The sequence below is a fragment of the Latilactobacillus parafuchuensis genome (assembly GCF_055271665.1).
In genome coordinates this window covers 1,153,431-1,384,116 of the sequence record NZ_CM143875.1, presented here as the reverse complement: position 1 = coordinate 1,384,116, position 230,686 = coordinate 1,153,431, and the positions used below count along the sequence as shown (strand labels likewise).

General features: G+C 42.1%; 200 protein-coding genes, 7 tRNA genes, 6 rRNA genes, 1 pseudogene and 1 riboswitch (2 of these 215 only partly in view). Of the genes and pseudogenes, 43 read left to right on the top strand and 171 right to left on the bottom strand.

Annotated elements, in window-relative coordinates:
- Nucleotides 1–485, bottom strand: partial view of an N-acetylglucosamine-6-phosphate deacetylase gene (gene nagA, locus ACVPPQ_RS06815; RefSeq protein ID WP_463493526.1) — the 5' end (the start) only. Its footprint begins 655 nt before the window's first position; the window shows 485 of its 1,140 coding nt (coding positions 1–485); it begins with the start codon at nucleotides 483–485; its stop codon lies beyond the left edge, outside the window.
- 142 nt (nucleotides 486–627) lie between these two features.
- Here nagA and ACVPPQ_RS06810 point away from each other — a divergent pair, with 142 nt between their 5' ends.
- Both ACVPPQ_RS06810 and ACVPPQ_RS06805 read left to right on the top strand, forming a co-directional pair.
- Nucleotides 628–1,548 carry a Gfo/Idh/MocA family protein gene (locus ACVPPQ_RS06810; protein WP_463493524.1) on the top strand — a complete coding sequence of 307 codons (921 nt, stop codon included), beginning with the start codon at nucleotides 628–630 and terminating at the stop codon, nucleotides 1,546–1,548.
- A 128-nt stretch (nucleotides 1,549–1,676) separates the two neighbouring features.
- Entirely contained in the window at nucleotides 1,677–2,420 is a 744-nt protein-coding gene (locus ACVPPQ_RS06805) for a bacteriochlorophyll 4-vinyl reductase (RefSeq protein ID WP_463493522.1), read from the top strand.
- 142 nt (nucleotides 2,421–2,562) lie between these two features.
- Here the strand turns inward: ACVPPQ_RS06805 and proC are convergent, their stop codons facing one another.
- From proC to ACVPPQ_RS06770, 7 genes are all read right to left on the bottom strand, one after another.
- Nucleotides 2,563–3,375 carry a pyrroline-5-carboxylate reductase gene (gene proC, locus ACVPPQ_RS06800; RefSeq protein WP_463493520.1) on the bottom strand — a complete coding sequence of 271 codons (813 nt, stop codon included), beginning with the start codon at nucleotides 3,373–3,375 and terminating at the stop codon, nucleotides 2,563–2,565.
- Nucleotides 3,376–3,515: 140 nt separating this feature from the next.
- Nucleotides 3,516–4,403, bottom strand: coding sequence for a PfkB family carbohydrate kinase (locus ACVPPQ_RS06795; protein ID WP_463493519.1), 888 nt, complete (start codon nucleotides 4,401–4,403; stop codon nucleotides 3,516–3,518).
- On the bottom strand, nucleotides 4,396–5,757 hold the full coding sequence (locus ACVPPQ_RS06790) for a purine-cytosine permease family protein (protein WP_463493517.1): 1,362 nt from the start codon (nucleotides 5,755–5,757) through the stop codon (nucleotides 4,396–4,398). The genes ACVPPQ_RS06795 and ACVPPQ_RS06790 overlap by 8 nt, the downstream gene beginning before the upstream one ends.
- A 20-nt stretch (nucleotides 5,758–5,777) precedes the next feature.
- Nucleotides 5,778–6,779, bottom strand: a complete 1,002-nt coding sequence (locus ACVPPQ_RS06785) for an ADP-ribosylglycohydrolase family protein (protein WP_463493515.1) — start codon at nucleotides 6,777–6,779, stop codon at nucleotides 5,778–5,780.
- Between the two features lie 152 nt (nucleotides 6,780–6,931).
- Nucleotides 6,932–7,003, bottom strand: a tRNA-Gln gene (locus tag ACVPPQ_RS06780).
- 9 nt (nucleotides 7,004–7,012) lie between these two features.
- Nucleotides 7,013–7,093 (bottom strand) — tRNA-Tyr (locus ACVPPQ_RS06775).
- Nucleotides 7,094–7,217: 124 nt separating this feature from the next.
- Complete coding sequence (locus ACVPPQ_RS06770; RefSeq protein WP_463493513.1) at nucleotides 7,218–8,678, bottom strand: peptide MFS transporter; 1,461 nt, start codon at nucleotides 8,676–8,678, stop codon at nucleotides 7,218–7,220.
- 341 nt (nucleotides 8,679–9,019) lie between these two features.
- Between ACVPPQ_RS06770 and ACVPPQ_RS06765 the strand changes: the two genes are divergently transcribed.
- Nucleotides 9,020–9,610 carry an NUDIX hydrolase gene (locus ACVPPQ_RS06765; RefSeq protein ID WP_463493511.1) on the top strand — a complete coding sequence of 197 codons (591 nt, stop codon included), beginning with the start codon at nucleotides 9,020–9,022 and terminating at the stop codon, nucleotides 9,608–9,610.
- 60 nt (nucleotides 9,611–9,670) lie between these two features.
- Here the strand turns inward: ACVPPQ_RS06765 and ACVPPQ_RS06760 are convergent, their stop codons facing one another.
- Nucleotides 9,671–10,876: an MFS transporter gene (locus ACVPPQ_RS06760; protein ID WP_463493509.1), complete on the bottom strand. Its 1,206-nt coding sequence runs from the start codon at nucleotides 10,874–10,876 to the stop codon at nucleotides 9,671–9,673.
- 138 nt (nucleotides 10,877–11,014) lie between these two features.
- Here ACVPPQ_RS06760 and ACVPPQ_RS06755 point away from each other — a divergent pair, with 138 nt between their 5' ends.
- Nucleotides 11,015–11,548, top strand: a complete 534-nt coding sequence (locus ACVPPQ_RS06755; protein ID WP_106483453.1) for a PadR family transcriptional regulator — start codon at nucleotides 11,015–11,017, stop codon at nucleotides 11,546–11,548.
- A gap of 236 nt (nucleotides 11,549–11,784) precedes the next feature.
- On the opposite strand, the gene ACVPPQ_RS06750 is transcribed toward ACVPPQ_RS06755, so the two are convergent.
- The 19 genes from ACVPPQ_RS06750 to pth all read right to left on the bottom strand — a co-directional run bounded on the left by ACVPPQ_RS06750 (nucleotide 11,785) and on the right by pth (nucleotide 34,787).
- Nucleotides 11,785–13,458 carry an LTA synthase family protein gene (locus ACVPPQ_RS06750; protein WP_463493507.1) on the bottom strand — a complete coding sequence of 558 codons (1,674 nt, stop codon included), beginning with the start codon at nucleotides 13,456–13,458 and terminating at the stop codon, nucleotides 11,785–11,787.
- 263 nt (nucleotides 13,459–13,721) lie between these two features.
- A tRNA-Thr gene (locus ACVPPQ_RS06745) sits at nucleotides 13,722–13,794 on the bottom strand.
- A gap of 8 nt (nucleotides 13,795–13,802) precedes the next feature.
- Nucleotides 13,803–13,874 (bottom strand) — tRNA-Glu (locus ACVPPQ_RS06740).
- A 39-nt stretch (nucleotides 13,875–13,913) separates the two neighbouring features.
- A tRNA-Asn gene (locus ACVPPQ_RS06735) sits at nucleotides 13,914–13,986 on the bottom strand.
- A gap of 6 nt (nucleotides 13,987–13,992) precedes the next feature.
- Nucleotides 13,993–14,109: ribosomal RNA gene (gene rrf, locus ACVPPQ_RS06730) — 5S ribosomal RNA — on the bottom strand.
- A 90-nt stretch (nucleotides 14,110–14,199) separates the two neighbouring features.
- A 23S ribosomal RNA gene (locus ACVPPQ_RS06725) occupies nucleotides 14,200–17,118 on the bottom strand.
- Nucleotides 17,119–17,340: 222 nt separating this feature from the next.
- Nucleotides 17,341–18,912: ribosomal RNA gene (locus ACVPPQ_RS06720) — 16S ribosomal RNA — on the bottom strand.
- Together the 16S, 23S and 5S rRNA genes with 3 tRNA genes alongside form the textbook arrangement of a ribosomal RNA operon.
- 470 nt (nucleotides 18,913–19,382) lie before the next feature.
- The gene (lysS, locus tag ACVPPQ_RS06715) at nucleotides 19,383–20,873 is read right to left on the bottom strand and encodes a lysine--tRNA ligase (protein WP_463496348.1); all 1,491 of its coding nucleotides are present in this window, start codon (nucleotides 20,871–20,873) and stop codon (nucleotides 19,383–19,385) included.
- A 98-nt stretch (nucleotides 20,874–20,971) separates the two neighbouring features.
- On the bottom strand, nucleotides 20,972–21,961 hold the full coding sequence (dusB, locus tag ACVPPQ_RS06710) for a tRNA dihydrouridine synthase DusB (protein WP_025083887.1): 990 nt from the start codon (nucleotides 21,959–21,961) through the stop codon (nucleotides 20,972–20,974).
- 78 nt (nucleotides 21,962–22,039) lie between these two features.
- Nucleotides 22,040–22,927, bottom strand: a complete 888-nt coding sequence (hslO, locus tag ACVPPQ_RS06705; RefSeq protein WP_463493505.1) for an Hsp33 family molecular chaperone HslO — start codon at nucleotides 22,925–22,927, stop codon at nucleotides 22,040–22,042.
- Nucleotides 22,928–23,018: 91 nt separating this feature from the next.
- A complete protein-coding gene (gene ftsH, locus ACVPPQ_RS06700) occupies nucleotides 23,019–25,133 on the bottom strand; it encodes an ATP-dependent zinc metalloprotease FtsH (protein WP_463493503.1) in 2,115 nt (704 codons plus the stop codon).
- Between the two features lie 88 nt (nucleotides 25,134–25,221).
- A complete protein-coding gene (gene hpt / locus ACVPPQ_RS06695; RefSeq protein ID WP_463493501.1) occupies nucleotides 25,222–25,767 on the bottom strand; it encodes a hypoxanthine phosphoribosyltransferase in 546 nt (181 codons plus the stop codon).
- A 45-nt stretch (nucleotides 25,768–25,812) separates the two neighbouring features.
- Nucleotides 25,813–27,183, bottom strand: a complete 1,371-nt coding sequence (tilS, locus tag ACVPPQ_RS06690; RefSeq protein WP_463493499.1) for a tRNA lysidine(34) synthetase TilS — start codon at nucleotides 27,181–27,183, stop codon at nucleotides 25,813–25,815.
- A 92-nt stretch (nucleotides 27,184–27,275) separates the two neighbouring features.
- Nucleotides 27,276–27,722: a S1 domain-containing RNA-binding protein gene (locus ACVPPQ_RS06685; RefSeq protein WP_025083882.1), complete on the bottom strand. Its 447-nt coding sequence runs from the start codon at nucleotides 27,720–27,722 to the stop codon at nucleotides 27,276–27,278.
- Between the two features lie 120 nt (nucleotides 27,723–27,842).
- Nucleotides 27,843–28,241 carry an FtsB family cell division protein gene (locus tag ACVPPQ_RS06680; protein WP_106483585.1) on the bottom strand — a complete coding sequence of 133 codons (399 nt, stop codon included), beginning with the start codon at nucleotides 28,239–28,241 and terminating at the stop codon, nucleotides 27,843–27,845.
- 452 nt (nucleotides 28,242–28,693) lie between these two features.
- Nucleotides 28,694–28,960 carry an RNA-binding S4 domain-containing protein gene (locus ACVPPQ_RS06675; RefSeq protein ID WP_463493496.1) on the bottom strand — a complete coding sequence of 89 codons (267 nt, stop codon included), beginning with the start codon at nucleotides 28,958–28,960 and terminating at the stop codon, nucleotides 28,694–28,696.
- A gap of 9 nt (nucleotides 28,961–28,969) precedes the next feature.
- On the bottom strand, nucleotides 28,970–30,553 hold the full coding sequence (locus tag ACVPPQ_RS06670) for a putative polysaccharide biosynthesis protein (protein ID WP_463493494.1): 1,584 nt from the start codon (nucleotides 30,551–30,553) through the stop codon (nucleotides 28,970–28,972).
- Nucleotides 30,554–30,568: 15 nt separating this feature from the next.
- On the bottom strand, nucleotides 30,569–34,087 hold the full coding sequence (gene mfd, locus ACVPPQ_RS06665; protein ID WP_463493492.1) for a transcription-repair coupling factor: 3,519 nt from the start codon (nucleotides 34,085–34,087) through the stop codon (nucleotides 30,569–30,571).
- 142 nt (nucleotides 34,088–34,229) lie between these two features.
- The gene (gene pth, locus ACVPPQ_RS06660; protein WP_463493490.1) at nucleotides 34,230–34,787 is read right to left on the bottom strand and encodes an aminoacyl-tRNA hydrolase; all 558 of its coding nucleotides are present in this window, start codon (nucleotides 34,785–34,787) and stop codon (nucleotides 34,230–34,232) included.
- Nucleotides 34,788–35,026: 239 nt separating this feature from the next.
- Here pth and ACVPPQ_RS06655 point away from each other — a divergent pair, with 239 nt between their 5' ends.
- A complete protein-coding gene (locus ACVPPQ_RS06655; protein ID WP_463493488.1) occupies nucleotides 35,027–36,004 on the top strand; it encodes an L-lactate dehydrogenase in 978 nt (325 codons plus the stop codon).
- A gap of 96 nt (nucleotides 36,005–36,100) precedes the next feature.
- Here ACVPPQ_RS06655 and ACVPPQ_RS06650 read toward each other — a convergent pair whose 3' ends face one another.
- On the bottom strand, nucleotides 36,101–36,547 hold the full coding sequence (locus ACVPPQ_RS06650; protein WP_463493486.1) for a transcriptional regulator, SarA/Rot family: 447 nt from the start codon (nucleotides 36,545–36,547) through the stop codon (nucleotides 36,101–36,103).
- A 706-nt stretch (nucleotides 36,548–37,253) separates the two neighbouring features.
- Here ACVPPQ_RS06650 and ACVPPQ_RS06645 point away from each other — a divergent pair.
- Nucleotides 37,254–38,630 carry a L,D-transpeptidase family protein gene (locus ACVPPQ_RS06645; RefSeq protein ID WP_463493484.1) on the top strand — a complete coding sequence of 459 codons (1,377 nt, stop codon included), beginning with the start codon at nucleotides 37,254–37,256 and terminating at the stop codon, nucleotides 38,628–38,630.
- Between the two features lie 442 nt (nucleotides 38,631–39,072).
- Here the strand turns inward: ACVPPQ_RS06645 and ACVPPQ_RS06640 are convergent, their stop codons facing one another.
- Nucleotides 39,073–39,741, bottom strand: coding sequence for an O-methyltransferase (locus ACVPPQ_RS06640; RefSeq protein ID WP_463493482.1), 669 nt, complete (start codon nucleotides 39,739–39,741; stop codon nucleotides 39,073–39,075).
- 131 nt (nucleotides 39,742–39,872) lie between these two features.
- Here ACVPPQ_RS06640 and cbpA point away from each other — a divergent pair, with 131 nt between their 5' ends.
- Nucleotides 39,873–40,553: a cyclic di-AMP binding protein CbpA gene (gene cbpA / locus ACVPPQ_RS06635; protein ID WP_463493481.1), complete on the top strand. Its 681-nt coding sequence runs from the start codon at nucleotides 39,873–39,875 to the stop codon at nucleotides 40,551–40,553.
- Between the two features lie 314 nt (nucleotides 40,554–40,867).
- Here cbpA and ACVPPQ_RS06630 read toward each other — a convergent pair whose 3' ends face one another.
- From ACVPPQ_RS06630 to ACVPPQ_RS06585, 10 genes are all read right to left on the bottom strand, one after another.
- The gene (locus ACVPPQ_RS06630) at nucleotides 40,868–41,392 is read right to left on the bottom strand and encodes a QueT transporter family protein (RefSeq protein WP_463493479.1); all 525 of its coding nucleotides are present in this window, start codon (nucleotides 41,390–41,392) and stop codon (nucleotides 40,868–40,870) included.
- Nucleotides 41,393–41,397: 5 nt separating this feature from the next.
- Nucleotides 41,398–41,442: riboswitch (PreQ1 riboswitch) on the bottom strand.
- Between the two features lie 85 nt (nucleotides 41,443–41,527).
- Nucleotides 41,528–41,893, bottom strand: a complete 366-nt coding sequence (locus ACVPPQ_RS06625; protein WP_025083898.1) for a type II toxin-antitoxin system PemK/MazF family toxin — start codon at nucleotides 41,891–41,893, stop codon at nucleotides 41,528–41,530.
- Nucleotides 41,894–41,906: 13 nt separating this feature from the next.
- On the bottom strand, nucleotides 41,907–42,176 hold the full coding sequence (locus tag ACVPPQ_RS06620) for a hypothetical protein (protein ID WP_235715885.1): 270 nt from the start codon (nucleotides 42,174–42,176) through the stop codon (nucleotides 41,907–41,909).
- Between the two features lie 62 nt (nucleotides 42,177–42,238).
- Nucleotides 42,239–43,390, bottom strand: a complete 1,152-nt coding sequence (gene alr / locus ACVPPQ_RS06615) for an alanine racemase (RefSeq protein ID WP_463493477.1) — start codon at nucleotides 43,388–43,390, stop codon at nucleotides 42,239–42,241.
- Nucleotides 43,391–43,395: 5 nt separating this feature from the next.
- Nucleotides 43,396–43,749 (bottom strand): holo-ACP synthase, encoded by a 354-nt coding sequence (acpS, locus tag ACVPPQ_RS06610; RefSeq protein WP_463493475.1) that lies wholly within the window; start codon nucleotides 43,747–43,749, stop codon nucleotides 43,396–43,398.
- Between the two features lie 278 nt (nucleotides 43,750–44,027).
- A complete protein-coding gene (locus tag ACVPPQ_RS06605) occupies nucleotides 44,028–45,644 on the bottom strand; it encodes a DEAD/DEAH box helicase (protein WP_025083894.1) in 1,617 nt (538 codons plus the stop codon).
- 262 nt (nucleotides 45,645–45,906) lie between these two features.
- The gene (locus tag ACVPPQ_RS06600) at nucleotides 45,907–47,274 is read right to left on the bottom strand and encodes a UDP-N-acetylmuramoyl-tripeptide--D-alanyl-D-alanine ligase (protein WP_463493474.1); all 1,368 of its coding nucleotides are present in this window, start codon (nucleotides 47,272–47,274) and stop codon (nucleotides 45,907–45,909) included.
- A gap of 129 nt (nucleotides 47,275–47,403) precedes the next feature.
- Nucleotides 47,404–48,633, bottom strand: a complete 1,230-nt coding sequence (locus ACVPPQ_RS06595) for a DUF3114 domain-containing protein (protein WP_463493472.1) — start codon at nucleotides 48,631–48,633, stop codon at nucleotides 47,404–47,406.
- A 141-nt stretch (nucleotides 48,634–48,774) separates the two neighbouring features.
- Nucleotides 48,775–49,668 (bottom strand): zinc metalloprotease HtpX, encoded by an 894-nt coding sequence (gene htpX / locus ACVPPQ_RS06590; RefSeq protein ID WP_463493470.1) that lies wholly within the window; start codon nucleotides 49,666–49,668, stop codon nucleotides 48,775–48,777.
- Nucleotides 49,669–49,681: 13 nt separating this feature from the next.
- Nucleotides 49,682–50,245, bottom strand: a complete 564-nt coding sequence (locus ACVPPQ_RS06585; RefSeq protein WP_025083891.1) for a LemA family protein — start codon at nucleotides 50,243–50,245, stop codon at nucleotides 49,682–49,684.
- A gap of 151 nt (nucleotides 50,246–50,396) precedes the next feature.
- Between ACVPPQ_RS06585 and ACVPPQ_RS06580 the strand changes: the two genes are divergently transcribed.
- Nucleotides 50,397–51,140 carry an SMI1/KNR4 family protein gene (locus tag ACVPPQ_RS06580; RefSeq protein ID WP_463493468.1) on the top strand — a complete coding sequence of 248 codons (744 nt, stop codon included), beginning with the start codon at nucleotides 50,397–50,399 and terminating at the stop codon, nucleotides 51,138–51,140.
- Between the two features lie 23 nt (nucleotides 51,141–51,163).
- Nucleotides 51,164–52,405 (top strand): multidrug efflux MFS transporter, encoded by a 1,242-nt coding sequence (locus ACVPPQ_RS06575; RefSeq protein ID WP_463493466.1) that lies wholly within the window; start codon nucleotides 51,164–51,166, stop codon nucleotides 52,403–52,405.
- 72 nt (nucleotides 52,406–52,477) lie between these two features.
- Here the strand turns inward: ACVPPQ_RS06575 and ACVPPQ_RS06570 are convergent, their stop codons facing one another.
- The 9 genes from ACVPPQ_RS06570 to ACVPPQ_RS06530 form a co-directional block, all read right to left on the bottom strand.
- On the bottom strand, nucleotides 52,478–53,155 hold the full coding sequence (locus ACVPPQ_RS06570; RefSeq protein WP_463493464.1) for a hypothetical protein: 678 nt from the start codon (nucleotides 53,153–53,155) through the stop codon (nucleotides 52,478–52,480).
- Between the two features lie 6 nt (nucleotides 53,156–53,161).
- Nucleotides 53,162–53,797: a TMEM175 family protein gene (locus tag ACVPPQ_RS06565; protein ID WP_463493462.1), complete on the bottom strand. Its 636-nt coding sequence runs from the start codon at nucleotides 53,795–53,797 to the stop codon at nucleotides 53,162–53,164.
- A 63-nt stretch (nucleotides 53,798–53,860) separates the two neighbouring features.
- Nucleotides 53,861–54,124 (bottom strand): type B 50S ribosomal protein L31, encoded by a 264-nt coding sequence (locus ACVPPQ_RS06560; protein ID WP_025083858.1) that lies wholly within the window; start codon nucleotides 54,122–54,124, stop codon nucleotides 53,861–53,863.
- A gap of 150 nt (nucleotides 54,125–54,274) precedes the next feature.
- The gene (locus tag ACVPPQ_RS06555) at nucleotides 54,275–55,534 is read right to left on the bottom strand and encodes a UDP-N-acetylglucosamine 1-carboxyvinyltransferase (protein ID WP_025083857.1); all 1,260 of its coding nucleotides are present in this window, start codon (nucleotides 55,532–55,534) and stop codon (nucleotides 54,275–54,277) included.
- A gap of 480 nt (nucleotides 55,535–56,014) precedes the next feature.
- Nucleotides 56,015–57,607 (bottom strand): CTP synthase, encoded by a 1,593-nt coding sequence (locus ACVPPQ_RS06550; protein ID WP_463493459.1) that lies wholly within the window; start codon nucleotides 57,605–57,607, stop codon nucleotides 56,015–56,017.
- 201 nt (nucleotides 57,608–57,808) lie between these two features.
- Entirely contained in the window at nucleotides 57,809–58,417 is a 609-nt protein-coding gene (gene rpoE, locus ACVPPQ_RS06545) for a DNA-directed RNA polymerase subunit delta (RefSeq protein ID WP_463493457.1), read from the bottom strand.
- Nucleotides 58,418–58,460: 43 nt separating this feature from the next.
- Nucleotides 58,461–58,901, bottom strand: coding sequence for a YwiB family protein (locus ACVPPQ_RS06540; protein WP_463493455.1), 441 nt, complete (start codon nucleotides 58,899–58,901; stop codon nucleotides 58,461–58,463).
- A gap of 153 nt (nucleotides 58,902–59,054) precedes the next feature.
- A complete protein-coding gene (locus ACVPPQ_RS06535) occupies nucleotides 59,055–65,507 on the bottom strand; it encodes an isopeptide-forming domain-containing fimbrial protein (RefSeq protein ID WP_463493453.1) in 6,453 nt (2,150 codons plus the stop codon).
- An 18-nt stretch (nucleotides 65,508–65,525) separates the two neighbouring features.
- Entirely contained in the window at nucleotides 65,526–65,714 is a 189-nt protein-coding gene (locus tag ACVPPQ_RS06530; RefSeq protein ID WP_025083848.1) for a hypothetical protein, read from the bottom strand.
- A 276-nt stretch (nucleotides 65,715–65,990) separates the two neighbouring features.
- Between ACVPPQ_RS06530 and ACVPPQ_RS06525 the strand changes: the two genes are divergently transcribed.
- The 4 genes from ACVPPQ_RS06525 to ACVPPQ_RS06510 are packed head-to-tail and all read left to right on the top strand — an operon-like array spanning nucleotide 65,991 to nucleotide 70,101.
- Complete coding sequence (locus ACVPPQ_RS06525; RefSeq protein WP_463493451.1) at nucleotides 65,991–66,815, top strand: lipoyl protein ligase domain-containing protein; 825 nt, start codon at nucleotides 65,991–65,993, stop codon at nucleotides 66,813–66,815.
- Nucleotides 66,812–68,185: an HD domain-containing protein gene (locus ACVPPQ_RS06520; RefSeq protein ID WP_463493449.1), complete on the top strand. Its 1,374-nt coding sequence runs from the start codon at nucleotides 66,812–66,814 to the stop codon at nucleotides 68,183–68,185. The genes ACVPPQ_RS06525 and ACVPPQ_RS06520 overlap by 4 nt, the downstream gene beginning before the upstream one ends.
- Nucleotides 68,186–68,200: 15 nt before the next feature.
- Nucleotides 68,201–69,025 (top strand): sugar-phosphatase, encoded by an 825-nt coding sequence (gene yidA / locus ACVPPQ_RS06515; protein ID WP_463493447.1) that lies wholly within the window; start codon nucleotides 68,201–68,203, stop codon nucleotides 69,023–69,025.
- A 20-nt stretch (nucleotides 69,026–69,045) separates the two neighbouring features.
- Nucleotides 69,046–70,101, top strand: a complete 1,056-nt coding sequence (locus tag ACVPPQ_RS06510; RefSeq protein WP_463493445.1) for a YdcF family protein — start codon at nucleotides 69,046–69,048, stop codon at nucleotides 70,099–70,101.
- A 57-nt stretch (nucleotides 70,102–70,158) separates the two neighbouring features.
- Here the strand turns inward: ACVPPQ_RS06510 and ACVPPQ_RS06505 are convergent, their stop codons facing one another.
- Nucleotides 70,159–70,896, bottom strand: coding sequence for a TerC family protein (locus tag ACVPPQ_RS06505; protein ID WP_463493443.1), 738 nt, complete (start codon nucleotides 70,894–70,896; stop codon nucleotides 70,159–70,161).
- A 182-nt stretch (nucleotides 70,897–71,078) separates the two neighbouring features.
- Between ACVPPQ_RS06505 and mscL the strand changes: the two genes are divergently transcribed.
- Nucleotides 71,079–71,471 (top strand): large conductance mechanosensitive channel protein MscL, encoded by a 393-nt coding sequence (mscL, locus tag ACVPPQ_RS06500; protein WP_463493441.1) that lies wholly within the window; start codon nucleotides 71,079–71,081, stop codon nucleotides 71,469–71,471.
- Between the two features lie 46 nt (nucleotides 71,472–71,517).
- Here the strand turns inward: mscL and ACVPPQ_RS06495 are convergent, their stop codons facing one another.
- Nucleotides 71,518–72,489: a ribose-phosphate diphosphokinase gene (locus ACVPPQ_RS06495; protein ID WP_463493439.1), complete on the bottom strand. Its 972-nt coding sequence runs from the start codon at nucleotides 72,487–72,489 to the stop codon at nucleotides 71,518–71,520.
- Nucleotides 72,490–72,711: 222 nt separating this feature from the next.
- Complete coding sequence (gene glmU, locus ACVPPQ_RS06490; protein ID WP_463493437.1) at nucleotides 72,712–74,100, bottom strand: bifunctional UDP-N-acetylglucosamine diphosphorylase/glucosamine-1-phosphate N-acetyltransferase GlmU; 1,389 nt, start codon at nucleotides 74,098–74,100, stop codon at nucleotides 72,712–72,714.
- Nucleotides 74,101–74,233: 133 nt separating this feature from the next.
- On the opposite strand from glmU, the gene ACVPPQ_RS06485 reads away from it, so the two are divergent.
- Together ACVPPQ_RS06485 and dhaS are read left to right on the top strand one after the other, a co-directional pair.
- Nucleotides 74,234–74,869, top strand: a complete 636-nt coding sequence (locus tag ACVPPQ_RS06485; protein WP_463493435.1) for a L,D-transpeptidase — start codon at nucleotides 74,234–74,236, stop codon at nucleotides 74,867–74,869.
- 285 nt (nucleotides 74,870–75,154) lie between these two features.
- Entirely contained in the window at nucleotides 75,155–75,721 is a 567-nt protein-coding gene (dhaS, locus tag ACVPPQ_RS06480) for a dihydroxyacetone kinase transcriptional activator DhaS (RefSeq protein WP_463493433.1), read from the top strand.
- A gap of 1 nt (nucleotide 75,722) precedes the next feature.
- Here dhaS and ACVPPQ_RS06475 read toward each other — a convergent pair whose 3' ends face one another.
- From ACVPPQ_RS06475 to ACVPPQ_RS06390, 18 genes are all read right to left on the bottom strand, one after another.
- Nucleotides 75,723–76,706 (bottom strand): dihydroxyacetone kinase subunit DhaK, encoded by a 984-nt coding sequence (locus ACVPPQ_RS06475; protein WP_463493431.1) that lies wholly within the window; start codon nucleotides 76,704–76,706, stop codon nucleotides 75,723–75,725.
- Nucleotides 76,707–76,769: 63 nt separating this feature from the next.
- Nucleotides 76,770–77,147 carry a dihydroxyacetone kinase phosphoryl donor subunit DhaM gene (gene dhaM, locus ACVPPQ_RS06470; protein WP_463493429.1) on the bottom strand — a complete coding sequence of 126 codons (378 nt, stop codon included), beginning with the start codon at nucleotides 77,145–77,147 and terminating at the stop codon, nucleotides 76,770–76,772.
- On the bottom strand, nucleotides 77,140–77,727 hold the full coding sequence (dhaL, locus tag ACVPPQ_RS06465) for a dihydroxyacetone kinase subunit DhaL (RefSeq protein ID WP_463496347.1): 588 nt from the start codon (nucleotides 77,725–77,727) through the stop codon (nucleotides 77,140–77,142). Before dhaL ends, dhaM begins: the two co-directional genes overlap by 8 nt.
- Nucleotides 77,728–77,740: 13 nt before the next feature.
- Nucleotides 77,741–78,736 (bottom strand): dihydroxyacetone kinase subunit DhaK, encoded by a 996-nt coding sequence (gene dhaK, locus ACVPPQ_RS06460; RefSeq protein ID WP_463493427.1) that lies wholly within the window; start codon nucleotides 78,734–78,736, stop codon nucleotides 77,741–77,743.
- Between the two features lie 130 nt (nucleotides 78,737–78,866).
- Nucleotides 78,867–79,703, bottom strand: coding sequence for a pur operon repressor (gene purR / locus ACVPPQ_RS06455; protein WP_463493425.1), 837 nt, complete (start codon nucleotides 79,701–79,703; stop codon nucleotides 78,867–78,869).
- Nucleotides 79,704–79,995: 292 nt separating this feature from the next.
- Complete coding sequence (gene ispE, locus ACVPPQ_RS06450; protein WP_463493423.1) at nucleotides 79,996–80,850, bottom strand: 4-(cytidine 5'-diphospho)-2-C-methyl-D-erythritol kinase; 855 nt, start codon at nucleotides 80,848–80,850, stop codon at nucleotides 79,996–79,998.
- Nucleotides 80,851–80,992: 142 nt separating this feature from the next.
- Entirely contained in the window at nucleotides 80,993–81,469 is a 477-nt protein-coding gene (locus ACVPPQ_RS06445; RefSeq protein WP_081779526.1) for a MarR family winged helix-turn-helix transcriptional regulator, read from the bottom strand.
- 28 nt (nucleotides 81,470–81,497) lie between these two features.
- On the bottom strand, nucleotides 81,498–84,428 hold the full coding sequence (locus tag ACVPPQ_RS06440; RefSeq protein ID WP_463493421.1) for a YhgE/Pip family protein: 2,931 nt from the start codon (nucleotides 84,426–84,428) through the stop codon (nucleotides 81,498–81,500).
- Between the two features lie 168 nt (nucleotides 84,429–84,596).
- Nucleotides 84,597–84,848: a Veg family protein gene (locus tag ACVPPQ_RS06435; RefSeq protein WP_025082956.1), complete on the bottom strand. Its 252-nt coding sequence runs from the start codon at nucleotides 84,846–84,848 to the stop codon at nucleotides 84,597–84,599.
- Nucleotides 84,849–84,936: 88 nt separating this feature from the next.
- Complete coding sequence (gene rsmA / locus ACVPPQ_RS06430; protein WP_025082955.1) at nucleotides 84,937–85,824, bottom strand: 16S rRNA (adenine(1518)-N(6)/adenine(1519)-N(6))-dimethyltransferase RsmA; 888 nt, start codon at nucleotides 85,822–85,824, stop codon at nucleotides 84,937–84,939.
- Between the two features lies 1 nt (nucleotide 85,825).
- Nucleotides 85,826–86,395 (bottom strand): ribonuclease M5, encoded by a 570-nt coding sequence (rnmV, locus tag ACVPPQ_RS06425; RefSeq protein ID WP_463493419.1) that lies wholly within the window; start codon nucleotides 86,393–86,395, stop codon nucleotides 85,826–85,828.
- Nucleotides 86,392–87,168 (bottom strand): TatD family hydrolase, encoded by a 777-nt coding sequence (locus ACVPPQ_RS06420; protein ID WP_463493417.1) that lies wholly within the window; start codon nucleotides 87,166–87,168, stop codon nucleotides 86,392–86,394. Before ACVPPQ_RS06420 ends, rnmV begins: the two co-directional genes overlap by 4 nt.
- Nucleotides 87,169–87,289: 121 nt before the next feature.
- The gene (metG, locus tag ACVPPQ_RS06415; RefSeq protein ID WP_463493415.1) at nucleotides 87,290–89,335 is read right to left on the bottom strand and encodes a methionine--tRNA ligase; all 2,046 of its coding nucleotides are present in this window, start codon (nucleotides 89,333–89,335) and stop codon (nucleotides 87,290–87,292) included.
- A gap of 217 nt (nucleotides 89,336–89,552) precedes the next feature.
- Nucleotides 89,553–90,398 carry a DUF72 domain-containing protein gene (locus ACVPPQ_RS06410; protein WP_463493413.1) on the bottom strand — a complete coding sequence of 282 codons (846 nt, stop codon included), beginning with the start codon at nucleotides 90,396–90,398 and terminating at the stop codon, nucleotides 89,553–89,555.
- Between the two features lie 9 nt (nucleotides 90,399–90,407).
- Nucleotides 90,408–90,731, bottom strand: coding sequence for a hypothetical protein (locus ACVPPQ_RS06405; RefSeq protein ID WP_025082951.1), 324 nt, complete (start codon nucleotides 90,729–90,731; stop codon nucleotides 90,408–90,410).
- Between the two features lie 19 nt (nucleotides 90,732–90,750).
- Nucleotides 90,751–91,254, bottom strand: a complete 504-nt coding sequence (locus ACVPPQ_RS06400; protein WP_463493411.1) for an NUDIX domain-containing protein — start codon at nucleotides 91,252–91,254, stop codon at nucleotides 90,751–90,753.
- 149 nt (nucleotides 91,255–91,403) lie between these two features.
- Entirely contained in the window at nucleotides 91,404–91,691 is a 288-nt protein-coding gene (locus tag ACVPPQ_RS06395; RefSeq protein ID WP_463493409.1) for a chorismate mutase, read from the bottom strand.
- Nucleotides 91,692–91,709: 18 nt separating this feature from the next.
- Nucleotides 91,710–92,672: a hypothetical protein gene (locus ACVPPQ_RS06390; RefSeq protein ID WP_463493408.1), complete on the bottom strand. Its 963-nt coding sequence runs from the start codon at nucleotides 92,670–92,672 to the stop codon at nucleotides 91,710–91,712.
- 142 nt (nucleotides 92,673–92,814) lie between these two features.
- On the opposite strand from ACVPPQ_RS06390, the gene ACVPPQ_RS06385 reads away from it, so the two are divergent.
- The gene (locus ACVPPQ_RS06385; protein ID WP_463493406.1) at nucleotides 92,815–93,354 is read left to right on the top strand and encodes a dihydrofolate reductase family protein; all 540 of its coding nucleotides are present in this window, start codon (nucleotides 92,815–92,817) and stop codon (nucleotides 93,352–93,354) included.
- Between the two features lie 47 nt (nucleotides 93,355–93,401).
- On the opposite strand, the gene ACVPPQ_RS06380 is transcribed toward ACVPPQ_RS06385, so the two are convergent.
- On the bottom strand, nucleotides 93,402–94,037 hold the full coding sequence (locus ACVPPQ_RS06380; protein ID WP_025082946.1) for a pentapeptide repeat-containing protein: 636 nt from the start codon (nucleotides 94,035–94,037) through the stop codon (nucleotides 93,402–93,404).
- 144 nt (nucleotides 94,038–94,181) lie between these two features.
- Here ACVPPQ_RS06380 and ACVPPQ_RS06375 point away from each other — a divergent pair, with 144 nt between their 5' ends.
- Entirely contained in the window at nucleotides 94,182–95,099 is a 918-nt protein-coding gene (locus ACVPPQ_RS06375; protein WP_463493404.1) for an aldo/keto reductase, read from the top strand.
- Between the two features lie 622 nt (nucleotides 95,100–95,721).
- Here the strand turns inward: ACVPPQ_RS06375 and ACVPPQ_RS06370 are convergent.
- On the bottom strand, nucleotides 95,722–96,519 hold the full coding sequence (locus tag ACVPPQ_RS06370; RefSeq protein WP_463493402.1) for a DNA/RNA non-specific endonuclease: 798 nt from the start codon (nucleotides 96,517–96,519) through the stop codon (nucleotides 95,722–95,724).
- A gap of 3 nt (nucleotides 96,520–96,522) precedes the next feature.
- Nucleotides 96,523–97,890, bottom strand: coding sequence for an MATE family efflux transporter (locus ACVPPQ_RS06365; RefSeq protein WP_025082942.1), 1,368 nt, complete (start codon nucleotides 97,888–97,890; stop codon nucleotides 96,523–96,525).
- A 170-nt stretch (nucleotides 97,891–98,060) separates the two neighbouring features.
- Here ACVPPQ_RS06365 and ACVPPQ_RS06360 point away from each other — a divergent pair, with 170 nt between their 5' ends.
- Nucleotides 98,061–98,387, top strand: a complete 327-nt coding sequence (locus ACVPPQ_RS06360; protein ID WP_463493400.1) for a type II toxin-antitoxin system antitoxin — start codon at nucleotides 98,061–98,063, stop codon at nucleotides 98,385–98,387.
- Between the two features lie 27 nt (nucleotides 98,388–98,414).
- Nucleotides 98,415–99,239 (top strand): SPFH domain-containing protein, encoded by an 825-nt coding sequence (locus ACVPPQ_RS06355; RefSeq protein ID WP_463493398.1) that lies wholly within the window; start codon nucleotides 98,415–98,417, stop codon nucleotides 99,237–99,239.
- A 445-nt stretch (nucleotides 99,240–99,684) separates the two neighbouring features.
- Here the strand turns inward: ACVPPQ_RS06355 and trpS are convergent, their stop codons facing one another.
- The gene (trpS, locus tag ACVPPQ_RS06350; protein WP_463493396.1) at nucleotides 99,685–100,701 is read right to left on the bottom strand and encodes a tryptophan--tRNA ligase; all 1,017 of its coding nucleotides are present in this window, start codon (nucleotides 100,699–100,701) and stop codon (nucleotides 99,685–99,687) included.
- Nucleotides 100,702–101,063: 362 nt separating this feature from the next.
- On the opposite strand from trpS, the gene helD reads away from it, so the two are divergent.
- Nucleotides 101,064–103,352 carry an RNA polymerase recycling motor HelD gene (helD, locus tag ACVPPQ_RS06345; protein ID WP_463496346.1) on the top strand — a complete coding sequence of 763 codons (2,289 nt, stop codon included), beginning with the start codon at nucleotides 101,064–101,066 and terminating at the stop codon, nucleotides 103,350–103,352.
- 183 nt (nucleotides 103,353–103,535) lie between these two features.
- On the opposite strand, the gene ACVPPQ_RS06340 is transcribed toward helD, so the two are convergent.
- The 3 genes from ACVPPQ_RS06340 to ACVPPQ_RS06330 all read right to left on the bottom strand — a co-directional run bounded on the left by ACVPPQ_RS06340 (nucleotide 103,536) and on the right by ACVPPQ_RS06330 (nucleotide 105,118).
- Nucleotides 103,536–104,063: a dihydrofolate reductase family protein gene (locus ACVPPQ_RS06340; RefSeq protein ID WP_463493394.1), complete on the bottom strand. Its 528-nt coding sequence runs from the start codon at nucleotides 104,061–104,063 to the stop codon at nucleotides 103,536–103,538.
- Nucleotides 104,064–104,139: 76 nt separating this feature from the next.
- Nucleotides 104,140–104,212, bottom strand: a tRNA-Thr gene (locus ACVPPQ_RS06335).
- Between the two features lie 63 nt (nucleotides 104,213–104,275).
- Nucleotides 104,276–105,118 (bottom strand): HAD family hydrolase, encoded by an 843-nt coding sequence (locus tag ACVPPQ_RS06330; RefSeq protein ID WP_463493392.1) that lies wholly within the window; start codon nucleotides 105,116–105,118, stop codon nucleotides 104,276–104,278.
- Between the two features lie 207 nt (nucleotides 105,119–105,325).
- Between ACVPPQ_RS06330 and ACVPPQ_RS06325 the strand changes: the two genes are divergently transcribed.
- Entirely contained in the window at nucleotides 105,326–105,535 is a 210-nt protein-coding gene (locus ACVPPQ_RS06325; RefSeq protein ID WP_056950332.1) for a DUF2187 family protein, read from the top strand.
- A 52-nt stretch (nucleotides 105,536–105,587) separates the two neighbouring features.
- Here ACVPPQ_RS06325 and ACVPPQ_RS06320 read toward each other — a convergent pair whose 3' ends face one another.
- Nucleotides 105,588–106,157 carry a TetR/AcrR family transcriptional regulator gene (locus ACVPPQ_RS06320; RefSeq protein ID WP_463493391.1) on the bottom strand — a complete coding sequence of 190 codons (570 nt, stop codon included), beginning with the start codon at nucleotides 106,155–106,157 and terminating at the stop codon, nucleotides 105,588–105,590.
- Nucleotides 106,158–106,288: 131 nt separating this feature from the next.
- Between ACVPPQ_RS06320 and ACVPPQ_RS06315 the strand changes: the two genes are divergently transcribed.
- Both ACVPPQ_RS06315 and ACVPPQ_RS06310 read left to right on the top strand, forming a co-directional pair.
- Entirely contained in the window at nucleotides 106,289–107,353 is a 1,065-nt protein-coding gene (locus tag ACVPPQ_RS06315; protein ID WP_463493389.1) for an ABC transporter permease, read from the top strand.
- A complete protein-coding gene (locus ACVPPQ_RS06310; RefSeq protein WP_463493387.1) occupies nucleotides 107,353–108,027 on the top strand; it encodes an ABC transporter ATP-binding protein in 675 nt (224 codons plus the stop codon). The genes ACVPPQ_RS06315 and ACVPPQ_RS06310 overlap by 1 nt, the downstream gene beginning before the upstream one ends.
- Nucleotides 108,028–108,087: 60 nt before the next feature.
- On the opposite strand, the gene ACVPPQ_RS06305 is transcribed toward ACVPPQ_RS06310, so the two are convergent.
- The 6 genes from ACVPPQ_RS06305 to sdaAB form a co-directional block, all read right to left on the bottom strand.
- Nucleotides 108,088–108,939: a YitT family protein gene (locus ACVPPQ_RS06305; protein ID WP_463493385.1), complete on the bottom strand. Its 852-nt coding sequence runs from the start codon at nucleotides 108,937–108,939 to the stop codon at nucleotides 108,088–108,090.
- Nucleotides 108,940–109,017: 78 nt separating this feature from the next.
- Nucleotides 109,018–110,439 carry a C69 family dipeptidase gene (locus tag ACVPPQ_RS06300; protein WP_463493383.1) on the bottom strand — a complete coding sequence of 474 codons (1,422 nt, stop codon included), beginning with the start codon at nucleotides 110,437–110,439 and terminating at the stop codon, nucleotides 109,018–109,020.
- Nucleotides 110,440–110,490: 51 nt separating this feature from the next.
- Nucleotides 110,491–110,859: a PqqD family protein gene (locus ACVPPQ_RS06295; protein WP_463493381.1), complete on the bottom strand. Its 369-nt coding sequence runs from the start codon at nucleotides 110,857–110,859 to the stop codon at nucleotides 110,491–110,493.
- On the bottom strand, nucleotides 110,834–112,771 hold the full coding sequence (locus tag ACVPPQ_RS06290; protein WP_463493379.1) for an OPT/YSL family transporter: 1,938 nt from the start codon (nucleotides 112,769–112,771) through the stop codon (nucleotides 110,834–110,836). Before ACVPPQ_RS06290 ends, ACVPPQ_RS06295 begins: the two co-directional genes overlap by 26 nt.
- Before the next feature lie 30 nt (nucleotides 112,772–112,801).
- Entirely contained in the window at nucleotides 112,802–113,695 is an 894-nt protein-coding gene (gene sdaAA, locus ACVPPQ_RS06285) for an L-serine ammonia-lyase, iron-sulfur-dependent, subunit alpha (protein WP_463493377.1), read from the bottom strand.
- 15 nt (nucleotides 113,696–113,710) lie between these two features.
- Complete coding sequence (sdaAB, locus tag ACVPPQ_RS06280) at nucleotides 113,711–114,361, bottom strand: L-serine ammonia-lyase, iron-sulfur-dependent subunit beta (protein WP_463493375.1); 651 nt, start codon at nucleotides 114,359–114,361, stop codon at nucleotides 113,711–113,713.
- 348 nt (nucleotides 114,362–114,709) lie between these two features.
- Here sdaAB and ACVPPQ_RS06275 point away from each other — a divergent pair, with 348 nt between their 5' ends.
- Complete coding sequence (locus tag ACVPPQ_RS06275; protein WP_463493373.1) at nucleotides 114,710–115,351, top strand: SDR family oxidoreductase; 642 nt, start codon at nucleotides 114,710–114,712, stop codon at nucleotides 115,349–115,351.
- A gap of 1 nt (nucleotide 115,352) precedes the next feature.
- Here ACVPPQ_RS06275 and ACVPPQ_RS06270 read toward each other — a convergent pair whose 3' ends face one another.
- From ACVPPQ_RS06270 to ACVPPQ_RS06230, 9 genes are all read right to left on the bottom strand, one after another.
- Nucleotides 115,353–116,024 carry a hypothetical protein gene (locus ACVPPQ_RS06270; RefSeq protein ID WP_463493371.1) on the bottom strand — a complete coding sequence of 224 codons (672 nt, stop codon included), beginning with the start codon at nucleotides 116,022–116,024 and terminating at the stop codon, nucleotides 115,353–115,355.
- A gap of 106 nt (nucleotides 116,025–116,130) precedes the next feature.
- On the bottom strand, nucleotides 116,131–117,474 hold the full coding sequence (locus ACVPPQ_RS06265) for a C40 family peptidase (RefSeq protein ID WP_463493369.1): 1,344 nt from the start codon (nucleotides 117,472–117,474) through the stop codon (nucleotides 116,131–116,133).
- Nucleotides 117,475–117,744: 270 nt separating this feature from the next.
- Nucleotides 117,745–119,079 (bottom strand): CoA-disulfide reductase, encoded by a 1,335-nt coding sequence (locus tag ACVPPQ_RS06260; RefSeq protein ID WP_463493367.1) that lies wholly within the window; start codon nucleotides 119,077–119,079, stop codon nucleotides 117,745–117,747.
- A 24-nt stretch (nucleotides 119,080–119,103) separates the two neighbouring features.
- Nucleotides 119,104–120,501, bottom strand: coding sequence for an L-cystine transporter (locus ACVPPQ_RS06255; RefSeq protein ID WP_106482963.1), 1,398 nt, complete (start codon nucleotides 120,499–120,501; stop codon nucleotides 119,104–119,106).
- A gap of 349 nt (nucleotides 120,502–120,850) precedes the next feature.
- Nucleotides 120,851–122,284, bottom strand: a complete 1,434-nt coding sequence (locus ACVPPQ_RS06250) for a 6-phospho-beta-glucosidase (protein ID WP_463493365.1) — start codon at nucleotides 122,282–122,284, stop codon at nucleotides 120,851–120,853.
- A gap of 31 nt (nucleotides 122,285–122,315) precedes the next feature.
- A complete protein-coding gene (locus tag ACVPPQ_RS06245) occupies nucleotides 122,316–123,638 on the bottom strand; it encodes a PTS sugar transporter subunit IIC (RefSeq protein ID WP_463493363.1) in 1,323 nt (440 codons plus the stop codon).
- Nucleotides 123,639–123,807: 169 nt separating this feature from the next.
- Nucleotides 123,808–124,563 carry a MurR/RpiR family transcriptional regulator gene (locus ACVPPQ_RS06240; RefSeq protein ID WP_463493361.1) on the bottom strand — a complete coding sequence of 252 codons (756 nt, stop codon included), beginning with the start codon at nucleotides 124,561–124,563 and terminating at the stop codon, nucleotides 123,808–123,810.
- A gap of 290 nt (nucleotides 124,564–124,853) precedes the next feature.
- Nucleotides 124,854–125,321 (bottom strand): threonine/serine exporter family protein, encoded by a 468-nt coding sequence (locus tag ACVPPQ_RS06235; protein WP_463493359.1) that lies wholly within the window; start codon nucleotides 125,319–125,321, stop codon nucleotides 124,854–124,856.
- Between the two features lie 18 nt (nucleotides 125,322–125,339).
- Entirely contained in the window at nucleotides 125,340–126,098 is a 759-nt protein-coding gene (locus tag ACVPPQ_RS06230; RefSeq protein ID WP_463493357.1) for a threonine/serine exporter family protein, read from the bottom strand.
- Nucleotides 126,099–126,331: 233 nt separating this feature from the next.
- Between ACVPPQ_RS06230 and ACVPPQ_RS06225 the strand changes: the two genes are divergently transcribed.
- Nucleotides 126,332–127,519, top strand: a complete 1,188-nt coding sequence (locus tag ACVPPQ_RS06225) for a multidrug effflux MFS transporter (protein ID WP_463493355.1) — start codon at nucleotides 126,332–126,334, stop codon at nucleotides 127,517–127,519.
- A gap of 20 nt (nucleotides 127,520–127,539) precedes the next feature.
- Here ACVPPQ_RS06225 and trxA read toward each other — a convergent pair whose 3' ends face one another.
- The 7 genes from trxA to ACVPPQ_RS06190 all read right to left on the bottom strand — a co-directional run bounded on the left by trxA (nucleotide 127,540) and on the right by ACVPPQ_RS06190 (nucleotide 137,165).
- Nucleotides 127,540–127,866, bottom strand: coding sequence for a thioredoxin (gene trxA, locus ACVPPQ_RS06220; protein WP_463493353.1), 327 nt, complete (start codon nucleotides 127,864–127,866; stop codon nucleotides 127,540–127,542).
- Between the two features lie 89 nt (nucleotides 127,867–127,955).
- Nucleotides 127,956–128,072 (bottom strand): 5S ribosomal RNA (rrf, locus tag ACVPPQ_RS06215).
- A gap of 92 nt (nucleotides 128,073–128,164) precedes the next feature.
- Nucleotides 128,165–131,083: ribosomal RNA gene (locus tag ACVPPQ_RS06210) — 23S ribosomal RNA — on the bottom strand.
- Between the two features lie 222 nt (nucleotides 131,084–131,305).
- Nucleotides 131,306–132,877, bottom strand: a 16S ribosomal RNA gene (locus tag ACVPPQ_RS06205).
- 469 nt (nucleotides 132,878–133,346) lie between these two features.
- The gene (locus tag ACVPPQ_RS06200; RefSeq protein WP_463493351.1) at nucleotides 133,347–134,951 is read right to left on the bottom strand and encodes a bifunctional aspartate transaminase/aspartate 4-decarboxylase; all 1,605 of its coding nucleotides are present in this window, start codon (nucleotides 134,949–134,951) and stop codon (nucleotides 133,347–133,349) included.
- A 79-nt stretch (nucleotides 134,952–135,030) separates the two neighbouring features.
- A complete protein-coding gene (locus tag ACVPPQ_RS06195) occupies nucleotides 135,031–136,575 on the bottom strand; it encodes an ABC-F family ATP-binding cassette domain-containing protein (RefSeq protein WP_463493349.1) in 1,545 nt (514 codons plus the stop codon).
- Nucleotides 136,576–136,883: 308 nt separating this feature from the next.
- The gene (locus ACVPPQ_RS06190) at nucleotides 136,884–137,165 is read right to left on the bottom strand and encodes a hypothetical protein (protein WP_463493348.1); all 282 of its coding nucleotides are present in this window, start codon (nucleotides 137,163–137,165) and stop codon (nucleotides 136,884–136,886) included.
- Between the two features lie 340 nt (nucleotides 137,166–137,505).
- Here ACVPPQ_RS06190 and ACVPPQ_RS06185 point away from each other — a divergent pair, with 340 nt between their 5' ends.
- Together ACVPPQ_RS06185 and ACVPPQ_RS06180 are read left to right on the top strand one after the other, a co-directional pair.
- A complete protein-coding gene (locus ACVPPQ_RS06185; protein ID WP_463493346.1) occupies nucleotides 137,506–138,615 on the top strand; it encodes an SLC13 family permease in 1,110 nt (369 codons plus the stop codon).
- Nucleotides 138,616–139,201: 586 nt separating this feature from the next.
- Nucleotides 139,202–139,486: pseudogene (locus ACVPPQ_RS06180) on the top strand (hydrolase); the annotation flags it as partial.
- A 194-nt stretch (nucleotides 139,487–139,680) separates the two neighbouring features.
- Here ACVPPQ_RS06180 and ACVPPQ_RS06175 read toward each other — a convergent pair.
- From ACVPPQ_RS06175 to ACVPPQ_RS06150, 6 genes are all read right to left on the bottom strand, one after another.
- Nucleotides 139,681–140,859: a GNAT family N-acetyltransferase gene (locus ACVPPQ_RS06175; protein ID WP_463493344.1), complete on the bottom strand. Its 1,179-nt coding sequence runs from the start codon at nucleotides 140,857–140,859 to the stop codon at nucleotides 139,681–139,683.
- 676 nt (nucleotides 140,860–141,535) lie between these two features.
- Nucleotides 141,536–142,540, bottom strand: a complete 1,005-nt coding sequence (locus ACVPPQ_RS06170; protein ID WP_463493342.1) for a nucleoid-associated protein — start codon at nucleotides 142,538–142,540, stop codon at nucleotides 141,536–141,538.
- A 149-nt stretch (nucleotides 142,541–142,689) separates the two neighbouring features.
- Entirely contained in the window at nucleotides 142,690–143,607 is a 918-nt protein-coding gene (locus ACVPPQ_RS06165) for a class A sortase (RefSeq protein WP_463493340.1), read from the bottom strand.
- Between the two features lie 146 nt (nucleotides 143,608–143,753).
- Entirely contained in the window at nucleotides 143,754–147,113 is a 3,360-nt protein-coding gene (locus tag ACVPPQ_RS06160; RefSeq protein WP_463493338.1) for a VaFE repeat-containing surface-anchored protein, read from the bottom strand.
- Nucleotides 147,114–147,341: 228 nt separating this feature from the next.
- Nucleotides 147,342–149,006 (bottom strand): DUF6792 domain-containing protein, encoded by a 1,665-nt coding sequence (locus ACVPPQ_RS06155; RefSeq protein WP_463493336.1) that lies wholly within the window; start codon nucleotides 149,004–149,006, stop codon nucleotides 147,342–147,344.
- Between the two features lie 75 nt (nucleotides 149,007–149,081).
- Nucleotides 149,082–149,912, bottom strand: coding sequence for an AraC family transcriptional regulator (locus ACVPPQ_RS06150; RefSeq protein WP_025082656.1), 831 nt, complete (start codon nucleotides 149,910–149,912; stop codon nucleotides 149,082–149,084).
- 142 nt (nucleotides 149,913–150,054) lie between these two features.
- Here ACVPPQ_RS06150 and ACVPPQ_RS06145 point away from each other — a divergent pair, with 142 nt between their 5' ends.
- The 7 genes from ACVPPQ_RS06145 to ACVPPQ_RS06115 all read left to right on the top strand — a co-directional run bounded on the left by ACVPPQ_RS06145 (nucleotide 150,055) and on the right by ACVPPQ_RS06115 (nucleotide 158,410).
- Entirely contained in the window at nucleotides 150,055–151,521 is a 1,467-nt protein-coding gene (locus ACVPPQ_RS06145) for an amino acid permease (RefSeq protein WP_035438844.1), read from the top strand.
- 2 nt (nucleotides 151,522–151,523) lie between these two features.
- On the top strand, nucleotides 151,524–154,595 hold the full coding sequence (ebgA, locus tag ACVPPQ_RS06140) for a beta-galactosidase subunit alpha (protein ID WP_463493334.1): 3,072 nt from the start codon (nucleotides 151,524–151,526) through the stop codon (nucleotides 154,593–154,595).
- 195 nt (nucleotides 154,596–154,790) lie between these two features.
- The gene (locus tag ACVPPQ_RS06135; protein WP_233210613.1) at nucleotides 154,791–156,134 is read left to right on the top strand and encodes an MFS transporter; all 1,344 of its coding nucleotides are present in this window, start codon (nucleotides 154,791–154,793) and stop codon (nucleotides 156,132–156,134) included.
- Between the two features lie 9 nt (nucleotides 156,135–156,143).
- On the top strand, nucleotides 156,144–156,578 hold the full coding sequence (locus ACVPPQ_RS06130) for a MarR family winged helix-turn-helix transcriptional regulator (protein ID WP_463493332.1): 435 nt from the start codon (nucleotides 156,144–156,146) through the stop codon (nucleotides 156,576–156,578).
- 408 nt (nucleotides 156,579–156,986) lie between these two features.
- A complete protein-coding gene (locus tag ACVPPQ_RS06125) occupies nucleotides 156,987–157,742 on the top strand; it encodes a class I SAM-dependent methyltransferase (RefSeq protein ID WP_463493330.1) in 756 nt (251 codons plus the stop codon).
- A gap of 18 nt (nucleotides 157,743–157,760) precedes the next feature.
- A complete protein-coding gene (locus ACVPPQ_RS06120) occupies nucleotides 157,761–158,105 on the top strand; it encodes a cupin domain-containing protein (protein ID WP_463493329.1) in 345 nt (114 codons plus the stop codon).
- Nucleotides 158,105–158,410 carry a cupin domain-containing protein gene (locus ACVPPQ_RS06115; RefSeq protein WP_463493327.1) on the top strand — a complete coding sequence of 102 codons (306 nt, stop codon included), beginning with the start codon at nucleotides 158,105–158,107 and terminating at the stop codon, nucleotides 158,408–158,410. The genes ACVPPQ_RS06120 and ACVPPQ_RS06115 overlap by 1 nt, the downstream gene beginning before the upstream one ends.
- A gap of 104 nt (nucleotides 158,411–158,514) precedes the next feature.
- On the opposite strand, the gene ACVPPQ_RS06110 is transcribed toward ACVPPQ_RS06115, so the two are convergent.
- The 8 genes from ACVPPQ_RS06110 to ACVPPQ_RS06075 all read right to left on the bottom strand — a co-directional run bounded on the left by ACVPPQ_RS06110 (nucleotide 158,515) and on the right by ACVPPQ_RS06075 (nucleotide 164,919).
- Nucleotides 158,515–159,324: a nucleotidyltransferase domain-containing protein gene (locus ACVPPQ_RS06110; RefSeq protein WP_463493325.1), complete on the bottom strand. Its 810-nt coding sequence runs from the start codon at nucleotides 159,322–159,324 to the stop codon at nucleotides 158,515–158,517.
- Nucleotides 159,325–159,357: 33 nt separating this feature from the next.
- Nucleotides 159,358–160,077, bottom strand: a complete 720-nt coding sequence (locus ACVPPQ_RS06105; protein ID WP_463493323.1) for a MerR family transcriptional regulator — start codon at nucleotides 160,075–160,077, stop codon at nucleotides 159,358–159,360.
- Nucleotides 160,078–160,160: 83 nt separating this feature from the next.
- Entirely contained in the window at nucleotides 160,161–160,415 is a 255-nt protein-coding gene (locus ACVPPQ_RS06100) for a hypothetical protein (protein ID WP_463493321.1), read from the bottom strand.
- A complete protein-coding gene (locus ACVPPQ_RS06095) occupies nucleotides 160,412–161,161 on the bottom strand; it encodes a DUF6933 domain-containing protein (protein WP_463493319.1) in 750 nt (249 codons plus the stop codon). Before ACVPPQ_RS06095 ends, ACVPPQ_RS06100 begins: the two co-directional genes overlap by 4 nt.
- 109 nt (nucleotides 161,162–161,270) lie before the next feature.
- Entirely contained in the window at nucleotides 161,271–161,918 is a 648-nt protein-coding gene (locus tag ACVPPQ_RS06090) for a Fic family protein (protein ID WP_463496345.1), read from the bottom strand.
- A 58-nt stretch (nucleotides 161,919–161,976) separates the two neighbouring features.
- Nucleotides 161,977–162,105 carry a hypothetical protein gene (locus ACVPPQ_RS06085; RefSeq protein ID WP_035438842.1) on the bottom strand — a complete coding sequence of 43 codons (129 nt, stop codon included), beginning with the start codon at nucleotides 162,103–162,105 and terminating at the stop codon, nucleotides 161,977–161,979.
- Between the two features lie 163 nt (nucleotides 162,106–162,268).
- On the bottom strand, nucleotides 162,269–163,558 hold the full coding sequence (locus ACVPPQ_RS06080; RefSeq protein WP_463493317.1) for an L-cysteine desulfidase family protein: 1,290 nt from the start codon (nucleotides 163,556–163,558) through the stop codon (nucleotides 162,269–162,271).
- A 20-nt stretch (nucleotides 163,559–163,578) separates the two neighbouring features.
- The gene (locus tag ACVPPQ_RS06075) at nucleotides 163,579–164,919 is read right to left on the bottom strand and encodes an SLC5/6 family protein (protein ID WP_463493315.1); all 1,341 of its coding nucleotides are present in this window, start codon (nucleotides 164,917–164,919) and stop codon (nucleotides 163,579–163,581) included.
- A 238-nt stretch (nucleotides 164,920–165,157) separates the two neighbouring features.
- On the opposite strand from ACVPPQ_RS06075, the gene ACVPPQ_RS06070 reads away from it, so the two are divergent.
- A complete protein-coding gene (locus tag ACVPPQ_RS06070; RefSeq protein WP_463493313.1) occupies nucleotides 165,158–165,808 on the top strand; it encodes a helix-turn-helix transcriptional regulator in 651 nt (216 codons plus the stop codon).
- Between the two features lie 577 nt (nucleotides 165,809–166,385).
- Here the strand turns inward: ACVPPQ_RS06070 and rpsI are convergent.
- From rpsI to truA, 3 genes are all read right to left on the bottom strand, one after another.
- A complete protein-coding gene (gene rpsI / locus ACVPPQ_RS06065; protein ID WP_025082670.1) occupies nucleotides 166,386–166,778 on the bottom strand; it encodes a 30S ribosomal protein S9 in 393 nt (130 codons plus the stop codon).
- A gap of 13 nt (nucleotides 166,779–166,791) precedes the next feature.
- The gene (rplM, locus tag ACVPPQ_RS06060) at nucleotides 166,792–167,235 is read right to left on the bottom strand and encodes a 50S ribosomal protein L13 (RefSeq protein WP_025082669.1); all 444 of its coding nucleotides are present in this window, start codon (nucleotides 167,233–167,235) and stop codon (nucleotides 166,792–166,794) included.
- Nucleotides 167,236–167,353: 118 nt separating this feature from the next.
- Nucleotides 167,354–168,118, bottom strand: coding sequence for a tRNA pseudouridine(38-40) synthase TruA (truA, locus tag ACVPPQ_RS06055; protein ID WP_463493311.1), 765 nt, complete (start codon nucleotides 168,116–168,118; stop codon nucleotides 167,354–167,356).
- A gap of 142 nt (nucleotides 168,119–168,260) precedes the next feature.
- On the opposite strand from truA, the gene ACVPPQ_RS06050 reads away from it, so the two are divergent.
- Nucleotides 168,261–168,821 carry a recombinase family protein gene (locus ACVPPQ_RS06050; protein ID WP_463493309.1) on the top strand — a complete coding sequence of 187 codons (561 nt, stop codon included), beginning with the start codon at nucleotides 168,261–168,263 and terminating at the stop codon, nucleotides 168,819–168,821.
- A 146-nt stretch (nucleotides 168,822–168,967) separates the two neighbouring features.
- Here ACVPPQ_RS06050 and ACVPPQ_RS06045 read toward each other — a convergent pair whose 3' ends face one another.
- From ACVPPQ_RS06045 to rpsJ, 40 genes are all read right to left on the bottom strand, one after another.
- On the bottom strand, nucleotides 168,968–172,783 hold the full coding sequence (locus ACVPPQ_RS06045) for a MucBP domain-containing protein (RefSeq protein ID WP_463493307.1): 3,816 nt from the start codon (nucleotides 172,781–172,783) through the stop codon (nucleotides 168,968–168,970).
- 253 nt (nucleotides 172,784–173,036) lie between these two features.
- Nucleotides 173,037–176,729, bottom strand: coding sequence for a MucBP domain-containing protein (locus tag ACVPPQ_RS06040; protein ID WP_463493306.1), 3,693 nt, complete (start codon nucleotides 176,727–176,729; stop codon nucleotides 173,037–173,039).
- Between the two features lie 179 nt (nucleotides 176,730–176,908).
- Nucleotides 176,909–177,361 (bottom strand): transcriptional regulator, SarA/Rot family, encoded by a 453-nt coding sequence (locus ACVPPQ_RS06035; RefSeq protein ID WP_463493304.1) that lies wholly within the window; start codon nucleotides 177,359–177,361, stop codon nucleotides 176,909–176,911.
- A gap of 358 nt (nucleotides 177,362–177,719) precedes the next feature.
- Entirely contained in the window at nucleotides 177,720–178,631 is a 912-nt protein-coding gene (locus ACVPPQ_RS06030) for a WxL domain-containing protein (RefSeq protein WP_463493302.1), read from the bottom strand.
- 110 nt (nucleotides 178,632–178,741) lie between these two features.
- A complete protein-coding gene (locus tag ACVPPQ_RS06025) occupies nucleotides 178,742–178,894 on the bottom strand; it encodes a hypothetical protein (RefSeq protein WP_155833374.1) in 153 nt (50 codons plus the stop codon).
- Complete coding sequence (locus tag ACVPPQ_RS06020; protein ID WP_463493300.1) at nucleotides 178,888–179,910, bottom strand: WxL protein host-binding domain-containing protein; 1,023 nt, start codon at nucleotides 179,908–179,910, stop codon at nucleotides 178,888–178,890. The genes ACVPPQ_RS06025 and ACVPPQ_RS06020 overlap by 7 nt, the downstream gene beginning before the upstream one ends.
- The gene (locus tag ACVPPQ_RS06015; protein WP_463493299.1) at nucleotides 179,907–180,935 is read right to left on the bottom strand and encodes a DUF916 and DUF3324 domain-containing protein; all 1,029 of its coding nucleotides are present in this window, start codon (nucleotides 180,933–180,935) and stop codon (nucleotides 179,907–179,909) included. Before ACVPPQ_RS06015 ends, ACVPPQ_RS06020 begins: the two co-directional genes overlap by 4 nt.
- Before the next feature lie 12 nt (nucleotides 180,936–180,947).
- The gene (locus ACVPPQ_RS06010) at nucleotides 180,948–184,178 is read right to left on the bottom strand and encodes a WxL domain-containing protein (protein WP_463493297.1); all 3,231 of its coding nucleotides are present in this window, start codon (nucleotides 184,176–184,178) and stop codon (nucleotides 180,948–180,950) included.
- Nucleotides 184,179–184,546: 368 nt separating this feature from the next.
- Nucleotides 184,547–185,311 (bottom strand): energy-coupling factor transporter transmembrane component T family protein, encoded by a 765-nt coding sequence (locus tag ACVPPQ_RS06005; RefSeq protein WP_035439074.1) that lies wholly within the window; start codon nucleotides 185,309–185,311, stop codon nucleotides 184,547–184,549.
- Nucleotides 185,312–185,330: 19 nt separating this feature from the next.
- Entirely contained in the window at nucleotides 185,331–186,206 is an 876-nt protein-coding gene (locus ACVPPQ_RS06000) for an energy-coupling factor ABC transporter ATP-binding protein (RefSeq protein WP_463493296.1), read from the bottom strand.
- A complete protein-coding gene (locus tag ACVPPQ_RS05995) occupies nucleotides 186,182–187,027 on the bottom strand; it encodes an energy-coupling factor ABC transporter ATP-binding protein (protein WP_463493294.1) in 846 nt (281 codons plus the stop codon). Before ACVPPQ_RS05995 ends, ACVPPQ_RS06000 begins: the two co-directional genes overlap by 25 nt.
- A gap of 436 nt (nucleotides 187,028–187,463) precedes the next feature.
- Nucleotides 187,464–187,844: a 50S ribosomal protein L17 gene (gene rplQ / locus ACVPPQ_RS05990; RefSeq protein ID WP_025083343.1), complete on the bottom strand. Its 381-nt coding sequence runs from the start codon at nucleotides 187,842–187,844 to the stop codon at nucleotides 187,464–187,466.
- 26 nt (nucleotides 187,845–187,870) lie between these two features.
- A complete protein-coding gene (locus ACVPPQ_RS05985; protein ID WP_025083342.1) occupies nucleotides 187,871–188,809 on the bottom strand; it encodes a DNA-directed RNA polymerase subunit alpha in 939 nt (312 codons plus the stop codon).
- Between the two features lie 83 nt (nucleotides 188,810–188,892).
- Nucleotides 188,893–189,285, bottom strand: coding sequence for a 30S ribosomal protein S11 (gene rpsK, locus ACVPPQ_RS05980; protein WP_025083341.1), 393 nt, complete (start codon nucleotides 189,283–189,285; stop codon nucleotides 188,893–188,895).
- Nucleotides 189,286–189,308: 23 nt separating this feature from the next.
- Nucleotides 189,309–189,674: a 30S ribosomal protein S13 gene (rpsM, locus tag ACVPPQ_RS05975; RefSeq protein ID WP_025083340.1), complete on the bottom strand. Its 366-nt coding sequence runs from the start codon at nucleotides 189,672–189,674 to the stop codon at nucleotides 189,309–189,311.
- 29 nt (nucleotides 189,675–189,703) lie between these two features.
- Complete coding sequence (gene rpmJ / locus ACVPPQ_RS05970; protein ID WP_025083339.1) at nucleotides 189,704–189,820, bottom strand: 50S ribosomal protein L36; 117 nt, start codon at nucleotides 189,818–189,820, stop codon at nucleotides 189,704–189,706.
- Nucleotides 189,821–189,855: 35 nt separating this feature from the next.
- Nucleotides 189,856–190,074 (bottom strand): translation initiation factor IF-1, encoded by a 219-nt coding sequence (gene infA / locus ACVPPQ_RS05965; RefSeq protein ID WP_025083338.1) that lies wholly within the window; start codon nucleotides 190,072–190,074, stop codon nucleotides 189,856–189,858.
- Nucleotides 190,075–190,262: 188 nt separating this feature from the next.
- Complete coding sequence (locus tag ACVPPQ_RS05960; RefSeq protein WP_025083337.1) at nucleotides 190,263–190,919, bottom strand: adenylate kinase; 657 nt, start codon at nucleotides 190,917–190,919, stop codon at nucleotides 190,263–190,265.
- A gap of 54 nt (nucleotides 190,920–190,973) precedes the next feature.
- Nucleotides 190,974–192,269: a preprotein translocase subunit SecY gene (gene secY / locus ACVPPQ_RS05955; protein WP_025083336.1), complete on the bottom strand. Its 1,296-nt coding sequence runs from the start codon at nucleotides 192,267–192,269 to the stop codon at nucleotides 190,974–190,976.
- Complete coding sequence (rplO, locus tag ACVPPQ_RS05950) at nucleotides 192,270–192,704, bottom strand: 50S ribosomal protein L15 (RefSeq protein WP_025083335.1); 435 nt, start codon at nucleotides 192,702–192,704, stop codon at nucleotides 192,270–192,272.
- 32 nt (nucleotides 192,705–192,736) lie between these two features.
- The gene (rpmD, locus tag ACVPPQ_RS05945; RefSeq protein ID WP_106483488.1) at nucleotides 192,737–192,922 is read right to left on the bottom strand and encodes a 50S ribosomal protein L30; all 186 of its coding nucleotides are present in this window, start codon (nucleotides 192,920–192,922) and stop codon (nucleotides 192,737–192,739) included.
- A 13-nt stretch (nucleotides 192,923–192,935) separates the two neighbouring features.
- Nucleotides 192,936–193,436 (bottom strand): 30S ribosomal protein S5, encoded by a 501-nt coding sequence (gene rpsE, locus ACVPPQ_RS05940; RefSeq protein WP_025083333.1) that lies wholly within the window; start codon nucleotides 193,434–193,436, stop codon nucleotides 192,936–192,938.
- A gap of 18 nt (nucleotides 193,437–193,454) precedes the next feature.
- Complete coding sequence (gene rplR, locus ACVPPQ_RS05935) at nucleotides 193,455–193,823, bottom strand: 50S ribosomal protein L18 (RefSeq protein ID WP_035439070.1); 369 nt, start codon at nucleotides 193,821–193,823, stop codon at nucleotides 193,455–193,457.
- 31 nt (nucleotides 193,824–193,854) lie between these two features.
- Nucleotides 193,855–194,388, bottom strand: coding sequence for a 50S ribosomal protein L6 (gene rplF / locus ACVPPQ_RS05930; protein WP_025083331.1), 534 nt, complete (start codon nucleotides 194,386–194,388; stop codon nucleotides 193,855–193,857).
- Between the two features lie 30 nt (nucleotides 194,389–194,418).
- Nucleotides 194,419–194,817, bottom strand: coding sequence for a 30S ribosomal protein S8 (gene rpsH / locus ACVPPQ_RS05925; RefSeq protein WP_056950653.1), 399 nt, complete (start codon nucleotides 194,815–194,817; stop codon nucleotides 194,419–194,421).
- Between the two features lie 33 nt (nucleotides 194,818–194,850).
- Nucleotides 194,851–195,036, bottom strand: coding sequence for a type Z 30S ribosomal protein S14 (locus tag ACVPPQ_RS05920; protein WP_081779537.1), 186 nt, complete (start codon nucleotides 195,034–195,036; stop codon nucleotides 194,851–194,853).
- 17 nt (nucleotides 195,037–195,053) lie between these two features.
- Entirely contained in the window at nucleotides 195,054–195,596 is a 543-nt protein-coding gene (rplE, locus tag ACVPPQ_RS05915) for a 50S ribosomal protein L5 (protein WP_025083329.1), read from the bottom strand.
- Nucleotides 195,597–195,624: 28 nt separating this feature from the next.
- Nucleotides 195,625–195,936 (bottom strand): 50S ribosomal protein L24, encoded by a 312-nt coding sequence (rplX, locus tag ACVPPQ_RS05910; protein WP_025083328.1) that lies wholly within the window; start codon nucleotides 195,934–195,936, stop codon nucleotides 195,625–195,627.
- Nucleotides 195,937–195,965: 29 nt separating this feature from the next.
- A complete protein-coding gene (gene rplN, locus ACVPPQ_RS05905) occupies nucleotides 195,966–196,334 on the bottom strand; it encodes a 50S ribosomal protein L14 (protein WP_025083327.1) in 369 nt (122 codons plus the stop codon).
- Between the two features lie 38 nt (nucleotides 196,335–196,372).
- Nucleotides 196,373–196,639 carry a 30S ribosomal protein S17 gene (gene rpsQ / locus ACVPPQ_RS05900; protein ID WP_025083326.1) on the bottom strand — a complete coding sequence of 89 codons (267 nt, stop codon included), beginning with the start codon at nucleotides 196,637–196,639 and terminating at the stop codon, nucleotides 196,373–196,375.
- 23 nt (nucleotides 196,640–196,662) lie between these two features.
- Complete coding sequence (gene rpmC, locus ACVPPQ_RS05895; RefSeq protein WP_025083325.1) at nucleotides 196,663–196,857, bottom strand: 50S ribosomal protein L29; 195 nt, start codon at nucleotides 196,855–196,857, stop codon at nucleotides 196,663–196,665.
- Complete coding sequence (gene rplP, locus ACVPPQ_RS05890; RefSeq protein ID WP_025083324.1) at nucleotides 196,847–197,281, bottom strand: 50S ribosomal protein L16; 435 nt, start codon at nucleotides 197,279–197,281, stop codon at nucleotides 196,847–196,849. The genes rpmC and rplP overlap by 11 nt, the downstream gene beginning before the upstream one ends.
- Before the next feature lie 2 nt (nucleotides 197,282–197,283).
- Nucleotides 197,284–197,943, bottom strand: coding sequence for a 30S ribosomal protein S3 (gene rpsC / locus ACVPPQ_RS05885; protein ID WP_025083323.1), 660 nt, complete (start codon nucleotides 197,941–197,943; stop codon nucleotides 197,284–197,286).
- Between the two features lie 13 nt (nucleotides 197,944–197,956).
- A complete protein-coding gene (rplV, locus tag ACVPPQ_RS05880; protein WP_025083322.1) occupies nucleotides 197,957–198,310 on the bottom strand; it encodes a 50S ribosomal protein L22 in 354 nt (117 codons plus the stop codon).
- A gap of 17 nt (nucleotides 198,311–198,327) precedes the next feature.
- Nucleotides 198,328–198,609 (bottom strand): 30S ribosomal protein S19, encoded by a 282-nt coding sequence (gene rpsS, locus ACVPPQ_RS05875; protein WP_025083321.1) that lies wholly within the window; start codon nucleotides 198,607–198,609, stop codon nucleotides 198,328–198,330.
- Between the two features lie 84 nt (nucleotides 198,610–198,693).
- Nucleotides 198,694–199,527 (bottom strand): 50S ribosomal protein L2, encoded by an 834-nt coding sequence (gene rplB, locus ACVPPQ_RS05870; protein ID WP_463493284.1) that lies wholly within the window; start codon nucleotides 199,525–199,527, stop codon nucleotides 198,694–198,696.
- 41 nt (nucleotides 199,528–199,568) lie between these two features.
- Nucleotides 199,569–199,853, bottom strand: a complete 285-nt coding sequence (gene rplW, locus ACVPPQ_RS05865) for a 50S ribosomal protein L23 (protein WP_025083319.1) — start codon at nucleotides 199,851–199,853, stop codon at nucleotides 199,569–199,571.
- Nucleotides 199,853–200,476, bottom strand: coding sequence for a 50S ribosomal protein L4 (gene rplD / locus ACVPPQ_RS05860; RefSeq protein ID WP_025083318.1), 624 nt, complete (start codon nucleotides 200,474–200,476; stop codon nucleotides 199,853–199,855). Before rplD ends, rplW begins: the two co-directional genes overlap by 1 nt.
- A gap of 23 nt (nucleotides 200,477–200,499) precedes the next feature.
- A complete protein-coding gene (gene rplC, locus ACVPPQ_RS05855; RefSeq protein ID WP_025083317.1) occupies nucleotides 200,500–201,132 on the bottom strand; it encodes a 50S ribosomal protein L3 in 633 nt (210 codons plus the stop codon).
- Between the two features lie 37 nt (nucleotides 201,133–201,169).
- The gene (gene rpsJ / locus ACVPPQ_RS05850; RefSeq protein ID WP_011375450.1) at nucleotides 201,170–201,478 is read right to left on the bottom strand and encodes a 30S ribosomal protein S10; all 309 of its coding nucleotides are present in this window, start codon (nucleotides 201,476–201,478) and stop codon (nucleotides 201,170–201,172) included.
- A gap of 331 nt (nucleotides 201,479–201,809) precedes the next feature.
- Here rpsJ and ACVPPQ_RS05845 point away from each other — a divergent pair, with 331 nt between their 5' ends.
- Nucleotides 201,810–202,367, top strand: a complete 558-nt coding sequence (locus ACVPPQ_RS05845; protein ID WP_463493280.1) for a cysteine hydrolase family protein — start codon at nucleotides 201,810–201,812, stop codon at nucleotides 202,365–202,367.
- Nucleotides 202,368–202,525: 158 nt separating this feature from the next.
- Here the strand turns inward: ACVPPQ_RS05845 and ACVPPQ_RS05840 are convergent.
- The 4 genes from ACVPPQ_RS05840 to rpsL all read right to left on the bottom strand — a co-directional run bounded on the left by ACVPPQ_RS05840 (nucleotide 202,526) and on the right by rpsL (nucleotide 206,060).
- Nucleotides 202,526–202,623: transfer RNA gene (locus ACVPPQ_RS05840), tRNA-OTHER, on the bottom strand.
- Nucleotides 202,624–202,892: 269 nt separating this feature from the next.
- Complete coding sequence (gene fusA, locus ACVPPQ_RS05835; RefSeq protein WP_463493278.1) at nucleotides 202,893–204,983, bottom strand: elongation factor G; 2,091 nt, start codon at nucleotides 204,981–204,983, stop codon at nucleotides 202,893–202,895.
- 103 nt (nucleotides 204,984–205,086) lie between these two features.
- Nucleotides 205,087–205,557: a 30S ribosomal protein S7 gene (gene rpsG / locus ACVPPQ_RS05830; protein WP_025083314.1), complete on the bottom strand. Its 471-nt coding sequence runs from the start codon at nucleotides 205,555–205,557 to the stop codon at nucleotides 205,087–205,089.
- An 89-nt stretch (nucleotides 205,558–205,646) separates the two neighbouring features.
- On the bottom strand, nucleotides 205,647–206,060 hold the full coding sequence (gene rpsL / locus ACVPPQ_RS05825; protein ID WP_025083313.1) for a 30S ribosomal protein S12: 414 nt from the start codon (nucleotides 206,058–206,060) through the stop codon (nucleotides 205,647–205,649).
- 278 nt (nucleotides 206,061–206,338) lie between these two features.
- Here rpsL and ACVPPQ_RS05820 point away from each other — a divergent pair, with 278 nt between their 5' ends.
- Nucleotides 206,339–207,022: a prepilin peptidase gene (locus ACVPPQ_RS05820; protein ID WP_463493275.1), complete on the top strand. Its 684-nt coding sequence runs from the start codon at nucleotides 206,339–206,341 to the stop codon at nucleotides 207,020–207,022.
- Nucleotides 207,023–207,265: 243 nt separating this feature from the next.
- Here ACVPPQ_RS05820 and rpoC read toward each other — a convergent pair whose 3' ends face one another.
- The 3 genes from rpoC to ACVPPQ_RS05805 all read right to left on the bottom strand — a co-directional run bounded on the left by rpoC (nucleotide 207,266) and on the right by ACVPPQ_RS05805 (nucleotide 216,669).
- Nucleotides 207,266–210,910, bottom strand: coding sequence for a DNA-directed RNA polymerase subunit beta' (gene rpoC / locus ACVPPQ_RS05815; protein WP_463493273.1), 3,645 nt, complete (start codon nucleotides 210,908–210,910; stop codon nucleotides 207,266–207,268).
- 75 nt (nucleotides 210,911–210,985) lie between these two features.
- Nucleotides 210,986–214,597, bottom strand: a complete 3,612-nt coding sequence (rpoB, locus tag ACVPPQ_RS05810; protein ID WP_463493271.1) for a DNA-directed RNA polymerase subunit beta — start codon at nucleotides 214,595–214,597, stop codon at nucleotides 210,986–210,988.
- 257 nt (nucleotides 214,598–214,854) lie between these two features.
- Nucleotides 214,855–216,669, bottom strand: a complete 1,815-nt coding sequence (locus tag ACVPPQ_RS05805; protein ID WP_463493269.1) for an LTA synthase family protein — start codon at nucleotides 216,667–216,669, stop codon at nucleotides 214,855–214,857.
- Nucleotides 216,670–216,908: 239 nt separating this feature from the next.
- On the opposite strand from ACVPPQ_RS05805, the gene ACVPPQ_RS05800 reads away from it, so the two are divergent.
- Complete coding sequence (locus ACVPPQ_RS05800) at nucleotides 216,909–217,790, top strand: phosphate ABC transporter substrate-binding protein PstS family protein (RefSeq protein WP_463493267.1); 882 nt, start codon at nucleotides 216,909–216,911, stop codon at nucleotides 217,788–217,790.
- Between the two features lie 662 nt (nucleotides 217,791–218,452).
- Here the strand turns inward: ACVPPQ_RS05800 and ACVPPQ_RS05795 are convergent.
- The 3 genes from ACVPPQ_RS05795 to ACVPPQ_RS05785 form a co-directional block, all read right to left on the bottom strand.
- Nucleotides 218,453–219,211, bottom strand: coding sequence for a LytR/AlgR family response regulator transcription factor (locus ACVPPQ_RS05795; protein ID WP_463493265.1), 759 nt, complete (start codon nucleotides 219,209–219,211; stop codon nucleotides 218,453–218,455).
- Between the two features lies 1 nt (nucleotide 219,212).
- A complete protein-coding gene (locus ACVPPQ_RS05790; RefSeq protein ID WP_463493263.1) occupies nucleotides 219,213–220,523 on the bottom strand; it encodes a sensor histidine kinase in 1,311 nt (436 codons plus the stop codon).
- A 321-nt stretch (nucleotides 220,524–220,844) separates the two neighbouring features.
- Nucleotides 220,845–221,081: a cysteine peptidase family C39 domain-containing protein gene (locus ACVPPQ_RS05785; RefSeq protein WP_463493261.1), complete on the bottom strand. Its 237-nt coding sequence runs from the start codon at nucleotides 221,079–221,081 to the stop codon at nucleotides 220,845–220,847.
- Nucleotides 221,082–221,465: 384 nt separating this feature from the next.
- Here ACVPPQ_RS05785 and ACVPPQ_RS05780 point away from each other — a divergent pair, with 384 nt between their 5' ends.
- Nucleotides 221,466–221,804 carry a hypothetical protein gene (locus ACVPPQ_RS05780; protein ID WP_106483493.1) on the top strand — a complete coding sequence of 113 codons (339 nt, stop codon included), beginning with the start codon at nucleotides 221,466–221,468 and terminating at the stop codon, nucleotides 221,802–221,804.
- Nucleotides 221,805–222,548: 744 nt separating this feature from the next.
- Here ACVPPQ_RS05780 and ACVPPQ_RS05775 read toward each other — a convergent pair.
- Together ACVPPQ_RS05775 and ACVPPQ_RS05770 are read right to left on the bottom strand one after the other, a co-directional pair.
- On the bottom strand, nucleotides 222,549–224,342 hold the full coding sequence (locus ACVPPQ_RS05775) for an ABC transporter ATP-binding protein (protein ID WP_463493259.1): 1,794 nt from the start codon (nucleotides 224,340–224,342) through the stop codon (nucleotides 222,549–222,551).
- A 3-nt stretch (nucleotides 224,343–224,345) separates the two neighbouring features.
- On the bottom strand, nucleotides 224,346–226,058 hold the full coding sequence (locus ACVPPQ_RS05770) for an ABC transporter ATP-binding protein (protein ID WP_463493257.1): 1,713 nt from the start codon (nucleotides 226,056–226,058) through the stop codon (nucleotides 224,346–224,348).
- A 142-nt stretch (nucleotides 226,059–226,200) separates the two neighbouring features.
- Between ACVPPQ_RS05770 and ACVPPQ_RS05765 the strand changes: the two genes are divergently transcribed.
- On the top strand, nucleotides 226,201–226,872 hold the full coding sequence (locus tag ACVPPQ_RS05765; protein WP_463493255.1) for a TetR/AcrR family transcriptional regulator C-terminal domain-containing protein: 672 nt from the start codon (nucleotides 226,201–226,203) through the stop codon (nucleotides 226,870–226,872).
- A 177-nt stretch (nucleotides 226,873–227,049) separates the two neighbouring features.
- Here the strand turns inward: ACVPPQ_RS05765 and ACVPPQ_RS05760 are convergent, their stop codons facing one another.
- Both ACVPPQ_RS05760 and rpsN read right to left on the bottom strand, forming a co-directional pair.
- Entirely contained in the window at nucleotides 227,050–228,225 is a 1,176-nt protein-coding gene (locus tag ACVPPQ_RS05760; protein ID WP_463493253.1) for a multidrug effflux MFS transporter, read from the bottom strand.
- 573 nt (nucleotides 228,226–228,798) lie between these two features.
- Nucleotides 228,799–229,068 carry a 30S ribosomal protein S14 gene (gene rpsN, locus ACVPPQ_RS05755; protein WP_254680661.1) on the bottom strand — a complete coding sequence of 90 codons (270 nt, stop codon included), beginning with the start codon at nucleotides 229,066–229,068 and terminating at the stop codon, nucleotides 228,799–228,801.
- 921 nt (nucleotides 229,069–229,989) lie between these two features.
- Between rpsN and ACVPPQ_RS05750 the strand changes: the two genes are divergently transcribed.
- A protein-coding gene (locus ACVPPQ_RS05750) for a BCCT family transporter (RefSeq protein ID WP_254680674.1) crosses the window boundary here: on the top strand, nucleotides 229,990–230,686 show its 5' end (the start). Its footprint extends 773 nt past the window's final position; only the first 697 of its 1,470 coding nucleotides appear in the window; it begins with the start codon at nucleotides 229,990–229,992; its stop codon lies off the right edge, out of view.

Genomic DNA, 230,686 nt, shown 5'->3' with positions numbered 1-230,686 from the left:
GATAATTGATTCCATTGATCCAACAAATCAACGTCTGGATCTTTAATGTATTTTTCAGGTTGGGCCCCTTTAAAACTTGGTGAAATAAAAGGCCCTTCCAAATGAACACCCTTGATTAATGGGTTCTTTTCAGCCGCTTCTTTAACCCCGCGCATGGCGTTGGCAATGTTATCGTTTGATTGCGTCATAGTTGTTGCAAATAAGGTTGTGACCCCTTCATGTTGCATCATCTTAGTGGCCATTTCGTCGATTTGTTGTGCATCACCGTCCATGGCGTCAAAACCATAACCGCCGTGACAATGGACATCGATAAAACCAGGGACAAGCGTTTGGCCTTTCATATCTTGGATTGTTTCGCCAGCTTGTGCTTTATAATCAAACATTGGTCCAACAGCTAAAATTTTGTCATCAAAACGGATGTAACCATCTTCAATCACTTCATCACCCGTATAGATTACCGCATGTTTTAGAACTTTTACTGTCATTTTTCATCCACCTTTATCTAATTGATAATTCCAGTATAACTGGTATAGACCAAAAAATCAAGGGCTGCTATTGGAATATTTAAACCGTTTTCTTTAAAATTTGTTACACTTAGGCTATCAACAATTAATGGAGGACTATTCAATGTTAAAGATTGGTGTGCTTGGTTTAGGCAACATCGCGCAAAAAGCGTATTTGCCGGTAATGGCTCAAATGCAAGACCGGGTTGACTGGTATTTATGTACGCGTCAACCGGCTAAATTAGCCCAATTACAAGCCCAATATCATTTTTCCCACGCGACCGATTCAATCGATGACCTACTAACAAGTCATTTAGACGCACTCTTTATCCACACCCCGACACCCACTCATTACGCGCTCGTGCGCCAGGCGTTGGAAAACGGCTTACACGTTTTTATCGACAAACCGTTGAGCGAAAAACCATTTGAAGTCGCCGCTTTATACCAACTTGCTAAGCAACAAAACCGGTTATTAATGGTTGGTTTTAATCGACGTTTTGCCCCCATGATCCAACAATTAGCGGCACTGCCTGCTAAGCATTTAATCGAGGTCACTAAAACCCGCGTTGATACGTTACAAGCTACACCATTTGCGATTTATGATCTAATGATTCATCCCCTAGACACCGCACTCTATCTGGCTGGCGATATCGGGCTCGATTATCAAGTCCATACCTATTGTCAACAGACCGATCATCACGAACTACTTTTAGCGCGCATCCAACTTGAAACGCCGCATCAATTGATCACCGTGACGTTGGATATGCAAAGTGGCACCAATCAAGAAATCGCGACCGTCCACACGCCAACCGGTCGTCACACGGTCAACAATTTAACCGAGCTGGTTCACCAACAAGTAACTGGTCAACAGCTTGAAACTGTCGCCGATTGGATACCGACGCTGACCAATCGTGGTTTTGCGCCCATGATTGACGCGTTTATTAGTGCGATTGAAAATGACCAACCCTCACCGGTCTCGACGGCCAGCAGTCGATTAAGCCATGAATTATGTCAACAGATTATAGCAGATATCCCGACATTATAATATTGGAACCACCAATTGAGCTAAATTCAGTATTTAATATCTATATAAAAAATAAATATTAAATAACACTAGTACTAAGCTATACTTAAGTCATCTTAAAATTTCGAGTAGAAAGGATATTCTCTACTATGTCAGAATCAACAGCTCTAAGTCTCACCAAACTGATAGAAAATCCTATAGTACATGTCAACCGAACTGATTTCTTAGCTAAATTATATGACGTTAGTGAGACTGATATTCGACTAAATCACTATTCAATTGATTTCACAGAACGTAAACGTTTGGCTAAAAAAAGGATTAATTGGAATGTTAATCAAAGTGCAATGGCTTCAACACTTACTGGTATTCCAGGTGGAATTACTCTTGCTGCAACCATTCCTGCTGATATTCTTCAAAATATGATGTTTTCGTTAAGACTCGTTCAAGAACTAGCCTATATCTATGACTACGACGATGTTATTAACAAAGATGGCATGCTTGATATCGATGGCGTTATTGTTTTTTTAGGTATCATGGTAAGCGCTCAGGGTGCTGGATCATTGCTACGGGTAATCAGCTCTAATGGGGCTAAGTATACTGTAAAAAAAATTGGTCAAACTGCCTTGACCAAAACGATGTGGTACCCGTTACTTAAAAAGATATATCCATTCGTAACCGGTAGAATGCTGACAAAAGCTGGTCTCGCTAAAGGTGCTACAAAAGTAATCCCTATTCTTGGAGGTGTTGCTTCTGGTGGAATTACGTATATCACAATGACTAAATCAGCTACTCGCTTGAACACTGAACTGCTCAAGGGGTATGGGAACCAATACTCCAAAAAAGACTTTGACCAGGATATCAAGATTATTAATGCCCAATTTGAAGAACTTTGATTGGCTAAATATTTTCACTATCCGATTAATTTCCAATGCTACTTAATAATAAAAACACCTGGACGGTTGATAATTAACCGTCCAGGTGTTTTTGTCGTACCCTTAAAATAGTCAAACTAACACGATTCCGAAACTAAACAGCTCAGTCGCGCTCTTGATTTTCTAAGTCCTTTGCGATTGTTGCGTCGATGCCTTTGACGACGGCGGTCATTAGGCCGGCTTCTTCCATTGCTAATAGACCGGCGACGGTTGTGCCACCTGGTGATGAGACTTGGTCGACTAAATCCCATGGTGAATCATCACTCATCAAGACGTTTTGGGCACTGCCTAAGACGGCTTGGGCCGCAATTTCAGTGGCAGCATCCTTTTTCAAACCATGTTTAACACCGGCACGCGCCATCGCGTCGATAAATAAATAAACAAAAGCGGGTGAACTCCCAGCTAAGGCGCTGAACGTTGTGAAATCTTTTTCCCCGATTTCAACGACACCCCCTAATTGGGCTAGAATCACTTTAACGTCTGCTAATTGATCAGTCGTCACTTGCGTATTGCCAACCACCGCTGTGATGCCAGCTTGATTCGCCACGTTGACGTTCGGCATAATTCTGAGGATTGGTAAATCTGATTGACCGACTTGTTCGGCTAATTTGGCTAATGATAATCCTGCAGCGACCGAGACCATCACTGTTTTGTGCGCTTTGAAGGCCGCAGCCGTTTCTTCGAGGACTTGAGGGACAATGTACGGTTTAACCGCTAGAAAAACAATATCGGCTTCCGCCACCAAAGTCGCATTGTCCGCAACCGGTGTTAATTGATATTCTTTTGCGACAGCTTCATAAGTCGTGGCGTGTGCACTATGGACCAAAATATCAGTTGATGTTATTTTTTGAGCCTTAATCAACCCTTTAATCATCGCTTGTGCCATATTGCCGACACCAATAAACCCAATTTTCATAAGTGCACCTCTTCCTTTATTTCTTTCAAAGGATAACGAACTAGCCTTATAAAGTCAACTATTTAACCACCCATACCAGTTTTTTCAGATTCTAAACGACACAAAAATATAAAATCATGACTCACAATCCAACTCAGTTATTAATTCAACAACAGATTACCGCTTTCTTGTGCAACCACAATTGCTGCGAGATGATTAGCGTATTCAATTGCCAACCTGAGGCTCGCGCCGTTACAAAGTGCATGTAGCATCCCACCACAGTGTGTATCTCCTGCACCAATCGTATTAAGTACTTCGACTTCCTCAGCTGGTATAATACCAGAATCATTTTTAGTTATAAAATACGTCCCCTGGCTCCCCAACGTCACGATGATTGGACTTTGAGTGCTATTAAAAAGAGCAGTTGCCATTTCCTGAATAGTCCCCTTAAAACCCGCTAGAAATTCGATTTCATCTTGATTGCAATGAATCAACAGATTAGCCGTATTCAATACTAAATTAAGTGTGGCTTTCTTTAAATACTTAATTCTCGGCGAAGCATCAAAAATAATCCATGAATTGGTTCGTCTCTTCTCCAATTCATTCAAAATTAAGGTAGCATTCGATTCAGATTCAACCTGATAACCACTCAAATAAAAATACTGATAATCCGCCAAATTAATTTTTGTAAACCACTCTTTTTGAACTTGACTATCTATTCCCGAAATTGTCAAAAAACTACGTTCCCCATTGGGTTCTACTAAACAAATATCCCAACCATTATCATCACCGTTAATCAGTAACGGGCTTGTGATATTGAGCCGTTTAAACTCGTTTTGAATAATATCGGCATAAGTCCCTTCGCCTACTGGTACAAACAAATCGGCTGCTCCTTGCGCATACTGGATTGCCCCAAAAGTATTAAAGGCCGAACCGCCAATATTAGTTGCTTGAAGATCCCCAAGAACATCCCCACCAGAATCGGGTAATTGTGGCACATTAATGATTACATCTACGAATACTTCACCCATGATTAATGCTTTATCCATAATTTTTCTCCTTTTTAGGGCGTAGCACGTTAACAATCATCATACAAATAATTGCTGCTATCGCGGAAACAAATACGCCTAAACTATTATCTTTAAAAATACCATGGGCGAACGGGCCCGTCCAAATTGCATTATTTGTAAAAAGAAATCCTGTAATTGTGGCAATAATCCAAGCAACAATCCCACCAATATTATACTTAACGGGCGAAGTCATTATGATTAAAGACTCAGCATAACCCTCCTTTCTAAACATCTGACTATCACACAGAAAAATTGCTACCCAGCTTGCTAAACAAATCCCCAAGAAATTTAAGTACAATTCAAAATTACTTAAAAAATCTCCTGAAATAAACAAGACATATATTGGAATGACAATGACGATAGTCCCATGTAACCCAAGAGATGCTTTTTGAGAAATATTGATTCCGATTGTTGCCAAGTTTATTTTTGCAGATCTTAAAGATACGATACATTGTGGAATAAGTCCCCCAGCCGCAACCAAGAAATACATCGGTCCAATCCAACTTGGTAAAGCCGAATACATCACATCAAATGGATTACTTGCTGAAGAGAGCCCCGGTTCAATCGTACTAAGCAAAATACCACCAACCATCAGAACAAACAGTGGTAGTGCGCCTCCCATAGCTGTATTCCAAAAAGTAGCGCTTGGTTTAGTCTTGGGCTTTACGTAGGCCCCCCAATCTGCAGCCGCCATCGACCACGAAATACCAGAACCGGCTGCAACAATGCTAACGGCTGGCAGAAACCCCTTAAACCAACTACCTGAAGGTGAATTAATCGCCTGGTGCCAATCAGCCTGAACTAAGAAAATAAGTAGAATAACGGCCGTCAACAAACCAAAAACCCAGCTTAACCAAGTTTGTATTTTAGCTAACGTTTTTTCATTCAACAGACCTGATAACACCACAACGCCACCGAAAATTAAAATGGCTATCGCTGTATTCATACCATTTTTTCTAAGATTAAATATTCTAAACAAAGACAATAACAATAAGGTCCCGGTAATAATGTTAACCGCTAACCAACCGACCATGTTGATCCAAGCAATCAAATTTGGAATTTTATTACCATATATCCCATAAGCTGCTCGACTCAACTTAAACGTGGTTACTCCCTCTTTTTGACCAATCATTGCGACCCATCCAGGAATTAAGAATGATAGCGACCCAATGAAGGCCGCTAAAATTGCTTGTACAAACGATAATTGATAACTAACAATGATTGCCCCATAGACAAATCCCATGATTCCAACATTAGCTGCAAACCAATTATAAAATAATTTACCAGGTGTTAATGTTTTATCGCGCTCTGGTACTCTGATTTCTTCATCCATTCATAATCATCCTTTTTACATTATTTTTTTATAAAGGCACTCATTTTTTCAGCATAGTTATAAAAGTGATGTTCTGGATTTTTCCGATCTATAATGTCAATCCATTCTTGATCAATCGTATGATACCCCTGTTTAGCACCGCAAATAGCAGTTGCCATGGCGCCGATAGTATCCGTATCACCACCTAAGTTTGCCGAAAGAAGTGCACATTTTTTGACATCTTTTGCATAGTAGGCCATTGCAACCGCTGTAGGAATACTCTCAGAAATCATCGTTCCAGTACCAATCAAATTATAGATAGCGGTACAAAAGGCCGTATCATTATTACTAAATTTATGAGCAAGCTCGATTCCAAGAATAACTCGATCGTGATTTTTCGCAGCCCAAGTCGGAGTGCCCATCTTCAATCCCCTGTCGTTCGCGTCTAAAGCATGCTTGATTATCCCATCCCAGGAGAAATCAGCAATTGCGCCGCTAACGGCCCCTGCAATCATTGATGCCCCGCTAATCGCAACGTCGCTAGAATGCGTTATCTTAGTCACTTCGTAGACCATCTGCACTAGCGCATCAAGTTCTTCAGGTCGATATAAAACCCCAATTGGCGCAATTCTCATCCCTGCCCCATTCGTTAAAGCTTTATCCGTAATATTGCTAGGATTATCACCATTTTTAATTGCCATTAATGCAGCCTTACTACTGGGACCTAGAATATTATGATTCCATGCACCGACTTCGTTCGCCCATTTCATAATATGCGCCACCAAATTATGGCTATCGGGTTGCCAATCAGTTTCAATCAAAGAATCCAATATTGCTAATGCTTGATTTGTATCATCTGTATACTGACCATATGTAAAATTAACAGCAACATCATTATTGGCCGGACCATCCAAAAATTGAGTTATCTTACCCTTAAATTGTTTTTTTATTTGTTCGACTGGCCATAGTTCCGATGGCATCCCCATCGCATCACCAATCGCTTGCCCATATAAAGTCCCGAGTATCCTGTCTACCGTATCCATTATCAGTTTCCCCCACGTCTAAATATTTTTTATCAGTGAACGTTCAATCTCGATCACCCAATCAAGTTAACCGCTTTCATTATATTTCAAATAAATAAAAAGCTTGTTCTATCAACATTTTACTGTCTCAAAACAAGCTTCTTATACATTGATTGGGCTAGCTGGATTCGAACCAACGCATGACAGGATCAAAACCTGTTGCCTTACCGCTTGGCCATAGCCCAATAAAAAAATGGAGGAGAGTGGATTCGAACCACCGAACCCGAAGGAGCGGATTTACAGTCCGCCGCGTTTAGCCTCTTCGCTACTCCTCCATAAGTTGTATCTCATCGATTCAACTATATTATCTTACAAAATTCTGGGCCTAATTGCAACCCTAAAATGCAAAAAAAATCTTGATTATGTATAAATAATCAAGATTTTTTAATATTAATCGACTTAGTCGACACCTTCCATTAACTTGTGAATTGGTTTCACGAAGAAAATGAGAATGATCCCGAAGATTGCACTAACAATCCCGATGCCTAAGAAGTATTTAATTTCAGTTTGTGGTGAATATAAACGAACGAGTTGTGCATTAATCGCTTGGCCCGCAGCATCCGCTAAGAACCACATACTCATCATTTGAGACTTGAATGCTTTTGGTGCTAATTTAGTGGTAATCGAAAGGCCAATCGGTGAAATTAACATTTCAGCGATTTCAACGATGAACCATGATCCGATTAACCAGAAAGGACTAACTCGACCAGCGGTTCCGTGTAATAAACCAGGTAAAGACATAACCATGTATGACACACCGGCAAAGATTAAACCAACCGCGAATTTACCAGGCGCAGAAGGTTGTTTCTTCCAAGTACTCCACAACCAAACGAAGAATGGTGTTAATAACATGATGAAGAATGGATTTAAGGATTGGAAAGTTGCGGCAGCTAAATGCCAGCTTCCAATGTGTAGGACAGTTCGATCTTCAGCAAACAAGGCTAAAACGACTGAACCAGATTCTTCAATTCCCCAGAAAATAGCAGCGGCGATGAAGAGTGGAATATACGCCATAACACGTGAACGTTCTTTTTTAGTGACTTTTTGACTTGATAACATTCGTGAGAAATAGATAACGGGTAACGCAATGGCTACAATTGAGATGGCCAACACGATATTATCAATATTTAAATGACCAGTGAATTGTAACGCAAGCACCGCAATGATAATCACAATGACACCAATCACGATTTTACGAATAACGCTCTTCAATTCAGCACTCGCAATGGGATCATTTGCTTTTGAGTTTTCTTTACTAAATTGAGTCCGACCACGCCAATATTGAATTAAACCAAAGAACATCCCAACGGCGGCTAATGAGAACCCAAGATGGAAGTTCATTGACATCCCAACGGCCCCAACTAAGATTGGTGCTATAAATGACCCTAAGTTAATCCCGAAGACGAACATACTGAACCCAGCATCCCGACGACGATCAGTTTCACTATAGAGACTGCCGACCATTTCAGAAACATTTGGTTTTAATAACCCAGTCCCCGCCACAATCAAAGCAATTGAGATAAACAAAGCAGTTGCGCCCATCGGAATCGATAGGACAATGTGGCCCAACATGATGAGGACCCCACCAATGAAGACCGTTTTAAAACTGCCCCAGACACGATCACTCAACCAACCACCAACAACACTGGCTAAGTAAACCAGTGAACCGTAAATGGCCATGACTGACATTGCCGTCGTCTTATCAAAACCAAGACCACCTTTATCTAACGCAAAATACATATAGAATAGTAAAATCGCACGCATCCCGTAATAACTGAATCGTTCCCACATTTCTGTGAAGAATAACGTCGATAGGCCATGCGGTTGACCAAAGAATGTTTTTTCGTGTTTCTTTTCCATTATAAATACCCCACCTAATACTTTGTTATTTTTGGAAACTAAGAATCTGATAGCGACTGTAAAAATAGCCTATTCTAACCACTAGAATTTCGCTATCCAAGAACTTTCTTATCATTTGCTTAGAATCTATAAATGCCATTATAATCTTATTTTAATCTTAAATCAATTATTTTTTCAATAAAATGCTTGATTCTATTATCATTTACATTATTTTTTTCAAAATTACTTCATATTAATCCAATTAACTAACTAAACTAACTGATAATTAAGTTAGTATTCCCATCTATTTTTAATTAACGGTTTTCAGTGTACAATATGTGATAGAAAGTAGGTAAAAATGAATGACCCCTTTTAAATTACTCACCCTTGAAAACCAATTAACCGATCGCTGGCTCAACTATTACGAAGCCACGTATCAAAATCTTGATCAACAACTCATTCGTTACCATTTTGTCAGTCGCCAAGCTGACCTGACCGTCAACACTTTAAAACAACCTTTAAAAGCGGCGGCGGTCGGCATCTTTTGTTTGAACCAAGATGCCAGTCAAGTTCTCCTCGTCAAACAGTTCCGTTTACCACTCAACGACTACATCTATGGTAGTCCAGCTGGTTTAATTGATCCCGGCGAAACCGTTGCGCAAACGATTCAGCGTGAAATTCAAGAAGAAACCGGTTATCAACACGTTATGGTTCAACAAATCTTTAAACCCAGTTATTCGACGCCCGGGATTACCGATGGTGCCATCACTCAGGCTATTTGTGTGATTACCGATGCAACTCCCGGAAAAGCTCATTTAGAAGCCGCAGAAGCCCTTGATGCCGTTTGGGTCGATCGTCAAACCGCCCAATCTATTTTGGACCATGAAAAAGTTTCTGGTCGAACTCAATTGCTCCTTTGGCAATGGGTTAATCACGGCCTAATGCTGCATTAACCATTAAAACGCGTCACGAATCAATTAGCTGATTCGTGACGCGTTTTTAATTAAACATGATTAACGGACCATCTTTTTATTAGCCGTCGTCAATTCTTTATCCACTTCTTCAAGCGTTTCAAAATACCGTCGATTCTTAATCACAAAAATAAAACAGATTAGAATCATTAACGCCGCAAAATAAAAAGTCCAATGCGCGCTCCAATGCTCAGCAATTTTCCCCGCAACAAACGGTGCAATTGCCCCACCGGTAAACCGGATAAAACTATAAGCTGATGAAGCCACGCTACGTTCAATGGCATCATTTTCCATCGCAACGGTTGTCAATAAAGTGTTAACTAAACCTTGGAAGAAACCGGCCACAATCACGCCAGCTGCTACTAAAACTGGTTGGTCGGCATTAATCCCAATGACGATCAGACAAATCAGAAAAAGCCCTAATCCGACTAACAACGCGACCAATGTATTGGTCATCCGTTCGAGGAAGGGTGCCACAAAGACGGATGCCATGGCCAATAGCGCGCCCCAACCAAAGAAGACGAGCCCGACTTGCATCGCCGTTAAACCGACTAATAAAAATGGCGCGTACGCAAGAATTGTAAAAAAGCCAAAGTTATATAATAATGCAATGATCCCAACTGACCGTAATTTATGATTTTTTAACGCCCGCGCACCGTCAAAAAAGCGCGCTTTTTTCTTTGCTTTAGCGATTGGTTCCAACATCACCGTAATCGCAATCGCGGCAATCGTCATTAAAATTGCCACGCCATAAAACGGAAAACGCCAAGATAAACTGCCCAACACACCACCGACTAACGGTCCAATCGCCATCCCAACGCCCATCGAAGCTTCATACAAAATGATTGCTTTTTCGGACTCATCTGACATGACTGCGATAATTGCGGATAACGCCGTCGATAAGAATAACGCATTACCTAATCCCCAACCAGCTCGCAAAGCGATCAGCTGGGTAATCGTTTGTGAACGTCCCGCTAACGCTGAGAATATCACGATAATGATTAAACCAACACTGATCGTTTTTTTAGCCCCGATTCGAGTCGCAATGAACCCTGTAAATAACATGATGATTCCGGTCACTAGCATGTAACTCGTGAATAATAATGTGGTTTGCGCGGGTGTCGCATTTAATTTAACCGCAATCGTCTTTAGAATTGGATCCACCAATCCAATGCCCATGAAGGCGACCATACACGTGAACGCAACTGCATAAGCCGATTTTAACCCCTTATTTTTGTGTGCTGCCATTAATTCATCACTCACTCTCTTTTTGCCTAATTTACACCATTTTACATAACCTGTCAATAATGACACTAAATAATGACATGATTTAGCAAAATAAACATGGTATACTGATAATAATCAATCGATTAGAGGACGAATTTCATGAATACACTTAGTTACATTTTACTATGCATGTTAGTCCGTAAACCCTGTAGTGGTTACGAATTAAAACAATATTTAACCCTTTTTTGGGAATCTCATCATAGCCAAATTTATACCGCACTCGGGAAACTCCACGAACAAGGCTACGTCACTGTGGAAAATGATGCCACTCACAAACAGAAAAAGATTTATCATCTAACTGAAACTGGAAAAGCAATCGTTGCCGAATGGTTAGTCGAAGAAAACAAGGCCCCATCACAACGCGATGAATTCTTAGCCAAAGTATACGTGATTGCCTTAATGGATCATCAACAGGCCACCGAATTACTACAAGATCGGTTACAACACTATCGGAAAATGGTAAAAAAGTACGAACAAAAAACCGAAGAATACGACGCTATTACGGATACAATTGAAAAAGAACGCAACTTAGGCCGCTACCTAATCTTAGAGCGACGGCTCATCATGTGCACCGCAGAAGTCGAGTGGTGTGTCTGGGCCCAATCAACCATCGACCAGCTAAATACCAACTAAAAAAGATACGGTTCGCGTCAACTGGTGTTTGGCTTGAAAATAGCCATTAATAAAAGCACCCAATAATCCAAATAAAAAGCGTTATTATATTTTAGAATTCTCCACTCTGATTTTACTTAACCAAAATTATTGTTACTAAAAAAACCATAATCATGATATATCAATGATTATGGTTTTTTGAATTGTCGATAAACCTAATTATACCGGCTACAAAGTTAGAATTACGATTATCCTTTTTATTCGCCTTCAACATTGGTCATGTTCAAAGAGATTGAATCGTATTTAAGAATTTCACTTTTAATCGATTTTTTACTTGCCGGTAATGCCTTTAAAACACCAGTCGTATCATAGAATTCGGAACCAATTTCTGTCGTATATTCATATTTAGTCGCATCATTGGTAAACAACGAAGTTCCCATGAAATAATTCTTTTCATCTTCAATATTTAACATATCTAAAATTGTCGGTGTCAGTAGAAGCGAATTGCGCCCTTTGACATCAATCTCTTGATGTTTGCTATTCGGATATTTAATCATCAACGGCACCGTTGATGCAAAAGCAGTCCGTTTATCGTCGAAAGTCGATGCATACTCTGGTGAGGCATAACTAGCGTGATCAGTCGTTAAAATTAAAATCGTGTTATCTTTAAGATCACTATTTTCAAATTTTTTATAGAATGCACTAAATGCTTCGTCAAAATTATGGAATTTATTGAGGACTGCATTTTTACCATCGCCATATTGACTGTCCGTATCCCAACCATTATGTGTTTGTAACGTATAAGTCGATAACATGAACTTCTTATCCTTTTGATTTAAGGAATTAGCTTGGTTAAACAATAAATTAAGATTGTCTTTGTCTGATAGAAAAGTACCTGAGCCACTACCTTCCCACTGACTTGAATCACCAGAGATAACTTTATTAAAGCCTAAATTATTAAGATAGGGTGTAAACTGTTTATGCTTTGGTTCTGGATTAATCATTTCAGTTGTATAACCATTTTTATTCAGAATTTCTGGCAACCCAATCAGTTTCGTATTGAGCCGTTGCTTCATCTGTTTCGCTGTCGTTGCACCTTCATAGCCTTCATTAAATTGATAGCTAGAATATAATTGACCACGAATGCCACGATAGGTTGGCGCCGTGTGGTTATAATAATTACGAACATCAATCGACTCACTCGCAAATTGATTGATTGCTGGCATTAAATCTGGATACTTATCGTCTTCCAAAACTTTCCTAGAAGTTCCCTCGGCAAATATGACGATAACATTCATATTATCAAGATTCTTTTTATTGATACCACTTTTAATATTTTTATTCTCAAAAGCCTTCAATATTTTTGTGTGATTTTCAGATTTCATCGCATGTTCAATTGCATAGTCCTTTTGATAATCCTGCATCAAAGCATAACTGGCTTTAATGGCCGTATTGGGCTTAAACATAACGATGGCAGTCAATGCTAACAATACACCGACAATTGAACCTGCTGTAAACAATCTATGATGTTTTAACAAACCAAAACGCATTGGTAAAAAAGTAAGCACAATTGCAACAACCGTTAAAACAACATATTTCGGTAAGCTAGGCCCTAACGCATGAATATTATTAATATTTTCAAACATGGTTTTAGTGGTGAATGTTCCTGAGAATAATCGAACCCACTCTTGCGCAACGATGATTAAAAAGAGTAATGAACTTAAAAGATAGGCCGGATATTTAAAAAATTTAATTGGCAACTGAGTAATCAAGATAATAATAGCAAATTCAACGAGCTCCGCTGCTAAATGTGAATAGGTATGGTTTAATATATTGGGAATAACAACTAATAGACTGATCAACAGGACCTTTATAGTCGTTAATAAACTTAAACTCTTTGGGTTCTTAACTAATTGATTAATTTTTGACATCTAAATAAACTCGATTCCATATAATATTGATAATTTTTTTGAACAATGTCTAAAAAAACGAGACTTGCAATATGCTAGTTAACTCATTTCTTTCAATTATAATTCTACGAATACCTACGATTATAGCACATAATAATCAATGCCACTTAACACAACTTGATGAAAAGTATTAACTTTCCTTAAGATTTCGTAGCATCATCTTCCCCCCATAAACAACAAAAAAAGTCCTAAATTAATTAGGACTTTAAAACGAGAATCTATAATGCCGGCTGCAGGAGTCGAACCTGTGACCCTCGGTTTACGATACCGATGCTCTACCAACTGAGCTAAGCCGGCAAAAATGATGACCCGTACGGGATTTGAACCCATGATACCGCCGTGAAAGGGCGGTGTCTTAACCACTTGACCAACGGGCCGAAATAAAAAACGATTGATTTATATCAACCGTTACCTGACTCCGGTTGTCAGGCTCGAACTGACGACATCATGATTAACAGTCATGCGCTCTACCAACTGAGCTAAACCGGAATAACAGCGTGGCAACGTCCTATCCTCGCAGGTAGTTTCCCACCAACTACTATCGGCGCTAAGAAGCTTAACTTCTGTGTTCGACATGGGAACAGGTGTATCCTTCTTGCTATCGCCACCACACTATTTGTGCTATTCGCACTGAGAAGAACTTCGTTCTCTCAAAACTGCATAATAAGTAATATCATCTCAAAAGCCCAAAACATTGCACCTTTGGTTAAGTCCTCGACCGATTAGTACTAGTCCGCTCCATACATCGCTGTACTTCCACTCCTAGCCTATCTACCTGATCATCTTTCAGGGGTCTTACTTCCATAAAGGAATGGGAAATCTCATCTCGAGGGGGGCTTCACACTTAGATGCTTTCAGCGTTTATCCCTTCCATACATAGCTACCCAGCGATGCTCCTGGCGGAACAACTGGTACACCAGAGGTATGTCCATCCCGGTCCTCTCGTACTAAGGACAGCTCCTCTCAAATTTCCTGCGCCCGCGACGGATAGGGACCGAACTGTCTCACGACGTTCTGAACCCAGCTCGCGTACCGCTTTAATGGGCGAACAGCCCAACCCTTGGGACCGACTACAGCCCCAGGATGCGATGAGCCGACATCGAGGTGCCAAACCTCCCCGTCGATGTGGACTCTTGGGGGAGATAAGCCTGTTATCCCCAGGGTAGCTTTTATCCGTTGAGCGATGGCCCTTCCATACGGAACCACCGGATCACTAAGTCCGACTTTCGTCCCTGCTCGATTTGTCAATCTCACAGTCAAGCTCTCTTATACCTTTACACTCTACGAATGATTTCCAACCATTCTGAGAGAACCTTTGAGCGCCTCCGTTACACTTTAGGAGGCGACCGCCCCAGTCAAACTGCCCACCTGACACTGTCTCCCGTCACGCTAAGTGACGCGGGTTAGAGTGGTCATACAGTTGGGGTAGTATCCCACCAACGCCTCCATCGAAACTAGCGTTCCGATCTCTACGGCTCCTACCTATCCTGTACAAACTATACAAACACTCAATATCAAGCTACAGTAAAGCTCCATGGGGTCTTTCCGTCCTGTCGCGGGTAACCCGCATCTTCACGGGTATTATAATTTCACCGAGTCTCTCGTTGAGACAGTGCCCAAATCATTACGCCTTTCGTGCGGGTCGGAACTTACCCGACAAGGAATTTCGCTACCTTAGGACCGTTATAGTTACGGCCGCCGTTTACTGGGGCTTCAATTCTGGGCTTCGCTTGCGCTAACTCATCCTCTTAACCTTCCAGCACCGGGCAGGCGTCAGCCCCTATACGTCATCTTACGATTTTGCAGAGACCTGTGTTTTTGATAAACAGTTGTTTGGGCCTATTCACTGCGGCTGACCTGACGGTCAGCACCCCTTCTCCCGAAGTTACGGGGTCATTTTGCCGAGTTCCTTAACGAGAGTTCACTCGCTCACCTTAGGATATTCTCCTCGACCACCTGTGTCGGTTTACGGTACGGGTAGTTTATTTCTCACTAGAAGCTTTTCTCGGCAGTGTAACATCAGGAACTTCGCTACTTAATTTCGCTCCCCATCACAACTTGTCCTTATAGAATCAAGCATTTCACTCAACTCAAGACTCGTTGCTTGGACACACATTTCCAGTCGTGTGCTTTCCTTAGCTTCCTGCGTCCCTCCATCGTTCAAACAAAATAAACTAGTACAGGAATATCAACCTGTTGGCCATCGACTACGCCTCTCGGCCTCGCCTTAGGTCCCGACTAACCCTGGGAGGACGAGCCTTCCCCAGGAAACCTTAGTCATACGGTGGATCAGATTCTCACTGATCTTTCGCTACTCATGCCGGCATTCTCACTTCTAAGCGCTCCACTAGTCCTTACGATCTAGCTTCATTGCCCTTAGAACGCTCTCCTACCGCGGACACTTACGTGTCCACCCACAGTTTCGGTATTATGTTTAGCCCCGGTACATTTTCGGCGCAGCGGCACTCGACTAGTGAGCTATTACGCACTCTTTAAATGGTGGCTGCTTCTGAGCCAACATCCTAGTTGTCTGTGCACCGCCACATCCTTTTCCACTTAACATAAATTTTGGGACCTTAACTGGTGATCTGGGCTGTTTCCCTTTCGACTACGGATCTTATCACTCGCAGTCTGACTCCCGGAACTAAATCAATGGTATTCGGAGTTTATCTGAATTCAGTAACCCAAGACGGGCCCCTAGTCCAAACAGTGCTCTACCTCCATGATCCAATATTCCGAGGCTAGCCCTAAAGCTATTTCGGAGAGAACCAGCTATCTCCAAGTTCGTTTGGAATTTCACCGCTACCCACACCTCATCCCCGCCATTTTCAACTGACGTGGGTTCGGTCCTCCAGTGTGTTTTACCACACCTTCAACCTGGACATGGGTAGGTCACTTGGTTTCGGGTCTACATCTATATACTCACTCGCCCATTTCAGACTCGCTTTCGCTACGGCTCCAGCTTTTCACTTTAACCTCGCATATAAACGTAACTCGCCGGTTCATTCTACAAAAGGCACGCCATCACTCATTAACGAGCTTTGACTAATTGTAGGCACACGGTTTCAGGATCTATTTCACTCCCCTTCCGGGGTGCTTTTCACCTTTCCCTCACGGTACTTGTTCACTATCGGTCACTAGGGAGTATTTAGCCTTGGGAGATGGTCCTCCCGGATTCCGACGGAATTTCACGTGTTCCGCCGTACTCAGGATCCAGAACGGAGGTTAAGTTGTTTAATCTACGTGGTTATCACACTCTTTGACTCAGCTTCCCAGCTGATTCGATTACAACTTAACTTGGTAACTCCAATGTTCTGTCCTACAACCCCAAGAAGCAAGCTTCTTGGTTTGGGCTTTTCCCCGTTCGCTCGCCGCTACTTAGGGAATCGATTTTTCTTTCTCTTCCTGCAGGTACTTAGATGTTTCAGTTCCCCGCGTCTACCTTCATTAAGCTATGTATTCACTTAATGATAATACCCGACTAAAGGTATTGGGTTCCCCCATTCGGAAATCTCCGGATCAAAGCTTACTTACAGCTCCCCGAAGCATATCGGTGTTAGTACCGTCCTTCATCGGCTCCTAGTGCCAAGGCATCCACCGTGCGCCCTTTATAACTTAACCTATCTTTACCTACGGTAAAGGGTTATTATTTGAGTTTAGCGATATGAACTAATTCATACTTCTATTAAAAAACTCTTTAAAACGCAATGTTTTTCTCGGCTTTTAAATCTAATATTACTTATTATCCAGTTTTCAAAGAACAAAGTTTGAGAGTAGACCTCTCAAAACTAAACAAAGTTTCGACGCTAACAAATGTACAAGGTTTTCCGTATTATTCCTTAGAAAGGAGGTGATCCAGCCGCAGGTTCTCCTACGGCTACCTTGTTACGACTTCACCCTAATCATCTGTCCCACCTTAGACGGCTGGCTCCCGAAGGTTACCTCACCGGCTTTGGGTGTTACAAACTCTCATGGTGTGACGGGCGGTGTGTACAAGGCCCGGGAACGTATTCACCGCGGCATGCTGATCCGCGATTACTAGCGATTCCGGCTTCATGTAGGCGAGTTGCAGCCTACAATCCGAACTGAGAATGGTTTTAAGAGATTAGCTTAACCTCGCGGTTTTGCGACTCGTTGTACCATCCATTGTAGCACGTGTGTAGCCCAGGTCATAAGGGGCATGATGATTTGACGTCGTCCCCACCTTCCTCCGGTTTGTCACCGGCAGTCTCACTAGAGTGCCCAACTAAATGCTGGCAACTAGTAATAAGGGTTGCGCTCGTTGCGGGACTTAACCCAACATCTCACGACACGAGCTGACGACAACCATGCACCACCTGTCATTCTGTCCCCGAAGGGAACGTCTTATCTCTAAGATTTTCAGAAGATGTCAAGACCTGGTAAGGTTCTTCGCGTTGCTTCGAATTAAACCACATGCTCCACCGCTTGTGCGGGCCCCCGTCAATTCCTTTGAGTTTCAATCTTGCGATCGTACTCCCCAGGCGGAGTGCTTAATGCGTTAGCTGCGGCACTGAAGGGCGGAAACCCTCCAACACCTAGCACTCATCGTTTACGGCATGGACTACCAGGGTATCTAATCCTGTTTGCTACCCATGCTTTCGAGCCTCAGCGTCAGTTACAGACCAGACAGCCGCCTTCGCCACTGGTGTTCTTCCATATATCTACGCATTTCACCGCTACACATGGAGTTCCACTGTCCTCTTCTGCACTCAAGTTTCCCAGTTTCCGATGCACTTCTTCGGTTGAGCCGAAGGCTTTCACATCAGACTTAAAAAACCGCCTGCGCTCGCTTTACGCCCAATAAATCCGGACAACGCTTGCCACCTACGTATTACCGCGGCTGCTGGCACGTAGTTAGCCGTGGCTTTCTGGTTGGATACCGTCACTACCTGATCAGTTACTATCAGATACATTCTTCTCCAACAACAGAGTTTTACGATCCGAAAACCTTCTTCACTCACGCGGCGTTGCTCCATCAGACTTTCGTCCATTGTGGAAGATTCCCTACTGCTGCCTCCCGTAGGAGTCTGGGCCGTGTCTCAGTCCCAGTGTGGCCGATTACCCTCTCAGGTCGGCTATGCATCACAGTCTTGGTGGGCCTTTACCTCACCAACTAACTAATGCACCGCGGGTCCATCCTAAAGTGATAGCCGAAACCATCTTTCAACCTTGCACCATGCGGTGCTAGGTTTTATGCGGTATTAGCATCTGTTTCCAAATGTTATCCCCCACTTTAGGGCAGGTTACCCACGTGTTACTCACCCGTCCGCCACTCACTCAAATGAGCTTCAATCAGAAGCAAGCTTCTTCAATCAGTTCCAGAGTGCGTTCGACTTGCATGTATTAGGCACGCCGCCAGCGTTCGTCCTGAGCCAGGATCAAACTCTCAATTAAAAGTTTGTAGCTCTTGTTTTTGTTACTTAATTTATTTGCTAGCGAATTGACTTCGCAAATATGTTGTGCCCCGAAGGGCGACCCTACACATTTGATTTGTCGAAACTTTGTTCAGTTTTCAAAGATCTACGTTGGTTGTCGAAACAACTTAATTAGTATATCATGCGATGTTATTAAATGTCAAACATTTTTTGAATATTTCTTGTATAAATATTCAATTTAGTTCTCTTACAACACCATCTGCTTGAATAACTTGTGTCTCACTGACAACATAGACTACTATAACAGCTATCAAACTGTTCGTCAAACTTTTTTTAATCGGGTTAATTCAGAACTTTCACCCGCAAAACTATCATTAGTATCCGTTATTTATCGTTAAAAATACAATTCATTATTATAGATATGCATATATAACGAACGATACCGAAAATTGCACAAAAAAAACGCCTTAAAAGACGTTTTAAAAAATATTATTTTTCTTCAGTTGATTGGTTTTCAGGACGCATTGTTGGGAACAGTAAGACATCGCGAATTGAAGCAGCATCAGTTAACAACATTGCTAACCGATCAATCCCAATTCCAAGCCCCCCCGTTGGTGGCATCCCGTATTCTAATGCTTCAATATAATCTTCATCGATACCTTCGGCTTCATCGTTCCCATTTTCACGTTCTTGTGCTTGGGCTTCAAAACGGGCGCGTTGGTCGATTGGATCGTTTAATTCAGTAAACGCATTGGCGTATTCATTCCCATGCATGAACAATTCCCAACGATCAGTAAAGCGATCATCTTCAGTATTCTTCTTTGCTAATGGTGAAATTTCAACTGGATGACCATAAATAAAGGTGGGTTGTACTAACGTATCTTCAACGAATTCTTCAAAGAAAGCGTTAATGATATGGCCGACTTGCCAATATTCTTCATACTTCACATGATGTTCATCCGCTAATTGACGCGCAGTTTCGATAGTCATTGTTTGCCAGAAATCGACACCGGTTTGCGCTTTGATCGCATCAACCATGTGAATTCGTGCAAAATCACCATCGAGATCAATGTCTTGACCTTGATAATTAATCTGACCCGTTCCTAAAACTTTATGGGCCGCAAAGCGAATAATACCTTCAGTTTCATCCATTACGTCTTTGTAATCAAAATAAGCAGCGTATGTTTCTAACATTGTAAATTCAGGATTATGTTTCGTATCAATCCCTTCATTCCGGAAGACCCGGCCAATTTCATAGACCCGTTCCATCCCACCAACGATTAAGCGTTTCAGATGTAATTCAAGCGCAATCCGTAGGTAAAGGTTGATGTCTAGTGCGTTATGATGTGTAATGAATGGCCGTGCAGAAGCGCCACCGGCTTGACCATGCAAGACCGGCGTTTCAACTTCGGTAAAACCATGCGTATCTAAATATTCACGAACGGCTGAAATAATTTTGCTCCGTTTCGTAAAACGTGTCATACTTTCTTCATTCGCAATCAAGTCTAAGTATCGTTGACGATAAATTTGTTCAACATTCGTTAAACCGTGATATTTATCGGGTAATGGGCGTAATGCTTTCGCTAAGAAAGTCACGTGAGTTGCTTTAACTGTCAATTCGCCCATATCTGTTTTCATAATTTGACCGGTGATGCCTAAATGATCGCCTAAATCAGATTTTTTGAAGATTTGATAGTTTTCTTCGCCAACGGTATCTTTACGAACATAAATTTGAATCTTGCCTGAACGGTCGCGAATATCGGCAAAACCTACTTTGCCTTTGCCCCGCTTAGACATCATTCGACCTGCAATCGTCACTTCTTGATTCTTAAGATCTAAGTCGTCTTTTTCGATTGCTTCAAATTCACTGTGTAAATCTGCTGCTAAATGTGTCCGGTCAAAACGATGACCGAATGGATCGATGCCTTCATCTTTAAGTAGTTGCATCTTATCCCGACGGACCTTAAGTTGGTCATTCATTTCTTTTTGATTATCTTTTTGTGCCAACTGACAATTCCTCCATTACTTTCAATTATCTACTGTGTTGATTTTAACACGAAAATAGCCCCCTGCGGAAGCTATTCTGCGATTCTTGCTTCAGTTTCTTCAACAAAACGGTCTAAAATGTCGCCGACTGCTTGTTCAGTTTCAACTTCATTGACTTTCGCCTTGGTTTTAGCGGCGCGGGGAATCCCCTTCAAATAATAAGCCGCTTGTTGTCTGAACTCGCGACAAGCCACATTTTCGCCCTTGAGTTCAACTAAGCGGTGCAATTGTAATTTAGCCGTTGCAATTTTTTCACGCGGGGTTGGTTCGGCAATTAATTCGCCCGTTCGCAAGTAAGTTTCCACTTGGCGTAAAATCCACGGGTTGCCCAAAGCTGCGCGACCAATCATGACTGCATCCGCGCCAACTTCGTCCAACATGCGTTTGGCATCTTGGGGCGTCCGGACATCACCGTTACCCATAAACGGAATCGTTAATGCTTGTTTAACCTGTTTTAAAACGTCCCAATCAGCGTGGCCCGTATACATCTGTTTCCGAGTCCGACCGTGCATCGCTAAGGCTGAAGCCCCTGCACGTTCGGCAGCTAACGCATTTTCAACGGCGAAAACGTGATCTTCGTCCCAACCCGTTCGCATTTTAATCGTAACCGGTTTCTTAACCGCGTCAGTGACGTATGACACCATTTCGTAAACTTTATTTGGATCTAATAACCAGCGCGCACCGGCATCAGTCTTAACGACTTTATTGACCGGACAACCCATATTAATATCGATAATATCGGCTTCCGTATGTTGATCAACAAACTTAGCGGCTTCAACTAAGGTATCTTTCGAACCGCCAAAAATTTGAATACTAATAGGATGTTCCGTTGGATCAACAAACATCATCTCTAATGTTTTTTTATTATTATACATGATGCCACGATCACTAATCATTTCACAGACGACTAAACCCGCGCCGAATTCCTTAGCAGTCACTCGAAATGCTGCATTGGTAATCCCGGCCATCGGTGCGACGACGACTTGATTTGGAATTGTGATATCCCCTATTTGCCATGTCATTGTGCCAAACCATTCCCTTCGTGTCTTTCGACAATATCTCAGTAATCATAGCAAAAAAAGAATCAACTAGCAAAAATTTTAATTGGTTGCTTGTTCCGCTAAAATTTGTTGTAATTCGGCTTCACTAAATTGATAGCGTTCACCACAAAAACGGCAAACGGCTTCGGCACCATGGTCTTCACTAATCAATTGTTCTAAATCAGCGGGTTTAATTGAACTCAACGCTTTGGCAAAACGGTCTTTTGAACAATCACAACGGTATTTGACTGGCATTTGTTCTAACGTCTTCATTGGCAGTTCGCCAACGATTTCGGCAATAATCGCTTCAGGCGTTAACCCCTGTTGCAATAATTCAGAAACGAGTGGCATTTCTTGTAACCGCGCTTCAAGCACATCAATTAAGCGGTCATCGGCACCGGGCAACATTTGAATCATGAACCCCCCAGCGACTTCAACAGTATTATCATCTTTAACAAAAACTGATAATCCAACAGCTGAAGGGGTTTGTTCTGATTTTGCAAGATAGTACGTAAAATCTTCACCTAGTTCGCCTGATACTAATGGGACTTGACCGGTAAACGGTTCTTTTAAACCTAAATCTTTTGTCACTGATAAGCTCCCAGTCGTACCAACGCCACCTTTGACGTCAATTTTTTGACGGTCATTCAATGGTAGATTGACGTGGGGATTTTGAACGTAACCTTTAACCGTGCCTTGTGCGTCACCATCAACCACAATTTTGCCGACGGGGCCATCACCTTCGACGCGCACGGTCATTTTCGTATCACCTTTTAAACCGGCCGCACTCAATAGTAGTGTCCCGACAATGGTCCGACCAAAAGCAGCCGAAGACGTCGACCAAGTATCTTGTTTCTGTTGCGCTTCAGCTACTAACTGCGTCGCATTAACGGCATATGCTCGTAATTGACCGTCTTCAGAAATCTGTTTCACTAAATAATCTTGCATCTTAAATACCCTCTTTTACGATTAATTGATGGTTGAGACAAAAGAAGCTGTGACAAAACGATTTGTTTTGTCACAGCTTCTTTCAATATCTTTAAACTTGATCGTTGGAATCATCTGAATCGTCTGCTTTTTTTGGTGCTTCTGGTTCTGATGTTGGGGCATCATCTGCCACTTCATCCGTTTTAGATTCATCAGTTGTTTCAGGTTCAGCCTCTTTCTTTTTAGAATCTTTAGCTTCTAACGCTTTTTTAGATTCTTCAAAAGTGGCTGCTTTTTCACTTGGAAATTCATCATTATCACTTTCAGGCATCTTACCATCATTGAATAAACTCAAAATTTCTTTTTCGTTTAATGTTTCGTACTTCAACAACATTTCGGCAATTAACTTATGTTGTGCCCGATGACTTTGGATAATTTCATAAGCTTGTTTGTGGGCTTCGTCAATTAAACGACGAATTTCACTGTCAATCGTTGCAGCAGTTGCTTCAGAAAAGGCAGGTGCTTGACCATAAGAAGCCCCAACGAATGGTTGGCCTTCTTTTTCAAGTGCAACCGTGCCTAAAGCTTTGGTCATCCCGTATTGCGTAACCATGCTTCGCGCGATATCAGTTGCTTGTTCAAAATCATTTGAGGCCCCGGTTGATTCAGCGTTGAAGATAATTTCTTCAGCCGTCCGACCACCAAGTAACCCTGCCATCTGTTCAGTCAATTCTTTCTTGGTCATCAAGAACTGATCAGTCTTAGGTAACATAATTGCGTAACCGCCAGCGCGACCACGTGGGACAATTGTGACCTTACGAACGACTCGTGAATCGCTCAACACTAACCCAATAATCGCATGTCCAGCTTCATGGTACGCCACTGAATTACGTTCCTTCGGATTAATGACCCGATCCCGTTTAGCGGGTCCGGCAATCACACGATCTTCAGCTTCATCAACATCAGAAGCATCAATCTTTTGTTTACTACGACGAGCAGCGACTAAGGCCGCTTCGTTTAAGACGTTTTCAAGATCGGCACCAACGAACCCTGGGGTTTGTTGGGCAATCACTTTAAGATCAACATCGTCTGCTAATGGTTTGTTCTTAGCATGAACTTTCAAGATGGCTTCACGGCCCTTAACGTCAGGACGACCGACTAGAATCTTCCGATCAAAACGACCTGGACGTAACAAGGCTGGATCTAAGACATCTGAACGGTTGGTAGCGGCGATGACAATCACGCCTTCGTTACCAGAGAACCCATCCATTTCAACCAACATTTGGTTTAATGTTTGTTCCCGTTCATCATGACCGCCACCCATGCCGGCGCCACGTTGACGACCGACTGCATCAATTTCATCAATGAAAATGATTGATGGCGCTGCTTTTTTAGCTTGTTCAAACAAGTCACGAACCCGACTTGCCCCAACCCCGACAAACATTTCAACGAAATCTGAACCGGAAATTGAGAAGAACGGTACACCCGCTTCACCAGCGACTGCTTTCGCTAATAATGTTTTACCAGTACCTGGGGGTCCTTCCAAAAGGACACCAGCTGGGATTCTTGCTCCCAGTGCGGCAAACTTACGGGGATCTTTCAAGAATTCGACCACTTCGACCAATTCTTGTTTTTCTTCTTCAGCACCAGCGACATCAGAGAAGCGAACCTTATTGGCTTTCTTATCTGCTTTTTGTGCTTTTGATTTGCCGAAGCTCATCATCTTGCCGCCTTGCCCGCCACCTTGACCCGCTTGGCTCATCATCATGTAGAATAAACCGACCATGATAATAATTGGTAAGAAGACACTGATAATACTTACCCACCAACCAGATTGAGGTTCTTGGACTGTTTCAACCTTCGTTTTACTTTGACTCGCTAATTTCGTCATTTGACTAACTTGTGAATCGCTTTGTAAAAGCGTGGTTGTAAAATGCGTTACTTTTTTATTATTGGTTTTTTGACCAAAAAATGTTGCTTTAGGCTGTTTTACAGTTTGTGCTTTACGATATTCTCCTGAAATTTTATAAATACCATTTGTTGGTTGAATTGAAAGTGTCTTAACTTTATCAGACTTCAATTCACTCAAAAATGTACTTGATTGAACTTCTGTAGACTCTGAACCGGAGTTGCCATTCAAAAAGAATGAAAATACACCGACTAAAGCCACTAGGATAATAATGTAAAACAGACTATTACTAAACAGTCCGTTCTTCTTGTTCTTCATGCGTGACCTCCTGAAGCTTCTCATCATTTATGACACAGTGTCTCTTTGATACTGTTAAACTATAACATATCTGACTTTCATTGACCATTTATTTACCTGAATAAATTTCCGGTTTTAAAACGCCAATTGTCCCCATATTTCGGTAACGTTCGGCATAATCTAATCCGTATCCCACGACGAATTCATTTGGGACTTCCATCCCCACATAATCCGAATGAACTGGCACGATGCGCCGGCTTGGTTTGTCCATTAAGGTACAAACTTTAATTGAATTCGCTTGCCGCGTTTTAAAAATCGCCATTAAATAGTTCAATGTCCGACCCGTATCCACGATATCTTCAACGATAATGATGTCGCGCCCTTGAACGCTCGTATCTAAATCCTTAATAATCTTAACTTCACCGGAAGACATCGTCCCATCACCGTAACTGGAAACGTCCATAAAATCAATTTCGACGTGCAAATCAATTTCCCGAATCAAATCAGTCATGAACACAATCGCGCCCTTTAGAATTCCAATCATCAACGGGTTCTTGCCTTGATAATCAGCTGTAATCTGCTTGCCCAAACGTTCATTAACCTGTTGAATATCTGCTCTGGTATACAAAATACGTTCAATATCTTTTTCTAACATCGTTGAGCTAGCCTCCGTTTCAGTAAAACCTGAATATTTTGGTGTTTAATCGCAACATAGTACGTACCGTATTTTACCAGTTTGTGGTTGATTAAACAATGCTGAAACCCGTAATTGCGGAAGACCAATTAATTGGTCATGACTCCAGACACCCCAGCTATTTTGTCGTTGCCTTTGTGACCATTTTAAATCGATAAAAAGCCGTTTAATTGACTTTGTGTGTTCGTGACCGATTGCCAAACGTTCCGACCCGGTTAATTGTTGCACCGTCAATGGCCAGTCTGTTGATGTTAACCAAATGACTTGTTGACTGGTCACTTTTTGCGGGAGATGCTCTAAATCAAAAACACCAATTCGTTCGGCATTCGGTAGCAGACACCATTGATTGACCGTCAATTTTGCTGACCAAGTCGTTCCCACTGACTCCTGCGGTTGCCCTGGCCGGATGATAAATTGATTGTAAACCTTCATTAAAACGTAATCGTGTCCCAAATCAATTTGGCCTTGTGGCTTAGCTTGTTGATTGGTGAACTGGATCAATTCGGTTAACTGGTTGTTTTTTAAAGCGGGCAATCCAGGATATTCAGTCCGCCATAATTGTTGCCAGATTAATCGCTGTTGAACCGGCGTGAATTGTTGGATAATCGTTAAATTACCCACCAATTCAGTTTGCGCTTTATGCCTCATCATTAACTTGAGCACCGTCATGGCCCAATCATTTTGACTAGTTAATAAGGCCGATAGACTCGTGCTAAAGCGGTTCGCATTTTGAATCATTTGCGGATTTTCTTGTTTCAATTGGGGCACGATTTGATGTCGGACGCGGTTGCGCAATACATCTAAATTTTGATTGGTTCCATCTTCGAAGTATTGAATGCCTTGTTGATTCGCGAATTGGCGTAATATTGCTTTGTCAAATGTTAATAACGGCCGAATCAATTGGCCGGTTCCAAATGGCCGGCTAACCTGAATGCCTCGCATTTCATGCAACTCACCACTGCGAATTAATTTCATCACAAGCGTTTCTAGTTGATCATCACCGTGGTGCGCCGTCAACAAAACTTTCGCACCGGTCGATTCCATCACTGATTCAAAAAACTGATAACGAAATTGGCGGGCAGCTGCTTCGATGCCAGTGGTCGGATGCGCGTTAGCTGGCCAATGCGCCACTTTTAAGGTTAATTGTTGTTGTTCACAATATTGTCGGAGATACGTTTCTTCGGTGGTACTTTCCGCACGTAATTCATGATTGACGTGGGCGACGATGATGGTTGGTTTTAATCCCATTGGTAATTGCGTTAATAATTGTAAAAGCACCATCGAATCAACCCCGGTCGAGGTCGCAACCACCACTTTTTCAGCCGGTTGCCAAAATTGCTGTTCTTTAATTAAATTTTGAAACGCTTGTGTCACCATGCTACCCCTCCCGTCTAATCAATAAAGGCCAGATCAAAAGTTTACGAAACAACCTTCAATCTGACCTTTAAGATGATACTACTTTATTAATATTAACTACGACGACCGCCACGGCCACCGCGTTTACCTTCTGTATTACGTTTAATTGTCGACAAACGATCTTCACTATCTTTCAAGAAGCCTGACAATAAATCATCAAAATCTTCCTTCTGAGGTGCGCTTGCATGTTCCGGCTTGCGATAACCACCACGATTAGTGCTCGGACGACTACTATGTTGTGGTCGAGCGTGTTCTTGTTCTTTCGGTTGATCAACTGCTTTTCTAATCGAGAGGCCAACTTTACCATTTTGATCAGACATCACCTTAACGGTAACCTCATCCCCAACGCTTAATACGTCATGAATATCTTTAATATAACTATCAGAGACTTCACTAATATGTACTAATCCGGTTTTGCCTTCTCCCAAATCGACAAAAGCGCCAAAATTCGTGATACCTGTTACTTTACCAGCAACTTTCGAACCAACTTCAACTGCCATATAAAACTACGTCCTCCTAAAATGGTCGTTTGAACTTATCAAACATTTAGTCACATAATCGTGATCTTTAATAAAATAAGTATAGCACGCTTTGGCCTTGAAACAAGCGTGTTGGCTGAATTATTTTTGTTGTTGTGTTAAATTGGGCGCCTTATCTTGTGGCAAACTATAAATCGTTTCCCCATCTTTAGAATAGTAATATTTATATCGAATGTATTTTGCTAAATAATCATCATCATGCAATTGCTTAACTTCGATTTTTAAATCGGACTCTTGCGCTTTAGCTTGTTTCAATTGCTTTTTTTTGACCGTTTGTTTCTGTTCAACATTCGCCAACGTTTGGTGCGTTCTAAAAATCTGAACACCGCAAACTAGAACTAAACAAACGGCTAAAATACTAAGTCCAATTAGCCGGCGCCGATGAACTTGGTGTACGTGTGCTTTTTGCTGTTTCGACCGATTTTGGGCGGCCTGTTGTTGGGTATAATCATTTTCAATTTTTGTTATTTTCTGGCTCACCACAAAACACCTCCGAATTCCAATTGTATCCATTATAACAAGTTAGCGAAAACAACGTCAATATTGTTTGCCGATTATTAATGACTTTTATTAACAGGCTGAATGATATTGGTGCTGATTGCCCATTCTAACGCTAAAAACCACCAATCAATCCCTGATTTGGATTGGCTGATGGTTTTTGTTTTAAGCGCTACTCAAAAGCTAACTGCAACTCACAGCACTCTTTTGCTTAAACGCGCTTCTAAGTTGCAACAACTTCCGCTTAACCTAAAATCGCCAATTATCTTAAGTTCAAGATAACTGGCGATTTTTGTTAATGCTCAGTTGCTAACCGCAACTCACAGCACTCTTTACTTAAACGCGCTTCTAAGCCAATTTCTTCCGTTTAACTACAAAATACCAATCATGGTTAAGCCCACCATAATTGGTATTTTTAGGTTAATCCTCAAAGCCTACTCGTTCGAGTCAGCGCTCTTACTTTCTATAATTTCATACATTTCTGCTGCATCGCTCTTTTTCGTTGTTTCGATAATTTGAGTGATTTTGACGATTAGGGTCTTGTTGCCAAAACCAATTTCAAGCTTGTCACCGACCACCACGTTGCTCGAAGATTTAGCGGGACGGTCATTAATTAAAATTCGGCCTTTATCCGCGATTTCTTTGGCGACGGTCCGCCGTTTAATGATTCGTGATACTTTTAAAAATTTGTCTAAGCGCATCTGATTGCCCTACCTTTTTATTTTTTTAGACAGTCGCAACAATTGGCGACCGCCAGGAATTGTTAACCATTCCCGAATTGTAAAGAGTTGCCATCTGAGTGCTAGTCCAATAAAGACCAACACACCAACTGTAATGCCAACGCCAGTACTCATAATCGCCGCACCGCGCGTCATTAATCCAAAATGAGTGATGTTCAACGCAATTTTAACTGCTAGCCACATCATGCCACAAATCAGCAATAATTTAAACGTAAAACGCTTGGGGGCTAACGCGTTTTTAACCAATTCTGGTGATTGGCGTAAGACAAGGTACAAGACCACGCCCAAACTAATGACAGTCCCTAAGCTGGCTCCAACAATCTGAAAGTGTTGCACTAACCATTGATTCATCATAATTTTGACGGTAATCCCAACGAGTAACGCAATCGTCGTCTTATAAAATTGGTCCAAACTTTGCAAGACACTATTACAAGCGTTGATTAAGGCGATAATTGCAATACTGAACATGTACCAAACTAACGCCCGGTTACCCTCTGCATCCCCAAATAGGAAGACATTGACCTGCGGCATTAACACCATCAACCCGGTTGCGGCCGCGGCCGATAATCCTAGACTAATGTGAATTAACGCTTCTGCTACTTGCCGAAATTGTTGATCTTGTTGGCGTTGTCGGGCTTGCGATAAGCTCGGAATCAAAGTTGATGAAAAGGCCATCGAAATCACTAAGCCTAATTGGACTAGCGGTTGGGCCCGATCATAGACCCCCTTCAGATTTTTAGCGGCCGCGTCGGTTAAGCCCCCTAAAACTAAGCCTTTTTTGACCGTAAAAGAATCAATTAATTGTAACAAGATAATTAATGAAGCAAACAGGCAAATCGAACCGCCTTCAATCAATAATTTCTTCGCTAACATTTTATACGATTGCCAATCGATTCCTTTAGTGACCGGTCCACGCCAGACAAAAGCGCGTTCGGCCGGCTTTAATAAGGAAATCGTCGCCACTAAACCGCCGAAGAACGCACCCGTCATCGCCCAAGTACCCATTTCATAGACTGACCAGTGTAGCTTTAACGATAACCAAGCCGCTAAAATAATCACGATCACTCGGACGAGTTGTTCGGCCACTTGCGAGGTCGCCGTCGGAATCATGTTAAAGATACCTTGGAAATAGCCACGCGTCACGGCCAAAAACGGCATTAATAGGAACATAAAGGAGACCATTTCAATCAACGGCGCTAACGCTGGATCGGCCATGGCCCCCGCAATCGCCGGGGCCTTAATCTGTAGATAGATAAAAATGGCGGCCCCGAAAATCCCTAACAGTGCGAACGACTGGCGTAAAATTTTAGTTTGTTCGGCGGGTTCAGTCTGTTCAGCCACTAATTTCGAAATATAGACCGGAAAACCGCTCAATGCAAAAGTCATCCCAATCCCGTAAATCGGATAGATTTGTTGATAAACGTAAAAGCCGGTGTTGCCGACCATATTCTGTAATGGAATTCGGTAAACCGCACTCAAGACTTTAGCGATAAATGATGCAATGGATAAAACAACCGCACCCTTCATCAAATTCTGCATTTGCTTATTTTGCATCAAGTCCCTCCTCGTCTATTTGCTTGCTTGTTGTTCAATTTTTAATAACGCTTCAACAAATGTCACTAATTCTTGTAACCAATCCATTAATTGCATCTTCGGTTGGATAATCAGTTTAACACTTAATTTTTCGCGGTCAAATCCGACCGTGGCCTTCAAACGCGTCGCTGATAGTGCTTCAAAGATTTGTTCGCCAGAGACTTTTTGACTGCCTTTAGGCGACAACGTCACTTGTAAATCGCCTTTAATCTGTTTAATGGATTCAATCAACGCTTCATCAGCGGTCATCTTCAACTGACCAATCATCAATAGATTCGCGACTTGTTCAGGATAATCCCCAAAACGGTCAATTAGATCGGCCTGAATTTCAGCATACGCCGCTTCCGAATCCATTTGGCGAATTCGTTTATAAATTTCAATTTTTTGCCGTTGATCATTAATATAATCTTCCGGTAAATAAGCTTCAATTTTAAGGTCAATTTCGGTATTGGTTTTGGCCGCCACTTTTTTGCCCTGTTTCTTAGCAACTGCTTCACTCAACATTTGTGAATACATATCAAAACCGACTGAATCGATAAAACCGTGTTGTTGCTTCCCTAATAAATTACCCGCGCCCCGAATCGATAAATCGCGCATCGCAATTTTAAAACCGGAACCCAATTCGGTAAAATCTTTAATCGCTTGGAGCCGTTTCTCACTGACTTCGGTCAACACTTTATCCGGTTGATACATGAAATAACCGTAAGCCACACGACTACTCCGGCCAATCCGACCACGTAATTGATAGAGTTGCGATAAGCCGTAATGATCAGCATCTTCGACAATCATCGTATTAACGTTGGGCATATCAACCCCCGTTTCGATAATCGTCGTCGTGACTAACACATCATACTTGCCTTGAACGAAATCATAGATGACCCCTTCTAACTGAGCTTCAGTCATCTGACCATGAGCATAGCCGACAGTCGCTTCAGGTACCAAAGCTTCGATTTCAGCCGCCGTTTGTTCGATATCACTGACACGATTATGCAAATAAAAGACTTGCCCGTTGCGTTCTAATTCACGTTCAATCGCTTCACGCATCGCGCCCGCATTTTGTTCCATCACGTAGGTTTGAATTGGGTAACGGTTAGTTGGTGGTGTTTCGATCACCGATAAATCACGCACACCGAGCATTGACATATGCAACGTTCGTGGAATTGGCGTCGCCGTCAACGTCAGCACATCAACTTGCGCCTTTAATTGTTTGAGCCGTTCTTTATGTTTGACGCCGAAGCGTTGTTCTTCATCGACAATCAACAACCCTAAATCTTTAAATTCAACATCTTTTGATAGGAGGCGATGTGTCCCAATGACGATGTCGACTTGGCCGGTGGCTAAATCCTTTAACGTCGCGTTGACTTCTTTGCGCGTTTTAAAGCGGGATAATAAGCCGACTCGCACTGGAAAATCCGCAAACCGCGTCAACAGATTCTCGTAATGTTGTTGAGCCAAAATGGTTGTCGGTACTAAAAAGGCGATTTGCTTACCCGCTTCAACCGCTTTGAAAGCCGCCCGTAAGGCCACTTCGGTTTTCCCGAAACCAACATCTCCGACTAATAAGCGGTCCATCGGTTGCACGCGTTCCATATCATGTTTGATTTCAGCAGTACTCCGTAATTGATCATCCGTTTCCGGATAAGGAAATTGCGCTTCAAAATCGGCTTGCATTTGATCGTCCTTCGGAAAGGCGTAACCGCGTTCTGCTTCTCGTTGTGCATATAATTCGATTAAATCGTCCGCGATATCTTCAATCTTAGCAGTGACCTTATTCTTGGTCTTCTGCCATTCGCCACCACCTAGTTTGTTAACTTTAGGCGTCTTAGCTTCGGCGGAAACGTATTTCTGAACCATGTTTAGTTGCGTCACTGGAATGAATAACTTGCCGTTATCCCGGTAAACGATTGTGATGTAGTCTTGGTGAACGCCGTCGACTTCCAACGTTTCCATCCCGACATATTCACCAATCCCGTGATTGACGTGTACGACGTAATCACCGGGTTTGAGTTCGCTATAACTCTTAAGCCGTTCGGCATTCGCTAACGTTTGACGCCGAACTTTCTTTTTTGGTGCGGTGTTAAAGAGTTCTTTTTCCGTTAATACGACTAGTTTCAAATCGGGTAATTCAAAGCCATTTTGTAACGAACCCTGCACGATTTGAATTTGTCCCGGTACTATTTGCGTTTTATTGGCAACGACTGCTTCGATTTCAAAATCGTGGAAGGTCTGATCGATTTTCTTAACCCGTTTTTGATCAGAGACGAGCACAATCACCGTTTGCTTTTGTTTTTGCCAATGACTCATTTCGGTTTTCAATAACGGCATCTGGCTAAAGAACTGTTGGACATTACGCGTTGGCAGGTTGGTCAACGCATCTAATTTTAAATTGCCCATCCCTTTTTGGAATAACGATAAATACAGTTGAGGATGCTGATCTTTTTTGATCATTTCGTGAGCATCTAATAATAACGTCTGCGTCGGCAATAGCCGGCGATTAGCGATCATATCGGTTTGCCAATTCGCGGCTTCTTCATTCAAAATCCGTTGTGTTTCTTGAATCCGCGGATAATCGTCAAAAATGACGAGCCCACTTTTTTTGAAATAGTTAAATAAGTTATCTTTTTCGGGGTATAAATAATCAATATACAGCGCTAAATTTTCTAACCGTTCACCAGCTTGCAGCCGTTCAATCGGCGTCTCAAAATTAGTCGCTAACAATTGACGTTCTTTTTTGTCCGTAATCTGTTGGGCGTTTGCTTGATACGCCGCTTGTAGTGCATCGCCAGCCATTGCTAATTGGGCTTCATTGGCTAACAAATCCGTGGCCGGCATCAGTTGAATCCGTTCAACGTTTTCGATGCTTCGTTGGGTATCCGCTGCAAATGAGCGCATTGAGTCCACCGCCGTATCGAACAATTCGATTCGAACCGGATTTTCAGCGTCTAATGGGAAAATATCAACGATATCACCCCGCATCGCAAATTCACCCGGTTTTCCGACCAATTTATCCCGAACATAACCCATTTCACTTAGCTGAGCCGCTAATGTTGCCGGATCGATTTCACTATTGATATCAATCATCAATTGTCCATCTTGCCATTGGCGGACAGAAGGTAACAAACGACGCATCCCTGCAATCGAGGTGATAATAATCCCCTTTTTGCCAGTGACCATGAAGCTTAGTGTTCGAACCCGCTCCGCTTTGGCTTCTGGCGAACTGGTTGCCATTTCCGCCGCCATCACTTCTTCAACTGGAAAAGTATAGATTTGATCACTATTCACTTGATTAGCTAAATCTTCGGCGACTTGGTTGGCCTGGAAAGTATTACTTTCAATAATCAATAACGGTTGGCGCTGTTGTTTATAAACCGTCGCTAAAAAGAGGGTTTTCGCTGAACCGGATAATCCGGTCAGCAACTGTTTACCCCCTTGTTGTTGATTGGCTAATACTGTTTGAACCTGTTGGGGTTGCCCTAACATTGCGATTAAATCCATGACTAATTCCCTATCTTTCTCAAAATGACTGTACGTAGACGTGCTTCTTTGAACAATCTTCTCCGCCTAACGGAGTCCTAAACCCGGACTTCATTCACGTGACTAGGCTAATGCTCAGAATTTAACCGTGATTGCCAGCACTCTAGTTATATAAATTCATTGTTTTCATAAAATTATCGTTTTGACACCAATCGTCGATGGCTTCGCACGCTTGGTCGATTGTTTGGGCGATCACTGGAGCGGCGTCTTTATCAAACTTCGTTAATACCCAGTTAACAACCGTACTTTTTTGGGGATGTTGAATCCCGATTTTGACCCGTTTAAAATCTTGGCTTTGGACACTGGCAATAATACTCTTAATCCCATTATGGCCACCAGCCGAACCTTTTTGCCGTAAGCGCAACTTGCCCAACGTTAAATCCATATCATCTTGAATCACTAATAAATCAGCAACATCGATTTGATAATATTTCAGTAAAGGCCCCACGGAACGACCGGAATCATTCATAAAGGTCAGCGGTTTCACTAAAAAAACAGTCTCCCCTTCATATTTAAAACTACCATACTCAGCTTCAAAATCATGCTTGTTTAAAGTGACATGGTGTTGGTCACATAGTTGGTCAATTACCATAAATCCAATATTATGCTTTGTTTGCGCGTACTTACTACCCGGATTACCTAAACCGACGATCATTTTCATTGTTAAAACCTCTTTTTAATTAATAAACTCACTCAATATCAAAACAAAAATACTGAGAAGTGACTCCTCCCCAGTTTTCCGTTGACTATAACCACGATTATACCATATTTGATTTTCTTTCTATATTAGGAAACAAATAGTTTTCTGAAAATTTAATCAAAATCAGCGAACATTCTTGTAAATTATGCTATACTAGTTTTCGAAATGAAGAATTGATAGACAGAAGGGACGTCATTATATTGGCAAACATTGAAAAAGATCATCAAAAAGTAATCCTAGTCGGCGACGGCGCTGTAGGTTCTAGTTACGCTTATGCATTAACTTTACAAGGTATTGCACAAGAAATCGGTATCGTAGATATCTTTAAAGAAAAAACACAAGGTGATGCAATTGATTTATCTGATGCATTAGCTTTCACTTCTCCTAAAAAAATCTACGCTGCTGATTACTCAGACGCAAAAGACGCTGACGTTGTTGTTATCACTGCTGGTGCACCACAAAAACCAGGTGAAACACGTTTAGACTTAGTAAGTAAAAACCTTAAGATTTTGAAGACTATCGTTGACCCTATCGTTGAATCAGGCTTTAATGGTATCTTCTTAGTTGCTGCTAACCCAGTTGATATCTTAACTTATGCAACATGGAAATTATCAGGTTTCCCTAAAGAACGCGTTATCGGTTCTGGTACATCACTTGATTCAGCTCGTTTCCGTAAGGATATCGCTGAAATGGTCAACGTTGATGCTCGTTCGGTCCACGCTTACATCATGGGCGAACATGGCGACACAGAATTCCCTGTATGGTCACATGCTAATATCGGTGGCATCAAGATTTCTGAATGGGTTAAAGCCCATCCAGAAGTTAACGAAGAAGAATTACTTAAGATTTTTGAAAGTGTTCGCGATGCAGCTTACACAATCATCAACTTAAAGGGTGCAACATTCTACGGTATCGGTACTGCATTAGCACGGATTACTAAGGCTATCTTAGATGATGAAAATGCTGTCTTACCATTATCAGTATACATGGATGGTCAATATGGCTTGAACGATATCTTTATCGGTTCACCTGCCGTCATCAACCGTTCAGGTATTACGAATATCCTTGAAATTCCATTGACTGATCACGAAATGGAAAGCATGCACAAATCAGCTCAACAATTAAAAGATATCGTTACAACTGCTTTTAAAGAATTAGATATCGAAACTCGCCAATAATTTTTAATTAACGGCTAATAAAATAGTGTGCCATCACTTCAAAAGAAGTAATGGCACACTATTTTTTTATTGAACACCGCGACTAAACGCCCCTAGTTAAACTTGGTTTAGTGGCTGTCCTTGATGGTTAATCTGACTCAAATAATGATTGACATCGGCCATTAAATTTAATTCTTTAATATCAATTTCATCCCCCCACATCAATAATTCTTGCTTAATCGCTTCATAAATATCATTGCCTTCAGGTGTGACCGTGACCCACATTAAACGTTGATCTTCCTGTTCGCCACGAATTTTATGAATTAATTTTTTGGCCTGTAGAATGTTTAGCTTTCTAGAAACCGCCGGCATCGATGTTTTAAAAAAACTCGCCAATTCACTGGGCGAGTTACGATCCTCTTCAATAATTTGTTCCAAAACTAGAAACTGTTCAAAACTCAATTCATGTTTTTGACTAATCCCATTTAAATTATTGGAAATCCGTTGTAATTTTGCATACCATGATCCCAACAATTGCATCTTCTTATTCGGTATCTCTGACATAAGTTATCCCCCGTATCAAAATAAACCTACTGACTATCTTATTGATTAATCGTGACACCATTAAACCAATAATAGTGGCCTATTTTAATTTTTATTGATTATTCATTTTTAATAACAGCTATTCTAAAAATCATTTATCATTAGTTTTTATACGAGCTAATTCATAACTATTAAATTATTGATAATCCTCCCAAATAATTCAATAATAAAAAAGTTATCTAACGTGTTCCTTCATCAATTGTCAGCTCAAGCCGTACTATTCTTTGCTTTTCACTTAACAAATCTTATATTAGCGCAACAATATCTTCTGTGCAATGAATAATTGTTAAAAGATTAACATAGAAAATTAATGGCTTTAATCATATGATTATAAAAGGAATTCTACTTTTTTCGTAAATCCAAAATAACACCCACCATCAATGATGTGCATTCATCAATATTTCAACATTAAATTAATTGTTTGGATTAATCATCTTTTTAATAAATTATTTCGCAAAACACTATTTAACGTGTCAATAATCGGTCTATTTATTTTATAATTCTGTGAATTGGTTTAATTTAACCTTAAAATTGTCCTATTTTGAAACTTTTTCATTTCTTTTTAAGGACAACTCTAGTATGCTTACTAATAGTTAATACCCTTTGTAATATTTGAAACATTGCGGTATACTAAGCACCTATTCAGATATAGATTGGAGTTATTACTGTGCAGTTTACCAAAAAACTTTATGTCACATTAGCTGGTGCGGCAGTTATCCTAGTTGGTGGTTACGCGTTAGTCAGCCATCACTATCAAGCTGCCTTCTTACCGCATACAGAAGTTGCCGGTGTCGATATCAGTGGTCGGTCAGTGACCGAAGCCAATCAAGTCTTATTGAAGAAGGTCAATAACCAGAAATATACGTTAAAAGACCAGCAGAATTCAGTCTTAACGTTTAGTGGTCAAGAGGCCGGCTTTAGCCATAATTTTAAACCTTTATTGCAAAAAATCCGTAAAACACAGAATGGTTGGACTTGGTTGAGTCGTTCCTTCGGTGAACACCAAACCACAAAAGCGGAAGACGCTCTTATTTTAGACACTAACTCATTCAACCAATTTGCTAGCCAGACCGTGACTAAGCTAAACGCCTCACGAACAGCTTCCAAAAATGCCCAAGTTGATTTAACCGGGACGGATTATCAGATTACCAAAGAAGTTTATGGGAATACGATTAGTCTCGCTAAATTCAAAAAAACAGTCGCTCATGGCATTAATCAAGGAACGACCACCATCAATTTACAAAAAGACTATGATCAACCGACAATTAAATCAACTGATCAAAAATTACAAAAAACGGTTAAAGAATTAACCACGATTGCGAACGAAACAATTAATTATTCTGTCGACGGCAATACCTTCCAAGTGCCTAAGTCAGAAATCCGAAATTGGTTAACTGAACAAAACGGTACGGTTCAACTTGATAAGACTGCCGTTACTAATTACGTGATTCAAATGAAGACTAAATATGACACCTACGATAAACCGTTGACGTTTAAATCGACCAAACAAGGCACTGTGACGGTTCCAGCTGGTATTTACGGTTGGAGTATCTCGCAAGCTGATGAAGTTGCTGCGCTCATGTCTGAAGTGCCTAAAGGTAAAAGCTTTTCACGGACCGCAGTCTTAAACGGTTCTGGAATTGCTAATAAAACCCGAAGTGTCGGTTCAACTTATATCGAAATTGATAAAAAGGCCCAACATATGTGGCTCTATCAAAATGGTAAGGTGACAATTGAAACGGATATCGTCACGGCTAAGCCACCTCAAGTCACCCCTAGTGGTGTTTGGAGTATCTGGAAGAAAGAACGCAACGCAACGTTAAAAGGTAATAATACAGATGGGACTAAATACGCTAGCCCCGTTAGTTATTGGATGCCAATTGACGAAACCGGTGTTGGGATTCATGATTCCTCATGGCAACCTAAATACGGTGGTGATTGGTATAAGACTCATGGTTCCCATGGTTGTATCAACACCCCACCAGCAACTATGGCCAAATTATACAACGCCGTTAGCGAAGGCATTCCAGTCGTCGTGATTTAATCATGAGTAAACAAAAAACAATCCAAGTTGGATTGTTTTTTTATTTGCACTAATGCTCGGCACTTTAGGCTAAAATGTGCTTCTCAAGTAGTTTTTTCCGGTTAACTACAAAATGGGTATCATGAGTAAAAAACACTCATAATACCCATTTTTAGGCTATACTCAGAAGTTAAACGGCTGAGTCAGCGCTCTATCCTAAAACGCGCTTCTCGAACAATCTTTTCCGCTTAACTACGAAATGATAATTATGGTTAAGTACGACCATAATTGTCATTTCTAGGTTATGCTCAAAGATTAACCGTTCGAGTCAGCGCTCTACCCTTAAACGTGCTTCTCAGCTAGCTTCTTCCGTCTAGCTACAAATCGGGCGTTATGACTAAAAAACCAGTCCTAACGCCCAATTCTAGGCTATACTCAGAAGCTGAACAGCTGAGTCAACACTCTATCTTTTCGTAATCATCAATACGCCGTCGCCTAGTGGTAGTAAGCTGCTGTATAGGGTTTTATCAGGTAAGACTGTTTCGAATAATTCGTTTAGTTTACGATGAATGCCCCGATTACGGTGTTCGATTTCATTTTTAGGTAAGAAAATTGTGCCACCCTGTAACACATCATCAATTAACAAAACACCGCCCGGTGCTAATAACCGTAGGCAATCTGGTAAAAATTCAACGTATTTCGATTTAGCGGAATCCATAAATATTAAATCATACGAACCGGTTAACGTCGGCAGAATATCAGCGGCATCACCGTTTTTTTGCGTGACTTTATCTGTTAATCCTAACCGTTTAAAATTAGTGGCCGCCCGTTCGTACATCAACTCATAACGATCAATCGTGGTTACATGACCGCTGGCTGGCATCACACTCGCCATTAGCGCCGCTGAAAAACCAATCGCCGTTCCAATTTCTAAAATTTGTTGCGGTTGTTTCATCGCCACTAATTGTTGTAGAAAGGCGACGGTCTCATGCGGAATCACCGGAATACCTTTCTCGTGGGCCTGTACTTCAAGTTCCCCAAGCGGACCGTCTAAAACAGCCACTTTGGTGCGCATAAAATCGAGAACCGTTTGATCGACAACTGGTTGGTGCATCATTTTATTGAGTTCCATTTCTTTTTCACCATCTCATCAATATTTAATATTTCTTCACTAAAGCGAGAAACTATTTATGTTAATTCTACCAATGGTATGCTATGATTACATCAGTATATGAGAGAATTTTAATCTAAGGAGCTGTGCCTATGCTAATCAAATCCCTTGTTTTACCTAAAGAACGTTTATCGACCATTGAAGAATCGGTCACTTTAGAAGAAGCGTTAACCCTTTTGGAAGAATCTGGCTACCGTTGTGTCCCCGTTTTAGACGCTAGTGGGAAGATTTTCCGTGGGAATATCTACAAAATGCACATCTACCGTCATAAATCACAAGGTGGCGATATGCAATTACCCGTCACCAGTTTATTGAAAAACATGACGAAATATATTCCAGTTGATGCCCCATTTTTCAAAGTATTCTTTAATATTAAAGATTTACCTTACATCGCAGTTTTAGATGAAGATAGTAACTTCTTCGGAATTTTGACGCATAGCACACTGTTAAACATGTTATCTGAAGCTTGGAATCTTGATTTAAGTAGCTATGTACTAACCGTCCTATCAGCCGGCGAACAAGGTGACTTAGTCGCGATGTCGAAGATTATCGCTAAGTACACGTCAATTGCTAGCTGTATGACGTTAGATGCCAAACAAGACGAATTTGTTCGTCGAACACTCTTCACGTTACCCGCTGGTTTAGATATCGAAATCTTGAAGAAGATTATCAGTAAGCTTGAGAAAAAAGGCTTCACCGTTCCTGAAATTGATGATTTACAATCTGGCAAAGCCCTTCGGAACGACGCCGATGAAATCGATAATTTAATCTAACTAACAAAAATGACGTCCCTTTTAAATAAAGGAGACGTCATTTTTTTGGCTATACTCAGAAGTTCCCAGCTGATCAGCGCTCCTATTTTTAACGCGCTTTTCAAGTAGCCTTTTCCGGTTAACTACAAAATCAGCATTATGATTTCTAGGTTAATCCTCAAAGCCTAACCAACTTGGATCAGCGCTTAGTTCATTTAACGCGCTTCCACTCACAGCTTCCTGTGCTTAGCCTAGTTTTGCAAACAAAGTCCATAACCCGGACTTTATTCACAAAACTAGGCTAATGCTCAGAAGCTACCCGTGAGTGTCAGCGCTTAGTTCATTTGTTGTTTGAAGTGTAATACTTTATCGACCGTATACATAATCGGTGCGGTGATCGTCATGATGACCCCTTCCGAAATGGCGAGGGATAGATAGGTTGGCCAGAACGGTATTTTCGTGCTAGCGGTTGAACCCGTTAAGACAATCATCCACGCAATTAGACACATTGAAACGGTGAATAAGACGATATTTAACACCATCTTTTGCCACGTCTTCTTTAAATACGGCATGACTAGCGTTAAAACAAGTAACGCCAATAAGGTTTGACCACCGCCAAATAGCGTATCTAATAATTTATTTTCAGAACTGAAAAAGAAATTAAAGACGATTACCCCGCCAAAGACGCCCCATAAATATTTCTTATTGAAGACGACCAAATGGTTCAAGCCTTCTGAAACCCGAAATTGGATGGCGCCTGACGCAAAACCCAACATCCCTGGAAAAAGGGACAACACCACATACAGAGCTGCCACCAAGCCATTCAAAATGACTTCGCGCAGCCGACTTTGATTCGTCATTAAACTGCCTCCTAGTTTTTTTACGTGGGATGGTTACGAACCACGTTTTCTACAGCAAAATCTATTATAGCACAAAAAACGACCTGCTCTAAAAATAGATCAAGTCGTTTCTTGAAGCTGTCTTTTACTTATGTATTAAGGATTCAGAACCGGTTTCAACCCCACACTAATCGTTAAGGCTTTATCGACCTTAGCCATTTTGCTTGCGATTAAATGGGTCACCCGATCTTTGAGCCGTTGTTTATCAATCGTTCGAATTTGTTCTAGTAAAATCACTGAATCCCGCTCAATGCCGTCTTCCTTAGCCGTAATCCCAACATGTGTTGGTAGCTTTGGTTTCTGGATTTTGGCGGTAATCGCTGCAACAATCACAGTCGGACTATGGTGATTACCAACATCATTTTGAATGACTAATACCGGGCGCATGCCACCTTGTTCTGAACCCACGACAGGTGATAAATCAGCATAGAAAATATCACCACGTTGAACTACTGCCACCATTCAGATCCCTCCATTAGGATAAATCAACTGTCCGAATGTGGGCGTAAGCTTCACATTCACACTCATTGAATTCCGCGGCAATCTGACTATTGATGCTGGCCATCTCAGCATACCCACTAATTAATCCATCGACCTTCGCTTGTCTCGTCACCATAAATTCACGTAACGCGTCTTGAATTAAATCATTTTCATCAAGCGCATAAACTTCGCAATAGGTTTTAATTTCTTGGACCAGTTTCGCATCTAAATTAACGGATAGTTGTGCATGGTTAGCATTCATCATCATTAGCCTCCGAATTCAACTCTTTTTAACCTTAGTTCATCCTAACACAGAAATCATGATTTTTAAATATTAATGTCGCCAGTGATTGGTTGATAAACGCGCGGCAATCGTTCGGCTAAGTCACAGGCAATTTCATAATGAATGGTTCCTGCGTAATCAGCGACGTCTTGTAACGAAATCGACTCATTGCGACTTTGACCAACCAACACAACTTTGGTGTCAACTGGATATTCATGAGGTAACCGGATCATCAACTGGTCCATGCAAACCCGACCAACGACTTCGCAAAATTGCCCATCAACTAAGACTTGTGACCCCTGCATCCGGCGTAACCAGCCATCGGCGTAACCGATTGGGACGGTGCCAATCCATTCCGTACTATCCGCAGTATAAGTCGCCCCATAACCAATCTTACTACCTGGCTTAACTTCCTTCACGAAACAAAGTTCTGATTCAACCCGCATCGCTGGTTGCAATTGATATGGGACTTTTTCAATCGCTTTGCCCGATGGGTTCAAACCGTACATGCTGACGCCTAACCGAATCATATTACCATTACAAGCTGCGTGCCACAAACTGGTTGCTGAATTCGATACGTGAACATAACGTGGTTGTTCAGGCAAGATCGCCAACAGCGTTTTAAAGCGTGCTGATTGTTCTTTAAAGTAGGTATCATCTGGATCATCAGCGGTTGCAAAATGCGTAAAAACCCCTTCAAAATCAAAATAATCATTGTGAGTTTGCATAAATTGATAAGCCGCTAATAATTCGGAGGCATCACGAAAACCAATCCGGCCCATGCCACTATCAATCCCCAAGTGAACGTGAATCTGACGACTATTTTTTTCTGATTTTAAAATGTCATAAGCTTCTTCTAACCATGTTAATGAACCAACCGTCACTGAAATTTGGTTGGCCGCCAGCAAGCTCGCATAAACTGGTTGCGTAATGCCTAACGTTAGAATCGGTTCCGTGAAATCAGCGCGTCGTAAATCTAACGCCTCATCTAAAATCGCCACACAAAAACCGGTTGCCCCAGCTGCTTCCGCCGCCTGCGCTACTGGTACCATGCCGTGACCATACCCATTGGCTTTAACGACTGCAAAAATTTCAGTCTCTTGATCCGTTAATTGTGCTAATTCATTTTGAACATTTTCATAGATGGCTTGTTGATTAACAAGCACCCGTGTAGGTCGTAAATATCCGACTGTCATGAAGTCTAACCTCTTTCTAAAATAACTTCTGCGATCACCAATGTGTCGGTGTGCGATATCGAGACATGGACGGTCCCGTCGAATAACGATTGACGAATATACGGCTTACCGTGCGCATCATTCAGCGTTTCGACATCTTGTAGTCCAACTTGGCCGATACCAGTTCCATAGGCCTTGCTAAACGCCTCTTTAACCGCATAGCGCCCCGCTAAAAATTCAAGAGCGTGTTTGGGTGAATAGCTGTTAAATAACGCCAGCTCGGTTGGTGTTAATACTTTTTGTGCAAAGTGCACATTTTTAGTCTGCGCCTTTTCAAATCGCGCAATCTCTGCCAAATCAACACCCAATCCAATAATCATCGTCTTACTCCCAACACACTAGTTATTTTAATTTAGTTTACCACAATCAACAGACCAACAGAACTAACAGCTTCGTCACATATTTGATGAAGCGGTTACTTGATGAAATTAACAACCAAAAAAGCCTGCGACAACTTCCGCTTAATCTAAAACGCTTCCTTTAAACGCGCTTCTTGAGCAAAGTTCTCCGCCTAACTACAAAATAAGCACTATGGCCAAAAACGCCATAGTGCTTATTTTTAGGTTATGCTCGAACTTTAAACGCTCAAATCAGCGCTCTATTTTTCGTTTGTTCTGATTGTGAAGTTCCGTTTTGAACGGCCCTCACCACTTTTTTTGTGGTTGTCATTGCTACGGTTATCGTTGCTACGACGTTTGCTGCTATCGCCATTGCCACCGTTGCTACGACGGCCGTCTTTGTTACCTTCATGACGTTTGCCGTCGCCATTGCTGCTGCCGCCACTACCGTTACGACGATTGTTGCCACGATAGCCACCGCCACCGTTGCCGCCGCGACGTTTGCCGCCACCATTACCATGATGACCGCCGCCGTTACCGCCACGATTACCACCCTTTTTACGTGAAGGTAATGGACGTTCTGGTGTGATCTTAACGGGAACGGATTCTTTACTGATCGTCTTCAAAAGAACTGAAGCTAATTCAACATCTGAGAATTGTTTTAATAATTCTTCAGCGTCTTCATTGTACTTCGCCAATTGACCTTTATCAATCATTGAAGTGATATCAGCAACTGATGCTGCTAATTGACCCTTGAAGGCTTCTTTTTCTGAAGGTGGTTGTAAAGGTAACATCCGTTTCTTCGTTAAGTCTTCGATAATGCGTAGGTATTCCATTTCATTTGGTGTTACAAATGTCACAGAAACACCTGATTTACCGGCACGACCAGTCCGGCCGATACGATGAACATAGCTATCTGGATCTTGAGGAATATCATAGTTGTAAACATGCGTGACGCCTGAGATATCTAAACCACGGGCAGCGACATCGGTTGCCACTAAGATGTCCAAACGGCCAGCCTTAAATGATTTCAAAACGCTCATCCGTTTTTGTTGAGATAAATCGCCATGAATCCCTTCAGCATTATAACCGCGGGCTTTCAAACCACGTGTTAATTCATCAACACGACGTTTTGTCCGACCGAAGATTAACGTTAATTCTGGTGATTGAACATCGAATAAACGCGTCATAATATCGAATTTTTCAAAATCTTTTGCACGAACATAATATTGATCGATTAAATCAGCCGTTAATTCTTTTGACTTGATTTTGATTGTTTCAGGATCAGTCATGAAGGTCTTACCGATCTTCAAGATTGGTGCTGGTAACGTTGCTGAGAATAAAAGTGTTTGACGTTTGTCAGGTACTTGTTTGATGATACTTTCGATATCATCAACGAAACCCATGTCCAACATTTCATCCGCTTCATCCAAAACTAATGTTTGAACGTGATCTAATTTAACCGTCCGACGGTTAATATGATCCAATAAACGACCAGGTGTCCCAACTAAAATTTGTGGGTGTTCCTTTAATGAACGGATTTGACGGCGAATATCAGCGCCACCATAGACAACTTGAACTTTCGCTTTACGGTCGCGACCTAAACGATAAAGTTCTTCTTGTGTTTGAATAGCCAATTCACGTGTTGGCGAAATGATTAAAGCTTGAATATTAGGGTTTTCTAAATCTAAGTTTTGTAAGATTGGTAAACCAAATGCTGCAGTCTTACCAGTCCCCGTTTGCGCTTGGCCGATAACGTCCTTGCCAGCTAATGCCAACGGAATAGTATCGCTTTGGATGGGTGTTGCTTCTTCAAAGCCAGCGCGTTCGATGGCTTTCATGATTGGTTCTGTTAAACCTAATTCTGAGAATTTCAAATAGTGTTCCTCCTTGTTTTGTAAAAAACATCCCAATTACAAAACAGGTCCACTTTATCAGCTACACCATTTTCAAAAATCTGTCTTGTAATATAATTGTTTTCAAAAGCCTTTTTCATTAAAAAAGCTCCTTAATAGCTTATCACGCTCACCGTTAATTAGCAAACGCAATTAGTACTTATTTTACCACAAATTTGCGCTAAAACCCGATTAGACAGAAAAAACAGCTGAAAACTTATTTTCAAACTGTTTTTTTATGTCATTATTCAGTTAAAGCGGTCACGACTTGTTCTAAATGTAATCCATGGCTCGCTTTTAAAACGACTAAATCGGCCGGTTGCACATCGGTTAGCAACGCTTCAATTAGTTCCGATTGTTGGCTCTTTTCAAAATAATGCAATTGCGTTGGGGCATACGTCGTCGCTAATTTTTCGTAGAGTGGTCGGATCTCATCCCCATACAGATAAACCGTTTGGATTTCTACGGGATTTAAAACGGTCGCTAAACTTTCATGTAGCTTTTTGCTGGCGGTTCCTAGTTCTAACATATCGCCTAAAACAGCGATCCGTTTACCCTGCGTTTCAAAATGACTGAAGTTATGTAACACTTCTTTAGCCGCCGTCGGGTTAGAATTGTAAACATCACTCAACAGCCGTTCACCTTTAGTCCCAACTAACCATTCCGTTCGATTCCGGGTGACTTCAAATTTAGCCAATGATTTTTGCATCGTTTCCGGTTTAATGTGGAAACGTTGGCCAATTAAGAGCGCGATTAACGCATTATTGACGTTATAGGCCCCCATCATTGGAATTTCAAACGTCATTTCTGGCCATTCGTTTAATTTAAAAGTCGTACTCATTTCGCCCGCACGCACTTGGAGCGGATAAAGCGTGTTGGTGGTCGAACCGCCAAACGTTTCAATGTCCAAATCGCCCACCCGTTCGTTCAAGAGTGGTTCGTCCCCATCATAAATTAACAACCCGTCTTCATTTAAGAAATCGGTGATTTCCATCTTGGCATCGGCAATTTTATCCCGCGTTTTGAAAAACTCGATATGCGCTTCGCCAATCATCGTAATGGCGGTCACATCGGGCATCACAATTTCACTTAAGGCGTGCAATTGTCCTGGCCGGTCCATCCCCATTTCAACGACTAGAATTTCAGTATTGGCTTCCATCGATAAAATCGTTTGTGGGACCCCAATTTCATTATTAAAATTGGCTTGCGTTTTATGAATATTATATTGGCTCCCTAAAACAGCAGCGGTCATATCCTTAGTGGTCGTTTTACCATTGCTCCCGGTAATCGCCACCACTTTCGGATTAATCTTACGTAAATAATGCATCGCTAATTGTTGATAGGCAATCAGCGGATCTTTAACCACCAAGATTGGGAAATCGGTCGGTTGATTCGCATGGTCACTTGCCCAGAAAGTCGCAACTGCGCCATTGGTTTGCGCCTGTTCTATAAAATCATGTCCATCCCGATTACCGGCTAAAGGCACAAATAAAGCCCCTGGTCGTAATTCACGAGCATCAAACGCCACACTAGTCACTTCTAATGTTTGCCATTGTTCAGTTTCATTGATTGCGCCGGTCACTCGTGCAATTTCACCCAATTGCATTTTCATATATCGATAGCTCCTATTAATTAAGGTCCCAGTAACGGACCATTTTTTATCAGTGCTTAATTGACTAAGCCATATTGTACCATAAAAACGTTCGAAGTACTTTGGACAATAGATAAGTTTTGAATCCGCTTAATAGTGCACCGAATAACCATCGGGCTCAATATCTTTGTTTTGATAAATGGCTTTTGAGGGGCTTCGCCATGCGTTAAATGTTTCTTGTCGCAATAGATGATCATAGCGTTTCGGTGGCCAACTATCCAATTGAACATGGGTTTGATCATTTTGATGTGCATAGTTAAACGAAGCCCCGTTCAATAATTGCCGACATTGCGCGTCCGTCAACTGATAGTCAACCGGATTACTGATGACTAACTCGTCGGCCGATTGTTTCAAAACCGACCATTGACTGATAAACTGGCCGTGTTCATCGATTAGCCATTCACTATGAAAATCCGGTGTCAGCCGTTTACGATTCGGAAAGTCATTGGGGATTGGTTGGCCAATCCGATATTTATTATGAAATCGCGCCGGTTCGCGGCGTAACCAATATTGCGGGTTCGCTTGTTGCCGACTCACGACAAATTGGGCCAAGGCTTGTTCATCCGTTTGACCGTCCTTTTGCCAGAAATGGCGAATGTATTGTTCATTTTGGCGATCCAGATACAACCTAAACTGGTGTAATCGTTGATCCGTTAATGGTCGCTGCCGAAACGCTAATTGAACACTTTTGGCAAATGACGTTAAAAACGGCGCATCCGGTGGCATCGCCGGATCAATTCGAAACTGCCGACTCCGTAATTGTAAAAACTGATGACTGTCTAATTGTGCTTCCAGTTGATTCAACACTAAATTAGCTTTTTGCCAATTGATAACACGATTCGTGGTTTGTCGCCCATATGCTTGATATAACCGCGTATAGAGCGGCGACCCAATCCGATGTAACTCACTATTATTTTCCCGATATTGCTGTGCCGTTAAAGGACGTTGATTGATATATTTGGCGTAAGCACGTAAACTAGCTAGATCCCAATTAGCTTGTTCAAGCTGGTTAAAATGGGCGACCAATTGCGGCTCATTTTGAATTTGATACCGACTGGCGGTGGTCTGCTGCCACATTAATTGCAGTTTTTTAACCTCGGCTGGCTGATGACTTAATGCCTGAATGATTCCGATTTGCAAAGTGGTTCGTTGGTCCGTCGATAACGTCAAGTAATTGTCTTGATCGTAGGCCAACAGTAGTTGACCGCGAACAATTGCTAACAGCTCGTCCAATCCGGCCATTGGTTGTTGCGCTGGTGGCTGCGGTAAACTGATTAACTCACTTTGTAAAATGGTTAAGTCGCGGATTTTCTGTCGCACGTTAGTCACCACCCTTTCAGTTTAATTATACGAAATTTACCGACAAAAACCAAAAAATCGCCAGTTATCTTAACGGTCAAGATAATTGGCGATTTGCGGGTGATGCTCAGAACCTACCGTGTGCATCAGCACTCACTCATTTTACATTGCTCTTAGTTTTGCGACTCGGTCTTCGATTGGTGGATGGCTGTCGAATAGGTGCGAGGCCTTACCTTTGAACGGATCTGAGATGTAGAGTGCCGAACTTGATGGATCGGCCGCTTGCATCGGTTCGCTATCCGAAATTTTCAACAACGCATTGATTAGCCCTTCAGGATTGCGAGTTAGCTCAACTCCTGACGCATCCGCTAAATATTCGCGGTTTCGTGACAACGCCATCTGCGCTAAGCTGGCAGCCAATGGGCCCAAAATCATTAGTAAGATTGAAAAGACCATCGCAATGACATTACTACCGCCATTATCGCGATCATCATCCCGGTCACGACCTGCGCCGCCCCACCAGAAGAAGTTATTCCCAATGTTAACCAAAATCGAAATCACCGCCGATAGCGCCAAGGCAATCGTTGATAGTCGAATATCATAGTTGCGAATATGTGACACTTCATGGGCAATGACGCCCTCTAATTCTTCACGATTCAACCGTTGCATAATCCCACTGGTCACAGCGACCGCTGCGTGTTGCGGATCATTGCCGGTTGCAAAAGCGTTGGGGCTGTCATCTTCAACGATAAAAACCCGCGGCATCGGAATTTGACCGACCATCGCCATGTCTTCAACGATGTGCCATAAATCCGGATACTGATTCGCGTCTTTGATTTCAACGGCGTGGTTCATTTGCATGACAACGTTTGTCGAATTACTAATCATGATTAAAATATAGACAATGGCTAGTACGGCTGCCAAGGTCACGCCGGTTAGCATATTATTCATAAACAGATAACCGATCGCGCCCCCGATTGCTAATACTAATGCGAAAAACCCGATTAAAACGTAAACTGTTTTGCGTTTATTTTGTGCAATTTGTTCATATAACATTTTTAATCACACTCTAATCGAATGAAACTTTAGGAACCGCTTTTTCTTCAGTTGGTGTTTCTAAGTAAGCCACTTTTTGGAAATTATGGGCACCAGCTAAAACGTTCCCGGGGAAAGTTTCAATTTTGTTATTAAAACGCGTTGCACTTGAATTAAACAATTGACGGGCATACGCGATTTTATTTTCGGTATTTGTTAATTCTTCCATCAATTTGCCAAATTCAGCGTTGGCTTTTAAATCAGGATAACTTTCAGATAACGCAAAAATGCTCTTCAACGAATCCGTTAATTGGTTCGATACCGCCATCGTTTCTTGACGATTATCAGCTGGCATCTCGACCAATTGATTCCGCATTTTGATGACCTTTTCTAATGTTTCTTGTTCATGTTTGGCGTAACCCTTAACCGTCGATAGTAAATTCGGAATTAAATCATTACGCCGTTTTAATTGCACATCAATTTGGCTCCAAGCTTCTTCCGTCCAGTTACGACTTTTAACCATGCCATTATAGGTACTGATATAAAAGCCAGCCGCGCCGACCGCTAATAAAATTACAATTACAATTAACCACAGCATCATACATTCCTCTTTTCTTAGATATTGTCTTCATAGTATCAGACTCCGCACGACAAATAAAGAACTGTTAATTAATTTTACAAAAATTCAAAAGATGTCCGAAGCATGTTAAACTAACAGTAATACCAATCCACTTAGGAGGTCTCTTTCAATGTTTACGATTCATCCTCAAATTGCGGATAGCGGCCTCACAGACCCGTGCTTCATCCACCCCAACGCCAAGTTACCCGCAAGTTACGTCACACTGTGTCAACAAACCAACGGTGGCTTTCTACAACGTTTCTGGTTACCAACCAGTGAACCAACTAGCGACGGCTTAGGCCACGTTGAATGCCACTACATCGCTGGTCTTGCGACTGAGCACCAACCAGTCATTGATTGTTCAGACTTTCCTGCTTATTTAATCCCGTTTAGCCAACATCAAACCCAATACTTCGCGTTTGATTATCAACAGAATCCGACTAATCCGAGCATTCGCTACATTGATACGGAAGTCGATCAATGGTTAACCGTTGCCGACTCATTTGAAACTTTTCTCGCACTGTTAGGTACCAAAGCGATTGATCTATCCGGAATTGACGAATTCCCGTTAACCCCTTTACAACGAAACCACTACTTATTAGTGGCACAACCCAGCGAATTAACCACTTTACTGGAACACTATGAAAGTGATCGTCCTAAAGATTGGTTTTTAAGTTGGCTCCAATTTTTCGTCCAACACGGCACATTAGCGCAACAAAAATGTGCACTAGCTGCTTTCAATACCCAACAGCTCTACTTTAGACGCCAATTACCACCAACACTCGCTACCAATTTACAGCACGCTTTCAAGCAGTTACCCGCATTAGCAACCCTGTACGACCAATACGCGGCTAAATGGTCGTTCACTTATTAAAATAGAATCGAGATGACCTTTGTATGTTGGCAAACATTCGTCAACGCCTATTCAGACGACGTGAACAATGGGAACAAAATTTAATCGTCCTGTGGTTTGGCAACTTCATGGCCGGTGTTGCTTTTAGTTTAATCATGCCGTTCATGTCACTCTACATCGACACACTCGGCGATTTCACGAAAGCCGAATTAGGGCTTTGGAGTGGTTTAACCTACGCGACTACTTTCCTAGTGACCGCCTTAATCTCACCTTGGTGGGGTAAAATTGCCGATCGACGCGGCCGTAAACTCATGTTACTGCGCGCCTCACTTGGCATGGCCGTTGTTTTAGGCGCGATGGGCCTTGTCCAAAACGTCTACGAATTAATTGCACTGCGGATGTTGCAAGGTGTCTTTTCCGGTTACATCAGCAATTCAAACGCCTTAATCGCAACCTCCGCACCTAAAGCCAAAAGCGGCCAAGCGTTAGGCACCTTAACCACCGGCAGTGTCTCGGGGACGTTATTAGGCCCCTTACTTGGCGGGATTATCGCCGAAGCGACCGGTTATCGAACGACTTTCTTTATTACCGGTACGATTCTAATGATCGTCTTCTTCCTTTGTTTAGCCTTTGTTCACGAAGAATTTACGCCGATTGCTAAAGGCGACCAAGTGCCTGGTAAACAACTATTGCAAGAATTGAAATATCCACACCTGATTATCGGGATGTTTGTCACCACCATGATTATTCAAGCCTCCAACAATTCAATCAGTCCGCTACTAAGTCTGTACGTCCGCGAATTGATGCATCACGGTCACAACGTAGCCTTAATCAGTGGGGTTATCGCCGCCATTCCGGGGATTGCCACCCTGGTGGCGGCACCCCGCTTTGGTGCATTAGGCGATCGAATCGGCTCCGAAAAGATTTTGATTGCCGGCTTGATATTTGCGGTTTTCGTCTATATTCCCCAAGCGTTTGTTCAAAACGTTTGGCAACTCGGTGGTTTACGATTACTGGTCGGAATTGCCGATGCCGCTTTAATTCCCCAAGTCCAAACGATCCTCGCTAAATACTCACCCCATCAATCGGCCGGTCGTATTTTTAGCTACAATCAATCCTTCCAAGCGATGGGCAACGTCGCCGGTCCTTTAATCGGTTCCAGTGTTTCCGGCCTCTTTGGTTATAGCGGCATCTTTATTTCAACCACCGTTTTAATCATCGTCAACCTATTCTGGGTCAACCAAAATACAAAAGTCTTACGCGATCAACGCAAACAAAAAGCTTAGCCCAAAAGGACTAAGCTTTTTTGATTTATTTAATATAGGTTATGCTCAAGGTTTAAACGCTTGCGTTAGCACTTATTTTTTTGTGAATCTCAACTTATCTAACCAATCGCGGTTATATTTAATACAGTAATAACCGATGACAGAAATCAGTAACGAGCCGAGGACGTCGGCTAATAAATCGCCCATGGTATCGACTAAGGCTGCTTGGCCCTGTAATAGTTTGCCACCGACCATGAAACGTTGCATGTTGAGCCCTAAGAAGTGGTCCCCCGTAAACTCATAGAATTCCCACAAAATACCAACCGTACTCCCAAACGTTAATGAAAAGAGACTCATCAATAAGGCCGACATCGTTTGGCGTTGTTGTTTAGAAATCAAGATATTAAAAATCGTATAACCCAGTCCAGCTAGTAGTCCGGCACTTAAAACGTGTAGAAACTTATCCCAGTAAATGAACCGACTGTAAAAGTGTAATCCAGTCCCCAACAGAATTGAACAGTAGACAAAAGCTAGATAAACGGCGTATAAAATTTCTGGGAACCGATACGGCATAAAACGTTCAATCAAAATCGGTAATGTCGCAATAATTAAACCGGCGACTACTTGTAAAATAGCGAAGGCCAATCCTGGATTTTCAGTTGGTCGATTAATCAATTGTTCTAAATAGAAAATAATGTAAATTAACTGACTGCCCATCGTGAATAAATAGACCCAATCAACCCACCGTAACGTTCTTTTTTGTTTGACCATCTTGCATCATCCCTTCTTAATCAGCGCGTACTTCTGAATCCCCTGACTTAATCGCAAATAAGCGATAAAATGAAAAACGTTCCCCGCAATCATTAAACTAGCGCCTAACCACAAATTAATTTGAATCCCCACCAAGGCGACTAAGTAAATCGTAACACTTTTTAACGGATCATTCTTTGTTCGTTGATAAAACCGTTCATGATTCTGATGATAGCCAGTCAATTCGTGGTGTTGCGCCATAAAACGGTAAAGTAACCAAAACATCGCGGATATCAACAAGGCCACTATCGTATAATACGAAAAGGCAAACTGCATATCGTTGCGTTGTTGGTGTGCGATTGATTCTGCTAACAGACTGGTTGGATAATTAATCAACGTTACCGTAAATAGAATCACTAAATTTAAAACATTCAATTGCCAGTTCGTCTTCTTTATTTTCGCAAAATAATCATGATGAAACAACCATAAGGTCCCCACGTAGAAAAAAGAAAGTCCGTAAGCAACCAACGTCGGCCATTGGCTTAAAACCGACTGTGCTAAATGACCGTCTTGATAGGTTGGCAACTTGAAATCTAAGACTAATAACGTTAGCAAAATTGAGAAAACACCATCACTAAAAGCTTGTAATCGACCGATTTTCATCGTATTCCTCCTTAAAAAAATGGACAAAAAAAACCAGGAAATTGATCCCTGATTCTAAAATAATTATTTGGCAGCGTTTTGATCTGCAAAACCATATTTTTTGTTGAAACGATCGACACGGCCATCTGCTTGAGTAAACTTTTGTTTACCAGTGTAGAATGGATGTGAATCTGATGAAATTTCAACACGGATTAATGGATATGTGTTACCGTCTTCCCATTCAACAGTTTCAGCTGAGTTTGCAGTTGAACCTGAGATGAATTTGAAACCAGTAGATGAATCCATAAAGATAACCTTGTGATAATCTGGATGAATACCTTTTTTCATGTCTTTTCCGCTCCTTTTTGCTAAAGTTAGTCACATCCGAAGATGCACAACTTAAGTTTTGCCCTGAGATATTTGCTATGTCAGAGATATTTGTTTACATAACCATTAAATATTAGCATGAATCCGCCTAAAAAACAATAGGCCAATCATTTATTCTTCAATCATTTTAACGACGGCCCCGAGACCGGTTAACTTCTCAACCACCCGATCATAGCCCCGTAAAATATTACTAGCATTGTTAATCGTCGTCACACCGCTGGCCATTAAGCCGGCAATCATCAGACAAGCGCCCCCGCGAATTTCATCCGCAGAAACTTCAGCGCCTTGTAGTTGATCCGCATGATGCAACATAATCACATCATTTTCGATTGAAATGTCAGCCCCCATCCGAATCAGTTCAGGCACGTGGCGCGTCCGTTTCGGATACAACGTATCGACAACAATCCCTTCACCTTGTGCTTTTAACAAAAGCGGTGTTAAAGGTTGTTGTAAATCAGTCGCAAAACCGGGATATGGCATTGTTTTCACTTGTACCATTTTTAAATTCGGTGATGGATAAACGAAGATACTATCTTCTTTAACATCCATCTTAACGCCGATTTCTTCCAACTTCGCTAAATAGGCATCCATGTGTTCGCTGATGATGTTCTTAACGTTGACGCCATCACCAATCGCTGCGGCCATGCTCAAGTAGGTCCCCGCTTCAATCCGATCCGGAATAATCGTGTGTGTCGTATGACCATAGAGGTGCGCAACCCCTTCGATTCGAATCGTATCGGTTCCTGCGCCACGAACTTTAGCCCCCATATTATTCAGGAAGGTTGCAATGTCCACAATTTCGGGTTCACGCGCCGCATTTTCAATAATCGTTTGACCTTCAGCTCGGACTGCGGCCAACAACAAATTGATTGTCGCGCCAACCGATGCCATATCAAGATAGATTTTAGCCCCGTGCAAGCCCTCTGGTGCGTTAATTTCAATCGCGCCATGATTATTCGACACAACCGCTCCAAGCGCTTCAAAGCCTTTAATATGTTGATCAATTGGTCGTGGTCCAATATCATCCCCACCGGGCAAGCCAACCACTGCTTTACCAAAACGCCCTAATAAAGCGCCCATAAAGTAGTAGGATGCCCGTAAACTTTGAATTTTACCACTTGGTAATGGCGTTGAAATAATCGCCGTTGGATCGATTTCGACCGTATCACCAACAAACGTTGACGTCACGTGCATATCATCTAGAATTGATAGTAGACTGTTCACATCTTTAATGTGGGGAACACTATCTAACACAACTTTTGATTCTGCCAGAATAGCAGCAGGAATAATGGCAACGGTACTATTTTTAGCACCACCAATTGTCACTTCTCCGGATAGAAGATTGCCGCCTTGAATTAACATTTTTTTCATTTTTTAATTTCCCCGTTCAATTCATAACAAAAGAGCTAGCTTTAGTGACCGTCCCAACAATCAGGCAATCGACAAGCGGGCTTTTGACTTTTTCCAAATTTATTTTAATAATTAGTTAATACTGTGCACTTTCAAAAACTGTCTTTTTATTCTGAAATAGTCACACATGTATAATAATAATTAATTATTCAGCAAATTACAAGATAATCCCGCATTTTTACTGAAAACATTCGGTATAAATCATTAAATAAAAGGCCAACTAATAATTTGGTTAGAAAATAGGTCTAAAAAAACAATTTTCCGTTAATCAAAAAGGACTCTAATCTAAAAATAACGCCTAATGACTAGAAATCATCATCAGGCGTTATTTTTAGGCTATACTCAGACGCTAAACAGCTGAGATAGCACTCTGATTCAAAACATGCTTGCACTCACAAAACTAGGCTAATGCTCAGAAATTACCCGTGGGTTCCAGCACTCTTAAATTGTTGCTCCTATGAATGCCTTGAATAGGCCTTCTGGTTTGTTTGGTCTTGATAAGAATTCTGGATGGTATTGCGCTGCCACGAAGAATTTATTTTCTGGAATTTCAATGACTTCGACTAAACGATTGTCAGGTGATGTCCCAGCAAAGACTAAACCTTTATCCGTTAACAAATCGCGATATTCGTTATTAAATTCATAACGATGACGGTGACGTTGTTGGATGACACTTTGGTTATCATAGGCATCAGCCGTCTTCGTGCCTGGTTTTAATTTACATGGGTATAAACCAAGACGTTGCGTGCCACCCATATTTTCAACATCAATTTGATCAGACATGATGTCGATTAATTTATGTTTTGCATCTGGATGCACTTCACCAGTCGTTGCATCAGTGATCCCAGCAACGTTCCGGGCGAATTCAATGCTAGCCATTTGCATCCCTAAACAGATACCAAGGAATGGCACGTTATTTTCACGCGCATATTGAATGGATACAATCATCCCTTCAAGACCGCGATCGCCGAAACCACCAGGGACAATCACACCATCAAAACCAGCTAATTTTTCAGCAACGTTTTCTTTAGTGATGTCTTCTGATTGAACAGGTGTGACTTTAACGTCCGTATTATAGACGTAACCGGCAGAACGCAAGGCTTCATTCACTGAGATATAAGCATCTTGCAATTCGATATATTTACCAACCAACGCAATCTTCTTAGTACCTTCAAGGTTCTTGATAGTGTGGAGCATATCAGCCCATTCAGTCATGTCAGCAGCTGGTGCCGTCATCTTGAAATGGTTCAAGACAAAATCATCTAAGCCCTGTTTTTGTAATGATAATGGAATGTCGTAAATTGATTCTGCATCGCGTGATTCAACGACTGCTTCTGGTTCAACATCACAGAATTGGGCAATCTTATTCCGCATGCTATCTGGAATTTCTTTTTCAGTCCGGCAAACTAAAACGTTCGGTTGAATGCCGATACTCCGTAATTCTTTAACACTATGTTGCGTTGGTTTAGTCTTCATTTCACCAGCGGCCTTTAAGTAAGGGACTAGCGTCGTATGAATATAGATACAGTTTTCAGCGCCAACATCCGCCTTCATTTGACGAAGTGCTTCTAAGAATGGGAGTGATTCGATATCACCAACCGTGCCACCAATTTCAGTAATTACGATATCTGAATCAGTGGTTGTCGCTGCGCGCATGATTTTTTCTTTGATCATGTTTGTGATATGTGGAATGACTTGAACAGTTGCGCCCAAGTATTCGCCTTTTCGTTCTTTGTGTAAAACTTCTGAATAAATTTTACCCGTTGTGACGTTTGAATATTTATTTAAGTTGTTGTCGATAAAACGTTCGTAATGGCCAAGGTCTAAATCTGTTTCAGTACCATCATCTGTTACAAAAACTTCCCCATGTTGATAAGGACTCATTGTACCGGGATCCACGTTGATGTATGGATCAAATTTTTGAATCGTGACCTTCAAGCCCCGATTCTTTAACAAACGACCAAGTGAAGCCGCAACAATCCCTTTACCGAGCGAAGAAACAACGCCACCTGTGACAAAAACATATTTGGTCATATAAATATTCTCCTTTTCTTATTAGCCTACGCTAATTCTAAATACTTGGGAAACAACAAAAAATAAAAACAAGCTCCCCATTCAAAAATGAATAGGGGAGCTTGTTAACCGATTCTGGCTTCACACAAAGTGCGAAGCGCCCAAAGAATATGATACAAGAAAGGTCTTTTATCGTCAAGTGAAAATTACACCAATTTCAGATTAAAGATCGTCGTCGTCGTCATCTTCTTCGTCATCATCGTCATCGCTAAATTCAGATAATTGGCCTTCGATGCCGTCTTCTAATGCGTCAACTTCTTCATCATCGTCGTCATCCCCGATATTTTGTAAATCAGCTTGATATTCTTTCAAGTTTTCACCTGATTCATCATCCGCTAATTCAGTATCATCAGATGCCTCTAAATCGTCGTCTTCTGGATCGTCATCACTGTAATCAATGACATCGTCATCATCAGTGACGTCTGCCAAGAAGGCATTAACCTTTTTACGACGTTTTTTCTTATTAGTTGGTTGATCATCTTCATCTTCTGGATGGTTAACTTCTTCATCAACAGATTCATATGGGTACCATGAACGAAGGCCCCAAACGTTTTCACCTAAAGAAATGAAACTACCATCTTCGTTTAAATCTGTATAAAATTGTGATAAGCGTGCACGCACTTCTTCATCACTTTTACCTAAATATTTTTGAACTTCATTCGCTAAATCAGCAAATCCGATTGTGTCGCCTTTTTCTTCTAGGATTGCATGTGCGACTTCGATCATTGATAGTTCTTCTTTATTTTGGCCTTTAAAAACGTTTAATTTCAACCGGTACACGTCCTTTCAACAGTCTATCCTTAATCATACTAGCTTATGCGGTAAAAATCAATCGTAATTTATAATCACCAACCACCTGTTGACTGATTTCTAATTGATATTGCACCACCAGTTCACCGCTCAATGGTTGATCCTTAATCGTCCAAACTAACTGATTGGTTGTCGTGACGACTGGCAACTTGCCATATTGGGTTTGATAGACCGACGCCATCTGTTCTGCTTCTTTAAAATAAAGCAGTAGTTGTGTCTCGTCTTTACTCGCCCCGCGCGTTAATTGGACGCGACCCGTTTCATCAATTTTAAAGCGCACGGCAATCGCTTGTTGATCAACGTGTTCAATATAACGGATGTATAAACTATCGCCCATTTTAACGAGTTGACCGTCTTCATCAAAACTGTGCGATTCAACTTGTCCCTCTTGGGTAATCTGGGTTTCTAAATGAACCTTAATCGGTAGACTACTTTTTTCTATCATCTTCAATAAACTCCTCTAAAAGATTGCTTGTTTCCTATTATAAGCGATTCAAGTCAAAGTCACCACCGACAAATCCAAAAATGGCCTATCCTAAAATTTCGGATAGACCATTTTCTAAATTGACAACTGCGTTATATTACAGCTTCAATTTAATCACGATTGCCGTTTCCGCCGTTGAACAACTTGATACCCTAGCACACCCGCGATTAAAATTAACCCAATCGCGACTGCTAAACCAGCTTTAGCAACCCCAGTTTGTGGTAAAAGACCACCGACTTTAGAATTGTTTGTATTCTGATTGCCAGGTTGTGTGGTATCCGGTGTACTTGGTGTCACCGGAACACTTGGTATTGCTTCAACAAAAACAGCTACTCGATCTTGATAACTCGTTTGATACCCAGTATCATCTTGCCCATTTAATTTAGCAATATTAATAATATTACCGTTAGTTGCAACCTTAGTTGTCTTAACCATGAACGTAATGGTATGGGTTTGACCACCCTTCAAATCACCGAGATTAACCGCTAATTGATTACCTTGCCAAATTTGACGATCCGTTTGACTTTGACCATCAATTTCAGTTGAGTTTGGCACGTAAACCACTTCACTTGGTAACGTGTCTTTGACTTGTGCTTCAAACCATTGCCCCGCACCCGTAGCATTATTAACCGTCAATGTGTATTTGAATTGGTCGCCAACCTGCGTTTTAACCACGTTAGCTTCTTTCGTAATACTTGGTTGTGGTTGCGCGTGATTATCGGTGGTTACTTCAGTCGATGGCCCGTCTGGATCGCCAGGCGTGTTCCCACCAACCGTTGCAACATTTTTCAATGCGGTGCTTGCTTGATCGTTAACCGTCACATCAAAACTAATCGTGACACTTTGTTGTCCGTTCAATTGACCCGCATTAACCTTAATCTGTTGGCCATTAACGTGGCTATCATCTAAAGCCGTTGGTTGTTGTTGATCAATTTGTTGTGTTAAACTGCCGGGCACATAAGTCAACCCAGCCACTAATTTATCTTGAATCAACACATTAGTCACAATACTATCAGCAACCGGATTAGTCGTTTGGATCGTGTAATGTAACTCATCTCCAACCTTAACAACTTTTCCATTCAAATTATTACCTTGTGCATCGCTGACTTGCTTAGTCGCTTCTAGACGACCTGACTTGTAGTCAACTGGGACAGTCACACTCGCCATTGGCGGATTGACCGTTTGATTATTACTATCTTCACCAGTCGCGGTCGCTTGATTAAGCACTAGTTTGTTATTTGGAATTTGTTTAACCGTTACTTGGAAAGTGATCGTATGGCTGACACCCGGGTTCATATCACCCAGTTGAACATCCAACATTTCATTTTGCCAAACGGTTGCATCAGCTTGAACTTGACCATCCAGCTTCGTACTATTTGGAACTAATGCTAAATTTTGCGTATCCAATGTATCTTGAACACTTGCATTGTGCCAAATACTGCCGGTTGCTTGATTTTTAATATCTAACGTATACGTGAATGTCTGACCCAATTCAGCATGATTAACACTCGCCGTTTTAGCTAATGTTGGCGCTGGTTGGGTTGTATTCATCGTTTGATTAGACGTAACCGTCTTGTCCTGCCCTGAAGGTTGTTGGCCTTCGACCGTCGCCTGATTAGGGAGACGACCATCGGCTAGTTCGTTCACGACAACATCGAATTCAATTTTAACCGTTTCGTTCGTGGTTAGTTGGCCTAAATTAATCGCCAAATCTTGTCCGGTAAAGCTGTTGTCGCTTTGTGCTTTTTGGTCCACTTTTAAAGAACCTTTTTGATAGGTTAGTCCCGCCGTTAATTGATCACGTAAAATGACGTTACTAATTAAACTATCCGCTTGTGGATTTTTAACCGTTAAAACGTAATGTAATTTTTGACCGACTTGGACTTGTTGCCCATCAATGTCAGTTTGGTGTTCATCTTGAACCGCCTTTTTCAAGGTTAATTGGCCGTCATGATGTTGAACAGGTACTAATACTTCAGCATCTTTCGGTGCCACCACTTTACCTTGATCATCCGTCCCCGTTGCTTGGGCGACATTCAATAGATAAGCATTGTCCGGTACCGAAACGACTTTAACTTTGAACGTAATCGTATGACTTTCACCCGATTTTAAAGCAGCCCATTCAACGTGTAATTGATCAGCTGACCAAATACCTTGATCTTTAACAGTCTTGCCATCAATTTGCGTTGAATTCGCCACGTAATCCAGTGATTGTGCTAATTGATCATTAACTTGCGCTTTCATCCATTTAGCCGCATCCGAAGCGTTTTTAACCTTAATCGTATACTCAAAAGTATCGCCGAGATACGTCTTTTTAACGCTCGCTGTTTTTTCTAGCGTTGGGTTTGGTTGGGCGCCATTAATGGTTGGTGGCGTTGTCGTTGGGTCTGTCGGTTTACCCGGCGTTGTCCCGTCAACAAGGGCCACATTCTTCATCCCGGCGCTTGCGTTTTCATTCACCGTCACGTCAAAACCGATGGTTGTCGATTCATCACCCTTTAGTGTCCCAGCGTTGACCGTCAATTGTTGACCAGCGACGTTGCTATCAGATAATGGTTTGACTTGATTATTCGTGGTTTGGGTTAACGACCCATTCACATAGGTAAACCCTTCTTCAAGTAAATCTTTGACTAAAATATTCGTGACAATACTGTCTTTAATCGGGTTAGTGACCTTAATATCGAAATGTAATTTATCACCAACCTTAACTTCTTGACCATTGATATTATTACCATCTTTATCAGTCACTGTTTTAACTGATTTTAAAGCACCGGTTTTATAATCAACTGGCACAATTGCTGTCGCATCGTCCGGGTTAAGTTCGTCGCCATTACTATCTTGACCATTAGCAGTCGCTGTGTTGGTAATAATGTGCGAGCCCGGAATCGCGATGACCTTAACCTTGAAAGTCACAGTCACTTTCTGATTACTCTTTAAATCCCCCAAAGCTAAGTGGAACTTACGATTACTGTTACTCCAAACGGTGGCATCCCCAATCGTAGCCCCATCTTTTTGGGTCGAACCTGCTACTAGCTCAACTTGTCCTGGTAATAAATCATTCATTTCAGCATTTAACCAAGTTGCGGCGCCTTTAGCGTTGGCAACCGTTAAGGTGTACGTATATTCATCGCCTAAAGTCGCCATTTTAGTATCAACGGTTTTAGTTAACGTTGGTTTCGCAACGGTTTGATTCGAAGTTGGTGGCGTGGTCGTTGAAGTGCCTGGCCCCTCACCCGTAGCGGTCGCAATATTTTCAATTTTACCGTTGGCACTATCGGTGACTTTGACATCAAATGCCACCTTAACCGTAATCCAGTCGGTCGTTTTATTCGCAATATCACCGACGTTAACATCTAACTTATTATTGGTAAAACCACCCGTTGTTTGGCTAGTAATATCCCCATCATTTGTGCGAGTCACTTTCAACGTACCCGCTTGATAGTCTAGTCCAGCCGGTAATGCATCCGTGACGTGCACAGCCCGGACGATACTCGTTGGGAAATAGTTGGTAACGTTAATTTCATAATGTAAGATATCACCAATTTTGACGACTTTGCCGTTAATGTTATTGCCGGCTTGATCAGCAACGGTCTTGTAAGAGAATAAATGACCATTGTCGTATTTAGCGAGGACAATAATTTGCGCATCTTGCGGTTTCACAATTTTACCGACTGCATCTTCACCAGCAGCTGTCGCTATATTTTTGATTGGAATAGCTTGTTTACTTGTTTCATCAAGCTTATCGACCTTAACTTCAAACGTGATCGTGTGTGTTGCCCCGGCAGCCATATCACCTAACCGCGCATATAAATGATCACCAGACCAGACTTGACTATCGGAAACACTTTGACCATCAATCGTGGTTGTCGCAGCAACTAATGAAACTTGCTCTGGTAAATTATCCTTTAAGATTGCATTATGCCAAATACCAGCATGGTCATCATTTTTAAGCGTCAGAGTATACGTATAAGTGCCGCCTAATTCCACATCTTTAACCGACGCTTCTTTGGTTAAGGTTGGGTCAGGATTCGCTTCATTATCCGTATTAGGGGTCGTCGAAGTCGTTGGCACGTCAGTTCCGGGTGTCTTCCCAGTCGCAGTTGCTACATTCTTCATGCTGCCATCCGCTTCAGCCGTAATCTTGACGTCAAACCCAACCGTTTTTGCTTGGTTGCCTTTTAAATCGCCAATATTGATGGCTAAATTTTGACCGTTAAAATTACTATCACTAGCCGCTTGACCATCCACCGTCAATGAACCAGCTTGGTAGCTAAAACCTTTAACTAAGGTATCCTTGACTAAAATATCAGTCACAATACTGTCCGTCACTTTATTAGCAACCTTGATGTCAAAATGAATGATATCGCCTACTTTGACCGTGTGCCCATTGATATTGTTGCCGGCTTGATCAGAAACCGACTTCGTTGACACTAATTCACCAGTTTTATAATCAACGGGGACTTTAACGCTCGCGTCCGGTGGTGTTACCTCATTGTCTGCACCATCTTGACCCGTAGCACTCGCGACATTGTTGATAATTTTATCTTTCGGTACATCAATCACGTGCACTTTAAACTGAATCGTTTTCGTTTCACCGGGTTTTAAATCACCCACGTTTAAAGCCAATTGTTCACCTTGCCAAGCTTGACTATCAGCCACCACTTGACCGGCTAACGTTGTCGTGTTCGCAACGTGTTGGATATTAGCACTATCTAAAGCATCTTTAACAACGACATCGTGCCAAATGCCAGTATTTTGATCATTGCTAACTTTTAACGTATAGGTATACTCGCTACCCAAAGTTGTTTCTTTAACGTTAACCGACTTCGTTAATTTAGGCTTAACCGGTTGGTAATTTTTCAAATTCAGTTTGACCGGCGCTTTTTGATCTTTATCAATCACAATTTTATGTTTCGTTGGATCTTTCGTATAGCCTGGTAAGGCTTGATCTTCTTGCAAATAATAAGTGCCGGCTGGTAAATAGTGCAAGTCGAATTGACCTTGAGCATCCGTTGTTAACTTGTTCTTATATAGAGTGCCATCCGCATTGTATAAAGAATAAACAACACCTTTCAACGGTTGTTTAGTATCCCCATCAATCTTAGTAACTTCTAAATCACCATTCCGCACTTCAGTTGTATTAGAAGGCATTGGGTTGGCGTATTTACTGACTGCCGTGGCGACGTTATCAATCACACCGCTGCCAGCCACTTTAACTTGGAACGTAATTTTTTTCGACGTGCCCGGCTTAACTTTACCTAATTTGATGTAATCATTATCCCACAGACTATCACTCATTGTTTGACCATCAAATTTCAAAGTCCCTGGAACGTACGTGGTTCTTGCATCTAAGACGTCTTCAACTTTGGCATCAATTAAATCTTGTGTGTTACTGCTACTATAAAAATAAGACACGTTATATTCTAAGATATCACCCGTTTTATAAGTTGTTTCTGCATTATAATCGAGATCTTTATTCGTAATGTTTTTAACTAATTTACCGGTTTCAACATTCGTTTGATCAGGTAACTTAGTAATCGCGACGGCTTGATTATTACTCTTACCACCAGTTGATCCGGTAAAGCCCCAATAAACGTTCGTCCCGTTAAACAGTGTGTTCAAATCAGCAATATGGTAACTCTTACTACCATAACCCGCGATAGAATAATCCAACGTTTGGGTTTTAGAATTCCATTCTAGATTAACTTTACGCCACTGATTATTCATCAATGGATCGCTAGTCGTTGCTTCAATTAAGTTTTCATGTTTTTCAGCATAGCCTTGCGTCTTTTGAATCGCAATATGTCCGGCGTGTTCCGTATCTTTATTAACATCTAAATCATTAGTCGAACCCGCCGTCCCATTGTAATAAGTATCAAATTCTAGCGCTAACCCATTTTTGATATACTTATCTTCTTCTGTTTTCCGACCATACGCCCCAAGACCAGCACCCATTGCGCCGATTGCATTCAATTGGCGCGGATCATTTTGCATGACAAAAGCAATCCCGTCAGCACCATATAAATCATTGCCTAAGAACATGTACATTTCCATTGAAAAATCTTTTTTCAGGTTGATTGGGTTTTGATACCATAAACCACCCTTTTGATCTTCTTCATCCTCGGTAATCACCGCTTCATTCAAATTGGTAGGATGAATGTAAGAATTATAACCTTGTAAGATATTAAACGTATCACTTAAAACAATATCCGACTTAGGTGGATCTGGCACATCTTCCGGTTTTTGATTCCGGGTCTGTTCATGATCATCTTGACTGCTGTCACTATTAGCCGTTACTGATGATTGTTCACTACTAGAACTGTTTACGCTCGTCTGACTTTCCGACGACGAACTCGTTTTCGTTTTAGCACTACTTTCAGAAGTGCTGGCCGTCTTAGCTTCTGATTGACTAATTGCTTCATTGGCCATCTGCTTCTGTTGCGCTTCAGTTTGCGTTGTTGAAACAGATTGGGCTTGTGCTTGATTACTCCAAACGGATAATGGCACGTTCAAAACCTGAACGGCAATAAAAATCGCCGTTATTAATCGATACGTTAACTTTTTCACTTATAAATCCTCCCAGAATTATCGTTTGACTTTGACAACAACTTCATTTGATTTGTCTTTTATTTGTTTAGAACTTTGATTGACTTTCTTTTCAGTTTTAACCGAGCTGGATTTCTTTTGGGATTTTCCTGGACTACCGCCACACCCTGCTAAATTAAGCATTAACCCTAATAATAATCCTGAAATTAGTACTTTTTTAATCTTCATGTCGCTATTCCTCCAGTCAAAACAAGTTGTTAATTAAAACTTGTCCTGTCTTTTATTATAAACACCAATAACGATATCGCAACCGATATCATTCGTTTTGTTAAAAATATATATCACAAAAAAGTTCATGGTATAAACAATTTAACTGAATAACAAGTGTTACGTCAATGACTCATCGTGTACAATTAAATCAATCGTTGCTATTTGTTCAGCCTAGCAAAGACAGACTTCTTGATTTACGTTATAATTAGGAAGAATCATAATGGAGGCGATTTAATGGTCGCATTAAACCAACTATTTCCCAATGATCAAGTCTTTCAAGTTGTCCATCAATCTTTCAACCAAGCGCAGGGTCAGTTGGCCTTAGCCCATACAAATGCATTATTAGCACTCAGCACCCAACTCAGCCAACCCATCATTCATTTTTGGACGCTCCCTCAAAACGTAATTCTAGGCATGATGGATACTAAATTACCCGATTATCAATCGGCCTGTGCTTCTTTGACCGCGGCGGGTTATCCCTATACCATTCGGAACGCCGGTGGGCTTGGTGTCGTTGCCGATACTGGCATCCTCAATATCGGGCTTTATTTGCCTCATCTGGCGAATCAGCTATCAATCGATGACGCTTACGAATTAATAGCTAATTGGCTGGTTCGGACCTATCCGCACACGCCTGAGATTGCGCATTTCGAAGTAGACCATTCCTACTGTCCTGGTAATTACGACTTGAGCATCAACGGCCAGAAATTCGCCGGCATTGCCCAGCGACGGTCTAAAAATGGGATTGCTATTTTACTTTACGCCAGTATTAATGGCTCTCAAAAACGACGTGGTCAGCTCATGCAAACTTTCTATCAACAAGGAGGCGCTGAGCAACAACCGCGCTGGCAATTCCCGACGGTGATTCCAGACAGCATGGCCAACTTAGCTGATTTACTTAAGCAACCTTTGACCGTGGCACTTGTCCAACAACAACTATTAGCCCGTTTTAACACAGACTATTTTAAAACAGCAACCAATTTAGTCAGTTCATTAGACCAATCGGATTATCAACAACTATTACAGAAGCAATTTCAACAATTATCCCGTTATCAATGAAAGGATCTGACCGTTTGACTTATGCTACGCAAAAAATCGGTCGCGAAAAAGTTTTTCGTGATCCGGTCCACAACTATATCCGTGTCGATTATCAGGTTATTTTAGATTTAATTGACACCCCCGAATTCCAACGGCTGCGCCGAATTAAACAACTGGGCACGACTAATTCGACTTTCCAAGGGGCTGAACATTCTCGTTTCACCCATTCATTAGGGGTTTATGAAATCACGCGGCAAATCTGTGATCAATTCCAATTGAACTACCCTTCTCAAGTTGCGGGTGATGGTCTGTGGGACGATCAAGAACGACTGGTTGCGCTCTGTGCAGCCTTGTTACACGATATCGGTCACGGTGCTTATTCGCACACCTTTGAACACATCTTCGAGACCGATCACGAAGCGATTACTCGCGAGATTATTACATCTGATTCGACCCACGTTAATCAAATCCTCCAAAGAGTGGCCCCGGACTTTCCGCAAAAAGTCGCAAGTGTGATTGACCACACCTACCCGAATCCCCAAGTGGTTCAGATGATTTCTAGCCAGATTGATGCGGATCGCATGGATTACTTATTACGCGATGCTTATAATACGGGGACTAAATATGGTGAATTCGATTTAACCCGGGTTTTACGCGTGATGCGTCCTTATCAAGGCGGGATTGCTTTTCTCGCCAACGGCATGCACGCCGTTGAGGATTATATCGTCAGTCGTTTCCAAATGTATCAACAAGTTTACTTTCACCCGGTTTCCCGCGGAATGGAGGTCGTCTTACAACGACTACTCCAACGGGCCAAAATGCTCTACGAACAACCCGAACACGCGCAAAACTTAGCACCTCAACTACTAATTCCATTTTTTAAGAAACAGTTTACGCTAGACGACTATCTCAAATTGGATGATGGCGTTTTGAACACCTATTTCATTTATTGGTTGGACTATCCCGATCAGATTCTCAATGACTTGGCTAACCGGTTCCTTAGTCGCCGACCATTCAAATCAGTTCGTTTTACAACTGAAACTGAACGCTATTTGCCAAAACTTCAGACTTTAACCGAACAGGCCGGCTATGACGCAACTTACTATACCGCCGTCAATAATAGCTTTGACCTCCCCTATGATGCTTACGACCCCTCATCTAAAACGCCAAAGACCCAGATTGAAATCATGCAATCCGATGGTACTTTGGAAGAACTCTCTTCCCTAAGTCCATTAGTCGCTGCGATTTCAGGTAAGTTTTCGGGCGATGAACGATTCTATTTCCCCAAAGAGATGTTAGCCAACAGCGACATTGAATTATTCCAACCGATTTATCAAGAATTTAAACACTACATTAACAACGGTTCATTGCAAAAACCAATAACTGATTAAAAGGAGCCCTAAACTATGTCAATCAAACTCGTTGCCGTCGATATGGACGGTACCTTACTCAATGAAAATAATGTTCTCAGCCCTAAAACCATCAAGGTCGTTAAGGCTGCCAAGACCCAAGGGATTAAAGTGGTGTTATGTACCGGTCGGCCACTCACTGGCGTCACACCTTTCTTGCAAGAATTAGGGCTTACCGAAGCTTCTGATTACGTGATTACCTTTAACGGCGCGCTCGTCCAAAATACGGCCAGTGGTGAAATTCTGGTCCGGCATACCTTGACGCATAACCAATATTTAGAGATTGAATCATTATCCCGCCAAATTGGCGTTCATCTCCACGCTGAAGACGATCAATTCATCTACACCGCAAATCGCAATATCAGTCGTTACACGACTGGCGAAAGTGCGCTCGTCAATATGCCGATTAAATTCCGGCACGTTGATGAAATTGCACCCGACAAGGCTTTTTCAAAAGCGATGTTAATCGACGAACCCGCAATTCTAGCGGAAGCTAAAACTAAGATTCCTGAACATATTTTTAACGAATACCAATTCGTTCAAAGCGAACCTTATTTCCTAGAAGTCCTCAATAAAAATGCCGGCAAAGGAAACGGTCTCCGCGATTTAGCCAATGCATTAGGGATTCAACAAGCTGAAGTCATGGCCGTTGGTGATCAAGGTAATGATTTATCCATGCTGGAATACGCTGGCCTCCCCGTCGCAATGGACAATGCAATTCCCGAATTAAAAGCCATTGCCAAAGTCATTACCAAGAGCAATCATCTCGGACAAGACGGGGTGGCTTACGCCATTGAACAACACGCTTTATCAACTAAATAAAATGAGCTGGAGATTTTACTATGTCACAAACGGTTGATTATTTTGGCTTCGTGCCACTCTTTTTCTTACTGCTTTTCATTTTTTTGCAATGGCAAGACAAACGCCGATTCATCAATGGGATTGTTTTTAATGGCTTATTAGTCACCGGCTTAATGGCACTAGCAGTCCTCGTCATTCGGATTGATAATCAAACCGTTAACGCCATCGCCATTGCCACCATGATTGTTTTTGTCATTATTGTTTTATTTCTATATGTATTCGGCTTCGTCCTGTTCTTGTGGAACGCCTATATCGTCTGGCAAAAAGAAAGTCACACTTTATCTAACATGTTGACCTTATTCATCGGACTCGGCTTGATTGCCTTATTCTTTGCCCCGTCGATTGCGAATGCACTCCACATTCCCAAGTTAATTCAACCTTTCGTTGGGACAATTGTCACCGTCCATCTGCTCTATTTACCACTTTTCTTCTATTTGTATTTATCATCACTGATTATCTACCAGTTCAATCGGCCCCGTTACCAACAAGATTACATCATCGTCTTAGGCAGCGGCCTAATCAACGGCGAGATTGTGCCACCACTTTTGGCGAGTCGCATTGACCGCGCCATCAAATTCTATCAGCGTCAACTCAAAAAAGGCCACGCCGCCCCTAAACTCGTCTTTTCCGGCGGCCAGGGTTCTGATGAAAAATTACCCGAAGCAGTTGCCATGCAACGTTACGCGCTCGCTAAAGGTATTCCGATTGAACAAACTTTGGTGGAACCTAAATCAGTTAACACGCTCCAAAATATGCAATTTTCAAAACAAATCATTACTGCTGACACTGACAAACCAAACCCTAAGGTCATCTTTAGTACCAATAACTATCACACTTTCCGCGCCAGTTTATTCGCTAAACAAGCGGCTTTGCAAGCCGACGGAATTGGTGCTAAAACATCTAAGTATTTCCTACCGAACGCCACAATTCGTGAATTTATCGCGATTTTAGCAATGAAAAAGCACCTATTCATCTTCATCTCGGCGGGAAGTGTCCTATTGGCCATTGCCAATGTTTTTTTCAGTCAACTTCATTAAATAGTGTGCAAAAAAGGCGTTTCCTCATGAGGAAACGCCTTTTTACGCGATCTAAGCTTATTTATTGTGATGTACTCGATAGTAATGAATTGCAAGCGTGATTAGAATGGCCCCGAAAACAATTCCGGCAAACACTAAATTGGGAATTTCAAAATCAATTGCTGGAATTGATAAGAACAGTTTAACCGCAATCAATAAAATCAAGACGTAGGCCATCGGATTTAATTCTGGAATTTTTTTCATTAGTTGGGCGATAATTTGGGCAATTCCTCGCATACATAAAATCCCAATCATGCCACCAATCAACACGATTACCGGATTACTAGAGATCGCTAACGATGCTAAAACGGAATCAATCGAAAAAACGATATCCATTAATTCAATCGACGCTACCACTCGCCAGAAACGGTGCGGACTACTGATTTTAACTTTCGTCGGTTCTTTTGCTAACTTGGGATGCCGACTATTTTTAAAGTACGCAAAAACTAAATACATTAAATACAACGCGCCTAATACCTTAATTTCCCAAAGATGAATCAAATATGTCCCGACCCCGATTATAATAAACCGAAAGACATAAGCACCCCATAGCCCATAGACCAATGATTTCTCTTGTTCAATCTTAGTCGGTAAGCTTTGCGTTTGTGCCGCTAAAACAACCGCGTTATCAACGGATAACAAACATTCCATAATCACTAACGTTAAAATTAATAACCAATCTTCTGATGATTGAATAACTGTTTGCCAGTTGTTCAATTCAAAAAACGGTTGATACAATTGTACTAACCAATTCATATTTTTCTGCCTCAATTACTCTTTATTTTCAGAATATCACTGTTCTATCTTACTATTTTACATGAAAATAGCAATCAAAATGAGTTTTTCTGCAAATAATAGCATATCTATTTATCCTGAAACTTGAATACGGTATACTTTTAGTCAAGGGCACTGACTAATTTATAAGGAGGATTTACGTTATGATTAAAGATTTCAAAGAATTTATTATGCGCGGCAATGTTTTGGATATGGCTGTTGGGGTTATTTTAGGGGCCGCGCTAAAGGGAATCGTTGATTCATTAACCAAAAACTTGATTAATCCAATCATTGCACTTTTTATCGGCCAAGTCGATTTATCCGGAATTACTTTAACGATTCCCGGTACAAAAGCGGTCTTTGGCATTGGGAACTTCCTGAACGATATTATTAACTTCCTGATTATCGCTTTCATCGTCTTCTTAATCGTCAAAGGGTTCAATAAACTCCGCGATATGGGCAGCTCAACCGAAGAAGAACCAGAAGCCTTGGTTCAATCTCAAGAAGAACTCTATTTAAAAGAAATTCGCGATCTATTAGCTGAAAAAAATAAATAATAGCCTAAAATAAAAAAAGCCGCTAAATTTAGCGGCTTTTTTATTTTTAACGTTTAAATCGATTTTCGAATAAAGGACTAACCGGTTTATTTTCATGAATTCGTTTGATTGCGTCACCGATTAGTGGCCCAACTGAAACTTGAACCATCTTATCGATTAATTTTTCTTCTGGAAGGTTGATTGAGTCTGTCACAATCATTTGTTTGATAACAGAATCTTCAATCCGTTGAATTGCAGGGCCTGATAAAACAGGGTGTGTACAACAGGCATAAACTTCAGTTGCACCAGCATCTTTAAGTGCTTGGGCAGCCAACGTAATCGTACCGGCAGTATCAATCATATCATCGATGATGATTGCGCGTTTACCGTTCACATTGCCAATAATGTTCATGACTTCTGAAACATTGGGCCGTGGACGGCGCTTGTCGATAATGGCAATTGGCGTCTTTAAGAAATCAGCTAATTTACGAGCCCGGGTGACGCCACCATGATCTGGTGAAACCACAACCGCATTTTCTGCTAAACCATTACTCAAGAAATAATCAGCTAATAATGGTGCACCCATTAAATGATCAACTGGAATATCAAAGAACCCTTGAATTTGGACTGCATGTAAATCTAATGCCAAAATCCGATCAGCACCCGCCATCGTTAACATGTTAGCGACTAGCTTAGCTGTAATTGGTTCACGTGAACGCGCCTTACGATCTTGACGTGCGTAGCCATAATAAGGCAACACAACGTTGATTGTTTTAGCGGATGCACGACGAAGTGCGTCAATCATAATAAGAATTTCCATTAGATTGTCATTAACTGGTGCAGATGTTGATTGAATTAAGAAAATTTCGTCGCCACGAATACTTTCTTCAATGTTAATCTGAATTTCACCATCACTAAAAGTTTTAACCGAAGATTTCCCTAAAGGAACCCCAACTTCAGCTGCGATTTTCTCAGCTAAGGGCTTATTAGAGTTCAAAGCAAAGAGTTTCAACTTAGGGTCGAAATATTGTTCAGACATGTCAGCCTCCAAAAATGTAAGTAAGTACCTATTTAAATATTAGGCATTTTCTGCAAAAAAATCAAGATTAAAACCAAAAAAAGATTAGAATGACCATAAAGAAACCGTTATTCATTAAAAATGCAAGAGAAACCATCACAGTTAATCCTACTGATAATTTAAGTATACCACGAACCGCAAAATAAGACCGTGTTCTTTACAGAACATTCGGTCTTATTTTAATTATTGCCAGTCTTGATCATTCGCAACTGGTAATTTTTGCCAATAATCAGCTTTATTCGTTTGACGTGCGCGCGCAATCGCCATCGCTTTTTCAGGCACATCATCCGTGATGGTTGAACCCGCGGCAACAAACGTGTGGTCCGCTAACGCTACCGGCGCGACCACGTTTGAGTTACTCCCGATGAAGACGTGATTACCGACGGTTGCTTGGTGTTTTTGAACCCCATCATAATTGACGAAGACCACGCCACAGCCAACGTTGATATCAGTGCCTAAAATCGCATCCCCAACGTAACTTAAATGGCCAACTTTCGTCCGATCGCCGATTTTAGCATTTTTAATTTCACAGAAATTACCGATATGCACTTCTTCACCAATTTCAGCATTGGGCCGTAAGTGACTGTTAGGCCCAATGTTAGAACCCGTATGCATCACGGCCGATTCAATCGTTGAACTCGTGATTTGAACGTTATCGTCAATCGTTGAATCAACAATTGTTGAACCCGCACCGACGAAACAATCTGAACCAATCTTCGTGTGACCTTTTAGGACAACGTTTGGTTCAATAATCGTATCGCTACCAATTTCAACGCCAACTTCAATGTACGTGGCTTCTGGATCAATCAAAGTTACCCCATTTCGCATGTGCAGCGTATTAATGCGGTGACGCATAACCTTCGTTGCTTGGGATAAAGCGATGCGGTCATTAACCCCCATTGATTCTTCAAAATGAGGCATCCGGTAGGCCGCGACAATTTCACCTTGGTTTTTAAGAATTTCAACCACATCGGTTAAATAATATTCACCTTGTGCATTTTGATTCGTCACTTGGTGCAAGGCTTTAAAAAGCGTTTGGTTATCAAAACAATAAACACCGGTATTAATCTCAGTGACGGCTGCTTCTTTATCATTAGTATCTTTTTGTTCAACAATTTTTTCAACAATCCCGATATCATTGCGAATAATCCGACCATAACCGGTTGGATCAGGTGCTGTCGCCGTTAAAACAGTCGCTTTAGCACCTTTGTCATGATGATACGCAAATAATTTTTCAAACGTTTCTGCGGTTAATAACGGTGTATCGCCACTGACGACGATGGTTAATCCGTCTTCATCTTTCAATAACGGTTCCGCTTGTAAAACAGCGTGACCTGTTCCTAATTGTTCGGCTTGTAAGGCGTATTGCGAACGATCACCTAAATAATCTTTGACCTTTTCAGCACCGTGTCCGACAATCGTTACGATTTGATTAGGGGCCGTTTTTTCGACTTGTGTTAGGACGTGATCAACCATTGGTCTACCACAAACTTCATGTAAAACTTTGTATAATTTAGACTTCATCCGGGTACCTTTACCCGCTGCTAAAATAATCGTATTTTTATTTACCATTTTAAGCTCCTAATATTCGTTATTACTGGTCTATTTTAGCTTAAAAATGAACTTTGGGCAAGCTTCTATAAATTGAAGTTCCATCCTTTCTCAAGTATAATAAGATGACTATTATTATTTTTGGAGGAGCTCTATGCGCAAACTTTCAACTCGAACCTTAATTTTGATACTGACGGGCTTAATTTGTCTTTTGGTAGTCATTGGGATTGGTTTCGGCATTCATCAGACTCAACCAACTACGACTAAACCTCAATCGGTTAAAACAACCACTCAAAAAACAAAGACCCCAACTAAGTTAACGACCAAGAAAAAAAAGACCCCCGCCATTAAAATTAACTGGCAAGCTTCTTCTGAAAAAAAAGCTTATCCTAATCCGCAAAAATATACTGACTTTTGGATTGATGTTTCATTAACGAAACAACGCGTCTTTTTAATGGATGGTAAAACAATCTTATATACGATGTATGCTTCGACCGGATCTACAGAATCGCCCACACCCGCCGGCACGTTTTATATCGAACCCGAACATGGCGAATCTTTCTTTAATGCCAATTCGGGAGAAGGTGCTAAATATTGGCGCTCCTTCTTAGATCATGGTATCTACCTCTTCCACAGCGTTCCCACCGATCAAGCCGGCAATTTCATCCCCAGTGAAGCTGAGGAATTAGGCAAAACATCAAATTCACACGGCTGCATCCGCCTATCAGTAGCCGACGCCGAATGGTTCTACACCAACATCCCAGTGAATACGAAGGTGGTTATTCATTAAGAGTGTGACTGAGCTGGTCAGCTTTTGAGTATAGCCTAATATAGCGTATTATGACGTTTCTCAGTCGTAATACGCTATTTTAGATTAAGCGGAAGTTGTTGCAACTCAAAAGCACGTTTTGATTAAGAGTGCTGACTCAAGTTGCTCAGGCTTTGAGGCATTAAAAAGAGCGTCACATGACTGAAAAATGTCATATGACGTTCTTTTTAATGCCTAAATCATTTTCATTTTACTTTAACCTATTAACGATGATATATTGAAGCCATCAATAAATGAGGTGGACCAATGTCTTATATCACCCAGAGAAAAATCGCAGCCGCTTTTAAAATATTAATGTTTGAAATGCCCTTAACGAAGATTAGTGTGACAACGATTATGACCCGTGCGCATATTCGCCGCCAAACTTTTTATGAATACTATCCCGATAAGTATGCCTTGCTCGCATGGATTTATGATCAAGAGGTGGGTGAATACGTTGATGACAATCTCAGTTACACCCACTGGACGCTAATTTTAGAACAACTTTTCCAATATTTTGATGATAACCGTCAATTCTACCAAAATGCCTTATCAATCGAGGGCCAAAATTCATTTGAATCGCATCTACTCCAACACGTGCGTCAACTAGTCAACACGATTATCAAGAATATGGTCACTAGTCAAGGGATTACCTTATCCGCTAACTATCAAAAATTTCTTTTAAATTATCTTTCCGGTGCTCTGGTCACCTACACAACTGGTTGGCTCCAAGAACGGCAACCGGGTTCCGTCGAACAAGTCACAACCGCTTTAAAAATGACCTTAACCGACACTTTAAACGGCTTATTATTGCGAACTGGCCATCTTCAGTAATCTACCAAGCAGCTGCGGTCGTCGGTGCTTGCAGCGCCGTTAACCACTCATCAGACGCTAAAGCTAGCAAACTGACTGACACCCCTTGTGTATTGTAGGCCGTCATTTGATTGCCGACTTTCACAAAAGCAACTTCAATTTGTTGTAACCGCAATAGTTGTTCGACATCTTGCGCAATCACATAGAGTTCCAACAACGGCGTGGCCCCTAGACCGTTAATCAAAACTGCAACCCGTTGTGGCCGTACTGGATATTGATGTAATAGTTTATTTAACAATTCATTAGCTAATAGTTCCGCCGATTGAATGGGTTCTCTCCGGTATCCCGGTTCACCATGAATTCCGATACCATAGTCAACCTGATCGGCCTGAAGCTCAAACTGCGCTTCAAGCTGCCCCGGTAGCGTGGGCGCAGCTAAAGCAACGCCTAAGGTCTTTAACTGTCGATTAACCGACCGACCAATTTCAACTAATTGTGCCAAATCAACGTTTTGTTGCGCGTAGTACCCGAGAATCTTTTGTAACAGGACCGTCCCCGCAACACCCCTTTTACGTAATTGATAGTCTTGCGGATTAACTGAAATATCATCGGTCACCACGACCTGTTCAACCTGATAGCCTTGGTGCACCAACTGCTGTTGTGCGGTTGTAAAAGCTTGGCGATCTGCCGAGAAATTTTTAACAATCAGCAACACCTGCCGTGTTTTAGCAATGGATTTCACCGTTGTAATGATTGCTTCGGCAGTTGGTGGCGTCCACAAAGAGCCCATCACCGCGGCCGCCAACATCCCAGTACCGACATACCCTAAATCGGCCGGTTCGTGGCCACTTCCGCCGCCACTAATCACGGCAATTTTAGGTGGTGCTTCGCTTGTTTGATAAAAACCAAAGGTCTGCGGCACTTGAATCAGCTGGGGATACGCAAGTGCTTGTCCAGCAATCGCTTCAGTGATCAAATGATCGACCTGATTGACAATGTGTTTCATGTTGAAAATCCTTTCCGTATTAAAAAAAACAGCGAAATTGGCCGCCGCCACTTCGCTGTTTTTTTATTTAATCTTTAGATCAGCTAACTGTGGTTCAATCATGTCTAGTGATGCGTCGGCTTGCAACAAAGCACTTGCCGTATACGCGCCTTCAACCAGCGCCACATCGTATAGATGAATCGTTTTATCACTAAATTCTTGCGCTAATTCTAAATTAAGTTTGGCGCTCCCTAAATCGTAGAACGCTAATAGTTGGTCAGCTTGGTTGGCCTCAATTGCGGCTTGAATCTTAGTCAGACTCGTCCCAACACCATTATCATCGGTCCCACCGGCAATCGTCAACGGCACATCAGCCGCAACTTCTCGGATTAACCGTTCTAAACCCGCCGCAATTTCTGGCACGTGTGACACGATTAAAACGCCAATTGATTGATCAGTCATGATTAATCCCCGCTTCCAACATTGTCGTGAACAAATAACCACTTGAAGCTGCACCTGGATCCACATGGCCAATTGACCGTTCACCCAAATATGACGCCCGGCCCTTAGTCGCTCGTAAGGCCGCAGTTGCTTCAACCGCAGTGGTTACTGCTTCAGCCGTTAAAGGACCTTGTTCCAATTGTGCAATCACTGGTTGCCAAACATCAATCAACGTCTTTTCACCAACCGTCGCATGGCCACGTTTTTCAACCCCCGCCAGACCCGCGCTTAGTAGTGGGGCTATTTCGAGGGTTTCAGCACTCTTTTTGGCCATCTCTAAAAAAGCGGTGCCGTATAAGGGACCGGCCGCCCCGCCGACTTTAGTAATTAAATTCATGGCCGTTAATTTCAAAATCGTCGGCACATCAGTTGGGGCCTTATCCGCCAAAACTTCAGTCACGGCCGTCATTCCCCGTGCCATATTATGCCCGTGATCACCATCACCAATCGGCGTGTCTAACGCACTCAGTTGCGCTTGGTTAGTTTGAATGGCTTGATTAAAAAGTGTCAACCATTTTAATGTATTTTCGACCGTTAACATCGCGAAATCTCCTTTACCAGCCAATTGTTGTGACTGGTTCTTTTAATTTATCGGTCCAATTCGATTCGATTAATTTCATTAACGTTAATGACACACCCGCCATGTCTAACGACGTCATGTAATCGCCAACCTTTGTGAAATCGACCACCACGTTTTCAGCCGCTAATTGGTCTAAAACATTATTCATAAAGACGTATTGTTCCATTAATGGCGTCGCGCCTAAACCGTTCACCATGACCGCATAATGTTCACCGGCCGTTAAATGGTGGGCTTTCTTCAATTGACCGACTAATTCTGTTGCTAATTGTTCGGCACTCTGTAATTTCTCACGACGGTAACCAGGTTCACCATGAATCCCCACGCCGTATTCGACTTCATCAGGTGCCAATTCAAATCCTGGTTTACCAACTTCGGGAACGGTCGCACCGCTCAAGGCAACCCCGATGGTCTTAATATTAGGCACAATCTGTTGCGCTAACCGTTCAACAGCTTCAAGTTCCGCACCACTACGCGCATACGCTCCCAGAATCTTATGAACTAAAATCGTTCCGGCAACGCCGCGTTTACCTTGCGTATAAGTACTATCTTCAACCGCAATGTCATCATCAACGACAATTGAACGGACTTCAATATCATCCATGGCGGCCATTTCTTGCGCCATTTCAAAATTCATCACATCGCCAGAATAGTTCTTGATAATCATAAAAACACCGCGCCCAGCATCGGCCGCTTTAATCGCTGCATAAATCTGATCAGGCGTTGGCGACGTGAAGACCTGACCGCAAACTGCCGCCGTTAACATCCCATCGCCTACAAACCCGGCATGTGCGGGTTCATGGCCACTGCCCCCACCGCTGACTAACCCAACTTGAGGATGACAATTCAGATCCTGATTGTAAACAACTGCTTCCGTTTCTGGAATTTGTTTTAACAAATCGGGATAACTCCGCACTAGTCCTTGGACCATTTCTGTGACGATATCACTAGGTTGATTCATTATTTTCTTCATGTCTATCCTCCTGTATATTATATAATCAACTATATGATAGCGCTAACATTATTGCAACGGACAACTCTTAAAATTTGTCCATAGAAAAAAGCAATGCATAATCAGCATTGCTCTAGTCTTTCAACGTTATTTAAACCAATTGGTCTACATTCTTGGTTAAATAATTGCCGGCACTAACACTCAACGTCTTATTTTCAATATCGACTTTATCGACTTCTAAAATAGACGTGTAATCATCAATCATCCGATCACCATCAAAGACGGATTCAGCAAAGACCGAAATCCCAACCATTTCAGAATCGAATTCTTCAATCAAGCTCTTCATCCCGTTGACGGTGCCGCCGCCTTTCATAAAGTCATCAACGATCAAGACTTTTGAATTAACGGGTAAACTGCGTTTAGATAATTCCATCTTTTCAATCCGCGCTGATGAACCTGACACGTAATTGACGCTGACGGTTGAGCCTTCAGTAATTTTTGAATCCCGGCGTACGATGACAAACGGGACGTTCAAATACATTGCAACGCTTTGCGCGATGGGGATCCCCTTAGTCGCAACGGTCATCACGGCCGTCACTTTTTTACCGACGTATTGGTTAGCAATCAGACGACCGACTTGACGTAAGACATCTGGACGACCCAGTAAATCAGATAGATAAACATACCCACCTGGCAATAAGCGGTCATTTTCAGATAAGCGTTCCGCCATTTCGTTAATAAAACTTTCGGCTTCATCCTGTTTAATCATCGGCATATAACGCACACCACCAGCAGCGCCTGGGACGGTTTCTAAAATCCCGGTTCCCCGGTTATAAAAAGTCCGTTTGACGATTGATAAATCTTCACTGATTGATGATTTTGCTGATTCATACCGATTTGAAAAAAAGGTTAATGGAATTAACGTATGGGGTCTTTCTAACAAATAACGGGTCATATCAATTAGTCGATCACTTCTTCTAACTTTCATAATCATTTACTCCTCTATAATATCATTTAATTTTTTCCGAAAAAAGCTGTCCGCTTTCCAATTATATAGATTTTAATCGGAAAATCCTAGTCTTTTTTGCAAAAAATCAATAAATGTTCGTTTTTATCACAATCGCTTTCGCTGCGAAACCCATTTCATGCTTGTTATAACGGGATTCAACCGTCGGAAACCTCCCAATCAGATTAGCCGAACGTTTTGATTTGGCCGCCGCACCACACAAAATGGCTATCATTCCTAAAATTCGGAATAATAGCCATTTTAAGTCAGCTGATTATTTCAGCGGTTGGACCAAATAAACTTCCTTACAAAAACCAGAAATACTATTGTAAACCCGTTGCGCCTTAGACAGCTGGCGACAAACCGCAAACACCGTCGGACCACTACCGCTCATCTGGGCAATCTCGGCGCCAAAAGTTTCTAACCGTTCAATTAAATGTTCAATTTGTGGATAGCGGGCACTCGTGATCGGGGCTAACACGTTATTCATACCCGCAACTAACTGATCAGTGTCCTGGGCCGCAATCGCTTGGACTAATTGCGCCGTGTTCGGTCGCGTTTCAATCTGATCACAATTCAAAGCGCGCAGAATTCTAGGTGTCGAGACACTAATCGCCGGTTTAACCACGACCAACCATAAATTTGGTAATGGCCCTAGCGGTTGAATTTGGTCGCCCTTGCCGGTCACCAAGGCCGTTTCACTGTAAACACAATATGGCACGTCGGAATCAATTTGTAAACCAATTTTGGCTAACTCAGCTTTGGACAACCCCAACTGCCATAATCGGTTCAACCCTCTTAAGACAGCCGCAGCATCGGAACTTCCACCGCCCATACCCGCCGCCACGGGGATGTGTTTTTCGATTTCAATTAACGCACCGGTTTTAATCTGAAACCGGTGTTGTAATAACTTAGCCGCTTGATAGGCCAAATTACGTTGATCTTCTGGAATAAAACCACTCGTCGTTTTAACGATGATATTCGCGGATTTTTGGGCTGTAATCTGAACATAATCAGCCAGGTCAATCGACGTCATCACCATCTGCCATTCATGTTCACCATCTGGATGTTGATAAAGAGCATCTAGGCTTAAATTCAGCTTTGCGGGTGCTTTCTCAATTAATTGCATATTCTTTCACCGTCTACCTAGCATTTAATTGTTTCATTATACTAAGTTCTGACAAAAATGCCAAATCACGTTTAACTTGGCACCCACCAAAAAACAGCACTCAATCCGCAATAGGCCGGATTAGATGCTGCTTTAATTAATTTTACTTTTGTTGTGCTGCTTTAACTTCTTTGGCCATAATCTTATGCCGAAATTCATTCATTAACGCTAACATTTGTTTTGAATTATCGATGCCAAACGTCTCAACCCACGAGGCAAACCGTTGATGAATCTTCGGATTAATCTCATGGACTGTCGCTAAGCCATTCGGTGTTAAGTTTAGAATTAAACGCCGGCGATCGTTAGGATCAATTTCTTGTGTAATATAGTCCAACTTCAAGAGTACCCGAATTTGGCGTGAAATCGCACCGCGCGTGACCCGTCTTTTTCTAGCAATATCAATTAAACTAACCGAACTATCTTCGGCAATTTCTTTCATGATTAAATACTGCTCAAAAGATAAGTGGTACGCTTTGGTTGGTTCTGATACCAAGTCTTCGACATACTTGATGGATGACATATAAAGCTCAATATACTCATCCAGTAATTGACTATCTTCCACAATAATCCCTCGCTTCATTTACTTTCCTTAACTGTAACATAAATGCTTAGGCTTGACTATTTGCAGTTGGCAACAAATGATTTTTGACTTCTTGACCAAATAATCCCATGAAGAAGATGCCACAGAAAATAATGAGGGCGAACAGACTCCCGACTAAATGTTGGCCGGTCCCGTTAATCACTTGTTCTAATCCATTAACCGCATAAGTCCCAGGTAGGAAGAATGCTACGAATCGGTACGTGATTGATAAGAGTTGGCTTTGGAATGGTCCGGCGATCATGATCAATTGGACAAACACTAAAGCAAAGCCCACCAAAACCCCTAACGTTCCGAATAAGCGGTCTAACGCTAAACAAGCTAACGTAAAAGTTGCGGCAATCAGTAGACTTAATACGATGAAAGCCATTGGTTGGGCCACTTCTAAGCCCAACAACTTGGCCACACTCGCAATTAGAATCCCTTGAACCGCAATCACACCCGCCACTGTTAAAATCCGTTTGCGTAATTTACCACTCGTTAAGTTCTCCGTTTGACGATACAACGTTGATTGGGTTAATAAGGCCCCGACAAAGAAAATTAACGTTAAAATCAGTGGTCCATAAACATTGATCAGTTGTTCAAGAGCTGATTTCGTCGTTAATTGCGTCTTAACGGGTTGCATTAAATGATTCACATTTTGCGTACCGGTTGCCAAATTTTTAACTTGTTGACTACCATCTGCTAATTTCACATCCAATAAAGCAATGCCAACCCCCGCTTGATGCATGCCACTATCTAGTTGGGTCGCGCCAGTCGCTAATTGACCCGTCCCGTCATTAATTTGGTTCACACCGGCTAGCAGCGTTGGTGTTTGTTGATTTAACGTCACTAGGCCCGTATTCAATTGACCTGCGCCCGTATTTAATTGTTGGACACCACTCGTTAATTGCGGCGTTTGTTGGTTCAATGTGCTTAGGCCTGTATTGAGTTGACCCGCACCCGTATTCACTTGTTGGATTCCATTGACCAAGGTTGGTGTTTGTTGATTCAAACTGGTTAGGCCTGTATTTAACTGGCTAGCACCGCTATTCAACGCTTGGTTATTCGCTAACAATTGTTGGCTACCCGCTTGCGCAGTGCCCACGCCGTTTGTATAAGCTTGCAACCCAGCGATGAGGCCATTGTTGCCTTGTAACCCATTTTGGAGTTCAACCAGCCCTGCATGAATGGCGTTCGTGGCTTGAATGCCACCCATTGTATCAGTTGTCGTCCCCTGTTGTTTCAAACCAGTATTGACTTCCGCCAAACCAGCTGTTAATTGGTCAATCGCTTGAACCGCACCCGTTAAGGCTGCTGGTGCTTGATCTTTGCTGGCCATCTGCGCAATCGCTTGTTGTAATTGCGCCATGCTGTCGGCAGTCGTTTTTAATTCGGTTGAAACCTCGGTTAATTGTGTGCCGTTATCCGTCATCTTCGCACCCATCGCCCCGATATTGGTTTGTAAAGTTTGCATATTCGCACCAGCTGATTGTAACTGGGCACCCGCTGCCGTTAAATTAGTCCCCGCTGCGGTTGAGATACTTTGTAACTGAGACATCACATCCGGATGGCCTAATAAAAAGACCAAGAAATCAGTGTTACTAGTGGCTAGTTTTTGAAGGGCCTTCAACTGTGTGCCCGCACTCGCGACTTGGCTGGCCACACTGTCGCTTTTAGCCACGTTGTAAACTTTATCGTTAATTTGACTTAACTGACTACCACTATCTTGCAATAGCGCACCCGTTTGTTTGGTATTGTCCGCAATCTTCAATAAATCATTTTCAATCGTGGTCGAACTCGTACTACCACCACTCACTTTTTTATTTAACGTTTGAATGCCTTCATTCAACGCTTGCAGTCCTGCTTTCAATTGGTTCATTTGGGGTTCACTACCGCTAAGGCTCGCATCGATTTTAGCCGATGCTTCCGCTAACTTGGTGCTGAGTTTTTGTGAACCACTTGCTAGTTGATCGACCCCGCCATTCAACGACTGACTGCCCGCCATAATCGACGTATTATTGGCGGTCAATTGGTGTAAGCCACCGTCTAGGGTTGAAACCCCTGCCGTGTATTGGCTAACCCCAGCTGTTAACTGGGTTGAACCGGTTGTCAATTGCTGAACGCCGCTGGCCAATGGCGTCGCACCACTCGCTAGTTGTTGCGTCCCAGCCGCCAATTGGTTTGAACCCGTAGCTAATTGTTGGACACCGCTTTGCAACGGTTGCGTTTGATCCGCTAATTGTTGTAAACCCGTTGCCAGTTGACCACTGCCGGTCGTTAATTGTTGAACGCCGGCTGGTAAAGCGGTCACGCTCGTTGCTAGTTGTTGCGTCCCCGCCTGTAGTTTAACTAAGTTAGTCGCGATTTGCTGACTACCAGAACTAAGTTGGCCGGCTGCCGTATCCAATTGGTCAACCCCTTGGCTCGCCTCAGTCACACCACTGCCTAAAGTCCCAATTGCTTTTAGCAAGGCTTGGTCGTAAGCGATTTGAATGCTTTTGATAATCTGAGTTTGCATTTTTTCAGTGACTTGGTTGGTGATGACACCCGTCAAATAATTATTTTTTTGCGAGGTTGCCACTTGCATCGTGCTGGCTTGTGGTTTTTTATCAAGAACCGTCGTGACGTTTTTTGAAAAACCTTTTGGTAACGTCACGGCCATCACGTAATGGCCGTTCTTTAAATTGGCTTTTGCTTCTTTGGCGCTAACGAATTGCCAATGAACTTGATGATCCTTCGATAATTGCGCTTGAACTTCTTGACCCACATCGACTTTTTTGCCTCTAAACGTCGCAGCTTGATCTTGATTAATTACCGCCACATTTAGATTCTGCGTCGTTGAATTTTGTGCGTGTTTCACGAAATTAAAAATAATAAATAATAACAAGATTGGAATTAAGCAAATCAATGTAATGAAGCCAATCAGCCGTCCCCGATTTGATTTTAAACTTGAAAACATACAATTCTCCTTTTTGTATATGCCATAAACATTTTATACGATATCGCTTTTTTCAGAAAATGTCAATAACTAGTCAACCCGCTTGATTGATAACGTGCCAACACCAACTACAAAAAAACACCCACCAGATTCTGGTGGGTGCATTTAATTCATATTCTATTGTCCAGCCTAAAGCGCAACTGGTTCATCATCAAACTCAATTTCAATTGACTTAGTCAATAAGTCGGCATAGCTGTATGAAACGCGTTCAAACGCATTTTCATCTTGGTCCAAATCAACTACAAAAACTGCGGGAAAGGTCTCTTTAAGAGTGCCTTTCCGTTTTGTTACCTTTTTGCGCCCAGCTTGAGCGACAACCATCAACTTGTCTCCGATGTGTTCATCGAGACCGTTTTTAATATTGGCAAGTGTCGTTGGCATGTACTTCACCTCTTCGAGTAATAGTATAGCACATAAACTGAAATTTTGCAATTATACCATTGCACCAACGTTTTGGCAATTATTTATTCTATTTTTTAGCAAAAATTGACTGTTCGTTTATACAATCACTTAATTGCGCAAATTGTTGAATACTTAACTGTTCAGCCCGCGTACTTGGTGCGATGTCGGCTTGTTCTAAGGCGACTGTTAGCGCTGCTTTAACTTCATCTTGTTTTCCAAATTGATTCTGTAGATTGTTCCAAAGCGTCTTGCGTCGTTGGGCAAAAGCGCCGCGTACCAGTTGGTCAAATAATTCTTGGTTTTCAACCGTGACGAGTGGGGCTTGACGACCGACTAATTCAACGATGGCTGAATCAACATTCGGTTGGGGCATGAACGCCGTCTTTGGCACGATGAAGGCTAATTTAACCTCAGAATGGAGTTGTACGGCAATACTCAATGAACCGTAAGCTTTCGAGCCGGGATCGGCGTTAATCCGTTCAGCGACTTCTTTTTGCATCATTAAGACCATACGATCGATTGGTAAACCAGCTTCGAGTAAATGTAACATAATCGGCGTTGTGATGTAATAAGGCAAGTTGGCCACGATTTTAAGATTATGTTGACCATCAAAATGTTCAGCAATAATCGTTTGTAAATCGGCTTCCAAGATATCTTGATTTAAGACCGTCACGTTATGATAATGGTTCAACGTATCTTTTAAAACGGGCATCAACCGTTCATCAATTTCAAAACTCAATACCTTGTGCGCTTTACGGGCGATTTGTTCCGTTAACGACCCAATCCCGGGGCCAATTTCAATCACGTCATCGTCCTTTGTGATTTCGCCAGCTTCCACAATTTGTTTCAAAATCGTGATGTTGGTTAAAAAGTTTTGCCCTAGACTTTTCTTAAACTTAAAACCGTAACGTTTCAGAATTTTTCTAGTTCGTTCTGGGTTTGCTATGTCTTCCATGTTATTCTCCTAATTCTTCGTTGATTTGTCTGAGTGCTGCACCGAATTCGGCCTGCGTGACTTGGAACATTTTTAAGCGTTTATAGAGTTGTTTGCTGTTGGTATAACCGATATGCAACACTTCGCCCAATAATTCGCGACGGCGTTTAGCGGCTGGTCCGGCAATTAAACCAGCGACCAACAAATCCGATTGACTAATTTGTTCATCTGCATCTTCATCTTGCGTTAATAAGTGGGCTAAGGCCTCGCGAATCGCGGCCGGTTTAGCGTGTTCAATTCCTAAACTGCCACCACTTTTATCCGGTTTAGCTTCTGAACGTGGTAAAAAGGCGTGTTCAACACCCGGCACACTTTGCGAAATAATCTTCCGAATTTTTTCGCCATGAAAATCGGGATCAGTGAAGACAATCACCCCGCGTTTTTCTTGGGCTAACGCAATCTTTTCGACGATTTCATCATTGATGGCCGAACCACGGGTTTCGATCGTATCCACGTCTGGGAAAACTTCTCTTAAGCGTTTTGTATCATCGCGGCCTTCGACCACAATCACTTCTTGAATTGTTTTTTTCATACGGCTCCTAACTTAAATAACTGATGCGCATTGGCGTAGGTCGCCGCCGCAATCTCAGCCGGATCAACATCCCGTAATTGCGCAATCGCTTCGACGACGTACCGGGTATAGCCCGGTTGATTTTGTTTACCGCGGTAAGGCGTTGGGGTTAAATACGGCGCGTCGGTTTCGACTAACATCGTGTCTAACGGACAGATTTTAGCCGCTTCGTGAACGTCATGCGCATTTTTAAAACTAACGACGCCACTGAATGAAATGTGCATGCCAAGGTCCATAAACCGTTTCAACCATTCACTATCGCCGTTAAAGCTGTGAATAATCCCGCCACAATCGCGGACATCATTTTCTTTCAAAATTTGGTACGTCTCTTCTAGCGCATCGCGGGTATGGACCGAGATTGGCATGTTTAATGATTTCGCAATCGCAATTTGTCGCGCAAAAACACGTTGTTGCACATCGCGTGGTGACGTATCCCAATGATAATCCAATCCAATTTCGCCTAACGCGACCACTTCGGGACGTTGTAATTGTTCAATTAAAGTCGCTTCAGTGGCTTTCGTATAGTCCTTAGCGGATTCTGGATGCCAACCGATAATCGCCGACAGGTTAGCGTATTGTTGCGCTAACCGCAGCGCACCGTCATTTAAAACGGTATCTGAACCGACAATGGCCATTTCAACAACGTCTAAAGAAGCGGCTTGTTGGATAAAATCCGCTTCTTGACCAGCATAGGGCGTATCATTTAAATGCGTATGTGAATCAAATATTTGCATGCGACAATCTCCTTACCATTTTTGCTCTAAAATAGGCCCAACCGACACGGTGTCTCCTAGTGGCACACTAGAACAACAACCTTGCCTGATGGCCCTATTTTGGCGTTCTATTTAATCTAGCTTAACCGATTTGCGAACCGTTAACGAGGTTAGCGGGCACAAAGGCTAATTCAACTTGATCACCGTGTTCAGCCGATAGCAACATCCCTTGGCTCAATTCACCACGTAATTTACGGGGTTTCAAGTTAGTGACCGCTAAAACTTTCTGGCCGACTAATTGTTCGAAATCAGGATAAAATTCGGCAATCCCGGAAACGATTTGCCGGTCACCTTCATCGCCTGCATCCAAACGGAACTTCAATAACTTATCCGCCCCTTCAACTTTGGCAACGGCTTTGATTTCAGCAACGCGAATTTCTGATTGATCGAAATCTTCAAACTTAATTTCAGCTTTTTCACTGACTAATTTAGTCGCTTTAGGATCGAAATCATTTTTAGCAGCAGCCTTTTCAGCTTTCGCTTTGACTTTTTCGTTCACTAAGCCGGCTTTTTGAGCCGCCATCATTTGTGCTTTAATATAAGCGACTTCTTCATCTAAATCTAAACGTGGGAAGATTGGCGTCCCTTTAGCGACCACTTGAATGTCACTTGGAAAAGCCCCATACGTTAAATCACGTTGGCTAGCCACATCGAAATCTAACCCTAATTGGGCAAACATTTCGCGTGGTGCGTGCGTCATGACTGGTTGTAATAGGAGCGCGACAATCCGCAAGCTTTCCGCTAAGTGGGCTAAAACACTGTCTAATTCAGTTTTACGGCTGTCGTCTTTAGCGAGGACCCATGGTTGGGTTTCGTCGATATATTTGTTAGCGCGACTGATTAATTGCCAAGCCGCGTCTAGTGCATCTGAGAATTTCAATTGATCCATCAATTGACCATATTGCGCCACAGTCTGTGTCGCGGTCGCTTGTAAATCAGCATCGAATTCAGTGATGTCTGCTTGATAAGCTGGGACTTGACCGCCATTATATTTGTTGATCATCGCAATCGTCCGATTCAACAAGTTACCTAAGTCATTGGCTAAATCGTAATTAATCCGGCTGACGAAATCTTCGGGTGTGAAGACGCCGTCGTTACCGAATGGAATTGCGCGCATTAAGTAATAACGCAAGGCATCTAAACCGTAACGTTCAACCAACATTTCAGGATAGACCACGTTGCCTTTAGATTTAGACATTTTACCGTCTTTCATCATCAACCAACCGTGACCAAAAATTTGCTTAGGCAATGGCAAATCTAACGCCATCAAGAATATTGGCCAATAAATCGTATGGAACCGGACAATTTCTTTGCCAACTAAATGAACGTCTGCTGGCCAATATTTTTGGAATAATGTATCATCGGCTGAACCATAGCCTAAGGCCGTGATGTAGTTGGATAAGGCATCTAACCACACGTAAACCACGTGTTTCGGATTACCCGTCACATGAATCCCCCAGTCAAATGAAATCCGGGAAACGGATAAATCTTCTAAACCAGGTTTAATGAAATTGTTAATCATTTCATTTTTACGAGAAGTGGGTTCAATAAAGTTAGGGTGTTCTTCGTAATATTGCAATAAACGATCCGCATACTTGCCCATCTTGAACTTGTACGTTTCTTCTTCAACGCGTTGGACTTCGTGACCAGATGGGGCTTTGCCGCCAATCATCTTGCCATTCTCATCTTTATAAACTTCGGCTAATTGTGATTCGGTAAAGTATTCTTCATCAGAAACGGAATACCAGCCTTCATATTTACCCAAATAAATATCGCCTTGTGCCAATAATTGATCAAACATTTTTTGAACGGCTTTGATGTGATAATCATCAGTGGTTCGAATAAATTTATCGTTAGAAATTTCAAGGGTTTGCCAGAGTTGCTTAATTTCAGCAGCCATCCCATCCACGTAGGTTTGGGGATCTAAGCCTTTTTCTGCGGCTTTTTGTTCCAATTTCAAACCATGTTCATCAGTCCCCGTTAAAAAGAACACATCAAAACCCATTAATCGTTTGTAACGCGCAATCACATCGGCTGCGATTGTCGTGTATGAGTTACCAATTGTTAATTTACCTGAAGGATAATAAATTGGGGTGGTTACGTAAAAAGTTGGTTTAGTGTCTGCCATATGCTTTCTCCTTAATAAAAAAAAACGAGAATATCGCATATTCTCGAATGTTTTTAATCATCGATATAAGTACCTGAATTATAGCACAAAACGCGCTTCTGAGCTAGTTCCTTCCGTTTAGCTACGAATAGAAAATCATGACCAAAATTCGGTCACAATTTCCTACTCTAGGCTATACTCAGAAACTGACCAGCTCAGTCAACGCTCGATCAGCACTCTAAAATAAGTCTATTTGTTCTGGTGTTTTTGGGGCTAGGTTTTCGAATTTTAAGTTTAATAATTGTTGGAGTTCTAGGGCGTTATCGGCTGCGTCGCCACCTGAATTATTATTAAAAATGACAACCACTTCTTGTGCTTGTGTTTGCAACTGTTGAACTGTTTCAGCCAATTGCGCTAATTCAGTCGCATCATATCGATAAAGCGTCCGCTGTTTGCGCCAAGATGCCCCTGGATTCTGCCAACCAGCCATATTGCGACCGTGCAGGCGGAACATCGCTAATGCTGGATTGGTAACGACTGGTTCTAATGGGACGCTGTTGTTCGGCGTTTGCGCTTCGTCGACAATCACGTGAGTCATTTTTAATTCCGTTAAAAAAGCGTACATCTGCGCTTTAAACGCTGGATCGTACCATGAACTATGGCGAAATTCGACCGCAATCGGCACATCTGGCAACCACGCGCGGATCTGGCGTAAATACTGGCTATTCTCTTGGTTTAATTGGAAATACGGTGGAAACTGAAATAACACCGCCTTCAATTGATGCGCTCGCATTAACGGTTCAATCGACCGGTAATAGCGGGTAAACAATTCCTTTTCAGTGCTAGTCACGTCTTGATAATCAGCTTGCTTGGTCATCGCTTGGTGCGCCTTGACGATAAATTGAAAACTAGGCGGGACCTGTGTCAACCAATTTATACTGACAGTCGGTGCTTGCAAGGCATAATAAAAACTATCAATCTCGACGACCGGTAAGAACTGGGCGTAATCATTTAACGTTAATTGTTTTTTTGCCGGCATCAAACTCGCATGTTCCGACCAAGTTGTTAGACCAATCGTAATCATCACAACCTCCTAAAAGCGTTCAAACCGTTTCACAAATAGTTGTTCTTGCTCGGTAAGATTCTTGAGCGTTTGGATCAATTGTTGTCCGGTCTTCTTATAATTAACCCGAATCCGGTTAATACAAAAATCGATGATCAATAAATAGAGCATTAACATCACGGCATTTTTCTCTGAAAAACTGATTCCAAATAAAATAATTTGGTTGCTCGCGGTAAAGACTTCGATAATCACGTATAGCGAAAATAATTCTTCCACAATCCGCAATAAGCGTAAACTTTGTAATTTCTTCTTTAAGACATTTAAAACCATTAAGGTTTGGTCTTTCGTCATCATTTGGGGCCTCCTAGCGAACTTAATCCACAGGAACTGCTTCAGTCTGTGGAAAAGTTTCAAATCCAATTAATTGATCCTCGTGAAAATCGGTGTAGAACCGATTGACGTGTAATGCGAGTACTTCTGGTAGAATCGCCTTTAAATCGGCCACAACCCCATAATTATTCGGGGCGAGTACCCATTTTTCAGCGTATAATTGTAAAATCCCTTCGCGCGTTCCAACTGGGGAAAAGGGTAATTGAACATGCGGGTCAATTTCGGCCACAAATAAATCAATGCCGTCGATGAATTGTCCATCAATATGCCAGTCTAACCACCCCGTATAATGGAGTTGATATTGGGTCTGGTTCAAACCGGTCTCTTCAAAAATTTCGCGTTGCATCCCTTGCACCACAGTTTCGGACGCTTCACGTTTACCACCAATCCCGTTCCACATCCCCGGATACGGTTTTTTTAGTCGATTTAATAATAGTAGCTCACCTTGATACCGGATAATTGCTAAATTATAACGGCGTTTTGTCACTGATAACCATCCTCACGTTTTGTGAATTAACTCTAGTTTAGCATACTTAGCCTCAAAAACCGTTGGTCGCTTCTTACCGTTTTCAGGCTCACACCAAACAGACCGAAACGAAAAATTCCGCTCAGTCTGTTTGTCATTAATGACGTTGATTAATCTTCGTCTTGGTCTCGAAGCGCTTTGATGGTTTTAACCTGATATTGTTTCGAGATTAAAAATAAATCTTGATATAATTCTTGCATGTAATCCGTTAATTCAGGATCTTGAACGGCGTCTAACCGGCGATCCATGACTTCTTTCTCACGTTGGATATTCGTTAAGCCAATTTTATTTTCATATTTAATTGTCGCAATTTCCTTGGCGACCGATAACCGCGCTTCAAAAAGTTCGGCTAATTGTTGATCGATTGCATCAATCTTTTGACGTTGTTCTTCTAACATGGGTGTACTCCTTCTAAATTAACGCATTGAATAGGGCATCTCAATGCTTTGTAAAAATTCTTGGACCGTTTGATCATAGATTTTTTGGAAATATTCGGGGGTTGCATCTTTGGTGGCGACACTTAGAACGAACGCATTTTGTTGATCACTCTTGCCAATCCCAACATACGCCATTTCATTCGTATCATTGGCTAACAAATGGTCAGAATGTAAAATATCATAGACTTGGCGGACTTCCAAACGTAGTTGGCGTTCGCTGAGCACCGGCGTCAACGTCAATAATTGTTGCACGTTGGTGGCAGCAAAACCTAACGTTTCTAAAATTTGATCAAAAGCGGTCCACAAGTTAACCACCGTTCGACGTAACGCAAACGGTGAATCAATTGTTTTGCGTTGCAATACCTTGTATAACACCTGGGCTTGTGGCAAAGCTTGTGGATAATCGGTGGCCCATTGTTGTAATAGTTGTTGATTCCCGCCTTCAAAGAAGACCAACGCGTCTAAAATCGTGAGAATCCGATAAATAAGCCACCGGTTCTCTGGATCGTCACGCTCTGGCGTCAGGTTATCGCGGAAACCGGCAAGATAAGCTTGTTGCGCTTCAGTATCGACAAAGCCATGCGCCACTTGTTCTTTTTGAATAATCACGTGAACAGCCGCATTGTATAATGTCGTCCCAGTCGCAATCAATTGTTCATCCAATTGTGCATTTTGCGTGGTGACTTCCGTTAACACCTGTGGAAAACCGGTTGATAATAATAGAAGATGTAATAACTCGTGCGACAGTGAATAATCAGCCGCCGTTTGGTCGGTCAATAGAATCGCTAAACTCCCATCATCATTCATCACGCGTTGCGCTTGATCGTGCTTTAAGAAACCAGATGCTTCGTTAGCCACCCGAATTTTAATTTGTTGTGGATAATGGTCTTGTACTTCTGCCAACAAACTTTGAATTGCTGGGGATAAATCTTCATTTGCCAATTTGCATGCTTCCTTCCAACTGTCGCGCAGTATTATCTCACTATCATAAGCTAAATCGGCGTAAATTACCAACCATTCAAAACAGATTAAAGCGCTTTATAATGGTATACTATAACTAATCTAATTGAAGGATGTGTTGATGATGTCAGAACCAAACCCGCGAAAAGTAATTTTATATCTTGCCCAAAGTTTAGACGGCTTTATCGCTGAAGAAGATGGCAGTACCGCTTGGCTGGCCGCTTTAAATTCGGCTGAAGCTGATAATGCGTACCAAGAATTTTACCGCGGTGTAGATACCGTTGTCATGGGCCGCAAGACTTATCAACAATCTCTCCAACGCGCCGGGACTTATCCTTATCAGGAAAAACAAGGTTACGTCTTCTCCAAAACACTTCACGACACCGACGATCGCACAACCGTTGTGGCCGGGAATGTGTCTGAATTCATTCGCCAACTCAAATCAGAACCCGGCCAAAATATTTGGCTCGTCGGCGGTGCCGATATTTTCACCGAATTGTTAAAAGCACAACTTGTTGATGAACTGATCCTAACGATTGCCCCCGTCCTACTCGGCGATGGTGTTTCATTGGTCAGCACCAACTTAACCGATATTCCATTAACGTTGAAACAAACACGCACACTCGGTCAATTAGTTGAATTAACCTATCAAATTGATTATTAGAACAAAAACTGCCCGCATCCTAAATATCTGGATGCGGGCAGTTTTTTTTAGCGTACGTTAATTCTTAAAGCCGACATAATCACCATCGTTTGCGCCGTACTCAACGTCGCACCTTGTAATAGGTCTAACGTAAAGGTCGCCGCATCAAACTGATTTTGACTGAGGTCGATCTTTTTTAAAGAAGTCCGACTAAAATCAACCCGATTCAGGTCATTGCCCGCAAGCGTTAACCATTGCCAATCCACCATGCGAAAACTACTCTCACGCAACCGATTATCCAATAAATCGACGTGCCGTAAGCGGGTCTGATCAAAACTCGTATAATCTGCTTGGCAACCGATGATTGCCGTATCACTCAAACCAGATTCAGCGAAGTTACTCCCCACCAACTGACAATTTTCAAACTGAACGCGTCCGAATGAATTGCCAATCAAGGTACAGTTCAATAAGCCACAGTTTTCAAAAAGAACATCTTGAAAATCACAATTATTAAAATCCACTTGGTTAAACTGAACGTTTTTAAAATGACTGCCCTTAAAATAATTGTAGGACAGAGTCGTTTCATCGACCGTCATATCCGTGACTGCCAGGCCTTCATAGGTTTCTTCTGGTTGCCAATCAATCGTACTCACCGCTTGTAGCGCCGGATTTAACCGGGGTGCTTGTGCTTTTTTATCAGTCATTCAATTGCCTCCCACTTGCTCAATTCAGTATACAAAAATTTCAGCCATTTCACGACCCCTATTTATAATGAAAGCTCTTTCTTTTATTTTACGGCAATAAGTGGTAATTTTAAGATAATACAGTTTAATGAAGGAGTGTTATTTGTGCAAAAAGTCAATGTTGGCGGTAGTGGTTTATTGGGATCCCAAATTGTTTGGGGCGTCATGCGAATTCCAAATTTAAGTGATCAAGAAGCGTTAACGATGCTCGAAACAGCTCATGAACAAGGCATTAATTTCTTCGATAACGCCGATATATACGGTGACGGTGCTTCGGAAGTTAAATTCGGCCAAGCTTTAAAAAATAGCCAAATTAACCGTGATGATATTTTGATTCAAACGAAAGTCGGGATTGGCAAAAAGATGTACGACTTTTCAAAGGAACATATTTTAGAAGCCGTTGATGCGAGCTTACAACGGTTGCAATTGGACCATGTCGATACGTTATTACTCCACCGACCAGATCCATTGATGGAACCAGATGAGATTGCTGAAGCCTTTTTACAATTACAAAACACCGGCAAAGTCCGTCAATTCGGGGTTAGCAATTTTAACCCGATGCAAGTTGATTTATTGCAACAAGCCGTCCCACAAGCCCTCGTTGCCAACCAATTACAGATGAGTTTGATGCACACTGGCATGATTGATTTCGGGATGCACACCAACATGACTGATGCGCGCAGCTTAAATCACGACGGTGGTATTCTTGAATATTCACGACTCACTAACATGACGATGCAAGCTTGGAGTCCTTATCAATACGGTTTCTTCGAAGGGGTCTTTATTGACAATCCGAAATTCCCAGAACTCAACCAACAACTCCAAGCCATCGCCAAAGCCCACGACACGAACAGCAATGCAATTGCCAGTGCTTGGTTGCTCAGAATCCCAGCCAGCCTCCAAGTCGTCGTTGGCACAATGAACCCTAAACGCCTAACTGAAATCTGCGAAGCTGACAAAGTCAAACTAACCCGCAGAGAATGGTACGACCTATACCTAGCGGCGGGCAATGACTTGCCTTAGAGTGTTTTTAGTTGCGGTTAGCAACTGAGCATTAATAAAAATAACGTATTATGACGTTTTTCAGTCATAATACGTTATTTTAGATTAAGCGGAAGTTGTTGCAACTCAAAAACACGTTTTAACTAGAGTGCTGAACAAGCCGGTTAGCTTCTGAGTATAGCCTAAAAGAGGAAATTATGACCGCACTTTGTCATGGTTGCCTCTTTGTAGCTAGACGGAAGAAGCTGGCTTAGGAAGCACGTTTAGAGTGTTTTTAGTTGCGGTTAGCAACTGAGCATTAATAAAAATAACGTATTATGACTGGAAAACGTCATAATACGTTATTTTAGATTAAGCGGAAGTTGTATGTAAAAACACGTTTTGAATATTGAACAAACCGAGTAGCGTCTCGAAAGGCGTCTAGTATGATATTTATTTTCTTAGCAATCCTATTTATTTTGGCACTTTGGACAACCTACCTGTATCATAACAGTCGCAATCAACTCTTTTATATTATCAGTATTACCCTATTCGGCGTTATTGCGATCACACTCGTCCCACTCATTTTTAAATTCTTCTAACCGATAACACCCTTAAAAAAACAGCTCGCCAATCCTAAAATCTGGATTGGCGAGCTGTTTTTTTAATTCGTATATCGATTGCCTTGATACTGATCAGTGACCGTCATTGATTGATCGACCCGCCCACGACCGGTAACGTAATCGAATTGCATTTTGGGTTCCACGTTCCAGACATAGACGTTAAAGTTCAACGTCTTGTCGGTTGAAATCGCCTGTAACCAATACCCGCGCGGCATTAATTCTGAACCGCGAAAAACGGTAGTCACTTGGTAAATGACCTTTTTATGCTTAATCAACGCTTGGCGCACCTGATCTTCAAAAATCTGCATCGTTCGCTGATTACTAAACTCAGTTTGAGTTGCTAAATTTTTAGGATTATCACTGCTCCCTAGTTGGCCTTGTTGATACTGACCATCTTGATTTAAGTTGAACGTGATGGCATAGGCGATTAAATGCCCCCGACTTTGTGGAAAGACTTGTTTCCCGTCAATTCTAACTGGTTGATTGTGCCAACCAGTTGGGCGCCAGTTCTGCCGACCACGGGTATTCGAACGCCCTAAGTTCCGATCCGACAGATAGGCAGTATTCGTCGTGGTGCGGTTCAATTGATCCAGCGCCCCATAGTCGATCTTCTCCGTCTGCCACGCGGCCGGTTTCAAGGTTGATTGATTCTCATTAACCACTTGATACGCCTGATCATCGGCTTTAAAAGTTTGCTTGGCTAAAGTCGTGGCGTCGCTCGCTTGCGTTGTGGTCGTTGATGAAGCTGATTGACTCGTTTTACTTGGTGCTTGAACTTGGCACCCGCTTAGTAATAACCCCACCGCGGTGATTGCCCCAACAATCCATCGTTTATTCATTCGTTACTCCTCTGGCGTACTGCGATCCGGATCAATTTTTTCCGCCCGCTGTTTTAATTTGCGCATCGTTTTGAAATAGGAACTGAATAAGACCAGACACGACCCAATCCACGCTAATGGGTTGGCTAGACTCGCCCCGGTGAAGCCCATCGTCCGCACAAGAATGATCCCGGCAAAAATCCGCATTAATAATTCGGCAATCCCCGCCAAGGTTGGCATAAAGCTTTGGCCCAAGCCTTGGAGTGTGTACCGAATACCAAAGAGAATCGCTAAAATAAAGTAACAACTACTATTAAAGCGGAAATAAATTTGCGCTAAATCGGTGACGTGCGGTTGTTGATTACCGATAAATAGATTAACGAGTGGCCGGCCAAACGTGATAATTAACGCGCCCATCACTAAGCTGAAAATAATCGAAACCGCCAACGTCTGCTGTACCCCTTTGCTAATTCGGTGGTACTGGCGTGCCCCATAATTTTGAGCGGCATAGGTCGCCAACGTAATCCCAAAGGAATTGCCGACTTGGGTGGCCAGTTGATCAATCTTGCCAGCGGCCGTATAAGCGGCGACCGCGCTGGCGCCTAACGTGTTCAACATGATTTGTAAGACAATCGACCCAATCGCAATAATTGACGATTGAAACCCCATTGGTAAGCCGACTTTGAGATGTTCGTTGATGTCTTTGCGGGTAATTTTAAAATCTTTACGCCGTAACACTAACACCGGAATATGCCGATAGATGTACATCAAACACAATAAGGCTGCAATGACTTGCGCCGAAACTGTCGCGTAACCGGCCCCTTCAACGCCCATATGGAAGCCTAAGATGAAGATGAAATCAAAGACGATATTGATTAGCACCCCAATCACTAAGAAGAACAATGGTGTCCGACTATCGCCGAGTGCCCGAATCATATTCGACAGTAAATTAAAGGCCATCGACGCGATAATGCCAGCGAAAATAATTGTAATGAATTTCTGGGCATCGACGATAATACTCGCCGGTGTTTTCATGATGACTAGGATATGTCGCGCAAAAATCACACTAATAATCGTCAGAATGATTGAAATCACAACGCTAATCACGATACTGGTCGCAAAACTGCGTTTAACCCCTTTAAAATCTTGCGCACCGTACCGTTGAGCAGTTAATATTGATAAACCCGCGGTCGTCCCCGTACAAAAACCGATGATTAACATATTCAAACCACCCGTTGATCCCACGGCGGCTAACGCATTAACCCCAATTATCCGCCCCACAATTAACGTATCAATCACACTATATAGTTGTTGAAAAATATTGCCAATCAATAGCGGTACTGTGAATAGAATAATTAATTTAAGCGGGTTCCCCTTCGTTAAATCGTGCATTGTTAATCTCCTTCATGACCTAATTATCTTTTAGCTTACTGGAAAACCAACAAAATACAAGAGCGTTTCCACAATTAATGACGCAAATCTAAAATTAAAATTGCGAACGGTTGCATATTTAATATCAATTTGATATCATGATATCAAGGTGATATTAAGGAGGTCTAATCTTGAGTGATGAAAAGAAACGATTTCTACTGCGTCTCGATCAACAACTATATGATCAATTATCACAGGCGGCAGATCAGGAGAATCGCAGTATCAATGCACATATCGTAACGATTCTGCACAAAGCAACGCAAGGCGATAACTTTGAACAACGCCAGATTATCGGCCAAGTGATTAACGGCGCTCAAATCAACGCGGATAACGGTCTGGTGACGGTCACGGGGATTTATTATCGGTATCTGATCAGTGATAATTCACCGGTCGAACCGACAAGCCGATACGCGGTCGTCGATGCTGTGGGGAACATTCTAACGTTACAAAAAATTTAGCAACATCTCTTGGAGGAGGAATTTATTATGGTATTAGGGATTAAGATTATTCCACAAAACAACTTAGGTCTAATTGAAACTTTGGGGAAATACGGACGGAGTGTTGAATCAGGGTTACAATTTTACATACCCATTATTCAAAAAGTCCGCAAAGTCAGCTTGGCCATGCGCCCACTTTCACTGCCTAATTATTCAATCATTACGAAAGATAATGCAGACGTTTCAGCTAGCGTGACGCTCAACTATCACGTGACCGATGGCGTTAAATATCAATACGAAAATACGGATTCCGTTGAATCAATGGCCCAACTCGTTCGTGGTCATTTACGGGATATCATTGGTCGGATGGATTTAAATGAAGCGCTTGGTTCGACCGCTAAAATTAACCAGGAACTTGCGATGGCGATTGGCGATTTAACCAATACTTACGGGATTAACGTCGATCGGATTAATATCGATGAATTGACCCCTTCTAAAGCGATTCAAGAAGCGATGGACAAACAATTGACTGCCGATCGTGAACGGGTCGCAACGATTGCTAAGGCCGAAGGGGAAGCCAAATCAATCGAATTAACCACCAAGGCTAAAAATGACGCCTTGATGACCACGGCTAGAGCAGAAGCCGATGCGACTAAAACCCGCGCCGATGCCGAACGTTACCGGATTGATACCGTTCAATCTGGTTTAGCGAACGCCGATACGAAGTATTTCCAAAACCAATCAATCAACGCCTTTGCTGATTTAGCGAAATCATCTGCTAACTTAGTCGTCGTCCCAATTGACGATGCCTCTGAATTCGGTAAATTACCAGTTGTTGGTAAATTGTTGGATAAAGGGTTGAAACAGTTTTAATTAACATCAGACAAAAATAGCGTTGCCTAGATTCTTTACGAATACTAGGCAACGCTATTTTTAATGTGGTACTAGCTGAAACGTGCTTCCCGAGTAGTCTTTTCCGGTTAACGACAGAACCAAAATCATGGGTAAAAACACCCATAATTTCGGTTCCTAGGTTAATCCTCAAAACCTGACCAACTCGAATCAACACTCTGGCCGAAACGTGTTTCTGAGTTGCAACAACTTCCGCTTAATCTAAAATAACGTATTATGACTGAAAAACGTCATAATACGTTATTTTTATTAATGCTCAGTTGCTGATCGCAACTAAAAACACTCTAACTAAAACGTGCTTTCAAGCCAGCTTCTTCCGTCTAGCTACAAATCGCAAATCATGACTCAACCCGTCATAATCCGCGATTTTAGGCTATACTCAGAAGCTAACCGGCTTGTCAGCACTCTAACCGAAGTAGTTAATGCCCATTGCTGCTCTAACTTCTTTTAGCGTTTGTTCTGCGACTGCGTTGGCTTTCTTGCTGCCTTCTTCTAACATCTTGTAAACCGCAGCTGGATCTTTTTCAAATTTAGCGCGACGTTCACGGATTGGTGCGAATTTTGCTTGTAAGACTTCGTTTAAGTAACGTTTAATCTTCACATCGCCTAACCCACCGGCTTGGTATTGTACTTTCAATTCGGCGACTTGATCAATATCTTCGTCGAAAGCGTCTAAATAAGTGAAGACCGTGTTGCCTTCAATATGCCCTGGATCTGTCACTTTAATGTGCAACGGATCAGTGTACATCGACATGACTTTCTTCTCGAGCGTTTCAGCATTGTCCGATAGATAAATCGCGTTGCCCAATGATTTACTCATCTTGGCATTGCCGTCTAACCCAGGTAAGCGACCTTCGCCCTTAGGTGGGAACACGCCTTCTGGTTCAACTAAAATTTCTTGACCATACACGTTATTAAACGTCCGCACGATTTCACGCGTTTGTTCCAACATTGGTTCTTGATCGTCACCAACTGGGACCGTTGTCGCTTTAAAAGCCGTGATATCGGCAGCTTGGCTCACAGGATAGATTAAGAAACCAGCTGGAATACTTTGTTCAAAATTCTTTTGTTGGATTTCAGCTTTGACGGTCGGATTACGTTGCAACCGTGACACTGACACTAAGTTTAAATAATGCATCGTTAATTCACTCAACGCTGGGATTTGTGATTGGACAAAAATCGTTGATTTAGCGGGATCAATCCCGACTGACAAATAATCCAAAGCGACTTGGAAAAGGCTGTTCCGAATTTTTTCAGGATCACGCGCATTGTCGGTTAACGCTTGTTGATCGGCAATCATAATAAACGTTTCGTAATCCCCTGAATTTTGCATCGTCACACGATTGCGTAATGAACCGATATAATGCCCAATGTGGAGCTTGCCAGTTGGTCGGTCACCTGTTAAAATAATCTTCTTTGTCATAATGATTTCCTCCAATATTCATTTATCAACTAAAAAAAGCGTCCTAATTGTTGTTCACAATTAGGACGCTAACACGTGGTACCACCTAAATTGCACGAAAAAATCGTGCCACTCATGCGATAAGGGCGCTACCCGAATTGGTTTATCGCCAATTCCTGATTAAAGGGCCATTCATTAGTTTGAATCTGGCGACTTCTCAGTATCGTCGCTTCCTGTTCAAAAGAGCAAACTAATTACTTATCCTTTACACTGTCTGTTGAATTAATGTCATCTTAACGAACTTTAACTAAAATGTCAATCGGTCGCTTTTTGAGACAAAGGCGACTATAATATAAAAACTAACTAATCGGAGGCCAACCATGATTGAAGCCAATACCAAAGCAGACGAACAACGACGCGTGACTATCACGACGACTCAAATTAAACAGCGCTTAGCCACCATCAACCAGCAACTGGCCAATGCTGCTAACGAAACCCAAGATATCGAACAACGCTACGGCGATAATACCAAAATCAATATTACCGAAGTTGATGACCGGATGGAAACCAACGCCGCCGTTCAACAACAAAAGCAATTAGTCGCGGCTGCGGTTGAAAACGAAAAATTATTAACCAGTCAACAACAACGATTAACTGATTTAGCCGACTCACCGTATTTCGGTCGGATTGATATCACCGAAGACGGTGAAGCCGAATCACTCTACATCGGTACAGCGACTTTTATGAATGAAGACGATGAATTCCTAGTCTATGATTGGCGTGCACCGATTGCCAGTATTTATTATAACGGGACTTTAGGACCGGTTGCCTACGAAACACCCATGGGCCCCATGACGGTGGATTTAACTCTCAAGCGGCAGTTTAAAATTAAGGCCGGTCAAATTGAACACCTTTTTGACACCAACGAAACTGTCGGGGATGAATTGTTACAAGCCGTCTTGGGCCAACAAAGCGACGAATACATGCAAAACATCGTCGCCACGATTCAAAAGGATCAAAACGACATCATTCGCGACACAACCGCTGATCTATTAATCGTCCAAGGGGTCGCCGGGAGTGGTAAAACATCCGCCGTTCTCCAACGAATTGCGTATCTACTGTACCACAGTCGCGACCAACTCGAAGCCGACCAAATGGTGTTGTTCTCGCCTAACCGCTTATTCAGTCATTACATTTCAGAAGTCCTCCCCAGTTTAGGCGAAAAGAATATGCGCCAAGTCACGATGGCTGAATTTCTCAGTCACCGTTTCGCGGGACTCCAAGTTGAGAACCTCTTTAACCGGTTTGAAAAAGACCAAACCAATTTCCCCGAATTAACGCAAGCAATGCGCCGCTTTAAGGAAAGTGCCGGCTTTATGCAGGCCATTCAAACCTACGTCAGACAAGTTTCCAATCAACCGTTAGCGTTTAACGACCTTTATTTCGAAGACCGGCCGTTCTTCACCAAAGACCAAATCAATGCAATTTATATGGCCTTACCGCACAACATGTTGCCGGGTGATAAATTTCTCGCGACTAAAAGCACTTTGATTCAACGGTTAAAACGGCAAATTAACTTAGAAGTTCAACTCGATTGGGTCGCCGACCGGATTGATGGGTTAACCAACGATGCGTACCGCGCGATTATTGGACAACGCGAGTTTGCTTCTGGCGACGATGAACAAGCTTTTATTGCCCGGGAAATTGTGAAAGCTCATTTTGATGATTTATATACGGCAATTTATAACGACTATTTCTTAGATGTCTATACGGAATACCAACAATTCTTAGCGACAGCTTGTCCCTCAGAAATGCCAGCCAATGTTTGGCAAGCGATGATTGACCAAGCCGCCCAAAATAACGAACGCCACTTAGTCGGTCTCAGCGATGCGGCACCCATTCTCTATCTACGTGACTTGTTGACTGATAGTGGTCAAAATCACGGGATTCAATACCTGTTCATTGATGAGATGCAGGATTATAGCATTGCGCAGTTCATCTATATTCACCATGCTTTTCCCAACGCGAAACTAACCGCCTTGGGGGACTATGCGCAGGATATTTTCACCGCTAGTTATCAAAACGGTCATTTTATTGACCAGTTAACGGCGGCGTTCCCGCAACTGAAGTTAAATCAAATTCAGTTAACTAAGAGTTACCGAGCGACTGCCCCGATTACTAACTTCGCCAAAGCATTATTACCACCTGAGACCGCATTACAGGCTTTCAGTCGGGACGGCCGCTTACCACGGGTCATCACAACGACCAACACAGACAGCCACGCCGCACTCGTTCAGGAACTCTTTCGACTCCAACAAACCCATGCGACCATCGCGATTCTAACCAAGAATCAACAAACAGCGCATCAATTGTACGCCAGTCTGACCCCTGATGAACAAGTCACTTTAATTGAAGACACAACCCGTAGCTTGCCTAAAGGGATTTTAATTTTACCGTTATACCTCGCCAAAGGCCTTGAATTCGACGCGGTTGTCGGTTACGACGTTTCAGCGACGACCTTCAATCAAGCCAGCGATCGCGATTTACTCTACACATTAATTACCCGGGCAATGCATGACATTACAATTGTGGGGATTGGCCAAATTAGCCCATTGATTAGTCAATTACCGGCAACGTTGTATGAAATCGACTCACCACTACTCGCACATTAAAAAGAGACTGTGACATAAGTTTTAGTATTCTGATATTAAGCGAACTTCTTTCCTCTACGCACGCCAGAACTCATCAATTTCCGTTCAAATCAAAAAATCGTCTATCCTTAGTTCGGGATAGGCGATTTTTCAACTTGATACTCAATTGATAACCGAGTTCTGTCACAGCTTGTTTTTACTAGCTTATTTTTTAACCAACGTCATTTCTGTGTATTGACCCATCTTGACGACGGACACTAATTCGAATTGGATTTGCTGGTCGAGTGCTTCGAATAATCGGTAACCACCACCCAATAGAATCGGTGCCACTTGAATAATCATTTTATCCAATTGTTGATTTGCGATTAGTTCAGTCACAATCCGACCGCCGCCGACAATCCACAGATCTTGCCCCGGTTGGTTTTTAAGACTTTTGACCAATTCAGTCGGGGTCCGCGTTGGTACCTGAATCTGTGCAGAGGCTTGTGGTAGCGGTCGCGACGTGTATACGTAATTCATCAGTTCTGGGTATGGATATTCTGCGAATTGACTAACCACGTAATCAAAACTATTCCGGCCGATAATCAACGTATCAATGGTCGCCATAAAATCAGTGTAAGCTTGATTAATCGCATCGGGAACCTCAAACTTCTCCAACCAATCAATCTGTTGATCCCGATCGGCTAAATAACCATCTAACGAAATGGCACCATAAAAAACGGCTGAACGCATAACAATTCCTCCTAAATGGGTTAAAAATAGGCCGCAACTCTCACTAAAAAGTTGCGACCTATTTTTTACTTCTATAAGCTGTTTATCGGATTTGAACCGACGACCCCCACCTTACCATGGTGGTGCTCTACCTGCTGAGCTAAAACAGCATTATCACGGCTCGTTTAACACCGTGATAATAGTATAACCAAAAATAAAAAGCGGGTCAACCCTTATAAACCAACTTCCGTATTCGGAATTTCTAAGTTGAATTGTTGTTGTAAAAAGCGCGCCACTCCATCGTTATTATTCGTTTCAGTCACGTAGTTGGCAACTGCTTTGACTTCGGGTAATGCATTGCCCATCGCCACACTATATTTAGCTTCTTGGAGCATCCCTAAATCGTTTTGCCCATCCCCAAAAACAAATGTGTGATCAGCATCAATGCCGTGCAACGTTTGAATTTGCCGAATCGCGGTCGCTTTATCGATATTTTTCGGAATCAATTCAATATTATTCGGTCCCGAAGAGGAAATACTCATCACATCTTGGTCAATTAACCGTTGACGAGCAGTCGCCAGTGCGGTTGGCGTCCCACGGCTAATAATAATCCCATTGGTAATCTGATCGCTCAAATTCATCAACATATCCAAATCAGTGACGGCATCGTAACTAATTTCAGCACCCATACTCGTTAAATTTCCCGCATCCCGCGCCACAAATCGGGGGATTTCTTGTGTATAATAAGCCGAATCGGTCGTGAAAAAATGAGCCGATAACGTCGTGTCAGCTTGCGCCGCTTCATAAGCCGCTTTTAAGGCCGCCTTACCAAGCCGCTTTTTTCTCAACTGATTCTGATCTTCAAAAACCGCCCCATTCGAAGCGACGATTCGGACCTCATCATTAATCTGACGAGCTATCACTTTGCCTAAATTATATAACCGGCCGGTCGCGATGTAAAAAATGACATCCCGTTGTTGTAACGTTCGAATCACCTGTTTGGTAAAAGGCGTTACGATTTGGTGGTCAACCACTAAAGTCCCATCAATATCTGAAAAAATTAAATAAGGTTCCATATTAACTCCCCGCGTCCATTTTTTGTAACCGGTAACACAGGTCTATTTTAGCTTATTTAGACCCTGATTTAAATAGCCCCTACTGATTAATTTTGAATTTAAGCGCTATTAATCCAATTCCTGCATGATATAGCTTGCTATTTAATCCCGCATAGTTTATTATCACCTTATTTGGTAATTTTAATTAAGTCTAAAGGAGTTTTTAAAATGGATAAAGAAAGCCTCAATATCGGCGATGTGGTCACTGGTAAAGTGACCGAAGACATGGACGCTCCTTTTACTGGGACCGTTGAAAAAGTTTACGAAAATTCAGCCCTCATTAACATTACGGATTTCGATCCCGCTGATAAAACGAATGTTTCTGAATTGAATAACAAGTTAGTGGTCAATTTAAAACAATTAACCGCCGCTAAATAAAAAAACGACTAATCCGGACTGGATTGGTCGTTTTTTTATTTGGCCATATTTTTTAAATATAATCGATTGCTTCGCCGACCGCTAATGAACTAACTAACAGCTGATCGACTAGCGTGTTCAACGTTTCCGAATCGACTGTCGCCTGACGCATCGCGGTGTGCAAAATCCCGATAATCCCCCAACAACAGTAGTTTAGAATAAACGGCGCCATTTGTGGCTCTTTAAACGCAATCACCCGTTGGCCTTCATCAATCGTCATTTTGACCAATTTATTCATCAATTCCGAATCCGGATTCTGACACAAAACGCCCAAGAGCCGCTGATGTTCAGTCACGTATTGCATAATCATCTTAAAATACGCTTGGCCCGTTGATAATTCATGATCAGCGGTCGTAAACGTGGTTAAGGCCTGTTGAAATTGAACAATCACCTGATCTTCGGTCTGCCGTAATAAATCATAGATATCCGTGTAGTGTAGGTAAAAAGTCCGCCGATTGATATCGGCGGCTTCGGCGAGTTCCCGAATCGTAATCTCGTTAATCGGCTTTTGCGCCATGAGACTAATAAACTGATTTAAAATCGCTGTTTGGGTTTTACGTGCGCGCCGATCGACATTCACCATCAAAAAGAACTCCTTTTACACCACAATTAGGTTGATTGTGTGCATTATAACACAATTACGCCTATTCTGATGATTGTTTCGCCCAGCAAACTTTCTTATAGTTGGGGTATCAACTGATTGGGAGGTTCACCATGTTTCTCACACTTAAAGAATTACGTTACAGCAAATTTAAATTCAGCGCACTGGCCTTCATTATTTTTCTGATTGTTTTCTTGGTATTATTCATCACCGGTTTAGCGAACGGCTTGGCCAACGACAGTGGTTCCGCCTTAAAAAATACCACCGCTAAAACCTTCATCCTTCAAAAAGACGCTGATGCACGTTTAAACCGTTCTAATCTGACCGAGCAAGATTGGCAACGACTGACTACTAAAACGTCAGATACGCGCCTCAGCGTTAATCAAGCGACGATTCAACAGACTGCTCACCAGAAAGCGAAAACCGATATCGCCTACTTCGTGATTGATGCCAATTCATTCCTGGCCCCAACTATCACAAGTGGTCATCAATTGACCAACAAAAAAACGAACCAAGTCGTCGTCAGTCGCAAATTGCAAACTGATGGCTACCAAAAAGGCGATTGGTTTAAAGATACGACTAGCGGTCATCGATTCCAAATTGCCGGTTTCACTACCGCAACCGCCTATTCGCACAGCCCAGTTGTTTATTTAAACGCACAACAGGGTCGTCTCATTAATCCTAGCACCAAGACCCAATTTAACGCAGTCGTTTCTGACCACACCAAATCAACAACGTCCGGTTATCAAACGCTGACCACCAAACAAGTGATCAGCGCCATTCCGGGCTACTCCGCTGAACAAAGCTCGCTATATTTAATGATTGGCTTTTTATACGTGATTTCATTATTCGTCTTGGCCATTTTCTTTTACATCATGACGTTGCAAAAGAAAGCTGATTTCGGCGTCTTAAAAGCCCTCGGCGCTCAAAACCGTTATTTGGTTAATCACCTACTGACTGAAATCGGCCTCCTAGCCTTGATTGCCATCTTGATTGCTGACGGTGCCATCATTGGGATTAGTCTGATCATGCCAACCAGCATGCCCTTTAGTTTAACGCCCGTCGTTATCGGTGGTACCAGTGCCATCTTCTTAGTGGTCGCTGTCTTAAGCGCCTTATTATCACTCATTCAAGTCACCAGAATTGATCCAATTTCAGCCATTGGAGGTCACGCCTAATGTCACAACCGATTTTAAAATTAACCAATATTTCTAAAACGTATCCCGATGGTGCTCAAACCAATACCGTCTTGCACGATGTATCATTCGAAATTCAAACCGGCGAATTTGCCGCCATCGTCGGTCCCAGTGGTACTGGTAAAAGTACGTTGCTAACCATTATGGGCGCTCTATTGCACCCAACTTCCGGCACAATCACGTTGGCCGGTCAAGAATTAACTAGCTTGTCCGCTAAGGCTCAGACAACGATTCGCTTAAACCAGATTGGTTTTATCTTCCAAAGCGCTGAATTAATTCCGTACTTAACGGTTCAAGATCAATTGACCCTGATCCAACGCTTGGCGGGCCACGTTGATTTACCAAAAGCACAAGCGATTCTAACTGATTTAGGACTCGCCCACCATCTCCAACACTATCCCAAGATTCTATCCGGTGGCGAAAAACAACGGGTCGCTATTGCCCGTGCATTGATTAACGAACCACCGTTAATCTTAGCCGATGAACCCACTGCTAGTTTAGACGCCCAACGCGGCCGCGAAGTCGTCGCTTCGATTAAAGCCGCCGTTCACCAACAAAATCGGGCGGCCGTGATGGTCACGCACGATGAACGGGTCTTAGATTTAGTCGATCACGTTTGGCAAATCGCCGATGGCACACTCACTCAAATTCGTTAAAACAAAAAACAAGCTGTAATAGGGCTCATCAATTGAGTTCTATTACAGCTTGTTTTGCGATTATTCATTATTTTCAAATTTACCCCAAAGGTTCATCGTTGATTGAATATTGACGAAGGCGTTTGGATCAGTAGCTTGGACAACTTGACGTAAGGCGGTTAAATCGTATTTCGAAACAACGGTCATGATGACTGTTGTATTTTCATTCGTATATAACCCGGTCCCATCCATTTCAGTCGCACCATGGATAAACTCCCGCATCCGCTTTTTCAACGTCTCCGGATTTTTCGTAAAAATTGTAACGGTCACTTTTTGTTGTTGCGTATAAATATAGTCCATCAATAGGCTAGCCACAAAAATTTCGACAATACTATATAATGCCGCGCCCCAACCAAAAAATAAGCCCGCCGTTAAAATAATAAACCCATTGATGACATTATTAATCGGACCAACTCGCTTACCGGTTAGCCGACCAATAATGGTTACAATCACATCCGTGCCACCCGTTGAAAAACCCGCTCTAAAACAAAGACCGACACCCAAGCCAATTAAGGCCCCTCCGAAAAGGGCACCTGCAAAGCGCTCAGTCACGATTGGCTGTGCGGGGACCGGAATCAATTTTAAGAATAAAACACTCGTAAAGACTGCGACAATGCTGAAAATCGCATATTGGTGATTGATCTTATACCAAGCTAACAATAATAGTGGCACATTAAGGATAAAAACCAACGCGGCCACACTTAACGAACCACCCAAATGACTGACAAAAGTTGTTAGTAATTGGGCAATTCCTGTCACCCCACTCGAATACGTCTGAGCAGGCACTAAAAATAAATTAACACTAACCGCCGCCAAAAAGCCATAAATCATCGCTATGACTATTTTTTTGGTATTTTCCTGAATTCCAAGCATTGAAGCACCTCCATCAAAAAAGTCACACTTCCATTGGGAGAGTGTGACTTTTTCAAACAAAAGGCTGTTAAAACAAGCTTATAGATTTTTATCCATCACAAAAGTTAGTTTCGAAAGTTGTGTTCCTTCAGTGACTAGTTGTGCCAACAAATCAGTCGTTTTTTGATTATAGTGCGTCGCAATTTCATGATTTTGTTGTGTCAGATAATCGAGTGCATCTGCTTGATTAGCGACGGCTTTATCAACTTGTGCAATTCGAGTTCTTGCCCATTCTGATAGTGCCTTTTGATAATCGATGTCGGCTTGTTTGAATGCACCAAAATGTGATTCAACAACCATTGCAAGTGCTTCGTGTAACCAATAAGCATTGTTTAGTTGCATCTTTTCAGGTAATTCACGGTACGAAACATCTGTGTCATTGGCATTCGTAAAGAATGGCACGTGAGGACAGAATGTTGGTACGCCAAAACCTAACCACTGCACCCCTTTAACCGCATCAGGAACGTTGTTTCTAATTTGGCAAATATGTGAGTTTTGCGTCCGTGAAAGTGAAATTGCCCGATAAGTAGTCTTTTGTTCTTCAGTCCCATTACCCAATGGATCGTAAACTGTTTCGTTATAATGCGATTTTAACACATATTGAACATCTTCCACACTTAATTTGCGGTTTGCTTTACGGATAAATGGTAAATCACTTGATTCTGGATCTTGTTTAATTTCAGGATTCATGTAGCTTTGCGCATACCAAACCCGTGGTGTATTGTAATGACGGTCTTTTTCAGTATCCGTTCCGAAAATCTTACGGAAGTTCCATTCAGTTTCGCTTGGGTTCAAATGATTTTCGCTGACGAATTCTTGAATACCTTCTGACCACATATAATTTTCTGGATCATTAAAATCAACGTTTTCAATCGCCACTTGGTTGGCTGCCACTGCGTAACAATCATCGGGAATACGCACGGCAACCCAGTGATGACCTGTGACAATTTCTTGATACCAAACTTCATTTTGATCACTATATTGAACGCCATTACCTTCAGCTGAACCGTATTTAGCAATCCAATCACCCATTAACTTAACCCCTGCACGCGCAGAGTCGGCATATGGTAATACTAAACTACACATTGAATCTTCAGCCACGCCGTTTTCAAGCAATGGATCATAAGCTAATACCCGTTCGTTTGCATAAACACTTTCAGTAGCAGAAACAGCGACGTTTTTTTCGTTAATCCCGTCTTCTTCGTTCAAACCGTCACTTAAATCACCATTAGGGGTCGAAGTATAACGATAGCTATCTTCTGGTAATTGTAACGTTAGACCATTATATTTTGAAACGTATGTTTCGGTCCGACCTTTGACTGCTGGTTGTACGAAGAACCGTTTTGTGTGAATCGCTAAAAAGCGATCTTCATTCCGCGAAATCATCGTAGAGCCATCAATTGACGCATCCTTGCCCACCATCATTGAAGTACATGCTGATAATTCGATTCTGTCTGTCATTTGAAAAACTCCTATCTATATATAATAAATCATGATTCACAAATTAATGAACTACTTAGTGCCATTCGTGACCTGCTGAATTAAATGTTCATTCTGATCCAAATGGTTTAAATAAACCAGTAGGCGTTCATATAAATACTCGCCAGCCTCTTCAAATTGACCTTCCAGTGCTTGCCCGATTTGATAAACACTGCGTTGACCATTGATATGGCGAAATACAAAACTACCGTAATCATCTAACGTCAACGTGGTTTGCTGTGGAATCTTAATGTGCAACTTCCGCATAACCCGTTGAATCCAATGATTTTGTGGCCGAATAATCGTGACGGTCCCTTTTTTTAGTTCAAATTGAACCTCAGGATTTTTTCGATAAATAATGGTATTTAGATCAATTTCAGTCTTCTGGCGCCCCATCTTCATGTACGCCCCCTGTCTTAATTGTCAAAAGTGGTGCAGCAATTGAAACAACTAGTACAACTAATAAAATCAATGCCATCCCGTTGCCACTTGCGAAGCCATTGATTGTATGGTCCTTCAAGACCCCAGTGACGTGGAGAATAATCCCAATTAAGCCAATAATTGAGCCCCCGGCAATTAACCCGGATGAAAGACTAACACCACTTTGTAATCGGTTATTCTTAACCGCTTCATTATCGGTTACTTTTTCGATAAAGACTTTAATGAGTGCCCCGATTAAAATAATTGAGGTTGTTGAGATTGGTAAATAAAAACCGATTGCGATGGTCATAATGGGTAATTCTAGGAAATATAAAACAAGTGCCATGACCACCCCAACAATAATCATAATCCATGGTAATTTACCGGACATAATACCTGACGTCAAAGTGGCAATTAAATTGGCTTGTGGTAAGCCAAAGGCCGGTGTTGCACTATCGGATACAAATTGAGGCGATAAAATACTAATCGTTCCAACAACGACAAAAACCCCAATAATGGCTGAAATCATAAAGTATTTCATCATTTCTGATTTAGAACCACCAATCACATAAGTGACTTTTTGAGATTGCATGTAACCACCACCAGTAGCAATGGCCGTGACAACAAACGTTCCGAACATTAATAATATTTCAGTATGGGCATCACTAGTCCAACCGAATAAAACAAATACAACCGTCATGATCACGAGTGATGCGATCGTCATTCCGGAAACGGGTAAATTAGAACAGCCAATTGTGCCAGCAATTCGAGCTGAAACAATGACGAATAATAAGCTCAAAACAACGGCCAATAGTGCACCGACAATTCCCATCGCGAAGTTATGGGCAATAAAAATGCCAGCAACAAAGATCCCGACAGCCCCGATAACAATCGCAACCATCCCAAGCGTATTTTTATCTTCACCCGTACTGTTTTTAGCATTCAATGTTTTCTTGATTGATGTCACAATCGTTGGAATTAACTTAATGGCACCAATTAAGCCACCACAAAGCATCATCCCAGCGCCGATATATTTAACGTATGAACTTGCTAAATCGTTAACCGTCATTTGGTTAACGGCCAAGCTAGCGTTATTCCAAACATGAGCGCCATTGCCCGCCATATCAGTGAAATAACCGATTAATGGGGCAATTGCAAAGTTCGATAAAAGTGCACCAGCGAACATGGTTAATGACACTTCTAGCCCGACGATAAACCCAATCCCAGCAAGCAATGGATTAACTTCAACGTCTAACTTCCATTTATAGAAAGATGAACCAACGTAGCTGACCATGTTATTGACGACACCAAACACAGAGGTGGTTAACATCGTCAACACGCCACCAATCCCGAAACCAATTCCCATATATTTCAGAGAATCGCCACCAGTATCAGAAGCAACCAAGGCTTCAGAAATCGCCATTGCTTCGGGATACACCAACTTGCCGTGTTCTTCAATGATTAAGTAGTTATGCACTAGTGAAGCCGTCCCGATTGAGAAGAGGATGGCCAAAATACCAACAATTACCCCTTGGATAAAGTTAATATGCCCCCCAATTAAAATAATCGCAGGTAACACATAAATCATCCCACTGGCAACAGATTCACCACCACTGGACATGCCTTGCATAATATTCTTACCTAGAATTCCTTTTGACTTAGCAAAAGCCCCGACTAATCCAGAACCAATGATTGATCCTGGAATCCCGGCTGCAACGGTCAATCCGGCTTTCATTCCTGAATAAGCAGTTGATGCAGCAAAAATAATGGCTAATAAACTACCCATAATTAATATTGCCGTATTACCGACTTTCTTATTGCCTGTACTCACGTATGGGACGTATTGGTTACCTGGTACGCCACCATATGCAGATTTTGAGAGTTTCTTTTGCATTTGAATTCCTCCTAAGAACTGTCTGTTACATTATTTTTTAATACTTAAATCTTGCCCAAAAATTTGCATCTTTAACGCGATCCCGGTTGGAGTTGCGGCTAAACCGCCCAAACCGGTTTCTCGTAATGTTGATGGTAAGTTCTCACCAATGCTCTTCATGGCACCAATCACTTCATCAGCCGGAATCTTACTAATCAAACCAGCTAATGCCATATCAGCACTCGTTAAAGCATTGACCGACCCAATCACATTTCGTTTAACACAAGGGACTTCGACTAAACCGGCAACTGGATCACAGACTAACCCTAACAAGTTCGACATTGCCATCGCGAATGCCTCAGAAGATTGTTGGGGCGTGCCACCAGCAGCCTCAACGGCAGCAGCGGCGCCCATGGCTGAAGCACTGCCGACTTCGGCCTGACAGCCACCCGTTGCACCGGCAATCATCGCATCGTTAGCGACGACCATCCCAAAAGCGGCGGCACAGAATAGAAAGCGAATCTGGGCATCCCGATTAAGCTGCAATTGTTTCGTAATAACTGCTAAAATACCGGGCAACGTGCCAGCTGAGCCAGCTGTCGGCGTTGCACAAATGATGCCCATTGAAGCATTGACTTCATTAGTGGCGATTGCATTTTGAACGGCCTCCAACATAATATCTCCGGAAAGTGATTGGCCTTTTTCACGATAACGTTTCATTAAGACCGCTTCACCACCAGTGATGCCAGTTGCCGATTGAACGCCGTCACCCGTCACACCTTTTTCTTCAGCTGCTAGCATCACATCTAGGTTTTTACCCATTGTGGCCCAAACAACTTCCCGACTAGTATGACTCATTTTAACTTCTTGTTCAATAATCAATTCAGAGATTGTCACATGTCGCGCTTCGGCCGTAGAGACGAGTTCATGAATTTTGCAGTACATAGCTTCCACCACTTTCTATAAAACAATCATATCTTTACTCATCCCACGAACCTGTTCAATCTGTTCTGGATAAGGTTTATCGACTAAATCTAACTTGTACATAAATCGATTCGGCACTCGAACTGAAATTCGTTCATCACGGTAATTATCTTGAAAGATTTGGTCTAAAGCCGTACCAATTTCTTGATCAGATTCAACAAAAATAATCGGCAAGGGGCCTTCCGGCTGAAAAACAATCCCGTTTAAATCAACTTTACGAATTTCGATTGTCCCACCGCCAATTGAACAGCCCCAAACCGTTAATGTTTTTTTGGCATTCACTAATGTTAATTCGGCGGTATTCGGATGATTAATTGGACTATCACCAGAATCTTCGATAAATTCAACGTCAATCCCTTGTCGACGGGCTAAATCGACTGCATACGGCACTCGTTGGTCAGCAGGATCAAACCCTAAGACGCCACTGATAATGGCATAATCAGTCCCGTGGCCCTGATGAGTTTGCGCAAACGATTCAAAATAGCGTACGATAATCTTTTCGACTGGTGCGTGAAATAATCGATTCGCCACATGGCCAATAGCGACTGCGCCAGCAGTATGCGAACTTGATGGCCCAATCATAATCGGACCGATGATGTCAAAAACACTTCGATACTGATTTGTCATCTTGAGTACCTCATTTTCTATTATGATTAAATAACAGATTCATTTATCAAATAAATTGTAAAACACATCACAATCCTTATAACTGTACCATAACACAAATTAAGTCTGCCTTCATTATATTACACTAAACAATTACCGACCATTATGAGAACTTTTTAATTTCGACCATTTCTTTCAGTTGAATCCCCATTGAATCATCGAATAATCAAGTTTATTAGATGACCTATCTTAATATTTTTCTCATAAAAACAGCTTGTGCTATAACAGTTATTTTAAAGGGTTTTGCTTTGCACTTACTTTAAATAACCTATATAATGGCGTTAATTTAATCCCTATAGGAGGAATCATATGAAAATTTTTGTGATTGGTGCTCACGGCCAAGTCGGTCAATTGCTGATTGCCCGTTTAATCGCTAGCGGTCATCAAGTCTCAGCTGGCATTCGCACCGCCACTCAGGCACCCGAATTAGCCGCGCTAGGCGCTGACCCCGTTCAATTGGATCTGACCCAGCAACCGAAAGAATTAGCGCCATTATTCGCAAACCACGACGCCATTGTCTTTACAGCCGGCTCTGGTGGTCGCACCGGTGATGATCAAACCTTATTGATTGATTTAGACGGTGCCGTCAAAAGCATGGCTGCCGCAAAAATTGCCGAAGTGTCACGCTATGTCATGGTGAGCGCCTTATTTGTTGAAGACCGCGCTAAATGGCCGGAAAGTATTAAACCCTACTATGCCGCTAAATATTACGCTGATCATTGGTTAGAATTCTCTGGGTTAGACTGGACCATTCTCCGACCAGGAACGTTAAGTAACGCGGTTGGCACTGAGCAAGTCGCCATGCAACCAACCAAGGGCACTGTCGCTCGTTCAGATGTCGCTGCAATGATTCAAACTGTTTTAGAACACCCCAATGAGACCAACCACCATAAATACTCTTTCGTTAATGGGCCATTACCACTAATAGAAGCAATCAAAAAAGCTGACTAAATTAGTCAGCTTTTTTGATTGCCTTTTTGGTCGTCGTTTTCTTAGCGGCGGCTTTTTTTGTGACCGCTTTTTTCGTCGTTGCTTTTTTGGTTGTGGTCTTTTTGGCAGCGGCTTTTTTAGCCGGTGCCTTCTTTTTTGCAGGTGCTTTTTTCTTAGTCGTTGTTTTTTTCTTAGCGGGCGCCTTTTTAACCGGTTTCTCTTCAAAAACCACTTTAGGCGCTTCGGCACCTGCCACAACAGCTAATAAATCTTGATCCAATAATTCAGAGATTTTAGCCCACGCAGCTGGTGCATCTGCCGCAACAGTTTCGATGGTGCCAATCTCGTCAATCCGCATCCCTGAACGGTTAATCCAAGGCGACGTCACGTATAAATAGAGCTTCACGTCAACTGTTGCTGCTTCATCAAAAAACTGATTCACTTTTTTAATGTATTGTAACGGTAGATTAACAATGCCCGTTTCCAAAGTGACTTTTACGGGTTCCTCGTGATAAGTCGTCGTTGCTGAAAAAGAGGCTAATGTTTGTTTCTCTAAAGCCTTTTCGATTGCTGGTTGGATTGCAGCCAGCAATGGGGCGTTGGTGAATGGTTCTGGCGTCGCTAATTCATATTCATCCGTCAGATAGGTTTGATCTTGAATTTGATTGATAAACGCTTGTACTTCAATTTTCATCTGTTATCAGTCCTTTTTTTAAATCTCTTTCACATCATAGCTTATTTGACCGTAAAACACAAAAAACATCTCAACGATAACTGAGATGTTTTTTAAATTGTTATCTTTAGAAGACCCGTTTAGCAAAATCAGGCGCATAATATTGCATTGAACCGATTTTGACGTTTTGACCAGGTTGTGGTGCATGAATGTATTGGCCACCACCAATGTATAAGGCAACGTGGTATGAACCGCCTTGCGCACCCCAGAATAATAAATCGCCAGGTTGTAAGCTACTCAATGAAACTGAGTAACCAGCGCTTTCTTGAGGAACTGTCCAGCCACCGATATCACGACCAGCAGCTTGTTTGAAAACATAGTTCATTAAACCAGAACAATCAAAACTGCTAGGGCCTTTAGCGCCCCAAACATAAGGTTTACCAATTTGAGCCATTGCTAAGTTAATCACTGACTGTGCATTACCAGTTGTGGCAGGTGCCGTTGGTGCTGGCGTACTTGGTGCTGGTGTTGCGGGTGCCGGTGTACTTGGCGTTGTTGTCTGTTGATTATTATTTGTATTCGTATTTGTTGTTTCTTGCGTGTTATTAGTTGTTTGAGTGGTTGATGTACTTGAGGCAACACTCTCTTGTTGAGGTGCTTCAACAACGGGTGTGCTTGAAGTCGAAACAGATTGGCTTGACGTTTCAACAGCCGGTGTTGTTGATTCTTGAACCGGTGTACTTTCAACAGGTGCTACTGATTCTGATGTTTCAACAGCCGATGAAGTACTTTCTGAAGTGACAACGGATGAACTTTCTGCAGCAACAGGTGCTGTTTGACTAGCTGAACTTTCGCTAACAACTGGTGCAGTTGATTCAGCGACAACTGGTTGCGTTGCAACAGGGGCTGGCGTCGTTGTGACTGGTGTTTGTTGAACAGTTGGCGTTGTCTTTAATTGACCTTCACCCGTAAAACGTGCTGGCATCCAACCGCCATTAGCGAGTTGATACCAAGTTTCACCGTTGACGGTTTGGGTCTTTGTAACGCCTTCCGTTTGACCATAAGTTAAATAACGACCAGTTGGGGCCGTATAAGTTGGTGATGACCAAACGGTCGTTGCCCCATCTGCATAAGCAACCCGAACTGTTTGTTGTTCAGTCTTGGTTTCAGTTGCAACTGGTTTATCAGTCGTTGTTAGGTAACGCTCTGGTACCCATTCGCCATTACCAATCCGGTACCAAGTTTCAGCGCCAATCTTTTGTGAAGCCAATAGATTAACTGACTGGCCCTTGAAAATGTAACGTTTAGCGGTTTGACCAGTTGTGGGACTTGTCCAAACTGTGGTTGCGCCATCAGTATAATTAACGGTTGCTGTGGTTGCGGCTTGAGCTTGACCTGCACTTAACAAGCCGATCCCTGTGGCCCCTAAAATCCCAGAACTAAATGCAACTAATCGCTTCGTGTTATTCATTAACTTTTCTCCTATCAGTCAATTTATTTGGTGATTCTTAAATACTATTAAGGTTTCATAATTATTTTTAGAAAAATTTAATATCTAACTGGAAGTTTAGCACAATTCCGCATGATTAATCAAGTAAACACTATGAAGTTGACCATTTTTCGGTGTGAAATAACAATAAACGCACGTAAAAGACGGTTAATTACCACCGTTTAATGAATTGTCCAATAAAAAAATAACATCAATTACCAAAATTCAGGTAATTGATGTTATTTAAACTAATTAATGAGCCACATTACCCGCAACGTTTAATGCATCCCACGTCCGGGCAAATGGTGGTGCGTAAACGAGATCTAATAACCCCAGTTGCTCAGTGGTCATTTGAGCTTGAATCGCCGTTGCTAAAACGTCGACCCGTAAAACCGCTCCTTTGGCCCCAATCACTTGGCCGCCAATTAAAACGTGATTATCTTTGCGATAAACTAATTTAACGGTGATCGCCGCTTGACCTGGATAATAATCGGTTTGATTTTTATCATGAATCACAACACTCTTGTAATCAATCCCAGCCGTCTTAGCTTCCGCTTCAGTCAAACCAGTTCGACCTGCTTCCAAGGTCACCAATTGAACACCCGCCGAATTTAACATGCCTGGCAATTGCGCTTGCTGGCCACCTAAGTTAGTCCCAACAATTCGACCTAATTTATTGGCACCGGTTGCCAGTGGTGAATACATCGGTTGGCCCGTCACACTATTAATCACCGTGGCATTATCGCCCGCCGCATAAACGTGGTCGATTGACGTTTGCCCCGATTGATCGACGATAATCGCACCGTTGGCTAAGCGTTTCAGTCGGTCGTCATTGAGAAATTGCGTGTTTGGCCGAATCCCAGTCGCCACAATCACTAAATCGGTGGCATATTGGCCTTTATCCGTAATGACCGTCGCCACTTGCGTATCACCGGCAAACCCTCGAACCGCTTCAGCTAGATGCAAATCAATGCCGTGATCGATTAAATCTTGAGCCATAATGTCGGTTAACTCAGCATCAAAAGCCAATGGTAAAATTCGGTCTTCTAATTGAATTAATTGCACTTGCTTACCAAGTCGGTGAAATTCTTCCGCAATTTCGAGCCCGATAAACCCAGCACCGATCACGGTCACGTTTTGGACAGCTTCAGATTGGCCGAGTGCCCGCAACGTTTCACCGTCGGATAAAGTTCGCAGATGATGAATGCCTTTTAAATTAGCATTCTTAAACGGTGGCATGATTGCCGTCGCCCCCGTCGCTAACATCAATTGATCATAATGTTCAGTTGACACTTGTTGGGTCGCAATGTTCAAAACCGTTACCGCTTGAGCGCCGAAATCAACAGCCGTCACTTCATGTTCGAGTTGGACATCAATCCCCTGTTTGGCAAAAGCCGCCGGTGTCCGTGCAATCATTTGGTTGGCATCTTCAAAATACGCACCGACATAATAAGGTAACCCGCACGCCCCAAAGGAAACGTAATCCCGTTTTTCATACATCGTAATTGCCAAATCTGGATTCGTTCGTTTCGCTTTAGCCGCAGCACTCGTTCCCGCCGCCGTTGCGCCAATAATAATCGTCCGCATCTTAAAGACCTCCATTTTAATTAATTAAGCTAAATCATCTGATTCATCGGTTAAAGTCATATCATTGAACTTATCTTTATCTAATTTACCTAAGAAATGGGCTGACAAGACACCCGCTGTCATTGAACCATCCACGTTTAACGCTGTCCGACCCATATCGATTAAGGGTTCGATTGAAATTAACAACCCGGCTAAGCCGACTGGTAAATTCATCGATGATAACACGATCAACGCGGCAAAAGTTGCCCCACCACCGACACCGGCAACACCGAATGAACTGATTGCAACAATCAAGATTAATTTAACCAAGAAAGCCACACTCCATGGATTAATCCCAACAGTTGGCGCAATCATCACCGCCAACATCGCTGGATAAACACCCGCACAGCCGTTTTGACCGATTGAAGCGCCAAATGAAGCGGATAAGTTGGCAATCCCTTCTTCAACTCCTAAACGTTTCGTTTGGGTTTCGATATTCATTGGAATCGAGCCCGCACTCGTTCTAGACGTGAAGGCGAAGACTAACGTTGGTAAGACCTTTTTGAAATAGCTAACAGGATTCAATCCCGTAAACATAATCAATAAGAAATGGACAATAAACATAATGATTAACGCAACGTAGGAGGCTATCACAAACTTCCCGAGATTTAATATCCCTTGAACGTTCGTTTGTGCAACCGTCGTCGTCATTAACGCCAAAACCCCGTAAGGTGTCATCCGTAAAATCAACGTGACCATTCGCATAATCACGGCGTATATGGCGTTGACAATCTTATTAAACATGTCAGCTTGTTCTGGTTTCTTGCGCCGTAATTGCAGGGCCGCGATTCCTAGAAATGCTGAGAAAATGACAACGGCTAACGTTGATGTTGGCCGTGAACCCGTCATATCCGCGAAGGGATTTTCCGGAATAAAGCTGACAATTTTTTCAGGGACCGTTTGATCCTGAACATCGCCTAATTTAGCTTCCAATTCTTTCGAACGGGCTTTTTCGACTTGCCCCGATTGAATTGAACTTGCGTTTAAATCAAAAACATTCGACGTTAATGCCCCAACCGTCGCAGCAATCAGCGTTGTGAACACTAAGATACCAATCACTAAACCGGCCATTTTACCCAACCCTTTTGACGAATCTAAATTCGTAATCGCTTGGATAATTGAAACCATGACTAATGGCATGACGATCATCTTCAAGAATGACACGTAACCATTACCAACAATGCCAATCCAATCAGCCGTCTGTGTAACAACCGCCGAATCAGATTTAAAGACTAACTGTAAGAGAGCCCCAAATAAAATCCCGACACCTAACGCCACGAATACCCGTTTACTAAATTTAACGTGCACGCGCGCCATCTTATTTAAAACAAACAACATGATTAACATGATTACAATGTTAATCACCACATATGCAATATTCATTTCTAAACCCCATTCCCATTTATGTACTTACTTATTGTAAACGAAAATTAATTATTTTGCATCCCATAACGGTCAAAGATGTTCATAAGTGACAAATTTGTTAGCTTACTTTCAGAAAATAGCCGTATTTAACCCAATTGCTCAATCAATCACCAATTAGTGACCCTCATTAATTACAATTTAACCGCTTTCACTTGATAATGCAAGTTTTATTTTTTGGATTAAAAAAGGGCCTTCCAAAATAAGCTTTTAAAAATAAATAAAAAACGATTAACCCTTAGTCTGGCTAATCGTTTTTAACTTTCATTGTTCAATTAATCACCAAGTAGCATTAAAACACCATATATGCTTAATCCGTTAAATCTTGGCCATTAGTTTCAATTACTTTTTGATACCAATAGAAGGAATCCTTCTTCGAACGCGCCAACGTCCCCGACCCGTCATCTTGTTTATCGACGTAGATGAAGCCGTAGCGTTTCGACATTTGACCCGTACCAGCTGACACGAGGTCAATACAGCCCCAAGGCGTGTAGCCCATTAAATCGACGCCGTCTTCAACCACCGCTTTTTTCATCTGCACAAGGTGTTTGCGCAAATAGTCAATCCGGTAAGGATCATGAATACTACCGTCAGTTTCGACTTGGTCAACCGCCCCAAAACCGTTTTCCACGATAAATTCAGGAAGATGGTAATGGTCATTGAACCAGTTCATCGCATAGCGTAGACCAACCGGATCAATCTGCCAGCCCCATTCAGACGCTTCCACGTACGGATTACGCACTAAATCGTGTTCTTCATCGTAATGTAATTCAGTCGCACCAGTATCCTTAGTCGCAAAGGACATATAGTAACTAAACCCAATATAATCGACAGTCCCGGCCGCCAAATCGGCTAAGTCAGTTGCAGTGATATCCAAATTGTAATTTTGATTAGTCTGATATTGCAACAACCATTCTGGATAACGCCCGTGACAATGAACGTCAGCGAACCAATACCGAGTTTGCATGGCGCGTTCAGCCTTCAAAACATCTTCTGGTTTAGCTGTTAGCGGATAAATCGGACACATCGCAATCATACAGCCAATTTCAAAATCGGGATTAATTTGTTTCCCTAGTTTAACCGCTTTGGCACTCGCGACGAGTTCATAATGCGCGGCTTGATACATCACCTTTTCCGGATCTTCATCAGCCGTGATTTTTAACCCTGAGTTGGTGAATAACGAAAATTGACTATGATAATTAGCTTGGTTATTAATTTCGTTAAAGGTCATCCAATACTTGACCTGATGTTGATACCGTTTAAAGACCGTTTCGGCAAAATGCATGAAGAAATCAATTACCTTGCGATTACGCCAGCCACCGTATTCGGTGACTAGATGATAAGGCATTTCAAAATGCGATAGCGTGACGACTGGTTGAATGTTATATTTCAAACATTCCGCAAATAAATCATCATAAAACTGCAGCCCCGCTTCATTCGGTTCCGTTTCATCCCCATTTGGGAAGATTCGTGTCCAGGCAATCGAGGTCCGAAAACTCTTGAAGCCCATCTCCGCGAATAATTGAATATCCGTCCGGTATTGATGATAAAAATCAATGCCGGCATGATTAGGATAGTTTTCACCCGGCAACACGCCATCCGTAATCCCCCGTTGATGATCAACATCCCCGGCAGTCATCACATCGGCCACACTAACGCCTTTACCATCTGCTTGCCATGCACCTTCTAGTTGATGAGCGGCAACCGCGCCACCCCATAAGAAATCTTTTCGCAATTGTCCCATAATCTGCTCTCCTTTTGCCTAAACAATTAATCTATTTGGTTGTTTGTTCCGTTTCAAAATTTAAATGATCTTGTTTCCGAATAAATGGTAGGTAGACAAAGAACGTCATGACTAACATCAATGCTTGCCAAAGTGCTATTTTCCAACCACCAATTAGTAAGCCAGAAATGATGGGTGGTGTTGTCCAAGGTAAAACTGTCCCTGGAAAGAGTGGAATCAAGCCGATTCGCAACGCTGTCCAAGTTAGAATTGCGGATAACATTGGCGTCAAGAAGAACGGTACCATCATGATTGGGTTCATGACGATTGGTGTCGCAAACAAAATCGGTTCATTGATATTAAAGACAGCAGGTCCTAATGATAATTTACCTAAATCTTTAAATTGGGCTGATTTTGCAAAGAAGGTCATGTAAACAACAATCCCAATCGTCATCCCAGCACCTGTGACCGTCATAAATTGATCTAATAGTTGTTGAGTCACAATGTGGCCCCCATTAGCGAGCGTTAACGCCCGCCCTGAATCTAAAATCTTTTGGTTAGCCAATGAATTCGCGGTTAATAACGGGCTCATAATCCCACCGACAATCGTTGAACCATGGACCCCAAAGAACCATAAGAATGGGACTAAGAAGGAAATGGCTAACATCCCGCCGAAGGAATCGGTAATCCCTTGAAGTGGGGATTGAATCACGTTGTAGATGGATTCGGTTAAAGTCGAATGTGCCACTTTATCGAAGAAGATGTAAACTAATAATGATCCTGTAATCAAAGCAGCGGCTGGAATTAACGCCGTAAATGATCCCGCAACGTTAGCAGGCACTTGTTCGGGCAACTTAATTCGAATATCACGTTTTAAGAAGGCTGAATAGATCCAACCAACCAATAAACCAACGATAATCGCTGTAATCATCCCTTGACCACCAAGCCAAGTCCGATCAATAAAACCGGTTTGTTGGCTCATCATCTTCGCAGAAATAATGATTTTCCCGGAAGCTGCTGTAATCGCCGTACTAGGTCGAGTGACTAAAAAGAAACAAACAATTGCTAATAAAGCGGCTGGAAATGGGTCAAAACCTTCATTTTGAACCCAGGAATAAGCAATCCCAGCAACGGCAATCAACGCCATGATGGCAAATGATGCACTATAAGCCACGTTCCAATAAGTGGTTAAGCCGGTACTGGCCATCCAAGCCGCCCAACTCTTAACTGGAAGACTAGATAAAACTAAGAAAATTGATCCAACAATCGTAAATGGCATGACGTATAGCATCCCATTTTTTAACGCGGTAATCGGTCGAGTTGCCACGAATTTCATAATCGGTGGCATTAATTTGGTATTAATCCATGTGTTCATACGATTCTTCCTTTCGAATAACCATTAATAAGTGCGTGTAATAACTACTATAGTAGGAATGCGCTTCCATTGAATAGTATATAGCGTCACGGCTAACTTTGACTAGTCATTCAGGCGGAATAAAGAAATGCGTGTTCTAAAATAATTTGTGCCATAAATGGCACATGTTTCATCGACCGGTAATCTGCGTCTTAGTAACCGCTGCCACTCGATGCGCTAATAATTCTAGAATAAAAACAACCGGAATTTGTGTCGTATTATTCAATGACCCATTCTTTTCTTCCGGCATATAATACGGAATCACTAAATCGGCCAAGCTGGCTAACGTTGAATTAGCTTGATTCGTAATCGCCAAGACGTGCCCTTTGCCCATTTTAAACTGTTGGACTTGGCTAATCGTTTCCGTCGTCTCACCTGAAACCGACAAGACAATCAATAACGCTTCATGAATGACAACTTCATGCATCCCAAACGGCATGAACGGATCGGCAATACTCAACGAAAAAACCCCAGCATTCGCTAAATACCGAGAACCGTACTGCGCCAATGCCCCACTCGTCCCGATACCGAAGAAAAAGACTGCATTCGCGTTAACAATCATCTCGGTTGCTTGGCTGAGCAATTGTCGAAAGCTATCATTATTGGTTTTCTTCAAAAAGTCAGTGACTGGAATTAAGACATCATAATCGGACGTCACGACCTGTTCATTCGCCTGCCGTTCGCGCTTCAGTGCGTATTTAAATTCAGAAAAACCTTCAAACTCAAGCTTTTCACAGAATCGTAATATCGTTGAGGTTGAGACGTGTGCTTCCGTCGCTAATTTTCGAATCGTCATTTTTTCAACTAATTCACGGTGGGCCAAAACATAATTCAAAATCGTTAACTCTAAACCGTTTAAGCGCTGGACCTTTTCAAAATCAAACATTCACATAACCGCCCTTCATCTACTCTTATCTTATCAAATTAACGTCATTTTAGGACACAAAAAAAGACCTTTCCTGACGGAAAGATCTTTCTCGACAGTATTCCGAAGAATAAACACCTTGTGCTCCACAACACAGCGGGCGAAAACACCTTGCATACGGCAATTGATTAAATGAATAATCGTGGTGTCCTGTATCTTTGGGTCTCCTAGCTGCTTTCGCAGAATAGTTGCCTACCGAGACTTACTCGACTCATCGCATGAATTTATTATAGCATATTAAATATTACTTTTCAATGCCTAGTGACCCTTTTAGGAATTATTGACCATTTACGGGTTAAATCAGATAGAATTTGTGCCAACATAAACCCAACGGCAATCGCACCGGCTACCAGAACCACCGTCACACTCAATGAAACAGCTTGATCATAATTTCCCAACACTAGATTACGAATCGCACGATACGCCGTTCCACCTGGGACTAATGGCACTAGTCCAGGAATATTAAAGATAATAACCGGCATTTTTTTATATCGGGCTAACAGACTCCCACAAATACCAACCGCCATCGCGCCTAATAAATTGCCCAACACCCGACCACTACCTAGATTAAATAATACCCAATAAACCTGCCAACCAACCATGCCAGCAATCCCACACCAAGCTAAGGCGCGGCGGGGTAAATTAATACAGATTCCAAACGCAACGGTTGAGGCATAGCTAAAAGCTGCTTGTATAATAAATTGCATCCAATATGGCATATTAAACCTCCACTTTTCCTATATGACAAATCTAAAAAGCAATGCGATCCCGGTTCCAATCGCAAATGCGCTTAACACAGCTTCCAAACCGCGAACCATCCCAGATAACAAATGGCCCACTAGCATATCCCGAATCGAATTGGTAATCGCTACTCCTGGGACCAACGGCATAACAGCGCCAATAATAATATTATCTAAATCAACACCTAGATGATATTTCGTTAATAAATAAGCCGTGACACCGATACTAAAGGACCCCAGAAATTCACCAATAAACCGGATACTGGTCAATCGATTAACTTCGGAAAAGACCGCGTAACCAATTGCACCAACTACGGCGGCCGGTATTAAATCTAGCCAATCATACTCACCCGAAAAAACAATCATCAAAAAGGCGGAGACCACAGCGGCTGCCAATATTTGCATCCAGATTGGAAAATAAGCTGTATGCTGATCGATTCGTTTCAATCGCGATGATAATTGATCCAAAGTAATTTCTTTAGCCGCAAACCGCCGTGACGCCGTATTGACGTTTTCGACCTTTTCGAGGTTAATCGTTCGAACCGAAACTGATTCCAACTGAACGTAAGGTTGGTTTTCAATACCGATAAATAAACCAGTTGGCGTTGTAAACACGACACTTTTTTGAATACCAGCATTATAGGCAATCCGATTCATCGTATCTTCAACTCGATACATTTCGGAACCACTTTCTATCATGATTCGACCGGCTATTAAACAGGTCTCTAAAATTTTATTTTTCTGTGCAATTTTCATAAAAAACCCCGCTCAAAGAATTCTTTCAATGTCTTTATCATAACTTGTTTACTCTAAAATAGAAACCATATTGTATAGATTAAATAATAGAAAATTTTGCATCTAGAAGCGGTTTATGCTAATGTAATTAAGAAGCAACATTTATAGCGCTCATTCGAATACGTACTGCGACAGCTACGTGATTAACGGGCTATTTTTTTGCACTTTTTTTCAGTTTATTGAGGAGGCTACACATGCAATTTTCAAAAGCCAAAACCATCTGGCTATCTATTCTACTCGGTTCCCTAAGCGCCTTTGGACCCCTACTAGTTGATATGTATTTACCTGCGTTTCCTATCTTACAGTCTGATTTTCAGACATCGGCTTCCATGGTCCAGCTTAGTCTGACCATGTGCCTGGCTGGTTTAGCAATCGGGCCCATTTTTATTGGTGCCTGGAGCGATCGCGTTGGTCGCCGTCAACCTTTATTGATTGGCATGACCTTAGCCTTGGCCGCGTGCCTATTGTCACTACTAACCCACAACATCTGGGTATTTTTCTTACTTCGGTTTATTCAAGGAATTGCGAGCTCAGCTGGTCAAGTTGTGACACGGGCGGTTGCGAAAGACCTCTTCAGTGGTCGCCAGCTTACTAAATTCATTGCATTGCTGATGGCCATCAACGGTATTTTCCCAATCATCTCGCCATTAATCGGAAGTACCTTGCTTAATTATATGTCGTGGCGTGGCATTTTTGGTTTTATCAGCGTCGTCGGTGCTTTACTACTACTTGGATTAATATTCGGTTTTAAGGAAACCCACGTTGTCTCTGCTGAAGCACAAGCCGATATAAGTTTTAAGACCAACGTTAAAACCATTTTTAAGGATCATGTCTTCATCTATCTCGTATTAATTCAAGGTTTGGTTTACGGTGCTATGTTCTGTTATATTTCGGGCTCTAGTTTCATGTTACAAAATGTCTTTAGCCTTTCAAAAGCGAGCTTTAGCATCATCTATGCCGTCAACGGTGCCGGAATTATCCTTATGGCGGAACTATCCGCCATCTTAATTCGGCGCTTTACCGAATTACAACAGCTGAAATTTGGTTTGCTCGGCGGATTACTTGGCAGTCTGTTTGTCCTATTAAGCCAAATTGGTCCTGACAAGCTTTGGTTAGCTTTAATCGGTTTGTTCCTAGTTGTGTCGACGCTCGGTCTAATCAACGCGGTTGTCACATCACTAGCGCTACAACGACAAGGTCAGCACGCCGGAATTGCTTCTTCGGTTTTAGGACTGGGGATGTACTTCTTCGGGATTTTCTTATCCCCTTTGGTCGGAATTCTCGGCAGTCACACTTATGCACCGCTAGCCATTCTAATTTTTGGTTGTGAAATTGCTGCCTTAGTGCTCTATCATCGTGTTCATCAATTATCGAACCACTAAAAAAATCGTAGAAGTTGAATTTAGTCAACTTCTGCGATTTTTTTTAATAGAAAGTTTTTTAGTTTGGCCTTTGGAAAAGCCCCGGTAACTTTTTCCGTTGCCTTGCCATTTTTGAAGATTAACAGCGTTGGGACAGATTGAATACCGTATTCTTCGGCTAGTTTAGGCTCTTTTTCAACATCCACCAATCCCAATTTGAACGGCTCCTGCAGCTCAGTATACAATTCTGTGATCATCGGAGTCATAATCTTACAAGGGCTACACCAATCCGCCCAGAAGTCTAAAATGACCAATGGTTCGTCTTGTACAAAGTTATCAATGTTTTGCTGCGTGATTGCCTGTATCATGTTCGGCACACTCCTCTCTCAATTATAGATTGCTACTATTCTAATTCCACAAAAAAAGGTCAAACCTTTCGGTTCAACCTTTTTGCTTTGCGTGGCAACGTCCTATCCTCGCAGGTAGTTTCCCACCAACTACTATCGGCGCTAAGAAGCTTAACTTCTGTGTTCGACATGGGAACAGGTGTATCCTTCTTGCTATCGCCACCACACTATTTGTGCTATTCGCACTGAGAAGAACTTCGTTCTCTCAAAACTGCATAATAAGTAATATCATTTTTTAAAAGCCCAAAACATTGCACCTTTGGTTAAGTCCTCGACCGATTAGTACTAGTCCGCTCCATACATCGCTGTACTTCCACTCCTAGCCTATCTACCTGATCATCTTTCAGGGGTCTTACTTCCATAAAGGAATGGGAAATCTCATCTCGAGGGGGGCTTCACACTTAGATGCTTTCAGCGTTTATCCCTTCCATACATAGCTACCCAGCGATGCTCCTGGCGGAACAACTGGTACACCAGAGGTATGTCCATCCCGGTCCTCTCGTACTAAGGACAGCTCCTCTCAAATTTCCTGCGCCCGCGACGGATAGGGACCGAACTGTCTCACGACGTTCTGAACCCAGCTCGCGTACCGCTTTAATGGGCGAACAGCCCAACCCTTGGGACCGACTACAGCCCCAGGATGCGATGAGCCGACATCGAGGTGCCAAACCTCCCCGTCGATGTGGACTCTTGGGGGAGATAAGCCTGTTATCCCCAGGGTAGCTTTTATCCGTTGAGCGATGGCCCTTCCATACGGAACCACCGGATCACTAAGTCCGACTTTCGTCCCTGCTCGATTTGTCAATCTCACAGTCAAGCTCTCTTATACCTTTACACTCTACGAATGATTTCCAACCATTCTGAGAGAACCTTTGAGCGCCTCCGTTACACTTTAGGAGGCGACCGCCCCAGTCAAACTGCCCACCTGACACTGTCTCCCGTCACGCTAAGTGACGCGGGTTAGAGTGGTCATACAGTTGGGGTAGTATCCCACCAACGCCTCCATCGAAACTAGCGTTCCGATCTCTACGGCTCCTACCTATCCTGTACAAACTATACAAACACTCAATATCAAGCTACAGTAAAGCTCCATGGGGTCTTTCCGTCCTGTCGCGGGTAACCCGCATCTTCACGGGTATTATAATTTCACCGAGTCTCTCGTTGAGACAGTGCCCAAATCATTACGCCTTTCGTGCGGGTCGGAACTTACCCGACAAGGAATTTCGCTACCTTAGGACCGTTATAGTTACGGCCGCCGTTTACTGGGGCTTCAATTCTGGGCTTCGCTTGCGCTAACTCATCCTCTTAACCTTCCAGCACCGGGCAGGCGTCAGCCCCTATACGTCATCTTACGATTTTGCAGAGACCTGTGTTTTTGATAAACAGTTGTTTGGGCCTATTCACTGCGGCTGACCTGACGGTCAGCACCCCTTCTCCCGAAGTTACGGGGTCATTTTGCCGAGTTCCTTAACGAGAGTTCACTCGCTCACCTTAGGATATTCTCCTCGACCACCTGTGTCGGTTTACGGTACGGGTAGTTTATTTCTCACTAGAAGCTTTTCTCGGCAGTGTAACATCAGGAACTTCGCTACTTAATTTCGCTCCCCATCACAACTTGTCCTTATAGAATCAAGCATTTCACTCAACTCAAGACTCGTTGCTTGGACACACATTTCCAGTCGTGTGCTTTCCTTAGCTTCCTGCGTCCCTCCATCGTTCAAACAAAATAAACTAGTACAGGAATATCAACCTGTTGGCCATCGACTACGCCTCTCGGCCTCGCCTTAGGTCCCGACTAACCCTGGGAGGACGAGCCTTCCCCAGGAAACCTTAGTCATACGGTGGATCAGATTCTCACTGATCTTTCGCTACTCATGCCGGCATTCTCACTTCTAAGCGCTCCACTAGTCCTTACGATCTAGCTTCATTGCCCTTAGAACGCTCTCCTACCGCGGACACTTACGTGTCCACCCACAGTTTCGGTATTATGTTTAGCCCCGGTACATTTTCGGCGCAGCGGCACTCGACTAGTGAGCTATTACGCACTCTTTAAATGGTGGCTGCTTCTGAGCCAACATCCTAGTTGTCTGTGCACCGCCACATCCTTTTCCACTTAACATAAATTTTGGGACCTTAACTGGTGATCTGGGCTGTTTCCCTTTCGACTACGGATCTTATCACTCGCAGTCTGACTCCCGGAACTAAATCAATGGTATTCGGAGTTTATCTGAATTCAGTAACCCAAGACGGGCCCCTAGTCCAAACAGTGCTCTACCTCCATGATCCAATATTCCGAGGCTAGCCCTAAAGCTATTTCGGAGAGAACCAGCTATCTCCAAGTTCGTTTGGAATTTCACCGCTACCCACACCTCATCCCCGCCATTTTCAACTGACGTGGGTTCGGTCCTCCAGTGTGTTTTACCACACCTTCAACCTGGACATGGGTAGGTCACTTGGTTTCGGGTCTACATCTATATACTCACTCGCCCATTTCAGACTCGCTTTCGCTACGGCTCCAGCTTTTCACTTTAACCTCGCATATAAACGTAACTCGCCGGTTCATTCTACAAAAGGCACGCCATCACTCATTAACGAGCTTTGACTAATTGTAGGCACACGGTTTCAGGATCTATTTCACTCCCCTTCCGGGGTGCTTTTCACCTTTCCCTCACGGTACTTGTTCACTATCGGTCACTAGGGAGTATTTAGCCTTGGGAGATGGTCCTCCCGGATTCCGACGGAATTTCACGTGTTCCGCCGTACTCAGGATCCAGAACGGAGGTTAAGTTGTTTAATCTACGTGGTTATCACACTCTTTGACTCAGCTTCCCAGCTGATTCGATTACAACTTAACTTGGTAACTCCAATGTTCTGTCCTACAACCCCAAGAAGCAAGCTTCTTGGTTTGGGCTTTTCCCCGTTCGCTCGCCGCTACTTAGGGAATCGATTTTTCTTTCTCTTCCTGCAGGTACTTAGATGTTTCAGTTCCCCGCGTCTACCTTCATTAAGCTATGTATTCACTTAATGATAATACCCGACTAAAGGTATTGGGTTCCCCCATTCGGAAATCTCCGGATCAAAGCTTACTTACAGCTCCCCGAAGCATATCGGTGTTAGTACCGTCCTTCATCGGCTCCTAGTGCCAAGGCATCCACCGTGCGCCCTTTATAACTTAACCTATCTTTACCTACGGTAAAGGGTTATTATTTGAGTTTAGCGATATGAACTAATTCATACTTCTATTAAAAAACTCTTTAAAACGCAATGTTTTTCTCGGCTTTTAAATCTAATATTACTTATTATCCAGTTTTCAAAGAACAAAGTTTGAGAGTAGACCTCTCAAAACTAAACAAAGTTTCGACGCTAACAAATGTACAAGGTTTTCCGTATTATTCCTTAGAAAGGAGGTGATCCAGCCGCAGGTTCTCCTACGGCTACCTTGTTACGACTTCACCCTAATCATCTGTCCCACCTTAGACGGCTGGCTCCCGAAGGTTACCTCACCGGCTTTGGGTGTTACAAACTCTCATGGTGTGACGGGCGGTGTGTACAAGGCCCGGGAACGTATTCACCGCGGCATGCTGATCCGCGATTACTAGCGATTCCGGCTTCATGTAGGCGAGTTGCAGCCTACAATCCGAACTGAGAATGGTTTTAAGAGATTAGCTTAACCTCGCGGTTTTGCGACTCGTTGTACCATCCATTGTAGCACGTGTGTAGCCCAGGTCATAAGGGGCATGATGATTTGACGTCGTCCCCACCTTCCTCCGGTTTGTCACCGGCAGTCTCACTAGAGTGCCCAACTAAATGCTGGCAACTAGTAATAAGGGTTGCGCTCGTTGCGGGACTTAACCCAACATCTCACGACACGAGCTGACGACAACCATGCACCACCTGTCATTCTGTCCCCGAAGGGAACGTCTTATCTCTAAGATTTTCAGAAGATGTCAAGACCTGGTAAGGTTCTTCGCGTTGCTTCGAATTAAACCACATGCTCCACCGCTTGTGCGGGCCCCCGTCAATTCCTTTGAGTTTCAATCTTGCGATCGTACTCCCCAGGCGGAGTGCTTAATGCGTTAGCTGCGGCACTGAAGGGCGGAAACCCTCCAACACCTAGCACTCATCGTTTACGGCATGGACTACCAGGGTATCTAATCCTGTTTGCTACCCATGCTTTCGAGCCTCAGCGTCAGTTACAGACCAGACAGCCGCCTTCGCCACTGGTGTTCTTCCATATATCTACGCATTTCACCGCTACACATGGAGTTCCACTGTCCTCTTCTGCACTCAAGTTTCCCAGTTTCCGATGCACTTCTTCGGTTGAGCCGAAGGCTTTCACATCAGACTTAAAAAACCGCCTGCGCTCGCTTTACGCCCAATAAATCCGGACAACGCTTGCCACCTACGTATTACCGCGGCTGCTGGCACGTAGTTAGCCGTGGCTTTCTGGTTGGATACCGTCACTACCTGATCAGTTACTATCAGATACATTCTTCTCCAACAACAGAGTTTTACGATCCGAAAACCTTCTTCACTCACGCGGCGTTGCTCCATCAGACTTTCGTCCATTGTGGAAGATTCCCTACTGCTGCCTCCCGTAGGAGTCTGGGCCGTGTCTCAGTCCCAGTGTGGCCGATTACCCTCTCAGGTCGGCTATGCATCACAGTCTTGGTGGGCCTTTACCTCACCAACTAACTAATGCACCGCGGGTCCATCCTAAAGTGATAGCCGAAACCATCTTTCAACCTTGCACCATGCGGTGCTAGGTTTTATGCGGTATTAGCATCTGTTTCCAAATGTTATCCCCCACTTTAGGGCAGGTTACCCACGTGTTACTCACCCGTCCGCCACTCACTCAAATGAGCTTCAATCAGAAGCAAGCTTCTTCAATCAGTTCCAGAGTGCGTTCGACTTGCATGTATTAGGCACGCCGCCAGCGTTCGTCCTGAGCCAGGATCAAACTCTCAATTAAAAGTTTGTAGCTCTTGTTTTTGTTACTTAATTTATTTGCTAGCGAATTGACTTCGCAAATATGTTGTGCCCCGAAGGGCGACCCTACACATTTGATTTGTCGAAACTTTGTTCAGTTTTCAAAGATCTACATTTGCGTTTACCGCTTTTTAATTATATCACATAATCAATCGGCTGTCAAACACTTTTTAAAATTGTTTTTGTTGTTTAGAAGTTAAAACTTATAACGCCTTAAGCAACATATAATATATTATCACGCTTTCGATTTAATAACAAGTGTTTTTTTGAAAAAAATTTATTTCATCTTCGGCGCCGTTGGATTTCAACAGCGCCTCGCGAGACAACTTTTATATCTTACCAACCTAAACGCCCCGGGTCAAGCTTTTTTTAATAAAAGATGATTATTATTCTAAAATACTAAAAAACGCCCGATCCAATTATTAGGACCAGGCATCGCTATAATGATTTGATTAAGCTTTCGTTTGGAGATATTCAGTATAGTAGCTTGCTAGTAAATCGGAAATGCGGCCACCGACTATTTCATAATCTTTAATCGGTCGGTTGGCTAGTGAGATTCGTAAGTAGCCCACATCAGTGCCCATCCCAGCACCGTCCATCACGACCACACCATAGTCAGCCGCTAAGCGCCATTCAAATTCTAGATGATGACAATTCAGTTCTAAGTATGCTCGGAATTTTTTAGTGTACTTCTCTTCCGCTAACTTATAGATACTAAAAACCGTATAGTATTCTGCATTTTCATCAGAAGTCTGAGTCACTAATCCTAACGATTCCCAAAACGCCTTATAACGGCCACTAACAATTTTCTTAGAAGCTTGCACGTATGGATCCGCTTGGCCTTCATAAACTAAGTTTGTCAGACTAAACAACGTCATCGCAATTTGTTGCGGTGTTGATAATCCCGCAGCGTGGTACAATCCAATATTTCGACTATCCGCTACCGTTCGATCAATAAAACTCATTTCATGTGGTTTATTGGTCACGTATGAATACCGTTTACGGAAAGCTTCTTTAATCACCGGATTTTCGGCGGTCATCTGCGCAATCAATTCATCAAAAAGATTGTCTTCATGCATCGCGATTAGCCCGATTCGTTGCCCCGTTGCACCGTACAATTTCGAGAACGAATAAACGAGTAACGTATTATGCGGTACAACTGAATAGATGGTTTTAAAATTATCGACGAAAGTGCCGTACACATCATCCGTGATAATCACTAATTTAGGATTAGCCGCCACCACTTCCTTCAGCTTCTCTAAGGCGTGATCACTAAACGCTCGTGAAGTTGGGTTCGTTGGATTAACGACGAAAAACGCCTTCACGTTCGGGTCTTTCAATTCTTCAAACTTCTGATCAACTAATTGCCAGTCGTCGGATTCGTCAGAACTAACATCAAATTCTTGTAACTTAAACTCATTGAGTTCAGGAATCTGTAGATAAGGGGTAAAAATTGGCGTATTAATCGCAATTGTATCACCAGCCTCTAAAATATGGCTGACTTTAAGTTCATTAAATAGATAAACCATGGCGGCCGTCCCACCTTCAGTTGGGAAAACTTGTGTTTTATCGGCTAAATGACAACCACGATATAAATTAACCTCTAAATAACGATTCAAAATTTTTTCAACGTTCACCAAACTCCGTGAGGGTTCTGGATAATGATTCCCAATCACGCCATCAACCCATTCAAAAACGAGTTCGTCTTGGTTGAGTTGCATCGTATCTCGTGTATAGCGCAAAGCTTGTTTCAAGAATGTATCAACAGAGTCTTCAGCATCTAAGAATTGTTCAAACCGCTCAGCGATTCCAGTTTTTTCGACATATCCCGCCAAATTACCCTGATCTAAACTGATTGTCTGTAACGATTCTTGCATCCCAAATTCAACAATTCGATTAGATGCTAACCGCGCCTGGGTGTTTATCCAATTCGGATTGCCCCGACCGACATTAATCGCCCGCAAGTCCCGACTGTTCGTTAAAGCATACTTATAAAACAAAGCCGCTATTTCAAAGTTCGACATCTGTGTTAATTTCGTTACGTCAATTTTATCCATTATTTCCCCACCATTTGGTTAATTATCAATATCTTAACACTTGTCAAACATCGATACATTATATATTAAAAATAAATCATTAAGCTTTAATCAAGGATTCAATATCGAGAACCTTATCAATCCAATCGCCCTGATAGAAGTCTTCTTCATGGGTCACGAGTAAGACGCCACCCTCAAATTCTTGAATCGCTTTACGCAATGCTTGCTTGGTATCGTCATCCAAATGATTGGTTGGTTCATCTAATAGAAGGAAGTTGCTCGACGTTAATAATAATTCGGCTATTTTGACCTTCGATTGTTCGCCACCACTCAACTGTTTTAACGGTTTCATCGCCTCTTCAGCCGTCAGACCCGTCCGCGATAAAACTTGCCGTAGTTCCTTTTGTTTCTGTTCTGGATATTCTGCTTGTAAATATTGCAAAGGGGTCGCTAAATTATTCGGCCATTTCAAATCCTGTTTGAAATAACCAAACTTAACGGTACTGGCGATTTCAAAATCACCCGCGATTGCTGGTATTTGATTAAGAATCGTCTTCAGTAACGTCGATTTACCAATCCCGTTAAACCCTTTGAGCACGACTTTTTGATCGCGACCAATTGAAAAATTCAACGCTGGCAATAGCGCTTGTTCATACCCAATCTCTAAATCATTGGTGGTTAATAAAATCTGACTCGCTGTTGCGTGATAGGGAAATCTAAAGTTAGCCTTGACCCGGTTGCTAGGCGGGGTCAATATCTCCAAATGGGCCAATTGCTTCTCACGACTCTTGGCAATGGTTGAACGTGAACCCGCTTTGTATTTCCGAATATACGCTTTGGTCTTTTCAATCTTCTTTTGTTGGTTTTCATAAGCCTTCATATAACTGGCCTGATTGTCGGCTTTTTGACGGAAGGCTTGTTGGAGCGTCCCCGTGTATTTCGTAATTTTGCCAAATTCAATGTCGGCAATACAAGTCGTGACCCGTTCCAAAAAATCATAATCATGGGAAATGACGATAAACGCCCCCTCAAAACTATTCAGATAATCGCTCAACCAATCAATATGGTTGGTATCTAAATAATTGGTCGGTTCATCGAGCAATAACATATCAGGTTCTTCTAATAGTAGCTTCGCTAAAATAATCTTCGACCGCTGTCCACCACTAAGCGCCGCAACATCATGATCCATCCCTAGCGCATCAATCCCTAAGCCGGTTGCAACTTGCATCACGCGCGTCTCAATTTCATAGAAATTCTTGGCTTCTAATAACTCTTGAATAACACCGGCTTTAATTAAGAGTTCGTCATCATAATTCTCAGCATAATCAGCGTAATACTGACTCATTTGAGTTTCTTTAGCATATAACTCATCAAAAGCGGTCTTCATGAATTCAAAAATCGTTAGTCCCGGCGCTAATTTAGCGTACTGGTCTAAATAACCGATTTTGAGATGCTTTTGCCACGTCACCCGACCCTCATCCGGTAAAATCGCACCAGTCAAGATATTGATTAAGGTACTCTTACCAACGCCGTTTTGACCGGTAATCCCCATGTGTTCCCCTTTATTAACTTGGAAACCGGCCTCATCATAAAGTTGCTTGTCCAAAAATTGTTGACTTAAGTTTTCAACTTTTAAAATACTCATTTTCATGCCTACTTTCTTTCACAAATAAAAAAACAGGGTCAGCATCAAGCTGCCCCTGTTTCGATTACAACACTGAATTAATCCATCTATAGCAGACCATCACGAAATAAACGCTGATTTAAGCGTTAATTAAACGTAATCCTACTATAGATGACTTTCAATATTTCGATTAGGCTCTGCACGATGCGTCATCTTCAAATGTACAGAGCGAAGTTTCATAATCAGTGGACGTTCAATCGTCATTGTAACCGACACCTTTCAATTCGTTAAAATTATCCTAACACATTTCCGATAACGGTGCAAAAAGCCTAGTGAATCCGTGATCGGAGTTTGGCCAGTAATTGTGCCCGTTTATACCGTGGAATAATCAATCGTAATTCACCACGAATAATTGGGTATTCTTTCGCATTGCCATGCATTAAATCGGCTAAGTCACGGCTCGTTAAGCCTTGATTTGCGACTTCGATTTTAATCATCTCAGCTAAATACGTACTATAGAAGGCATTGTATCCCAGATAAAGACCGGCTAGCACACTTAAGAAAAAGGCTAACCAAAACGCCATGTGTAAAACCGTATTTAAAATTAACATCAAACAAATAATCGATAATAACGCTGCGCCGATTCCTAAAACAACTGTTTTCTGGAAGCATCTTTCATCACAATCACCTACATTTCATCTATTCTTAGCTTACTTCAATTATACTAAGAATTGACCTAAAGTGCATTTAACACGCCTTCAATCTTTACAATTACGCGTTCAAGGGACAATTTATCAGCACAAATTGTCAACGGCCTTTACTAGCAGTTCGTTTTCACGATTGTAAATGTTATGTATATATTGTAAATTTTTCTGTTTTTATCCGGCTAAACAGTCTAAAATTAATTTAGTGCTTTTTTAATCTTATAGATAAAAGGATAACTTAAATTACATGAAAAAAATTGCTTTGAACGTTCGAGACTTTTTCTTAGACGATAAGATTCTATTGGCTGCCACGATTTCTGCAATCGTTACTTCATTTTTCAACCGGCCGCATCTTAGTTACGTCAACTTCCACGTGATAGTCAGTGTTTTTTGTATTATGACCTTAGTTCAAGTTTATCAACGGTTACATGTGCTTGATTTCTTCGCTCGTGAGCTGATTATCAAAAGCCATTCAAAACGGGCACTGATGCAGATGCTGTTAGCCCTCACTTTTGTTGGCGCGATGTTTTTAACCAACGACATGACCGTTTTAACCTTCGTGCCCTTATTTATCTTAATCGCACGTCAGCTAGAATTCTCACCCATTTTACCCGTCACTCTGATTACAATTTCGGCCAACCTCGGCTCTTCATTAACGCCATTCGGTAGTCCGCATAATATTTTCTTAGTCTCATTCTATAAATTAACGATTCGCCACTTCCTCGAATATTCAATTCCCGTTTTAATCGTCAGTATCATCTTATTAACAGCTACGACGTTCCTATTTCCGAAAGAACCGATTAAACTCCACGGTCTACACCCCGTCGAAGTCGAGAAAGGCCCGCTCTGGTATTTCATTCCGTTAACGGTAGTCGTTTTCCTAGCGGTCTTTTCACTAATCCCCTTATGGATCACACCTATTCTGGTGATTATTGCAATCATGGTCTTTGATCCTAAGCTGTTCAAAACAGTTGATTATGGTTTATTACTGACCTTCTTCTGTTTCTTCATCGCCGTTGGGAACTTAAGTCACATCCCACAAATTGCAACGTTCATGCGTTCGATTGTCGGCACTGCTAAACAAACGTATCTAACCGGTTTAATCAGTTGTCAATTAATTGCCAACGTGCCAACCGAGATTCTGTTATCAAGCTTCACCAACCACGCCCACGCCATGTTCTTAGCCATCAACATTGGTGGTGTCGGCACGATGTTCGCTTCACTCGCCAACTTAATTGCTTTCAAGCGATTCAAGAAAGGTTGGGGCAAGGATATTGGTAAATTCCTACTCGTCTTTACCGGTATGAACTTCCTATTCTTAATCATTCTAGGGACATTTGGTTATTTTCTCATCTAATTCTCAAAGTCGTCAACTTCATTCAATCGAAGTTGACGGCTTTTTTAGTTGGTTTTCCTAAAAATGAATGATAACGTTCTAAACACGATAGTGGCAGTCCTAGTGGTAATGGTTATCGGCTTTAATTAACATAATTTATTTTACAGTTTGATGACTAACATGACAGAATACCCCATTTCTGTAAAGAAACTGCTATTTAATTGACATGCTGGCTTGCTATACTCATCTAGTTCCAAATATTATCTAGGAGTGTCCACTTATTATTAAAAATCGAATTTTATTACTTGCCGGCCTAACGACTGCGGCTATCGCATTAATTGCTATCATTCTTTTCAGTCCATTCGCCTTATTCCAACCCAGTCAGGCTTCAGCACAACCGATTCAACCCGTCCAAAAATTCATCTCAACCCAAGCGATTAAAGAAGCTTGCGGTCCGCAAGAAACCCCACAACCAGTGAAAACCGTTACCCCTAAAAAGGTCGACTGTCCGATTAAACCCGACTTTAGTTCAGCAGAAGCAACTGAACCAACGCCAGCACCGGTTGTTCAACCGACTACCCCACAGCCAGCACCGCAACCCACTTTGATTGATAAAGGGACTTTTAAGTTAACCTTTTATGATCCCGCCGTCTTAGGCGCAACCGATATGCCCGGTGGAATGTATTCTGGCGTTGCCGCTCACTTAGGCGTGATTCCACGCGGTTCTAAAATTAAAATTACATTGTCAACCGGTGAAGTTTGGTATCGGACCGTTAATGATACCGGCTCGTTCGCCGCTTCGAATTCACAACAATTAGACGTTGCAATGGCCAGTAGCGATATTCCATCAGCCGGTGTACTCACCGCTGACGTCCAAATCATTGCCAGCTAAAATCAAATCAAATTAAAAAGGTCCGTTCACTCCCCATATTGAGGAATGAACGGACCTTTTTTGAATGGATCTGAAACGCGCTTCTCGAGTAGTCTTTTCCGGTTAACAACAAAACTAGCATCATGATTAAAATACAAATCACAATGCTAGTTCTTGCGTTAATCCTCAAAGCCTGAACAACTCGAATCAGCGCTCTAGAAATAGTCCCACAGCATTGGTTTTTCGTGGCTAATTGCTTGGTCCAATTGTTGAATAGCGGTTGGTTGGCCTTCAATTTGACCGTATTGCGCTAAGCTCGTTAATGACCGATAACCCATTAACGCCTTGGTTAGGTTTTGAATCGTTACGGTGATGTCAGCCGTACCCGTTGCCAGTTTAGTAATCGTTGGTTGACTCTCGTGTAGACTAATTTGCCATAACCCACTATTAATCGGTAAAAAGTCATCCGTCACGTCAATGGTAACAGTCGCTAATTCAGCCGTTTGATAAGGATAACGCGCCAAGAAATCAGCTAAATCTACAATTCTCGCCATCATATACGGTACGACGGTCGTCTTTAACACCGTTGGATCTGGGAGCAAGTCAGCTAACCCAGTCGTTAAACTACTTTCATAGCGAATTGTTGTATAAGCCGATTGATGTTTAAAAATGAAATTGACCAGTTGTTGCTGACTCGCAACCGTCGACGTCATCAATTCTTCAATGACTAAAATCGAACCCTCACGGTTGTAAGTGACGTACCCACTAACTTGACCGGCTTGATTCGTATAGACAGCGACTTCGTAGTCAGGATGTCGCAACAGTTGATATTGACGCCACCAATCAGCTCGTTGCACCCCACCAACTTGATTCAAGGGGTGTGCTTCATGAAAATCCGCAATTAAATCACTGGCATCTGCCAACGAATACCGAGTAACTTGACCTAGACTTTTCGGGAACTTCAATCGTGGTAAATCCTGGGTTTGAATTTCAAAATGCGTTTGATCAAAAACCTGTTCATAACCAAATCGGCGGTAAAAGCCATACGAGAATGGCGCTAAGTAGGATAAGGTCACCCCATCTTGGCGCATCCGGTCGAACGCTAAGGTCATTAAAGCCGATATCCCACCCTGTCCTGAAAATTCAGGATAACTCGCCACATAACCAATCCCGCTCATTTTAAAAGTCTGACCGTTAAAATTAACGTTAAACGGTGTCGCTAACAACATACTCTTCAAAGCATCATCGGCAAAAATACCAAAACCGTTACTATTTTGATATAACTGTTTAAAAAATTCCCAGCGTTGTTGACTATCTGGTTTATTAAAGGCGTATTGGGCTAGTTCATAGAATGCCGCTTCATCACTAGCCGTTAAACTGCGTTTCTCAATCATCTCATTGCCTCCTATGCAGATTCTCTTTTAACTATAAGTGAGATTTGCTTAGGTTGCAAGCGCTGTCTATCAATTCAAAAATACTGTATAAATCTTATAATGCCTTTTAAGCAAAACTACACGCGAATGCCGTTCACTATCAAACTGACCCCAACAAGCATTGATAAAATGATGCTATTTATTTTTATCTTTCCTTTTAAAAAAAATAATCCAACTATAGATAGCAACAATCGCTGAAATTATTAAAGGTTGCAAGCAATACAATAAAACATTCCAGCCCGAATAGCTTTTATAGCCTACAAAATACATCAATAATATTATTGAAATTAGCGTTCCAGCAATTGGTACCGAATATCTATAATAGGTCGACATTTTTTGAATGTGCTTCACTTTAATTCACCTCAATTTAGTATTTAATTTTATCGTTTTCAGAATCATCAATCATGGTGATAGCCTGAACCATAATTGGACTTCTTAGTTTAATCTTCAAAGCCTGACCAACTCGAGTCAACGCTCTATTTTGAAACGCGCTTCCAAATCAACTTCTTCCGTCTAGCTACGAACAGCAAATCATGACCATAAATCGGTCATAATCTGCTGCTCTAGGCTATACTCAGAAGTTAACCAAGTTTGTCAGCGCTCTTATATTTGAAACGCGCTTCTCGAGTCAGCGCTCTTATAATCTACTAATCACTTCTTCGACGTTTTTAATGGTGACTGACATCGTACCATCGGGGTTATTGATGAATTCGAAGAGGTCTGGGTTTTGATAGACTTCAATTGGCACGATTAACTCGATGCCGTTCGATAATTTCAACTTCTGTTTACCGTATTTTTTGACCGCAATTTCTTGAACTGCTGGTGAAACCGGGACACTAACGGCCGGTGCTTTGTCTATCATCTCGGCTTTAAGTTCGGTTTGGGCCGAAACATTATTTTTAAAGATTTTTTCTGCAACTACCGCCGTATCTAATTCACCATCGGCTTCAATTGTTGCGTAAATCGCTTCCTTAACGTTAGCGACAACATCGTGTTTGGCGACTTCGAAGCGTTTACCAATTTTTTCAGCGGCCTTTTTAACGACCCGGACATTTTCTTCCAATGAAGGAGCGGGTTCTACCTCTAACAACTGTTGGGATAAGTAAAATTGCTTCTCACCCGAGAATAAGTATTGCTTCTCAATCAACTCAAATTGGCGACTCGCTAAATTAATCGCAAAGCCTTCATCCGCCTTTTGGGTTTTGCTAGACAGGATTGATTGGTGAATAATTAGCTGATTGACCAACTGGCCAGATTCAGCATCGACATAGTGGGTATAAGCTTGGTGGTAATTCACTTTTAAAAAGGCCAAATAAGGTTGCGCATCCTGTTCATACAAGACGACAAAAATGTCAGCACTCGGTGCGTCATCGCTCATTTGATAAATCGCGTACCACTTTTCAACTAATTGTTGGCTGACATTGATAAAGTCCGTTTCAAGCGGGGCAATCAATTGTAACAGACTAGCCTCTTCCTTGATGATCCCCGTTTTACTTTGAGCAGAGGATAATTTCTTAACCTTGTTCGTCAGATAATCCCGCGTGATGTCGCTGGTTAAATCCAATGTTTGTTGCGAAAACACCGGACTGCCGACATCCCGATCAACCACCTGTAAGATTGCTTGTTTTAAATAAATATCCATCACTAGAAGCCTCACGTTCTATAAACTTTTGTTTTATTAATCCTACCATAGTTTCATCAAAAAACGTTGTCCACATGTTGTGAACAACGTCTGTTTAATTTATTCAATCCCAAAAGCGAGTCGATAACTAATTGTCCCTAAACCGTTTGTTAGTTCAATTTATTTTTGATTTTAATCAACCCAATCAGAATAATCAAATACCCGATTGCTAACAGATAGGGAATCTCGTGCGCAACGGCAAAAATCTGCACCGTCTTGTCGCGCACCGTCTTCTGAATCGATTTAGGTTGGCTAAATTGTTCAACAACTTCGGATTGTGGCTGAGATGCCTGATTTTTTTTGGCAGTCGTTTGAGTCTCAGTTTGTGTGGCTTTCTGAGTCACGCTAACTAACCCCAACCCTCTTTTTATAGCGGTTGTCGCCTGCTTTGCGGGATATTTTTTAACAAATTCACCTTGCACCACCATTCGATTGGGGGTATTTAAGGCGCCTTCGCATCTAAATAACGTTATTTTAGCTGATTCCCCTTGAACTGGTTCTTGCAACAATTCACCGTTCACTTGATTTTCGATTTTATGAATACTGACTCGGTATTCATAGACGTTGACAAAATCAGTCGCATAAATCATATCTGAAACTTTAGCCTGATTTAACTGTGCCAGCGGACCACCGCCTTGCACCAGATTATGCGCCAACACCACATAATTATCACGACCTAATTGCTGGTTTTTTCGATAGGTCCCCACGGCAACGATTAAATTATCATTAGCCATCCCCGCCAATATTTTGGTCTGAACAGCTGCGGTTGGGATATATAATGCACCGATTCCACTTTGATTAACCAAGGTTCGATAATCAAGCTGAGCCTTGGCGTATTCGGTCGTCGTCACAGGTTTAATCTGAGCAGCATCGTAGTTAGCGGTTTGCTTAGTCTGAATCTGTTGACTCGTTTGTTCTGATTCAATCGGATGTTGTAATGTTCCAGTATTGTTACCAGATCTAATTAAATTCTGATAGCCGAAAAAAATTAGCGTTAATCCTAACAGACCCACTATTAACCAAATCACCGGTAATCGTTTTATTATTTTTTTCATATAACGACCTTAATTTCTGTCTAAATTAAAGCGACCCACAATCCTAATTGGGGATTATGGGTCGCTTTGTTGGATACTCATTTGATAACTGAATGCTCAACAGCTACCCCAAATAATGATTAATGGTTACTCGTCCGTTTCTTATCAACAAGATAGTACCATAAACCTGCTGATAACGCACCTAATAAGATAATCCAAGTCATGATTGATCCCACTGTTCCCGAAGTTTGTGGATAACTTGGTGTCTTCGGTGGATTTGGCGTATTTGGTGTGTTCGGTACGTTTGGTACATTCGGTTTTCTAACGGTAATTGTTTGCGCTGTATCATTAATATCTTCATGCACCGCAACTTCTTTACCATTTTGCGTTAATTTTTCAAACGCTACAAGCGTTTTACCCGCTAACGCACTGGCATCAAATGTGAATATCACGTTGACCGTTCCGTCAGCTTTAGTTGGCGTAAAGGTTGTTGAACCCGTCACTTCTTTACCATTAATTAGCAATGGTTTGTTAGTGGCTTTATCCATCAGAACACCACTAACCGTGTATTTTTTACCCGGTGTTAAATCCGTGTATTTAACGGCATCATTGATGGTGACTTTTTGATCTGGATTGATAACTTTGTCGCCATCGGCTTTATCCGTTGCCGTCGTGCCAATCTTCGGATTATTAATCGTGACCGTTTGGCCTTCATCGTTAATATCTTCATGGACCGCAACTTCTTTACCTGCTTGAGTCGCTTTTTCGTAAACAACGACTGTTTTACCTTTTAACGCGCTCGCGTTAAAGGTGAATTCGACGTTAACCGTGCCAGTTGCTGCAGTTGGCGTGAAGGTTGTTGAACCCGTTACCTCTTTACCGTCCGCTAACAACGGTTTGTTAGTGGCTTTATCCATTAAAACACCGCTAACTTTATATTCTTTACCCGGTGTTAACCCAGTATATTTAACGGCATCGTTAATCGTTGTTTTAGCTTCTGGATCAACGATTTTGTCGCCATCGGCTTTATCCGTTGCCGTCGTGCCAATCTTCGGATTATTAATCGTGACCGTCTGGCCTTCATCATTAATATCTTCGTGGACCGCAACTTCTTTACCATTTTGCGTTAATTTTTCAAATGCAACGACTGTTTTACCTTTTAGCACACTTGCATTAAAGGTAAATGTCACATTAACCGTACCGTCAGCTTTGGTTGGGGTGAAAGTTGTTGAACCCGTTACTTCCTTACCGTCGGCTAACAACGGTTTGTTAGTGGCTTTATCCATTAAAACACCACTAACCGTGTATTCCTTACCCGGTGTTAAATCCGTGTATTTAACGGCGTCATTAATCGTTGTTTTAGCTTCTGGGTCAACGATTTTGTCGCCATCGGCTTTATCCGTTGCGGTTGTCCCAATCTTCGGATTATTAATCGTGACCGTTTGGCCTTCATCATTAATATCTTCGTGGACCGCAACTTCTTTACCATTTTGAGTCGCTTTTTCGTAAACAACGACTGTTTTACCTTTTAGCGCACTTGCGTTGAAAGTAAATGTCACATTAACCGTACCGTCAGCTTTGGTTGGGGTGAAAGTTGTTGAACCTGTCACTTCCTTACCGTCGGCTAGCAATGGTTTGTTAGTGGCTTTATCCATTAAAACACCGCTAACTTTATATTCTTTACCAGGTGTTAAATCCGTGTATTTAACGGCGTCATTAATCGTTATTTTAGCGTCTGGATCAACGATTTTGTCGCCATCGGCTTTATCCGTTGCGGTTGTGCCAATCTTCGGATTATTAATCGTGACCGTTTGGCCTTCATCGTTAATATCTTCGTGGACCGCAACTTCCTTACCATTTTGAGTCGCTTTTTCGTAAACAACGACTGTTTTACCTTTTAACGCACTTGCGTTGAAGGTAAATTCGACGTTAACTGTGCCGTCAGCTTTGGTTGGGGTAAAGGTTGTTGAACCCGTTACTTCCTTACCATTATCTAACAAGGGTTTATTAGTGGCTTTGTCCATTAAAACACCGCTAACTTTATATTCTTTACCAGGTGTTAACCCAGTATATTTAACGGCATCGTTGATCGTTGTTTTAGTGTCTGGATCAACTAATTTGTCACCATCGGCTTTATCCGTTGCCGTTGTCCCAATGTTTGGATTATTAATCGTGACCGTTTGGCCTTCATCATTAATATCTTCGTGGCTGGCGACTTCTTTACCAGCTTGTAATGCTTTTTCGAAAACAACGACTGTTTTGCCTTTTAACGCACTTGCGTTGAAGGTAAATTCGACGTTGACCGTCCCAGCGGCAGCCGTTGGGGTAAAGGTTGTTGATCCCGTCACTTCTTTACCATTATCTAACAAGGGTTTATTAGTGGCTTTATCCATTAATGTTCCGTTAACGGTGTATTCTTTACCAGGAATTAAATTGGTATATTTAACAGCATCATTAATCGTCACTTTTTGATCAGCATCTACCGTTTTGTCACCGTCTGCTTTATCAGTGGCAGTTGTCCCAATTTCTGGGGTAACCGTTGACCACTTCATATCAGATTGAGCTGTTTCGTCATCACTGATATATTCATCCCCAACTACTAATGCTTGTTGTTGATTAGCAGCTGGCCGATCGTATTTCATAAATGAGAATGACGTTGTGCCACCCTTAGCCACGATTTCAATAGCATCGCTTGGCGTTGTGTTAGGCACCGTAATCGTAAATTGATCACCAACATTCACCTTAACGCCTTTAGTTGCACTAATATCGGTAGTCCCCGTTGGCGAAATAATCTTAGCGCCTTCGATGTTTTTATTCAATGTAACTGTTGCATTACCGGCTAAATCATGTGGGGCCGTTAATGTATATTTTTGACTATAAACACCGTTAGCATCCGTCACTGAACCGACTTTAGCTAATTGAATTGATAAATCTTCCTTAACCCAATTCGTTAAATTAGCAACACCCGCTGCTAATTGTGGATTGGTAATTGAAAATTGTTTCATATCCCAAGTAGGGACAATCATGTGCACCATCCATTGGGTCGTGGTAAAGGCATCAACATTGCTTAAGGTTGTGACCCCTTGGCCTTTATACACTTGTGTGCCATTTTCAACATAACCTAATTTTAACAAATTGCTTAATTCTTTTTTCTGAGTAGCTGTCAAATCATCCAACGGTTGTGATGCACCGTTCGGACTTGCTTGATTAAAGTTTAGACAATACGCAATCATATTATCCGTCATATTCTTGAATTTCTGTCCATTCCATGGGGTACCTTGGGAATCTTCGGCAAACCCCGTAATAATCCCAGCATTATCAACATGTAGATATGAACCACCTAATTCAATACCATCATTCCAAGAGCCATTACTGGCACCAATTGGCTGAAAAGTTTTGCTTCCACTCGGAACACTTTGTGCAAAAGCGGAAACTGGGCTGATAAAAACTTGTAATAGTACTACTAGCACGCCTAGTAGCCGACCAATTTTCTTCAACATGATAAATCTCCTCCCATAATATAAAACGCTTTCTGCGACATGAAAAATATATAATGTTTCCCCCTAATTAATTGCATTCATTAATAAAGCACGCAATTAATTATTACACCCCTATATTAACAGATACTGATGCATAAATAAACTCTTTTATGGCATTAACTTTTTAGACAACAAAAAACAGTTTTAATCTGAATCATCTCTCATGATTCGGACCAAAACTGCCAATCTTTATTTAAAATACCTTGCACCACTAATCGTGTGACAATAAATCACCGTTTCAACCATCTCGTTGTTAACACTACTTAAGAACGGCCATTCACCTTTTAAAACTTCTAGCGCTGTCCGTGGTTTCGATAATTCTTTCTCGAAATGCGCTTGGACTGCGACCGGTGAATCGTTAAAAATATGGGCATCACAGAGATAGCGGGCAAAATCGTTAAAGATCGCCTTAGCTTCCGGTGTTTTAATCGCGTTGTAAGCATCCCGTAACGCCTGCACCCCATAAGTGAGTAGCCCTGCCAACATAATCGAACCGTTGCGATTCTCAACCCGTTTCAAATGATGAATTAGATTCCCCCAGAATTGACTGTAGAACGCCAAATCAGTTGGGTCCAAATACGGTGTGATATCCGCGATAAACGGGTAATCCCAGTTTTTAGTGGTTAAATATCGCGCCGTGCCGATGTAGAAAGTGTACGGAAAGCCAAAATAAATCCGGGTTAAATCTTTAACGAACCAGTCATTCTGAATCTCATCAAACGCTCCAACTAACTGGCGCATCTCTTGAGCAATTGCTGGGCTTTGTGTATCAGCTTTCGTCAATTCGAATAGTTGCCGCCAAGTCGGTTCATCGAATAAATCGGGGCGATAATGTTTAATCTGTTTTAACTGAATTGGCGCGGCATTCAACGTGTAGCCCGCATCGAACGAATGATCCAATAGTTGTAAGGTTTGCACAAAATGGCCGCCCAATGAATGGCCCAACGCATAAATTTTAGTTGCCGGATCAATCTTAGCCATCCGCCGAACCAGATACCGCGTAAAACGGCGAGCTAGTTGTAACTGTTCGTCGTTATGTGGATGACCAATCAACATCGCATCAATATTATATTTCCAATCCTGATAATTCTCGCGAACATAGGTATCAAATCGTTGCCGAAATGACGGGACTTGTGGATTTTCCATACTGCCTTCAGTCCCTTTATACGAGATAAAGCATTGCCCTTGCCCATTTAAAATAAAGCGATAAGCCACCGCTGAAAAACCGACCGCTTCCGCATTCGGCAATACCGTTCGCGCATTATAAAAAACAATTCCGTCCACAGTCTGTTGCGTATAGCGGTAGATTAAAAATATCACGTAACGTTTTAATTCATCTTCCGTAAAATAAACATCTAAATAATTAAGCATCATTAAATCTAATTTAAATGGCCGACTCGCCATTAATTCAGTCACTGGGGCGACACGTGGATTAAACGCCTTTTTAAACGCAAGCGGCGCCTGTTGTAATAAATAGGCCAAAATTTGGTGCACCACGGCATTACTTTCATCTAATTTTTCATTTTGTAATGCCACCAATAAGGTTTGCAGTTGTTCACTTTGGGTCTGTGGTTCAGTAGCGTTAGCTGGCATCTCTTGATTGATAACCTTTAAGCGTTGGCTTTTCGCCCGAACGTAAACATCGCCGGTAATTTGGGGTAATAATTGCGCGCGTTGTTGGCGCAATTGTTGGTATTGAAATCGCAACCGGTTGTTCCGCTTTAATAAGACCGACTCTTGGGTTTGGTCGTTCATCAATGGCACGGCCAAATGCGCGCGAAATTGGAGCTTTCCGAGTTCGGCTAACGTTTCTTCATACCGCATCAACGTCTGAATCACTTGTTCAATTGCCATGCAAACACCCCCTGATTGATAGCCCTATTATAACCAAATTCCTTTAAAAATAGAAAAATATCGACCGTTCACCGCTTATTTTAAGACAAACTTATGTCGATATTGCAACGGTGACAGGCCCATATTGCTTTGGAAGAACTTCGTAAAATAAGACGATGAGGTAAAACCTGCTTCATAACTGACATCCGTCACAGAAAGTGAACTCTTCCGCAATAACGAACAAGCCTTTTGTAATTTTAAATTCTGAATATAGTGACTGGGCGTCGTTTGCTTGTATTTCTGAAATAATTTAAATAGATAGGAACGATCAATATTATGTTGTTGCGCAATCTTAGTCACCGTCAGGTTCTCAGCAAAATGTATTTTGATATATTTCGTGATAGTTAACAACAAATATTCATTGGCGTTCATACTGTTAATACTTGTTTCTCGTGTTTTTAAATAATCCAGCAACGCAAAGGTTTCGCCAACCGCACCAAACTGGTGCCCCTCTTTAAATTGGTTGTAACAATCTTCGAAAAACTGATTAAGCACTTCATCGTAACGTCCGGGAATGACAAATTGCTTCTCCGATAACTGACAACGTGCTAATAAATTTTGAACAGCCTGTCCAGATAACCCAATCCAGCGATAAGTCCACGGATTACTGGCTTTAGGGTAATATCGATTACCAAAATGGGCCGGAATCATAAATAAATCACCGGATTGAATGTGTTTTTCGGTCGTTCCCGTCAACGAAAAATAACCTTCACCGCTGACACAATAGTGCAATACCCAATAATCAATTGGCACGTATTCAACTGGTTTTGTCGGCCGACAGTGTTCAAAGCCCACTTCGTAAACGTGAAAATCCGGCATCAGCACTTGATTATTGACCAAAATATCCGCTTCTTCATTACTCAACATTCAGCACACTTCCTTAACCGTTTATGTAAACGGTATCACAATGGCAACATAATTACAAAAAACTGGCAACATTTCGTATGTCGTTTCCATGCTGAATCCCTTATATTAAGGTTATCAAATATAGTAATAGGAGTTGAATCGCATGGCCGAAACAAAGTCTCGTGAACGAATTGGTTCAGTTGCATTAATGCTGATGACATTTTCAGCAGTCTTTGCTTTTCCAAGCATTGTTAACAACAGTATTCAAATTGGTCTAGCAACCATCCCCGGATATATCTTCGGGACCGTCTTTTATTTTCTACCCTTCATTCTAATGATTGCTGAATTTGCATCCGCTAATTCACAAAAGGAATCAGGAGTACACAGTTGGCTCGAAAGCGTCCTCGGACCCAAATGGGCCTTTCTCGGAGCTTGGTCTTATTTCTTCGTTAATTTATTCTTCTTTTGTTCCTTATTACCGAACACCTTAATCTACGGTTCGTACGCATTCTTCGGACAAAACGTTTTTGAAGGCAATAATGGGACTAAGATTATCGCTATCATTTCAATTTTACTCTTCTGGGTGATGACTTGGGTTTGTATCAAAGGGGTGGCTTGGATTTCAACCATCACTAGTCTCGCCGGAAGTGCCCGTTTATTCATGGGCGTCATTTTCGTAGTGCTCGCCTTCGTCGTAGTCTTCATCTTTGGCAAGGCGCCTGCTCAAGAATTCTCAGCCGCAACCATTAAACCGAACCTCAATTGGACCTTCTTCATGACGATGGCTTGGATTTTACAAGCGGTCGGCGGTGGCGAAAGTATTGGGGTCTACATCAAAGATGTTAAAGGTGGCAATAAAACTTTCGTTAAAACAATGATTGGTGCGACTTTAATTGTCGGTTTGATGTACATTCTCGGTGCCATTGCCGTTGGTCTGATTGTCCCAACATCGGTCTTGAAAGGCAACTTCTCCAACGGGATTTTCGATATCTTCAATATCTTAGGCACGTATTTCCACATCCCCGCTTACATCATGTCGCGCTTAGTCGGTGTCATTCTCTTCTTAGGAAGCCTTGGTTCGTTAGCTTTATGGACGGCCGCACCCGTTAAAGTCTTTTTCTCAGAGATTCCGGAAGGGGTCTTTGGCAAATGGCTCGTTAAAACGAATGACGAAGGTAATCCGACCAACGCCTTATTCGTTCAAGGGATTATCGTCACAGTGCTCTTAATCATCCCCGCTCTCGGCATTGGTGATATGAACAGTTTCCTAGAAACCTTAATTAACATGACCGCATCAACTTCATTGTTGCCAGTTCTCTTCTTATTGATTGCTTACATTGGGTTACGACTCAAAAAAGACGATATGCCCCGTGATTTCAAGTTTGGTAACCGTACTTTCGGGATTGTGGCTGGCGTCATTTTACTAGCCGTTTTCGTCTTCGTCTTCTTCATGTCAACCGTTCCTGATCCACAATTAATCATGCAAGAATTGAATGGTCATTTACCAAAAGGGACAGCTAGTCCAATCGGTATGTTACTCTACAACGTTTTAGGCTTAGTCGTCTTCATGGGCTTTGCTTGGATTTTCTGGGCACGTTACGAAAAGAAAACTAAAAAGGTGGCTAAATAATTATGAAACTATGGGAAAACTATCAACTCGATCACATCAATCGACAAGCAGCACGCGCACATTTTTTAAGCTTTCCAACTAAAACCAAAGCACAATTAAATGAAAATCGTTACACCCATGCTTTTAAAAACTTGAATGGTACTTGGCAATTCATGTTCTTACAAGCACCTGAATACAGTCCGCAAGATTTCTACCAACCCGATTTTGATACCACTGATATGGCCGCCATTACCGTCCCTGGTTCTTGGCAAGTTCAAGGTTTTGGCAAGATGCATTATTCTGATTTATGGTACAACTTCCCCATCAATCCGCCCTACGTCCCAACGATTAATCCGACTGGGATTTACAAACGCACGTTTACGATTGACGATACTTTCGCTGATCAAAAAATCCTCCTGCGTTTTAACGGCGTTGATTCCGCCTTTGAAGTCTGGGTCAACGGTCACTCCGTTGGTTACAGTAAAGGTGCCCGCAATGAGGCTGAATTTGATATCACTGAACTCGCTCAAATCGGTGGCGCTAATGATTTAACCGTTCGCGTGTACCAATGGTCCGATGGTACTTATTTAGAAGATCAAGATATGTGGTGGCTCAGCGGTATTTATCGGGATGTTGAATTGCTGGGTGTGCCCCAAACTGGCATCAATGATTTCACCGTTGTTGCTGATTTAGATGACACTTATCAGGATGGACTACTTTCGGTCAAGACGAGTTTGCGGCAGGCTGCTAATCAAACAGTTCAATTCGAACTCCTTGATCCAACCGGTCAACTCGTCTATCAAACCGAACAGACCGTTTCGAATGCCAATTTCACCATTAATGCCGAAATTCCAGCAGTTGCTAAGTGGACTGCCGAAACACCCAACTTATACACCTTATATATGACGGTTAAACAAGCTGACCAGATTATCGAAGTGATTCCACAAAAAGTTGGTTTCCGCAATATTCATGTCGAAGGGGATACCTTCTTAGTCAACGGCGTCGCCATCAAGTTTAAGGGCGTCAACCGCCACGATTATAACCCTAAGAACGGCCGAGTGGTTGCTAAAGCAGAAATCGAAAAAGACATTATCTTGATGAAACAATTCAATATTAATGCCATTCGTACTAGTCATTATCCTAATTCATACTACCTGTATGACCTTTGCGATCAATATGGCATGTATCTGATTGCCGAAGCCGACGTCGAGTGTCACGGTTTTGAACTCACCGAAAAATACGATTGGATTACTGATGATCCGAAATGGGAAACCGCCTATGTCTCTCGTTTAAGTCGCATGATTAGTCGTGAGAAGAACCATCCCGCCATTTTATTCTGGTCATTAGGTAACGAGTCCGCCTTTGGTCATAATTTTAGAAAGATGGCTGAAGTGGCCAAAGAAATGGACGCGACCCGTTTGGTCCATTACGAAGGTGATTTCGATGCCGAAGTCGTGGATGTCTATTCAACCATGTACAGTTGGTTAGAACACCCGACTAAAAAACCATTGATGCGCGATATTATTGCTGATTCTAAAAAACCACATATTCTCTGCGAATACGCACACGCGATGGGTAACGGTCCCGGTAACTTGAAAGATTACCAAGATTTGTTCTACGCTCACGATAAATTACAAGGTGGTTTCATCTGGGAATGGTTCGACCACGGGATTGAATCTTATGACGAACAAGGTCAAAAATACTATCGTTACGGTGGCGATTTCGGCGATGATCCTAGCAATAAAGACTTCTGTATCGATGGTCTCTTAATGCCCGATCGAACACCATCTCCTGGTTTATATGAATATAAAAAAGTCATCGAACCCATCGAAACGACGATGCTCGATCTCGCAACTGGTCAAATCCAATTACGCAGTCGTTTAGATTTCGCTAATTTAAATCAATTCAACCTGGTTTACACTATCCTGGCCGATGACCAACTACTACAAAGTGGCGAAATGGCGCTCCCTGATGTGCCAGCTCGCCAAACTACTGAACTTGAATTGCCTTATCAACTTGATTTCACGCCACTTCCAGGGACGGTTTATTTACTCAATCTATCCTATCAACTCAAAATGGATACCGCCTATGCCCCAGCCGGTCACGAACTAGCAACCGCCCAATTCGAATTACCAATTCATACGGATGGTCTCATGATTCAACCAACTGGTCAATTAAACGTAGCGGAACACGGTGCTTATTTAAACGTCACTGGTAATAACTTCTCGTTACAATTCGACCAAGTTCAAGGACGTTTATTGAGTCTTTGTCGTGACGGTCTCGAATTAATCGAACAAGGCCCCCACTTCACCTTCTGGCGGGCACCAATCAGTAATGATATGGAAATTGTCGATGAAATGAAGAAAAAACAATTCCTTCATTTAGAACACGAAACCGTTCAAAATTTCCATTACGAACAACTCGCTGATTGCTTAGTGGTTACTATTCAAACCTTGAATGGTACGACCAATAGCCCTTGGCATTATGATTGTCGCTATCAATATACAATTTACCCAAGTGGCGATATCTGCTTCAATCTCCAAGGCACACCGGGTGGTAAACTCGATATGGCACCGGATATGTTGCCACGATTAGGGGTTGTTTTAAATCTCAATCAAAGCCTCGAACAAGTCCGCTATTTCGGTCGTGGCCCCCATGAAAACTACGCTGATTCTAAAGAAGCTGGTTTACTCGGGGTTTATACCAACACCGTCGATGGCCTGTTCACGAACTACGTGGTCCCACAAGCCAACGGTAACCATCTCGACACCAAATGGTCGGCCTTCACTGACGACCGCGGCCAAGGGATTGTCTTTTCTACTGAAGAAACATTCAACTTTAGTACCTCATTCTACGATGAAGTCACCGTCGATAACGCCTTGCATACCAATGAATTAACCAAGGCCGACCACATCGTCGTCAACCTTGATTATAAACAAAATGCGATTGGCACCTTCTCGTGTGGTCAATGGCAACTTGATCAATACCGGACGAAGGTTGAACCGTTTGAATTAAATTTCAGAATCACGCCATTCAACAATAAAGAAGCCAGCGATCAAGCAATCGCTCATGAAATTTTGCAACCTGGCGAATAACCACTAATAAAACGCAGCTAATCACATAGTTGCGTTTTTTTGGTGATTCCCTTTAAACACTTTGAAACTAACTGCCATCAAATTTTCACATTAACCGTTTTCAGAAAAATTAACCCTTGCAATTACATTCAAATGCATTTAAAATAGAAACATTCACTTGAATCTATTAAATTTTTGAAGAAGAGGTTTTTATTTTTGACAAACAGTAGAAGAAACTTAATTAGCGTCATTCTCTTAACGACCGCTTTTCTCGCCTTATTGAACCAAACGGCGATGATTACCGCGCTCCCCATCATTACGGATAACTTCCACATCTCACTAAACTTGGCCCAATGGCTGACTTCCGGTTACATCCTCGTTATCGGTTTGATTACCCCGCTATCGGCGAACTTAATCGATAAATATTCGAGTCGCCAAATCTTTATCGGCGTCGTGGGGCTGCTCCTATTCGGTAGTTTAGTCGGACCGTTAACCAATAATTTTTACATTTTATTGGCCGCCCGCTTATTGCAAGCCGTTGCTGGTGGGATTCTGATGACCTTTGTCCAAATCAGTTTAATCTCCTTATACCCGGTTGAAAAACGGGGAGCGGTCCTCGGCATGGTAGCGCTCGTCATTTCTGCTGGCCCCGCAATCGGGCCTAGTTTCTCAGGACTCGTCATGCAATTTTTCTCATGGAAGGCGCTCTTTTACATCGTCAGCCCAATTATCGCCCTCTTATTGATTTTAGGGATTTGTTTCTTGCCCAATTTTTCTGAACCAAAGGCCGTTAAAATCGATATGCCATCCGTTATGAGTTCGATTATCGGTTTAGGCTCAATTCTCGGGAGTATTTCATTATTCTCAAGTAACGTATTAGGTGCAGCCATCCTATTAATTTTCGGCATCCTCGTCACTTTCTATTTTGTCCACCGTCAATTAACGTTAACCACACCGCTCCTTAACCTACGGCTCTTTAAAAAAGCCAGCTTCACTAAAATGACATTAATCGTGATGTTGATTTTCGGGATTCTAATCGGGACCGAGGCACTCTTACCGATTTTCCTCGAAAACGTCAATCATTATTCTAGCCTAATCGCCGGTTTAGTCTTATTACCCGGCGCCATCGCGAACACGATTTGTGCCCCAATCGTCGGTCGTTATTATGACCAACATGGTCCTAAAGTACCGATTACAATTGGTGTCGTACTATTACTGATTTCATCAATCCCCTTAGTTTTCCTAACCAAACAAACCAACATTTGGATCGTAATTATTGCCTACATCATTCGACTTATCGGTGTTTCGACAATCATTCCAACTGCCGTTACGGAAGCCTTATCTGAATTGGCACCCGCTGAAATTAGCCACGGCACCGCCATCAGTAATACCTTGCGTCAAATTACCGGTTCCGCTTTTACAACTTTAATGATCTTAATCACAACGATTCCTGCTCAATTTGTGACTGGTTTCCATTTAGCAATTTGGCTAACTGTGATTTGTACGGTATTATTAATGTTAATCGCAATCACCTACTTGCGTTCACCTAAAAAAGCATGAGGTAAGCCAATGGTTAATCAACTGGAAAAAATGATTTCAATTTATAATCGTATGATTCGCGAATATCTCAATCGTGAATTGCGCCCGTATAATCTGAGCGAAAGTAATTTCTATTACGTTTTATTCATTTGTGATCAACCCGGTATCTCCCAGAAACAACTCTTACACCAACTTTTCCGACAACAAAGCATTGTCACTAAAGCGGTCAATTATTTGATTAAGAATGATTGGATTGAAATGGTGATTGATCCCAATGATAAGCGCCAACGGTTACTCTACCCAACCGAACACGCGAAGGCCGTCTACCCAGCGATTAAAAAAATCGCCATGGCTGGTAGCGACTACGCCCAGACCGGTTTAACCCCGACAGAAACCGAAACATTAAATCACTTGGTCGAAAAAGCGGTCAAACACCTCGCACCCCCTAATCAATCTTTTGAATAATTTTCTTAAAAACAAGCTGTGCCAGAACTCGGGTATTAATTGAGTGCTATCACCCACGGTTTGATTCTGAGTATTAGCCTAGTTTCGTGAATAAATCCGGTTTATGGGCTTGTTTACGAAACGTCGCTAAGCACAGGAATCAGTGGGTGTTGGCACGTTATCAATTGAGTATCAAGTTGAAAAATCGCCTATCCCGAACTAAGGATAGACGATTTTTTGATTTGAACGGAAATTGATGAGTTCTGGCGCGCGTCAAAAAAGAATATGCGTTTATTTCTGAATACTAAGACTTATGCCACGACCTTTTTTTGTTATCAATTTAACAAGTAGGCTTACTCACATTGACTTCCAGCTTAAAATTCCTTAAAATAAATGAGAACGATTCTCAATTAAAAAGGAGTACTTACCATGCCTCAAAAAGAAGTCGGCCACCATTTCTTAGCCCGTTTAGGTAAGAAACGATTACGGCCGGGCGGTATTACCGCCACTAACTGGCTAATGGCCCAAGGTCAACTAACCTCAGAAACTCAAATTCTCGAAGTCGCCTGCAATATGGGCACCACTTCGATTGAACTCGCTACGCAATATCACGCTCAAATTACTGGCGTTGATCTTGATCCTAAGGCCCTCGCTAAAGCCCAACAAAACGTTGAACGGGCGGGCGTGACCGATTACGTCCATTTACAACAGGCCAATGCGCTTAAACTGCCTTTTGCCGATAATACTTTCGACATCGTCATTAATGAAGCCATGTTGACGATGCTCAATCAAGGTGCTAAAGAAAAAGCACTTAAAGAATATTACCGGGTGCTCAAACCCGGTGGCCGCTTATTAACGCACGACGTCGCTTTTCAAGATCCAGCTGTGACGGCCGTCCTAGATACCTTGCGCCACACCATTAACGTCAACGTTGAACCACTCCAAGTTGATACTTGGACGGCTTTATTTAGCGGGATTGGTTTCAAAAATGTCACCCGGACAACCGGTAAAATGACGTTGATGTCGGCCAAAGGGATGCTTAAAGATGAAGGCTTGTTCAACACCATCAAGATTATCTCGCGCGGATTGCAACCCCTCAACCGTCAAATGTTTAAACAGATGCACCACTTCTTCACCAAAACCGGTAAAGACCTTTGCTACATCGCTGTTTGCAGCACAAAATAACTCAAAGGAAATGATGAGATGTCTTACATTCAAAAATTAACGCCCGGCAAAGTCCTCAATCTCCGCAAAGAAGTCCCTTTAGAAGAAGAACAGATACTCAGTAAAACGTTGGTTCAACGACCAGATTTAGGACTGACCCTTTTCTCCGTCGCAACTGGGCAAGAAATCGGTCGGCACACGGCCACCGGTGATGCAATGGTCAATCTCTTATCCGGTATCGCTAAAATTACAATTGACGACCAAGTTTCAATCGTCCACGCTGGCGAAACGATTTTGATGCCGGCCAATATTCCGCACAGTTTGTACGCTGAAGAAGGCTTCCAAATGTTATTAGTCGTGGTTAAACCTGAGGTCAACGCATGATGGCCCAACTACATTTAAACGAGCTGATTCACTATCACGACCAACAAATCACTAGCCGCGGCCTCAATTCACGACTAGCCATTGAGCAACCGACAACGCTCTACGCCTTTGCTCAAGCCGAAACAATCAGCAACGAAACTAGCGAACACACCAAACTAATTACGATTCTAGACGGTTGTCTAGTGATTACCCAAGAAACGCAAGAAATCACCGCACAAACTGGGGATTTAATCACGATTCCAGCCGGTATCTTACACGGTTTCGCCGCGCAAACTGATTGTCGTTTCCTACAAATCGAACTATAAAAAAACAAGCTGTGACAGAACTTGGTTATCAATTGAGTATCAAGTTGAAAAAATATTCGTTTAATATCAGAATACGACGACTTATGTCACTGCCCTGTTTTCATTTAATTAATTAATGACATAAAAAGCGTATCTAATGGTTCCCAAGCATTCTGTTGTAACTCGTTCATCGTTTGCGCTTGCTGTTCCATTTGGCTGATATGACTGGCAATATATTCATCTAATTCCGGGACGCGCACGACCCGTTTTAATTCAGGAACGTCAACCTTTTGTGCCAATAATTTAGCGACAGCGGGTTGTAATTCCTGCGGTAACTTAGCCGCCACTAGTTCAGCAAATCGCATTGGCGGATTAGTCCCCTCCTCTAAAATCCATTGACTCGCCAAAATCGCGCGTAGGACATAGAAGTATTTTTTGATTTTAACCTGTGCTAATTCAACGTTTAAAAATTCTCGTTGATTCGTATTGGCCATGTGCCAGTAGTGATACAAACTTTTCTTCTTTGAAAAATATTGTGGCAAAATTGCTTTAAACTGTTCAAACTTAGGCGATTGATAGTAAACAATTGGTGAGCTTGCCCATTCAAACAGCGTTGGATTGGAACGGTACAATAACTTCAACGCTTTTTGTAAATCCCAACCACTGATATCAAGTGTTTCATCCAGTTGCCATTCAATCACGTCGCGTTGTGCTTCTAATTTCAAATAATCCGTTGCAGGCCGAACATAAATAAAACGAATATCGTAATCACTATCTGGCGATGCGAAGTCCCACGCCCGGCTACCCGATTCAATAGCCATCATAACTTCAACGTTTTCCTGCGCTTCAATTTCTTTAATCTTTTTTGAAACTAACGTCTGCATATCCCTAATCACCATGACAACCCCCGTTGCGTACTTAATTAGCAATAGCATATCATGCTCGCTCATTAAAAAGAACCACAAATACTATTTACTACTAACTTCCAAGCAATAATTCTTTTCCTGACAATGCGGACAGGTCAAGACCCGCGCTTTCGTGTTGTGACGGGCAAAGAACATCGTTCGCAGCCGTGGCTTAAACTGGGTTTGGCATGCCGGACAGACATATTCTATCCCATCATAGTACAATTTCGACACATAGATTCCTAATCCAATCACGATTGGAATTCCTAGCCAGACTGGCCACCAAATGCCTTGCGTAAACCCTAGTACCAACAGACCAATTTCAATCACGTCCATTAAAAAGCCCCAAGCAAACATCTTACCGTGTAACTTCTGCAACTGCGCTTTTTTAGCCATTGCATTTTCTATGTCGATCACGTTTATTTCCCGGGAAATTTCGCCATTCTCGGTTAAGTCAGCCAACAAGAAATCAACGGACGCTTTTTGACGTCGTAAGGCTTGCTCGCGTTCCGCAATGATTTGCGCCTGTTGTTTTAACAACATCGTCAATAACGTTCGCCGTTGTTGGCTCGCCATAATTTGTTGAATATCTTTCAGTGCAAAACCTAACTGCTTATAACCGAGAATCATCCGTAATGTTTGGACTTCAGTTTCAGAATAGAGACGGCGCCCGTTCTCAGACAACTGGTGTGGTTTTAATAACTGCACACCATCATAATATTGAACCGTCCGAACGGAGACACCACACAACTTGGCTAGTTCCCCCGTGGTATAAATCGTCATAGAATATCACCTCCTTATTCAAACCATAACCCATGACGTCACGTGACGAGCAAGTGTTATTTACTGAATCAATCTATAATAAGTTAATCTAGCGGCTCATCAGTTAGCTTATTCTTTTGAACGCCCAATTTAATCCAATTAGCCATTTCTTGCTTGTCCGATTTTGATATTTCACCAACCATTGTTAAAAATTGATAAAAGTGACGCATAGCCGTTTGGGCATGTTTCAATTGCGTCATGCTGTTAAAATAATGTGCTTCAGCAAAGATTTCTTGCAGCTTTACAGGTTCACAAGTCGGTAACCAATGGTGTTCTTCTAATAAAACATCATTAATCAATCCTCGCGTGATATCAACATGTCGTTTAGTGACTTTCGCACTAAATCGTTTATTTTCCAATAAATACTGTCGAAAAGCTGCCAACATAATTTATTATTGACTGAAATAGCAAGCTTGTCTTTGTCTGTCATCTCTGCCGGTTTGAGCATTCGCCATTGACTGTATGATTGCCAATCAGTATTCAATTTGACTTCCGACTGATTAATCGAATCAATTGATTGGATTAGCAGTGTCTCTCGAAAAGCAGCCGTCACTAGCGCTTGCGATTTTGCATACGTCCCATCATCGATGGTGTTTAAAGCGCCTTTAAAATGATCAACTATTTCCGGTTGTGTTAGTGAATTGAGATTGATTGGCCACCGTTCCAACAACCATAACCTTTCGTTAATAATGCCTCCGATTGAACGGTCAACTGCTGTTCCAACTTCTAATTTACCAGCTAATTCAAAATAACGATTGATTTGCGTTTGTGTAACATCATATTGCTGAAAGGCCAATTCAATCGCTGTTTGAATCAACTGATCAAGTTCTTTTTTATTTCGTGCATTCACATCGGTCACGAAAACAGTCATCCGTGTTTGCGCATTTAGTAAAATTAATACTTTTTTGCGCGCGACTACAAAATGCCGAACATACCAAGTAAAAAGAGGATTTATTTGGCTATAATTCTGATCGTAATCCCGATTACCCGTCGGTGGCATTTGATTAAAAAGTGACTGCGTTTTAGTAGCGACATTGATTAACATCGGTTTCCTCCTAATATATATAACTCATACTACAATTAAACCAATTTTAAAGCGATTAAAAAAGCCCCTTTACTAATTTGTAAAGAGACTCATCTAATAATTTAACGATTTAGACTAAATTAATGCCTTGAACCCCATGATCGTAGGTCCAATCCTTAATCGATTGCATATCACCGGTCCGATAATAATCGCTCAATAAAGTATTCCAAATTCCCCATTTATCAAGCGGGACATTGATAAGGCCGGCGCCACCATCAATCATCACTTTATTAGCTGCGAGCGTTGCCGTGCGCTTATTACCATCCCAAAAAATCTGTTGACGCATATTATGGTACATGATGGTTAACGCCTTATCCGTAGTCGATCGAGTTGCCGTCATTAGTGCCTCTAAATACTGTTCCTCTGTCTTCTCAGAAACAAGCGGCGGAGTGAATTGTTCATCACTCCCAATATTGACGCCACCTTGACCACTTCTAATTTGACCGGGTATTAACGCATCTTTATCTGCAACAATCGCATTCAATTGTTTTTCATAATCTAAACTAAACGGCATTTTACTTTCAGTGACGTATTGCCAACCACGTTTTAAATCAACAATTGTGTTAATATCATCAATCGAGATGCCATCGACACCTAAGCCATCCATAATAGTCTGAGTTTGCGGCAATGTCGTATTAATGCCTTCAAAACGTGAGTTGGTGTGCACTAAATTAGTAAAATTCTGTCGTGCAAACCTAATATTAGTATCACCTGGCATGTTAAATCGATCTGGATAATTCACCCGTCAACGCCTCCCTTATACATCAAAAACTTGTTTAGCGGTTAAATATCTTGGGGCCTTTACGCATATTCTTGCGATCATTCTTAGCGACGTTCGTTTGTTTGGACTTACCGCCACCCTTTTTTTGATCGATTAAAGCTTGCATTTTTTCTTTAGCATTCATTATTAGTTCTCCCTACTTGTTACCTATTTAATACAATATTAACATGGATTCCCCCCATATTTATCAATTAAATTATTTGTAACCGAAATCATTCATTATTTTAAAGAAAAAAGAGATGCTTAGTCGTTATCAAAACGGCGCATCTCTTTTTAATCCCAAGTTTTTATTTAGCCATCATTACTTCTAACACCGCTGGATCAGCAGCCTTCAAGCCTTTAGTACCCAGAATACCAATTCCGTGAATCGTCTCATCAATCGATTCACAAACCAAACCATTGGTGGCCGGAATCACAATGCCTTGAATCGCTAGATTGACCGATCGATACATCGAACTCGTTGACGTTGCCACTTTCATCGCGCAAGAACAACCGGCACCGTCGCAAATCATACCAGGCGCATCGCCAGCCATATTCTTAATTACCATACAAGCGGTATCGTAATCATGGCCTAACAGATAGCAAATTCCAGCTGCTGCGCCCATCCCGGCTGAATCGGTCGCACAAAAGGCGGACAAAACAGGTAAAAAGGCGTGGACGTAAATCGCCGTCAGATGTGACAAGGTTTGCGCCCGAATCAGCTGTTCGTCCGTTGCTTCGACGTGTCGAGCAACCACACTGACCGGGACAGTCGCCGTGATGCCCTGGTTCCCAGAACCAGAATTCGACATCGCCGGTAATGGTGCCCCACCCATACGTGCATCACTAGCAGCCGCAGTATACGCCATAATATTATCTTGCAAATCGGCTGGCCCTTGTCCTAAGGGATTAGCCGCATTCTTGAGTAATGACTGACCTAGTTTCAACCCATAATCATTGGCTAAGCCTGCTTCGGCTAACGTCATATTCAATGTGTCAGCTGCTTGCATGAAAGCAATTGATTCGAGTGGCGCCTGCATTGCAAAGTCCCAAACTTGTTGGAACGTGACCTGTTGCATGCCGTTTTTTAAATCGGAAACAGCGTGACTCGCTGGTCGTTCAAGGTCAATTAATCGGTGGCTATCTTTTTCAAGCCGATAAATATTCGTATGGCTCCCCGCGATGTAAACTCGAACGTCATTTTTCGCCGTCTGAACGCCAACTTCGACATACAAATCATCGTCGACTGGGGCGATTTTAGCAGTGACTTTCCCCGAATAGGCTAATGTTTTAATCAACGGAATTTTATCAGTTGCAACGTTGGCAATCACATCTAACCCAGCAGTCGCATCCCCCGCCAAGGCGCCAGTAGCGGCCGCAATCTGTAAGCCTGGTTCGCCAATCCCTGGCACCATCACGGCCATCGCATTTTTCATCACATTTGATGAAACCAAAACTTCAATCTTTTCAATCTCACCTTCGTCCAAATGAGCCATACAATTAGCGGCCGCAAACGCCACCGCAATTGGTTCCGTACAGCCAGTTGCCGGTTTAACACCCGCTTGTAGATTCTGAATAAATAATTCTGATGTCAACATTGTACTTTCCTCCAATCATTTTACATAAATGCTAGAAATGGTGAAATTAATAATAATATCCCGGTAAAAATGATCAACCATAGTGCTGGACTCTTCAAATCACGTAATTCTGGAATCTTGTATACGAGATAAGCTGGTACTAAACAACCAATAATCCCGAAAATTGGACTACAGATTGAAGTGAAGCTCAGCACCGGTGCGTTTAACACGATTGCGCCCCACGCCACTAAGACTGAGAAAACGAGTATGCCAAAGCTCAAGAATTTTTTATTAATTTTATCTTCAGGCATAAATCGCTTTAATAAATTAGTAGCAATCCCCTGACAGGATTCTCGAAAACCTAAGAATACACTGAAGAACGCGGTCATTACCGCAAAAATATTTAAAACAACGGATAAAATTTTAACTGAACTACCATTCATATTCTTGGCAGCAATTGCTAAGGTCGAGACATTGTTACGGTAAGCTTCTACTGCCTGATCATGCCCAATTGCAAAGTTGAATGATAACGCATAGAAGAACACGACGAAGAATAGGGTGAAAAAGGCAATGTTCATCGCCCGTTGTGATTTGTACCGTGCCACTTCAATATTCTTGTTATGTGCACGGAATGAAATCACCATCGGCGATAAAGATTGGATGAATAAAATCGACGTTAACGTAAATGGCATCATGATAATCGTCTGTTTGATAAAATAACCAAATGATGGGAATGCAGGAATATTACTCATATCCCAAAAACTAACCATGACAATTCCTAAAATCAATATAATAATTAATTTCGTACAAACCATGAAACTTGAAATCTTAAAGATCACTTTTTCGGCGCTCGAAGCAAGTGCTACTAATAAAATAACAACCGCCAACCCGTAAAACGGATTATGCGACCAAACCGTTTTAGTCAGGCCAAACGTATGTAAGTACGACGCACTATCATTAGTAATGGCTGTCGAATACACAAAGACCCAAATAACCAACATCGCAAAGTACAGAAAACTAATGAATAATCCCCAATTTTTACCTAAGTATCCCGAAATAACGCTCGTATAATCATCGCAATTCTTAGCACGCGCGACCGTGTTGACAAATAACCGTTGAAATAAATACATCGCTGGATAGGCAATGATCGAACTGCCTAAGAAGACCCATAAACCAACCAACCCAACTTTGACTGGTAAAAAAACAATGCCTGCACCGATGGCCATCCCGATACTCATGATGACCCACCCGCGATCGGTACTATCAAACTTAACCGCCGACTGCCACTCTTCTGTGGTCATTCCCGCACGATCAGCCTGTCGCTGCGTTCGCTGACTCACTTGACCACTACGACCTTCACTACCATTTGCCACTACTTTCATTACGACGCCCTCCATTTAACCTTACTTTTTGGGTTCTCTTGTAATTACCTTAGCACCATGATTGCTCAATCATTCTCAATATCAGTATAAGCGCTTACATCTAATCTGTAAATAGATTTTAATAAAAAATTATTATTATAACAAAATAATTTCAGCAGCAAAGCCTTATTAATGGACTTTTACGTATTTTTTGTTATTATAATAATAAAATATTATCTTTCAAAGGAAGTCCTTATGGATGTCAACCTCACTCGAACATTATCAACAATTAGTCTATTTTCTAGGTAAAACGTTAAGTCAAGATTATGAAATCGTCCTTCACTGGCTGGATTCTTCCGGTTCCTTTTCGATTGCGGCAATTGAAAATGCCGAGATCAGTGGTCGCTCCTTGAATTCCCCCATCACCGGCTATGCGCTTCAGTTAGTCCGTGACGAAGTTTACAAAGAACAAAATTTTATCACTAACTATAAAGCCGCGACTGGCGACAAAAAAATCCAAGGGTCGACTTTTTTCATCAAAGATGAGGCTAATCAATTATTAGGGTTACTTTGCATTAATTTCGATAACGCCGCTTATACGGATTTAATGGGCCACTTAGCAAGTATCGCACGTATTCCGGATTTAACCAATCCACAGTCCATCCACAAATCGCCGACGACTGAAGTCTTACATACCAGTATTGCCGACATCATCTATGCCGTCATCGATCGTGACTTGCTCCGTCCTGGCACCACGTTAACCCAACAGAAGAAAATCGAACTTTGTGCGCAACTTAGTGAAAAAGGGGTCTTTCAAATCAAAGGTGCGATTCCACAAGTCGCTCATATTTTAAACGTCTCAGAACCAAGCGTCTATCGCTATTTGAAGATGATTGAAAATGAAAAATAATTAGGTTGTCAATCCAATGGTATCTAATTTAATTTATTCCCCGTGATTTTTCATAATTTAGATGATATACTGAGTGCATACGAAAAGCGCAAGGTGTGCCTAGCACCGCGCGCAACAGTAGTCGTATTGCAATGATAGATTAGCCACTAGTTAGCGGCTTTTTTTATGCAATTTTTTCAGTTCAAGAATCTGTTTCCAGATTTTCAAACCTAATTGAATTGCGACAAGGACTTGAATTAACAAGCTCATCAGCGATTGGCCATTGTTTTATTTAATCGCGTTTCAGCACTCATCAATCCCCGTCCAAGTCAAAATACGCCGTCATCTAAGTGCAGATGATGGCGTATTTTGGTTTGGTACTCAATTGATACCCGAGTGCTGGCACAGCTACCGCACGTCGCTCACCTCCACTTGTCAATTTTGAATCGACTGAGTCTGGCGCTTGCAATTAACGACTGCCTATTACTATATTACGCAAAACGAGTTGTTTTTTTGTACCCGTTATCAACAGCACAAAAAAACACCCTCCCACAAAAGTGAGACGGTGTTCCGAAATATTGATATATAAGAATATATATTAACGTTTACTGAATTGTGATGCTTTACGAGCTTTCTTAAGACCTGGTTTCTTACGTTCCTTCATACGAGGGTCACGTGTTAACATGCCAGCGCGTTTAAGAGCTGGACGGAAGTCAGGATCTACAGTTAGCAATGCACGTGAAATACCGTGACGGATTGCGCCGGCTTGACCAGAGAATCCACCACCGTTAACGTTTACCAAGATATCATAGCTATCTGTTGTTTCAGTAATTGTTAAAGGTTGTTTCATATCTAAAATCAAGTTAGCAAATGGGATATAGTCAACAACGTCTTTGTTGTTGATAGTGATTTTACCAGTACCGGGTACTAAACGTACACGAGCTACTGAATTTTTACGACGACCTGTACCGCTGTAAGTTACTTGAGCCACTATAGTTTCCTCCTTAAATAATGTCCGTGATGTCTAAGACTTCTGGATTTTGTGCTTGGTGTTTATGTTCGCCACCAGCGTAAACGTGTAATTTCAAGAATTGGTTATGACCCAAAGTATTCTTTGGTAACATACCTTTCACTGACATTTCGATTAAACGATCAGGTGTCTTTTCACGAATTTCGCCAGCTGAACGAGTCTTTAAACCACCAGGATGATTACTATGGTGATGATATAACTTGTCAGTTGCTTTTTTACCTGTTAATTTGATCTTTTCAGCATTGATCACGATGACGTTGTCACCTGTGTCAACGTTTGGTGTAAATGTTGGTTTATTTTTACCGCGTAAGATAGAAGCGACTACTGTTGATAAGCGACCCAATGCAATATCTGTTGCATCGATCACATACCATTTACGTTCTACTTCGCCTGGTTTAGCCATGTAAGTTGTACGCACGATTTATTCCTCCAATATTCTGTGTTTGTTTGACACTCAATAAGTTCCGGGGCCTATCGTGGGGCAAACAATACCAGATACTATAGTACCCTAATTTATTGATTAAGTCAATTGAATCTCAATTATTTTCATCAGTTTTATAATAAACTTCTTTCAAATATAAACCGCTAGCTGGCGCGGTTGAACGGGCCTCTTGTCGATCCTTGACTTCGTACAATCGTAAAAAGTCGTGGACGTCGCGGCGGCCATTGCCGATCTCCAATAAAGTGGCGACTAAAATCCGGACCATGTTGTACAAAAAGCCGTTGCCGTAAAACTCAAAAATCAGTTCGTTGGCTGACTCGTCGTATTCAACAGTCGCGTCATAAATCGTTCGCACTTTATTCTTAATCACCCCACCAGCGGCCGCAAAGCTCGTATAATCGTGTGTGCCCATCACATCAGGCATTGCCGCCTGAATACGGCTGACATCGATTGGATACGGGTAATGGCCCGTATAACGCCGTTTAAACGGATTGGTGTAATGACCAAGATCAACACGATACAAATACCGTTTACCACTGGTACCGAATCGCGCGTGGAAATCAGGAGCCGCCAGCTGACTGTCGACAACCTCCATATCAAGCGGTAGGAGGCTGTTCAATGCGCGTAGCATACTTGTAGCCGGCAAGAGCTTGGGATAGTCGAAATGGACAACCTGACCGTATGCATGGACCCCGGAATCCGTGCGACCAGAACCATAGACTGCGACCGCCTCACCTTTACTCATTTTCATTAATGCTTTCTCGAGCGTGCCTTGGACGGTGCGCTGATTCGGTTGGCTTTGAAAGCCCGCAAAATCAGTCCCATCGTAAGCAACGGTGACGCGATAACGTTGTGTCATACTATCCCTCATCTTAATTCAATGTTATCTTCTATTTTAGACGCTTTTCTGAAAAGTAGCAATCGCTTTTTTTCAATCGGTCGGATAACATCATATTATGGTACGGTACTGTATAATAATATGACGAAAGGAGATGTTCATAATGAAGTTTGGTTATGCTCGCGTCTCTTCCGCGGGTCAAAGCCTCGCGACCCAAATTGCACAACTCAAAGCCGAGAAGTGCGATGTGATCTATAGCGAAAAATTCACTGGCACAACCGTCCATCGGCCACAATTCAAACGGCTACTCAACCGCGTTCGGACCGGCGACACGATCGTCGTTACCAAACTAGACCGATTTGCCCGCAACACAAAAGAAGCGCTCGAAATTATCCAAGAACTCTTCGAAGACCAAATTAAAATTCACATTCTGAATATGGGGATTATCGAGGATACCCCCTCAGGTCGCCTAATATTTACACTATTTAGCGCATTCGCCCAATTCGAACGGGATATGATTATCACTCGCACCCAAGAAGGCAAGGTCAACGCCCGACTGACAAACCCAGACTATCGTGAAGGTCGTCAAATGACGTATACCGATCAAGAAATTAGAGAAGCACTTCATCTCCGGCAAACCGGTGCGACCTATGAGTCAATCAGTCGAAAAACCGGTATTAGCGTCTCCACGTTAAAGCGCCGATTTAAATTACTGTCATCTTAAAAAAAGCCTGCGCAATGGCAGGCTTTTTTCTTTAAGTTATGACTCGTTAATTAGCTGGCATAGCAATTACTAATAGACCCCCGGCTTCCGTTAATTGGAAACTGGAGGCCTATTTAAATCACGCTTAATAGCCTGACTCTTTAATACTAATTCCGACGTTTCTTGAAAGCAATACCGACAACCGTAATCAATAACACACCTACCGTAGCTAATAGTCCGTTAATTTGTTTAACCCCAGTTTGTGGTAATTGCTGGCGATTTTTAGTTGTTTTAGGTGCTGGCGCCGACTTGTCTGAAGACGTTTGATTGGTGGTCTTCTGTGGTTGTTTGCCTGGTTGCTTAGGTTGTTCAGTTGGTGTTTTCGGTTGCGTCACCGTCTTCACATAAACGTAGGTTACCATTTGTGCTGCATCCGTTAACGTCCCATTCGGATTGCCAATCACCTTTTTGAAGGTGTAACCATCAATGACTAGCTGAACGGTTTGGTAATTAGCACCAATATTCCCGGCCAACGTGACCGACTTGGCCAGTTGATGACCTGTTTCGTCTTGATAGTTGACCGTCACGCTACCAGCTTGAACGGAATCTTTCGTGTAGATATAGGTCACATCCGGCGCATTAACGGCGAACTGACCGTCTGGTGTCCCCGTTACCGTCTTATAGTGATAACCCGCGATTGCCTTTTGAGTTGCATGATATGACGTCCCCACAATACCGGTTAAGATTTCCGTATCCGCGATGGTTTGACCCTTTTCATCAACGTATTTAACCGTTTGGTTGGCCGTTTTATCAGGGATACTGATGTCATCTTTTGCGTATACATACGTCACGGTTTGGGCAGTAGCGGCAAACTGACCATCCGGTGTGCCCGTCACTGTCTTGAAATGATAACCCGTAATGACTTTTTGAATCGCATGATAACTATCATCAATATTCCCCGTCAAGACGGCTGAACCAGCTAATGGTTTGCCGTTTTCATCTTGATAGTTGACTGTGACGTTCCCAGCTTTAACCGGATTCTTCGTGTAATGGCACGTAATCGTTTGTGCCTGATCACTGAATGTACCAACGATTTTCCTAGTAGTCATGGTATTGAGCGTATAACCCGCAATCGTCTTTTCTTTGACTTCGTAGGAGTCCCCGATATTACCGGTTAAAGTTTCGGATGGGGCAATCTGGTTGCCCGCTTCATCAACGTATTTAACCGTCACATCCGCGGCTTTATCGGAATCTTCCGTGTAGACGTAAGTCACTGTTTGCGCTGTTTCTGAGAAGAGTCCGTCAGTAACACCGTTGACTGCTTGATAGCGATAACCCCCAATCGTCTTTTGCATTGTATGATACGATTCACCAACATTGCCAGTTAAGGTTTCCGAAGTCGCAATCTGGTTACCTGCTTCATCTTGGTAGTTAACCGTGACATCGGCGGCTTTGACTAAATCTTTCGTATAAACGTAAGTCACCGTTTGGGCAGCATCCCCGAAAGTTCCCATTGCGTTACTTGGCACTTCCTTGACGGTATAGCCGGCAATCTTCTTTGGCACCGTTTTGTACGGTTCACCGACATTACCCGTTAAGGTTTCTAAACTGGCAATCGATTGACCGTTTTCGTCCTCGTAATTCACGGTCACATCAGCCGCCTTGACTGGGTCTTTGGCATAAATATACGTGACTGTTTGAGCTGTCGCTGAGAAGAGTCCATCAGTAATCCCGGTGACCGCTTGGTAACTATAACCAGCAATCGCTTTAGGCATCGTGTGATAGGTTTCACCAACATTCCCGCTTAAGGTTTCAGGTGTCGCAATCTGGTTGCCGGCTTCGTCTTGGTAGTTAACCGTCACGTCGGCGGCTTTAACTAAATCTTTCGTATAGACATAAGTCACCGTTTGGGCAGCATCCCCGAAAGTGCCATCAGGCGTTCCTTGAACAGCTTTAAACGTGTAACCCGCAATTTTAGCTTGCGTTGCGTGATACGATTCACCAACATGACCACTTAGTGTGACCGGTTCAGCAATTCGGTTGCCGAATTCGTCTTCGTATTTAACCGTGACATCAGCGGCAATTTTTGCATAATGATAGGTCACTGTTTGCGCATCAGCCATGAATGGCCCAGTTGGTGTCCCAGTAACAGATTCGAAACTATATCCCGCAAATACCTTTTGAGTTGCTTGGTAATCATCACCAATATCGCCCGTTAAGATTTCAGTCGTATCACCAGTCGCATCGGTGATGATTTGACCATTTTGATCAACATATTTAACCGTGACATCCGCCGCTTTTTTCGCATAGTGATAAGTCACTGTCTGTGCGCTGTCGGTGAATGGACCAGTCGTTGCGCCGTCGACTTTTTTGAAGGTGTAGCCGGCAAGGTCCTTTTGAGTTGATTGATAATCGTCACCGAGATAGCCTTTTAACGTTTCGGTTGTATCACCAGCCGCATCGGTAATCGTTTGGCCGTTTTGATCGACGTATTTAACCGTGACGTTCGCTGCTTCTTTCGCGTAGTGGTAAGTCACGGTTTGCGCACTATCCGTAAATGGACCAGTCGTCGCGCCGTCAACTTTTTTGAAGGCATAGCCGGCAATGTCTTTTTGAGTTGATTGGTAATTATCGCTAAGGTCACCCGTTAAGGTTTCAGTGGTATCACCAGTCGCATCGGTGATCGTCTGGCCGTCTTGATCGACGTATTTAACCGTAACGTTCGCTGCCTTTTTAGCATAGTGATAAGTCACAGTTTGTTCGCTATCACTGAATTGGCCTGCCGCATTGCCTTCAACTTTTTTGAAGGTGTAACCGGCAATATCTTTTTGAGTTGATTGGTAATCGTCGCCAACATCCCCACTTAAGGTTTCAGTTGTATCAGTAATGGTCTTGCCGTTTTGATCAACATAGTTAACCGTCACATCTTTGGCGAAACGTTTAACCGATATGGTGTAAGTTTGACCTTCTAACGGCGTATTCGGGTTGTTGGTAAAGCCGTTTAGTGGTGTCCAAATAACAGCCGGATCATTCAGATTACCACGATCAATTGTTAATGATTTTTCATCATAAATTGTTGGATCTAAATCCAGTGACGCCAACGTATCGACGAAACCAACACGTGAATAAGTTGTACCGGAATCACCAGCAGCTGTTGATTTACTTTTAATCACCGTCTCTGGTTGATAAGGATCGACGACTTGATACTGATCTATCACTTTCGGCGTAAAGAACGTAATCTTTTTTTGATAACTTGAGTTAGCCATCCCATGCACGTATTGGTCATCTGGGCTGATAATCCCTACTTTTTGAGCCGCCACCTGGGGATAAGAAGAATCGTCATTAAAAATAACATTTTGCCCATCGCCTGATCCTGCAAATAATACATCTTGCGTCATATCTTCCTTCGACTTAGCATTCATCAAAATTTCCTTTAAACCTGATGATTTATCAGCTGAACGAATCGGAATTGTCATCAGTAATTCCGATGGATTCTCCTGGATAACGACATAATTGTCAGTTCCCGGACTAATCTCATAAACTTCTCGCCCATCAGACGTATTTGCTAATTGCTGAACAGTCAAGGTGCCATCGTTATCGTCATCACCGTTAACATGAATCTTAGCCGCATTTCGATAATTTTCTAAAGCGACCTGCATAGACGCCAGACCACCGTCAACCGTTAATCCTTTAGGCATTACAATGTACATTCGAGCCAAATATTGGGTATGCTCATTACTATATAACCGTAAATCCAAATTTCCCATCCCACTGTAGGCAATATAGTTCGATGGTGACGTTGCAAAAATATTGTTCATATAATGCTTTCGGTCAATCGGTTTCACAGTTGTAGCGGTTTCATCCGCACTCTGCGTCACATCCGATTGCGGTTGACCAGTGGCGGTCGTTGCCGAAACAATCGTTGCTGGATTCACCATCGCAAGCGCTGCGAGAACCGAAACGCCTTTTACAAATTTTTTCATAAACATTTTACCCCCGAAATACTTTTTTAATCGTTAAGTACTGTTAATATTGATGTTAATACACTTAATATACAACATTAATCATATACGTGCAATAGTATTACGACCGTGTAAATAGCGTCCAATGCACGTATATCAGTAACCTAGCGCGCTTTCTAGCGCTACCTAATGGTAGTATAAAAAATTAAAAATAGTCAATTTATTTCCGATAGCTTATCGAAAATAAATTGACTATTTTAATTGGTTTGCTTAATTAATTACGTCGTTTCTTGAAGACCATCCCGACGGTAGCAATTAGAAGCGCACCAATTATCCCTAATAAACTACTTACTTTAGCAACACTAGTTTGTGGTAATTGTTGTTTATGCTTAGCAACCGTTTTTTGAACCGGTTGTTGTTGCGTTTTAAGATTGTTAGTTGGGGTGGTTGACTTGGTTGATTGAATACCTTGCTTATCAGATTTAGTTCCTGATTGATCAATCACCTGTGTTGGTTTAGTCGCGTTCTTCGCATAGACGTACGTAACTGTTTGCGCTTTGTCACTGAATTGACCAGTGGCATTACCGACAACTTGTTTAAAGGTGTAACCCGTAATTGATGCTTGAACCGCTTGATAGCTTGCACCAACATTGCCGGTTAACGTTTTAGAAGCGGCAATCTGGTTGCCATCTGCATCTTGGTAATTGACGGTGACATCCCCGGCTTGAACCGAATTCTTCGTGTAGATGTAGGTCACGGTTTGCGCTGCAGTTCCAAAAGTGCCGGTTGGATTACCACTGACTTGTTTATACGTGTAACCTGCAATCGGTGTTTGAACTGCTTGGTAGGTTGCACCAACATTGCCGGTTAACGTTTTAGAAGCGGCAATTTGGTTGCCATCTGCATCTTGGTAGTTGACGGTGATATTTCCCGCTTGAACCGCATCTTTCGTATAGATGTAAGTGACAATTGGGGCGTTTGCTGTGAACTGACCGTTCGATGCGCCCGTCACTGTCTTATATTGGTAACCCGCGATTGTCTTTTGAGTCGCGTGATATGGCGTGCCAATATTACCGGTTAAGATTTCAGTACTTGCAATGGTTTGACCATTTTCATCAACATATTTAACCGTTTGATTGGCAGTTTTAACCGGTACACTCGGATTATCTTTCGTATAGACGTAAGTGATTGTTTGTGCGCTAGTGGTAAAACGACCGTCTGGTTCACCCGTGACTGCTTTGAAATGATAGCCAGTGATTGCCTTTTGAACAGCGTGATAACTGGTATCAACATTGCCGGTTAAAGTCGCTGAAGTTGCAATTTGCTTGCCCGCTTCATCTTGATAGTTAACCGTGACATTGCCAGCTATAACTGGATTCTTCGTGTAGACGTAAGTCACCGTTTGGGCTGTAGCACTGAACTGACCAGCGGCATTGCCGTTAACTTGTTTAAACGTATAACCGTCGATTGTCGCTTGAACCGCTTGATAAGCAGTTCCAACATTGCCGGTCAAGGTTTTAGAAGCGGCGATTTGCTTGCCATCGGCGTCTTGGTAGTTGACCATGACATTCCCGACTTTGGCAGGATTTTTCGTGTAGACGTAAGTCACTGTTTGGGCCTTGTCGCTGAATTGACCAGTGGCATTGCCGTTGACTTGTTTATACGTGTAACCGTCGATTGACGCTTGAACCGCTTGATAGTCAGTTCCGACATTGCCAGTTAACGTTTTAGAAGGTGCAATCTGGTTACCGTCGTCATCTTGGTAATTGACGGTAACATCAGCCCCTTTGACGGGATCTTTCGTGTAGACGTAGATCACCGTTTGGGCTGTATCACCGAGTGTCCCGTTTTCTTGACCCGTCACTGTTTTAAACGTGTAACCTGAAATGTCTTTTTTAACCGTTGTATATGAATCACCGACATTACCAGTGATTGTTTCAGAATCAGCTAACTTGTTGCCATCAGCATCTTCATACTTAACGGTGAGATCTTTAGCATTTTTGATGTAATGATACGTAATCGTTTGGGCCTTATCTGTAAATTGACCAGTTTGATCCGCTTCACCTTTAACAGCGGCATAACCTGATATTGTCTTTTGAGTTGCGTGATAATCATCGCCGACATTGCCCTTTAATAGCTCTGTCGTATCACCATCAGCATCACTGATTGTTTTACCATCTTGATCGACATATTTAACCGTCACATTATCAGCAATTTTAGCATAATGATACGTAATTATTTGGGCCTTTGCGGTAAACTTCCCATCTGGAGTCCCATCGGTTTTGACAACCGTATAACCAGAGACTGTCGCTTCTTTTGCATTAATCGGGTCATTGACCAAACCAGTTAACGTCGTAGGCTCAGCCAACTTGTTACCCGCTTGATCAACATAGTTGACCGTGACGTTGCCAGCGACATCGTGGGTATAAATCAGCGTCGTCGTTTGTGGATCTTTGGTTAAATTAACCCCTACTTCACCCTGAACGTTAGCCAACGTGTAACCATCAATTGGTTTCATATAATCGGCAACAGAAAAGAAATCATCGATATTCCCACTAACAGTTTCTGGGTCTGCAATTTTATTGCCCGCTTCATCCGCGTATTTAATGGTCCAATCAGCCGCTGGAACGACTGGTGTTTTCTGATAATAATAAGTTACCGTCTGAGCTTGATTGGTCAACGTGCCATCAGTCGCATCGTCAATTGTCTTGCCAGCTATCGAGCGTTCAACTTTAGTTATTTTATAACCATCAAATGACTGTGCATCCGTCGTATAGGCATCCCCAACGTCCCCTTTTTTGAGCACTGGCGCGGCTAATTGCGTATCCACTGGTCCATAAAGGCCACCTTTGCGATAGACGTATTTAACCGTCACGTCTTTCGCAAACCGTTTAGCGGATAGCGTATAAGTATGGCCGGTCAAATGCGTGTAGGGGTCGTTACTCAATGCGTCCTGCGATGTCAATGGCACAGCAGCATCATTCAAATTACCTTGGTCGATTGTTAACGATTTTTCGTCATAAACCGTTGCAGCAATGCCGAGTGCAGCCAATGTATCGACTTTACCAACTCGCGAATAGGTTGTCCCGAGGGCCCCTGAAATCGTAGGGCCGTGTTTGATAATTTGCTTAGTATCCGCGTCTATCACGACGTAGTTATCGTCCACATTTGCGGCAAATAACGTTAAACTTCTCTGAATACCGGGATAAGCAATTCCCCGGACGTATTGATCATCAGTCCCTTGAATGCCAACACTCGTTGCTGTGACTTGCGGATATTTATTAAGCACGGTGTCATCGAAAGCCACATTTTGACCATCACCAGCCCCGACAAATAACATATCTTGTTTAATATCAGCCGTCGTATTCGCATTAAAAAGGATTTGTTTCAATCCCGAAGTCTCAGCACTTGAGCGAACTGGTACATTCATCAATGCCGGATTACCAGCCCCAGTCTCTGTGAATTCTCCAGCGGTAACATAAGCGCCGGCGCTTGGCGTCACTTCATAAACTTCACGGCCATCCGTATTAGCCAACTGTTGAACCGTTAACGTTCCGTTGTGAATAATGGTATCGGCATCCGAGTTAAGCGGTTTAATTTGGGTGTATTGCGCTAGACTCTTCTGCATAGCAGCTAAGCCACCATCGACTGTCAAGCCTGTTGGCATCACAATATAGATATTGCTTAAATATTGTGTTTTTTGACTGCTATAAAGATTTAAGTATAATTTCCCAAGTCCACTATATGCCATATAGCTTTCTTTCGGCTCAACATACAGATTAGAAAGATGCCGTATGTTATCTGCAGGTAATCCCGTAGTGGTTGCACTTGGTGTAGCGGTTTCATTTGTACTTTGTGTGACATCTGGCTGTGTTTGATTAGTAGCCGTCGCAGCCGAAGCAATCGTTGCTGGATTGACCATCGCTAGCGCTGCGAGAACTGAAACTCCTTTAACAAATTTTTTCATAAATAGTTACTCCCGAAAATTTTATTATCGGTAGAATTATTGGTATCGACGCATCTAGTATAGAACATTAATCATTGTTGTGCAATACTATTACAAACAATTAATTCAGGACTATAATTTAAGGGGTTATTTATTTTTAATAACCATTAGTTTATTCATTCAATTTCACTGAATCCGACTTATTCTTTCGGTAAATGGTCAATAATCATCGCCATTTGTTTGGTGACTTCATCAAACAATGGGACGTCGAATTTTTCAAACATCATATCTGATTCTGCGGTAAATAATTCTTGATACGCACGATTCAACTGGGCAAGGTGGTATTCGCCTTTGACGGTTAATTCAATCATCACTTTGCGTTGATCATCTTCATCATTGTTGCGTTGTTTGGTAATCTTGCCGTTTTTCGCTAAACTATTGAGTTTACGCGACATCGCGGGTGATGAGACACCAAAAGCCGCCGCTAATTGCGTTGGTTCATTGCAGTGTTCTTCCGCCACTTTCTTCAATAATAAATATTGGTTGAAATTCAGATCATAGCGTTTCGCCACAATATTCATCTTATCCTCTAATTGAATCATGATATTAAACCATTCAAGGTAACGCCGGTATCCTCTTGCTCTATCTCGCATCATTATTTCTCCATTTTTCTTCTATTATAAATCGGTAATGATTGGTGCTATGTATCCCCTGACTAGCGGGAGACTAGTTTTTAGGGGAGTGAAAATTAGTGAGCTTTAACGCGCTATACTCAAGCAAACCTTTCCGTCTAGCGACAGATAGTGAATCATGACTAAAGCCCAGTCATATTCCCCTATCTTAGGCTATACTCAGAAGCTGACCAGCTTGATGAGCACTCACTTTCTTTAACGGCTTTTTTGAACAGGCTTCTGTGCTTAGCTACGTTTCGTAAATAAAGTCCATAGCCCGGACTTTATTCACGAAACTAGGCTAATGCTCAAAGCCTCCCGTTCAAAAAAGCACTTAGTTTTAAACTGCTGTTGATGCTAGTGTCCATGTTAGGTTGGCTTGGTATGTGGCGTTGCTTACTGCTGCGCCGGTTGGCATTGTTAATTTGATGTTGCTTGGTGTCCAACCGAAAACGTTTGCGCCTTGGCCTTCGCCATCTTCTGCTGTCACAATGTTAACATCTTTATTTTGGTTATTCAAAGTTAAACCGACGTTATCTTTAAATGAACCGGCAATTGCGCCCTGACCAATTTTTGTGGCTGTTTCTGTGCCCTTATTGCTTGTTGCCCAGTCTGTATCTTGGCCTTCACCTGTTAAACCAAAAATATCAGCGGTTTGAGCGTAAGCAGTGTGGTTAAATGATAAATGCGCATCATCAATTGTATCAGTTGTGCTGCGGTTACCATCGGTGCTAACTGCTGCTAAACCATTGTCCGCTTTAACGCTTAATGTCCATTTACCAGAAGCGGCTGTGTTGTTGGCATCAGCATTAGTTCGAGCAACTTGTTTGTCGACAACGGTTGCCCAAGCAGTGCCTTTAACGGCTGCCAGTTCTGAATCTTTCGTATTGAGGGTTGCCGTTAAGTTGGTTGCACCACTTTGATCAGCATAGCTTGCTTGACGATTATTGTCAGCTTTGCCGTCATTTTGACCATTCGCAGAGAATACTGGGTAAGCTGTATCCAATAAATTATGATTCCCAAAATCAAGGACGTGAGGCACCATTTGTAAACGTAAGTAGCCGGTGTTGGCATTGTGGCTGTTGTCCCCAAACGAAATCCCCATTTTTGTGCGATCATTTTGTGGCAATGCAGTGCCATCATTATCATCAACGCCACCGTTTAAAGTTGCGGCGAAAGTGGCACTTGGTGCGGCCATCATTAATACTGCGGCGCTTGCTAATACGGTGCTTGTCATCTTTGCGAATTTCATTTGAAATTCCTCCCTAGTTTTGTTTGCACATTTTGTGCGATTTTTTGTTTCAACCGATTGTCACCAATCGAATGATAACCTGTGTTTGGGTGGTCCCGTGTGGTGCTGTCCTACATCGTAATCGTCGTGTAGGTGTTGTAATTGTGATAACTAATCACAGCCAACGTCAGACTGGTCAAGAATATGATTGATAGTGTCACCACCAGCGCAATCATGAACCATGTGGTCGTTTTAAAATTAATTCGGTGTTTGAGTTTCAACATGCTGTTTCCCGCTTTCGTTTATAATATCGATAACTCATAAAGCCACTTAAGCTACTGACGCTGATTCCTGCAAGGCCAATTAAAAGGCGATGGCGTTGATAATCCGCATTGCGTTGATTAATATAAGTCGCTTGGCGTTTGGTAATCCGAACCGTTTTAACGATTTTCCGAGTTAATTGCGGACTTTTAACGCGCAATGTCATCCGGTAGATTCCCGGCACGAGTCGTTTGCCGCCCAACAATAGTTCGATATCGAATTGCGAATTCGGTGCGACTTTGCGCTGGGTTAGTCGACGCTGATAATGGACCAGTTGCCACCGCTTGTTTTGCAATTGAACGTCAATTGTCGCCGGTTTTAAATAGGCCGGATTCGGATTAACGACGGCCACGGCAATGGCGGCCCGCTGCGCTTTTAACTTCGTTTTAATTCGCGGTGAACGTGGCGCGCGGTATTGTTTGGTGGTCAATGGTTGGCCGTTTAGCACCAACCCCACTGCGTAAACATAATGATTTTGAATCGTCTTTTTCGGATTCGGTTGAACGGCGCTCAGGTTGAAGGCGACGGCCTTTTGACCTTTGAATAATGATTTGACCGCCGCAATCTGGATGGTTAACCATTTGGTTTCGTTCGGTTGTAATTTGGTGGTCGCCGGCACACTGACGAGCTGGCTACCAGGTTGCGGTAACAATTGTCGATTAATCGGCTGATGGCCTAAATAATCGATCGTCGCATTGGTCAACGTCGTCGCATCTTGCACTTGACCCGTGATTGTCAACGGTTGCGCGGTCGGATTGAAGAGCTGCAAGCGAACCGTCCGTGCTTGGTTGGCCTTGAGCGGTAAATTATAATAACCGAGATGCGGACCTCCCAGATTATCCGCCGGTAATTCTGGTCGAATCTGAAAAGTCGCTTTAGTGGTCGTTGGTAATCCCTGTTTAGCCGCTTGAACCGGCTGGCTAATGACCCCCACAGCCATTAACCAACCCAGACTCAGAAAGATGATTTGCTTAATCATCTGCGGCGCCTCAATTGTCGGTATAAGCCGTAACTCGCCGCGATTAAGCCCGTCCCACTGATGGCACTGACAAGCCCCCAGCGATTAATCGGTCGTTTGCTAGCCTTTTGGTTAATTTTCCGGACCCCTTTTTGCGTGACCTTGAACGTTTCTTTAAAATGCCAGGTCATCGGTAATTGATTCCAGAAATTCTGGCCGGTGACTTCGACGTTGACGTGATAGGTGCCTGGTCGGAGCGTCCGGTATTGCCATGACAGTGGTAAAACGACTGTCGAATTGGGTGCGATACTTGATTTCTCTTTTTCAAAAACTTGTTTATTCTTGAAGAGCCCCTTTTTGGTGATGACCGCTTTAAACGCGACATCTTTAATAATCATCGGTTGCGTGTTGCGCAACTTAATCCCCAGTGCCGGATGGCCGTCCGCTAACATCGGCTTGGTCTCCGTGTATTTCAATTCCGGATAAATCCGGTACGGTTTGCCGCGCAGATTGATACTCATTAGATACGCGTAATGACTCGTTACCGATTGGGATTGATTCCCTTTATTCTTCAAAATTTGTTTGAACCGCCAACCGCCAGCAATCATCCCCCGAAATTCTTCCGTCGGCATCTTAACGGTTGCGCTGACAATCGTTGCCGATTGCGGGTCAATATGGATTTTATGATCAGTTGGGGCGAGCTTGGCAATCGTCGTTAATGGGTGTTTCAAACTGGCGTCCAAGCCGGTCGGGCTGGTTTGGAATTTCATATCGCCGCCTTCTTGGGTCATCCCATTTTCCAATGTCGATTCAAGCGTAATCGGATAATCGGTAAAATTCTGGACGCGCATCCGTAACGTTCGTGTGCTGCCCGGTTTAAACCGGACGTCGAAATAGTTCATACTTTTATCCACTTGTTCGGTGTTTTGAATCGGTTGCACTTCGAAATCTGCGCGTTGGACTTGATTGGCACTAACGGTGTTGCTATTAAGCGCAAGCCAACTGATACCAAGCGCCAGAGTCGCTTTAATGATTGTCTTTAACACGTTGCTTTCCTCCTATGGCGCGACCGTTAAAGACCACGTTAATTCTGTTTGATAGCGTGTTGCATGGCGCGTGGTCGTTGCCGGCACCTTTAACCCGACGCTATAATTCGCTGATTTTTGTGTGCCAAATTGATAACGCCAGCTCCCTTGACCCGGATTCTGATACGGTTGTTGGGCGCTACTGTGATCATCGTTACTATCCGGTGTTTGGAACGGTCCTTTTTTGGTAAACGTCATTATCGATTGGGCGTCAGCCCCCGGCGTTAACTGAAAGGCATCCCGTGCGTCCAATTGACCCTCCGCAGAATTAGACACTTGCGCGATTGCCTGACCGTGATCGACCTGCAGTTGTGCGCCGGTTAATGCGCGGCCTTTGGCATCTTTGAATTGTTCGGTTTGTTGGACGGTTAATTGCCAATTTTCAACCCCGTAAAAGTCAATCACGCTGACCTGTTGCGGTTGATGATCGGCAGTCTTTAAATAGTAGATACTGTCCGTCGCTGCAGTTTGATAATCACCAAAATCCCAATCGTTAGGGGCGGCAATCGCAATCATCGCTTTGTGATAACCGTACGTCACCGTTTGGTCAGTCTTTTCAAAACGTAAATCGGCCTGATAGGGTGCGTCCCATTGTGCATTGACCAAATCAGTATCGGTCGTCATCTCAGTAATCGTGTAGCCTTCGATCAATTTGGGACTAATGCGCCCTGGTAGCTTGTCGGCTAACAGTTGACCGTTCGTGCCAAGGGCAGTTTCCGTCTTTTCAATCAATGTCGGTTGGGTTAAATCTGCATCCAAATCGACGTAGCGAATCGTTAGCCGATGCTGATCGGTCGCTTTCACCCGCACCGAATTCGCTTTAACCGGTTCAGTCGGTTGGTCATTATTGGCCACCTGGCCGGTCATTGCACCATCGTTATAGAGATATCGTTGGGTAGCCGGCGCGGTTTTAATGGCCTTGGTGTAGCGAATATTAATTTGGTCGCCCCCGGTTAAAGCTTGTTGCGTCGGTAAGGTGATTTTAATCGTTAACCCGTCAGTCGTTGGTTGGACAGCCGGCGCAGTTTGCCACGCGCCACTTTGGTTCACTTGGTATTCCACAGCGCCGACGACTGGTCCAAATTGACCCGCGCGATCAGCGTATTGCGAACCGTTTTCATGTGTTTCGAGTTGCACCGTTTGGAAGCCCGCCCCGGCGGTTTGTCCAGCCACTTTAACTTGAAACGCTAACCGTAATTGATCGCCAACTTGACCGCTAATTTGATGGGTACTCGCCGGTTCTTTGGTCGTCAAATTAGCGATAGTCTGCACTGGCGGCATTAACGTCAAATTTTTAGCAATCGTAACCGTGGTTGGATTGGCCGTCAATGAATTGACGAGTCCCCCGCCAGTCACTTTCGCGGTGGTCACGGCAGTTGCCGGTTCATCCTTGGCCACTTTAGCTTGATAATTAAGGATTACTTGACCACCAACTGGGACGGCTCGATTCGTCGCAACTTGATTATTCTGGAAAGTGGCGGTTTGTTGACCTAACAATTGCTGGTTTGCATCGTAATAAGCCAGTTTTAAACTATTCGGGACGATGGCCAAATTATCTGGGATTGGATTATCAATCACCGCTCCAGCTGCCAGGCCCGCGGTTGCACTCGCGGTAACTTGTAGTGTCGTTTGATAGTTAATTTGATCGCCAACTTTGGCTTTGGTCTGTTCAGCATAATCGCCAGCAGTCGTTTCGTTTTTCAATTGACTGGTCAAAACCGCTTGCGGTGCAACCAACGTCGTTAATTCGTGATTGACCGACGGATTACCGTCCGCATCAACCGCCCAGACGTAGAGCCAATCCCCAATCGCTAATTGATTCCGTTTAGCATCGATGGTCGCTTCATAATGAACTGCTTGGCCAACTTGATTCGTAACCGCAGTCAACGGTAGCGCTGCTGATTGGGTCCCATCTTGGTGGAAAATCTGATAATTAAGTTGTTCTGGTTGCTGGTGATTATCTAAATCGGTCACGGTTCCGCTCAATTGCAGGTCGCGACCGTTATAATCAACCGTTGGACTTTGATCCAAAGTGATGGTTGGTGATTTATATTGGCCTTGACCGTTAATGCTGACTTCATAACTCAAATCGCGAGTTGCGCCTTTCGCCATATTTTTGGCAAACCACATCATCGCAATCGTCGTATCGCCACCGCTAAAGGCCGTCTGTCCCGGTCTGCCACTGGTATGTGCTTGGCCGTAATCGTTGACCGCATTTTGAAACGCACCGGGAACAAACAGACTGCCGTCGATAATCGACGTACTAAATTCCAACGCGCGCCATGCATCGGGGCCAGAACCATCGTGCATTTTAAACTGGTACGATAACCGGGCCGCGCCCCCCGGATAATTAGCAGGCGTCCCATCAAAATTAGGTTGATTGCCTTGAGCCGGGATGATTTGATCTTCATACAACCCGCGTTGATGGCCTAGATATTTAATGGCTACTTTATCGCCAATCGCTGAAGGTCCGTACGTATCAGTGTTGAACGGCCGCATATCCGTATCGATTGCTCGGCCGAAGAAGATGCCGCGTAAATCGCGGCCACTTTGATTCGTAATGTGTTCTTTGACGATTATCGATTTCCACGCGGTCGGTATAAACTCGACCACATCACTAAACGTCGTTATTCGGTCATCAAGTTCGTATTGATAAGTCACTTCTTCTCGCAAAATGCCGTCTGGATTCAGAATCATTCGCGTCTGGGTTGCCACTCGGTTATTATCGCCATCTGGCGCGTAACCGACTTGTCCGATCCCGGTATTCAATGAACCGATTAACAATCGTGAGCTACCAGTCCCGTCGGCCGGATCGCCTTTAGTGGCGTCGTTCCAACTATCGTTATGCACTGACACCCACCGTTCGTAAGTGCCGACATTATTCGGTGACCATAAGTTGAAGTTATTGCGCCCCGCTAGAAATGACCGGGTCACAGTTGAACTGCCGTACAATGGTAAGTCGGGTGCCAATTCCAAATGCTGATTATTCGCTAGATTAGGCCCCACCATGTACCACAACTGGCTTTTGCCAACGGGTAACGTGCCTCTTAGCAACTGATTATCCGTTGTGCTTCGTTCACGATTAAATGGCGCACTATCTTTAGCCGACACGTCGGTCGATTTGGCGCTAACAATTTGCTGATGACTGAAGCCGATTAGCAAAACGAGACCCAAAACTATGCTGTATAACCCTTTTTGATTCATCTGATTGACTCCCCCGATCGATTCGTCGAACGTTGATTTTTAATTAACCTAGTTATTTAAGGACCCTAATTTTTTCAACACAGCAAAGTCTATAAGATTCACGACACTTGTCAATCAAAGTGACAAGTTTGTAAGTTCACACCCAATATTCATGGTCTTTATAAGAATTTACTAACAAACAGATGAAGTTAACGTTAAATTAAGGTGGTTAATTAGTGATTTCTGACTATTTTGAATACTTGTAAAGTCCGACTTCTTCGCAAGTTAACTAGTTACCCCTTTAACTAATTATCCGAAAGCAACGCAAAAACACCCTATCCGTGAATATGGATAAGGTGTTTAACTTAATATGATTTAGTTGATATTTATTAGCGCAAAACAATCAAGATGACGGTTAAAATGGCCATCGCAACCATCGCTAAACTATCCATGGTTTGCCATTTCAAGATGCGATACTTACTGCGGCCTTCGCCACCTTGGTAACCGCGGGCTTCCATCGCAGTGGCGAGGTCATCGGCGCGGTTAAAACTGCTGACGAAGAGTGGAATCAGAATCGGCACGATCGCCTTCATCTGTTTGAATAAACCACCCTCACCAAAATCAACCCCGCGCGCACGTTGCGCGTTCATGATTTTAGTCGTTTCATCCATTAACGTCGGGACAAAACGTAACGCGATTGATAACATCAACGCCACTTCGTAGACTGGAAAACGAATGGCCTTTAACGGTTTAAGCAGCGATTCGATTGCATCGGCTAAGGATAACGGCGGTGTCGTTAAGGTCAACAAGGTCGACATGAAGATAATCAAGACGAATCGCATGAAGATATAGGCCCCATTCAGTAACCCGTAGCGTGTCAAGGTCAGAAAACCCCATTGCCAATAGATGTGCCCGCCGCGGGTGAAGAAGATTTGGAGCAAGACCGTAAAGAGAATTAACCAGAGTAATGGGCGTACCCCTTTAATAAAGAAATCGAGTTTGATTTTCGATATCAGTACTAACGACATCGTGAAGACGAATAAGACGGCGTAGGCCGGCCATGAACGGGCTAAGAAAATAATCCCGATGTAATAGAAACTGGCGACTAACTTGGCGCGCGGATCCATCCGATGTAAAATCGAATCGCCCGGCATAAAACGGCCTAGAATTAATTTATTCACGGCGTTCACCCACTTTACTTGGCAGTTGGGCTTGAAGCATCGCCGCTAATTCGTGTTCCGTTAATGGCACTTGATCGAACACGAACCCTTTTTGGATTAAAGCTTGCGCGAATTGCGTCGTTGTCGGTAAGCCTAAATGTTTCGCCGTTAACCATTCTGGATCAGCAAAAATTTCGCGTGGCGTCCCACTCTTCGCGAGTTGACCATTTTCAAGCACAATCACGTGATTCGCGTAGTTAGCGACATCGTCCATCTGGTGGGTGACCATCACAATCGTCATGCCCTGTTCTTCGTGAAGTCGGGTAAACAACGCCATCATTTCGCGGCGACCGACCGGATCAAGCCCCGCCGTTGGTTCATCCAACACTAAAACTTCCGGTTGCATCGCTAGTACGCCGGCAATCGCAACCCGACGCATCTGTCCTCCGGATAAATCAAACGGCGATTTTTCTAAAACGTCAGCGGGTAAGCCGACCAGTTCCACCATATGAATAGCGCGAGCCATCGCTTCTGCTTCCGGTACGCCGAAGTTTTGTGGGCCGAACGCGATGTCCTTTTGAACCGTCGCTTCGAACAACTGACTTTCTGGAAACTGAAAGACCATCCCGACTTTTTGACGAATGGCTTTCAGATTTTTATTATTGGTTTCGGGCGTGATTTCGCGATCACCAATCTGAACCACACCCGCCGTTGGTTTAAGCAATGCGTTTAGATGTTGCAGCAACGTCGATTTACCACTGCCGGTATGGCCGATAATCGCGGTGTACGATCCCGATTCAATCGTTAAATTAATGTGGTCTAAACCGAGCCCTTGAAAAGGCGTATCTGGTTGATAGGTGTAACTTACATCTTTGAATGTAATGTCCATAAATAATCAACCATCCTTTCCGTTGTCAGGTATTCATTCGGCATTGACACATTGAGTTTTGCCAACGCCGCTTTGAGCTTTTCGGGATAGGGCACATCGAGCCCGAGCGCCATTAACCGCTGCCCGTACGCAAAAATATCGGCCGGTGTCCCTTGATCAACGACTTGCCCGTCATCCAAGATGATGATTCGGTCCGCACTCGCGGCTTCATCAATATCATGGGTAATCGACAACACCGTCATATTGGTTTCTTGTTTCAACTGATGAATCGTCTCTAAGACTTCGCGCCGCCCCTCAGGATCGAGCATGCTCGTCGCTTCGTCAAGAATCAGAATTTCGGGTTGTTGGGCGATGATTCCCGCCAAGGCAACGCGTTGTTTCTGACCACCGGATAAACGACTTGGTTCGCGTTTCGTATAATCGGTCATGCCAACCCGTTCAATCGCATCGGTGACTCGTATCTGCATGATGGCCCGTTCGATACCTTGGTTCTCAAGGCCGAACGCGACATCATCCTCAACCGTCGCTCCGACGAATTGATTGTCGGGATTTTGGAAGACCATGCCGATTTTTTTGCGAATCTCCCAGACAGTTTCCATCGCTAGCGGGAGGCCATCAATCACAATCGAACCGTTTTGCAAATCTAATAGACCATTGAGCGATTTCGCAAACGTACTTTTACCACTCCCATTGTGGCCAATAATCGCAACCCATTCACCAGCATTAATCTCGACTGACAAATCATTGAGTGCCAAATGCTGATTCGACTGGGGATATTCATATTTTAAATGTTCAACTTGGATGATTTTTTTTGAATTCATCAACATTAACCCATTTTTCTTTTGAATTTAAATCGCAAAAATGCGAATTTGATAACTTCTATTTTAGCATACGATAGGTGACTTTTTGGCATTGACCGTTCTAAATTTAGGTTTGACCATTATTTTAAAGTAATTTATTAAAATTTAGTTGTTAAAATTGATACTTTTCCAGAGTTTTAGAAACATACTTCTAAAACTTCTGATTTTTGAAACTTTTAGAAGTATACCGATAAAACTTCCGAGTTGCACAAATGGCATGCACAACACAAAAAACGCCTAACGCTGTTTGACCAGCATTAGACGTTTGTTTATGTAAATCATCAATCGATGAAAGTGCCGCTGACTTGCTAACGACACCTTAGGACTAGACTTGGGTTACCCCAGCATCATGACGCCCTGTCTCATCGATCAAATGATCTAAAATCATTATGTGTGATTAAACTAATTCAATAATCACCATTAATGCACCGTCACCACGACGAGGGGCTGTTTTAAGAATACGTGTGTAACCACCATTTCTTTCAGCATAACGTGGAGCAATGTCACTAAATAACTTTTGTAAAGCAGATTGTACGATTACAGCTTCTTCTTCTTCGCGAATATCAGCAATTTCGTTACGAACGAATGCTGCCGCTTGACGACGAGCGTGTAAATCACCGCGTTTACCTAAAGTGATCATTTTTTCAGTTACTTTACGAAGTTCTTTGGCGCGAGCTTCAGTCGTTACAATGCGTTCGTTGATGATTAAATCTGTTGTCAATGAACGTAACATTGCTTTACGATGAGCGCTGTCGCGACCTAATTTACGATAACCCATGAATGGAGTCCCTCCTTCTTACTAGTTTATTCTTCAGTACGTAAGCCCAAGCCAAGATCAAATAATTTGTTCTTAACTTCTTCTAAAGACTTACGGCCAAGGTTTCTAACTTTCATCATATCTGCTTCTGATTTGTCAGTTAACTCTTGAACAGTGTTGATCCCAGCGCGTTTCAAACAGTTGTATGAACGAACAGAAAGATCTAACTCTTCAATTGTCATTTCAAGCATTTTTTCTTTATGCGTCTCTTCTTTTTCGACCATGATTTCAGCATTTTTCGCTTCATCAGTCAGGTCAACAAAGATCGCCAAATGCTCTGTCATAATCTTCGCAGCTAAGCTAATAGCTTCTCTAGGACTGATGGAACCATTAGTCCAAACATCAAGTGTTAACTTGTCGAAATCGTTGCGACGACCAACACGTGTACTTTCTACTTGATAGTTAACACGACTGATTGGGGTATAAATTGAGTCGATTGGCAAAACACCAATTGGCATATCGTCTGATTTGTTTTGATCAGCAGCAACATAGCCACGGCCTTTTTTAACTGTCATCCGCACGTGGAAATTGCCGCCTTCAGCTACTGTACAAATATATTGATCAGTATTTAAGACTTCAACGTCGTCATCAGCTACGATATCAGCAGCAGTTACTGTTGCTGGTCCCTTAACATCGATTTCGATTGTTTTGTCTTCTTCAACATGCAATTTAAGTGCTAATTTTTTGACATTCAAAATGATTTGCGTAACGTCTTCTAAGACGCCATCAATTGTTGAGAATTCATGCAAAACGCCATCAATTTGAATGTCTGTGACAGCAGTACCTGGTAATGATGCTAAAAGAATACGACGTAAAGAGTTACCTAAAGTCGTACCGTATCCACGTTCAAGTGGTTCAACAACGAACTTACCGTAGTTAGTACTTTCATCAACCTTTGTAATGTTTGGTTTTTCAAATTCGATCATTCTTATCTTTTACCCCTTTCAAAACGAGAAGTGTTTATACGTGAACACGTTTCAGTTTGTCTCAAAATGAAGCGTAGCCCAGACTAAACACGACGGCGTTTTGGAGGACGAGATCCATTATGAGGAACTGGCGTTACGTCGCGAATAGCAGTAACATCTAAACCAGTTGCTTGTAATGAGCGAATTGCAGCTTCACGGCCTGAACCAGGTCCTTTAACAGCAACTTCAACAGCTTTCATGCCATGTTCCATCGCTTCTTTACCAGCAGCTTCTGCAGCCATTTGAGCAGCAAAAGGTGTTGACTTACGACTACCTTTAAAGCCCAATGAACCAGCAGACGCCCATGCAATCGCATTGCCTTGAGGATCAGTGATCATTACAAGGGTGTTATTGAATGTTGAATGAATATGTGCCACACCGGCTTCGATATTTTTCTTTACACGACGCTTACGTGGTGCATTTTTCTTGTTTGCCATAAATTATAACCTCCTTTTACTGATTATTTCTTCTTACCTGCGATTGAAACTTTTTTGCCCTTACGAGTACGAGCATTGTTTTTCGTGTTTTGTCCACGAACTGGTAAACCACGACGATGACGCATGCCACGATAAGAACCAATTTCTTGTAGACGTTTGATGTTTAGGCTTACTTCACGACGAAGATCGCCTTCAACTTTAACGTTATCAACTGCTTTACGGATCTTGTCTTCTTGATCCGGCGTTAAGTCACGAGTCCGAACGTCAGTTGCGACGCCAGCTTCAGCTAAGACTTTAACGGCAGTCGTATTTCCGATACCGAAAACATATGTTAAAGCAATCACAATTTGTTTATCACGTGGTAAATCCACACCTGCGATACGAGCCATTCTTGCACCTCCTGTTAATTAATTAGTTATTAACCTTGACGTTGTTTATGTTTTGGATTAGCTGCGCAGATAATCATGACGCGGCCTTTTCGTTTGACAACTTTACAATGTTCACACATTGGTTTTACTGATGGTCTTACTTTCATATCGACTAACCTCCTTGATATGATCGTTACGTAGGCTATTTAAAGCGATACGTAATACGTCCCTTAGTCAAATCATAAGGTGACAATTCAACGGTCACACGATCACCGGGCAAAATACGGATATAATTCTTCCGAATCTTACCAGACACGTGGGCCAAAATGATTGCACCATTTTCAAGTTCTACTTTAAACATTGCATTTGGTAAAGTATCAGTTACTTTACCTTCAATTTCAATGACGTCATCTTTTGCCACGCAAAAGTACCCCCTTGTGGTTATGAAAATTCATACAGAAAAATGGTGAGAGCTCTCCGCACTCACCGCTAGTGTCATACCGAGATATTATATCACAAGTATTTAGTTTTTAAAAGCACTGAACATTAGTCATTAACCCCAGTCAGGCTTTTACGTGAAATGACCTAAAAGATCACTTGAGTTGATGACTAGTCTTTAATGGTATCAAGTACTTTTTTAACGGCAGCGAACACGTCATCAATTTCTTGATTACCGTCTACCGTATAAAGCAAGTTCCGTTCAGCGTAAAAATCAAGTAAAGGTGTATTCATTTCAATATTGACCTTCAATCGATTTTTAACTGTTTCCGGTTTATCGTCTTCTCGTTGGAAGAAGTCATGACCGCCGCAACGATCACAAGTGCCTTCCACCTTAGTTGGATTGTAAAGCTTATGGTACGTTGCACCACAAGAACTACAGATAAAGCGACCAGATAAACGATCAGCTAAGATTTTAGGATCAACATCAATGTTAATCACGCCATCTAAAGGCTTATTCAATTTATCAGTAATGGTTGCTAAAGCTTCCGCCTGAGCGAGATTCCGAGGGAAACCATCTAAAAGGTAACCGACTTTAGTATCTGGTTGTCCAAGACGTTCCTCGACGATTCCGTTAGTGACTTCATCTGGTACCAATGCTCCTTGATCCATATAGGCCTTAGCTTTGTCGCCAAGTTCTGTATGGTCGGCCATAGCAGCCCGGAACATATCCCCAGTTGAAATATGTGGAATGTGATAAGCGTCAACAATCTTTTCAGCTTGTGTTCCCTTACCAGCGCCTGGAAGTCCCATTAACATGAGATTCATGTCTTTGCCTCCTAAGTTAAAAACAAGGATTCAATACTTTTAAACGATAATTGCTTATCGAATAAATCCAACGTACTTGCGTTTCATGAGTAACCCTTCGAGTTGGCGAGTACTTTCCAGCGCCACACCAACAACGATTAGTAAACTAGTCCCACCTAAACCGATTGATTGAGGTAGACCACCGAGGTTTGCTGCTAGTTGTGGTAATAATGCAATTACCCCAAGGAACAACGCGCCGACGGTCGAAAGACGCATCAATACGCCAGAAAGATATTTCTCGGTACCTTTACCCGGCCAAACACCTGGGATATAACTCCCTTGTTTGGTCAAGTTCTCTGCGACTTTTTCAGGATTAACCTGAACAAACGCATAGAAGAAGGTAAAGAGAACAATGAGCACCGTATAAACAATTGAACCAGTCATGGTTTGCATACTGAAGATATTGGATAAGACTTGGAACCAAGTATCTTCACTGTGGCTTGCCTGAAAGGCCATCAAAATTGTTTGGGGTGTCATAATAAATGAACTTGCAAAGATAACGGGAATCACACCAGCAACATTGACCTTTAGTGGTAGGTAACTATTTTCACCGGCACCAGCTTCACGACGTGTATATTGAATTGGAATTTTACGGTTCGCTTGTTGAACCCACGTGACGAAGATGACGATTGCGATTACCGCAACGATCAAGACGACCACGAATAAAATACCTTTCCACATATCAGCCGCTTTAGCATTTAAGATATGTTCTTGGACGATTTGTTTCAAGCCACTTGGTAGGCGTGCAATAATCCCTGCAAAGATGATCATTGACACCCCATTACCAAGCCCCTTGTCCGTAATCTGTTCACCCAACCAAGTAATCAACATCGTCCCACCCGTTAAGATGATCCCGATACTGACGAAGGTTTTAATACTAGGATCTTTCACCAAGCCCATTTGACTTAATGAGTTAAACCCAGCAGTAATCCCAATTGATTGGATAAACGACAAGATGATGGTTAAGTAGCGAGTCACTTGATTCAGTTTTCGACGACCAACTTCACCTTGTTTGCTCCATTCAACAAATTTAGGCACAATGTCCATTTGCAATAATTGAATCACAATTTGGGCCGTGATGAAAGGCGAAACACCCATCGAGAAGATGGAATAGTTTGCCAGGCCACCACCACTAACAGTATCAAGCAATGGGATCAAACCAGTTGCGCCCACCTTAGTCAATGCGGCAGCATTAACACCTGGTACTGTAATTTGTGCACCTAAACGATAAACAATCAAAACGCCCAAAGTGAACAAAATCTTACTACGGATTTCCTTGACTTTAAATGCGTTTCTTAATGTGTTTAGCAATTAAATCACCTCAATTGAACCGCCAGCAGCTTCTACAGCAGCTTTTGCAGCTTCAGAATACTTGCTTACCTTAATGTTCAATTTTTTGTTTAATTCGCCATTCGCTAATAGCTTAACGCCTGATAATTCTTTTTTGATTACGCCAGCTTCGATTAAGATCACTGGTGTAATTTCTGTACCGTCTTCAAAACGATTTAAATCGTTTAAGTTAACAACAGCATATTCCTTACGGTTGATGTTGTTGAACCCGCGTTTAGGCATACGACGGAATAAAGGCATTTGTCCACCTTCAAAACCTAAGCGTACCTTACTACGAGCCTTTTGGCCTTTTTGTCCACGTCCAGATGTCTTACCAGTACCTGATGATGTACCACGACCGACACGTTTACGAACGTCACGAGCACCCTCGTTTGGTTTCATTTCATGTAACTTCATGTGTGCGCACCTCCTTGCAAGTTATGTTGAAATTAATCTTTAATTTCTTCGACTGTTACTAAATGTGCGAGTTTAAAAATCACACCGTGAGTTGCAGCATCATCTGGTTTGATTACAGAACTATTCACTCGGTTTAAGCCAAATTCTTTGACCATTTTACGTTGTTCTGGAAGACGATGAGCAGCACTTTTTCTTAAAGTAATCTTTAATTGAGCCATGTTCAATATCCTCCTAGTTTTGTAAGCTTTCAACAGATATGTTACGTAATTCTGCAAATTGTTCAGCAGTCTTCATACGAGTTAAACCGTCAATTGTGGCACGAATAACGTTGATAGCAGTTTTGCTACCTAATGTTTTACTTGTCACATCATCGACTCCTGCTAATTCCATGACGGCACGAACAGCACCACCAGCTGCGATACCAGAACCTTCAACGGCTGGTTTTAACAAGACACGACCAGCGCCAAAGTGACCGATAACTTCATGAGGTAATGTTGTCCCAACTTTAGGAACGCTGATAAGATTCTTTTTAGCATCTTCAACAGCTTTACGAATAGCTTCGGGAACTTCTTGAGCTTTACCAGTCCCAAAACCAACGTGACCGTCTTTATCACCAACGATTACAATAGCTGCGAAACGTAGACGACGTCCACCTTTAACAACTTTTGTAACACGGTTGATTGATACAACGCGATCTTCTAAATCTAAATGAGTTGGATCAATGTAAGTCATAAATGGTTTTCCTCCTTATTAGAATTCTAGTCCGTTTTCACGAGCAGCATTAGCTAATGCTTCGATACGGCCGTGATATAGGTAACCGCCACGATCAAAGACAACCACTTTGTGGCCAGCTTTAACTGCACGTTGTGCAACTAAAGTACCAACTTGGGTAGCTTGTTCGCTTTTAGTTCCTTCTGCTTTTACTTCTTTATCTAATGTTGAGGCACTTGCTAGCGTCACACCCGCTACGTCATCAATTAATTGAGCGTAGATGTTTTTGTTAGAACGGAACACGTTCAAGCGTGGGCAGTCAGCAGTACCAGAGATCTTGCCGCGAACGCGCGTATGGCGTTTTTGACGAGTCTTATTCTTGTCTGGTTTAGTAATCACAATTTTCACCTCTTAAGTATATTTAGCAACTTACGCTGCTTTATTTACCAGTTTTACCTTCTTTACGGCGGACAATTTCGTCTGTATAACGAATACCCTTGCCTTTATAAGGTTCTGGAGGACGAACATCACGAATAATAGCTGCGAATTGGCCAACTTGTTGTTTGCTAATACCGCTAATAATGATCTTCGTATTCGCTGGGACTTCAATGTTAACACCTTCTGGTGCTTCCATTTCTACTGGATGAGAGTAGCCAACGTTTAATACTAATGTCTTACCTTTTAATTGGGTACGGTAACCAACACCGATTAAATCCAATGTCTTGCTGAAACCTTCTGTAACACCCAAAATCATGTTGTTTAAGTTAGCGCGCATAGTGCCGTGCATTGCACGATCGCTATCTTTGCTACGTGTAAAGTTGATAAGGTTGCCTTCTTCGTGCATTTCAATGATTGGATTGAAATGACGTGTTAGTTCACCTTTAGGACCCTTAACTGTGATGTTGTTTTCACTGTCTTTAGTAACAGTAACACCAGCTGGGACTTCGATTACTTTTAATCCGATACGACTCACGTTACGACACCTCCTTGTTTTAAAGTTTGATTACCATACGTATGCGAGAACTTCGCCGCCGGCAGCTTTTTCGCGAGCTTCTTTGTCTGTTACGACGCCGTTGCTTGTTGAAATAATAGCAATGCCTAAACCGTTCAATACCTTAGGTACTTCGGTAGCTTTGACATAGTTACGTAAGCCAGGTTTTGAGATACGTTTCAAACCAGAGATAACACGTTCGTTATTCTTACCATACTTCAAGAATACACGGATGATACCTTGTTTGTCGTCTTCAATGACTTCGTAGTCGCGAATGAAACCTTCGCGTTTTAAGATTTCAGAAATTTCTTTCTTCATGCGTGAAGCAGGTACTTCTAAAGACTCATGCCGTACCATGTTAGCGTTACGGATACGAGTTAGATAGTCTGCGATTGGATCTGTCATGACCATGTGGAATTAACCTCCTTTATTGAATCTTTATGATTACCAGCTTGCTTTTTTCATGCCTGGAATTTGGCCCTTATGAGCTAATTCACGGAGGCAAATCCGGCAAAGCTTAAACTTACGATAAACTGAATGTGGTCGTCCACATTGTTCGCAACGAGTATATTCTTGTGTTGAAAATTTTGCTGGACGATGATTCTTAACAACTAAAGATTTTTTAGCCAAGAAATTGACCTCCCTTATTATTTTTTGAATGGCATGCCGAATTGTGTTAACAATTCACGTGCTTCTTCATCAGTGTTTGAAGTTGTTACAATAACAACATCTAAACCACGAACGCGATCTACCTTATCATAATCGATTTCAGGGAAGATCAATTGTTCGCGTACACCTAATGTATAATTACCGCGACCATCAAATGATTTTGCGCTAACACCGTGAAAATCACGAACACGAGGTAAAGATACGTTAACTAATTTATCTAAGAAATCGTACATTCTTTCGCCACGTAATGTTACTTTGGCGCCGATTGGCATACCTTCACGTAAACGGAAGCCGGCGATTGATTTTTTAGCTTTAGTGATTAAAGGTTTTTGACCTGCAATCAAAGCTAATTCTTCAACAGCCTTGTCTAAGTTCTTAGCGTTAGAAACGGCATCACCAACACCCATGTTAAGTACGATCTTTTCGATCTTAGGTACTTGCATGCTTGAAGTGTAATTAAACTTTTCAATTAATGCTGGTGTCATTTCTTTAACATATTTTTCTTTTAAACGGTTAGTCATGTAAAAAGTGCCTCCTTTCCCCAAAAGATTATTTATCGATTGATTCTCCAGTTTTCTTTGACACGCGTACTTTTTTACCATCAATTACTTTAAAGCCAACACGAGTTGCTTCGTTAGTAGATGGATCAATTAGCATAACGTTTGACACGTTGATGCTAGCCGCTGTATCAACAATCCCACCATTAGGATTTTGAGCATTTGGCTTAACGTGCTTTTTAACGGTATTGATACCTTCAACAATAACACGGCCATCTTTAGGCATTGCTTTGATGATGGTACCTTCTTTACCTTTATCTTTACCGCTGATTACTTTTACTTTATCACCAGTTTTAACAAACATGATATACGCACCTCCTTTGTAGTCTGCAATTATAGAACTTCAGGCGCTAGGGAAACGATCTTCATGAAATCATTGTCACGTAATTCACGTGCAACTGGTCCAAAGATACGTGTTCCTTTAGGAGTCTTATCATCATTGATGATAACAGCAGCGTTTTCGTCGAACTTGATGTAAGAACCGTCTACACGACGAGCCCCTGACTTAGTACGAACGATAACAGCCTTGACAACTTCACCTTTTTTGACAACGCCACCTGGTGTTGCTTGTTTAATTGTTGCGACGATAACATCACCGATATTGGCAGTCTTACGACCTGAACCACCCAAAACTTTAATGGTTAAAATTTCACGGGCACCGGAGTTATCAGCAACTCTAAGACGACTTTCTGTTTGAATCACTATAGGTCCTCCTTCCGTCACTTAGTTTAAGTAACGATTTAGATAATAACTGCTTTTTCAACGACATCTAATAAACGGAACCGTTTTGTACGAGATAACGGACGAGTTTCCATGATACGTACGACATCGCCTACTTTTGCTTCGTTGTTGTCATCTTGTGCATAATATTTTTTAGAATACTTAACACGTTTCCCGTAAGTAGGATGTGTCTTATAAGTTTCTACCACGACAGTAATTGTTTTTTCCATTTTGTCAGAAATAACACGGCCTTGGTACACTTTACGATGGTTACGACTTTCGCTCAAAGTAAATAGCTCCTTTCCATTTATTATTTGTTAAGTTCTTGTTGACGTAAAACAGTTTTGATACGAGCAATGTTCTGACGAACTTGCTTTAAGCGTGCGGTATTTTCTAATTGACCGGTAGCTTGTTGGAAACGAAGATTGAACAATTCTTCTTTATAAGCTTGTTCTTTCTTAAGCATTTCAGCAGTGGTTAATTCACTGATTTCATTAGCCTTCATTAGATTCGCCACCTACTTCCTCACGTTTTACGATCTTAGTTTTAACTGGCAATTTGTGTGAGGCAAGACGTAATGCTTCGCGAGCTACTTCTTCAGAAACGCCACCGATTTCAAACATGATTTTTTCACGTTTTACAACGGCAACCCAACCTGCAGGAGCACCTTTACCTGAACCCATCCGAACGCCGACACCTTTTGCAGTGTATGATTTATGAGGGAAAATTTTGATCCATACTTTCCCACCACGTTTCATGTAACGAGTCATAGCAACACGGGCAGCTTCGATTTGACGGTTGGTAATCCAACTTGATTCCAAAGCTTGTAGACCGTATTCGCCAAAAGTGACTTCTTTGCCACCTTTAGCAGCACCGCGCATCTTCCCACGGAATTCGCGACGATGTTTTACACGTTTAGGTACTAACATGTTTATTTCCCTCCTTTCGTATTGTTATTAGCTTTAGCGGGTAAAATTTCGCCCCGATAAATCCAAGTCTTAACTCCTAATTTACCGTAAGTCGTCATGGCTTCGTCCCATGAATAGTCGATATCAGCACGTAACGTATGCAAAGGAACAGTTCCTTGAGCATGTGTTTCAATACGTGACATATCTGCACCGTTCAAACGACCAGCGACTTGAGTTTTGATACCTTTAGCGCCAGAACGCATAGTGCGTTGCATAGCTTGGCGTTGTGCACGACGGAAAGCAACACGTGCTTCCAATTGACGAGCAATACTTTCGCCGACTAAGTGAGCATCTAAATCAGGTTTCTTGATTTCCACAATGTTGATGTGTACTTTCTTGCCTGTTAAGTTATTTAGTTCTTTACGTAGATTTTCTACTTCAGAACCGCCTTTACCGATTACCATACCAGGTTTAGCAGTATGGATTGAAACGTTGACGCGATTTGCAGCGCGTTCCGTTTCAATGGTAGAGACGGAAGCGTCAGCTAGTTTAGTGTTAATATATTTACGAATCTTAAGATCTTCATGTAAAAATGTTGCAAAATCTTTTTCTGCATACCATTTAGCGTCCCAATCACGGATTACGCCGACACGAAAACCGGTTGGATTAATTTTTTGACCCACGCGATATCCCTCCTTATGCTTCTTTTTCTGATACAACTACAGTGATGTGACTTGTACGTTTGTTGATTGGTGATGCTGAGCCTTTAGCGCGAGGACGAAAACGTTTCAATGTTGGTCCTTCGTTTGCATAAGCTTCAGTAACAACCAAGTTTTCTGCATCTAAGTCGTAATTATGTTCTGCGTTAGCGATTGCTGACTTCAAAACTTTAATCACAACTGGAGAAGCAGCTCTTGGTGTAAATTCTAAAATTGCAATTGCTTCTGCAACATTCTTACCGCGAATCAAGTCCATAACCATCCGTACTTTACGGGCAGCCATACGAACTGACTTGGCGCTAGCTGTTGCACTAGTAATTTGATCTGCCATTGGATTCATCCTCCTTTCTAGCGTGCTGTTGTTTTCTTATCGTCTGTACCATGACCATGGAAAGTTCTTGTTGGTACGAATTCGCCTAATTTATGGCCTACCATATCGTCTGAGATGAAAACTGGGACGTGTTTCCGTCCATCATATACAGCGATTGTGTAGCCAATAAAGCTAGGGAAAATTGTCGAGCGACGAGACCAAGTCTTGATGACTTGTTTCTTTTCGCTATCAGCTTGTGCTTCGACTTTTTTCATCAAATGCGCATCAGCGAAAGGGCCTTTTTTCAAACTACGACTCATTATGAAACCTCCTTCGAATAAAAAGTACGATAGACTTATCTGATTTAAGCCGCTTGGGCTTTCGATAAGTTCAATTTAAATTGATTATCTTGATTTACGATGACGAATAATAAGTTTCTCTGAACGAGCCTTACTACTACGAGTTTTCTTACCAAGCGTCTTCTTACCCCATGGAGACATAGGAGAAGGACGTCCGATTGGTGCTTTACCTTCACCACCACCATGAGGATGATCGTTAGGATTCATTACAGACCCACGAACTGTAGGACGGATACCCATCCAACGTTTACGGCCGGCTTTACCAATTTTGATCAATTCATGTTGGCCATTACCAACAGTACCGATTGTAGCGCGACAAGTAACAAGGATCATACGAGTTTCGCCTGAAGTCAAACGTACAATTGCATATTTGCCTTCTTTACCAAGTAATTGAGCTGATGTACCAGCTGAACGAACCAATTGGCCGCCTTTACCAGGTTTCAATTCGATATTGTGGATAAGTGTCCCATCAGGAATGTTAGATAATGGCAATGCATTACCAACTTTAATATCAGCATCCACACCAGATTCAACGATCATGCCTACTTCAAGGCCTTTAGGGGTGATGATGTATGCTTTGATACCATCTGGGTATTGGATCAATGCGATATTTGATGTACGGTTTGGATCGTATTCGATTGACTTAACAGTCGCTTTGATACCATCTTTAATCCGTTTGAAGTCGATAACACGATATTTTTGTTTATGACCACCGCCACGATGACGTACAGTGATATGACCGTGCGCATTACGACCAGCAGTATGGCTTTGGGATTCCAACAACGTCTTTTCAGGGGTTGTCTTAGTAATCTCAGCAAAATCTGAGCTGGTCATGTTACGACGACCGTTTGTGGTTGGTTTGTACTTAATAATTCCCACGTGTGTTCCCTCCTATAATTATTACTTTAATTTAATGTTGATTAATCTTCGAAAATCTTGATTTCTTTTGAATCAGCAGTTAAGGCAACGATTGCTTTACGGCGTTTTTTAGTATAGCCAGAATAGCGACCTTGACGTTTTAACTTACCGCGAACATTCATGATGTTCACGTTTTTAACTGATACACCAAAGATTTCTTCGATTGCGTAACGTACTTGTGTCTTGTTAGCATGTACATTAACATCAAACGTGTATTTCTTGTCGTCCATAGCAGCCATTGAAGCTTCAGTAACTACTGGGCGTAAAATAACATCGCGTGCTTCCATTATCCAAGCACCTCCTCAATCTTAGAAAGAGCAGCTTGAGTTAGGATTAATTTTTGGTTGCCAACAACGTCTAATACGTTGATACCTTCAGCGGGAACAACTGTTACGTTAGGTAAGTTGCGTGCTGATAGGGCAGCAAAATCATTGCCTTCTTCAAGAACTACTAATGCTTTAGTATTAACGTCTAATTTGTTAAGTACTTCTGCGAATTCTTTAGTCTTAGGTGCATCAAAGTTGAATGCATCAACAACGACTAAATCATTATCGATAACTTTTTGTGAAAGTACTGACTTGATAGCAAGACGACGTACTTTACGAGGTAATTTGTAACTGTATGAACGAGGAGTAGGTCCGAAGACGATACCACCGCCACGCCATTGTGGTGAACGGATTGAGCCTTGACGAGCACGACCAGTACCCTTTTGACGCCAAGGTTTACGACCACCACCGCGAACTGCAGAACGGTTCTTAACGGCATGTGTTCCTTGTCTTAATGAAGCACGTTGCATGATGATTGCATCAAACACAACGTTTTCGTTAGGTTCGATAGCCCAGATAGTGTCGTTTAATTCGACGCTTCCGTTTTGGCTACCATCTTGTTTAAATAATGTTACGTTTGCCATTGGTTAAATCCTCCCTTCTCGAATTATTTGTTAGCTTTAACAGCTGTTTTAATTGTAATCAATGAGTTTTTAGCACCTGGCACGTTACCCTTAACAAGGATAACGTTCTTTTCAACATCTGTGCCAACAACTAATAAGTTTTGAACAGTCCGTTGATGGTTACCCATGCGACCTGGTAATAGTTTGCCCTTAAACACACGGTTAATAACGGCACCCATTGAACCAGGACGACGGTGGAAACGAGAACCATGACTCATAGGGCCACGAGATTGTCCGTCTTTCTTAATGTTACCTTGGAAACCATGACCTTTCGTTACACCAGTTGCGTCTACGACGTCGCCGGCTGCGAAAGTATCAACTTTGATTTCTGTTCCTACTTCGTACTCTCCTAGTGCAACATCTCTGAATTCTCGAATGAAGCGCTTAGGAGTAGTATTTGCTTTTGCTACATGACCTTTAGCAGGTTTGTTTGACAAGACTTCACGTTTATCTTGATAACCGACTTGGATGGCTTCATAGCCGTCTGTTTCGTTAGTCTTAACTTGTAAGACAACGTTCGGTGTTGCTTCGATAACTGTTACGGGAACAAGTTCACCGTTTTCGTTAAAAACTTGTGTCATACCTACTTTTTTACCTAAGATTCCTTTTGTGGTCATGGTAACACCTCCAATTTTTTGATTTAGTATTTAACTATTAAAGCTTGATTTCGATATCCACACCACTTGGTAAGTCAAGTTTCATCAATGAATCAACTGTCTTAGGTGTTGGGTTAACAATATCGATTAAACGCTTATGAGTACGCATTTCGAATTGTTCACGAGAATCTTTATGTTTATGTGGTGAACGTAATACAGTATAAAGTGTCCGTTCAGTTGGTAATGGGATTGGGCCAGAGATTGAAGCTCCTGTTCTCTTTGCTGTTTCCACGATCTTATCAGCTGATTGATCCAAAATACGGTGTTCGAATGCTTTCAAACGAATACGAATCTTTTGTTTTGCCATGTTTTTCCCTCCTTCGTCTATTTTAAAAGTAGACTAGCTCCGTGAAAATTTTTCCGGCACGCCCGCCCATGGCAAAGCGGCCGGGTGTGTCGCAACCTCTCACATCTTAGCTACTTAGGAATCTTTCGACCCCCTCGTGCGCAAACTTCTGTTATAGAAATAGCACCTTATCTATCTTACAAGATGGGCCAAAATTATGCAAGCCTTTTTTGCTGATTTATCAAAGTTTTTCATAACCTTTTCATAAAATCGGATAGCGGTTTATCGCTAGCCTTCGCCCTACTTTTCAGGTACACTTAGACCAACTAAATATTCGCTAGGAGGCTTTTACATGGTAGCTCAAGCACTTTTAATCATCGATTATACAAATGACTTCGTCGCCGACAACGGCGCGCTAACGGCCGGTGCGCCAGCCCAGGTGATTGCCACTTCAATCGTGACGCTAGCTGATCAATTTTTAGCGGCGGGCGACGACGTGATTTTGCCGACCGACTTACACGTGGCTAACGATCCCCACCATCCAGAAACCAAACTCTTCCCGCCACATAACTTGGCTAATACTTGGGGGCGCGAATTTTACGGTCCCCTCGCCACTTGGTACGCTGCCCACAAAGATGACGAGCACGTCTACGCCTTTGCCAAGAACCGCTATTCCGCCTTTGCCAATACGAATTTAGATAATTACCTGCGCGAACGCCACATCACTGACTTACATTTAACGGGTGTCTGCACCGACATCTGCGTCCTACACACTGCTGTGTCGGCCTATAACTTAAACTATCCGTTAACGGTCCACGAACAAGCCGTCGCGACGTTTACCCCCAACGGCCAAGAATGGGCCCTCGCACACTTCAAAAACAGCTTAAACGCCAGGATAGCGCGCAACTAAGCTAATCCTTTTCTAAATATCTTCAAAAGGTCATCTCTTTCTATATTATATAGAAGAAGATGGCTTTTTTAGGTCATAAAAATAGACCCGCTTTGCAGCGAGTCCGAGGAGTGTATGAAAAAAGAGTTTTGTCAGTTCTTTGCCAGGGCGGTGGCAAATCGAGTTAGCGGGGGTTGAACCCGCATCGGCCGTCATTATATTTTCTGGGAGGAATTTCAAATGAATGGGCCAGTCCTACCGATTAAACGATAACTCATTGGTGTTGCTCAGCCAGCCACTCTAGGGAAGCGGCCAACTGTTTGAAAAGCACTTTATCTTTCAGATTATTTCTTGGGAGGAATTCATCTGATATATATAGAATAACAACGAGATGTGAACGAATTGTGAACTTTCATTTATAAAACTGTAAAATTCACGATTACCATTTAATTAATCCGTGCTCATTAACGCCACAAAAAAAGGCCCCGCATCTGCGGGGTCTTTTTTTAATCCAACAGAAGTCATCAGATTAACGGGTCCAATTAATTATTGTCCACCATTTTTCTTGATAATTTCTTCTTGGATGCTCTTAGGAACAGCTGAATAATGATCAAATGTCATTGTAAATGTCCCACGGCCTTGTGTTGCTGAACGTAAAGTCGTTGCATAACCAAACATTTCTGATAATGGCACCATTGCGTTAACAAGTTGTGCATTACCACGGGCTTCCATACCTTCAACACGTCCACGACGGGCAGTAATTTGTCCCATAATATCACCAAGATATTCTTCAGGAGCAATCACTTCAACCTTCATGATTGGTTCTAGGATTTCAGCGCCAGCTTTTTTAGCAGCATTTCTCAATGCCATTGAAGCAGCAACCTTAAATGCAGATTCATTAGAATCGACATCATGATAACTACCATCATATAACTTAGCTTTAACGTCGATCAATGGGTAGCCGGCTAAGACACCGTTTGCCATTGATTCTTTCAAGCCTTGTTCAACTGATGGAATGTATTCACGAGGAACAACACCACCGACGATAGCGTCTTCGAATTCGAAGCCTTTACCCTCTTCATTAGGTGTAAATTCAACCCAAACGTCACCATATTGACCTTTACCACCGGATTGACGAACGAATTTACCTTGTGCAGAAGCTTGTTTCGTGAATGTTTCACGATAAGCAACTTGTGGTTCGCCGACTTTGGCAACCACTTTAAATTCACGTTTCATACGGTCAACCATGATATCCAAATGTAATTCGCCCATGCCGGCAATTAACGTTTCGCCAGTTTCAGGGTTCGTTTCAGCTTTGAATGTTGGATCTTCTTCGCCAAGTTTTTGCAAGGCAAGATCTAACTTATCACGATCTTCTTTTGATTCAGGTTCGATAGAAACTTGGATAACGGGATCAGGGAATTCCATTGATTCCAAAATTAATGGATGATCAAGGTCAGTCAATGAATCACCAGTTGTCGTGTTCTTCAAACCGATTGCAGCAGCGATATCCCCTGAGAATACTTCAGGAATTTCGTTACGGTGATTTGAATGCATTTGTAATAAACGACCAACACGTTCACGTTTGTCTTTAGTAGCGTTCAAGACGTATGAACCTGATTGAAGGGTCCCCGTATAAACACGGAAGAATGTTAAACGACCAACGAAAGGATCGGTAGCAATCTTAAAGGCTAAACCAGCAAATGGTTTGTCATCGCCAGCCATCAATTCAACTTCTGTATCAGGATCATCAGGATCAGTTGCTTTGTAAGGACGAACTTCTAATGGTGATGGAAGGTAATCAACAACACCGTCCATTAACATTTGAACACCCTTGTTTTTAAAGGCTGAACCGGCAAATACTGGGAAGAATTTCAAATCAATCGTTGCTTGACGAATTGCTTTTTTCAATTCATCTTTAGTGATTTCTTCGCCTTCTAAGTATTTTTCCATGATGTCATCATTTACATCAGCAACAGCTTCAACTAATGATGCGCGACGTTTTGTTGCTTCTTCTAGGTAGTCAGCAGGCACTTCAACAGTATCCCACTTAGCGCCTAATTCATCTTCATCATAGATATCAGCTTGCATTTCGATCAAATCAATAACGCCTAAGAAATCATCTTCAGCGCCAATTGGCATTTGAACGGCATGTGCATTAGCTTGTAGACGGTCTTCAAGAGTTGTCATTGAATAATCAAAGTCAGCCCCTAATTTATCCATCTTATTAACAAAGACGATACGTGGTACACCATAAGTAGTTGCTTGACGCCAAACATTTTCAGTTTGAGGTTCAACACCTGATTGAGCATCTAAGACAGTGATGGCACCATCTAAGACACGCAATGAACGTTCAACTTCAATTGTGAAATCGACATGTCCTGGTGTATCAATAATATTAACTCGGTTACCTTTCCATTCGGCAGTTGTTGCTGCTGATGTAATAGTAATCCCACGTTCTTGTTCTTGTTCCATCCAATCCATTTGTGAAGCCCCTTCATGGGTTTCACCAATTTTATGAATTTTACCAGTATAATACAAGATACGTTCAGTAGTTGTCGTCTTACCAGCATCGATATGAGCCATGATACCGATATTACGAGTTTTGTCTAACGGGAATTCACGTTTGTTTGCCATAGTGAATAGTTACTCCTCTCGAATTATCAAATATTACGCTAAAGACAACAAGAGGCCATTATATGACTTGTTAAAAAGCATACAATGGCCATCCTTGTTAATCTTACCAGCGATAATGTGCAAATGCGCGGTTGGCATCAGCCATTTTATGTGTGTCTTCACGTTTCTTAACAGCAGCACCAGTGTTATTGGCAGCATCCATAATTTCACGTGCAAGACGTTGATCCATCGTATGTTCGCCACGTAAGCGAGCATAGTTTACTAACCAACGTAAACCTAAAGTTGTACGACGTTCTGGACGAACTTCAATTGGCACTTGGTAGTTAGAACCACCGATACGGCGAGCTTTAACTTCAAGTACTGGCATGATGTTGTTCATAGCTTCTTCGAAAACTTCCAATGGGTCCTTGCTAGTTTCTTCTTTAATAATATCAAACGCATCATATAAGATGGTTGATGCAGTCCCACGTTTCCCATCAACCATTAACCGGTTGATTAAGCGTGAAACCAATTTAGAATTGTACATTGGATCAGGTAAAACGTCACGTTTAGCAACATAGCCTTTTCTTGGCATCCTGATAACCTCCTCAAGATTTTAAGTCCTTGAAGTAACACACAGTGTCATTTAAACTTCAATACGACTTTTATATTTTTTATTGTGTGTTATTTTTTAGGTCTCTTAGTACCGTATTTAGAACGACTTTGCATACGGCCATCTACACCGGCAGTATCCAAAGCGCCACGGATAACGTGATAACGAACCCCAGGTAAATCCTTGACACGGCCCCCACGGATAAGAACAACACTATGTTCTTGTAGGTTATGACCAATACCAGGAATATAAGCTGTGACTTCGATTAAGTTAGATAAACGCACACGCGCATACTTACGTAAAGCAGAGTTAGGCTTTTTAGGTGTCATAGTCCCGACACGAGTAGCGACCCCACGTTTTTGTGGTGCTGGATTATCTGTAGCGATTTTCTTCATACTGTTGTAGCCAAAGTTTAATGCAGGTGCATCAGACTTTGAAGTTCTTGATTTACGACCCTTACGTACCAATTGGTTAATTGTTGGCATTTGAAGGTTCCTCCTTCCTTGAGCTGAAAGTTATTTTTAAGTTTAAGTCCACACATCCAGGCGGTTCTTTTTTTTTGATAAAAAAATGGCAACCTAGTTGCGTGAATTGTAATGCATTTTTTAACGTCAGTCAGCATGATCTGATTTCCAGAAAAACTTCCGTAAAAAGCACCTTCATTAGATTATCATCATTATTCAGATTTGTCAACACGCATTTAAAACCATTTTCAGAAAAAAAAGCCCCGTTTAACGTATCTATTGATTAAGGAGGCATTATTATGTTAAACAATATATTACTATTTTACACGGGCGCTTGCATCGCCTCTTTCATCACCGTCATCTGTTGGCGCTGGCCGCTCGGACGGTCGATCATCTGGCCGGCCTCGCATTGCGATTGGTGTCGCCACCAAATTGCTTGGTACGATTTATTTCCAATTATGAGTTACCTGGTTTTAAAAGGTCATTGTCGTGATTGTGGTTTTCCGATTCACCGCAGCTTTTTCTACAGCGAAATTGCTGGCGGCTGCTTATTTATGCTGCTATTATCGCGGGCTTGGCCTTGGCAACTGGTTTATTTAATCGTACTGCTGTACTGTCTCAGTCTAATCGACCTCTTACATAGCGTGCTGTATCCTTGGCCGACACTAACGGCGATGGTGCCGCTCTTTATTAGTTTCTGGTCTAATTACCATTGGCCAGCTGCGCTCTTAATCGGTAGTGCACTCGCATTACTCGCTTATTGGACCGATGCGTTTGGTTTCGGCGACGTCGAACTACTCACGATTCTAGCCCTCTGGTTCGGCTTAGAATTCGTCCTACAAAGCCTATTAGCCGGTTGCATTCTCTGTTTAATTGGTTACGCCATCAAAAAAATCCGGCGACCACACAGCATTTTGCGTGGCGACCAGATTCCGTTTATTCCTTATATTAGTATGGGGGTGGTGGTGGTCATGGCGTTTTGAAACGCGCTATCTCAAGCAACGCTTTCCGCCTAACTACAAAAATCCCTTATGGTTGAAGAACACCATAAGGGATTTTTTAGGTTATGCTCAAGCGTTAACCGCTTGAGATAGCACTCTATTCTGAAACGTGCTTCCTCAGCCAACTTCTTCCGTTTAGCTACGAATAAGAGCTTATGACCAAAGTTCAGGCCATAAGCTCTTATTCTAGGCTATACTCAGAAGCTAAACGGCTGAGTCAGCACTCTATTCTTTTGTTTCTTCTTGTTTCATTTGGGCTTCGATGTCACTGATTGAGTAGACATTTTCTGAGACGGCACCAACTGTTTTAGGTTCCATATGACGATACTTCGCCATACCAGTACCAGCTGGGACGATCTTCCCGATGATAACATTTTCTTTCAAACCAAGTAATGGATCGCTCTTACCGCGGATAGAAGCATCCGTTAAGACACGAGTTGTTTCTTGGAATGATGCGGCAGATAAGAAACTATTAGTTTCCAATGAGGCTTTGGTAATACCAAGCAAGACTGGACGACAAGTAGCAGGAACGCCACCGCTAATCAGTGTTTCGTGGTTACGATCCGTAAATTCGCTAATGTCCATTAACGTACCAGGTAAAATGTCGGTATCACCTGGATCCATGACACGGACTTTACGTAGCATTTGACGAACCATAACCTCGACATGTTTATCGCCGATTTCAACACCTTGCATACGGTAAACTTTTTGAACTTCATGCAAGAGGTAGTTTTCAGTTGATAAGACGTCACGAACTTTAATTAATTGTTTAGGATCAACAGAACCACCCGTGATTTTTTCACCACGACGAACATGATCACCTTCGCTAACAATGACGTTAGCCGTATAAGGCACACTATATGAACGTGTATCTGTTTCGCCTTGGATTGTAATTTCACGGCTATGTTCAGCCGGATTTTCTTCAACCGCGACAACTTCACCAGTGACTTCAGTGATTGATGCCAACCCTTTCGGATTACGGGCTTCAAAAATTTCTTGGATACGAGGTAAACCTTGGGTGATATCTTCACCGCCGGCAACCCCACCGGTATGGAAGTTACGCATGGTTAATTGCGTACCAGGTTCACCGATAGATTGTGCTGCGACAGTTCCGACTGCTTCACCAACTTCAACTTCTTCACCATTAGCCATGTTACGACCGTAACATTTCTTGCAGACACCATGTTTGGTGTTACATGTGAAGACCGAACGGATTGTGACATTTTCAATACCGGCATCAACAACTGCTTGCGCAAGATGTTCGTCCATTAATTGATTTCTAGCAACAATCACGTCACCTGATTTAGGATCTAAAATGGCTTTCATTGCACAACGACCAACAAGACGGTCATACAATGGTTCGATCATTTCATTTCCTTCATGAATTGAGTGAATGAGAAGACCGCGATCAGTCCCACAATCTTCTTCACGAATAATAACATCTTGAGCAACATCGACCAAACGACGTGTTAAGTAACCAGAATCGGCTGTCTTAAGGGCCGTATCAGTCATCCCTTTACGGGCACCATGGGTCGACATAAACATTTCCATGACAGAAAGGCCTTCACGGAAGTTCGATGTAACGGGAACTTCCATCATCCCACCATTCGGTGCGGCCATCAAACCACGCATACCAGCAAGTTGCGTAAAGTTTGAGATGTTACCCCGGGCACCAGAATCAGACATCATTGAGATTGGGTTGGTTGGATCAAATGCGTCGATTAATCGTTGTTGGATATCATCTTTAGCATCGTTCCAAATTTCAATCACACGTGCATGACGTTCTTCATCGGTAATTAAACCACGACGGAATTGTTTAGAAACGGTCGTGACCTTCTTATGCGCTTCATCAACGATTGCTTTCTTTTCAGGCAATTGTGGCACATCGGCAACCCCAACTGTTAAGCCGGCATGTGTTGCTTGAGTGTAACCCAAGGTCTTCATGTCATCTAACAAATCAGAAGTCCGTTGTACTTTATAAACCTTAAAGACTTGCGCAATGATGTCACTTAAGAAACCTTTCTTAAATGGCAAAATAACGGGAGCAGTCGCTAGGTAGTCATGAATGTCTTCACCGTTTTGGATGAAGTACTTATCAGGTACACCATGGACTAAGTTATCGTTCGTTGGTTCGTTCAAGAATGGGAAGTCAGCAGGCATGATTTCGTTGAACAAAGCTTTACCAACACTCGTCATCATAATTTGATGACGTTGTTCGTCAGTAAATGGTCGTTCAGTCATGCTAGCAACGGATAACCCAATCCGACTGTGTAAATGAACGTGGCCAGTTTGATAAGCCATGATCACTTCGTTTGTATCTTTAAAGATCATACCTTCGCCAAGACGTTCTTTTTGTTCAAGCGTTAGGTAATAGTTACCTAACACAACATCTTGAGAAGGGGTAACGATTGGCTTACCATCTTTAGGTGCCAAGATATGATGAGCAGCGAGCATTAACATTCTTGCTTCTGCTTGTGCTTCGTCAGATAAAGGCACATGGATTGCCATTTGATCCCCATCGAAATCGGCATTGTAGGCTTCACAAGCTAATGGATGAAGACGGATTGATTTACCATCAACCAAGATTGGTTCGAAGGCTTGGATACCAAGTCGATGCAAGGTAGGGGCCCGGTTTAATAGTACTGGGCGTTCCTTGATAACATCTTCTAAAACGTCCCAAACATCGTCATCTTGACGATCAATTTTACGTTTAGCGTTCTTGATATTTGAAGCCATTTCGCGTTTGACTAATTGATGCATGACGAATGGTTTGAATAATTCAAGCGCCATTTCACGTGGCAACCCACATTGATAGAACTTCAACGTAGGGCCGACATCGATAACGGAACGGCCAGAATAATCGACACGTTTACCCAATAAGTTTTGACGGAAACGACCTTGTTTCCCTTTTAGCATATGTGACAATGACTTTAATGGTCGGTTACCAGGTCCGGTAACGGGACGACCACGACGGCCATTATCAATCAAAGCATCAACGGCTTCTTGTAACATCCGTTTTTCGTTTTGAACGATGATGTTTGGTGCTAATAAATCTAATAAACGTTTCAAACGATTATTTCGGTTAATCACCCGACGATACAAATCATTCAAATCAGAAGTGGCAAAACGGCCACCTTCCAATTGAACCATTGGTCGTAAATCTGGCGGAATAACGGGAATGGCATCCATGACCATCCATTCAGGGCTGTTCCCTGATTTACGGAAGGCGTCTAAGATATCTAAACGACGGATGGCACGAGTTCTCTTTTGGCCTTGTGCTGACTTCAAGTTTTCCTTTAATTCAGCAACTTCGCCTTCAAGATCAACATCGCGCAATAATTCCTTGATGGCTTCGGCACCCATCTTAGCGTTAAACTTATTGCCAAATTCATCACGTTTTTCACGATATTCGCGTTCGGTCATCAGTTGTTTCTTTTCCAAGGCTGTATCGCCTGGGTCAATCACAACGTATGATGCGAAGTAGATAATTTCTTCCAAAGCACGGGGGCTCATGTCTAAGACAAGACCCATCCGACTTGGAATCCCTTTAAAGTACCAGATATGAGTGACTGGTGCTGCAAGTTCGATATGGCCCATTCGTTCACGACGAACTTTAGAACGAGTCACTTCTACCCCACAACGGTCACAGACAATTCCTTTATACCGAATCCGCTTGTACTTACCACAAGCACATTCCCAATCTTTTGTAGGTCCAAAGATGCGTTCATCAAAAAGGCCATCACGTTCAGGTTTTAAAGTACGATAGTTGATTGTTTCTGGTTTTTTAACTTCACCATATGACCAACTACGAATTTTATCTGACGATGCTAAACCAATTTGCATGCTTTCAAACTTATTGACATCTATCAAAGGGCCGACCTCCTCATTTTTTATAGAATGGTAAAGCAGCGCGCTTTACTAATTTGAATTGATTAGAACACTCGATTATTCGGCTGAAGGATCAACTGGGTCAACGTTAGCGGCCGCTCGTGCTTTTTCAGCTTCTTCTTGTGCTTTCTTTTCTTCTTGTTCTTTTGCGTATTTAGATAAGGCATCAACGTTAACAATATCGTCATCGTCGTCATCCATATCACGCAATTCAATTTCTTCTTTGTTGATATCTAAGACTTTCATGTCGAGACCAAGTGATTGTAATTCTTTGACCAAGACCCGGAATGATTCTGGGACACCTGGTTTTGGAATTGGTTCACCCTTGACAATGGCTTCGTACGTTTTAACACGACCAACCACGTCATCAGACTTGTAAGTTAAGATTTCTTGTAAGGTATAAGCAGCACCATAAGCTTCAAGTGCCCAAACTTCCATTTCCCCGAAACGTTGGCCACCAAATTGTGCTTTACCACCTAAAGGTTGTTGCGTAACAAGTGAGTAAGGTCCGATTGAACGTGCATGTAACTTATCGTCAACCATGTGGGCTAGTTTCATGTAGTACATGACCCCAACAGAAACCCGAGTATCAAATGGTTCACCCGTGCGACCATCATAAAGTACACTCTTACCATCTGAAGGCATATTGGCTTCACGAACAGCATCCCATAAATCTTTATCTTGCGCACCATCAAAGACTGGTGTTGCAACATGGATACCTAAGTTACGAGCAGCCATCCCTAAATGTAATTCAAGGACTTGCCCGATATTCATACGTGAAGGCACACCCATGGGACTCAATAAGATATCAACTGGGGTACCATCTGGCATGTATGGCATATCTTCTTCAGGAACAACGATTGAAACTGTCCCTTTGTTACCATGACGTCCGGCCATCTTATCGCCGACTTGAATCTTACGTTTTTGAGTAATATAAACGCGGACCATCATGTTAACGCCTGGTGACAATTCATCGCCAGCTTCACGTGTAAAGATCTTAACATCTTGGATAATCCCGCCGCCACCATGAGGTACCTTAAGGGAAGTATCCCGAACTTCACGTGCTTTTTCACCGAAGATTGCGTGGAGTAAACGTTCTTCAGCTGATAATTCAGTAACACCCTTAGGCGTGACTTTACCAACTAAAATGTCACCATCTTTAACTTCCGCACCAATCCGCACAATCCCAAATTCATCAAGATCTTTTAATGAATCTTCGCCGACATTTGGAATTTCACGCGTAATTTCTTCAGGTCCAAGTTTTGTATCACGTGCTTCTGATTCGTATTCTTCAATATGAATTGACGTATACAAATCTTCTTTAACCAAGCGTTCTGAAAGAACAATGGCATCTTCATAGTTATACATATTCCAAGTCATGAAAGCGATCAATGGGTTTTGACCTAAGGCTAGTTCGCCATTTTCCATAGCTGGGCCGTCTGCGATAATTTCATCAGCATCAACGTGATCGCCTTTAGCAACGATTGGACGTTGGTTGTAGTTCTTACCCGCATTTGAACGACGGAATTTCATTAATTCATATTTATCTAACGCGCTGTCTTCACGACGCACGCGAATCTCTTTAGCATCAACATATTCAACTGTTCCGTCATGTTTGGCAAGCATTGCAATCCCAGAATCATGAGCGGCTTTGTATTCCATACCCGTCCCAACCAATGGTGCGTGAGGATCAACTAAAGGTACGGCTTGACGTTGCATGTTGGCACCCATTAAGGCACGGTTTGAATCATCATTTTCCAAGAAAGGAATGCAGGCTGTTGCGACGGCAACAACTTGTTTAGGTGAGACATCCATGTAATCAAGCTTGTCGATTGATGTTTCGATATTGTCATCTTTGTAACGTGCCAAGACCGTTTCTTCAACGAATGATCCATCATCGTTTAATGGTGAATTGGCTTGGGCGATGACGTAATTATCTTCTTCATCGGCTGTTAAGTAGTCAATCTTATCAGTGACATCATGGGTATCCCAGCTGACACGACGATAAGGGGTTTCAATGAAACCATAACGGTTAACAACGGCGTAACTTGCTAAACTATTAATCAACCCGATATTAGGGCCTTCAGGCGTTTCGATTGGGCACATACGACCATAATGGGTATAATGCACATCTCGGACTTCGTAACCGGCACGGTCACGAGTCAAACCACCAGGTCCTAAGGCAGATAGACGACGTTTATGCGTTAATTCACCAAGTGGATTGGTTTGATCCATGAATTGTGACAATTGAGATGAACCAAAGAATTCTTTGATTGAAGCCACAACTGGACGAATATTAATTAATTGTTGGGGTGTAATAGTACTTGTATCTTGGATTGACATCCGTTCACGAACAACCCGTTCCATCCGTGATAAACCAATTCTGAATTGGTTTTGGAGCAATTCACCAACTGAACGAATCCGACGGTTACCTAAATGATCAATATCATCGGTATTGCCAAGACCTTCTTGTAAATTGAAGAAGTAGTTCATCGATGCCAAGATATCAGCAGGAATCACATGTTTAACTTTGGCGTCAATATGACCGTTACCGATCATGTTGATTTCTTTATCTGGCGTTTTTTGTGAATAAACTTTAATCACTTGTAACGTCATTGGTTCAGCTAAGACACCTTCATCAGCTGGTTGGTAAGTCACCGTCTTGAAATCTTCTTTGTCTAAATAAGGTGACAAAGTATCCATGACTTGACGATCAACTACTGTATCTTTGGCAGCAATCACTTCACCTGTATCGGGATCAGCCAATGTTTCAGCCAATGTTTGACCCAATAGACGTGTCTTTAAGCTCAACTTCTTGTTGATCTTGTAACGACCAACTGAAGCTAAATCATAACGTTTTGCATCGAAGAAACGGGCAAAAAGTAATGAACGTGAGCTATCAGCCGTCTTAGGTTCGCCGGGGCGAAGACGTTCGTAGATATCTTTTAAGGCTTCTTCAGTTCTTGAATCATCAGTATTCTTATGGATATCTTTTTCTAACGTCAACATTAATGAATCGTTGTCGCCTAAGATATCGATAATTTCTTGATCTGAACCGTAACCTAAAGCACGCACTAAAACAGACATTGGAATCTTACGAGTCCGATCGATCCGCACGTAGGCGATATCTTTCGCATCTGTTTCAAATTCTAACCAAGCACCCCGGTTAGGAATGACGGTTGTGCCGTAAGTTGTCCGGCTATTCTTATCAATTGAACTATTAAAATAAACACCTGGTGAACGAACTAATTGAGAAACGATAACCCGTTCCGCACCATTAATAATGAAAGTCCCTTGGTCAGTCATCAATGGGAAATCGCCAAAGAAGACGTCTTGAGATTTAATTTCACCAGTTTCGTGGTTTGTTAGTCGTAACGTAACGTGTAATGGTGCTGAATAGTTGGCATCATGTTGACGTGCTTCTTCAACCGTGTATTTCGGTTCAAGTAGTTGGTAACCAACGAATTCTAATGATAAATTACCAGCAAAATCGTCGATTGGCATGATGTCCTCAAACATTTCACGAAGCCCTTCATCTAAAAACCATTGATAGGAATTAGATTGGATTTCGATCAAGTTTGGTAGTTCCAACACTTCTTTAATCCGTGCATAGCTTCTACGGGTCCGATGTTTACCGTAATTTACTAAGTGTCCTGCCAAATTGTTCACCCCTCTATAAAGTTTTCCGCAGAGCTCAAATGTTACAAGAATATGACGAATATTAAATTTAAATTACATCGCCAAATTGATGCGTTTTTGAGCAGAAAAAAAACAAAAACAGTTGCTTTGCGCGATACGAAATCGGCTGAACTATTTTTGTTTTTCATGAATACCGTGCTGGACAATAGATCAGCACAATAAATTTTTCTACGGATTTTCGCAGTTACCTGTTAATATACACGCCTTTTTCAGAAAAGTCAATTGACCTATTTCTTATTAAAGACAAACGTATTATTGTAGAATTTAGAATTTTCTGACAATTCATTGGTCACTTTCTTCAAACCTTTTTTCTCAATCAATGTTTTTTGATTAGAAAGTAGATTTGTGCCTAGCCCTAATTGATTGCCTTTAATTTTAACACCCATCGCTGCTAATGTTGTTGGGAACATATCCATTGTACTAAACTGCCGGTTTTTCGTTTTAACGGTCGTTGTTGTTTTAGGCGCATTCAAGACCAGATTGAACGTATGCCGACCCGATTCAGGAATCTTCTTATAATAGTTAACATCCATCCCCAGATGATCGCCATCCACAATAATGGTCGTATTCTTATAGAAGGATTGCGTTTTTGCCCACTTAATAAATTCAACAATCTGATGATCTGAAAAAGCAATCACGTTTGAATATTGATTACCATATTGATTGGGCATATCCTTTTCAGCGTAACCCCCAATATGATGAGTGTTAGCCGTCAGCATCGTTAAATTGAACGGCTTATTCGACTGACTGAGTTTAGTCGCATCTTCTTTAGCATATTCAAATAGTTTGGAATCCTCATAACCCCACCAAACTTTATAATCTTTCGCAACTCGTCCGGTTTTGCGAGCTGTTAATAAATCATCAATCTTAACGTTACCGTGTTGAGTAAACAGTGCCCGGCGACCACCAAACGTCGCGTCTGAGCCGAATAAAGCCACTTGGTTATAGCCTTGATCGGCTAAAATATCGGTTAACGTCGTCATGCCTGGTAAGAATTGTGCCCCTTCACCAGTCCCGTAAGAATTACCGTCAACCGGTTCCTTCAATGGCATCCCTGCGGTTTGGGCAACCATTCCTGCAATCGTCCAACCAGTGCCGGGTAATTGTTGCGCGCCACCAAATTCCTTATCGGTATTTGAGAAATGAATCCCTTCTTCTTCAGCTAATGCGGTCAATTCAGGCAATAAATTCTCATCCATCTGTCCACCAAGCGCTTTAGAAGTCGCTGTCGATTCCAATGATTCAGCATAAATATAGATTAAGTTACGTTTCTGTTTCGGAAAGGTTAACTTGTCTTCGGTTGGTTTAACGTAGTTATTTTCGATAAACGCTGAATCCGAAGTAAAGTATTGATAAAAACCAACTGCATTAATTTTAACCGCCGCAACGGTCGTTAAAACCCCAAAAACCAAGATACTCGGCAATATGACGTACCGGCCAATTAATTGCTTTTTGAAAAGTGGTTTTTTAAGCTGACAGGTTATTGCAAAACGTCTTAGATAAACTAGGCCTATCGCAAGCACTACTAACATTATCAATGATCCAAAAATCGGACCAGTGATGAACGAACTAATGAAGTTGCTGTCGACACCTTCCATCGGTTGACGTAAATTATAAACAATCTGTTCTGGTGTTAATAAACCAAAATTCTGGTTAGCCCAATTACTAGCCATTAAAAAGAAATAACCTAGGGCTAATAAGAAGGCGCTCACTAGACTGCCGTAAGGACGACCCGGCTGATCCACAAATTCTAAATCAACTTTAATAAATCGTTTAAGCCCCCAGCCAACGCCTAAGATGATAAGCTCAGCCACCGTAATTAATACCATGAATTTTAAAGTAAAAGTGGGTTGAAACACGCTGTCCTTTAAACTAATCCAATTACCAAATAATAATTTAATCATCCCAATTGTTAAGCCTAACGTTAGTGCACAATTGATGTATAGTTTGAATAATAACCGAAAGTTTTGAGGTTGACGCTTAATAATCACCACTAATAGCGGCAATATCACCAATAAATAGCAAGTTGCAATAAATACCATTCTAAATACTCCAATCCATCAAATTAATAACATATGTTTCTACTATACTGCAATTATTAATGGCAATCGAGTCTCGTCTGAAAAATGATAGATATTCTTAAGTAACGTCTTCATTTAGTCCATAACGTATTATTTACAATTTTACGACAGGACCTTTACATGAACTAGTAGTGAACCTTTACAATCGCTGGCTATACTAAAGGTATCAACTCAATATAGTTCTTCAGGAGGAATTTAGTATGAAACGATTTGGTGCAACGTTATTCTCAATTGGGGCAATTGCTTTAGTATTAGCTGGTTGCCAAGGTAAAAAGACATCACAGGTGGGCACAGAAGCCCAACCCGTTAAAATTACGGCAGTCGGTTCAACCGCACTACAACCACTCGTTGAGCAAGCTGGCGAAGCCTACCAAAAAAATAATACCGACGTCAATATCACCGTCCAAGGTGGCGGTTCTGGGACTGGCTTAACACAAATCAGTTCAGGCAACGTGACGTTAGGCAACTCCGATATCTTCGCTGAAGAAAAAGACGGCATCAACGCTAAAAAGCTAGTCGATCATAAAGTAGCGGTGGTCGCAATCGCGCCCGTCGTCAACGAAAAACTCGGCATCAAATCACTAACCAGTGCGCAATTACTCAGCATCTTTAACGGCAAGACAACCAACTGGAAAGAAGTTGGCGGCCCCGACGAAAAAATCACCGTCGTTAACCGGGCGCAAGGCAGTGGCACGCGGCAAACTTTTGAAAATCTCGGTTTAAAAACGAATAAAGTCGTTGCGAGCCAAGAACAAGATTCTTCCGGCACGGTTCAAAAAATCGTCCGTCAAACACCAGGTGCCATTAGCTACCTCGCCTTCCCTTACATTAAAGATGGTTTAAAGGCGGTTGCGTTAGATAACGTGCAACCAACTGAAAAGAACGTCACGACCAACACATGGAAAATCTGGTCGTATGAACATATGTATTCAAAAGGCAATCCGAACTACCAAACAGCGAAATTCATTCGCTACATTCAATCTGAATCCGTTCAAAAAACGTTAGTACCCAAATTGGGTTACATCCCAATGACCAAGATGACCGTTGAACGTCACGCTGACGGCCAAATTCAAGATATCTAAACGTGTTGTCGCTTAAAAAGCCTTTTTCCGACTGAACAATAATCGGAAAAAGGCTTTTTTGAGTGACGAATTATCATGCTAGTGGTCGCAATTTTTAATGTATTGGAATTTTTAATAATTTTTGGTGTCGCCAGAATCATAAAACTTATATCATTATTTGCAAAAGTGCAGTAGACCCCAATAATTGGAGATAATTTTATGCAATTTTCTCGGTGTGTTTAACCCTGTATTCGACAAGGCCTTAAACCACCGAGTTTTTACCTAAAAGAATCAAAAAAAACCCTCCCACAACAGTGAGATGGTGTTCTGAAATAGCGATAGATCAGAATATCTATTAACGTTTTGAGAAGAGACAAAATAATATTTATGATTCTCATTCTATAGGAATCCTTCTTCTTCTCTCTCCACCTCTATTTAAAAAAGCCTTTTATTGCATTTAATACATCCTGGGCGACATGAGGACCACCAGAAAGTTTGGAGCAAGAAACTAGTTATTGTGTGATCACTTAATAATAACGATGCTCTTTTTATGATTTTTTCTCAAAAACTGATTCCGTAATAGAAAAAATACAAGCATAAATTCCAAGCTGACACTAAATTGTTGCGGCATCATTTACCTGAATTTACTGATTATTGTTCTTTCAATCGTTATATCATAGTCCCTATTTACGAATTGAGCTTTCGGTGCTATCCAAGGTTTTTCTTAGGATTTTGTTTTTTGCCAATGGGAATCTACAAGAATACTCTTCTGGAAAGAATATCGTTCTACTCTTATAATCTACAGAAATTACTTTATTTGGATTGATTAGAAACGACTTATGAATACGAAGTAATTCAGGATATTCTTTTTCTAAATCATTCATCTTCCCATAAAATTCATACATTATGTTTCCGCCGTATAATATAATTTTATGAGGCGTGACCGACGTTTCTAAGAAGTAAATCGAAGTAATATCCACTCTAAAGTTCCTTGTACCAATCATAAAGGATAGATGACGTTCATTAGTGCTATTGTCCACAAATGTTAACTTGTGGCGTCCATCCAAAACATTTTCTATTTGTCCTTTTTCACTTTGATCGTCCTTAACAATATAATCTAACGGTTCTATTTGTCGTTTTAACGTCTCCATTGCCAATTCTTGATGAGAAGTGATAAAGACGATTTGAGCGAACTCGTTATCAGTTCTAATACGTTGTGCAACATCAATTCCATCTAAATGTTTTCCAAGATCGATATCCAAAAAGTACAAACTATTCGTTACCTTGTTTTTGGATAAATACAAGAAAATATCTCCCGGATCAGTCGTTGCTAAAACCAGTTGCATATCATAATCATTGATCATAACCCAATTATCGATGATTGCCTTGTAATGAGACATCAAAATTATGTCATCTTCGCAGAGAATAATTGGTAATGTCATATTATTCACTCTTTCTTATAGTTAGTGTAGAAACAAACATTCCTTGATTTGAGTAATGTGCCAGGTCAGCTTGCTTGGTCGAAGTAAGGATATCCTGAGCATTGGATAAGCCTAGTCCCCTGTCCTTTCCCTTTTTACTAAATCCCACTTTTTTCATCTCTGATAAAGAAGGCAGCTTGCCAAGGAAAGAATTTTCAATTGAAATCTCAATCGAATCGGCAGAATCAATGAACAATATGTTTATTTTTTTTTCTGATTCAATTGCTGCTTCCACCGCATTATCGATTAATATACCTAAGATTCGGACAAGTTTGATTTCATCCATATTGATGTTTGCTATTGGAATAAGACATTCAAAATTTACCTCAATGCCAGATTGTTCTGCATGGATTAACTTTGCTACCATCAAGGATTTTACGGAGTCTACTTTTAAGTTGCTTAGTCCTGAAAAACGCATCACACTGTTATCTATCATCTGATGAGAATAATCGATCATCTTATTTAAATACCCTTCATCGATCGCAGCTTCATTTTGCATTGCCTTGAGACCTAGTAGCATATTTTTATAGTCATGGCGGAATTTACGCAGTTCCTGATAGTTTCTCTCAATGTCCGTAGTATAGACTCGCATCATTTCCATCTGTTCCTTAAGGTTGCTCAATTCAGTTTTTTCGTGATTCTTTTTCAAAGTAAGATAAGTAAAATACATCGTAACCGAGAATTGAGTAACTAAAAAACTAATCATTATGATTTGAAAAATGCCTAGTATCTGCATCCTTCTTAATACTTCTCCAAACAAATAGACAAACGTCAAAAATATTCCCAGCTGCATACAATACACTTTTGTTTCTTCGGAAGGAATTGAACGTTGAATTACCTTTGATTTTATTGTCAACGCAATGATGATTGACAGCATCCAATCAAATCCAATCAAAATAACCACTAACAAAGGTCCTCGTTCATTCAATACGTTGAATTCGAGTTTAAAGATTCTAGATATAATGATGGATGAAAAGAGTGGTACTATGCTATAAATCGTTAAGGAGAGCAAAAGACCCAATAACTCAGTAAATTTGACTTCTGGTTCCTTTCGCCAAGACTTAAATCTTAGTATCACAATTAAAGACATCAGTGCGATTCCAGTCAAAAGTGCATCTGTTACTGAAAGTAATGTGAGTGGAAAAAGGAATATAAGTAGCGTAAAATAAAATGATTTTTTTCGAATATTTGTTAGTAGCCCAATCATGAATAGAAACAGCAACAGATCAAATAATTCTTTAAAAAAATACGAGAAAGAATCTACAAAAACCATATAAACACTTCCTTATTATTATAGATATCTAATTATAACAAGAATCAATAAAAATAGGCAGAATGTTTATAGTGCTCTATATTGTTCTTTTTTTAAGCGATTGCCATCATTTCCCAAAGTTCTTCATAGGTCCCATTTAGTGCTCTTAATTGGGTATGAGTTCCAGATTCGACAAGCTGCCCCTTTATCTAAGACAAATACCTGATCACAATCTTTTGCAATGGATAAGTGATGGCGATAAACAGAATGTTTTTATCCTCTAGGTTCATCAAATTTTGAATTATTTGATGCTCTGAGCGAGTATCTAAACCGCTAGTTATTTCATCGAGATGGATCAGGCAAGTCTTCTTCTTTCCAAATTGATCCATCAGTTTGCAATTGGAAATCGTTTAATGCTTGGACTAATCTAAAGGCTGAAGTACCTTGGCTGTTTGTCCCGGACATTAAACGTAATTTACTGATAGGAACGCTCGTATCATAAAAATTTAGGACCATAGAAAGACAGGCAACACCACAATTTTTTTCATCATGTTGCGTAATCAACTTTATTTTTCTCATTGTACGTACACCTTTTCTAGCACTTAATATGGTGTAAATATACTTGTATTCATATAATATTATTCAGAATTGTCCTGAAATCACTCATTCATATCCTAAAGTGAATAGAATTACAGCTGAAACGATAAATGAGTAAAAATTACTCTAAAAAGACACTGGTGGATAGGCTCGTTTACATTTCAGTACAGAATAATATCATCTTGAGATAATTTACCTTAAAAATTCAATTCGAATGATATATTTTTTTCGTAATAAAAATTATATGAGAGGTTTTACTATGAAAAACGTTCAAAGTTTAAGCAAAGAAGAATTGGTACTAGTGGTCGGGGCGGTGCAGGACAAGACTGGATTTCACAAAAATAAATCTTTATAAGGAGGATTACTATGCCGAAGAATCAAAAAAAGGATTTCTTTTTAACTGCTTCTATTGCGATAATTGGGCTGGCAGCAATATACTATTCAAATACATTCTTGAATAGTTTAGCGATGTCGCTTTTTTCAATCGGCATAGTAGTCTTAACTACTCTACCAGTTCAAATCAGAAAAAAGAAACAGCGCAAATTAATTGCGGATTATTTAAATAGGATCGATACTACTTTACAAGAAAATATTTATGAAGCTACTCAAGTCACTCCGGAACAATTAAAAAACTATACGGTACTAGGAACTGGCATAGCATCTTCTAAGCTTTATAAAATTGAAGAAATCATGTCAAAGATGTAGAATGCATATTCATTTAATCATTTGATAGACTATAACAAATCGGGTAGCCAACCGTCATAAAACTTACTCCGTCTAAGACATATAACATAATCCCTTTTTATCCCCTTTCCATTATCCAGAAATTTTTGATCTGATGAATCGATCGCTCTTATTCATTTTTTCGTAGATATTGGATAAACAGGATAAGATTTTACCAAGATTTTTTTAACTGTTTCAAACAGAACAACATAATAAAAAGCTAATAATGAAGTAGACCCCTGAAATTGGAGAAATCCAACGTCAGGAGTCTACTTCATACTTCTCTCGATTTAGGACCGTTTTTTTATTGTTTTGAGATAAAAAACCAAACAAAGAAGAAACTGGTGGTACCTTGTATATGTAGCATAAATCTATTTGAAAGGGCGTTTTATCATGCAAAAGTTTCAAAAACTAAACGAACAAGAATGGTAAAAGCATTCATTTTCTCTGCTGTAATCTCTTTAATTGCATTGGGTAACTATCTAAAGAAGAAAGATTTACCTTCGAAAAAGAAATTGATTTTAACAGTTGCCATAGCAATCTTTTTGATTATCTATGAATTTTTCTGGAGTATTTTCATTTGATAGATAATGTTATTCTATACTAAACTAAAAGACTAAAAAACAAGCCACTTCATCAACCGGTATTATTCGGTGATGAAGCGGCTTGTTTTAGGTTATGCTCGAAGATTAACCGCTCGAGTCACGCTCTGTTTTGACTCGCGCTCTATTCGAATACAAATTGATTGTTGTACAATTCGGCATAGAAGCCTGCTTGTTCTAGTAATTCTTGATGACTGCCTTCTTCGATTATCTTGCCGTCTTTGAGGACGATAATCCGATCGGCATTGAGGATTGTCTTTAGCCGATGGGCGATGACAAAGCTGGTTCGGCCTTGAATGACGTTATCCATCGCTTTTTGAATGCGACTTTCCGTCACGGTATCGACGTTACTTGTGGCCTCATCCAAAATCAACAGCGCTGGATCGGTAATAATCGTCCGCGCGATACTGATTAATTGTTTCTGACCGGTACTAAAGAGATTGTCTTCTTCACTGACCTTGGTTTGATAACCGTCTTCTAGCGTTTCGATAAATTCGTGAATGTGCGCTTGTTTAGCCGCTGCAATCACTTCTTCATCGGTCGCATCCGGTTTCCCAAAGACAATGTTATCGCGAATCGTTCCTGAGAATAGAACGGATTCTTGTAGGACAATCCCGACGTGCGACCGCAAACTATCAAGGTCCATTTCGCGAATATCGACGTCGTCAATTTTAACCGCACCGTGATCTACATCGTAGAAACGGTTCATTAAATTCATGACGGTTGTTTTCCCCGAACCAGTCGGGCCAACAAGCGCAATCATCTGGCCTTTATCGACTTCAATGTTGACATCATGCAAGATTTGTTTGCCTGGTAAATAACTAAAGTCAACGTTTTCCATCGTAACTGAACGGTCAATACCGGTTAAGGCCACTCCATCAGTTGGTCGGACTTCATCATCTTCATCGAAGACTTCATTGACTCGTCGTGCACCGGTGATTGCCAATTGAATCATACTGTAACTCGATGATAATTGGGCAATTTGGTTATAGAATTGTTGTGAATATTGCACGAAAGTTACCACTAACCCTAAGGCAACTGATTTTTTAATATCACCATTAACGGCTAACCAGCTCCCGAAGAAAATCACAATCGCCGTATTGACCAACGACATCCCTTGCATCAATGGGAAAATCATCCCAGAATAAATTTGACCTTTGAGTGTCGCTTTACGGACATTTTCATTATGGCCAATAAAACCATCAATCGTTTCAGCTTGTAAGCTGTTGGTGATAATCACTTTTTGACCGGTGATTTTTTCATTGATATAACCATTCAACTTACCGACTTCATCTTGTTGTAAATTGACGTATTTTTGCGCTTTAGTGATGATAATCCACGCCAAGATGAATGAAATCGGTACTGAAGCAACCGTCACCCAAGCGAGTTGGACATCTTTTTTAAACATCATAATCAATAAACCGATTAATAATGCTGAACCCGAAATAATTTGACTTAAAACTTGGTTCATCGCGTTATAAATATTATCCAAATCACTGGTGAATCGACTTAAGATATCGCCGTCGGAATGACGGTCGAAATATTTAATCTGCATTTTTTGTAACTTATTGAATAAGCCAATCCGCATTCGGTTGGTCGACAACGCATTAATCCGTGTAAAGACCAGGCTCGACACAAACGTTGCCGCGGAACTAAAGACGTAAAAGAGAATCAATGAAACAATCACTTCAACGAAAGCGTCTTTTGAAGCGCCACTAGTTGGTAAGTGTTGCGCTTTTAAAATTTGGAACTTAGTCGCGTATTTAACCAATTCATTTAAAGCATCCCCGATGTATTCCGGTGCCTTAACTTGTAAATAAGTCGCAATAAAGGTCATCACGAGGATGATCACGAATGACGGCTTATATCGTTTTAAATAATGGTAGAAAAACGTCATGGCGCGTTTAAATTCTTTCATGGCTTATCCTCGCTTTCCTTTTTGAGTTTCGAAAATTTCACGATAAACATCGTTGTTGGCGACTAATTCGTGATGGGTGCCAACACCGACTAAATGACCTTCATCGAGGACCAAAATCCGGTCCGCATTGACGACTGACGAAATCTTCTGCGCAATAATCAGCGTTGTCGTGTCTTTCAATTCACGATCAAGTGCCTCTTTAACTAATTTTTCAGAATGCGCATCTAATGCACTCGTACTATCATCTAAGATTAGAATCTTCGGATTACCAATCACACCCCGTGTAATCGATAGCCGTTGTTTCTGACCACCCGAGAAATTAGCCCCCCGTTCTTCAACGGGTGCTTCGTAACGTTCAGCCAGTTTTTCGATAAATTCTTTTGATTGGGCGATGCCAGCAGCGCGATCCAGTTCGCTTTCTGCTGCATCTTGGTTACCGTGTCGCAAGTTTTGCGAAATGGTTCCTGAGAATAAAATTGCCTTTTGAAGCACGAATGATACCGTGTTGTGTAAATTGTGTTCGTTCAAATCTTTGATATCAACGCCGCCGATTTTAATCTGACCCTTAGTTGGATCAAATAAACGCGGAATTAATTGGGCCATGGTTGATTTACCGGCCCCTGTTGCGCCGACAATCCCAATCATTTCACCCGGATTAATTTTAAAACTGATATCTTGCAACGTTTCGTGGTCATCATCGGGATAGCGGAAATCAACGTGGTCAAATTCCAAACTACCGGCTAAATCACGATCAGGTACTTCTGGATAAACAATATCCGGATTCGTATCGAGAATCTCTTGTAGCCGTCTCAATGAAACAGCCCCCCGAGACGCCATCATCATCATCATCCCGCCCATAATAATCGACATCATGATTTGCATTAAGTAGTTCATGAATGACGCAATCGCTGCAATCGCTGTTGGATCAGTATCGACTAAGTTACCGACGAAATAAATTGAAGCGACAACGGCCAAGTTAGCGACTAACATAAACGACGGAATCATGACTGAGAAAAGCATCCCGACAATCGCTGTATGGTGTTCTAACTTGTCACTTGTTTTACTAAAACGGGCAATTTCGTTGTCTTCTTGGACAAACGATTTAACAATTCGCGTGCCCATTAAATTTTCTTTGGCGAGGTTATTAATTTTATCAATCAAGTTTTGAATCGCACCGAAATGTTTACCCATTGAACCCATTGATAGGAAAGTAATCACAAAAACCAGCACCACAAGCAGGATAATCACCCACCAAAGGCTCGGTAATGAATTCATCGCTAAGATAAAACTACCGACAAATAAAATTGGAATCCGAAAAATGGTTTGTAACGTCATCATAATGACGTTTTGAATTTGGGTCATATCATTCGTGAGTCGGACCGATAGATTACCGACCGAGAATTTCTCGATATTCGCAAATGAGAACGTCTGAATTTTTCTGAAGGTCGTTTCCCGCATATCCGCGGTCATCCCCTGGGCTGTCACCGCAGAAGTAATCGTATTGACGATGCCGGCAATCAAACCGACAATCGCGATTATAATTAAATATATTCCGACTTGCATGACCTTATCTTGGTCATTTTTCATAATGGCTTCTAAAACATCTTGCAATAGTTTCGGTTGCCATAAAGCTGAAGCAACTGAAACAACGGTTGCTAATAATGACAGGCTGAAAACCCCAAGATAGGGTTTTAAATGTTGTTTGAGCATCGACATATGCATCCCTCTTTTTCCTAAATTTGAATTGTGATTCAAACTATTGTACAGTATAAACGAACACTGTTCGGGTTACTACTGTAACAAATTTTAAAAACAATTTCAATCAATTTTTCTGAAAATGTAAAGGGGTTTGACTAAAATGGTCAAAAAAGACATTTCTGATACACAAATCATCAAAACAGCCTTCAAAATTCTATCGATTAACGGGACTGCTGAATCACTCTCCATTCGCAAGATTGCGGCCGAATTGGATATTAGCGTCTCCACTTTTTATTGGCATTTCGCTAACAAACAAGCGCTACTGCAAGCCATGGCTGATGACGTCATGGCTGAGGTTCTAATTAAGCCTTCGACTGAAGCTTGGGACGTTCAAATCAAAGCGATTTTCATGGCGATTTACCAAACCTATTTGAAATACCCCTACGCTGCTGAATTGATGATTTTGACCGTGCCAGCGACTAAAATTCGCTTGCGTTTAATCAATCAATTGATTCAAATCTTACTCGACGCCGGTTTCGCGCCTGATAAAAGTAGCTTAGTGATTGAATCAATCGACCATTTTATCACCGGCTTATTTGCGGACATTGCCAATGAAGTCCGGCTTAAAAATTGTGCCTTAACCAGTCAAGATAATTACATGCGTGAACTGGTTGGCCAAATGCAAAGCATCGCTCAAGAAAATCATTATGATGCTTTCCTAAGTACCTTCGACCAACATCAACACGTCCAACTGGCCTCAGAACCCAAGTTCATGTTGGGCCTCGACATTTTCCTAGCCGGTTTAAAACAACAATTACCACATCACAACTAAGAAATAGGGTTATGACATAAGTCGTCGTATTCTGATATTAAACGAACGCTATTTTTTGACGCGCGCCAGAACTCATCAATTTCCGTTCAAATCAAAAAGTCGTCTATCCTGTTCGGAATAGGCGACTTTTCAACTTGATAGGCAATTGATAACCGAGTTCTGTCACAGCTTTATTTCTTACACTTTATTTTGACGAACACCGCCGTAATACGCGATTAACATAATGATCATTAAGCTGACCATATAGATTGGCAGAACTAAAATTGAACCCGTATGCAGTCGACTAATCCCATAAGTTAACAAACTAATTAACCAATAATACGCGAAGCTAAACAGGCCGCTTGCCGTCCCAATCACAGTCTCATACCCAACTAGTGCTAAGTTCAATGCAATCGGTAACGTCGTATTCAGGCCCCAGAAAGTTCCAAAAATAGTAATGATTATTAAAATCAACTGATCATTACTACTAGCAAAGACTAAACCAACACCACTAAATAATGCCAACCATAGCCCGCTACGAGCCACTCTGACAGCATCAAAATGCGCCAAGCCGTAATTAGTCGTCACTGCCCCCAGAATACTGGCCGCTGCTAGTACTAGCCCTAACAGGCCATATTGAATGGCCGTTAACTTAAAATGACTCATAAAAACAAATGGTGCTTCAGCATAATAGCTGAACAAGATACCATTAACCCCACTGATTAAAATACCGTAGGCCCAAACTTTTCGATCACTCAGTAATCGTTTCATCAAAGCCCTCACAGCCACTTTTCTAGGCGCCTTTTGAACACGCGTTTCTGGCAATGCTGCGAATGCATATAATCCAGCACTAATCGCCATCACCACTAGAACTGAAAAAACACTGCGGTAACCAAAGTAGGTCTGGACTAATCCGCCAATTAGTGGTCCCAATGCTGGCGCTAACGCCATAGCCGCGCCAATTTTTGCGAATACCTTAGCACCCGTAATACCGCTGAAAGCCTCACGCATAATCGTCTGCGTGACTACGGAACCGACACTCGCACCAAACGCTTGTATCATTCGCGCCATTAATAACTCGGGAAATTGTGGTGCGCCTAACAAACCGAGATTCCCGATTAGATAAATGCCAATCCCCCACAACATACTAGGACGACGGCCGATTTGATCGGATAACCAGCCCCAAAATAAAACACCGAATGCAAAAGCACCAAAGTAGGTACTCATCGTTAACTGCGTTATTTGTGGACTGACCTGCATCACACGACTAATCTCCGGCAATGCAGGCGTAAAAATTGATTCGCTGATTTGTGGAAAACCAACCAGCACAATCATTAAAAGAATTGATGGTACTTTTTTCTGGACGTTTTTCATAATGCACTCCTAATTATTTAATCTGCTGAAAAACGTCCTTAATCATCTACGGCAACACACACAATGAATTGTGAATAGCTCATCCAACCAACCTCCAATATAACCGATTTTTTAATCCATGATTTGAATCGTACATTGACTATATCAAAAAACAATTGCGAGTTCAAACTAAGGTGATGTTCAATCCTAAAAGGCTGATAAACTCGAGTCAGCGCTCATTTTCGAAACGTGCTTTGGGTTGCAACAGTTTTCGGTTAATCTAAAATAACCGATAATCTTAAACGCGCTTCTTGAGCAATCTTCGAGGTCACGCTCTTGTTTTTTAACGTGCTCGTCCTCACAGTTTCCTGTGCTTAGCTACGTTTCGCAAACAAAGCCCATAATCCGGGCTTTATTCACGGAACTAGGCTAATGCTCAGAAACTACCATGAGAACTCACACTTATATTTTAACGCGCTTCTCGAGCAATCTTCTCCGCCTAACTACAAAATACCAATCATGGTTAAGGTCAACCATAATTGGTATTTTTAGGTTATGCTCAAAGATTAACCGCTCGAATCAGCGCTCAGGCTTTTACCAGCTTGCTTTTTTGATGCCTGGAATTTGGCCTTTGTGTGCTAGTTGTCTGAAGTTTAAGCGACTCATCCCAAATTTACGCATATACCCGTGTGGTCGGCCGTCTAGTTGATCGCGGTTGTGTAAGCGAACCGGGCTTGAATCCTTTGGTAATTCAGACAAAGCCACATAATCACCTTTTGCTTTTAATTCGGCCCGTAAGTCAGCATATCGTGCGACCATCGCCTGTTGTTTTGCTAATTTTGCAATCTTTGATTTTTTTGCCATGTTTAACGAACCTCTTTTTCAATTTTATATTCGGTTTGAACGTTCAAACCGTTCTGATTAGATACCCAAAGTTATCCTACATGGCATTCGATTAAATCACAAGCAAAAGAACTTATTAAAAGTAATTGCTTTTGCGAACTATATTGTCCTTGAAAACTGACTAGATCAGTTACGATCTTTTCTGAAACGCGCTTTTACTCACAGATTTCTGTGCTTAGCTACGTTTCGCAAACAAAGTCTAAAACCCAGACTTTATTCACGGAACTAGGCTAATGCTCAAAATCTCCCGTGAATATCAGCGCTCTTTTTCTGAAACGCGCCTCCCAAGCCAACTTCTTCCGTCTAGCTACGAGTATCAAATCATGACCATAACCCGGTCATAATCTGCTACTCTAGGCTATACTCAGAAGTTAATCAGGCTTGTCAGCGCTCTTTTATTTGAAACGCGCTTTTGGTTGCAACAACTTCCGCTTAATCTAACTTGACCAATAATCTTAAACCCTAGATTACTAATCAAGTTTTATTAATGCTCAATTGTTACCGCAACCAACGCGCTCTTTTTCTGAAATGCGCCTCCCAAGCCAACTTCTTCCGTTTAGCTACGAGTATCAAATCATGACCATAACCCGATCATAATCTGCTACTCTAGGCTATACTCAGAAGTTAATCAGGCTTGTCAGCGCTCTTTTTCTGAAAACCCCTTAACAAATATCAGATAAGTGTTATGCTTAGGTAAGAAATTAAATTAAGTTAGGCTGTTTTTTCATTTGTATACGTTATAATAACGCGCTTGTACAGGTGGTCAGTTGACCAATCGTACAGGTGTGTTTTTTTGTGGTTAAACAGCCCATCTTTAACAAACTCAGGAGGATTACTATTTTAAAGCGCAAGAATGTTGATAAAGTCGTCTTCATCCCCACGATGTTGCTATTCGGGATTGTCTCCATCATTTTATTGGTAGGAGGTGACTCGCTGCAACAAACGGTTTCTCAGATTTTGGACGCACTAACGACACATTCTCGATGGCTTTATATTGGTATCTATATCATTAATTTTATTTTTCTCATCTGGCTCGGATTCAGTCGTTACGGTAAAATCCGTTTTGGACAACCCAACGAGAAGCCCGAATATAATGACTTCCAATGGGGTAGCATGGTTTTTGCCACCGCAATTGATGCCAGCATTTTGATGCTCAGCACAACTGATCCGTTGCAATATTTACAAAACCCACCGTTTGGTGCTAAGCCCTTTTCAGCAGCGGCTTACCGTTACGCCAACGTCTGCGGTCAATTCAACTGGGGTCCGATGGCCTGGATGATTTTTGCCACCGCCACCGTCGCGATTGGTTATGCGATATATGTAAAAAACTTACGCGTTCAACGCTTGAGCGCTGCAATTGATTTATTAGAAGGTCCCCAAATGTACAAGAAAATTGGCCGTAAACTCATTGATTTCATAGTCGTTTTCGGGATTATGGGCGGGATTGGTTCTTCAATCGGGATGGAAATCCCCGTCATTTCTAAAGTTTTAAGTGCCATGACTGGGGTTTCCGATACACTTTGGTTAAAATTAGGCCTCTTCGGCGTTTTATTAGTGCTCTTTACCCTAACGGTTTACG

Excerpts from the sequence above, each read along its gene's own strand:
- dusB (WP_025083887.1), bottom strand. The coding sequence starts at position 21,961 with ATGACATGGCAAATAGGGGATATCACAATTCCAAATCAAGTCGTCGTC.
- ACVPPQ_RS06070 (WP_463493313.1), top strand. The coding sequence starts at position 165,158 with ATGTCAACCTCACTCGAACATTATCAACAATTAGTCTATTTTCTAGGT.
- rplO (WP_025083335.1), bottom strand. The coding sequence starts at position 192,704 with ATGAAGTTACATGAAATGAAACCAAACGAGGGTGCTCGTGACGTTCGT.
- ACVPPQ_RS06620 (WP_235715885.1), bottom strand. The coding sequence starts at position 42,176 with ATGATGAATGCTAACCATGCACAACTATCCGTTAATTTAGATGCGAAA.
- ACVPPQ_RS06105 (WP_463493323.1), bottom strand. The coding sequence starts at position 160,077 with ATGACGATTTATACCACGGGGGAACTAGCCAAGTTGTGTGGTGTCTCC.
- ACVPPQ_RS06090 (WP_463496345.1), bottom strand. The coding sequence starts at position 161,918 with ATGCCAGGTGATACTAATATTAGGTTTGCACGACAGAATTTTACTAAT.
- ACVPPQ_RS06305 (WP_463493385.1), bottom strand. The coding sequence starts at position 108,939 with ATGCTTGGAATTCAGGAAAATACCAAAAAAATAGTCATAGCGATGATT.
- ACVPPQ_RS06260 (WP_463493367.1), bottom strand. The coding sequence starts at position 119,079 with ATGCGGACGATTATTATTGGCGCAACGGCGGCGGGAACGAGTGCTGCG.
- rsmA (WP_025082955.1), bottom strand. The coding sequence starts at position 85,824 with ATGGAAGACATAGCAAACCCAGAACGAACTAGAAAAATTCTGAAACGT.
- ACVPPQ_RS05790 (WP_463493263.1), bottom strand. The coding sequence starts at position 220,523 with ATGGTTTTTGTAGATTCTTTCTCGTATTTTTTTAAAGAATTATTTGAT.
- ACVPPQ_RS06175 (WP_463493344.1), bottom strand. The coding sequence starts at position 140,859 with ATGATTGAGAAACGCAGTTTAACGGCTAGTGATGAAGCGGCATTCTAT.
- ACVPPQ_RS06045 (WP_463493307.1), bottom strand. The coding sequence starts at position 172,783 with ATGAAAAAATTTGTAAAAGGCGTTTCGGTTCTCGCAGCGCTTGCGATG.
- glmU (WP_463493437.1), bottom strand. The coding sequence starts at position 74,100 with ATGGTAAATAAAAATACGATTATTTTAGCAGCGGGTAAAGGTACCCGG.
- ACVPPQ_RS06080 (WP_463493317.1), bottom strand. The coding sequence starts at position 163,558 with ATGTTGACATCAGAATTATTTATTCAGAATCTACAAGCGGGTGTTAAA.
- ACVPPQ_RS06200 (WP_463493351.1), bottom strand. The coding sequence starts at position 134,951 with ATGGATAAAATTGACGTAACGAAATTAACACAGATGTCGAACTTTGAA.
- truA (WP_463493311.1), bottom strand. The coding sequence starts at position 168,118 with ATGACACAACGTTATCGCGTCACCGTTGCTTACGATGGGACTGATTTT.
- ACVPPQ_RS05985 (WP_025083342.1), bottom strand. The coding sequence starts at position 188,809 with ATGATCGAATTTGAAAAACCAAACATTACAAAGGTTGATGAAAGTACT.
- rplP (WP_025083324.1), bottom strand. The coding sequence starts at position 197,281 with ATGTTAGTACCTAAACGTGTAAAACATCGTCGCGAATTCCGTGGGAAG.
- ACVPPQ_RS05775 (WP_463493259.1), bottom strand. The coding sequence starts at position 224,342 with ATGAAAGAATTTAAACGCGCCATGACGTTTTTCTACCATTATTTAAAA.
- ACVPPQ_RS06050 (WP_463493309.1), top strand. The coding sequence starts at position 168,261 with ATGAAGTTTGGTTATGCTCGCGTCTCTTCCGCGGGTCAAAGCCTCGCG.
- ACVPPQ_RS06340 (WP_463493394.1), bottom strand. The coding sequence starts at position 104,063 with ATGCGTTCAGCCGTTTTTTATGGTGCCATTTCGTTAGATGGTTATTTA.
- ACVPPQ_RS06025 (WP_155833374.1), bottom strand. The coding sequence starts at position 178,894 with ATGTTGAAACTCAAACACCGAATTAATTTTAAAACGACCACATGGTTC.
- ACVPPQ_RS06410 (WP_463493413.1), bottom strand. The coding sequence starts at position 90,398 with ATGATTACGATTGGTCTAACAACTTGGTCGGAACATGCGAGTTTGATG.
- ACVPPQ_RS06505 (WP_463493443.1), bottom strand. The coding sequence starts at position 70,896 with ATGAATTGGTTAGTACAATTGTATCAACCGTTTTTTGAATTGAACAAC.
- ACVPPQ_RS06380 (WP_025082946.1), bottom strand. The coding sequence starts at position 94,037 with ATGACTGATAAAAAAGCACAAGCACCCCGGTTAAATCCGGCGCTACAA.
- trpS (WP_463493396.1), bottom strand. The coding sequence starts at position 100,701 with ATGACAAAGAAGATTATTTTAACAGGTGACCGACCAACTGGCAAGCTC.
- ACVPPQ_RS05770 (WP_463493257.1), bottom strand. The coding sequence starts at position 226,058 with ATGTCGATGCTCAAACAACATTTAAAACCCTATCTTGGGGTTTTCAGC.
- ACVPPQ_RS06040 (WP_463493306.1), bottom strand. The coding sequence starts at position 176,729 with ATGAAAAAATTTGTTAAAGGAGTTTCAGTTCTCGCAGCGCTAGCGATG.
- ACVPPQ_RS06575 (WP_463493466.1), top strand. The coding sequence starts at position 51,164 with ATGTTGGCAAACATTCGTCAACGCCTATTCAGACGACGTGAACAATGG.
- ACVPPQ_RS06750 (WP_463493507.1), bottom strand. The coding sequence starts at position 13,458 with ATGTCAAAAATTAATCAATTAGTTAAGAACCCAAAGAGTTTAAGTTTA.
- ftsH (WP_463493503.1), bottom strand. The coding sequence starts at position 25,133 with ATGAAGAACAAGAAGAACGGACTGTTTAGTAATAGTCTGTTTTACATT.
- ACVPPQ_RS06095 (WP_463493319.1), bottom strand. The coding sequence starts at position 161,161 with ATGTTAATCAATGTCGCTACTAAAACGCAGTCACTTTTTAATCAAATG.
- ACVPPQ_RS05785 (WP_463493261.1), bottom strand. The coding sequence starts at position 221,081 with ATGAGAAAAATAAAGTTGATTACGCAACATGATGAAAAAAATTGTGGT.
- ACVPPQ_RS06770 (WP_463493513.1), bottom strand. The coding sequence starts at position 8,678 with ATGGAAAAGAAACACGAAAAAACATTCTTTGGTCAACCGCATGGCCTA.
- ACVPPQ_RS06035 (WP_463493304.1), bottom strand. The coding sequence starts at position 177,361 with ATGCGAGATAGAGCAAGAGGATACCGGCGTTACCTTGAATGGTTTAAT.
- ACVPPQ_RS06190 (WP_463493348.1), bottom strand. The coding sequence starts at position 137,165 with ATGTTAATTTTAAATACGGTTTTACACATGGCGTTTTGGTTAGCCTTT.
- rpmJ (WP_025083339.1), bottom strand. The coding sequence starts at position 189,820 with ATGAAAGTAAGACCATCAGTAAAACCAATGTGTGAACATTGTAAAGTT.
- ACVPPQ_RS06145 (WP_035438844.1), top strand. The coding sequence starts at position 150,055 with ATGGCCGAAACAAAGTCTCGTGAACGAATTGGTTCAGTTGCATTAATG.
- ACVPPQ_RS06670 (WP_463493494.1), bottom strand. The coding sequence starts at position 30,553 with ATGCAAAATAAGCAAATGCAGAATTTGATGAAGGGTGCGGTTGTTTTA.
- rplW (WP_025083319.1), bottom strand. The coding sequence starts at position 199,853 with ATGGAAGCACGCGATGTTATTTTACGCCCAGTAGTTACTGAAGCTTCA.
- ACVPPQ_RS06555 (WP_025083857.1), bottom strand. The coding sequence starts at position 55,534 with ATGAAAAAAATGTTAATTCAAGGCGGCAATCTTCTATCCGGAGAAGTG.
- ACVPPQ_RS06570 (WP_463493464.1), bottom strand. The coding sequence starts at position 53,155 with ATGGTCAAACAAAAAAGAACGTTACGGTGGGTTGATTGGGTCTATTTA.
- htpX (WP_463493470.1), bottom strand. The coding sequence starts at position 49,668 with ATGTTATATGAACAAATTGCACAAAATAAACGCAAAACAGTTTACGTT.
- ACVPPQ_RS06240 (WP_463493361.1), bottom strand. The coding sequence starts at position 124,563 with ATGTTTGATTTTGAAAAGGTCCAGCGCTTAAACGGTTTAGAGTTAACG.
- ACVPPQ_RS06475 (WP_463493431.1), bottom strand. The coding sequence starts at position 76,706 with ATGAAACACATTGTCAATCAGGTCGATCATTTGATCACTGAAGCGATT.
- rplC (WP_025083317.1), bottom strand. The coding sequence starts at position 201,132 with ATGACCACAAAAGGAATCTTAGGTAAAAAAGTAGGTATGACACAAGTT.
- ACVPPQ_RS06030 (WP_463493302.1), bottom strand. The coding sequence starts at position 178,631 with ATGAAATTCGCAAAGATGACAAGCACCGTATTAGCAAGCGCCGCAGTA.
- rpsH (WP_056950653.1), bottom strand. The coding sequence starts at position 194,817 with ATGGTCATGACAGATCCAATCGCAGACTATCTAACTCGTATCCGTAAC.
- purR (WP_463493425.1), bottom strand. The coding sequence starts at position 79,703 with ATGAAAGTTAGAAGAAGTGATCGACTAATTGATATGACCCGTTATTTG.
- ACVPPQ_RS05795 (WP_463493265.1), bottom strand. The coding sequence starts at position 219,211 with ATGACATTACCAATTATTCTCTGCGAAGATGACATAATTTTGATGTCT.
- ACVPPQ_RS06785 (WP_463493515.1), bottom strand. The coding sequence starts at position 6,779 with ATGGATACGGTAGACAGGATACTCGGGACTTTATATGGGCAAGCGATT.
- ACVPPQ_RS06795 (WP_463493519.1), bottom strand. The coding sequence starts at position 4,403 with ATGGATAAAGCATTAATCATGGGTGAAGTATTCGTAGATGTAATCATT.
- ACVPPQ_RS06405 (WP_025082951.1), bottom strand. The coding sequence starts at position 90,731 with ATGATGACGAAAGACCAAACCTTAATGGTTTTAAATGTCTTAAAGAAG.
- fusA (WP_463493278.1), bottom strand. The coding sequence starts at position 204,983 with ATGGCAAACAAACGTGAATTCCCGTTAGACAAAACTCGTAATATCGGT.
- ACVPPQ_RS06540 (WP_463493455.1), bottom strand. The coding sequence starts at position 58,901 with ATGATAGAAAAAAGTAGTCTACCGATTAAGGTTCATTTAGAAACCCAG.
- ACVPPQ_RS06580 (WP_463493468.1), top strand. The coding sequence starts at position 50,397 with ATGTTTACGATTCATCCTCAAATTGCGGATAGCGGCCTCACAGACCCG.
- ACVPPQ_RS06765 (WP_463493511.1), top strand. The coding sequence starts at position 9,020 with ATGACCCCTTTTAAATTACTCACCCTTGAAAACCAATTAACCGATCGC.
- ACVPPQ_RS06250 (WP_463493365.1), bottom strand. The coding sequence starts at position 122,284 with ATGGGACAATTGCGAAAAGATTTCTTATGGGGTGGCGCGGTTGCCGCT.
- ACVPPQ_RS06600 (WP_463493474.1), bottom strand. The coding sequence starts at position 47,274 with ATGAAAATGCAATTGGGTGAAATTGCACGAGTGACCGGCGCAATCAAT.
- ACVPPQ_RS06630 (WP_463493479.1), bottom strand. The coding sequence starts at position 41,392 with ATGACGAATCAAAGTCGGCTGCGCGAAGTCATTTTGAATGGCTTGGTG.
- rpsK (WP_025083341.1), bottom strand. The coding sequence starts at position 189,285 with ATGGCAAACAAGAAAAATGCACCACGTAAGCGTCGTGTAAAGAAAAAT.
- dhaM (WP_463493429.1), bottom strand. The coding sequence starts at position 77,147 with ATGACTGATCAATCAATTGGCGTTTTAATCGTGTCACACGTGCCAGAA.
- ACVPPQ_RS06640 (WP_463493482.1), bottom strand. The coding sequence starts at position 39,741 with ATGGAACTCAATAAAATGATGCACCAACCAGTTGTCGATCAAACGGTT.
- ACVPPQ_RS06255 (WP_106482963.1), bottom strand. The coding sequence starts at position 120,501 with ATGAATATTGCATATGTGGTGATTAACATTGTAATCATGTTAATCATG.
- ACVPPQ_RS05820 (WP_463493275.1), top strand. The coding sequence starts at position 206,339 with ATGTTAAACAATATATTACTATTTTACACGGGCGCTTGCATCGCCTCT.
- ACVPPQ_RS06245 (WP_463493363.1), bottom strand. The coding sequence starts at position 123,638 with ATGAACACATGGATTAATACCAAATTAATGCCACCGATTATGAAATTC.
- ACVPPQ_RS06230 (WP_463493357.1), bottom strand. The coding sequence starts at position 126,098 with ATGAAAATTGCACAGAAAAATAAAATTTTAGAGACCTGTTTAATAGCC.
- ACVPPQ_RS06185 (WP_463493346.1), top strand. The coding sequence starts at position 137,506 with ATGAAAAAAATTGCTTTGAACGTTCGAGACTTTTTCTTAGACGATAAG.
- metG (WP_463493415.1), bottom strand. The coding sequence starts at position 89,335 with ATGGCAGACACTAAACCAACTTTTTACGTAACCACCCCAATTTATTAT.
- ACVPPQ_RS06495 (WP_463493439.1), bottom strand. The coding sequence starts at position 72,489 with ATGTCTGAACAATATTTCGACCCTAAGTTGAAACTCTTTGCTTTGAAC.
- rpsG (WP_025083314.1), bottom strand. The coding sequence starts at position 205,557 with ATGCCAAGAAAAGGCTATGTTGCTAAACGTGACGTTTTACCTGATCCA.
- ebgA (WP_463493334.1), top strand. The coding sequence starts at position 151,524 with ATGAAACTATGGGAAAACTATCAACTCGATCACATCAATCGACAAGCA.
- ACVPPQ_RS06435 (WP_025082956.1), bottom strand. The coding sequence starts at position 84,848 with ATGCCAACGACACTTGCCAATATTAAAAACGGTCTCGATGAACACATC.
- ACVPPQ_RS06125 (WP_463493330.1), top strand. The coding sequence starts at position 156,987 with ATGCCTCAAAAAGAAGTCGGCCACCATTTCTTAGCCCGTTTAGGTAAG.
- ACVPPQ_RS06110 (WP_463493325.1), bottom strand. The coding sequence starts at position 159,324 with ATGCTATTGCTAATTAAGTACGCAACGGGGGTTGTCATGGTGATTAGG.
- ispE (WP_463493423.1), bottom strand. The coding sequence starts at position 80,850 with ATGCAATTAATTGAGAAAGCACCCGCAAAGCTGAATTTAAGCCTAGAT.
- ACVPPQ_RS06385 (WP_463493406.1), top strand. The coding sequence starts at position 92,815 with ATGTCAGAACCAAACCCGCGAAAAGTAATTTTATATCTTGCCCAAAGT.
- pth (WP_463493490.1), bottom strand. The coding sequence starts at position 34,787 with ATGAAAATGATCGTCGGTTTAGGTAATCCGGGTAGTAAGTACGCGCAA.
- acpS (WP_463493475.1), bottom strand. The coding sequence starts at position 43,749 with ATGATTATTGGATTGGGTGTTGATTTGGCAGAGATTGCGCGATTTGAA.
- ACVPPQ_RS06370 (WP_463493402.1), bottom strand. The coding sequence starts at position 96,519 with ATGAATAAACGATGGATTGTTGGGGCAATCACCGCGGTGGGGTTATTA.
- ACVPPQ_RS06675 (WP_463493496.1), bottom strand. The coding sequence starts at position 28,960 with ATGCGCTTAGACAAATTTTTAAAAGTATCACGAATCATTAAACGGCGG.
- ACVPPQ_RS06170 (WP_463493342.1), bottom strand. The coding sequence starts at position 142,540 with ATGGATATTTATTTAAAACAAGCAATCTTACAGGTGGTTGATCGGGAT.
- hpt (WP_463493501.1), bottom strand. The coding sequence starts at position 25,767 with ATGTTAGAAAAAGATATTGAACGTATTTTGTATACCAGAGCAGATATT.
- dhaK (WP_463493427.1), bottom strand. The coding sequence starts at position 78,736 with ATGAAGAAAATAATGAATCAACCTAGTGATATCGTCACAGAAATGGTC.
- ACVPPQ_RS06440 (WP_463493421.1), bottom strand. The coding sequence starts at position 84,428 with ATGTTTTCAAGTTTAAAATCAAATCGGGGACGGCTGATTGGCTTCATT.
- proC (WP_463493520.1), bottom strand. The coding sequence starts at position 3,375 with ATGAAAATTGGGTTTATTGGTGTCGGCAATATGGCACAAGCGATGATT.
- sdaAA (WP_463493377.1), bottom strand. The coding sequence starts at position 113,695 with ATGTACTGCAAAATTCATGAACTCGTCTCTACGGCCGAAGCGCGACAT.
- rpsN (WP_254680661.1), bottom strand. The coding sequence starts at position 229,068 with ATGGCAAAAAAATCAAAGATTGCAAAATTAGCAAAACAACAGGCGATG.
- mfd (WP_463493492.1), bottom strand. The coding sequence starts at position 34,087 with ATGGATTTAATCGCAATGTTAGGGCAACCCCAACAGGTTCAAACAGTA.
- ACVPPQ_RS05805 (WP_463493269.1), bottom strand. The coding sequence starts at position 216,669 with ATGGTATTTATTGCAACTTGCTATTTATTGGTGATATTGCCGCTATTA.
- ACVPPQ_RS06310 (WP_463493387.1), top strand. The coding sequence starts at position 107,353 with ATGTCACAACCGATTTTAAAATTAACCAATATTTCTAAAACGTATCCC.
- ACVPPQ_RS06000 (WP_463493296.1), bottom strand. The coding sequence starts at position 186,206 with ATGGACATTACATTCAAAGATGTAAGTTACACCTATCAACCAGATACG.
- ACVPPQ_RS06520 (WP_463493449.1), top strand. The coding sequence starts at position 66,812 with ATGAAAGGATCTGACCGTTTGACTTATGCTACGCAAAAAATCGGTCGC.
- ACVPPQ_RS06445 (WP_081779526.1), bottom strand. The coding sequence starts at position 81,469 with ATGAAGCGAGGGATTATTGTGGAAGATAGTCAATTACTGGATGAGTAT.
- ACVPPQ_RS06315 (WP_463493389.1), top strand. The coding sequence starts at position 106,289 with ATGTTTCTCACACTTAAAGAATTACGTTACAGCAAATTTAAATTCAGC.
- rplQ (WP_025083343.1), bottom strand. The coding sequence starts at position 187,844 with ATGGGTTATCGTAAATTAGGTCGCGACAGCGCTCATCGTAAAGCAATG.
- rpsE (WP_025083333.1), bottom strand. The coding sequence starts at position 193,436 with ATGACTTACATTGATCCAACTCATTTAGATTTAGAAGATCGCGTTGTA.
- ACVPPQ_RS06150 (WP_025082656.1), bottom strand. The coding sequence starts at position 149,912 with ATGTTGAGTAATGAAGAAGCGGATATTTTGGTCAATAATCAAGTGCTG.
- ACVPPQ_RS06790 (WP_463493517.1), bottom strand. The coding sequence starts at position 5,757 with ATGGATGAAGAAATCAGAGTACCAGAGCGCGATAAAACATTAACACCT.
- ACVPPQ_RS06525 (WP_463493451.1), top strand. The coding sequence starts at position 65,991 with ATGGTCGCATTAAACCAACTATTTCCCAATGATCAAGTCTTTCAAGTT.
- ACVPPQ_RS06235 (WP_463493359.1), bottom strand. The coding sequence starts at position 125,321 with ATGCCATATTGGATGCAATTTATTATACAAGCAGCTTTTAGCTATGCC.
- rpsM (WP_025083340.1), bottom strand. The coding sequence starts at position 189,674 with ATGGCTCGTATCGCAGGTGTGGATTTACCACGTGATAAACAAATTGTG.
- ACVPPQ_RS06530 (WP_025083848.1), bottom strand. The coding sequence starts at position 65,714 with ATGAAGATTAAAAAAGTACTAATTTCAGGATTATTATTAGGGTTAATG.
- ACVPPQ_RS06585 (WP_025083891.1), bottom strand. The coding sequence starts at position 50,245 with ATGCTGTGGTTAATTGTAATTGTAATTTTATTAGCGGTCGGCGCGGCT.
- dhaS (WP_463493433.1), top strand. The coding sequence starts at position 75,155 with ATGTCTTATATCACCCAGAGAAAAATCGCAGCCGCTTTTAAAATATTA.
- ACVPPQ_RS06120 (WP_463493329.1), top strand. The coding sequence starts at position 157,761 with ATGTCTTACATTCAAAAATTAACGCCCGGCAAAGTCCTCAATCTCCGC.
- cbpA (WP_463493481.1), top strand. The coding sequence starts at position 39,873 with ATGCTAATCAAATCCCTTGTTTTACCTAAAGAACGTTTATCGACCATT.
- lysS (WP_463496348.1), bottom strand. The coding sequence starts at position 20,873 with ATGAATGACCAACTTAAGGTCCGTCGGGATAAGATGCAACTACTTAAA.
- ACVPPQ_RS06010 (WP_463493297.1), bottom strand. The coding sequence starts at position 184,178 with ATGAATCAAAAAGGGTTATACAGCATAGTTTTGGGTCTCGTTTTGCTA.
- ACVPPQ_RS05800 (WP_463493267.1), top strand. The coding sequence starts at position 216,909 with ATGAAACGATTTGGTGCAACGTTATTCTCAATTGGGGCAATTGCTTTA.
- ACVPPQ_RS06395 (WP_463493409.1), bottom strand. The coding sequence starts at position 91,691 with ATGTTAGAAGAACAACGTCAAAAGATTGATGCAATCGATCAACAATTA.
- rplV (WP_025083322.1), bottom strand. The coding sequence starts at position 198,310 with ATGGCAGATCAAATTACTAGTGCAACAGCTAGCGCCAAGTCAGTTCGT.
- ACVPPQ_RS06155 (WP_463493336.1), bottom strand. The coding sequence starts at position 149,006 with ATGGCAATTGAACAAGTGATTCAGACGTTGATGCGGTATGAAGAAACG.
- ACVPPQ_RS06270 (WP_463493371.1), bottom strand. The coding sequence starts at position 116,024 with ATGAAAATTGAAGTACAAGCGTTTATCAATCAAATTCAAGATCAAACC.
- ACVPPQ_RS06225 (WP_463493355.1), top strand. The coding sequence starts at position 126,332 with ATGCAATTTTCAAAAGCCAAAACCATCTGGCTATCTATTCTACTCGGT.
- rpsL (WP_025083313.1), bottom strand. The coding sequence starts at position 206,060 with ATGCCAACAATTAACCAATTGGTACGTAAGGGTCGTAAATCAAGAACT.
- ACVPPQ_RS06560 (WP_025083858.1), bottom strand. The coding sequence starts at position 54,124 with ATGAAAAAAGGTATTCATCCAGATTATCACAAGGTTATCTTTATGGAT.
- ACVPPQ_RS06685 (WP_025083882.1), bottom strand. The coding sequence starts at position 27,722 with ATGGCAGTTGAAGTTGGTTCGAAAGTTGCTGGTAAAGTAACAGGTATC.
- ACVPPQ_RS06020 (WP_463493300.1), bottom strand. The coding sequence starts at position 179,910 with ATGATTAAGCAAATCATCTTTCTGAGTCTGGGTTGGTTAATGGCTGTG.
- ACVPPQ_RS06810 (WP_463493524.1), top strand. The coding sequence starts at position 628 with ATGTTAAAGATTGGTGTGCTTGGTTTAGGCAACATCGCGCAAAAAGCG.
- ACVPPQ_RS05760 (WP_463493253.1), bottom strand. The coding sequence starts at position 228,225 with ATGAAAAACGTCCAGAAAAAAGTACCATCAATTCTTTTAATGATTGTG.
- ACVPPQ_RS06330 (WP_463493392.1), bottom strand. The coding sequence starts at position 105,118 with ATGGAACCTTATTTAATTTTTTCAGATATTGATGGGACTTTAGTGGTT.
- ACVPPQ_RS06650 (WP_463493486.1), bottom strand. The coding sequence starts at position 36,547 with ATGTCAGAGATACCGAATAAGAAGATGCAATTGTTGGGATCATGGTAT.
- ACVPPQ_RS06295 (WP_463493381.1), bottom strand. The coding sequence starts at position 110,859 with ATGAAGATGGGGCGCCAGAAGACTGAAATTGATCTAAATACCATTATT.
- ACVPPQ_RS06365 (WP_025082942.1), bottom strand. The coding sequence starts at position 97,890 with ATGCACGATTTAACGAAGGGGAACCCGCTTAAATTAATTATTCTATTC.
- ACVPPQ_RS06510 (WP_463493445.1), top strand. The coding sequence starts at position 69,046 with ATGTCACAAACGGTTGATTATTTTGGCTTCGTGCCACTCTTTTTCTTA.
- rpsJ (WP_011375450.1), bottom strand. The coding sequence starts at position 201,478 with ATGGCAAAACAAAAGATTCGTATTCGTTTGAAAGCATTCGAACACCGT.
- dhaL (WP_463496347.1), bottom strand. The coding sequence starts at position 77,727 with ATGTTAACGGTCGAAAATACATTAAAATGGTTGACACTTTTTAATCAA.
- rpsS (WP_025083321.1), bottom strand. The coding sequence starts at position 198,609 with ATGAGTCGTAGTTTGAAAAAAGGCCCTTTCGCTGATGCGCATTTGATG.
- ACVPPQ_RS06550 (WP_463493459.1), bottom strand. The coding sequence starts at position 57,607 with ATGACCAAATATGTTTTTGTCACAGGTGGCGTTGTTTCTTCGCTCGGT.
- ACVPPQ_RS06075 (WP_463493315.1), bottom strand. The coding sequence starts at position 164,919 with ATGAAAGTAGTGGCAAATGGTAGTGAAGGTCGTAGTGGTCAAGTGAGT.
- ACVPPQ_RS06325 (WP_056950332.1), top strand. The coding sequence starts at position 105,326 with ATGGATAAAGAAAGCCTCAATATCGGCGATGTGGTCACTGGTAAAGTG.
- ACVPPQ_RS05780 (WP_106483493.1), top strand. The coding sequence starts at position 221,466 with ATGCCGAAGAATCAAAAAAAGGATTTCTTTTTAACTGCTTCTATTGCG.
- ACVPPQ_RS06355 (WP_463493398.1), top strand. The coding sequence starts at position 98,415 with ATGGTATTAGGGATTAAGATTATTCCACAAAACAACTTAGGTCTAATT.
- ACVPPQ_RS06290 (WP_463493379.1), bottom strand. The coding sequence starts at position 112,771 with ATGCAAAAGAAACTCTCAAAATCTGCATATGGTGGCGTACCAGGTAAC.
- ACVPPQ_RS06755 (WP_106483453.1), top strand. The coding sequence starts at position 11,015 with ATGAATACACTTAGTTACATTTTACTATGCATGTTAGTCCGTAAACCC.
- yidA (WP_463493447.1), top strand. The coding sequence starts at position 68,201 with ATGTCAATCAAACTCGTTGCCGTCGATATGGACGGTACCTTACTCAAT.
- rpmC (WP_025083325.1), bottom strand. The coding sequence starts at position 196,857 with ATGAAGGCTAATGAAATCAGTGAATTAACCACTGCTGAAATGCTTAAG.
- ACVPPQ_RS06485 (WP_463493435.1), top strand. The coding sequence starts at position 74,234 with ATGCGCAAACTTTCAACTCGAACCTTAATTTTGATACTGACGGGCTTA.
- ACVPPQ_RS06195 (WP_463493349.1), bottom strand. The coding sequence starts at position 136,575 with ATGAGTATTTTAAAAGTTGAAAACTTAAGTCAACAATTTTTGGACAAG.
- rnmV (WP_463493419.1), bottom strand. The coding sequence starts at position 86,395 with ATGAAAAAAACAATTCAAGAAGTGATTGTGGTCGAAGGCCGCGATGAT.
- ACVPPQ_RS06115 (WP_463493327.1), top strand. The coding sequence starts at position 158,105 with ATGGCCCAACTACATTTAAACGAGCTGATTCACTATCACGACCAACAA.
- rpmD (WP_106483488.1), bottom strand. The coding sequence starts at position 192,922 with ATGGCTCAATTAAAGATTACTTTAAGAAAAAGTGCTGCTCATCGTCTT.
- rplD (WP_025083318.1), bottom strand. The coding sequence starts at position 200,476 with ATGGCAAACGTAACATTATTTAAACAAGATGGTAGCCAAAACGGAAGC.
- ACVPPQ_RS06085 (WP_035438842.1), bottom strand. The coding sequence starts at position 162,105 with ATGAATGCTAAAGAAAAAATGCAAGCTTTAATCGATCAAAAAAAGGGT.
- ACVPPQ_RS06160 (WP_463493338.1), bottom strand. The coding sequence starts at position 147,113 with ATGTTGAAGAAAATTGGTCGGCTACTAGGCGTGCTAGTAGTACTATTA.
- ACVPPQ_RS05995 (WP_463493294.1), bottom strand. The coding sequence starts at position 187,027 with ATGAATTCAAAAAAAATCATCCAAGTTGAACATTTAAAATATGAATAT.
- ACVPPQ_RS06320 (WP_463493391.1), bottom strand. The coding sequence starts at position 106,157 with ATGGTGAATGTCGATCGGCGCGCACGTAAAACCCAAACAGCGATTTTA.
- rplE (WP_025083329.1), bottom strand. The coding sequence starts at position 195,596 with ATGACTAACCGTTTAAAAGAAAAATATGTTAAAGAAATGACACCAGCA.
- ACVPPQ_RS06565 (WP_463493462.1), bottom strand. The coding sequence starts at position 53,797 with ATGAAAATCGGTCGATTACAAGCTTTTAGTGATGGTGTTTTCTCAATT.
- ACVPPQ_RS05845 (WP_463493280.1), top strand. The coding sequence starts at position 201,810 with ATGGTAGCTCAAGCACTTTTAATCATCGATTATACAAATGACTTCGTC.
- ACVPPQ_RS06130 (WP_463493332.1), top strand. The coding sequence starts at position 156,144 with ATGGTTAATCAACTGGAAAAAATGATTTCAATTTATAATCGTATGATT.
- rplX (WP_025083328.1), bottom strand. The coding sequence starts at position 195,936 with ATGTTTGTTAAAACTGGTGATAAAGTAAAAGTAATCAGCGGTAAAGAT.
- ACVPPQ_RS06300 (WP_463493383.1), bottom strand. The coding sequence starts at position 110,439 with ATGACAGACAGAATCGAATTATCAGCATGTACTTCAATGATGGTGGGC.
- ACVPPQ_RS06420 (WP_463493417.1), bottom strand. The coding sequence starts at position 87,168 with ATGCAAATATTTGATTCACATACGCATTTAAATGATACGCCCTATGCT.
- ACVPPQ_RS06805 (WP_463493522.1), top strand. The coding sequence starts at position 1,677 with ATGTCAGAATCAACAGCTCTAAGTCTCACCAAACTGATAGAAAATCCT.
- ACVPPQ_RS06760 (WP_463493509.1), bottom strand. The coding sequence starts at position 10,876 with ATGGCAGCACACAAAAATAAGGGGTTAAAATCGGCTTATGCAGTTGCG.
- ACVPPQ_RS06005 (WP_035439074.1), bottom strand. The coding sequence starts at position 185,311 with ATGCCGGGCGATTCGATTTTACATCGGATGGATCCGCGCGCCAAGTTA.
- ACVPPQ_RS05960 (WP_025083337.1), bottom strand. The coding sequence starts at position 190,919 with ATGAATCTCATGTTAATGGGACTTCCAGGCGCTGGTAAGGGAACACAA.
- hslO (WP_463493505.1), bottom strand. The coding sequence starts at position 22,927 with ATGCAAGATTATTTAGTGAAACAGATTTCTGAAGACGGTCAATTACGA.
- ACVPPQ_RS06265 (WP_463493369.1), bottom strand. The coding sequence starts at position 117,474 with ATGAATAACACGAAGCGATTAGTTGCATTTAGTTCTGGGATTTTAGGG.
- tilS (WP_463493499.1), bottom strand. The coding sequence starts at position 27,183 with ATGGTGACACAAGCGTTTCAAAATTTAATTAAAGAACAGCAATTTTGG.
- mscL (WP_463493441.1), top strand. The coding sequence starts at position 71,079 with ATGATTAAAGATTTCAAAGAATTTATTATGCGCGGCAATGTTTTGGAT.
- sdaAB (WP_463493375.1), bottom strand. The coding sequence starts at position 114,361 with ATGACAAATCAGTATCGAAGTGTTTTTGACATCATCGGTCCGATTATG.
- alr (WP_463493477.1), bottom strand. The coding sequence starts at position 43,390 with ATGACAGTCGGATATTTACGACCTACACGGGTGCTTGTTAATCAACAA.
- trxA (WP_463493353.1), bottom strand. The coding sequence starts at position 127,866 with ATGATACAGGCAATCACGCAGCAAAACATTGATAACTTTGTACAAGAC.
- ACVPPQ_RS06625 (WP_025083898.1), bottom strand. The coding sequence starts at position 41,893 with ATGGTGGCAGTAGTTCAACGTGGTGATATTTTCTATGCTGATTTATCA.
- ACVPPQ_RS06275 (WP_463493373.1), top strand. The coding sequence starts at position 114,710 with ATGAAAATTTTTGTGATTGGTGCTCACGGCCAAGTCGGTCAATTGCTG.
- ACVPPQ_RS05765 (WP_463493255.1), top strand. The coding sequence starts at position 226,201 with ATGGTCAAAAAAGACATTTCTGATACACAAATCATCAAAACAGCCTTC.